Origin of the sequence: Neotamlana sedimentorum (genome assembly GCF_000943565.1) — a bacterium.
GTDB lineage: Bacteria > Bacteroidota > Bacteroidia > Flavobacteriales > Flavobacteriaceae > Neotamlana > Neotamlana sedimentorum.
Genome location: NZ_JTDW01000008.1, coordinates 1 through 169808 on the forward strand (window position 1 = coordinate 1; position 169808 = coordinate 169808).

Genomic DNA, 169808 nt, shown 5'->3' on the forward strand with positions numbered 1-169808 from the left:
TGCTTGTTTTTTAACTCAGTTCTTTGTTGGCTTTTAGTGCTTATTATTCAACTTTTTTCAAATATCTATTCGGTAATATGTCATTTACCAATACATTATCTTTTAAAATAAATAGTTCCTCAATCATTTCAGTGTTTCCTTTGATTTTAATTGTGATGCTATTTTCAGTTGCATTCCAAGTTCCAATTTTTTCATCGTCTTTAATAGCTCCATTTTTTCCATTATTTTTTATCCACAACCATTTTGCACCACCGTTTTCGTTCAAAGCGTACATTTCGACAGATTCATTTGATGATTTTTTCCCTTTGATTTCAGTTGTATATGCTCCAGCAAATTTTTTCCTATGTTCTATTCCTTTATCAAGTTCAACTATTTTTGTTTCTTGATTTTTAGAATTATTAGTCGGCTTTAATTTTTTAATTATGATTGCAATTAGCATTAAAACAATAATTCCTCCTATAATTTTTATCGTAGTTTTATTCATTTTTTTGTCTTAGGATAATTCTGATTAGATGTAGTTAATAATTCAATTCCGTAAACTTGTTTCGCATTAAAGCCAACTCCCAGATAATAGGAACAGGAATCCTAAATATAAAAAAAATAACACAAAAAAGGCTAACCTTAATTGGTTAGCCTCTTTAACAGTTTAATATATTTATTTAGTTATTAAATTTTAAAAGTCATTACCGGTAAAACCGAGTGGTTTGCTATATCTTCCGAAATACTTCCTTCTAAAAAGTGCGCAATCCCTTTTCTACCATGGGTGGCAACGGCAATTAAATCGGCATTAATTTCGGCTGCCTGATTTAAAATACCAGCTTCAACCGAGTAATTCGACACAAAACTTGTATTAGCCATTCTATCTGTATTACCTTCGGCTTCCATTAAAAAGCCTGATACTTTTTCGCGCATTTCTTTTGAAGTAAGAAATCGACTAGGTGTATTTACATAAACCAAATTTACTTTTGAATTCATGGCTTTAAACTCTGATAACGCCCTTTTAAAGACCTCTATAGAATCATTAGAGAAATCGGTAGCAAAAAGTACATTTTTAAAGCCTACAGTTTTAATTTCATCTTTTAATACTAATACTGGTATTTTAGAATGACGTACCACTTTTTCGGTGTTACTGCCAACAAAAATTTCGGTAATGCCACTAGAACCATGTGAGCCCATTACAATTAAATCGGCACTATGATCTTCTGCTACATCGCTAATTTCACTAAACACCTTAAAATGTTTTACAATTGGAGTCACTCTTACTCCTTCTAAATAGTCTCTATTTAAAAAAGATTTAAATTTTTTCTCAGCTAATTTTAAGTAAAAAACGGCTTCTTCATTTTGTTGAAAACCACCTTTAGTTAAAACGGCCTCCGATAACTCTAACATGTGTAATGCTAAAACTTCTCCTTGATGCTGTTTTGCTAATATCGCTGCCGCTTCAAGTGCATATTCTGAATAAATTGAAAAATCTATGGGTACAATTATTTTTTTCATGACAAATAATTTAGATGGTTTAACTTCCTTTTTTTAATTACTTTAAGTTACAAAATTTAAGGCAAATTTTCAAGTATATTAACGTTTAAATTGTCATTGAAAACAATTGTTTTTGGGGCTGTTTTTGTTGTAATAACACATCGAAAGCCATACAAACATTACGCACAAAAGGCTTTCCTTGTTTTGTGATTTTGAGAGTATTATTTTCAATTATAACCAATCCGTCTTTTAACATTTCTGACAATTTATTTAAGATTTTATCTAGATTTTCAAACTTTAAATTACTAGCATTCCAAGAGGTTTTATAATGACACATTAAATTTAAAATATGTTGTCTAATTGCTAAATCTTCTTCATTTAAAATATGTCCTCGAAATACAGGAATTATTTGGTGATCTAATAAATGATAGTATTCCTCGATGCCTTTTACATTTTGAGAAAAACCATACCAACTATCACTTATCGAAGATACTCCTAAGCCAATCATCATTTTGGTTTTTGATGCCGTATACCCCATGAAGTTTCGGTGTAACTTTAGGTTTGCCATTGCATTGTACAACGCATCGCTTGGTAACGCAAAATGATCCATACCAATTTCTGTATAACCAGCATCAATTAACAATACTTTACCTATTTCATACTGTAAACGTTTTTCTTCTGCTTTTGGCAAATTATTTTCGTTAAAACCGCGTTGTCCATTACCTTTAATCCATGGTGTGTGGGCATAACTATAAAAAGCAATTCTATCTGGTTTTAACTGTCGTGTTTTGGCAATAGTTTCTCGAATATGGTCTACTGTTTGAAAAGGAAGTCCGAAAATAATATCGTGCCCAATACTGGTATATCCAATATTTCTAGCCATTTCGGTAACCCGCTGTACATTTTTAAATGGCTGAATTCTATGTATTGCTTTTTGCACAGCATGGTTATAGTCTTGAACGCCAAAACTAACACGCCTAAAACCTAAATTAAATAAAGTTAATAAATGGGCTTCTGTTGTATTATTAGGATGCCCTTCAAAGCTAAATTCATAATTATTGGCTAAAATAGCTTTACGAGTTATACCGTTTATTAATCGGTTTAAGTTTAATGGGGCAAAAAAGGTTGGCGTACCACCGCCTAGGTGTAATTCTTTTATAATAGGTTTCTCATCGAAAAGCTCACAATACAAATCCCATTCTTTTAAAACAGCGGTTATGTATGGCGACTCTACTTCGTGCCGTTTGGTTATGCGCTTATTACAACCGCAAAAAGTACATAAACTTTCGCAAAATGGTAAGTGGATATATAAACTTATACCTTCGGAAGTGTTACTCTCTTTAAACGATTGCTGTAACGATTGTTTCCACAGTTTTAAACTGAAGGAATTATTATCCCAAAAAGGCACCGTGGGATAACTGGTATATCTTGGTCCTGGTACATTATACTTTTTTATTAAATTTTGGCTCATACTAATTAATTTGAGTCAAAACTAATCTCATAAAAACTAAAAAACCATGACAAAAGTCATGGTTTTATGTTTAAACTAAAACAGTATTAAAAAAGATTAGACTCCATAGTACGTTGATTAATAGAATTATTAAATACTTCTATCATTCGCTTAGCGATACCAGTCCATCCAAAATTACGACGTGCAAAACGAGCGCCTTCAACCGAAAGTTCGTTTCTTAATTTAGGATATAATAGCGGCATAGCCATCATTGCACCAAACTCGGTTGGTCTATGCGGATCGGCAAATAAGGCTTGATTTCCAAAATCAATTAAATCGTACAAACCACCATGTACAGTGACCACACTTGGAGTACCACAAGCCATAGCCTCGATAGCTACCATACCAAAAGGTTCATAACGCGATGGCATTGCAAATATATTTGCTGCTCGGTAAACGTTGGCTAAATCTTCGTCTGCTACATAACTTTTCCACGTAATTTTATCTAAAACGCCTAATTCTCCTGCTATTTTTTTTAATCCTTCAACACCTTTATCATCTTGTTTAGAGCTATCGCCACCAATGGCTGCAACCAAGCGTGCTTCCGGACAAAGCTCGAAAACTGTTGGTAAAGATTTAATTAGTAAATCGTAACCTTTATTATGAGCCATTCTACCTAACGCTAAAATATCGGTAGGGTGTATATCGTATTTAGCTCTAATTTTATCGTTTTCTTTAGTTGGTACAGGAAAGAAACGATTTTCGTCTATTCCTGGAGGAATCATTCCGCAATTACGTGGTAAAACATCATATTGCTGTGTTAACAAATCTACCTGAGGTAATGTAGTTGCAATAACATAATTACACATTTGATACACAAAATACTCCTTACGAATACGTTCTTTAAAACGGTATTTTTCTTCCATTTCTTTTTCGTCCATATCGCTACCCATGGTATGCTGTTTCCACCAACCTAGAGAGTGCGGAGTATGCACGTGCGATATACCAAGTTCTTCTGCTATTTTTTGTCCTGCCCAACCAGCATCCCAGTAGTGCGAGTACACAACATCGTAACGTTTACGTTCTTTTTTTATAGCTGCAAGACAATTGGTTACAAACTTTTTTAGGTGGTCGTGCATATCTTCTTTGCGAATAAACTTTTTACCACCAAAAGGTATACGCCATACACTATAATTTTCGTCTACGTGATCGTATTCTGGTTGGTCTTCAAATTGACGCGTAACTAAATCTACTTTTTTGCCTAAACGGCTAAATCGTTCGGCGAGTTCTAAAACGTAAACTACTTGTCCTCCTGTATCTGGTTTTCCTAATTCGGCATTTGCTCCTACATATCCGTGCAAGGATATCATTAATATTGATTTCATAGTTTTAAATTTTAGTTAATCTATTTATAATTTTTAAGTCGTGACAAGCAGAAATATATTGTGCTGCCGACCATGCTTGATAGGCTTTACCCATAGCTTTTCCTGTGATACCATGCGCCCATTCTGTAAACTCCCATTCTTCGGTTAAACCTTCTTTATTTATTAAAGCTAGTTTATGAAGCTCGGAAATTGCCACATCTTTTAAACCTAATTTATTGATAAACTTCACCCAAAAACCACCTACAAATGGCCAAATACCGCCATTATGGTAATGGTTAGGTAAATTTAAAAGATTTACCGTGTAATAAGGTCTCCAGTCTGGATCACCTGGTGTTACTACGGGATACACATTTGATACTGGAAACGGATCGTTAACCCCTACGCCTAGCATAAACTTAAAGGTTTCGTGTGCTTTTTCAGAATCTATAGTTCCATGTAAAAAGGCTAATACGTTTCCAAAAACATCGCAACGCCAACTAAAATCGAAGGGGGTTGTTTGTGCTATTAAATATGAGGTATCTCCTAGTGTGAATTGACGTTCGGCAAAAGACACCGATTGAAATAATTTTTGTTGTGTTGATGGCCAAAAGTTTTGTAAAATTTCTTTTTTTATAACTTGAGACCAACGAATGTATTCTCCAGCTTCTTCATATTCGCCTAACATTTCTAGCATACGCCCAAAACATACATTTGCTCTGTACCATAAAATTTCGTCGTAAAGTATATTATAACTTCCACCAAATAAATCGGTCCAGTCACCAGCTTCAGGAATTTCTAATAGCGCATCGTTATTACTATCGTGAGCCCCCAACCAACGCATAGTTTCTTTTATATCTTTTATATATTTTCTTAAGAATTTAATGTCTTTTGTAACATTTACATACTCGTAAAAAGCTATAACTACCCAAATACCACTATCTATGGAACATATTCCTCCTACTCCAGAATAATCTGGAACATTATCTTTAATACGAACGTTGGAAGGAATTTGACCGTTTCTTGAAATGTGTTCGAATAAAGTTTCAAGCGTCTTTTTTTGACATGCATGAATTTCTTCATCGTGAATTAATGGCAAAGAGCCAATTACAGTTATGGCGCCATCACGTGCCCAAACGCTATAATAATTTTCGTCGGTACCTTTGGATACATTGTCTTTTATCGAACAAGCAGAAAAACCTAAAGGTGTGATGTTCTTTTTTAAAGCGATGACTGCTTTTTCGTATCCTTCGCGAATTAATGCTAATTTTTCGTCTTCATCTTCTTCGGCAATATTACTTAATTCTTGCTGAATGATATAATCTTCGGTATGATCGATACTTTCTGTTACCTTAGCCTCTTTTGGTAGAACATTGTAATAAATTAAACCTTCTATAATACCATCACCATGCATATTTTCAGCATGATAAATTTGTTTATGCTTGGTATATTTATAAAGTTCTTCGTGTGCATTCGCTACAACAATTCCTTTTACATCATCCAAATCGAACATTGCAGAATCGTTTCCGCTATCGCCTGCTACTAAAACATTTTCAGGATTAATATCTAATTTATTAAGCAACCATTGTAGGGCATTGCCTTTATTTGCCCATTTTGGAAGCACATCTAAAAACTGATTTCCGGAATACACAATATTCACAAACATATTAGCTTTTGCAAAGTCTTTTTCTATACTTTCAATAAGTTCTTCGGTAGCATCATGAAAAAAGTAGCTTCGTTTATAAGCATGCTGATATTTTGAAGGCTGCTCGCTTATTGGGTGGTTTATGTTTGTTACAATACTTTCAACGGCTTCCAAATCCCAACCTTCATCTAAAATATCATTAAATTCTTTTACAATACATTTATTATTATAATCGTATATAATAGTTCCTACTCCAGCAATTATGTAATCGGGTTCAGGTAAGGTACGTTTTTCAATTAAACCTAAAACATCGTCTACCAAACGCCCTGTGTTATAGGTTAAAATGACATCTTTGGGTTTGTGTTTTTTCCAAACTTTTCTAAAATTACTTTTGTGTGTATGAAAATCGATTAATGTATTATCAATATCGAATGAAAGTAGATTAATGACCGCTTGTGTGCCATCTTCAGTTTTGTTCATGTTTTTTTGCTTTTTTTACAAATTTTGGTAAGATTTTTCCATAATTTAAGCCAAAATGGAGTAAAAAACAAAAAAAAAACGAACTATTATTTCTGCAATTTTGATGTAATAAATTGAAAGCGATTAACTACGAAATTTAGAATTAAAATCTACTTTTATTAAATTTTCAATAATCAATAAAATTTATTTTTAAGCCTTACAAACCTTTTATAAAATTACCATAAGGATCTTTAAATTGAATGCCTTCTGTGAAGCGCTGTTTACTTAAAAGTTTAAATTCAACAAGCGCCCAAAGCACAAATTCTTTTACAAAAAAGCTATCTTCTTGAGAAATATTAGGTTGATATTGTGCTAGTAGGTCGTTTAACGGTGAAATATTACTTAATAAGCTTTTATATTCTTTATCGCGCAAATCGTCTAACAACTCAAAACCTTCCTTTAAATTAAAAAACCACGATACAATAGCATCGTATGGTGTTTCTTCGTTTGCCTTTTGAAGCTTTTCAATTTTAGGAAAATACTCAATAAACAAACTTTTTACAGCCTCGCCTATTAAATTGTAAGCAACAACAGCAGCGCCTTCTTGTTCGCCTTCGTAAACTAATTCTACTTTTCCGGTAATGGCGGGAATTATACCTACAAAATCAGACAATCGAAGCGTTGTGTTTTCTTCTCCATTTACTAAAGCTCTACGTTCTGCTGTGCTTAATAAATTCTCTAAAGCCGTAATACTTAAACGTGCACTTACACCACTTTTAGCATCGATATATTCGCTTTCGCGTGCCTCGAATACTATTTGTTCCAATAAATCTCGTGCTAAATCGGGAATTACCACGGTAGATTTTTGCGACTCGACCACCTTCGCTTCTTGCTCAGTAATTTTTCTTGCGGTTTCAATATCGATAGGGTAATGCGTTAAAATTTGCGAACCAATACGATCTTTTAACGGCGTTACAATACTACCTCTATTGGTATAATCTTCTGGGTTTGCTGTAAAAACAAATTGCATATCTAAAGGTAATCGTAATTTAAAACCTCGTATTTGTATATCGCCTTCTTGTAAAATATTAAATAAAGCCACTTGAATTCTGGCTTGCAAATCGGGCAACTCATTAATTACAAAAATACAACGGTTCGCTCGCGGAATCATTCCGTAATGAATAACTCTATCGTCGGCATAACTCAGTTTTAAATTTGCAGCTTTTATAGGGTCGACATCACCAATAATATCGGCAACAGTTACATCGGGAGTTGCCAATTTTTCGGCAAACCTTTCGCTTCTATGCAACCAAGTAATAGGTGTATTATCGCCCTTTTCTTTAATAAGTTCTGTTGCAAATCTAGATAACGGCTTTAAAGGATCGTCGTTAATTTCGGAACCAGCTACCACCGGAATATATTCATCTAACAAATTAAGCATTAAACGTGCAAGACGCGTTTTTGCTTGTCCGCGTAAACCCAGTAAATTTATATTATGACGCGATAAAATGGCACGTTCTAATTCTGGAATTACCGTGTTTTCGTAACCATGAACACCAGTAAAAGTGGTTTCTTTATTTTTTATTTTTTGAATTAAATTTTCGCGAAGTTCATCTTTTATTGATTTCGATTGATATCCTGAAGCTTTTAATTCGGCTAATGTTGTTATTTCGTTAACTTTCATTATACATTTTTAGTTTTAAGAAACATCTCGACTGCGCTCGATGTCACTATAAATTTTCTTTTTTCAATGTTTAGAGTGCTAATTAGCCTCTAATTCTTTTTTTTCTGTTTGTTTCATAGTCTTCAAAAATCATTTCACCTAAACCTTTTAGACCTGTGTAAAACGCTTTTCCTTGGTTGGCATAAGTAAATTCTCGAACAAATTGCATTAAGTAACTATCTTTTGCAATCATAAAGGTTGTAATGGGAATGTGTAATTTTCGGGCTTGTTGCGCCATCATATAACATTTATTAGTAATGTTTGGATTTAACCCCATACTATCTTTAAAATACTCACCGTTTTTCAATTTTAAACAACTTGGCTTCCCATCGGTTATCATAAAAATTTGTTTGTTTGTATTTCGTTTTCGACGTAACAAATCCATCGCCAATTCTAAACCTGCAACCGTATTTGTATGATATGGACCGACATTTAAATACGGTAAATCTTTAATTTCTATTTGCCAAGCATCATTACCAAATACTAAAATATCGAGTGTATCTTTTGGATAACGCGTGGTAATTAATTCAGCAAGAGCCATAGCAACTTTTTTGGCAGGTGTAATTCTATCTTCGCCATATAAAATCATGCTGTGGCTAATATCAATCATTAAAACAGTACTCATTTGCGATTTATGTCGGGTATCTTCAACCACTAAATCGTCTTCCGATAAGGTAAAGTCACCAATACCATGATTAATTTGCGCATTTTTTAAACTTTCGGTCATGGAAACACGATCTAAACCATCTCCAAATTGATAATCTCTAAAATCGCCAGTATGTTCGTCTCCAATACCCGGACTTTTACTTTTGTGATTGCCTTGTCCGCTTCGTTTTATTTTACCAAAAATTTGATCGAGCGCTTGCTGCCTAATCGCGCGTTCGGTTTTTGCTGTTATAGCTAACCCATTTTTGCCATCGGGTTTAATTTCTTCTCTTAAATAACCTTTCTGTTTAAGGTCTTCGATAAAATCATCAATCGTATATTCGGCAGTGGTAAGCTTGTATTCTCTATCGAGTTCGCGCAACCAATCTATAGCTTCATCAAAATCGCCAGAAGTATGCGTAATTAGCTCTTTAAAAATCTCGAAAAGTTTTTCAAAGGGCGATTGATTAGGAGCTTCATACTTTTTAAATACAAATCCTTTTCTTTTCATATTTCGTTTTTTCATAGCTGTCTAAAATTACGAATTTGCAGGATATAACGCTTGTTTTAAAATATTAAAATTTTGTTATAGCGTAGTTTAAATTTGTTATTACATCAATATTCATTTAAATTAAGTGGAACAACAAAACAACACTTTACTATGAAAAATTTAAATTTATTACTTATTGTAAGTACAATTGCAACATTTACAGCATGTAAAAATAATACGAAACAACAAGAAAAAAAGTTGCCTAACCATGAAGTTAGTAAAACCGTTGAAGAAAAAACCAACAATGCTAAATCTGTTACAATTGCTTTAAACGCGAAAAGTGAAAGCAATGTAGGTGGAAAAGTAGTTTTCACCGAAAATAATGATGTTGTTAACATGGTTGCCTCCATTAATGGTTTAGAGCCTGGAGTTCATGCCATACATATTCATGAAACGGCAGATTGCTCTTCAGCAGATGGAAAATCTGCAGGTGGTCATTGGAACCCTACCAGCCAACCTCATGGTGCTTGGGGTGCAGAAACTGGTTACCATAAAGGAGACATTGGTAACTTTACAGCAGACGAATCGGGCCATGCAGAAATTGAATTTTCTACTTCAGAATGGTGTCTTGACTGTAACGACAACACTAAAAATATTATAGGAAAAGGTTTAATAGTACATGCAGGAAAAGATGATTTAACATCTCAACCATCCGGTGATGCCGGAGCTAGAGTGAGTTGCGCTGGTATAATTCAATAAAATCTGTTTTAAGAATTAAATAACAACTATAACTTGGTATTCGTTTTTTTATCTCTTAACTTTCGGTTAAATAAAAAAGACATCAGTTAACATGAAAAAATTAAACATCCTTTTACTTTTTTTATCCTTAAGTATTATAGCTTGTAAAAACAACAAAAAAGAACCTACAACCATTGAAAATGAGACAACAACAGCCGAAGTTTTTGTTGTAAAACCAGAAGCCACATCGGTAAAATGGACCGCATATAAAACCACCGAAAAAGTGGGCGTTGGCGGTGAATTTACTACGGTTAACTTCGAAGAAAAATCTGGCGCAACACCAGAGGAAGCTTTAAATGGTTTATCATTCTCCATCCCTGTAAGTAGTTTATTTACAAACGATGCAACAAATACGCGTGATGCTAAAATTAAAACTTCCTTTTTTGGTTCGATGTTAGACGCCGAATTATTAACTGGAACTATTGCTTATACTAGCGGAAATTGCGTGGCTAATTTAACTATGAATGGTGTTACACACGAACTTCCTCTTGCTATTAACATTACCGATGAAAGACGTGTAACTTTAACTGGTGTTATGAATTTAGCCGACTGGAATGCCCTTGATGCTTTAGCCGCGTTAAACAAAGTGTGTTTCGATTTACATAAGGGCGCCGATGGTGTTAGCAAAACTTGGGAAGATGTTGCTATTCAAATAGAAACCTACCTAAGAAAAAGTTAGTAAAAACAGCATGACCACCCAACAAATACTTGAAAAATTAGTGTCGTTCCCCGTTTTAGGAGGCGATAGTAATTTGGAAATTATTAATTGGATTAAACAGTATACAGAAAGCTTTGGTATTAAAACGTTTTTGGTTTACAATAGCGATAATACCAAAGCTTCTTTGCATTGTAGAATTGGGCCAGCCATAAATGGCGGCACTATACTTTCTGGACATACCGATGTTGTTCCGGTTAAAAATCAACCTTGGTATACTAATCCGTTTAAATTAGTAGAAAAACCAGATGGCAACCTTTATGCTCGCGGTAGTTGCGACATGAAAGGCTTTTTAGCCTGTTGCCTTTCGGCATTACCCAAAATGGTAAAAGCCAACCTAAAAAAGCCCATTTATTTTGCTTTTTCTTACGATGAAGAAATTGGGTGTTTAGCCGCCGAAGCTTTAATAAATCATATAAAAGCAACCTACAGCGAAACGCCAAAATTTGCTATTATTGGTGAGGCCACCATGTTGCAACCCATAATTGGGCAAAAAAGTATCCATATTTTAGACATTACAGTTAACGGTTCCGAAGGACATAGCAGCCGCATAAAACAAGAAGTTAGCGCCATTCATGAAGCTGCAAAAATTGTTCTTTGGGCAGAAGAAAAAATGAACACTCTTGTAAAAACGAGTAACGATGCTCGTTTTAATCCGCCACACACTTCATTACATGTTGGCACTATAAACGGAGGCATTGCAGCGAACATAATCGCTAATAAAGTAACACTTTCGTTAGATATTAGATGTTTACCAAAAGACAACCCAAACATATTATACCAAGATTTAATACATTTTTGCAGAGAAAGAGAAAATACTCAGCGCGCAATTTTCTCTGATTTTAAAATTGACGTTGAAGAAAATCATCCTATTGTTCCTGCTTTTAGCACAAACGAAAACGCCGAAGCTGTTAATTTAATTGGCGAAATTACAGGAAATTATAATTGGAATACCGTATCGTACGCATCGGAAGCTGGCTACTTTGCTAATGCTGGTTTCGAGGCTATAATTTGCGGACCAGGATCGATAAAACAAGCGCATAGAGCTAACGAGTTTATATCGAAAGATCAACTACATAAAGGTGCACAAATGATTGAAACCTTAGTTAGCTATTTAGAAACCTCTGCATAATTGTTATTTATTTTTTTAATAAACAAAATTAAGCTTAGAGATATTTATAAAACTTATTGTATTAATAGCTAGCAAACAATTTGAGATACAGCATATATAATAATTAACTCTTTCCCCTCAATGCATTAATTAATTTGACCATTTCTGCGTTTACCGATTCTCGTTTTTTCTTATTTAGTAAAGAATAATAAAAAATAACTATAATTAAAAAAAAGAATGGAGATTTGACAAGCATAATTAACAAGTCAGAAAAGGATTCAATAACTGCGTAGGTAGGACTAATATCTTTCATACCAAAATCGTTTAACAAGAAAATGTATTTCTTGAATTTAACAAATAGCCAATAGGCTCTCTAAATTTCGATTAGATGGAAACGTTAACGAAGTCTTGGAAGAAGTCCTTTTCAGCCGTATTATGCCCCTTGTTCTTTGCAGTCCTTTGCAAAAATGAAATGTTAGTCCTTTTGTAGTCCTTTATTTGTATTAAAGTCCTCAATAAGTGCCTAACACTTATCCATCTAAATCAAAAGTAACAATTAAATTGATAACATCAAATAAAAATAAAAACGTTATTCAAAATCGTAAAAAAAAAGCTAGCTTTAGCTAACAAAGTTGCTTGCTTTTAATTTAACCATCGAAAAATAATCACATGCAAACACGCAACTTTCCTTACATATAAACACGCAACTTTCCTTACATATAAACTTTGTGTGTAATTTGAAATAAAAATGGAGAAAATAATTATGATAGCTACAATATTATCTTTTTTAGGTTGCAAGAAAGAAAAAACCAATTTTGGAAATTATGAAAAACCTGAAATCCTTGAAAAACTTGAAAGTTATGCAAAAAAGAAATTAGCAAATTGGGAAAATCTTGAATTTTGGGTTGATTATAATCATTATTACAGTATAACTCCAATTGATGTTATACCTTTTGCAGGTACTGGAAACAATGGAATACATTTTGGGTTTTTAACTGATTTTGGGTTTGTTAAAAATTTAGAAAAAGCACCTATTGTTTGTATTGCGCCATCTTATGACCCTCCAATAAATATTGTAGCAAAAGATTTAAGACAATTTTTATCTTTTGTAGCCTATTGTGAACAATCTAGCTTACTTGCTGATGTATATGAAAATGAGAAAGCGTTTGAGTTTAGAAAAAATCAATATTTAGAATGGCAAATGGAAGAAAAACATATCGTTAAAAGAAAAAAAACAATAGAATTATTAAACAAAGATTTTGGGATTGAAAAAGACAGTAAAATAATTTCAAAAATAATTAACCTAAAAAAAGAACGTGAAAAAATTTGTAGCACGGAAACATCTGATGGAATGGGTTTAATTCTAGAAAATGATGAAAAGGTATCAAATTTTGAATACAGTAAAGACCCACAGAAAGTTAAGGCGTTTTTAGATAAATCCAACTTGAATAGTCGATTGAAATTTTATAGAGAATCTACATTTCAATATATTTTAAGCGATGATTATGACAAAGAAATTAAAAAGTTAATTATTGAATATTTAGAAAAAGACGGATTTAAAAGAGAATCTGAAATTGTTAAAAATTTATAGAAAGACTATTTAAAACAGTGAAAAAATTAATCACCTAGTTCTAGCCTGCTTATAAAAATTCTAGCAGACTTTCTATTCCGTTTTTATTTGCTAAATTAGGTGTTCGAACAACATAACTAACAAGACACAAAACTGTTTACGGCAAGCTTGACTAACCAATAACCAATGATAAAATTCTTTAGAAAAATTAGACAAAAGACACTGACTGAAAATAAGTTCGGAAAATATTTAACCTACGCTATCGGAGAAATTATTCTTGTTGTCATTGGAATCTTGATTGCACTTTCAATAAATAATCACAATAACAATAAACAACAGCGAAAAATAGAACAGGCTTATTTATTGTCTCTTCAATCTGAATTTGAAACAAACTTAGAGAAAATAAACAATTCTCTCACCGAAAATTATAATCAAGTGAAAGCCGTTGAAAATATGCTTACTTTATTTGATGATAATGTTCGTGATACTATTGGTGAAAAAGAAATATCAGATATTATATTCTCAGTTTTTAAAGGAGTTGCGACTTATATCCCTTCAAAAGGAGTGCTAACTGATATTATTAGCTCTGGAAACCTCAATTTAATTCAAAATGAAAAACTAAGACAAAACATTGCATCTTTTGAGAGTACATTGGATTTTTTAAAAATCCAAGAAGTTTCAACTCATGAAATGATGAAAGAACTGCAAAAACAATTAAATGAAAATGGAAGTGTTAGAAAAGTATTGATAAATAGAGGCTTTAATTTTGAAAATCAATCGATATCCGATAGTGTAAGTAATAAAAACATTTTCAGTTTAGTTAAATTTGAAAACACGCTTCTTGATTTCTATTTAACAATTAATGCAACAAATGGGCAAAGGTTTTTTGGCGGAATAAAAGAACAAATAGAACAAATTTTAGCTGACCTTGATTCAGAAATATTAAAATAACGAAAGCACAATAGTGTGTATAACTAACTACTATTTACTAGCCTACTTACAATAATCCTCACAGGCTAGGTATGTTTTATTTGCTAATTTTAGCAACTAAACTAAGCAACGAGCCAAACTAAAACACGTAGTAAACAAGTAGAAAGCAACATCGAGATTAAATGAGTGAATTGTTTATAGAAGAAAAAACATATAAAAAAAAGGACTTTTCAAAAAATGGACTTGAAAAAGGTGAATATGAATTATGCACTTTTACTAATTGTAATTTTTCTAATTCCGATTTGTCGAAAATTAGATTTATCGACTGCGAATTTTACGACTGTAATTTAAGTTCAGCTCATATTTTACAAACAGGATTTCAAAATGTACGGTTTAAAGATTGTAAAATGTTAGGCTTACCATTCGATAAATGTAACGACTTTGGATTTTTAATAAAAGTTGACAAATGCCTATTAAATCATTCTTCATTTTTTAAACGAAACCTTTCAAAACTGTCTTTTAACAAATCCAAACTACAAGAAGTCGATTTTACAGCATGCGATTTGAGTGCATCCGTTTTTAACGAATGTGATTTACAAAATGCTATATTTAAAAACACAGACTTACAAAATGCCGATTTTAGAAGTTCTTATAACTTTACAATTGACCCCGAAAACAATAAAATTAAGGGCGCGAAATTTACATTAAGCACTGTAGTTGGACTTTTAACAAAATATAACATCAAAATAGATCCTAACATTTAAAGCAAAATCAAGAATAAGGCGTCTTTTAAAACATACAGAAAAAAGATAAAAAACAATCACAACAACTCTTAGCGCATTCAACGGGTTAACAAAAATCGCATAAAAACCACTAAGCACCTTTTAAAGTGTGCAATCACCTCAAATTAAACCACTTAAATAGCTCGGTTTATCGTAAATTCTCCTTAAATTACAACACTTACTTCAACAAAAACCTACAATTTATCCATAACTTTCAACATTTCAGAGGATAATAATTTAAATTTTTATAATTGAAATAGAAATTTGCACGTGTAATCGCTAACTCATATTAAGTAAAATGAATAAAAAGAAAACTATAATGCTTAGGATAATTTTATTTTTAGGAACCGTTACCTCATTATTTTTTGTGCCATGGTTATTGGTAAAAGCATGGATATTGCCACTTCCAGAAACAGTACAAAAACAATTAGACCAAGCTGTTGGCCACGGATTTGATGGTGTAATTGTTTACATTGACCAAGCTAATAAAGCACCGCAATATCTTGCATCTGGTTGGCACAATAAAGCCACTAAAACACCTGCTAAACCAAATGCTTTGTTTAAAATTGCTAGCATTAGTAAATTATATGATGCTGTAGCGGTTACTAAATTGGTAAGTCAAGGTAAACTTTCTTTAGATAAAACTTTAGCCGATTATTTACCCGAGGTTGTGGGACATATTGAATATGCCGAACAAATAACTTTGCGCTTAATGATACAGCACCGAAGCGGTATTCCAAATTTTACCGATGCCCCAAATTTTTGGGCAAACCCAACACAATCGTACGAAGAAAGTCTTACTTTAATTTTAGATAAACCAGCTAATTTTAAACCAGATACCGATTACGAGTATTGTAACACCAATTATCTTTTAATTAATAAAATAATGGATAATGCATTAGGTTACAATAACTTTAAATTTATTAAACAAGAAATTTTAAAACCCTTAAACCTTAAAAACACATTTAGCTCGTTAAGCGAAGTAAATATTAACGATGTTATGAGTGGTTATCACGTAGGGCATCCGTTTGATTTAAAAGCAGATGAACACGGCATGGTTGCCACAGCAGAAGACGTGGGTATTTTTATTAGAGCCTTAAATAACGGATCTATTTTTAAACCAGGTGAACAAGAAATTTATGCTTCTATTTATGAATTTGAACACGGTGGTTGGGTACCAGGTTACCAAAGTTTTGCCAATTATTATAAAGATTTAGATGCTGTTGTTATTCAGTTTTATAGCACAACCGACTCTAAACTATACAATTGGAACCTCTCTGAAATAATAAATAAAAGGATTAAAAAGATAATTAAACGTAAAACTAAATAATGCTTACTACTTTGTAACCTAACATTAATTATTACAGCTAAATTTTAGAATCTTTTAAACCCCAAGTGTCCAATGCTCTAAGTACAGTTTCTAAAGATTTACCTCTTTCAGTTAAGCCATACTCTACTTTTGGTGGCACCACTGGATATACTTTACGATGTATAAGCCCATCCTTTTCTAATTCGCGAACGGTTTGTGTAAACATTTTATTTGAAATTCCAGGAATATGCTTTTGTAATACTCCAGAACGCAAATTATCATCTAGCAAATGAAACAAGATTAAAGGCTTCCATTTAGTCCCAATTAAATTCATTGTATAATTTAACGGACATTTAACTTCATTTTTCATAAAACTAACTTATTAATAAACAGTATTTTACTCGTTTAAGTAACTATATAACTTTTTAGTAAGTTATTGCCTAATAAGCAAATATAATCTAATTTCGCAGTCTAAAACAAAAATTATGACAACAAATAAAAATTATCCGAAGTCGTTTTCACACATCGGAATTACAGTTCCCGATATTAAAGCAGCTACAAAATTTTACACAGAAGTTATGGGTTGGTATGTTATTATGGAGCCTTCAACAGTAAAAAAAGAAACCAAAACAGCCATTGGAAAAATGTGTATTGATGTTTTTGGAAACGATTGGGAAACGTTTGAAATTGCACATTTAGCAACCTCGGATGGTATTGGGGTTGAGTTATTCTCCTTTCCTCATGGTGTTAAAGATGCTCCTGAATTTAATCCGTTTAATACCGGGTTATTTCATTTTTGTGTACAAGATCCCGATATTGAAACGTTAATTGAAAAAATTAAAGCCTACGGCGGAAAACAACGCATGCCCATTCGAGAATATTACCCAGAAGATAAACCGTTTAAAATGTGTTATGTAGAAGATCCTTTTGGAATTGTTTTCGAAATTTACACACATAGTTACGAGCTTACGTACTCTAGCGGTGCTTACGCTAAATAAATTTTATTTAAAAAAACTAAAAAAGGGCTGTTTAAATGTTAACCAGCCCTTCACCTAACAAAAACCTAAAAATTAACACATAAATTTAGGTTCCAAAAAATATTATAAGTTAGAATCTGTACGTTACCATTGCTTTAGCAAAAAAAGGTGTTCCAGGAGTAAAATGTATTTCTTCTACGGCTTGAGGTTCATTTTGTAAACGCGATTCTGTAGCAAATTGTGTTTCGCTCCATTCTACATCAAATATATTTTCTACGGCTATTCCAAAGGTTAAATTATTTATGGTGTAGCTAGCATTAAAATCGGCTACAAAATACCCATCAGCTATAATACTATTATCTTCATTTGCTGGCCTATCATCAATAAACCTATAACGTAATCCTCCTGAAAATCCTTTTAAGTTATTAACCGCTAAGCCTCCTGCCATTGTAAAACTTGGGGCTAAAGGAATATAATTTTCACCGTCAGGATCTTCTGTACTTCTTGCGTGAGTTAACGTAGCATCTGTATCTAGAAACAACCAATTGGTTAATTGATAACGCATACCTAAATCTAAACCGTATCGTTCTGTTTTACCACTTGGCTCAACAATTCCAGCATCGCCTACATAAACAAACTCTTGTTCTAAAAATAAATACCAAAGCGCACTGTTTACAACGAGATTAGAAAAAGGTTTCCAAACAGCTCCTAAATCTGTACCATAAGCTCTTGGTAAAATATCTTCACCTGAATTACTTACCACCACCCTAGCATCGTTAGAGTGAAAGCCTAATCCTGTTTTTAAATACAACTGCAAATTATTGTTTGCATTATAAAAGAAATTAAGTTTTGGACTAACAATAGCTTTGGTTTCGGCTTCGGCAGAATAGGTTTCCGATAACTTATCGGTGTATAAAAACTTAAAATAATCTAAACGTAAAGCTGGAGCAATTGTAAATTTGCCCATTTCAAAATCGGCATTAACATAAGCCGCTGCATTAGTTTGATTAATATCGCCTAACTGAATATTTTCTAAGGTTGTAACTCGATTTAAAGTATGCGACAATTCTGTATCTGTAGTAGCATCGTGCCTTAATGAAACTCCTGAAGTTAATTTTAATTCTGTACTACCTAAAAAGGTATTATAAATAAGTTCAGAATTTAACCCAAAAACATCGCGATCTTCCTTTTGTTTTATTTGATCGCCGTTATCTGGATCTTCTAAAAAAAATGTAAAATTTGAATATAGCTCGAATGCATAGTGCGAATAAAAGGCATTAGTTTTTATTGTTGTATTGTTTGATACTTGTTTGTTGTATTCTACATTTAAATTGGTGCGTTCTGTTGTACCTCCTTCGGTATCATCTATAGCTCCAAAACGAGATATATTACCATTATCTACTTCACGCTGTGGTATTTGCCCAGAAGCATCCCATCGGCTTGTAAAGTGTGAAGCTGTTAGCGTAAGCTTATCATTATCTGGCGTAAAAATTACATATTTACCAAATAAATTTACTCTATTAAAATTTTGTGGTGAATCGAAAGGGCCATCGCTTTCTAAATATTCAACTGCAACAAAAGCATTCTTATTTTTTCGTTTCCTAATAAATCTATCATACCTAAAGTTCTGAAGGTATTAAATTGCCCGACACCAAATGTTACCTCACTATTTTTTAAATAATCTTTGGTAGAAAAATCAACATAACCAGCGGTAGTAAAATCGCCTTCTTTTGCATAGTATGGCCCTTTACCAAAATCTATTTTATTAACTGTTTCTGGTATTAAAAAATGTAAATCTGCATAACCTTGCCCGTGGGCATGAGATACCATATTTACGGGCATTCCATCAACTGAAATTGAAATATCTGTACCATGATCTATATCAAATCCTCTTAAAAAAATTTGTTCGGCTTTTCCGCCTCCTGCATGTTGACCTATAAATAAACCGGGGACTTTACGTAACACATCTTGCGACGAGTTTACAGGGTTTGTACTTAAATCTAACCTAGAAATTGTGCTTAAGGCATTAACCTGCTCTTCTACAATCATTTCATCTAACTTAAATATTTTTTCTTGTAATATTATTTCTACATTATCAAGATTATAGTCTGGTGTTAATTTTATTATTTTGGTTTGGTAGCCTAACAAACCTATTTTTAAAGAATCGCCAGTTTTTGTTTTTTCTAGAATAAAAACGCCACTTTCTGAGGTATGGGCATGTGCTTTACTACTTAAATTGTAAACATAAACAGATTCTAGTGGTTGGTTTATATCGTTTTTAACAATACCTTTTATTTGCTGCGAAAAAGCTTCACTAGATATTAATAAAAACACATAACAAATTAGTTGTACTACTCGGTTTAATAATTTCATTAAATATTGATTGATTAATATTGGTTTTGGTCAAAAGTACTTTCTAGTAATTTTTATTTCAAACATTTAGTTTTTTTTAACTTACTTTTAGCTTTATAAACTTTTGATGCTTTTTTAAAATAAAAATTGCGGAAGCTATAATTCAAAATATTACATTTATACTTTCATAACATTTCAACATAATTACATGAACCCATCGGCTTCTGGTTGGATAAAAAAACTGCTCAAAATTTGTGGTAACACTAGTTCCCTTTTTAAGCTAAGCGATGACGTGCTATATAAAAACCTTAGATCCTCTGGATTTATTTATGGCAGTAATTTATATGTTATTGAGCATATTATAGAGAAAGGCGATTTAACCGAAGAAGAAATTTGTAAAATAAATTTATGTTTAGCCTTACTTTATACTCATAAAAAAGCCAATATTGAAAATGATTTTGTAGAAAGTGTTATAGATTTTTATAACAGTATAAACGAAACTAAAACCTCTTTTTTTAGAATATTATTAAGTGAAAAAAAAACTACGGAACAACTTGAAAAAATATTTCATAAGCGCATTCAAATAGATACAAATATTTTAACCAAAAACTTTAAATATTTTATTGTTAATGCCTTACTTTTTATTGATGTTTTGGCCTATAAACACTATTTAGAAAACAAAATAATTTCAACAGATTACCTAACTAAAATCGAAGCTTCAATAGCTTCTATTTCATTAAATGTTTTAAACTCTAAAGCAGAAAAAAATCAATACGATGAGAGTTTAATTCGCCTTTTCGAATCATCTTTACGCTATTTTAACGAAGAAACCAACGATTATAAACACGCTATATCTCACATAAATACCTCTTTAGAAAAGCAATATATGATTGACCTCGCTTGTATGGCAACCTGGACCGATAAAGTTATTGATATACAAGAACAAAAGTTTTTAATTTCACTTAGAAAAGATTTAAATCTTGAAAAAGATATTTTAAAAGAATCTATTATAACCATAAACTCCTTTTACACGCAAAACAAAAACAACATTGCCTTATTAAGCTCGAAAAATTTGGTTAAAAGTTTTTACGATAATTCTAGCAAAATGGTAACTAAACTTATTTCTAGAAACAGAAAACGCTTATACCAAGAATTATTAGACAGTAAAGAACTTATGGTTTTACTAAGCCAGTCTACGGTGCGAGAATTAACGAAAGAGGAACAAAAAAAGGTACAAGATCAATTGCTTGATATTTTTAAAAGCATTCCAAGTTTAGCTATTTTTATGCTTCCTGGTGGAGCTATTTTATTACCACTGGTTATTAAGTTTATTCCTAAACTTTTACCATCGGCTTTTGACGAAAACCGTATTGAAGACGATTAATTTTTCAACTTAACCGCGCCAAATAATCATAATGTTCGCCTTCGTAAACTAGTTCACATTTCAAGCCAACCGTTTCGCAAGCTAACTTTAAGGTGTCAAAATCAAGATACAACCATTTCATTGGAGTTTCTTTTTCTCCTTTATAACTTAAATAATAATCGAGTTCGCCGTAGTAGCTCGCATTCATATCTTGCCAATAGCCACCGTCGTCGTCTAAATACATGTATTTAATATCAGACGAATCAATTAAAATTTGCCCGTTAGGGTTTAGCAAACTTTTTAAATGCGTTAAGTATTTCGAAACTTGAGTAAGTTCTTGAAAAATTCCGGTACCATTCATTAATAATAAAACGGTATCAAAAGTTTCCGATTCGTTTAAAATATTTAAAACTTCGGCATTTTTTACACCGCGCATTTTTGAAACTTCAATAGCTCCTTCCGATACATCGATAGCTTTCACAGCTATACCCTTTTGCTGCAAATACAAACTATGGTTTCCGGCACCACAACCAGCATCTAACACCTTGCCTTTACTTAATTTTAAAGCGTGCTGTTCGAGTTTAGGCATTTCAGAATAATTTCTAAATAAATACGGTAAAGGCAATTCATCTTCATCAGAAATACTTGTAGACGTTATAATGTCTTCTGTATAATTTCCGTTTTGGTAATCTAGTAAAGCTTTTCCGAAAAGGTCTTTCAAATTCAAAATTCAAGTATTAAAATACAAAGTTAGTTTGCTTTTAGTAGTTTTGCTAAAATTTTAAATTTTGAGTATCCAACCTAAAATAGAAGATCTTCCAAAGCTCGCCAAAGATAAGCATAACGAAACCAAAAAATTCTTTACAAAGCTTAAAAAAAAGCCACCAAAGAATTTAGATTATGTGATGCAAGAGTTACACGAAGAAGCGTTTGAACGCACCGACTGCCTACAATGCGCAAATTGCTGTAAAACAACAGGTCCGTTATTTACACCTAAAGATATTGAACGTATTGCGAAACATTTTAAAATGAAACAGCAACAGTTTATAGATCAATATTTAAGAGTTGACGAAGAAAATGACTATGTACTGCAAAGCGTGCCATGTACGTTTTTAGATGCCGATAATTACTGTCTTATATACGATGTGCGCCCAAAAGCATGCCGAGAGTTTCCACATACCGACCGGAAAAAATTTCAGCAAATAACCAACTTAACTTTAAAAAATGTGGCTATTTGTCCGGCAGCTTTTAACATAGTTGAAGCCATGAAACAAAGGATAAAATAGTTATATTTAAAAACTAAACTAAATTACTTTGGAAGCTTTATTAAACTATTTCGAGACCATACCATCTCATCACCGAGCCATAATTTTAATTGGAGGCCTCACTTTTTTCTGGGTTTTAGAAGGCATAATGCCGTTATTTGGTAAACCTTACAAAAAATGGAAACACGCTGTACCCAATATATTTTTCACGCTAACAACCGTAATTGTTAATTTACCATTGGCATTTTTACTTTTAAAATCGGCCGATTGGGTTACTCAAAACAACTTCGGAATTCTTAATTGGTTACCAGAAATGCCTTTATGGCTATACGCACTTTTAGGTATATTTTTAATAGATTTTATTGGTGCTTATTTACCACATTTAATCGAGCATAAAACCAAATTGCTTTGGAAAGTGCATTTAGTACACCATACCGACCATAATGTAGATGCAACAACCGCAAATAGGCATCACCCTTTAGAAAGTTTAATACGTTATTTATTTACGTTGGCAGGCATTTTTATTATTGGAACTCCAATTGCTATTGTATTTTTATACCAATCGCTATCTGTTGTGGCAACCCAATTTAATCATGCAAACATAAAATTACAAAGAAAAATAGATGATTGGCTAAGCTACGTTATTGTTTCGCCCGATATGCACAAAGTACATCACCATTACAGATTACCCTTTACAGATTCTAACTACGGAAATATTTTTTCGGTTTGGGACCGACTTTTTGGAACTTTTATGAAATTAGACAGAGATGCTATTGTTTATGGCGTTGATGTATTTCCAGATGAAGCTGCCAATAGCAACATAAAAACCTTATTAGCACAGCCTTTTAAAAAGTACGAGCAGCAAACCATAAAGCCAGACGAGTTTTGAAAAATTTATCGGTTTTAATTTTAGCAATAGTTGTAGTGAGTTGTAATTCTAAAAATATCGACATTCAAGGGCATCGCGGTTGCCGCGGATTAATGCCAGAAAACACCTTACCGGCATTTAAAAAGGCTATAGAACTTGGTGTACAAACCTTAGAACTCGATGTGGCCGTAAGTAGCGATAACGTAGTTATTGTATCGCACGAACCGTTTTTAAGCCGTACCATTTGTTTAGATATTGAAGGCAACCCAATTCCAAAGGAAGATGATATGAAATACAATTTATATCAAATGACTTTTGATAGTATTAAACAATACGATTGCGGATTAAAAAAGCACCCCAGATTTCCAGAGCAACAAAAAATTAAAACCTATAAACCAGCTCTCGACGAAGTTTTTAAACTCGCAAAACAACTAAACCCAAACATAAAATTTAATATCGAAATTAAAGCAAAACCCAAATACGATGGCATTTATACGCCAACCCCAAAAGCCTTTGTTGCCTTAGTTTTAAAAGTGATTGAAGCTAATAACGCTTTCGCGGAAACCAACTTGCAAAGTTTCGATTTACGAATACTAGAAGAAATTAAAATACAAGCTCCAAAAATGAAAGTTGCTATTTTAGTTGATGAAGATGAAAACATCACTAAAAAACTTAACAATTAAGTTACAAACCTCAAATTGTAAGTCCGTATTTTAAATTACTAAATAAAACTACTGTTGAAGATTTACAGGCTCAAAACTATCAAGTTATTCCATGGACGGTTAACAAAACCTCAAATCTTGAAAAAATGATAGCTTTAAATGTAGATGGTATAATTACAGATTACCCCGATAGATTAGTGGCGCTATTAAATAATTAATTTAGAAAAAGAGCTTCTAATTGATTTCCTAAATCGTAAACAGGAACGTTAGACAAATTAGTAACAATAGAAATAACAACCTCTTCTTCAGGATAAATTAAAAGTAAGGTTGATGCGCCTACACCACCACCAGAATGTCCAAATCTGGGTGTTTTGTTTTTAGATAAACCTACCGAAAAGCCTACGCCGTAATGTGTGTTTTTACCAGAATCTAAAATTTGAGGCGTTAACAATTCACTTAAAACAGTTTCAGAAATTAATGTTGGATGTATTATTTCGTTTCCAAATTTAATTAAATCTTCAGATGTTGAAATAAAACCACCTCCAGCAGCTTTAAATTCATTGCAAACAGGACTGCCCAATTCAATTTTACCATTTTCATTTTTTCTGTAAAATAGCGTTCTATTAGGTATATCAGTATTACAATAGTCTAAGCAGGTGTTTAGCATTTTTAGCGGACTAAAAATGACGTTTTTCGTATAAGTATCAAAAGGTGTTTTTGCAACCGTTTGCGTAACTTCGCTAAGTAAGTTCCAGCCATAAGTACTGTATTTGTAGTTGCTTTGTGGCTTAAAAAGTAAGGTGTCGTTTTTAAAAATATCTATACCTTGAGTAATAGTTAACGGTTCGTTTAACAAAAACTCACTATTTTTATAATGCCTAATTCCTGCCGTATGCCCACCAACTTGCCTTATAGTAAAATCGTATTTCTTTTTTGGGTAAGTAGGTAAATAGGCGTACACGCTAGAATCTAAATCTATAAGTTTAGCATCAATTAAAGTGGCCATACAAACAGCCGAAATAGGTTTTGAAATACTAGCAATTCTAAATTGAGTTTCGTCTGGCCTTACCTTAATTTTTTTAGCAATATTCGCATAACCAAAACCTTCCGACCAAACCAAATCGCCATGTTTTAACACAGAAACAGACATACCAGGAATTTGTTCTTTTATTAAGAAATTTGTAGCAAAGTCCTTTGGTGTTTTAGGGTTAGCCGTAACCGTAGGTAAAGCACTTTTACAAGCGGTAAGACCAAAAAAAACTGCAATAATAAAAACTGAGATTTTAAGCTTCATTTAAAAATATTTAAACCCTTAGTCGTACAAAAGGTAATTTGCTCTCGTAACATTAAAACTTTTCAACCCTTTTTGCCAAGTGGCTTTAATTTCGCCTTCGGTTAAACCAGCTTCAATTTGTTTTTGTAAATCTTTTGTTCCTGCAAGTTTCACAAAAAAGTTATTAAAAAATTTACTTTTATCTGAGGTGTTTTTGTAAGCTTCAATTAACCAAGTAAGCTTTAATTCATTCAATTTTTCGTATTGTGTTAAATCTACTCCGTAACATAATTCGTTTTTGTGTTTTGGATATTTAGCACCTTCGTTAGGTTGTGGTGTAAAGGTGAACGAAAACACTCCAGAATTTAAAAACGGACTCCCAAAAACCTGAAATTGCGTAGCCGTACCACGACCTGCACTAACATTCGTACCTTCAAAAAAGCATAAACTTGCATATAAATTTATAGCTTGAGCATTGGGCAAATTTGGGCTAGGTTTAATCGGCAAACTATAGGTTTTATTGTGCTTGTAATGCTTCATTGGAATTACAGTTAAATCACATTCAACACCATTTTTTAGCCATTTTTCACCATTAATCATTTTTGCATATTCGCCAATAGTCATACCATGAACCACAGGAATAGGATGCATACCAACAAAACTCTGGTTTTCAATTTCCAAAATCGGACCATCAATAATATGTCCATTCGGGTTTGGTCTATCAAAAATGATAACAGGTATATTCGCTTCGGCGCAAGCTTCCATAACATAATGCAACGAAGAAATATAAGTGTAAAATCGTGCGCCAACATCTTGAATATCGAAAATAACCGCATCCAATGCTTGCAACTGCTCTGGTTTAGGCTTTTTATTATTGCCGTAAAGCGACACAATAGGCAACCCTGTTTTGGTATCAATGCCATCTTTAACAATTTCTCCAGCATCAGCTTTTCCTCGAAAGCCATGTTCGGGTGCAAAAACTTGTTTTACATCAATTTGCAACGCAAGTAAGGAATCTACCAAATGCGTATATCCCCTATCTTTAAAATTTTCCGACTTAAAAACAACACTCGTTTGGTTGGCTACTACGCCAACGCGTTTTCCTTTTAATAAAGTCAAATAGCTATCAGTTCTATTAGCTCCAACAACTATGCTGGTATCAATCTTTATTTCTAGCTGTTTCTCTATACTTTCAATATTTTCTTTCTTAGCTTTATGCGCACAAGAAATAAATAAAACAAACCCAATTACTATCGGGAATAAAACTGTATTTTTGATAACTTTAAACGGCATCATATATTTTGAATTACGAGTATTTTATAGCAAAACGCTTAATTGGTAGTAAAGCGTATAAAAGTAGTATTTCGGCGCCAATAATAAAAATTGGCATTGCAGCAATTGCAATTGGAATTGTAGTCATGATGATTGCCATTGCAACAGGTATTGGCTTGCAACAAAAAATTCGCGACAAGGTTGTGGCTTTCAACGGTCATGCAACTATAACTAATTACGACAGCAACAATTCGCAAGAAAGTGTTTTTCCTATTTCTATAAATCAAGAGTTTTATCCCGAGTTTAACGATGTAGAAGGTGTAACTCACATTCAAGGTGTTGCCACAAAATTTGGAGTAATTCGTACCGAAACCGATTTTGAAGGCGTCGTTTACAAAGGCGTTGGCAACGATTATAACTGGCAATATTTTCAAGAATTTTTAATTGAAGGTAAACTGCCTAACCTAGAAAAAAAATGGAGCGAAGACGTTTTAATTTCGCAATATTTAGCCAACAGATTAAACTTTAAGGTAGGCGACCAATTTCAAATGGTGTTTGCTAAAAACGACCCCGAAAAGCTACCTAATTATGTAAAATGTAATATTGTTGGCATTTACAATTCAGGCTTTCAAGACCTCGACAAACAATTTTTAATTGGTAATTTACGGCATATTCAACGACTCAACCAATGGGAAAGCGACCAAATAGGAAACTTCGAAGTTTTTATAAACGATTTTTCTAAAATTGAAGAAAAAGGAGTCGAAATTTTCCAAAACACCCCGTCAACATTAAACACAACAACAGTTACCACAAAATTTGCTTCAATTTTCGAGTGGATAAACATTTTCGATAAAAATATTTACGGCATTATTGGCATCATGATACTGGTGGCAGGCATTAACATGATTACAGCATTATTGGTTTTAATATTAGAGCGTACCCAAATGATTGGTATTTTAAAAGCCTTAGGCAGCAACAATTGGAGCATTCGAAAATTATTTCTATACAACGCCTCGTACCTAATTTTGTTAGGTTTATTTTGGGGCAACCTCATAGGTTTAGGCCTACTTTTTGCCCAAAAATATTTAAAATTATTTCCACTCGATCCCAGTGTTTATTACGTTACCGAAGCGCCTGTTTATATAAGTTTTGGTTACATTTTAGCACTAAATTTGGGCACACTCGTATTGTGTATGGCAATGCTTTTGGTGCCGTCTTACCTCATCACTAAAATAGCTCCAGTAAAAGCCATTAGGTTTACTTAATTTTTTGGGCGCTACCCCAAAGTTTTGGGGTCGGGCTTTCACTACTCGCTTCACGCTAAGGCGCGAGAGCTCAAACACACCGTTCAATCCCTAGCGCACTAGCTAACTTCAATACAAGTTTATACTTTCAAATTAATATTTCAATAATCAAAAATTATAATTACACGATTTAATTATAAGTTTTTCTTATCTAGATATTAAAAATTCATTTAAGTCATCCGTGTAAAATTTCAATACTAATTGTAAATTTGATTTATAAAAAAACAACAACATGAAACTCGTATTATCACCCGCCAAGTCGTTAGATTTTGAAAGTGAATTACCTATAAACACTCACACCGAAGCTCAATTTTTAAAGCAAGCAGAACGCTTAAATAAGCTTTTAAAAAAGAAATCGGCAAAAAGTTTATCGAAACTCATGAGCATTTCCGAGGCGTTAGGACAATTAAACTACGAGCGCAATCAATCTTGGGAATTACCATTTAACCCAAACAATGCACGACCTGCGGCTTACGCCTTTAATGGCGATGTGTACCGCGGCTTAAACGCTTATACCATTCCTTCAGATAAAATAGAAACTTTTAAAAATACCGTTCGTATTCTTTCTGGTTTATACGGCATTTTAAAACCAACCGATTTAATACAACCGTATCGCCTTGAAATGGGAACAAAAATGCCTGTTGGAGTTAAAAAAAACCTATATGAATTCTGGAAAAAAGATATTACCACGGCACTAAATAACGAACTTGAAGACGACGAGTTATTTTTAAATTTAGCCAGCAACGAGTACTTTAAAGCCATCGATACAAAAGCATTAAAAGTACCCGTGGTTACAGCCAATTTTAAAGATTTTAAAAATGGCGAATACAAAATTATTTCATTTTTTGCTAAAGAAGCTCGCGGACTTATGGCACGATACATTATTGATACAAACGCCAAAACTATCGACGATTTAAAAGGGTTTAATTACGAAGGTTATGGGTTTAGCGAAAGTATGTCTAAACCAAACAGTTTAGTTTTTATTAGATAATATATTTTCGTAATATTACGAAAAACACAGCATGTATTACCTAATTTTAGCGCTTCAAGGCTATTGCATATACCATATGGTAAAAAACAGAACTCCTTATTATTGGGTGTTTCTAATTTTATTTTTACCTGTAATTGGCTGTATTATTTATTTAGTTACGCAAGTTTATAACAAACGAGATGCCGAAAAAATAACTTCGGACATCACCAACATTATAAACCCAACCAAAAAAATTAAAGATTTAGAAAACAAGCTAGCCTTTTCTGAAACCTACCAAAACAGAATTGATCTTGCCGATGCTTTTTTAGAAATAAAAGATTACAACAACGCTATTTCGCATTATAAAGAAGCTTTAAAAGATACATCGCAAAATAATTTTTATGCAACCACACAATTAATAAACGCATACTTTAGAATCGACGATTTTGAAAACATTATAGCTTACGCCGAAACCATAAAACACCAAAGTGAATTTAAAAAATCGAAATCGCAGTTTTATTACGGTATGGCGCTTAAACATTTAAATAAAATTGAAGAAGCCGAAATTAATTTAAAAGCCATCGATATTAGGTATTCCTTTTATGAAGAACGCTTAGCTTTAGCCAAATTTTTATTTGATATAAAAAAGGAAACCGAAGCTAAAGAAATATTAAACGAAATTTATAATGAATCGCGACATATGACAAAAACGAACAAGCGTTTATATAAATCGACGATTATAGATGTTGAAAAATTAATAAAAGAATTAAATTAATTATTTAGGCGTTGCCTTATTACCAATACTTATTTTTTTCTCAACCGATGGTTTCTTTTTAATACGAGGACGTCTGCTACCAAAAGTACCGCGGTGTATTTTACCTCGTTTTGTTTTTTTATCTCCTTTTCCCATAATAATTTGTTTATTTTGTTAGCAATAAACTACAAAAAATAACAACGCAAGTCAAATTTAAACGTGTTTAAACACAAGCATCCATACCAGCCATTTATTCAAGCAGATACCGAAAAACTTATCGTGGGCACCTTGCCGCCTCCTCGGTTTTCAATAGGCGAACTTTTAGAAAAAGATGTCGATTTTTGCTACGGAAGTTATTACAATTCCCTTTGGTTATTTATCGATAAAATTCATAATCTAAATTTGAGATATGATAATTCTGAAGAAGCCGTACAACAGCGTAAAAACTTTTTAATACAACATAAAATAGGTGTTTGCGATATCGTTGCTAGTTGTGAACGCGAAAAAATTGATGCTTCAGATTTAGGAATGACAAACATTAAACTGCGCGATGTTATTGGCTATTTACATCAATTTCCAAATGTAAACACACTGCTATTTACCGGCGGAAACAGCAAAAATGGTCCGGAATATTTCTTCAGAAAACATTTAAAAACCTATGGCTTAAAATTGAATTTAGTAACTAATGAAGTACCACGAATACACGAATTTACACTTTGCCATCCTGAACTTGATTCAGAAGCTCAACAAAAACAACGTAAAATAAAAACTGTTTCGTTAACCTCAAGCTCTGGAGCGGCTAATATTTCAATTAGCAGAATTCCACTGTATCGTCAATTAAAAGCCAAAAACCCCGATTTTAATACCTTCGATTTTCGAGTGCTTCAGTATCGTGAGTTTTTATAAATTAAAATAATAATACCTTATTTAGGTTCTCGTAAAATCTTTTCCATTTTTCGGCCACGTGCTAATTCATCAATTAATTTATCTAAATAGCGGGCTTGTTTGGTTAAAACAGTTTCAATGTCCTCTATTCTATAACCACAAATAACACCTGTTATTAAATGTGCGTTTGGGTTAATTTTAGCCCTTTCAAAAAAGGTTTTAAAAGTTACTTTTTCGGCAATGAGTTCCTGTAGCTTCGTTTCGTTAAAACCAGTAAGCCATTCAATAACTTGGTGCAATTCTTCAATTGTTCTGCCCTTTTTTTCAACTTTTGTTACATAATGTGGGTAAACCGAAGCAAAAGTCATGTTCGCAATACGTGCATCGTGTTCTGGTGTTGTTGCCATAATTTAATTATTTAGTTGTGTTTTCTATATCACTAATATGGTGTTCTAGGGCTTTTACAGATATTTGAATTTCAAAAACCAATAAAGCCAATGAAATTATTAACAACAATAAAGCCATACCAAATACCCAAACTGCGACATTTTGTTGCTCTATATAAATTAAAAACATAGTTAATACACAAAACAATAAACTGCTAATACCAAAAATTTGCATATATCGTGTTAAATACAATCGGGTTTTAATGTTTTTAATTTGAGCCATCAATACCGAGTCTTTTTCTTTTTTATACTTATCGTGCAAACTCCTAATTACCGATGCGTATGCCAAAAACCTATTGGTATAAGCCAGCATAATTAACGAAATTGCCGAAAACAATAAGGCCGGCGTAGTAAGTGTTAATTGTTCCATAATTATTTTTTTCGCTGTTTATAGCTATCGTGTAATCCCATGCCGTTTAAAATTAATGCTGTACATTTTTCTATTCTAGATAGTCGTGTTTTTACTTGTTTGGGTTGCGAAAAATACAAAATATAACCACGTTGTCTCCCTGGAGTTAAATTATTAAAAGCCAATTTAAAAACCGGATCATCTTCAAATTTCGTCTCTAACTCTTCTGGTATTGGTTCTGTATTTTTCTTAAATTCTATTTTTAAACCAGCCTTTTCAACCTCAATAGCTTCAAATATATAGGTTTTAATATCCGTTTCAATTGCTTTTATATCTTCTAAATTAGTAAACTTAAATAAACGTACGGCTCGTGAGTTTTCTCCTGGTTTCACTAAATGTTTTTTTACATCGGCTAATAAAACGCCTTTAAAAAACCCAATGGAACAGAAATTTTTAAAAGCACTAATATTTAAAACATTCTTGTTCTTGTATGTATAACAAGGCACACCCCATTTACAGGTTTCGGTTAAACCGCATTGTAAAACTATATTTTGCAATAGTTGGAGCTCTTGTTTCCAAGTATGCACTTTACAATCGGGCGTTGCAGCAAGAGTACATCTACCGCAACCTTCAATAAAATAATTTTCAACCAATGTATTCATTTAACTAAACTTATAATTAGGATCAATATAACTTTATTAAAAACAAAATCAAATATGAACTTAAATTACAATTAAAAAAAGACCTCTAAAAAACTGATAAATTGACAGTTATACAAACATATCATAAGAAATATTGACACAAAAACGTTAATAAAAATTTAAAATTAATGACAAGACAAAAGGATAAATTAACTGGTATTTTTTTTGTTACGCCATAAATGTAAAATTGAAAAAATAAATGTTTAACTTAAAATTTTTAACAATGAGTAATTTAGTGACATTACCAAAAAATGGAAGTTTAACAAAAAAAGATAATATGTCTAACTTCCCATCTTTATCAAGTTGGTTTAATGATTTTGGGTTTAACGAATTTCCTTCGTTATTCTCTACTAACTTTAACACCGGAATTACCTTACCTAAGGTAAATATAAAAGATGAAGCAGATGCCTTTATTGTAGAAATGGCTGTTCCTGGTTTAAAAAAACAAGACTTTAATATTAACCTTGATAACAATACTTTAGCTATTTCTACTGAATTGAAAGATGAAAATGAAACCGAAAAAGACAACTACACTCGTAGAGAATTTGGTTACTCTTCTTTTAAGCGTTCTTTTGTATTACCAGACTCTGTTGATAACGATAATATAAAAGCCAACTACAACGACGGTATTTTAACTGTAACCCTTCCTAAACGTGAAGAAGCAAAGCAAAAACCCGCAAGAAATATCAAGATTTCTTAATATTTAATCTAAAAAACAAGAAAAGCCGTCTTAAAAGACGGCTTTTTTTTTAATAACATAAAAATTACTCATATTCGAATTTCTAAACATGACCAAAATCATAGTTCGCGGCGATCCTATATTATACTTTTGAAGTATTAAATTTTATACGTCATGAAAGCTAAAAAAAACCCAGAATTAGAAGTTGGAAGAAACAGTAGTTTGTATTTCGCAATAGGTTTAAATTTAATGTTACTATTGTCTTGGAGTGCACTTGAGTATAGAACGTATGAAAAGGATGACTATGTGATGGAAGTTCTAGATGTTGAATATAAAATTGAAGATGATATCCCAATTGTAAAAATGAAAAATCCAACTCCTCCGCCGCCACCTCCTGCTTCTGCTCCAGAAGTCATTGAAATTATTGAAGATGCACAAGACATTGAGGAAACTGTTATTGAAAGTACAGAAGTTGGACAAAATGATGCCATTGAAGCATTTGAAGTAGTTGATGTTGATGCGGTTGAAGTGGTAGAGGTTGAAGAAGAAGTAGAAGTTGCTTTTGCGTTAATTGAAGATGTTCCTGTTTTCCCAGGTTGTGAAGGTTTGAATAGAGCCAAAGCTGTAAAATGTTTTCAAGAAAAAATGCAAGATCATGTTTTGAAAAATTTTCAATATCCTGAAGCTGCTATGCAATTAGGTATTCAAGGTCGTGTCTCTGTAGTGTTTGTTATAGACCCTAACGGTTATACAACAAACATTCGATCAAGAGGTCCAGATAAAATTTTAGAAAAAGAAGCCGAACGTATTGTAAGCTTACTTCCAAAAATGATTCCTGGAAAACAAAGAGGAAAACCTGTTAAAGTAACTTATGGTGTACCTATTTATTTTAAATATCAAGCTAATTAATTTACAATCTAAACATTAAAACCATAAAAACTAAGGCCTTTAAAGCCTTAGTTTTTTTTTTGTATAGCCTCAAATTTAATCCTTATATACAATTCAGTATAAAAAAATCACAATTCGGTTATGGTAATTTTAAAAATCAATCCTTCCTAAGGATATTTGTAATATAATTAAAAGTTACTTTTAGTATTTTAAAACACAAAACTTAAAAACACCATGACAAAATCTGTAAAAAACATATTAATAACTTTTATAATAGGGTGTATTGTTTTTGTAATTGGCACTGTACTATCGGGTGGATTTAAGTTTGATAACACCGCCGAAAACATAACAAATTTCGCTTTTTACCAATTGTATGCTTTTGTTTTAGGTTATTCTAACATGATGTTTTTCGGTTTTTTAAATCGCAGAAACTGGAAAAAAACCGATACTATTAAACGCATTATTATAGGTGTTACAGGCGCTACTATTTTAACCTTAATTGGGTTATTTATTTTAAGAGCTTTAACCGCGTTAATTATGTACCACCAAACTTTTAATGAGTTTATTACACACGAGAAATTTGCCTATTATAAGTTTGGCTTATGGATTACATTAACGATTATTGCAGTTTTTCATGTCATTTACTTTTACAACAAATACCAGCAAAACCGTATAAAAGAACAAAAAGTAATTGCAGGTACTGCCAGTGCCAAGTTTGATGCTTTAAAAAACCAATTAGACCCACATTTTTTGTTTAATAGTTTAAATGTACTTACCAGCTTAATTGAAGAAAACCCCGAAAGTGCTCAAAAATTCACAACGTCTTTATCTAAAGTATACCGTTATGTTTTAGAGCAAAAAAACAAAGAATTAGTAACGGTTGACGAAGAACTTAAATTTGCCAAAACCTACATGTCCCTTTTAAAAATGCGCTTTGAAGACAGCATTATATTTAACATGCCAGAACAAGCTAGCAACCCAGAAAGCAAAGTGGTACCGTTATCGTTGCAATTATTATTAGAAAATGCCGTAAAACACAACATGGTAACAAGCAGCAAACCACTACATATAAATATTTACGAACAACAAGACAGCTTAATAGTAGAAAACAACTTGCAGCCTAAACAAATAGTTAAAAAAAGTAGCGGTGTTGGTTTAAGTAACATAAAAGAACGCTACCAATTATTAACGCATAAAAAAGTATTCATTAATCAAGAAGCAAACAGTTTTGCAGTAGCAATACCTATGCTAACCAAACAATTATCAGTTATGAAAACAATTAACACAAAATCAAATTTTGGCGATAGTTACGTGCGAGCACGCGACTACGTAAACGAACTAAAAGGCTTTTATTACAGCTTAATATGCTATTTGGTAATTATTCCTTTTTTAATTTACATTAATTATAACACGTATTGGGGCGTAAAATGGTTCTGGTTCCCCATGTTAGGCTGGGGAGTTGGTTTAGTTTTACAAGCATTTAAAGTTTTTGTAAATAATGGCGCTTTTGGTCGAGACTGGGAAAAGCGAAAAATTGAACAATTTATTCGTGAAGAAGAAGATAATAAACGTTGGAACTAAAAAGTAAAAATCATGGAAAATAAAGATATGCAACCTTATAACAGCGCGTTTAAAAACAATGAATTCATAAAAGAAGAAGCCTACCTTCGCGCTAAAGAAAAAGTAAAAAAAATAGTAGGTTTTTATTGGCATTTGGCCGTTTTTATAGTAGTAAATGCTTTTATAATAATTACAATTGTAGTTAATGGTGGTGGCTTATGGAGCTTTGGCACTTGGGCAACACCACTATTTTGGGGTATTGGTTTACTCTTCCATTTTTTAGGCGTTTTTGGTGTTACTTTCCTTTTTGGAAAAGATTGGGAAGAACGTAAAATTCGTGAGTTTATGGAAAAAGACAAAACCAATTGGGAATAATAAATTATTACAATAACTAAGCAACCAAAATTATGAATGTAATTATTATTGAAGATGAAAAACCTTCGGCACGTCGTTTACAACGTATGCTCGAAAAACTAAATATTAAAACTCAAACACTTTTACACTCTGTTGAAGAATCTTTAGAATGGTTTAGCAACAATGCGCATCCAGATTTAATTTTTCTAGATATACAATTAAGCGATGGCTTATCGTTCGAAATTTTTGAAGCAATTGATATTAAATCGCCAGTTATTTTTACAACAGCATACGATGAATATGCATTGCAAGCTTTCAAACTTAACAGTATCGATTATTTACTTAAACCTATTGATGAAGATGATTTGGCTACGGCTGTAAAAAAATATCAAGAACGCCAACCACAAAAACAAGCGGTTACTTTAGATTTTAACGACATTAAGAAACTATTAGTTAACCCAATAGATCGCGAGTATAAAAAGCGCTTTTCGGTAAAAGTAGGACAGCATTTAAAACTTATTTCAATTGATGATATTGAGTGTTTTTTTAGTGAAAACAAAGGCACTTATTTACACACCATAGAAGGCAGAAACTATTTACTTGACACCACATTAGAGCTTTTAGAAAACGAGTTAGAACCACAAACTTTTTTTAGAATTAACCGCAAGTTTTACGTAAACATTAACGCCATAAAAGATATGGTAAGCTATACCAACTCCCGTTTGCAAATAAAACTTAAAACATACAACGAACAAGAGGTTATTGTGGCTCGCGAACGTGTAAAAGATTTTAAAGCTTGGTTGGAGTAGTTATTTAAGAACTAATTTAAATTGTAAATATGGTTTTAAATTGCTCGCAAACAATAATCATATTTTGTGACGGTTTTTCGCCTTTAACGGCCATTTCTCTGGTGTAAAATGCCCAATGCACATCTTGCCAATATTTTAGCGATTTATCGCCTTCGCCCTCAATTTTAGCATAGTTTGCAGTTATTTTATTAAATGGAATTTGCTCTACTTTTAGGGTTTTAATTATAGCCTTGGCCTCACCACTCCAACTGGTTATTATGTTTAAATCGCCAACTTTTGGCAATGCATAATTATAAGTTTTAAACCACCAAAGCGATGTTGATGTGGCTTGTTTTACACCTTTTACAACGAGGTTAGTACAATCGTTAGCATCGGTTTGGTTATCGCAGAAATACCAAGCTTCGGGGCGATTATAATTTTTATATTCTGGATTTGCTTTTATAAAGTTATTCCATAATGTTTGTACCGATGTGTTATTAAAGGTTTTCATGTGTACAAAATACTATAATTTATACAAAGCTTGCGTTAAGGATTGCAGAGGAAAGCCCACAGGGAGGCACGACCGAGGACTTGCAACGGAAAGCCTGACCCCGACACTTCGGGGTAACGCCCAAATAATTAAACTCTAATTTTATAAGATGATAAGCTATAAATGAAACCCTGAAATAAATTCAGGGTGACAATAGATGTTTTAAAAATTAAGGTTTGCGCTTTCGCAGAAGTAAAAAAACAATAATCTATTTAAAAATCGAACTTATAGGTTGCTCCTGCTAAAAGTTGAATGCCCTGAACTGGGAAATTCTGCCATTTTTGGTAGCTATTATTTGCTAAATTATTTCCTTTGGCGTACACAGAAAATTTATCGTTTATGTGATATCCAACATGTGCATTCGCATCAAAAAAGCTATCTAAAGTTACGGTTTGTATAGTTGGTGTACTTTCCATAGCTATTAAATCTTTACGCTCGCCTACATAAAATAAATTGGCTCCAGCAAACCAATTTTGGTCTATTTGGTAATCGAAAAACAACGATCCTTTTATGTCTGGTAAGTTCCAGACTTCGGTCTGTGTTTTGGCATCGTAGCCAAAATATTCGGCTTTTAAACCTAATTTAAAGTTACGACTAACATCGACATTGATTTCGCCAGATACGCCAAAAGTATCTACGTTATCGTAAATAACGGCGAAGGAATTTCCGTATTCGTAAGCTTCGGTAGCCGATAAATCTTTTATGGCATTTGTAATAAACAAGGCTTTGTTTTTATTGGCCTTGTAATGTCCACTTATGCTGTAACTCATATTGCTAGATAATTTACCTTTTAAACCTATAAACGCATTATACAAATTATCGGTTGGCGCAATATTTAAAGTTGGTGATACAAATGGGTTTTCGCTAGCAAAACCGTAATACGAATTTTGGTTTAAATCGCCTTGAACACCACCGTAAACAATTAAAACATCGTTTACTAAGCGATACGTAGCCGTTACATTTGGATACAAATAGAATTTATTATCGCCTGTTTCGGTATCGTTTAAATAATAGGTAGACACTCCTAAGTTTAAGGTTAAATCGTCGCGTTTAAGCTGATATGTTGGCGAAAGCCCAACGAAGAAATTACCATAATTTAACTCGTCTGTTGTAAAATAATTTCTATCGAAAGTTCCTCCTAAATAATCGAAGGTTAAACCTGTTGAAATTTCGATATCGTTTATTGGAATATCGACCTTGGTATTTACAACAAACCTATTTTCGCCCGAGCCTTGATTATCGCCAAAACGACGAAATTTAAAATCGGCCGATTTAATATAAGTATCTTCAAAAGTAATATCGCCACCAAAATGAGCATTATAAAACATATGGTCGACCGCAGGATTATTGGTTTGTACGATTAAAACTTGTGATTCTGGCACACCATACCAATTGTAAACTTGGTGCTGAAAACCTCCTTCTACATTCCACGCGTAATCGCGCATACGACTGCTGTAGTTTACATTAATTTTTGAGTTTGAAAAATGATCGTCGAACTCGACACCTTCAATGCCGCCTTGCGATGAATGATGACTTACATAACCGCCAATACTTTCGTTACGATTTAGCGCATGATTTAAATACACCTCGCCTAAAAGCGTGGTATATGTTCCTACTCCTAAAGTCGCATAATTATCAAAAATTTTAGCCGGTTCGCGCTTTTCTACAACCGCTGCTTTACCTTTTGCAGGTGTAAATGTTGAAGCTACAGGAAAGGAGAAAATATTATATTTTACATCCTTTTTAGTTTCGGTGGTTTCGTCGTCGAGTTTTGGAGTTTCACGAACCTTAAACGCATCGGAAATAGTTGGTGAATATGGTTTAACAACATCTATTACTCCTGTATTTATAGTATCGTTTTCTCTACTTTGAGCAAACGATAGCGTTGTAATTAAAACGACAAATACTGCTGAAATATGTTTTATTTGCTTTCGCATGAATTCTATTTTTTATTTTTTAATTCCGCAAAAGCGGACATTTTTTTGATTTATTTTGACTGATGTTTTTTACACTAGTTACCAAACTTCGTGTAACATTAACTAAACTAATCTTCGGTTTCGATTGATGAGTTTGTTTTAGCTTCTTCGGTTTTTATTTTCTTTAATTCTGCTTTCGCTTCGGTTACTACGTCGTCGAAATCTGGAAAATTTTGAATCACACTTTCTAAAATATAAGTGGCTTGAAAAGCATCTTTTAAAGCGTAAAAGTTTTTGGCCATAAGCACCAATCCTTTTGCACTGTAATATTTATAGCCCGAAAAATCTTTGGCTAATTTTTGTACGGCCGTGTTCGATGCTTCGTATTTTGCTTCTTTATTTTTAAAATAGGCATTGTAATATAAGGCTTCGGCTGCGGTTTCGCCAGTAGCTACTTTTTCAACTTCGGCAAAGGCTGTTTTGGCTTTAGCTTCATTGTTTGTTTTTATAGCCGAACGTGCAATTATTACGTGCGCATCACTTTTTATTTTGTTATCAATTTTAGAGCTAACGAGCACTTTTTCCGCGTAAGCGACAGCCTCGTTATAATTTTCTAATTGATAATTAGCTTTCATTAAATTAGACTGTGCAAACACTACGTTTTGCGGGAAATTTGCTTCGGCTTCCAATCGTTTTAACACTGGAATAGCATTTTTCCAGCTTTTCTTTTCTAAATGAAACTGCGATAACCGCGTTAATGCTTCTTCGGTATATTCGTTTTGCGTTGCCTCAACTATGTATTGGTAATGCGGTGCTGCATTTTCTAACAAATCTTTTTTGTAGTACAACTGCGCAATGTAAAAATGCGCTTGTAATGCATGCAATCCGTTAGGAAACTGACTTAAATAGCCGTTAAATTGTTTAATGGCTCTGTCGGTATTGCCATCTACATATTGTTTTTCGGCTGCCTCGTAGGTTGTATTATCTAAATCGGAATCGGTAATTTCAACATAATCTAAAGTTTTTACCCAAGCCGCATATTCATCTACTTGACCCAAATCGATATAAATTAAACGTGCTGTAGAAACCGCTTGAACCGCTTCTGGTGAACCTGCATAATTACTGGCCACATTTTTAAATTTAACCAACGCATCTTGGTTTTGACTCGCATTGTAATAAATTAATCCTTGGCGTAACAAGGCTTTTGGTACAAACGAACTGTTTTTATAAGCTACACTTAATTTATTGTAGGTTGCGTGTGCTTTTTGAGTTTGACCATCTTTTACATAAGAATTACCGAGTTCGTACATAGCGTCGTCTCTCAATTTTGAATTTGGATAATTTTTAATAAAAGCTTCTAACTCACTTATTTTTTTTGAAGATTGCCCCGCATAACCAACACTTAAGGCTTTTTGAAAAAATGCATAATCGGATTCTATTTCGTTTAGCTTAATTGCATTTTGATAAGCATCGATGGCATTGTTATATTCACTAGACACGAAATAACCATCGCCTAATCGTAAATACGCATCGTTAAGTCTTACCTTATCTTCTTTATGATTGCTAATAAATTGGTTGAAATAGGTTGTAGCTTGGGTATAACTTTTTAGTTTAAAATAGGTATATGCCAAATTATAATCTAAATTTTCGAACTCTGGGGTTTCTGAAGCTTCAGTACTTTGTCCAAATTGTTTGAAACCAATTAAAGCATCATCGAAATTAGATAAGTTATAATCGGCTTCGGCTTTCCAAAATGTGGCACGCGCTGTGTAAATTGGTTCGAGAGATTCTTTTAACGAGGCATCGAATAAATTCTCGGCTTCTAAATAATCATTGTCATTATACAACTCTAAACCACGATAAAACGCCACTTTTTGGTATGCGACTTTATTATCGTAACTGTTTTTTCCTTTTAACAGTTTTAAAGCTTCGGCATAATTTTTTGAAGTAATGTAAGAATCAATTAAAAGCGTTTCGATTTCTTCACGATAACTTGTTTCTGGATATTTTTCTAAATAACCGGCCAAAACTTGAGGTGCCGATTGGTATGGATTACCTATTTCGTAACTAATTTTCGCATAATTTAACCATGCATCTTCTTGAATTTTTAAATCGAAATCCATTTCTGAAGCATTTTTAAATGCATTTAAAGCTTCTTGTTTTTTATCGAGGTGCACGTAACTTTCACCTAAATGATAATACGCGTTTTGAGCTATGCTGTTTGTACCTCCTACTATTTTATTAAACTCGTTAATGGCATTTTCGTATTCTTTTTGCTTGTAATACGTGTAACCCAACTGGTAATAATCTGTATTATTCCATTTTGCTGTTTTTTCGCGTCTTCCTTTACGACCTTTATAAGCTTTTAAATACGGCAAGGCTTCGGCATAATTTTCAAGATTAAAATAGCTTTCACCAATAATTTTTGAAAGTTCGGATACTTCGTTTTCGTCGCTAGAATCCAATCGGTCTTTTGCCAACTCTATGGCTTTTTTGAAATTACCAAGTTTAAAATTTAAATCGGCTTGATAATACGATAGCTTTTCTTTGTAACGTTCTTGGTCGCTAACTTGATCGAAATATTCGTTGGCCTCATCGTAATCGTCACCTTCGTAAGCCATAAAACCAATATAATATTTAGCTTGCGAGCCATATTCTTTAGAGCTTTCAACACGGTTTAAATATTTTTTAGCGTCCTTATATTGTTTTACTGAAAACGCCGAATAACCGTTATTGAAGTAAAATTTTTCTTTTTCGCTTCGCCCTAAAGCATTTTCGTTTACTTTGCTGTACCATTTTCTAGCATAGGCGTATTTAGAATTCTCGAAATAATAATCGGCTACATCAACATAAGCCGTGTTTTTTTTGGTACTTGTTGGATATTCTGCAACGAAATTTTCGACTAATTGGTCGGCATTCTGCTGATTTAATCGCACCGCACAATTAGCTATGTAATACGCACAGTCTGATTGTAAAATGTCCTCTTCTGCCGTTCTTTTAACACTGCTAAACAACGATTGGGCAGCTAAATATTGTTGATTATTATATAAGGACAAAGCTTTCTGGTAATCTACTAAATTACTGGTGTAGGTTGCCGATTGTTGCGCCCAAGTGGCTAATGAAAAACCAACCGCTACAACTAGGAAAAGTATGTTTTTGTAAATCATTTACAAGTCGTTTTTTAATTTGAGTATTCAAAGATAATTGAATCTAAAATGTATAACGCAACAATCGCGCTAGAATTATAAACCGAGTTATTAAATATTTAAAATAGTAAATTCTAATACATGCAACACTAAAAAGTAACACCCTAAACAATAAAATTTTAGGAATTAGGTTTGTTAGGTTAAACTATAAACTTTAAACTTGTACTTTTAAACCAATATTTCATGCCTACCCCTATTTTACAATTAAAAGACGCATCGATTTTTCAAGGTGGAAGTCTCGTTCTTTCTAACATAAACCTAGAAATGAATCAAGGCGATTTTGTATATCTAATAGGTAAAACAGGCTCTGGAAAAAGTAGCTTTATGAAAACGCTTTACGGCGATTTACCATTAACTCAAGGAGAAGGGAATATTGTAGATTTCAATTTAAAAACCTTAAAAGAAAAAGAAATTCCGTTTTTAAGACGAAAATTGGGCGTTGTTTTTCAAGATTTTAAATTACTTCCAGACCGAAATATAAACGAAAATTTACTTTTTGTTCTTAAAGCGACTGGTTGGAAAGATAAAACTAAAATGACCGCACGTGTTGATGACGTTTTAACAAAAGTCGACATGAAAACCAAGGGGTTTAAATTTCCTCATGAAATTTCTGGAGGCGAGCAACAACGTGTTGCCATTGCTCGCGCTTTATTAAACCATCCAGAACTTATTTTGGCCGACGAGCCAACCGGAAACCTCGATCCTCAAACCAGTATTGAGGTTATGGAAGTATTACAAGAGCTTAGTAAAAATGGCAATACTATTTTAATGGCCACTCACGACTACGCTCTACTACTTAAATATCCAAGAAAAACTTTAAAATGCGACGAAAACCAGGTTTTTGAAGTGGTACAGCGAAAAAGCTAGCTATGTATAATTTTATAAAACAAAAAGCCAAAACCTTAATTCCGAAATCATTTTTATTTAATAACGAATTATTTCTCCGCTCGTTTTACGGCTATTTTTATAAAGGTAAAAAACACCAGTGTAACATTTGCCAGCACAAACTAAACCGTTTTGTACCTTTAAACGAAAATGATTTACTTTGCCCATTTTGCGGAAGTATATCTAGAAAACGCCGATTATTGGATATTTTAATCAAAGAAAACGCTATTAAAGGTTCAATTTTACATTTTTCGCCATCAAGAAGTATCTACAGGTTATTAAAAAAAGATCCATCTATTAATTATTTCAGCTCAGACTTTGAGGATGAATTTTTAGCTGATTACCAATTTGATATTACTAAAATAGATAAGCCTAATGCTTATTTTAACACTATAATTTGCTATCATATTTTAGAGCATATTATTGATGACAACAAAGCTATGAGCGAACTATATAGAGTTTTAAAACCTAATGGAAAAGCATTTATACAAACACCTTTTAGGTCTGGAGAAATATATGAAGACTCCTCAATAATTTCGCCTGAAGAATGCTTAAAACATTTTGGGCAAGAAGATCATGTAAGAATATACTCGGTTAATGGATTAAAATCGAGATTAGAAAACGTAGGTTTTATAGTAAACACGCTTGAGTTTAAAACCACCAACAGTAACGAAAAATATCATGGTTTTACCACTCCAGAAATCATATTAAAACTTACAAAATAATGCTATCGGTATTAATACCAACATACAATTGTAATATAACATCGCTTGTAAACAAAATACATAAACAAGTAAGTGAATTAAATGTTGTATTCGAGATAATTTGTATCGATGATTGCTCAACAAACAAAAGCATAAGTAAAGCAAACCAAAACATAAACAATCTTAAGAATACCAATTATACTATTCTAGATAAAAATGTTGGCAGAAGCGCCATTAGAAACATTTTAGCAAAAACAGCCGCATACAGCTTACTGCTTTTTATAGATGCTGGAACTATGCCAAAAAATGCCGATTTTATTAAAAACTACCTCAAATTAAAAAACCACGACGTAGCTTCTGGGGGCATGACTTGTTTGGCGACACCACCCAACAAACCATATAAACTAAGGTGGTTGTACACAAAAAAAAGAGAATATAAAACACTGTGTTCATCGAACTTCATGATTAAAAAAGATGTGATTTTAAGGCATCCATTTGATGAAACTATAACAAGTTATGGTTATGAAGATGTCCTGTTTTTTAACAACTTAGAGGAACATCATTTTAAAACTCATTTTTTTAACAATCCTGTTGTACATCATGCCGACGATGATGCCTCAATTTTTATAAATAAAACTGACAAAGCATTAAATAATTTAATAATACTTTATAATGAAAAAAAGATTTTTCCGCATCAAGTTAAACTCTTAAAACTGTATTTAAGTTTAAAAACATTAAAATTGAACGGTTTAATTTATTTAATCTTTAAAATTGTTAAGCCAATTGTGCTAATCAACTTAAATTCAAACAATCCCTCAATTTTATTGTTCGATTTTTATAGAATAAGTTACCTTTGCCGCCATTAATAATTAACGAATGTCATTTTTTTCCGTAATTATTCCTTTATATAATAAGGAAAAATATATTGAATCCACTTTAAAAAGTGTTTTAAACCAAGATTTTAAAGACTTTGAAATAATTGTTTTTGATGATGGTAGCACGGACGAAAGTTTAAACAAAGTTAAGACATTTAACGATAGACGTATTATTATTCATAAGCAAAAAAACGAAGGGGTTTCATCTACCAGAAATAACGCCATTAAAGTTGCAAAAGGCAAATATATGGCACTTTTAGATGCTGATGATTACTGGACTCCAAACCATTTAACCGAACTAAAAAACTTAATTCACACCTTTCCTGAAGCCGGTTTATTCTGCAGTAACTACCAAGTTATTTACAACAACAAGGTTTCTTTGCCTGCTAAATTCAACTTTAATTATGGTAACAATTATGTAATTGTAGAAGACTTTTTTAAAGCCAGCATAATTAACTGTGTGGCATGGACTTCATCGGTGTGTTTTTCAAAGGAAACTTTTCTTGATATTGGCGGTTTTCAACCTCATTTAAAAACGGCTCAAGACCTCGATTTATGGATTAGAATCGCTTTAAAACATCAAGTGGCTTTTAATCCTAAAATCACTATGCACTATAAGCTTTATGTGAAAAACAGCTTATCGAAAAGCGAAGATAATTTTAATGGTATTAGGTACGATTTTATTTCTAGTTTCTCTAAAATTGAAGCAACAAACCCTTCTTTAAAATTATATTTAGATATTAACCGCTATTCTGTAGCACTGCGTTCCCTAGTAAATAATAACAACGCACTTTACAAAAAGTTAAAAAGCGAAATAGACCAAAATAACTTAAATTTTAAGCAAAAATTACTTTTAAACTCACCTAAATCTGTATTAATTAGATTTAGAAGATTTCAAAAGTTTTTATTAAACAATAATATTTATTTAACTGCCTACAAATAGTTTAAACGCTTCAAAATCTCGAATATAATCGGCTTCTTCGAACACATCAGATGCTAAAACCAAGCACACCGCACCCGATGAGAAGTTTTCAATTTCACGCCACACTCCTGTAGGAATTAAAAGCCCCTTATTAGGCTTATTAAGCATTATGGTTAGTCGCTCCTTTCCGTCGTTTAAAACCACATCAAAACTACCACTTAGAGCTATTAGAAAAGCTTGCTGCTCTTTATGAGCATGCCCGCCACGATAGGCGTCGCTTGGCACATCGTACAAATAATATACGCGCTTTATTTTAAATGGTATACAATCTTTCTCTATCACAGATAAATTTCCTCTTGGGTCGGAAATTTTAGGGATATCAATAAGCCTAACCTTCTTATTCATTTAGTAAAATTTTTCGCCAATGTAATGCAATTTTATTAGCAGACAAATGTTTCACGCTCTGTTTTGCGTTTTTCTTACAGTAAAAATACAATTCATTATTATCAACGAATGTATTCATTGCTGTAGCCAAAGTTTCGCTACAGTTGTTCTTAATTAAAAGCCCATTATATTTATCTTTTATAATTTCCTTGGGTCCAGATTTACAGTTAACAGAAATAACGGGTGTTCCCATTGATAATGACTCGACAACAGATCGGGGAAACCCTTCGTAACGACTAGTTAACACTGTAAACTCAGCTAACTCCACATAATTATACGGATCAGCTTGAAACGGAATAAACGTTATAAAATCAACTAAACCACAAGCTTTCACCTTGGCTTTTACAGCATTTAAATCTGGTCCTGAACCTAAAATCACCAATTTTATTTGTTTTCGAGGTAATTGAGACCGTTTGTAACCATCAATTAAAAGTGATAAATTTTTCGATGCTTCCTGCACTCTTCCAAAGAACAAAATATACTTAAAATCTAAAGGTTTAAATTGTTTTATTTCTTTTTCACTTTTTTCAATATTAATAGGATTGTAAATTACAGTCGCATTTTTAAACCCATACTTTAACTCAATCTCTGATTTAATTTCTTTACTTACCGCTACAAATTTATTAACTCCACCAAAAACTAAACGCGCTAAAAATTTATTTCTAGGAAAATAGGTAACTAAGTTAAAACTGCGGATAACTTTTATAATTTTGGCTCTACCAAAAACAACTCGGTACAATAAAAATTCCTTAAAAAAATTCCCATAAGGCCTATTATCTATAACATAATTAAAATTATTTTCTTTAAAATAAGCTTTTAAAACTTTTGTTTTCAACCAATTACTTGTTGAACCATGAATTGCTTTTTCTAAATTAAATAGCGTTCCAGAATATGCGTATTCTATATTATTTTTTGTTGAAACCACATGCACATTATACCCCAAACTGCATAACATTTGCGACAATAAAGCCGTAGAACGCTCTGCTCCTCCAGAAGCTAATGATGTTGTAACAATACACACTTTTTGCATTTAGGTAAAAAACAGTTTTAATTAAATATATTTACACCAAAGATTGACAAAGGTAATAAATGAATATTTTATTAATAGGCGAATTTAGTAGGCTACATAACTCTTTAAAAGAAGGTTTAGTATGCCATGGCCACGAGGTTACCATTATTGGTACTGGTGATGGCTTTAAAAAGTATCCTATTGATATTTGTATAAAGAATCGCTTTTTAGAAAACAAAAAACTTCACTTTTTAGCCAAAGCAATACACCGTATTACTAACATAAGTTTGGTTAAAGTTGAATATGCTTATAGATATTTTAAGCAACTACATAAGTTAAAACACTACGATGTTGTTCAACTTATTAATGAAAATAGTTTTAAAGCAAACCCTAAAGTTGAAATTTGGTTGCTAAAAAAAATTATAAAGCATAATAAAAAGGTTTTCTTATTATCCTGTGGGGCAGATTACAGCAGTATAAAATATGCCTTCGATAAAAAATTAAAATACTCTATTCTCACGCCTTTTAACAAGGATGAAAGCTTGCAAAAAAAATCGAAACACATGCTACGGTTTTTAAAACCTAAGTATAAAAAACTTCACGATTTTTTATTCGAAAATGTTAATGGTGTTATTGCTTCAGATTTAGATTATCATTTACCATTAATAAATCACCCAAAATATTTAGGACTTATTCCTAACCCAATTAATACCGACAAAATCAACTTTATTGAGAATAAAGTTTCTAACAAAGTCAATATCTTTCATGGTATTAGTATTGCTAATTATGCAAAAAAAGGCAACATCTATTTTGAAGAAGCACTTGCTACTTTAAAAGACAAATATCCAGATAAAGTTCACATTGAAACCACAAAAAATGTTCCCTATAAAACATATATAACTTTATATAATAATTGCAATATTTTATTAGATCAAACATATTCTTACGACCAAGGTTTTAACGCGCTTGAAGCCATGGCAAAAGGCAAAGTTGTTTTTACAGGTGCCGAACAGGAGTGGTTAGACTATTATAATTTAAAAGAAGACACCATTGTTATTAACGCCATACCAAACACACAAAAATTAATTGAGAAATTAGAATGGTTAATTTTGAATCCGGACAAAATAAATGAAATTTCTAAAAACGCAAGAGCTTTTGTAGAATCGCATCACAACTATAAAAAAATAGCACAATTATACTTAGATACCTGGCAAAAAAATTAAATTTCCCCGCCATGTGGCTTTTTTCTAAAGTAGAACCCAACTAATACTACCACCAAACTTAAATAAATAATATATCGAATAAAATGCGCCATAACTACCCCTTCTACACCATATTTAATAACTAGGAATTTTGATAAAAAATAAAAGCTTCCTAACGAGACAAGCTCTGAAAACACAAAACTTTTCACCATTCGTTTTGCCAAAAATTGATGAGCGATTACTAAACTAGCCAACCTAATAAAATCTCCAAATAATTGCCATTTAAACAAAGGCGCCATACCAGTAAAATTGGGGTAAATTATATCAATCACCAAGTACCTAAAAACATAAACAAGCAGCATGCCTAAACCAAAAACAGGTAATAATGTTTTGTATATAGTTAGGACTTCATTTTTAAAACCAGTTTTAGAATAAATTGTTGCAAATTTGGGAATAACATATAGCGAAAATATACCAGAAGAAAATGCCATATAATTTTTCGAAATAAAATTAACAGCAGTCCAATATCCAGCTTCTTCAATGTTAATTTTATTAGTAATTACGGTTCTAATATCAATTTCAATATAATTGAGTAAAACAGATGATACTAGAGACATCACCATAAAACCCATAAACGGATTTAAATATGGCACTTTTAAACTGAGAGACTTAAATGTGATATACTTTTTTAAAATACTCCCAAAAACGACAAAAACAATAAGTAACTGAATAATTGGTGTGATTACAATAGCAATCAACACGCCTTTTAAATTGAAATAATATAAACCCCCAATTAAAACAACTACAGATAATAAGTAGCCATAAAAATCAATTTTAGCGTATTTTTTGTATTCCGACAATCCGTTTACTACACCATGAAAAATACGATTGGCTCCTATTACAAACGGAATTACACCAAGAATGTAAATGACAGATATAAAATCGTGGTTTCCAAATAACTTAATCGCGATCCAACCTGCATTTAAAACTATAACAATGCTCGAAATAGTGGTTCCAACAATCCAAAAAACAAAAACAGTATTAAAAACATCTTTAAGTGTTTTAACGTCGTTTTTAAATTCTGCCACATACTTTACCACACCATTAAACGTTCCTAAGGAGGTTAAACCAGTAAGTATTTGTGTTAGGTTACGTAACTGCCCTATTTTCGAAATACCCGCTTCGCCAACATTTATAGCTAATACCCGTTGAACAAACAACGAAATAATTAAACGCATAACTATTACCAAAGCATTTAATGAGGTGATTTTTAAAAGTAAATTTTCACCTAAAAGCGCTCTAATTTTTTTCACGGTTGTTGTCGTACTTTTGGGTTAACAATTAAAATTTATTAATTAAATCGACTATTGTTGTAGCTTCGGTTTTGGTTAACGACGTATTTAGAGGTAAACTTAAAATCTGGTTATGCAACGAATCTAATTCATTAAAAGCTAAACCGTTTAATTCTTTGTAGGCTTTTTGACGATGAATTGGTAACGGATAATGTATCATGGTTTGCACATTATTTTCTAAAAGATACGATTTAAGCGCATCTCTAAATTCGCTTTTTATTACAAACAAATGAAACACATGGGCATTATCGCTGGTTACTTTTGGCAGTTGTACTTTATTAGTATTAATTCCGTTTAAATATATTTTTGCAATAGCCTTTCGCTTTTCGTTTTCGTCATCTAGTTGTTTTAATTTCACTCTTAAAATGGCCGCTTGTATTTCGTCCATCCTATTATTATAACCTTTAAAGTCATTAACATAAGATTCCGAACGCCCATAATTTCTTAATTTAAGCAAAACATTAGCCAAATGGTCGTTATTAGTAGTAATACCACCGGCATCGCCTAAAGCACCTAAATTTTTGGTAGGATAAAAGCTAAAAGCTGCCGCATCCGATAAATTTCCAGCTTTTTTTCCATTGCTGTAAACGGCACCATGCGCTTGAGCAGCATCTTCAATTAGTAACAAATCATGAGCGTCGCAGACACGATGTATTTCATTAAAATCGTATAAATTCCCGTATAAATGAACTCCTAAAACAGCTTTAGTTTTTGGCGTTATTTTTTGTTCAATAGCTTTTGCTTCTATGTTAAAAGTTGAAGGATTTGGCATAACCAAAACGGGTTTTAAACCAGCATGACTAATAGCTAAAACAGAAGCAATATAGGTATTTGCAGGCACTAAAACTTCGTCACCATCGTTCAATTTTCCTAGTACTTTAAAACCTTCAAAAATCAACTTTATGGCGTCGAGCCCGGTGCTTGTTGCAATAGCTTGTTTAGTTCCGCAAAACTTAGCAAATTCTAACTCGAAACGAGATACTTGGTCGCCCAAAATATATTGTCCAGAATTTAAAAATGCCTTAAAGACGTTGTTAAACTCGGCTTCATAGGCTATATTTATTTTTTTTAAGTCTAAAAACTCGATCATTTCATAACAGAGTTTAACAATTTGTAATTGTCCGTTTTAACAGAAAAAAATTCTTGTACCACAGTACGCGCTCCAAAACCTTCTTTCCAAAATTGAAGCCCTCTATTTATGGTTCTACCGTGGTTTTCGTTCGACGATCCAAAATCGAAAAATAATTTATCGGCAAAAAACTCATTAATCAATTTTTCAAACAAAAAATCTAAACTTCCCAACTGGTTTTTATCTTGATTTCCTGAAATATATTGACAATGCGCCACATTTTTAGTAATGAACATGGTTGTTCCAGCAACTATGGCACCTTCGTGATAAACGTTGTATTGTTTTATATTATCTGGAAAATTTTCGTGCAATTGTTTAATTTCAGATAAACTATGCACTGGCTTTACGCCATGTTTTTTATTTAAATTAGGTATTAAAATGGTGTTCCAAAATTCATCAAAACTCTTAGACTCTTCAACCTTTAAATTGTGTTTAACACCACGTTTTACACCTTCTAATCTGTTATTTGAAATCGCTAATTTATAACGCTGATTAACTACCGATAAATTGTCCTTTTTAATTAATTCTGCTTGAAGTAAAAATAGTAAATAGCTCAATTCGTCATTGGGTAAATTACAGTACATTGCTGGCATTAATTTAATTTCTAAATGGCTAATATTTTCACTATTTAAAAACGACAACAGACTAGAAAACATCTCTAAAACTTCATTAAATTTCACATCGTTTTTTAAAATAAGACCGCCATATGTTAAACCTTGATGCGAATAAACCGTTTTTGAGTTTCGATTTGCCGGAAGCAACGCCACTAGCTTATTTTTTTTGAAAACCATTAATGAAAAATCAGAAAACCTATCAGCATGATATTCCATGAAATTTCTATAAAATAGAAAGGTAGCGTTTTTACTGTTTTGAATAAAGTTATTCCATACATCAAAATAATTTGGGTTATACTTTATTACAGTAAAATTATTCATAAAAATAGTAGGTTAATCGTTTTTAAAACCTTTAAAATTCTACAATATCATCTTTATCTGCCCCAAAAAAAGAGCTACTAAAAATAAGCAAAATAATCCCGTAGTACATAATATAACTAACAAAATGAGCTACTACGGCACCCTTAACTCCTCCAAATAAGTTTATAAAATACACACTGGTAATGTAAAGAATAATAATTAAAAAGGCCTCGGTTAAAACGTAATGCCAGAACATTTTTTTCGCCAAAAATTGATACGCAATTATTATGGAAAGCACTTTTACAAAATCGCCCAAAAGCTGCCAAAAGAAAAGGTCTTCAACAGGTTCAAACTCTTCCGTAAAAATGGCTAAAATTATATACTTTTTAAGCACAAAAATAAGCACTAGTCCAATGATAAGAAAGGGCACGATAGTTTTATAAAATTGCCAAACCTCTTTTTTAAACGCTTTTATCGTCTTAATTTCAGAAAAACGGGGCAACAAATAAAGAGAAATTAAGGAACTCACAAACATCAAGTAATATTTAGAAAGACGCGTCATTGCCTCCCAAAAACCTGCTTCTTTATAACCTATATTGTCGATAATATACGAGCGAATAGCAATAGTAACTAAAGGTAAAAGTAGCACAGGAAATAAAGCCATAACAGAATATGAACTAAGCTTTTTTAACATTTGAAAGCTCACTGCACTAACTTGTACTTTGGGTAACATACTTTGCCTGTTAAAAATACCTACAAGTGTAATTAAAAATATAATGGACTCAGCTATCGCAACCGAGATTAAAGCACCTTTTAATTTTTCCTGATAAATTAAAATTAGCGCTATAGATACACTAAGAATTTGCCCAATAATATTAATAATGATTAGAATCTTATACTTTGAAAACCCATTCATTATAGAAAAAGTGAACATATTTAAAGCATAAAAAGGTAAGGCTATAGCAAATATTTTAATAACATAACCATAATCGTTATAACTTGGAAAAATAATGGTATTTATCCATTCTGAAGCAAAATAACAGAAAAAAGAAACCAATAATGTAGAAATAAACCCGAAATAATAGGTTGTTGATAACGTTCTTGTTAAAGCGTTACTATTATCTTTAAACTCCGATATATATTTAACAATGCCTTTGTACAAACCAAGGGTTGCTAATGTTTGAAACGCCGCTACAAAATTTCTTAAATTCCCAATTAGCGCTAAACCAAAAGGACCAACAATTAAAGCAATCGCTTTGGAGGTTAGCAAGCCTGCTATTATTCTGGTTATAATAGCAATCATTTGTAGTGAAGCTATTTTTACTAAAACTTTTTCGTTTATATACTCTATTAATTTTCTCAATTAATAACTTTTGGATTGGCTAGTTTAATTTTATAACGTTAAAATTAACTCAATATTCTAAATGCACACATTACTGGGCGTCTAAATATACAAATCATTTGGGTTTATCATAATGTAAAACCTATGAGATATTAATGTTTCCGATAAAAAGCAATTAATCTTACTTTTTTAATATGTAGTATAAGTTAATAAAAAAAATAGCCAAATTGGTTATAATTATTGGCTTTGAAAGCGGAGTAAGTAAAAAACCATAACATACAAATAGTAAACATCCTATACAGTTTACTATTCGCAAACGGGTAACTGCTTTCATTAAAAACGAAGTTAAAACAGTAGCAGTGGCTAGATAACCTAGCCACTCTACCCAATGTATTCCAAAAAAGTCCATAAATTATTAAATAGACTTATTACGTTTTCTATCTACTTCTTTTAAGTATATTTTACGTAAACGTAAGTGGTTTGGTGTTACCTCAACGTATTCGTCTTTTTGTATGTATTCTAAAGCTTCTTCTAACGAGAATTTAATTGCAGGAACAATTTTAGCTTTATCATCGGCACCTGCACTACGCACGTTACTTAACTTTTTAGTTTTAGTTACGTTAACCGTCATATCGTCTTGACGCGAATTTTCACCAATTACTTGTCCTTCATAAATATCTTCACCCGGATCTATAAAAAACTTACCTCTATCTTGTAATTTATCAATAGAATAAGGAATTGCTGTACCATTTTCCATAGATACTAACGAACCATTTTGACGCTCAGGAATACCACCTTTTAATGGTTGATACTCTTTAAAACGGTGTGCCATAATAGCCTCACCAGCGGTTGCTGTTAGTAATTGGTTACGTAAACCAATAATACCACGCGATGGTACAATAAATTCGCAAACCATACGCTCACCTTTAGCTTCCATACTGGTCATTTCACCTTTACGCATAGTTACTAACTCTACCGCTTTACCCGAAACGTTTTCTGGTAAATCAATAGTCATTTCTTCAACAGGCTCACATTTTACACCATCAATTTCTTTTATAATTACTTGCGGTTGCCCAATTTGTAATTCGTAACCTTCACGACGCATGGTTTCAATTAAAACCGATAAGTGTAATACACCACGACCAAAAACCATAAATTTATCGGCACTATCCGTTTCTTCAACACGTAAAGCTAAGTTTTTCTCAAGTTCTTTGGTTAAACGCTCTTTAATATGTCTAGACGTTACAAACTTTCCGTCTTTACCAAAGAAAGGCGAATCGTTAATTGTAAAAAGCATACTCATTGTAGGCTCATCAATCGCAATGGTTTTTAATCCTTCAGGATTTTCAAAATCGGCAACAGTATCACCAATTTCAAAACCATCTAAACCAACAATAGCACAAATATCACCTGTTTGTACTTCATCAACTTTAATTCTTCCTAAACCTTCAAAAACGTGTAATTCTTTAATTCTATTTTTTACAATAGAACCATCACGCTTAACTAAACTAATTTGTTGGTTTACTTTAAGCTGCCCTCTAGTTAAACGGCCAATAGCAATACGTCCTGTAAAGCTAGAGAAGTCTAACGAAGTAATAAGCATTTGTGTTGTTCCTTCTTCAATTTTAGGTTCTGGAATATGCTCAATTACCATATCAAGCAATGGCTCAATATTTTCAGTTGGCTTTTGCCAATCTTCGCTCATCCAGTTATTTTTAGCACTACCATAAACTGTTGGAAAATCTAACTGCCACTCTTCTGCACCAAGCTCGAACATTAAATCGAATACTTTTTCATGAACCTCATCTGGCGTACAGTTTTCTTTATCAACTTTATTTACCACTACGCAAGGTTTTAAACCTAAATCAATTGCTTTTTGTAAAACAAAACGCGTTTGTGGCATTGGGCCTTCAAAAGCATCAACTAACAATAGCACACCATCGGCCATATTTAAAACACGTTCAACTTCTCCACCAAAATCGGCGTGACCAGGCGTATCAATAATATTAATTTTAGTGTCTTTATAAATAACCGATACGTTTTTAGACGTAATAGTTATTCCTCTTTCACGCTCTAAATCGTTATTATCTAAAATTAAATCGCCAGTATTTTCATTTTCTCTAAATAACTGACAGTGATACATAATTTTATCAACCAAAGTTGTTTTACCGTGGTCAACGTGCGCAATAATTGCAATGTTTTTTATAGTAGCCATAATAGTGCTTATTTTAAGGGCGCAAAGGTAGTTATAAATTATCGATATTCAACACATTTTTTTTATTTGGGCATTACCCTTTGCAACCCACAAACAGTTTAACCTAACACAATGTTTATTAATAGGTTGCAAAGGGTCGCGCTTTCACTACTCGCGCTCTGCGAGGCGCTCAAACATTTAGCCTGCGTTAGGCGCAGTCTAACCGTTCAATCGCTAATGCGCATATTTGCCAAGGTAAATTTCTTAAATCGTAAAATCGAACTTATTAAATTCGGGCATTAATAGTATCTTTGTTCTATTAAATTTTAAATTGCACATGAAGCTTCAAGACATCCCCAAAATAAAACATACAAGTAATACTAATTTCTTTTTACTATGTGGTCCTTGTGCCATAGAAGGCGAAGACATGGCTATGCGTATTGCCGAAAAAGTAGTAAACATAACCAACAAATTAGAAATTCCGTATGTATTTAAAGGAAGCTTTAAAAAAGCCAACCGTAGCCGAATAGATAGTTTTACAGGCATTGGCGACGAAAAAGCACTTGAGATTTTGGCTAAAGTTTCAGAAACATTTGATGTACCAACCGTTACCGATATTCACGAAGTTAGCGATGCTGCAAAAGCCGCTCAATATGTCGATGTTTTACAAATACCAGCATTTTTAGTGCGCCAAACCGATTTGGTTGTTGCTGCTGCACAAACAGGTAAAGTGGTTAACTTAAAAAAAGGCCAGTTTATGAGTCCCGAGGCCATGAAACACGCGGTACAAAAAGTTAAAGATGTTGGTAGCGATAAAGCTTGGATAACCGATCGGGGTACGATGTTTGGCTACCAAGACATGATTGTAGATTTTCGAGGCATTCCAACCATGAAACAATACGCACCTGTGGTTTTAGATGTTACACATTCTTTACAACAACCTAATCAAACTGCTGGTGTTACAGGTGGTCGCCCAGACATGATTGAAACTATTGCCCGCGCCGGTGTAGTAAATAATATTGATGGTTTGTTTATCGAAACGCATTTCGACCCTGCGAACGCAAAAAGCGACGGTGCCAATATGTTGCATTTAGATAATCTGGAAGGTTTACTAACCCGATTGGTAGAAATTAAAAAACTAGTAAGCAGTTTTTAAATAAACCATGCTTTTTTACTCGCTTTAAGTTTTGTTGCAGCTACAATCAATAAAGTTTCGAATTGCTGTTGATTAAAATCTTCAAGACTATAAACTTGTAACGAACGTACTTGTTTGCGCTTATTGTCGTTTTTTAATTCTGGAAACTCGGGCTCAAATAAAATGCCTTGTATAAAAGCCACATCAACATAAGTTTTTCCTTTTAAAATATTTAGGTAAAGTAGCGGCTTTTTATCAATACGATAAAACGGAATTTTGTAGCTGTAGTACTCTTCTGCTTCTGGTAACGTTTTTAAAATAACACTTCGCAAGTAAAGCATTATAGACTGGTATGGCTCTTTTTGATTTATAAAGTAAGCATCAACCGGTTTCATCTAATTTAAAAGTTTTATTTAAAGCTATGAAATTTGAATATAATGGCTCGTGAGTTTCCTTTGAAATTTTAAAACAATTTTCATCTACAAAAAAATCAAAAACAACACAGCTATAATCTTCACAACACTCAGGAATATTATTTTCAATAATAAATTTCATGACTCTCTTTCTAAACTCATACTCCATTTTAAGTTTTGTGCTCAATACCTCATCGCTAAACGAGCTAGTAGAGTTCCAATTAATTTTCATTGTTTACCAAGTTTTTACAGAAAACAAACATATTAATTTCACATTCAATTAACAATTATTTAACACTAACAAACATCTAACATATTTTACAAATCATTTACTTTGTATTTCAAAGTACTCTAAAAAATGGAATCAAAAGATTATTTAAAAGACATATCAGAAATTAAAAACCTAATGAATAAATCTTCTCGATTTATTTCATTAAGTGGATTATCTGGTATACTTGCAGGCATATATGCAATAATTGGCGCTACAACGGCATACTTTTTAGTTAAAAACTCTAATCGGGGTTATTTAATTTTAGACGGTTATATTTTTAAACTGTGCATGTTAATTTTGGCATTAGTTGCTATTTTAAGTATTGTAACGGGTATTATATTAACCACTAAAAAAGCAAAAAAGCAAGGAGCAAAAATTTGGGATACCAGCTCCAAGCGACTTGTTTCCAATTTTTTAATCCCACTCATTACGGGTGGTACTTACATTTTAATATTGCTTTATCAAGGTAAATATGGCCAAACAGCAGCCTTAATGTTAATTTTTTATGGCTTAGCCTTAGTAAATGCTTCAAAATATAGTTTTGGTGATATTAAATACCTTGGAATTATAGATATAATTTTAGGTTTGGTTGCTGCCACCTTTCCTGGTTACGGATTTTGGCTTTGGGTTATTGGCTTTGGTATTATGCATATTATTTATGGTGCTTTAATGCATTTTAAATACGACAGAGTATGAGTAAGAACTTTTCTGTAATATCAATTGGTATATTAATCGGTATTATATCCGTAATTATATTTAGAAACCCAGATTATTTATTTGTTGGTCTAATATATAGTGCATTAATATTAATTTCTGGAATTTATTATCATACTAATAAGGTGTTTTATTGGCTTTCCTTTATTTGTATAATACCCTTGGCTTTACTATTTTATTTTCAATTGGTTAACCGTTTGCTTTTTTTATTAAAATACGTTCTTAACATTAAAAACGCTCCGGCATCTCCTTTGGCTTTCCCTTATGGAATATTTTTAGAATTACCTTTTTTAACTTTAATTTCGTTTTATTTATATAATTTTTATTCACAATTTAGAAATAAGAAAGCTAGACTACAAACAGAAATATGAGCATTATAAATAACATAAATAAAGCATTCGACCACAGGATTAGATTAGGCATAATGTCTATTTTAATGGTTAACGAATACGCCGATTTTAAAATGCTTAAAGAACTTCTTGAAGTTACCGATGGTAATTTAGCTAGCCATACAAAGGCCTTAGAAAAGGTTGAATACATCAAAGTTGAAAAACAGTTTATAGGCAGAAAACCAAACACACGCTACTCTGCCACCAAACTTGGTAAACTTGAATTTAAAAAACATATTAATGCCCTTGAAAAATTAATAAACAAACAATAATCATATTTTTTTATTCAATTACTTTGAATTCCAAAGTACTTTAAATACCTATTTATGGAAACAACTCAAAAATCACAACCAACTAACCGATTTACAAATTGGTTAAAAACCTCTATTACTTCGCGTTTGGTAATGATTGGTTTTTTAACCTTAGTATTATTAGTACCGTTAACCTTTATTCAAAATTTAATTTCGGAACGTTCTTACAGGCAAGATGAAGTCGTAAACGAAATAAACCAACAATGGGGCAACGAAGTATTTATTTACGGTCCCATTTTAAAAGTGCCATATAAAACCTATTCGGAAAAAATAGTAACCGACAAAAAAACGAAACAGGTTTTTACAGAAACTAACGTGGTTATTAATTATGCTTATTTTTTTCCTGAAAGCCTCAATATTACATCCAATATTAACCCAGAAACAAAGCAACGTGGTATTTATAAAACTGCCGTTTATAACAGCGAAATAAAACTAAACGGTAAGTTTACAAAACCAGATTTTAGTGATATTGAAGTTGCCGAAAGCGATATTATTTGGGAAAAATCTAAAATAATTATTCAAACTTCAAACGTAAAAGGTGTTAACAAATCTAATTTAACCCTTAATAATAACACCTACGAATTATCGTCAAAATACCTTAACCAAACCAATTTAGCTTATAACCAAGTAGCTATGCATACGCTAGAAACTAAGTCATTAACTAAACACCCAATTAATTTTAACGCCCCAACATCCTACGCTATAAACTTCAATATAAAAGGCAGTAAACAAATTCGTTTTATTCCAACTGGTAGACAAACGGAAGCTAGAATAACATCAAACTGGAAAACAGCAAATTTTATAGGTGAATTTTTGCCTTATAATGGAGACAAAACCAGTGACTCTGGCTTTGATGCAAAATGGAAAATTCTCGATCTTAATCGTCCGTTTTCCCAACAACATTTTAACAGCTTGCCAAATTTAACAGCCTTTGCTTTTGGCGTTAATTTTATGATTCCGGTAGATGAGTACCAAAAGAGTGAACGATCGGCTAAATACGGCTTTTTAGTTATTGGTTTAACCTTTTTGTTTTTTTTCCTTATTCAAACACTTAGTAAAATAAACATACACCCTTTTCAATATTTAATGATAGGATTGGCTTTAACCATGTTTTACACATTACTAATATCTATTTCAGAGCATAGCTCCTTTTTAAAGGCCTACCTTATAGCAGGCACTTCGGTTATAACGTTAATAACACTTTACTCTAAAACTATATTAAAAACACTTAAGTTTCCGCTATTTATAGGAATTTCATTAACCACACTTTACGCCTTTATTTTTGTAATTATTCAATTAGAAAACTATGCACTTTTAGTTGGTAGTATTGGCTTATTCTTAATACTAACAACAGTTATGTTTATATCTAGAAAAATAGACTGGAACAACGGTTAATATCATTAGTTAATTAATAAACCTTGTTTAAAAACATATTAAAATTAGGCAAGATTTATCTTAAAATTTCAAGTATTATGGAAAACATAAAAGAATTATCATTTAACAAATACACAGCATTAAGCACGCTATCTATAACATTATGTTCTAGCTTTTTTTTACTTCTTGTAAGAATGAAACTAGCTCACTCTTTTCATTACTCATTTTTAATGTGGAATTTATTTTTAGCAGTCATACCTTATGCCATAACCACTTATTTAAAACGCATCCCCAAGCGAGAAACCTTAAGTTTGATGTTATGGCTTTGTGGCTGGCTGCTTTTTTTACCTAATGCGCCATATATTGTAACAGATTTTGTGCATTTAAAATACAACCATAGTAATTACTTTTGGTTAGATGCTTTAGTAATTTCTGCCTTTGCTTTAAGTGGTTTATTATTGTTTTACTTTTCGTTATTAGATTTTAATAAAATAATAGCAAAAAAACTTAACACAGAAAAAGCAAACTATCTATCTATTTTAGTATTATTCGCATCTGCATTCGGTGTGTATTTAGGTCGATTTTTCAGGTATAATTCTTGGGACATTGTTAGCAATCCTGCGAATTTATTTATTGATATTGCTAACTTATTAGTTAACCCAGAATACATGAAAGAATCATGGATTTTCACAATAACCTTTGGGGTATTTTTATGCGGTGGCTTTTGGGTGTTTAAAACACTAGAACAACAAAAACGACCACATTAGTGTTGGTCGTTTCTGTTTTTTTCTTGAAGTTTTCTAACTATGGTTGCTGCCATGTTACGCGGTATAAGCCTTGGTAGTGTTGCTAAAAATTTATTAAAAGCACCAGGTATTGCATAAGGTTTGCCTTTTTGCATAGCTTTATAACCATATTCTGCTACCGATGTGGCGCAACCCATATTAAATTTAATTTTGTTTTCGCTTGTATTTGCAGATACTGTTTCTTGAAATGCTGTTTTGGTTGGCCCTGGACATAATGCGGTAACGGTAACACCTGTGCCTTTTAACTCGTTAGCAATAGCTTCTGTAAATGATAACATATACCCTTTTGAGGCGTAATAAATAGACATTAATGGCCCTGGTTGAAAAGCTGCTAAAGATGACATATTTAATATTTTACCAGAACCGCGTTTTACCATGCCTTGCAAAGCCAATTTTGTTAAATGTGTTGCCGATAACACATGTACGTTTAGCATTTGTAACTCACGTTCCCAATTGGTTTCTACAAACGAACCAAATAAACCAAAACCAGCATTGTTTATTAAAACATCTAGGGGTTGGTTTACGGTTTCCATTATTTCTATGGCTACGTTAGGTTTGCTTAAATCTTTTGCTATGGTTATTACCTCAACACCATGACTTTGCTCTAACTCACTTTTAACATCTTTAAGCTTATCCTCATCAATATCCACTAAAAATAATGTGTACTTATCTTTTGCTAATAAAATGGCTAATTCGTAACCTAAACCTGAGGCTGCACCTGTTACTAAAGCGTATTGTTTCATACCTCAAATAAAGTAATTATTCTGGAAAATCACTCTTTTTCGTTTACAAAATCTTGCAAATAATTAAATTTTGAAGTTAGTTTACCATTTTCGGTAATTTTGGCACGTTGTAAAATACCATCTTTATCTCCGTTGAAAAAAGCCGGAATTACATGTTTTAAAAACATGTCTCCAAAGCCTTCGCTGGCATCTTGTGGTAATTCACAAGGTAAATTATCGACCGCCATAACCACAATGGCATTTTTGTTTTTATAATCGACTTCTGTTTCGGTTTGTGGGTCGTAACCATAAATGGGGTCTGCAATGGTTGAAGCGCGAAGTGTTGTAGCTACTGGCCCGTCGACATCGCAACTAATATCGGCTACAACTTTAATATTAAAATCGGGCGATTTTACATCTTGTCGGGTATACAAATATGGTGCGCCATCGCCGTAAAAGTGTCCTGCGATATAATAATCGGTTACTTTGGCGAATCGCATGAAATTGGATTGGTAATCCTTCGGATTATTAAAAAAGTCTGTATTATTTAAAACCTGTCCGTCTGTACGCTTGTTATAATCGAGCACATCAATTTTACAATACACAGGTTCGTTGAATGTTTCGTTTAAATATTCTTGAACCGAAACCGATTGTATTTGCATAGCATCTAACATTTCTTGAGCCCCGTTGGCCACTTTACCGCTTCCGGTTAATAATATTTTTAGGTTTGGAAGCTCTAATTGGTTTAATTCTGAAATTAAGGCTGCCTGGTTGGGCAAAGGTCCTGCTTTTGGCAATTGCCAAGTATTGTATTTTAAACCCCAAGCTCGAAACCCGTTGTAAGCCCCAACTATACCTGCAAATCGGCCAAAGCCTATAAGCCGGTTTCCTTTGGCATCGACAATGGTTTCGTGGTCGTAAAGCTCTATATTTTTTTCTAAAATGGCTTTTAGTAATTTACGATTGTACGGTTGCTTTTTTATGGTGTGCGAAAAGAAGAAATATTTTTTATTAGGAATTAATGCCGAAATTGGCACTTCTTTTACACCAATTAAAACATCGGCATTTGAGACATCGTTTGTTACTTCAATCCCTTCGTTTTTATAGGCTTCGTCTGAAAACACCCGAATAGTTGAAGCTTCGGCCACAAAATCGGCTTCTGGAAATTGTTTTTTAGCTTCGGCTAATTTTTTGGGTGAAAATACCACGCGACGATCGGGTGGTGTTTTTCGTTCTGTGATTATTGCAAATTTCATAAGTTTTATGCGCCTAAAAGTGGCAAGTGTTTTATTTTATGATAGGTTAATGCGAGGGTTATACAATGCTGTAGTTCGGTTTTAGGAATGGTGCCGTTTATATTAAAAATAATGGCTCTGTTACCTTCGAATTTAAAAACCGTTTTATAAATTATTTTAAAGGTTGACACCAACTGCGAGCTGCATTGAAAATACATGGCGTATTGGTTGGGTGTTTTGGGTTTCCAATCGATTCGCAAGGTACTGCCGTGTTTTGTTAGGTAACTTGGCTCGTTCCATTTTAAGGTTTCTTCTAGTTTTTCTAATCCTGTTATGCTTTCTGCTGTTTTTAAAACTAAAGCGCGTAGCGCATCCATTTTTGGTTTTACCTGCGGTGGATAGTTATTAAATATTTGTTTTACTTTTGGATGACTGACAATTTGCATAACATGAAACTATGGAATACTTTTTGTTGTAATTTAAGTGTATTAAAACAGATTTACAAACTTTTTAATATCTTTGCCGACCGCGTTAAGGATTGAGGTATTGTTGGAGCTCCTCGCAGAGAGCGACTACCGAAAGCCTGACGCACTTTTGCCATTAAAAGCAAAAGTGGGTAACGCCCACTGTTTAAAAATACGCTTCGACTGCGCTCTGCGTGACAATTGAAGTGACATAATAAGATTCCCGCCTGCGCGGGAAAATGGGGTCGACTGGTTTTGACAGCGAGATTAATTGAACGGTAAGCACGTGGTGTAATGGTTTTGAAACACCTAAAAGGCTAGACCAAATTTTAAACGGCGAGAATAACTACGCTTTAGCTGCATAATCTGAATTATAGTAAGATTGGCCTAGGTACACAAGGTGTACAAGCTTTATGTCTCCGGAAAGCCTTGATTGACGGCGTTCCATTTTGAGGCATCGTAAATGTCAATATAGTTTAAGTGCTGCTTCGATGCTTAAGCGAAACTAAAGAAGCTAAGTTGTAAGTAGGTTGTCTTTAACCAGCTTGCAATCGAAAACCTAAGAAAAGAATAAACGTGTAGAAAGCCCTTTGGTTACTTGTTTGGACGAGAGTTCGATTCTCTCCGACTCCACTTTTAAAAACCTCAACTAGTTAATTTTTAATTAGTTGAGGTTTTTTCTAGTCAACATATAGTCAACAAATCAAAAAAGAGTACTTTATATACTGTTTTTACAAATAATAAGCACCCGACTATTAACTTGTATATTTTACAACTAAACACTTGCACCTTTTTTATGTACAAAAAACAATACCTATAACTTGTATTGCATAAAGTAACTCGCAAAAATACTATTAACTTGAAATAATATTGAATAATCAAACAAAGCCAATATTTTTATAAACTTTTAAAAGCTTATTTTTTAGATAAAATTTTCGCTAATTAAATTCACTAAAGTTATCATACTAAATCAATATATATTTATATTTTTAAGTTCTAAATAATCAACAACTTATTAATGTCATTATATCAATCTTCGGTACTTAAACACTATTTAAAATTACAAGATAGTGAAGCCATAAATAAAGCATATAAAAAATATACCAAGTACTTTTTAAACCCAACTATTCAAGATAACATACGTAGCTCTAAAGAAGAAGAATACCAAGGCATTTTCCTTACAGAATTGTTTGTAAATATATTAGACTATACCCTTAAACCCAAAGCTAACTTTAATTTAGTAGCAGAATATAAAAACCAAAATAACGCACGTAAAGCCGATGGCGCCATATTAGATAATGATATAGCTATTGGTGTTATAGAATTAAAAGGTACAAATACCAAAGATTTAGAAAGCATACGTAAACAAGCGTTCGATTATAAAGCAAACCAGAAAGGATGCGTTTATGTAATAACATCAAATTTTGAAAAATTACGTTTTTATATTAACGATGCCACCGAGTTTGAAGAATTTAATTTATTCGAGCTTACACCAGAACGATTTGAGCTGTTATACATCTGTTTGCAAAAAGACAATGTATTAAATAACACAGCTTTAAAAATAAAAGAGCAGTCGGTTGTTGAAGAAGAACAAATAACCAAACAATTTTATAAAGACTATTCGGTATTTAAACGTGAACTGTTTAGAGACCTGGTTAAACGCAATGCTAGTAAATTAAAAAACTTACGTCATTCTCAATTGGTTTCAGAATCAAACCAAACAGACGAAGAAAAAACAGAATTAGTAAAACTAGAAAAAAACGTTAAACTAACCCTCTTTAAAAAATCACAAAAATTAATAGACCGTTACCTATTTATTTTCTTTGCCGAAGATAGAGGCTTACTACCACCAAATAGCACTCAACAAATATTAGATAAGTGGAAAGCCGATGTAGATTTTGGAGACGACCGCCCACTTTATACGCTATTTAAACAATATTTTAAATTTTTAGACCAAGGTAGAGCAGGAACAACAAACCGAGCAGAAATATACGCTTATAACGGTGGTTTATTTAAAGAAGATAAAACCCTAGATAGTTTAGATATAGATAGTGAGTTGTTGTACAAACACACCTGTAAATTGGCAGCTTACGATTTTGAAAGTCAAGTAGATGTAAATATACTTGGGCATATTTTTGAAAACTCACTAAACGAGATAGAAAGCGTTAATGCCGAAATTGAAGGAGGCGATTTTGATAAACAAAAATCTAAACGTAAAAAAGATGGCGTTTTTTACACGCCTAAATACATTACCAAATACATTGTTGAAAATACCATTGGTAAACTGTGCGACGAAAAGAAAACCGAACTAGGCTTTAAAGAAGAAGAATATTTTAAAGGCAGAAAAAACAGAAATAAAACAACCATAACCAAATTAGTAAATATTTTAGATACCTATCGCGATTGGTTACTACAACTCACCATTTGCGACCCTGCCTGTGGTTCTGGTGCATTTTTAAACCAAGCTTTAAACTTTTTAATAGCAGAACACCAATATATAGACGAACTTAAAACAAAAGTATTAGGTGGTGGCTTACAATTTCCAGATATTGAAAACACCATACTAGAAAACAATATTTACGGTGTAGATTTAAACGAAGAATCTGTAGAAATAGCAAAACTATCGCTGTGGTTACGTACCGCACAACCTCGCCGTAAATTAAACGATTTAAGTAGCAATATAAAATGTGGAAACTCTTTAATAGATAGCAAAGCCGTTGCAGGCGATAAAGCTTTTAATTGGCAAGAACAATTTCCTAAAGTATTTGAAAATGGTGGTTTTGATGTGATTATTGGGAATCCGCCTTATGTTAGACAGGAATTGTTTAAAGAGATCAAGCCTTATTTAAAAGAAAATTATAAATGTTACAACAGTATAGCTGATTTGTATACATATTTTATAGAAAAAGGAATTAATTTGATGAATGAATATGGTCTGTTTTCTTTTATTCTTCCTAATAAATTCTTGAAAGCTACTTATGGTAAAAACATAAGAAAGGTGATGAAAGAAGATGCTAATTTGGAGTTGTTGTTCGATTTTGATGACTATCCTGTTTTTGCTGACGCTACAACCTATCCTATTATTTATGTTTTAAATAAAAAGCCTAATTATAAAACTAAAACATTTTTATATTCTGAAATTAACAAAAGAGATAATACGTTAGACCCAATAAACACTTTAGAGTTAAAGAAATACCAGGTTTTTCTAGATTCTCTAAAAGATGAAATGTGGAATTTTATTGATTTAAAAAAATCTAGATTATTAGATAAAATTATAACTAATTCAACTTATTTAAAAGATTTAGTTGATAATAAGATATTTGCAGGTATAGCTTCTGGTAAAAATGATGTATTTATTGTAAATGACTTGAATAAATTTAAATATGATATAAATGCTTCAGATAAATTAAAATTAATTTTAGGAGGTAGTGAAATATCTCGTTATAAAATTAATCCAATTGGTAATTATATCTTGTTTATGCCATGGGATTATGATTTAAATTCCTCTGAGTCAATAAAAAAATATCTTATTAACAATAAAACAGAGCTTGAAAAACGACCAGAAGTTAAGTCAGGTAGATTTAACTGGTGGTGCTTAAGTAGATATGGTAGTAATAATTCACACCTTCTAAATAAACCTAAAATAATCGCACCTTTTATAAATAATAAGTGCAACTTCTATTTAGATGAATCAGGAGAAATTTATTTACAAAAGAATAGTATGTTTATCTCTTCAGGTTCTAAATCATTATTAGCCTATTTGAATTCTAAAGTTTCATTTTTCTATCTTTCAAATGTTTGTACGACTCTTCAAGGTGGATATTATGATTTTAGAAGAGATAAAATACAACTATTACCAATTCCAAATAATTTAAATGAAAAGGAAACTTTTTTTGTTCAAAAGGTAAATGCAAATCTAAACTACAATAAAGATTTTAATTTAATTATAAAGAAATTTGAAGCCTATCTTAAACAACATTATAATTTAGAAAAACTGTCCAAAAAACTACAAAACTGGCACGAGTTAGAATTTGGCGAGTTTATAAAAGAGCTAAACAAAGCCATAAAAGCCAACAACAAACTACGTGTTAAAGATGGTTTAGAAGAAATACCAACCCTAACCAAAAAAGACGAGTTTGAGTGGTTAGACCTCTTTGAAGACAACAAACAAAAAGCACAAACCTTACAAACCCAAATTAACCAAACCGATAAAGAAATAGACCAAATGGTTTATGAGTTATACAATCTTACCGATGAAGAAATAGCAATTGTTGAGCAAAGTTAATTTACTAACCATTAAGGCGTTTACTTCTTTTTTTTAATGAGGTTCCCAAGTCATAAGGTTTTATTTATGCTATCGCCTAACACTATGTGTAAGTTTCCGCCATCGATAATGTCTTGATGGGTTATGGTTAGCGCGTTGTAAGGCTCACCATTTAACAACATAGATTGAATATATTTATTTTCGGGAGATTGATTTTCGGTAGTGATTTTAAATGCCTTACCGTTTTCTAAATTAATAGTCGCCGAGGTTACCGTTGGCGAGGTAAGGCTATAAACCGCCTCGGCCGGATTTATTGGATATAATCCCATTGATGAAAACACTAACCACGCGCTCATTTGTCCGCAATCTTCATTTCCACAATAGCCATCGGGCTTCGTGCTGTATTGGGTTTTTATAATTTTACGTACCATCTCTTGGGTTTTCCATGGCTGCCCAATTTCGTTATACAAATAAGCTACATGATGACTTGGCTCGTTACCGTGCGCATATTGCCCAATCATACCGGTGCTAAAAATAGGTAGCTTATCCTCTTTTTCTGGATAATAAGTAAACATGGAATCTAATTTTACGGCAAATTGTTCTTTTCCTACGGCTTGCTCTAATCCATCGATATTATGCGGAACAAACCAAAAATATTGCCATGCATTACTTTCGCAAAATTCTTTGGTATATGCTTTTGCTGAAAATTCACTAATAAAATGACCTTGATCGTCTTTTGGACGGAAGAAGGTCGATTCTGTATCGTACAAATTACGCCAGTTATCAGCACGTTTTGTAAACACCTTATTAGCCTCTACATGTCCTAAGGCTTTTGCTAATTTGGCTATGCACCAATCGTTATAAGCATACTCCAAAGTTTTTGAAACCGACCAATTTTCGTGATGTTCGCCAGTGGGAACATAGCCTAACTTTTTGTATAAATCTATTTGTCTGCCATCTTCGTTTGCTGAAGCTATACAAGCCTCTAAAGCTTTTTCGGCATCCATTGGAATGCCTTTAAAATAGGCGTCAACAATTACAGGAACAGCGTGGTAACCAATCATCATATTGGTTTCGTTTCCTGCTAAAGACCATACTGGAAGTAAACCCGTTTCGTCGTAATGCGATAAAAACGATTTCACCATATCTTCGGTTTCTTTTTGAGAAATGATGGTGTATAATGGATGCGTTGCTCTAAAGGTGTCCCACAATGAAAACGTATCGTACTTATTGTAACCGTTGGCTACATGATTTTTGCCATCGGCACCTTTGTATGCACCATCCACATCGCTGTGTAACGATGGCGTTAAAAACACATGGTACATGTTGGTATAAAACAATTCTTTTTGAGCTTTTGTGCCTTCAATAGTAATTTTTGAGAGTTGTTTTTCCCAAATGGCATCGGCTTCTGCTACGGTTTTTTCGAAATCCCAATGCGGTAATTCGGCTTCGAGGTTTTTTCTAGCACCAGCTATACTTGCCGAAGATAACGCCACTTTTACTTTTATTTTTTCGTTATCTGATGTTTTATAATGAGCCACTATTTTGGTAAACTGTCCGGCTACGCTATCGGCATTAATTTCTTCGGATTTATTGAATAACTGTGCTTTATCGAAAGGTTTAGAAAACTGCATTACAAAATACACACGTTGGTCTGCTGCCCAACCTTTCGATTTTCGGTAACCCACAATGGTTTGGTTGTCTTCTATCGTTATTTTAGTTTCCATAGGCTTATCCCAATTTAAGCTATATCCTAAATCGAGAATAATTTGACTGTTATCGTCCTTCGGAAATGTGTATTGGTGAAACCCTACACGTGCAGTTGTGGTTAATTCGGCCTTAATTCCAGAGCTTAACAAATCTACGGTATAATAACCTGGGCTTGCCTCTTCTTTATCATGAGAAAATTTAGAATATGGTCTGTAAGCAGCTTCGGGTGTTAAACTTTTAGTGAATTTACTGTTTAAAGGCATTACCAATAAATCGTACATATCGCCAGCACCAGTACCCGATAAATGCGTATGGCTAAACCCTGCTATAGTTGAATCTGGGTAAAAATAACCTGCAATTCTGTCCCAACCAGGTAAACCGTTATCTGGACTTAATTGCACCATGCCAAATGGAACCACTGCTCCTGGATAGGTATTTCCTGGTCCGTCGGTTCCTGTAAATGTATTAACGTATTGTGTTAGCTTTTCTGTTGTTTGCTGTGGTGTTTCCTTTGTAATTTGAGCACATGAAACTACGGCTAAACTTAGCATTAACAATAAACTGTTATAAAACTTCATTTCCTAATATTCTTTAAAGCACATTTACTGTGTGCTATGACAAATTTACGCTTAAAACATATGGTGGTTACTTATATTCTGCTTTAAGCTTATTAATTATTTTGTTGGCGTTATTGGCAATATGTCGACTATAATCTTGAGTATATAAAGTTGCAATAGTGCTATACTTTTTTGCTAAATTGTTATAATCTTCCCAAGCTTTATCGTAAACTTTAAGCCATTTTTTTACGTTTTTAGCATCGCCATTATCATCTGCATATTTTATATTAACCAAGCTTCGGTAAATTTCGTATAGCTTTAAACCATATTCTGATGAACCAATAGCATGATTTTTGGTTTCGTTATTTCCCCAATCAATGCTTTTAGCTAAACTAACTATCGTTTTCCATTTTGCAACGGCTTCATCTTTTTGTGCTAAGTTTCGTAGCTGTTCTGTTTCACCTTTAACCACCATTGGCCACGCAATACCTTGATCTCTTGTCCACCACGGATTCATATCGCGATATGTACTATTTCTACCACGAACAACCGCTTCGGCCGAGAGTAAACACATGCGTCGAAATTTTTCTAAATCATTTCCTTTTAAACCTAAACGCTCTGTAGCATATCGATTAAAAATAAAGGCTTCTGTTTTATCGGTGTTTTGCCCCCATTGTGCCATTACCCACGCATTTAAATCGCACCATAACTCATCTTTTATGTATGGACCATCCCAACCGCCACCGCGAGACCAAGTCCAGATACCTGCGTATAATTCGGGTTTGGTTTCAACAAATTCCTTGATACTATGAATACGCTCTTTAGGCATACGGCTATGCTCTTCGAAACCCTCAATAACACCATTAGCAATATAATTTGGGTAAGCGCCTTTACCTTCGTATTCGCGAGCCGATTGCACTTCAATAATTTGACGATGACGCCCTTGGCCAATCACTTTACTAAAGCTATTTGCTCTATGAAAATCGCCTTCGCAATGTTTAATACTTATAATTAAATTGTTATGCGGCGTTACGGCATCACTCACTTTTAAATAGTTTTCTAAATTAACATCGAAAGCGCCCCAAGTTCTAAAAATTAATTGTTTATCGCGTTTCTCACATATTTCTTCTTTTAAAATATTGATTAACGGAATAATAGTTTTTTCAGGACTCTTTTTATCTTTTATAGACCCTAAATGATAAGGCGCATCGTGTAAATAGGTTTCGCCAATACGCACAACCAAACCATCTAGATCTGGAAACTGATCGAACATTTCATTAATTTGAACTCTAATTAATTGCTCGGTTAATTCGTTATTAGGATCGCCAAAAGTGTCTTCAATATTATATTTTTCTATTAATCTTTTAGGAAACAATACTAAATCTGACATGGCATAAATGGCCATATTTTCGGCCTTACATGCCGCATGCATTTGTTTAATTTGTGCCGCTTTTTCATCAACCCATTTTCTATCTTGAGAGCCTTTAGGTAGCACATCTTTGTCGAAAGATTCCCAGTTTATAGCCAAGGCAGGAGATTCGAATAAAAAGTACACTTTGCCGTTGTACCCCATTTCCTTAATTACTGCCGGATTGTTGTATTTAGAATCGTATGGTGTTTCACCAGGATTATGATGAACCATATCTAAAATTAAAGGTTCTGTATTCTTATTTTGTGCATACCCTAGGTTATGTCCTATAAAAAACACAACAAGTATTAGGTTTATAATTTTTTCTAATTTTAAATGATTCATTTTCTTTTTTACTAACATTATTAATTTTTTAAAAACCGGTAAAATCTGAGTTGATTAATTGTAATTTTTCACCCTGTAACCCATACCAAGCACTAATGGCTCTAGGTTTATCGCTTGGTCTGTATTTAATGGTAATAGGATGCCATCCTGCTTTTAATGCTACATTACCGTAACGTTTTCTTGGTCCGTGCCAACCGCTATTATCTACAACTAAAGTGTCTCCAATGTATAAATAATCGCCACCATCCGATCGGGTTTCAAATTGATAAATACCATCTTTTTCGGCTTTTATATAACCAGAAAACACCATATTAACCGGTTTTTTTCCTTTAAAATCGGCGATATCAACGCTATCTACAACTTCCCAGTTTGCGGTATTTTTAAGTTTAACATCTGCTACTTTTTTAAGTTTACCTGAAATTAAAAAACGTTTAAGCCCTTTGGTTTTAGGTTCGATAGCTTGAGAAAGTATATAGGCTTTCTGCTCAACTTTTGTCTTTTTTATATCATTGAATATTTCTCCTTTATAAGCTCTCGCCTTAATTTCTACGGTATCACTCACCGTAAAAGGTGCAGTATATTTTGTGGTTTCTTTTGTTGGTATAGAGCCATCTGTGGTGTAAAAAATCTCAACACCATCTAAAGGATAAGCTAATTCCAACTTAATTTGTGTGCTATCAACCATAGCTATGGTTTTATCTAAGCCTTTTACAATTGGAATGTAATAATATACGCCTAACTCATCTAACCTTGGGTATTGTTTTTCAACGCGCGAATTAAAAGCTTCAAAATCTTTATTTTCTTTTGATGCCCATGCATTTTCTGCCACCGCTAACATACGTGGAAAAGCTTGGTATTGTAAACGTTTAAAACTTGGAATCCACTCAGACCATAAATTGGCTTGAATACCTAAAACGTTAGCTTCTTCTTCGGCAGTAAAGTTTTCTGGAACAGGCTCGTAATTATAAATTTTTTCTAACGTGTTTCCTTCATTTAAATAATCGAAATAATAGGCATCGGTTGGTGTAATTACCAATTCGTTACCGTTTTCGGCTGCTTTTTTAGGCGCTTCTGGTCTCCAACCTCTCCACCACATAACGGCTGCATCTTTGGTTAAACCACCTTCAACAATTTCGTCCCATCCCATAAGTTTTTTTCCTTTTGAATGTAAAAACTGCTCGATATCACGATTAAAAAACGACTGCAATTCGTGTTCATCTTTTAGGTTATTATCTTTTATTGCTTTTTGGCAATGCGGACACACTTTCCATGATGCTATATTAACCTCATCGCCGCCAATATGAATGTATTCGTAAGGAAATAAATCGACAACTTCGCTTAACACATTTTTCATAAACTCGTAAGTCGTGTCTTTTCCTAAACATGACGGATGCGTAAAAACAGTATCCCAACCCGACTTTCCAGTACATGATAAAAACGGATAGTTATCTATAGCTGCTTTAAAATGCCCTGGCATATCAATTTCTGGAACCACGGTAATACATCTATCATCGGCGTAAGCCACGATTTCTTTTATTTGTTCTTGGGTAAAGAAACCACCGTATTTACGCTCACCATCAATAGTTTTAAACTTAGCTTCATCAATGGTATAAAGTTTATTTTCTTCAGCGCGTTCCATACAAATCGTGTCTTGATTGTTTGGTGTTCTCCACGCTCCTTTTTCGGTTAATAAAGGATATTGTTTAATCTCAATTCTCCAACCTTGATCGTCGGTTAAATGCATGTGATAAATGTTCATTTTATAAAGCGCTAGGTAATCTAAAAAAGATTTAACCTCATCTATATCAATAAAATGACGACTAAAATCATTATGCATACCTCGCCATTTAAAACGCGGTTCATCTTCAATACTTAAACATGGTACATACCAATTTGCTGAAACCTCGCTCGTACTTTCTATTTCTGCAGGCAATAATTGACGAATGGTTTGAACACCATTAAAAAACCCGCTTTCTTCTGAAGCCGAAATAATAATTTGCGACGGATTTACCACTAATTTATACGCACCTTCTTTTAAACCTTCTACCGTTTCAAAAATTACTGCTGCTGCAGTTTTTGATGTTGATTCGCTAAACTCGAACCCTGCGGAAGTACTAAATAATCCTTTTAAATAGTTAGCTGCTTTTTTATGCGCATCTTCGGTAACTACTAATTTGGTTTTCGACTCGAACTCGAAAGCATTTTCATGAAGTTGTATGCTTGAAGGCTTTGGTATTATTGAAATATCTTCTTTGGTAAAAGATGGTTTTTGATGGGAGCAGCTTGCAAAAAGAACTGCTAAAAGTAAGAGCGTTAGGTAGTTTTTCATGGTTATCGTTTTATTTTCATTTTCATGTTGGTTTCAACCGCTTTATCAAAAGCTTCGGTTATTTCGGTTTTTAGTTTAGATTTTTCAATCCAAGCAGCATCGCCATAAATTCCAGCTTCCGAATAATTAAAAGGTTTAAAACCAATCTTTTTGTAATTATTTTTTCTTTTAAAGTTAAAATTAAAAGCTTCTGCATCTTTAAAATAGGGCTTAGTAATTAGGCTATGTTTATCGAATCCTAAAGCTTTCCATTCATTAAAATTATGTTCATTAAAATTGTAATCGGTACTGCTGGTGTTCCAATATATATTCTTATCAATCTCTGCAACTACAGTATCCCAAGCGCCTTTGGCCACCATACCTTCGTTAAAAATTACAATATTATTTGTGAAGGTAAACGACTTATGCTTTTCTGGAATAGTACATTGCAATTGATATTTTTTTGCAAAGGCCAAAATGTTATTTTTTACAACATTATGTTTTCCATAGTTTTGCTGAAATCCGCCAGTTTTTGTGCTATAAACTAGGTTGTTTTTAAACACAATTCCTGTAGAACCTTCGTCGGCATACATGCCCCAGCCACCGTAAGAATACGAATGTATATGATGAATCAAATTTTTTTCGACCACCGTACCTTCTGAAGCTCCCAAAGTATAAATTCCGGCCATATCGCTTAATAAAGCCCAACCAATATGATGTATATGATTATAAGAAATCGTATTACGTTTTGCTAAACTTGGTTTATAACCCCAAACCCAACCAACAGAAATTCCGGTATAAAAAAAGTTACCAATATCGTTATGAGTTATTATGTTGTTTGAACTATGTCCAACCCAAACACCAACGGCTGCCGGAAATTCTTGCCCACCAGATTTTATAATATTATTTTCTACTGAAATGTGATGTGTATGAAGCTCGTTTTGCAACGGTTTAAAATCGCCTAAATAAACACCACCGCCACCAATATTATGAATGTATGTTTTATTGATTGATGAATAACTACAGCCTCTACCAAACCAAACCGCATGTTGACCAATATTTGATACTTCGCAATTGCTTATGTTTATATGCTTCGCATTTTCAACCAGAATGGCTGCATTTAAAATAGCTGCTGCCTGATTAGGCTCTGAACCCGTTGGAGGTATTTTATAATGACAATGTTTAAAGCTTAAGCCTTCAAAATTAACATACTGTACATACTTATTTTCAATAGCGTTACCTTCAATTGTTATTAAATTACCCAATACTGGAGCAATAAACTCGGTATTATTAATGGTTTCACCATCCTTGGGTTTGTAAAGTAAAATGCCGTTATCTTTTAAAAACCATTCACCCGGAGCATCAAGTGCGGCTTCGTAGTTTTCAAGAATTATGCGTCTGTCCTTTTTTAACGGATTCCAAGGTTTCATACCTTTTCCTGATGTTACTATTTTGCTGCTGTCGGCAATAAAATCATCAATATGTCTTAACGTATAATCCCATTTATGGTAGGCTTTAAACCGTACATTTTTAAGTTCGTTTGGCTTTATATTTTGCAAAGCTTTTGCGCCGTTACTATCTAAATATATAATTTGTTCGGCACGTTCTGCAACTTTAGATTTACCTTGTTTCCATATGTTTTGAAAAACTGTATCTATTTTTATAAAACCTTGGTTTGGTGTTTTAGCTAAAGTCGCTCGGTTATTATTAACGTATAGCTGATGGAATTTCCAGTTGTAATACACCGATTCTGGAATTTTAGTTTGCCACAATCCGTTTTCTGTTTCAGTAAAATTTGAAATTGTTTTGCCACCACTAAAAATAGGATGTGCGCCTTCTTCGGCTTTATAAATTATTGGATGTTTTTGCGTTCCGCTATCCTTTGGTAAAAGCTCCAAAGGTTCTTTCATAACATACAATCCATCTTCAATAATTACTGTGAAAGCTAGTGTTTTAAAAGATTGATTTTCCTTTAATAATCTAATGGCATTTCTAGCTCCAATTAAAGTAGCTAAAGGCTCTGTTTTAGTGCCCGAATTAGCATCGTTACCAGTTGGAGAGATGTAAATTTTGTGTTGTGCATTTAAGTTGAAACTTAAAAACACGATAGCGAAAACTAAGTGTTTAATATTATTCAAAATTGAGAGATTTATTTTTTATGTTCGACTGGCGTGGTACTCAACTTTAAAAATTGTTCTTCGGTAGCTAAGCCCATCATATTATTTTTTCTGTGCTTAATACGCTCTGCAGCTTTGTCTAAAAATTTTAAATCTACATCTGTTCGTAAACCTTTTGTTTTGGTATACTTCGGGTTATTATCTAAACTTGGCAAAGCATCAACTTTCGTTTGAAATTCGCTTACTACAGATTGTAAATTAGCGTCATCAATTAAATTTGATGTTTCATAAGGATCTTCTTTTAAATTGTAAATTCTGTGTACTTTTTGAAGCGTATCAACATATACTTTATACTCCTCGTTTCGCAATACACGATCTCTAAATTGCAAAGCATTCACAAGCCAACCGTCTTTGTTAAAATGCGCAGGTAAACCGCCCATTGATAAAATATAGTCTCTGTTAGTACTTGATGCTTTTTCAGTTAAAACTTTAGCAAACGAATGGCCGTCAAGATTTAAATCTTCGTTGTTTGTGGCACCTGCTAATTCTAAGAACGTTGGAAAAATATCCGTAAAATCAACCAAAGCATCGGTTTCAAAATGTTTATTATCTGGTGTTTTTACAATGAAGGGTGCATTAATCCCGTTTTCGGTTAAATAAGCTTTTCCGCCTCTAATATACTTTCCGTTTCTTTTACCAATAATTGATGGCGATGTACCATTGTCTGTCGTTAAAACTACATAAGTGTTTTTTGATAAGCCTGAAGTTTCAAGGTTATCTAGAATGTTTCCGATGATAAAATCGGTATAACGCACCATCGCTCTATGTTTTTCGTATTTAGTTTTTACGTTAGGTTCTAAAGGTGTATGCACAAAAGGGGAATGCGTTAAAACCATGGGATAATAAATACAAAACGGATGGTTTTTATTGGTATTCATAAAATCGATTACAAAATCTGAAAACAGATCTGGCCCAAATTTACCTTCATAGGTTTTACTACCTTCTTTTGTAAAAATATAAGGATTCCAATAGCGTTTATCGCTTGGTTTATTACCCGATTCGTAACCTGTCCACATGCAAAATTCATCGAAACCTGCTTTTTGCATCGCATTTGGCTCAATTCTAAAATCGTTTATTTGCCATTTACCAGCAATACAAGTTTTGTAACCCGATTCTTGTAAAGCTTTAGCAAAACTTGGGTTTTTATCGGCATCAAAATTAGCACCATGTCCCCAACGAGGCACATCGTAATGGTTTACCCAACCATTTTCGTAAGGATATTGACCAGTAATTAAAGCCACACGACTTGGTGTACATTGTGGCATAGAATACACGTTGTTAAATTTTATACTCGTATTAACTAAGGCATCAATATTCGGGGTGTTAATTTCTGAAGCGCCATAGCTTGTAAACCATTCTTTACCTAAATCATCTACTAAAATAAATATGAAATTTGGTTTATCATTGGTTTCAGAACTCCCCTTTTTTTCAACGTTTTGCTTACAAGACCATGCAAAGCTAATGGTAATAATTAGCAGTAAACTAAGTTTAAAATTATCAGATATTTTAACGCACATACACCTTAGTTTTTCCATTCTATTTCACCGTTTTCTAAACTCCAATCGTTACCGTAATACCCAATGGCTTCCACAGCATTAACACCATCATTATAAATGGTATTATTAAAAATAAAAACATCGGGAGTATCTGTTCCGGAACCAAAGTATTTGTTTTGGTTGGCCGATTTAAATCCGTTAATTCCCGTACCTGTAATTACAGCAATTGAAGCCGTTTTACTATCCGTTCTTGGGTAAGTTAAATAAGCGCTATAATTATCCCCTTTTAGTATTTTGTTTCCTACTTTAATTTCGTTGCGTTTTACTTGCACCGGACTATCTTTCAATAATACTTTCCATGCACTGTTTGTTGAAGCATTTCCGTAAAGGATAACCGAACGATCTTTATATTTTTGAAGTGAAAATTCTTTATCTGATATGATATCAATAGAGCCATTACCTCGATAATAAAAAGTTTCAGCATCAAAACGGGCTTTATTAAACGCCCAATTGTTTTCGGCTGTAGTTCCTTTTGTACCATAAACAAACAGCATATTGTTTTTGAAAGCTTCTTTAAAATTACCGTAGCGTGTTGGGTTTTTCTCGAAAGTATTGCTAGGAGCTTCTGCTATTTTCCAAGAATCATTTAATTTTTCAAACCAAATATCATTCTTGCTTTTAGCATCAATATTATTAAACTTAACACCATCAATTGTAATATTTACAGTGTCTGAAGCTTTGGTATGTTCTAGATTAACTTTAAACTTTTTTAAGTTTTCGGTTTCAAAAGAAATGTGTCTCGTTTTTAAAACTTCATTCTTTTTTATTTGTTTTTCGGTTCTTACGTTTTGATTTCCTTTTATACTTGTAAACTCAAACAATTTTTCTTGTTGATATAAGCTCACATATCTACTTTCTGATGACACACCTGGATTTACCGTTTTAAACTCAAAAGTTTTTACCACATCGTTATCCGGAATGGTATGCCATTTAAAATAATCGAAAATGGTGTGGAAATCGATACCGAACCAATGCTTTTTGTCTTCGTATTCTAAGTAGGCAAAATCTGGGTGAAATTCTGCTAAATGCTTTTTCATAAAACGTGCTTGATCTACCGAAACTACCTCATCGGCATCTCCATGTTGAATATAAACGCCGTGATGTAAATAGTTTCTAGATAATTCTAAAGTATGACTCGCATAATTAGAACGCGTAAACATATGCTCAATAGCCGATTCGTTTTCCGCTTTCTCTTTTCCAGCATACGAAAACAAGGAATACCAACCCGAAATTGGTGCAATAGCCGCCCATTTATTAGGAAAGGTAGCGCCTAAATGCCAAGTACCATGACCGCCCATAGAATGTCCTGTTAAATAGGTTCGTTTTGGGTCTGTGCCATACATGTTTTCAGCTATTTTTTGAACTTCCATAGCATCCCAACGGCCCCAATCTTCCCAATTGAAACCAAAAGGTCTACGGTTTGTTGGAGCAAAAACATGTCCCCAATCTTTTGCTTTGTACGATGCTGCTTGGTTTCTAGCTTCAACACTTGCCCCGTGAACCGATAAAAACATCGCTGGTTGTTCGTCTGTTTTTAAATCGCCTTCTTTAACTGAAAAATATTGCACACTGCCGTCGATGTTTGAAACAAATGTTCTAGAATATCGATCTTGCGGTGTACGCACGTGATATAAAACCGAGGTTTCATCAACTAACTTATTGTTGTTATATAATTTTAAGTGGACTCTTACCGTATCTTTTTCAGTATAATTATCTTTAACCTTATAGGCTACTTTGCGCATGGCCATTGGAATAATAGACGCAGCTTTAGTTTCTATAACGTCACCATTACTTTCTGCAACTATTTTTAAGTTTTTTAGGTTATTTTCTGATGCATTTAAAATTCTAACCGAACCTATTTTGGTATCGTTTTCTGTGGTTAAAAAATCTGGAATTGTCATATCGCGTTTTAAAAACGAAATAGGTTTAACCACCGGTAATAATTGTAAATTTACTTGTCCGCGACCACCTTTTACTAAAAAGGTATTCTCGCCTTTTTTTATTTGAATTGGATGAAAAGTTAAGTGCTTATTATACACATCGCCACCACGAGGTACACCATTAACAAAAACCTCGTTATGCCCAGATATTTCTAAAACACGAAGCTCTTCTATTGGGGAATTATAGGTTATAAACAAATAACCACCGCGTAGTTTTCTGCTTTTAAAAACACCTTTTTCATCGGCAGTAACACGTTCCCATCGCTCAACCTCATCTCTTCTATTTAAACCAATGCTGTCGTTTTCTTTAGGTTTATAATGTTCTTGAGTAATAAAACTATGAAAAACAGGATCTTTATAAATCATGCTTCTTCTAGCTTGACTTGTACTACCAACCATTAAACCTTTGGTTAATGGAATGGTGTCTTGAGCTATTAAAACGACTGTTGAAAATAATGCTATTAATAAGGTTGAGAGACTTTTGATTTTCATTATTGTATTTAGTTAATTAATTCTTTTTCGTTTTTTAAAAGTTTTTTAACTCCTTCCGGATCTGGAGTTCTGTTTGATGTTGTTGCCGCATTTCCATACCAATACACGCCTACGCCATATTCCATATCGCATTTAGTCCAACTCCAAATTTCCATATCTAATTGTAAAGAAGAACCAAAAGGCATACCATCTAAAGCACGAGTACGTGTTTCTGTACTATATTTTTGGGTATTTCGTGTGCCAAATTCGGCTTCAGGTTTTCTATTTATTTTATTGTAAACATTGCTAGCTGTTTGCGCATGGAATGGATGCTCATAAAAATCGTTACTCATACCGCCCCAAGAATAACCGTAGTAATCTTCGGTTCCGGTACCAAAAATGGATGGAAAATCTTCTCCATCTACCCAAATTTTTTCATCGCCTTCGCCCCACCATCTTTTTACAGGATTCCAAATGGTTAAAGCATCCCCAACATACACACCTTTACCTTTTATTGTAACATAATTCCAATCGGAAAATGGTCTGGTTGAAACTGGGTATTCGCCTCTCCAAGCAGCATTAAAATACATACTGTTTTCATCCCAAGTATAATCTCCAACGTTGGCTTCTAATTCGAAATCTACAGGTTCTTTACCAAGATTAACTACAGATATTTTTCCTGAATTTTGATAAGGCATTACCCATCTGCTCGCCATGGTTCCATCATTATCTACGGTTCTATACCAACCTTGAAACGGATTTAAGCCAATACCGCAACCAAAAAAATCACCTATAGGACACCACACTGTTTCTTGCCCATCAAACTCCATTTTTAAAACTACCGAACGTGTAACTGTAGAGTCTTTGTAACTGTCTAATTTTAACGACAAATCTTTTATGGCTTTTGTGCCTTCGGGGAGGTTTAATACTTTTTCTTCGCCTTGTTTTAAAGTTTCATGTAATTGCAATGTTTCGCCTTGTTCTGTTACTTTAGGAGCTAACAAAGCTTCACCTACTGTTTTTATTAATTCCGTTTCTTTCTTAAAATCTTCAACCGTAAATGTTTTTATTTGGGTTTCTTCTGTATATTCTCTGTAAGTGAATTGATAGAAAAAAGGTTTTTCAGTCACCGTAATTTTACAGCTTTTAGCATACGGAATTGGAAAAAAGGACACTGCAGAACGTATAGATTTATGTGCAAAAGGAAACGGGAATAACCCTGTTCCGTTTAAAAGCCCTAGCATATTTCCTTCTAGAGTTGGTTCTTCTGCTCCATCTAAATATATTTTAATAATGCTAGTTGTTGTTGGTTTTTTGGCGTTTAAAAATGGCATCCAAGTACGTACAATTGCTCCTGCGCCTTGGTGATCCATTAAAACCCATTCTTTTTCTCCATTATTTTCTTCTACACGAATAAAATTTTTGTCACTTTCTTTAGAATTGAAATCGTGGTTAATAAACCAACCAATAGTATCGTTTGGTGTTTTTGATGCCCTGTTGTAACTACTTTCTTGTTTTAAACGAAACTCATTTTTTGGAAATTTAGATATGGCTTCTCGGTCTATCATTTCATTTAATAATGATTCTATTGACACCGTTTCGTCTTCTTTTAATTGTGAGCAAGTCATTAAAACGATACACATTAATAAAACTATCGTTTTAATAATATTTCTAAATCCGGTACTTTTTTTGCTTTGTAAATTCATGTGGTATATATAGTTTGTTGGTTATTTATTTTGGTAATTTACATCGTCACCTTGTTGTTTCATCCAATCTTGAATGGCCTTTTTTAATACAGTTATTCTTGAACCGTATTCTGGTTGATTGGAAAGATTATTAAGCTCATAAAGATCTTCATTTAAATTATACAATTCGAACTCTGGTCGTTTTTTATAACGCTGCACCAAGTTACTCGCAGTTTCATTATAACCTGCTTTTTCAAACCAAGACAGATAAATTTGTCTAACATCTCTATCGGGCATTTTCTTATCGACATAACCATAATCAAAGCCATTAATTACACGTACTGCATAAAGATTATCTGGTGTTAAATTCCAAATGAGTTTAAATTTTCCATCGGTTACTGCTCTAGATGCATATTCGGGGCCTTCACTACCGCTATTGTACAAGAAAAAAGCATATTCTCGATGTGTATCGGCCTGTTTGTTAATAATTGGCATTAAGCTTTTACCATCAAGATTTGTAGGTACATTTCCTCCTGCTGCATCTATTAGCGTTGGAAGAATATCGCAGTATTGCGCAATAGCATTAGTTTCTAATTTCTGATTAAATGATTTTGGCCATTTCATTACACAAGCAGACCGCACGCCCCAATCGTAGGTAGTCCATTTTCCACCAGGCATTCCCGTACCGTTTTCATCTAAAACAATCATTGCCGTGTTTTTTTCTAGACTATTATCTTTTATAAGGTTTCTCGCTTTACCAACTTGCTCATCAAACGCTCTAACTTCTGCTAAATATTCACGAAAGAATTTTCGCGTAACATCGGTATCTACAAGATTATCTGGTAGAATCAACTCATCAGTATTCCATAAACTGCTATCTCCGGCATCCCAAGGAGCGTGCGCATTAACAGAGCAAATAAGTAAACAAAAAGGTTGATTAGGATTGCGCGTAACAAACTCCTTTACGCCGCTCCAATCCTCCGGTGCTGGCCCTCTAAAACCAACACTTTGTATAAAACCATCAATAAACTCATACGGATAAACCGATTTTGGTTTAAAATGTCTTTTCCCTGTTAATCCTACCCGATAGCCTAACTTTTCTAGATGTTGCACAATACTTAGCGTGCCTTTTTTTGTCGCAGCATGATTAATAGAACAACCATTTTTTACAGGCATTAAACCTGTCATTAATTCTGCTCGTGCTGGTGCACAAATAGCCTGAGAAACAAACATGTTGGTAAACTTTATACCTTCGCTTGCCAGTTGGTCGATATTAGGAGATGTATTGGGGTTTGGAGAACCGTAGCAACCTAATGTATTGGCGCTAATATCGTCTGCTAATACAATAACAAAATTCGGTTTTTGCTGTTTCTGTGCGTTAAGCACTGAGCAAAAGCTTAGGAATACAAATAAAAAAAATGTTATTCTATTAATTTTCATCTGGTCGTATTCCTTTTTTAGTTTACTCTCTATTTACTCTAAATTGAATTAACTTTTCATTTTTGGCGTTGCCCCCATTTCAAACTCTAAAACACCACCGTTTACAATTTCATCGTGTGTAATGTAATACCTGTTTAAAGTTTTACCGTTCAATTTGATAGATTGGATATAAATATTTTCTTCTGAATTATTATGAGCTATAATTTTGAAGGTTTTTCCTGAATAATACTTCTTATCCAATTTTATTTCAACTTCTGAAAATACCGGACTTGTAATTTGATATTTATTATCTCCAGGATTTATAGGGTGAATTCCTATTGAAGCTAAAACATACCATGCCGACATTTGCCCAACATCTTCATTACCGCATAACCCAAAAGCATCTGTTCCATAAGCTTGCTCACAAATTTTGCGTGTATATTTTTGCGTTAAATGTGGCGCATCGGCTTCGTTTAACATAAATGGCACATGATGTACTGGCTCGTTTGGGTGATTGTAATAGTTATTCCAAAGAAAATCTTCTGGTGTATTTTCAAAGAAAGAAATTAACTCGTTTTTAAACTCCGCTTCGCCTCCCATAAGTTCTTTTAAACCAGCTATATCATGTGGTACAAACCAACCTTGTTGATACGGATTACTTTCTATACAACCTTGACCGTGTTTTGTTTTTCCCTCCCATGGCAACCAAGTTCCGGTACTATCTTTAGCTCTAAACCAATTTACCTCATCGTTCCAAATATTCTTATAATTTTTACTGCGCTTAAAATATTCTTTAGCAACATCTGCTTTTCCTAAAGATTCTGCCATAGTTGCCAAAGCCCAATCGGAATAGGCATATTCTAAGGTTTTAGAAATGTGTTTATGGGAATAACCAAGTGTTCCATTACCCGTATTATTTACCGTGTTTAAGGAATAGGTAAACGCTTTTTCAACATCGTAATTTCTGATGCCTTTTTGGTACGCATCGTTAATAACTGAAACTGCAGGATTACCCAACATCACTCCGGAATAGGAATTAAGCATTTCCCAACGTGGTAAATATTCGCGACCGCTTAATTCTGCCATTTGAATTAGCGAATTAATCTCATCATTAACCAAACTTGGGTTAATTATGGTTTGAAGTGGAAATTGTGAACGAAAAACATCCCAACCACTAAAAATGGTGCGGTATGTAAAATCATTAGTTTGATGTATTTTTTTATCTGCTCCAACATAATTTCCGTTGACATCTGAAAAAGCACGAGGATCGATTAACGTATGATACAACGACGTATAAAAAATAGTTTTTTCTGCATCTGTGCCGCCTTCAACCGAAATATTAGAAATAGCATCACTCCACAAATCCTTAGCTTCTTGTCTAGTTTTATTAAAATCCCAGTGATTAATGTCGTGCTCTAAATTTTCTTTAGCGCCTGCGATACTTACAAATGAAATTCCACTTTTTACTAAAACTTCTTCGCCGGCTTTGGTATTAAAATTGGTATAAAAACCTAAATGTTCGCCTTGTAATTCCGTTTTATCGGTATAAATTTTAGCATTCTTAATGGCGTCTTGGTAATTGTCTTTACGTATCCAACGCATTTTACGTTTTACATCTGGTAAATCGGCACTCCAAATGCCGTAATCTTTTAAAGGCTTGCTAAACTGACAATAGAAATACACCACATAATCGGCGTTTCCGGCTCCAGCTCCCCAACCACCACCTTCTGGCGGACATTTCATCCAACCTTGAATGGTATTTTCATTTACTATTTTTATGTATTGTTCAGTTGATGATCCGCCTACTCTACGCGCTAAATCTATTTGCACACGAGAACTATCGCTCTCTGGATAGGTAAAACGAATAATTCCTGCTCTTGGCGATGACGTTAGTTCTGTACGCACCTTGTAATCGTCCATAGTTACTGCATAATATCCGGCTTCTGTAACTTCGGTATCGTGCGAATATCGCGAACGGTAACCACTTTCTGGGTCTTTTTCAACGCCTCTATTCGTTTGTAATTTACCCACGGTTGGCGTTACTAAAAAGTTACCTAAATCGCCAAACCAACCAATACCACTCATGTGTGTAAAACTAAACCCTTCTATAGTAGAATGCTCGTACGAATATCCCGGGCCGTTATCGCCATCGGAAACCGTATCTGGACTTAATTGTACTAAACCAAAAGGTGTTGCCGAACCTGGAAATGTTTTACCAAAACCGTGAGCATCTTTAGATTTTTTACCGTAGGTAACTGCGCCAATTATTGGGTCGATATAATCTACCGGCTCTTTTGTATTTTTATCAGCTTCAACCGTTTTGACAGTTTTTGTTGTAGAACATGCAATAGCCAATAACACACTTAAAACTAAAGTGAAATAGACCGATATTTTTAACCTTTTAATTTTCATGTAACGTATTCTGTTTTGTTAGTGTGCCGATGCTTTTTTTGTAATACCTGGTTTAAAAATGTCTACTTCCACATCGTTTTCTAATGTTTTTCCTGAAGTTGTTCTTCCGTTTTCTACAATTTCAACGAGCTGTGACGTTAGTTTTTTAACCACTTTTGGATATTTATTGTAAACATTTGTAGTTTCTTCAACATCCTTCTTCATATTATATAATTGAATATCTGGATAGTTTTCTTTAATAGCTTTATTATCGGTAGGTGCAGACCAACCGCCAGAACCTGGAGTTAATTCTAATTTCCATTTTTTATTACGGATAGAAAATTTTCCGTGTATAGAATGATGCACCACTAAATTATAATCAGTTTTCGCTTTTTTGTTTTTAAGCATAGGAAGAATGCTGTATGAATCTACTCCGGTAGTTTCATTTAAATCTGCACCAACAATTTCGGCACAAGTAGCCATTAAACTGGTTTGGCAAATTAATTTATCGTTCTCTGAACCCGCTTCAATAACACCAGGCCATTTTACAATAAACGGAATGCGGTGACCGCCTTCCCAAATATCAGACTTATACCCTCTAAAATTAGCACTTGGGTAATGCCCAAATTCTTTTTCTAATTTCCCTGCTTTTGAAACAGGAGCAGAACACCCATTATCGCTGGTAAAAAATACAATGGTATTATCTTCTATGCCATTTTCTTTTAAAGCATCTAAAACACGGCCAACCACAAAATCGGTTTCCATAACAAAATCTGCATACGCACCCATACCGCTTTTACCTTGCCAATCTTCAGACGGAACAACCGGACTGTGCGGAGAGTTTAAAGCCAAATACATAAAAAACGGCTCGCTAGCATCGGCTTCTTTTGCAATATATTCTGTAGCATGATCGCCTAAAAATTGAAGCATTTTAATAGGCTCCATTTTATCGATTACTTTATCATCTTTAATTACGGTTTTCATAACTCTAGAGTGGTGAAACCCAATATAAGAATCAAATCCGCGTGACAATGGCCCGTTAGGAACGGTAGAACCAATTGCAGGACCAATTACTTTTTTACCATCGTAAACTTCGGCAGGATTGCCTTCATCATCAACAAACTTAAATCCTAAATGCCATTTACCAATAGCCGCTGTTTTATAACCCGCCCCTTTTAACAATTGTGGAACCGTTGTTAAATCTTCTGCAATTAATGGTTCTAGTTCATCACCAGTTCCTAAAACGCCTTGTTGTAATCTAGAACGCCAAGAATAACGACCTGTAAGCACTGCATATCTAGATGGTGTACAAACAGCCGATGCCGAATGCGCGTCGGTAAACGTCATGCCTTCTTTTGATAAAGCATCAACTTCTGGTGTTAGTATTTTTCCTTTTTCTGGGTTTAAAGCTTGTATATCGCCATAGCCTAAATCATCACAAATAATGTAAACAATATTAGGTTTTTGTTGTGCCGATACTAAACTTGAAATGAATAGTGCTACAAAAAGTATTTTATTTAGTTTCATATTATTTTAATCTTATTTCTGTTATTTCTCCCAAGAGTTCGCCTTTTTTATTGAATAATCCTGCTTTTAATAAGGATTTAGGTACTGCTTTAAAATTTTCGGTATACTTAGTAGCTTCAATTGTTGGGTCGCTACCATCTAGTGTATAATATATATCGTAACCAACTGCTTCGGTTTCTAAATACACAATAGCTTTATTATGCAATTGATCTATACCGAAAGCCGGATACACTGTAAACAAACTTTTTGCAACGTTTACACCTTCTTTTTTTAATCTATTAAAGTGTTTAAACTCCAATGCATTTTGAAAACGCTCCCAACTTTTCACTTCTGGGTTACTCCAAGATACTTCTGCGCTTGCTAAAGTTCTTGGGTACAACATATACTCAAAATGTTCTCCTGTTGGTGTAAATTCCCCCCATAAACTGGCTTGGTTTCCTAAAACTCTAGCCGCTTCTTCTTTGGTTAATTCTGCTGGAACAGGTTCGTGATTGTAAACTACAGATAATGGCAATACCGAATTAGGACCTTCTGGCTCCATAAAAGTTGGACCTTGAACTCGGCTTATGTAGGAATGTAAATAAGAGGTCATAATAGTTGGATAACCTTCTCTTGGCGCTTGTACTTCTGGGTTATATTTACCTCTACGCCATGCCATAATGGTTGCTCCAGGAACACCATTACCACTTAAAACCTCATCCCAACCAATCATGATTTTGTTTTGTTTTTCTACAATTTTATGAATACGTTGAATAAAATAACTCTGTAATTCTTCGTAATCTTTTAAACCGTTTTCTTCCATAAGAGTAGCACACATGGCACTTTTTTTCCAATCTTTTTTGCTACACTCATCGCCACCAATATGTAGATATTTTGACGGAAATAAATCGGCTATTTCTTCAATAACACCTTCTAAAAATTCATAGGTAAATTCACTTGCTGGACAAACCGTATTGTTAGGCGCTTTACCACCAGTAGCAACTTCAAAATTCACACCAGTAGTATCAATATCCGAACAAAATAATTCTGGGTATGAAGCTACCAAAGCTTTACTATGACCAGGAACATCTATTTCTGGAATAATTTCTACATTTCTGGTTTTAGCAAATGCAATAATTTCTTTTAAATCGTCTTGAGTGTAAAATCCACCAACCGTTTTAGGTTCGCTGGCGGTTGCCGGTTTTCTGCTCCACCAATGTTCGTCTCTTTCGGCTCTCCAAGCACCTTTTTCTGTTAGCTTAGGATATTTTTTAATTTCTACTCTCCAACCTTGATCGTCGGTTAAATGCAAATGAAACACATTTATTTTGTAAGACGATAATAAATCAATCTGCTTCATTACAAATTCTTTAGAATGAAAATGACGCGACACATCCATTAAAACACCACGCCAACCAAATCTTGGATTATCTGTAATTGTTACATTTGGAAGCTTAATTTTGGATGTTTTTTCTATAGGAACTATTTGTCGTAAAGTTTGAAATCCATTAAAAAAACCAGCAAAACCTTTTGCTTTCACTATGATTTTTGAATCGGAAACTTCTAAAATATAACCTTCTTCTTTTACCGATTTATCTTTCGTTTTTTGAAATTCAATGTAATTCGATTTCGCTTTAACTTTTCCTGTTTCAACAACAAAATTTAAACCTGTTTCAAACTTTAATTTTTCTAAAACGTAAGGTTTAAAGCTTAATGCCACTTGCTTTGGCATGTAAATTTTAGTGGTATTCGATAAATTAAACACCCCATTTTTAAACACCACAGATTCTGGCTGCGGAATAAATGTATTTTCTTGTGCTTTTCCTGTTACAGAAAGCAATATAATGGTTATAAAAATTACTATTCTATTCATAAACTATAAGTTTTGGGCTATTATTTTAGCCACTTCTTTACCTTGAGCCGTTTTACCAAGCTCATTATAATGTACATTATGAGGTTTTATATACCACTCTTTCTCGTTTGGTTTTGTAAAGGCATACAAATCGTTAATTTGTATTTCAGGATAATTGGTTAAAACCTCTAATGCCGCTGTATTGTATTTTACACTATCACCAGCTACTCTACCATCGGCACCTTCTTCTGGCACTGCGGTTGTAGTTGCAAAAATTAATTTTGCTTTAGGGTATTCCTTCATTAAATACTTACAGATTTCATGCAAGTTTTCTTTGTACTTTTCAATGCTATTTACTTGCTTGCCGTTTTCTAAATCAAGCTTACCGTTTTTAACATATTTTAAATCGTGTAAGCCTACATTAAAATGAATAACGTCCCAAGTAAAATCCCAACCACCTTTTAAATACGGCTGAAACATAGTCGTTTTCATTTTTTCTGTAAACGGAATAAACTTATTACTTGACTGTCCGTTTTTATGAAACCTGAACACATTGGCTTTGCCTTCTAACTCTTTTCTAACTGTAGTTGTATAGCCAATAGAAATAGAATCGCCATAAATAAATACGTTTGGTAATTTTTTATTAGGGCTTACATAAGCAAAAGCAGCTTCTTTGTTTGCTAAGTTTTTCCAAGCTTCGCGTGCTACTTCTTCATCATATGTATCTCCAAATAAATTTAAAGAGGCACACGATGAAGCACTAATACAAATTCCTGTAGCTCCTAAATATTTTACAAAACTTCTTCTATCCATGTTTTATAAGTTTACAGTTAAGGTGTTAAACGACTTGGCATCTAAACTTGCTTTAACTTCTTTATCGTTTATATTAAACTGAACGGTTTTATTTTCGCTAGCGTCGTTATACGCTAAAATCACCACATTATTTTCTGCTTCGTTATAAAAAACTACGGCGTTTTCATCGTCTCCAGCAGTATCAATTTTTACTGAACCTGGCATAACAAAAGCACTTAAATGCTTCATTAAATAAAACTCTGGGTTGTAGGTAATGGCTTTTGTTTTACTATCAATAGAAATCATAGAATTTTGTTTCCAACCCCATTGGCTTTTTCCTGTTTCATCTAAAACCATGTTCCAATACATATATGAATTTGCACCATTTTCAAAATAATGTTTCATTAAATTAAATGTGTATTCGGCAGCCTTCCAATCGTTAGAACCATCACCACATTCGGTTTCAGTTTGCATTAAACGCATGTCTGGGTATGTAGCATGAACCGCTTCAATGGCACCTTTACCAGCCCATTGAAAACCAATACCATCAACATATTTTTTGGCATCACCATACTCAACAACATCTGTTACACGCTCTAATTGCGGACGCTCTACAGTTCCTAACCAAATTTCGGCATCTATATTTTCAGCTTCAAATTTTGGTCCTAAATAATCTGAAATAAGAATTCCTAAATCTTCTGGTTTCCAAACACAAGATGGAAAGTTTTGTGCTGAATTATATTCGTTTTGTACGTGAACAGCGCTAATATCTATACCTGCTTCTTTGTAAGCTTGAACAAACTTTGCAAAGTATAAGGCGTAAGCCTCAAAATACTCTGGTTCTGTAATAAAACGTGAAACTAATTCTTCTGTATTACTCCACTCTTCTGGTAAATCGTTAAATTCCGGATTAGCTTTACAAGCGTAATGTTTGCTGTGTTTCATCCATGACGGCGGACACCAAGGCGATGCCCAAACAGCTACATCTGGATTAATTTTTTGTGCTTCTTTTATGTAAGGAATTAATCGTTTTTTATCGCGATCTATAGAAAAGTTTTCCATTGCAAAATCGCCTTCGGTTTCGTTATGGCTATACCAATCTACCGCATAATCGTTAGCACCAATTGGCATTCTACACAATGTAAATTTACAGCCTGTTTCTTGGCTAAATAAATCGTTTAAAATTTGTTGCTTTTCTTCAGGTGTAACCATGGCTAAAGCGTCCCAACCTAACTCGTTAAAACAGCCACCAAAACCATCAATTGTTTGTTGTTGGTTTGTTGTATTTACAACTATGGTTGCCTCTGGAGTTATTTCTGATGCCTGTGGTTGATAGGTTTTATCAGTCCAAACACTGTTTTCTGTACTACTTTTCCAAGATACATCAAGTCCTTTTTCTTCTTGTTTACACGATGAAAAAGCCACTAATGCAACTAAAATTAATCCTTGTATATGTTTCATTTTGATGTTGGTTATTTTACGGTTAAAATTTTTCTTAAACGGATATCTTTTGATGATGCACCAATCATAATTCTAAAATCTCCAGGTTCAACAACACGCTTTAAATTAATATCTAACATAGATAAAGCTTCACTATCTAAAGTAAAAGTAACGGTTTTAGATTCCCCTGCTTTTAAGGCAATACGTTGAAATCCTTTAAGTGATTTAATAGGTTGTGCTACTGATGATAACTCATCACGAATGTAAAGTTGTACCACTTCTTCTCCATCTAATTTACCTGAATTGGTGATGGTACAAGTTACTTCTATCGCTTCGTTTGGTGCAATATTATTTTTACTGAATTCAATATTTGAATACTCAAACGAAGTGTAACTTAAACCGTAACCAAATGGAAATAAAGGTTGCCCTGTTAAATTATGGTAGTTATCACCACGACCTGTTGGTTTGTTATTGTAGTATAATGGGCATTGTGCTTCATCTACCGGAAATGTAATTGGTAAACGTCCCGCAGGATTTTCATCACCAAATAAAATATCGGCAAAACCATTACCTCCGTTTTCACCAGCATACCAAGCCATGATAATACCGTCTACATCGTTTTTCCAATTCGCCATAGTAATCGCGCTACCACCAACTAACACAACAACGGTTGGTTTACCTGTTGCAGCAACGGCTTTTATTAATGCTTCTTGATGTCCTGGTAAAGCCAATAAAGCACGGTCTCTAAATTCACCTTCGTGAATACCAGCGAATACAACCGCAATATCACTTTTTTCTGCAGCTGATACAGCATCTTTAATTTGCTGTTCCCATTCTTGGGTTACATCGGCATCCCAAATAAATTTGAATTTAGCATTTCCTGCAGATTCGTAAAATTCAATTTTTACATCGTATTCTTTACCTTCAACAAAATAAAATTCTTTTAAAATGGTATTATATGATTGTTTTTGCCAATTATCAATTAACAATTTACCATCTAAATACAAACGGTAACCATCATTACCTTCAATACCAATTTTTGAAATTCCTGTTTTAGGTGCTTTAACTTTTCCTGTCCAACGCACAGAATACCAATCGTAAGGTAAATCTTTATGAGGTGAAAATAAAGTCCAACCAAAACCAATTTTCTTATCTACACGCTCCACTTTTGGCGAACCGCTTAATGTAATATTATCAAAATAATCGCCTTTTAAACCTTCAACTTTTTTACCATCTTTAGTTGACGATAAATATTTTGGAGCAATAACGGTGTAATTTTCTTCTTTAAGTGAAACGCCTTCGGCATAACTAATATTAGCTTCTCCAATTTTAGCAGCTACGCCGTTGTAAAACGAAACTTTATCGTTACCAGGACCGCTATAACCACCTAAACGCACTGTTTTAGCATCGTGACCAATTAAGGCTACTTTTTTATTTGATTTGCTTACAGGTAAAACCGAATTATTATTTTGAAGCAACACCATAGATTTTGAAGCTGCTTTTCTTGCTAACTCGCGGTGAGTTTTGTGTCCGTTCCATTTGTCGGCTTCTTTAGCATCAACGTAAGGATCTTCAAATAAACCTAATTCAAATTTTATTTTTAAAATACGACTAACCGCTTCATCAATAGCTTTAATATCAACCATTCCTTTTTCGTAAGCTTCCCAGAATAATGGAAAGTGGTTATAGTTGGTTTGAAACATCACATCTAAACCGCCTTCAACTGCATCTTCTGTAGCTTCAGCATAATTTGCAGCTGTAAAATGCAATACATTGGCGCCACCAGTTGCACCAGCATCTGAAATTACAAAACCATCGAATCCCCATTCGCCTTTTAATTTATCTCTTAACAACCAAGCGTTTGATGTACAAGGTGTTCCATCTAAAGAATTATAAGCCGTCATTACCGAACGTGCGCCTGCTTTTTGAAAAACAGCTTTAAAAGCTGGAAAATAAATTTCTTCTAATAAGCGTTCGTTAAAACTAATTGGGTAACTATCGCGACCACCAGCACCTACATTTGCAACAAAGTGTTTTGGCGTAGTTATAACGCCTTCGTTTTCAAACTCACTAATAAAAGATAAACCCATTTGTGTTGTTAAATATGGATCTTCTCCGTAAGTTTCCTCTACACGTCCCCAACGCACATCGCGTGCAATATTTAAAACTGGCGATAAAATTTGACGAATACCACGTGTTTTAGTTTCTTTAGTTATTGCCTTTGCAACATCGCCAACTAAATTGGTATCCCAAGTAGCTGCTAAACCAATTGCTTGTGGGTACACCGTAGCACCATCGCGCGCTAAACCATGTAAAGCTTCGTTAAACGGAATGATAGGAATACCTAAACGTGTTTCTTCTAAAAAGTACTTTTGCAGCTTGTTAATTTCGTTTGCCATATCTTGAGCACTTCCGGTAGAACCGTAATCCATAATTTGCTCTGCGGCATTATCATTTTTTCCTTTTGATGAAATTTGAAAACCAAAAATACCGTGTTTCAATTTATCTTTACCAATGCTTAAATCGCCAGGAATCATAAACATTTGCCAGAACTTTTCTTCTAAAGTCATTCGGCTTAACAAATCTTGCACACGCTCTTCAACAGGAAGTTTAGGGTTTTTATAAGGCGGATCTTTTTTATCTGTAAACGATAAAGAAATTGTAATAATTCCTCCTAAAAGCAAACACGTAAATACCTGTTTTATGTTTAATTTATATTTCATCTTTTTGTTAACTATAATTTTGTATTCTTTAGTTTTTCTAATTGTGGCCAATCGCTTGAACCATCGTTTTCTTGTTTTGCACCAACAGTACTTCTGCCATCATTTATAATTTTTAATAAATCGGCTTTAAATTCCTTTACAATTTCAGGATGTTCTGCTTGTAAATTTTTGGTTTCGGCAGCATCGGTTTTAACATTATACAATTGAACCATTGGAAGTGTATCGTAAATTGCTTTTTTAGTGTTGATATTTGGATAACTCCATCCGCCAGAACCTTTACAGAAATTAACTTTGTAATCGCCTTTACGATAGGCAAACTCACCTCGAACAGAATGATGAATGATGCTTTCGCGTTTTGGAGCTTCAGAATTTGTTAAATGGCTGAAGCTGTCTTCTGCTACATTATCTTCTAAATCAATATTTAAAACATCGGCAACGGTTGCAAAAAAGTCAGTAGTACAAACCAATTGTTCTGTTTTTGTTGGCTGAATGTTATTTTTCCATGTCATGATGTATGGTACACGGTGTCCGCCTTCAAAAATATCAGATTTTGTACCTCTATAAACGTAACTTGGATTGTGATCTTTAGATTTTAATTGTTTGAAATTTGCTGTTGGTGAACAGCCATTATCACTAGTAAAAACAATTAATGTATTTTCTGAAATGCCGTTAGCTTCTAAAGCTTTTGTAACTTCTCCAACAACCCAATCGACCATAATAACAAAATCGGCATACGGATTTTCTAAACCACTTTTACCTTTAAAAGCATCGGTTGGTAAAATTGGCGTGTGCGGTGCAGGCAACGGCATATATACAAAAAACGGATCGTCTTTTTTTGCATTATCGTTAATATAACTTACGGTACGTTTTGTGATTTCTGGTAATGCTTGTTCGTGCTCAAAATTATCGGCAGTTAAGCCATAACGCCAAGTACCTTGTTTGGTTTTACCTTTGGTATATTTTGTTGGTACGCTGGTTGGCATATCGTTTTCTACCCAAACGTATGGTGGCATGTCTAAAGAACCACAAAATCCGTAGCTATAATCAAAACCATGTGTATTTGGGCCATTTTTAATAGGTGTTGTAAAATCTACCTCAGGTATTGCTTTTAAGTTATCAATATCCAGACCTAATGAATCCGGTTTTGTAATATCCCAGTCCCAGCCCATGTGCCATTTACCTATAAAAGCGGTGTTGTAACCGTTGTCTTTTAAAACATCGGCAATAGTAGTTCGGTTTGGCTTTATTAATGATTTTGAATAACCACTTACCACACCTTGTTTAAGCGATGTTCTCCAATTATAACGACCAGTTAAAATACTGTATCGTGTTGGCGTACATACGGCAGAGCTTGTGTGGGCATCTGTGTACATTACGCCGTTAGTTGCCAATGCATCGATATTTGGTGTTTCAATTTTAGAGTTCTCGTTGTAAATAGATACATCGCCAATACCTAAATCATCAGCAAGAATGTATATGATGTTTGGTTTTGTTGCATTTGTAGTGCTCTTTTTCTCTTCTTTTTTATTACAAGAAAAGAAAACGATACTCATTAAAGTAATTTGTAAGATGTTTTTAATTGACATTATTTGCTGCGTAAATGTTGTTGGTTTCTTTTGTTTTGTTGTAATTCTTCATCAAAATCTAGCATCAATTTTTTAAGTTTTTTAACCTTTTTAGGATATGTTGACGCTAAATTATGTTGTTCTGATATATCGTCTTTTAAATTATAAAGCGCTACATCATCTTCTATTATTCTTAATTTCCAATCGCCTTGTCTTACTGCTTCAAGGTTAAAATCTTTGTAATAAAAGAAGCCTTCTTTTTTATGAGGTGATTTTTTATTTTGTTTACCTGAAAGTATAGGCCAAATGTTTTTTCCGTCTATTTTTTTCTCTGGTAAATCTGCTCCTGTTAAATAGGCTACAGTTGGTAAAACATCGATAGTAGAAATAACTTTATCGCTTACTGAAGCTGGTTTAATTTTTCCATTCCATTGCGCTATCATTGGTACGCGAAAACCACCTTCAAAAGTTTCATTTTTATGCCCTCTTAACGGTAAAGCACTTCCTCCGTGTTCTCCTCTTGAAGTCCACGGTCCGTTATCTGATGTAAAAATAACTAAGGTATTTTCATCAAGCCCTTGTTCCTTTAATGTTTTTAAAATTTCTCCAACACTCCAATCTATTTCTTCTACAGCATCGCCATAGAGCCCTCTTTTACTTTTACCTTTAAAATTAGCCGATGCATAAAGCGGTACGTGCGGCATTGAATGTGCCAAGTATAAAAAGAAATGTTCGTTTTTATTGTCTTTAATAAACTGTATTGCTTGTTCGGTATAGCGTTGAGTAATGGTAGATTGATCTACGGGATATTCAATAACTTCATCTTTTTTAAGCAAAGGCACTCTACTACCACGCCATTTTGTTTCACGCAAACTATCTAGAGTCATGCCTTCTCTAAACACAATATTTTTAGAGATTTTAGATTTTGGATTAACCGACATATCGTTACTAAACGGAATGCCATAATACATATCGAAACCTTGTGATGTTGGTAAGTATTCTTGCTTATCTCCCAAATGCCATTTACCAATACAAGCTGTGGCATAATTTTGGGATTTTAACATGTTTGCAATAGTGGTTTCTGCATTGCTTAAACCTCCAGGAAGGTTTGGCCATAATACCTGAGGCACTCCAACACGATTTGGATAAGAACCCGTTAATAAAGCAGCTCTTGATGGCGAACATACCGATGATGCAGAATAAAAATCGGTGAATTTTATACCGTTTTTAGCCATGTTATCTAAATTTGGTGTGCTAATTAATGGCGAGCCAAATACACCTACATCTTGATAACCTTGATCGTCGGTAAAAACAATAATAATATTGGGTTTAGAATTTTTAGCCTGAGCGAATACTGCTTTAGGGCTAAAAAAAGCCGTTATAAAAAGTAATATGAACGTTAATTTCTGCATTACGATTTTTTGTTTAATAAACCATCAAAATTATAGGTTTTACCTGCTTCGGTTTCAAACTCAATAGATTTGTCTCCATATTTTAATACACAAGGCATGCCACTTTTTGATAAAACTGACACGTTTTTAAGTGTACCTGCTTCCCATGAAAATGCTAACTCAAATCCGCCACGTGCTAAAATTCCAGAAACATGTCCTTCTGGCAACGTGCTTGGTAATGCTGGTAATAATTCGATGTAGTTTAACTGACTTTGTAAAAGCATTTCTAAAATACCTGAAGCACCTCCAAAATTACCATCTATTTGAAATGGTGGATGCGCATCAAATAAATTAGGATAAGAACCACCGCCAACTTTTCCATTTGGTCTTTCGGCAGGACTTAATAATTTATGTAATAATTTATATGCGTGATCGCCATCTTTAAAACGCGACCAAAAATTAATTTTCCATGCTAAACTCCAACCTGTACCATTGTCTCCTCTATATTCTAAAGATTGTTTTGCAGCTTGCATTAAATCTGGAGTCTCATCAAAATTAATTTCGTTTCCTGGGTGAACTGCCCAAAGATGCGATACATGCCTGTGATGATTTTCAGGATTGTCTTTATCTTCCATCCATTCTTGTAATTGCCCATGTTTACCTATTTGGTTTGGCGCAATTTTATTAATCATGGGTTTAAGGGTTGATGTAAACTCTGCATCTTGATCTAGAATTTTTGAAGCTTCAATAGTGGTTTTAAATAAAGCTCGAATTAATTGATGATCCATAGTTGGGCCAGCAACTAAACCTCCTATTTCTGGTGAATTTGAAGGCGAACTAATCAAATATCCTGTATTTGGATCTTCATACAAAAACTGACTATAAAATAAAGCCGCATTACGAAGTAACGGATAACGTTTTTTTAAGAATTCTTTGTCTTGTGTAAATAAGTAATGCTCCCAAATATGCGATGATAACCAAGCGGCACCTCCTAACCAAATACCGTGATGCGATGCATTTACTGGAGCAGCACCTCGCCAAATATCAACATTATGATGTACAATCCAACCATCGGCGTTATAATGTGTTTTTGCAACTTTGGCTCCTGTTATAGATAAATCTTCAATTAAATCGAAAAGTGGCTCGTGGCATTCACTTAAATTATACATTTCTACAGGCCAATAATTCATTTCTAAATTAATATTGGTGGTATAACTACTAAACCAAGGCGGCGTTAATTTATCGTTCCAAATGCCTTGCAATGTTGCAGGTTTAGTTCCTGGTCTGCTACTTGCTATGGTTAAATAGCGTGCATATTCCACGTAAAGTGCTACCAATTGCGGATCGTTAGGTGTTTCGCTAAAATCGGCAATACGTTTATCGGTTGCGTTTTTAGATTTTCCGTTATCGCCAAAACTAATTTGAAAACGATTGTAAAGCGATTGATAATCGGAGATATGTCTTTCTTTTACAAACTCAAAACTTTGATCTTGCACATTCACTAAAGTTTCTGGAACTATTTTTTCTGGTGTTCCGGTTACATCGTTAAAATCGACATAATTTGTGGCTGCAGATAAGTATACCGTAGCGTTTGAAGCATCGGTAATTTGTAATTTACCATCGGTAGTAGTTACCGTTCCATCGGTTTTAATTTTCAAGGTTGAAACTCCCCACAATACACCGTCTTTTACTTTAACTACAAGGGTTTGTGTATTATTTGAAGTAACAACCGATTTATCTTCATGTATAGCATCTAACCATAAATCGAAATTTAAAACTTTCTCTTTACTTGCCGATACATTAATTGCTATTATTTGGTCTGGAAAACTAGATAGTACTTCGCGTTTATATTCTACATCCTCTACTGCATAAGAAACCGAACTTACGGCATTATTTAAATTAAGCTCGCGTTTATAGTTTTTATAGTCTTCGTGATTTTTAAAGTCGAAATAAATATCTCCAAAAGGCTGATAGTGGATTTGTTTTATAGGATCGCTCATAAAATGCTCTTGAGCTAATTTTTGAGCCTCTAACTGCTTTCCTGTAGCCAACAAGGTTCTTATTTCGTCTAAATATTCACCAGCGCCTTCGTGCGAATAATCGTGAGGTTTCCCGCGCCAAAGCGTTTCCTCATTAAACTGAATGTGTTCTTGTGAAACACCACCATAAATCATGGCGCCTAAACTACCATTACCAACAGGTAAAGCTTCTGTCCATTTTTCGGCAGGCTTGTCATACTGTAATTTAAACGTTTCTTTTTGTTGATCGCTTTTAGCGCTATTACAACTTGAAATTGTAATTGCTAAAGCAACAATACTTAACTTTTTTATGGTATGTATTATATGTTTCTTCATTTAATTCCTCCTGATTATCCTTTTATTTCAATGTAAAACGGATAGGCATATTTTAACTCGCCTTTTCTTTTTAAATAGGTTTTAGGCATTATGGTAACTTTGCCTTTTGGTAATTCTATATTATTAAAACTGAAACTTGTTTGTCCGTTAGCTTCAATTTTTACTGTTTTTGTTTGCGAACCTAAATCTAGTTCTAACTCGCCGGTTGTAGCTATTGGCGCATCAAAATGAACTATAAAATCGAACGTTTTTGCTTCATCTACAATAACATCCCAATAAATAAATTCTTTTTTAAAACCTTCTTTCTTTAAGAAAAGAGCATCATTCTGATTTAGCATTACTGGATTTTCGTGAACCGTTCCAATTATTGGCATTGGTGAGTTTACAATATGTTCTGAAGTTTCCATGGTATTTAACCAAGTATCCATTTCGGCTTTTAATTCTTCAACTAAAGCAGGATGTTCTGCTGAAATATCGTTTTGTTCGTAAGGATCTTCATTTAAATTAAATAATTCAAACTTATCGTTACCATCTTCATCTTTACCAACACCAACTAATTTCATTTCCCCTTTTCTTGTAGATACATTTCTGTAATGCACTGGTGCTGTTCTTGCCCAATAACGGTTAATGATGCGTTCTGGTAAGCTATCTTCTTTTTTGGTTAATAATGGTAATAAACTTTCACCTTCAATTTTTAAACCTTCTGGTAATGAAGCTCCTGTAAGTTCGGCTAATGTTGGTAAAATATCGTAATGAGCGGCTGGCGTTTTTATATCTCTGGCTTCTTTAAACGCTTTTGGATAATACCAGAAACTTGGTACGCGTACGCCGCCTTGAAAAACAGAACCTTTTTTACCGCGCATTCCTGCAATGTATCTAGGATGTTGCGGACCATTATCTGTCATGAAAATAACTAGTGTATTTTCATCTATACCTAAATCTTCTAACTTTTTAAATAATAATCTTAAGTTATCATCAATATTAGTTACCATTCCGTAGACTTTTCTAGAGTTTTCTCTACTATGGTCGGTAACATTTGGATATGGTTTTCCTTGGTTAATTAAACCCGCATCGATATCTACATCTTTGTACATATCGTAATATTTTTGCGGTAATTGCAATGGCCCGTGAGGCGCATTATAAGATAAATATAGGAAGAATGGATTGTCTTTGTTGTCTTCAACATAATCCATTGCAGCTTCGGTTAAAACATCGGTACAATATCCTTGAGTTTGCACTTGTTTACCGTTTTTCCATAAAATAGGATTGAAGTAACTACTATCTCTTTTTAAAGTATTTGGCCAATCGCCGTATTGCCCAATTCCGCCAGATAAATGATTTAGTGTATACTCGAAACCTTGGTCTTGTGGACGCATTGGGTAATTATCGCCTAAATGCCATTTACCAATCATTCCGGTTTTATAACCTGCTTCTTTTAAAATTTCGGCAATGGTAACTTCACTTGGCGCCATCATTGCACCACCTCTGTAGGTATCGTGCACTCCTGTTGTCATGGAGTACTTTCCTGTCATGATCGCCGAACGTGTTGGCGCGCACACTGGGTTTACTGAAAAATCGTCGAAACGTACACTTTTACTTGCTAAACTATCTAAAATCGGTGTTTTAATATGCGGATTTCCATAATATCCAATATCGCCAAAACCTTGATCGTCTGTTACAATTAATACAACATTTGGTTTTACTACTTTATCTACAGTTTTTGTTTCGGTACAACTATTAAAACATAAAATAGCTATACTTAAAGCGATATAAATTGAATATTTCATTAATGGTTATTATTTAGTTGTTGCATAAACATCGTCGCCCCAAGCTTCTAGTTTTTTAGTTAAACTTTTAACTAGTTCTGGATGTTGTTGAGCGAGGTTATTATTTTCTCCTATATCTTCTTTTAAATTATATAATAAAGGTTCTGCGGTTTTGTTTCGAATAATAAGTTTCCAATCGCCTTGACGAATGGCTTTTCTTCCGGCATAGCCCCAAAACAAATCTCTTTCAGCTAAAGGCTCGCCTTTAATTAAATTATTTTTTAAACTTACACCATCTAGATTTTCTGGTTGTTCCGCACCTACTAAATCCATGATCGTAGGAAATAAATCCATGGTTAAAACCGTTTCGTTATTTACTTGGTTTGGCTGAATTGTTCCCGGATACCAAGCCATTGCAGATACACGATGACCACCTTCCCATAAGGTAGACTTATAGCCTCTTAAACCACCATTGCTACCTACTTTTTTTGATGCACCGTTATCTGAACAAAAGAATATAATCGTGTTTTTATCAATATTCAGTTCTTTTAAGGTTTTCATTACTTCACCAACACCTTCATCCATAACTTCAACCATTTCTTTATAAATGTTGTTGAGTTCTTCATCAGACATTTTATCTTTTTGCTTTGCGCCATTTTTCCAACCTACGTAACGTTCTGCAGCAGATTTACGCCCTTGAAATGGCCCGTGAGGCGCTTCGTGCGGAATATAAAGTAAAAAAGGTTCGTCTTTATGTCGCTTAATAAAATCTACAGAATGTTCGGTAATTAAATCTGTAGAATAACCTTTTTCATTTTTAATAGTATCGCCAACCCACCAATCTTCGTAGCCTTCTTGATCGATGTGTGAGTGATAATCAACATTACCAGAAACATAACCAATATACTCATCGAACCCTTGGTTAATCGGGTTAAATTCCTTTTTGTAACCTACGTGCCACTTACCAAACATTCCGGTTACATAACCTGCTTTTTGAATAGCATCTGCAAACGTTTTTTCGCTAACAGCTAAACCTTTATCACGATGATGTTTGGCTGTAACCACACCATCAATACCAACGCGTTGTTGATATTTACCTGTTAAAATAGCAGCTCTGGTAGGACTACAAACGGGACCGTTGGCATGAAAATCTGTAAACTTAATACCTTCTGAAGCCATTTTATCGAGATTAGGCGTATTTATTAATGTACTACCGTAACACGATAAATCGCCGTAACCCATATCGTCTGCCATAATGATGATAATGTTAGGCTTAGTTTCTTTTTGTGCTTTACAACTTAGTGTTATTATACTTAAAAAGATTAGGCTAAAAAGTGTATTAAGTTTACTATGCATTTTGTTACTTACTTTTGTTGAATATTAATTCCAGTGTTTTTCAATAATCTCAAGAATTTCTGGATTATCTGCATCTGTATCACCAATAGCCTCGCGTTGTTTTAAAATTTCAGCTTTCATATCGGCAATAATATCTTTGTATTTTGGGTCGTTGTATGCGTTGTGTAATTCGTGCGGGTCTTCTTGTAAATCGTAAAAATCCCAGAATTGATTTTGAGCAGCTCCTTTGAATCCGTTGCCGTAAAAGAACGCTAATTTGTAACGTTGCCCACGAATACCGAAATGTCCAGGACGATCTTTGGAATGATCCCAATAACGATAGTAGCCGTAATCTCTCCAATCGTTAGGTGTGTTTCCTTTTAAGTTTTCACGGAAACTGCGCCCTTGCATATCGTTTGGATAATCGATTCCTGCATAATCTGCGAATAATGCTGAAAAATCTACATTTTCGATTAAATCTTTATTTCTTGCACCTGCTCTTACTTCTTTTGGATATCGGATAACGAACGGCATGTGAATAGATTCTTCGAAAATTAAACGCTTATCGAACCAACCGTGTTCACCCAAGAAATAACCTTGATCTGCTGTGTAAATTACTACGGTATTTTCTGCAAGTCCATTGGCTTCTAAATAATCTAAAAGTTTACCAATATTATCATCTACCGCGGCACCAGAACGCATAAAATCTTTCACCATTTTTTGGTAGGTTTTGTAACGTGCTTCTTCGTTGGTTAATCCATCAACCGAAAATGGTAACCCCGGATAATTCATAAAGTCTTTACGCAATTCTGGATTTGCTGTAGCATCTAAATAACGTTGCTTTAAATTATCCATAGATTGTCCTAAAAACGAACGTCCTGTTACAGATGCACTACTATCGTAAAATGATTCTGGAACTGGAATTTCTTCATCTTTATAAAGGTCCGCAAAACGCTCTGGGTAATCGTAAGGCTCGTGTGTAGCTTTAAAATGACACATAGCCATAAATGGTTTATCATTATCTCGGTTTTCAATCCAATCGATAGTCATATCAGCAATAACATCTGTACTATAACCTTTATATTGTTTACCACCTTCGTAATAATCTTTCCAATTATCGGCAGTTTTAATTACTGGATCGTGATATTCTCCTTGACCAGGAAGCACTGCATAATGATCGAAACCTGCTGGCTCTTGTTTTAAATGCCATTTACCAATAATTGATGTTTGGTACCCCCCTTTTTGCATTTCTTTAGCAATGTTATTGTATTGTGGCGATAAACCAGCATCTAAAATTTTAACACCGTTAACATGACTGTATTGTCCTGTTAAAATTGTAGCTCTACTTGGTGTACAAATAGAGTTTGACACCAAACAATTTTCTAAAACAGTTCCTTCTTTAGCTAAACGTTTAATGTTTGGTGTGTGTACCAAATCTTTTAAAATGCTTTCGTAAATACCCCAAGCTTGACCCGTATGGTCGTCTGCCATTATAAACAAAATGTTAGGGCGTTCTGGAGTAGCTTCAGTTTTAGCTGTTTCTTCTTTTTTTTGATCTTTACAACTTGTAAAAGAAGCAAAAACTAATAAACATATTGCACCTATTTTAAGTACATTTTTCATTTTATATATTGTTTAATTGGTAACGTTAAGTGTTACCGTTTCAAAATTATTTGATGCTGGACCAATACCTATTTCAAATTCGCCTGGTTCAACTATGTATTTATGTAGTTCGGTATCAAAGAATTGTAAATCTTCTGGTGTAATATTAAAAGTTACTGTTGCAGATTTCCCTGGTTTTAAAGTAATACGCTTTATACCTCGTAAACTTTTTAATGGTCGTTTAACCGAACTCTTTAAATCTTTAATATACAATTGTACAACTTCTTCCCCTTGCAAATCTCCTACATTTTTCACCTTAATAGATACTTTTGTTGCCTCTGTAGTTTTAATTTGATTTTTATCTAATTTCAACTTTTCGTAATCGAATTTTGTATAACTTAAACCGAAACCAAAAGGATATAAAGCTTCGCCTTCGTAATACCTATAAGTTCTGCCTTTCATACTGTAATTTACAAATGGTGAAAGTTCTTTATGCGATGTATAAAAGGTTACAGGTAATCTTCCTGAAGGGTTATAATCTCCAAATAGCACGTCGGCAATAGCAGTTCCACCAAGTTCACCAGGATACCAAGCTTCTACAATAGCTGGTAAATTATCGTTTTCCCAGTTTATGGCTAGTGCACTACCGTTTAATAATACTAATACAACAGGCGTTCCTGTTTCATGAAGCGCTTTTAATAATTTAGTTTGAACTGCAGGTAAATCAATATTAACTTTATCTCCACCATCAAAACCTTTAGAATTTACAGGCATATGTTCTCCTTCTACACTTGCAGAAATACCGCCGACAAAAACCACTACTTCAGATTTTTTAGCTATTTCGATAGCTTTATCAAATGAAGTCTTGTCTTTCGAAGCCCACATAAATTTCAACTTAGCAGGATAACCGTGATGTATGTATTGAATTTTAACATCGTATGATTTTCCTTTTTCTAAATACATCGATCCTTTGATAACTTTACGCTTTGGGCGATTAGAATTATCTGCTATTACTTTTCCATCGATAGCTAAAGTGAAGACTCTATGATGACTCTGTAACCCTAAATCATATTCTCCTGACACATCTACTTTTATTGTCCCAGTGTATTCTACACCAAAATTTGCTTCATTTAAACCTTCAACAGGATTTAAATTCCAATTAGAATTTACAACATCTTCTATTCTAGTTGCTACAGGTGTTCCTGTAAACTCATGATTATTGTAATATTTAGCTTGCAGACCTTTTTGGTTATTAAAACTTAAAAATTCAGTAGGAATTAAAGACATTTTTGAATCTTCGGTAATCATTTCTGTACCTGCTTCAAAATATATTTTTGTGTCTTTAGAGACTTTAGATTTAATTCCATCTAAAGGTGTAAAATATCTTGATGGAAATCCATTATAATTTCCTAATAATACTTCTAGCTCGTTTGCATTAGGACCTACAATGGCTATAGATTTTACATCTTTTTTAATTGGTAAAGTTTTGTTTTCATTCTTTAATAAAACAATAGATTTTTGAGCGGTTTCTAAAGCTAAAGCTCTGTGCTTATCTGAACTCACAACATCCATAGGAATGCTTGCATAAGGCACCATTTCTGTAGGATCGAACATTCCTAATTTAAAACGTGCTTTAAAAATTCGTTTTAATGATACATCTACATCGGCTTCTGTAATTAATCCTGCTTTTACAGCGCTTACTAAATATTCATAACGCGAACCACAATTTAAATCTGTTCCTGCAAGAAGAGATACTGCAGCAGCTTCTTCTTTAGAATCTACGTAATTATGGTAATCGTGAATATCTCTAATGGCATTACAATCTGAAACAACGAAACCTTTAAAACCCCAATCTTGACGTAAAATTTCATCTAATAATTGGTGACTTGCACAACATGGTTTACCCATATATCTATTATAAGCACCCATAATAGAATATGCCTGCCCTTCCTTAACCGTTGCCTCGAAGGCCGGTAAATAGGTGTCGTATAAATCACGTTCGGTAGTTATGGCATCAAAGAAATGACGTTCTGGTTCTGGACCACTATGTACTGCAAAATGCTTTGGAGTTGCTACTAACTTTAAGTATTTCTCATCGTCGCCTTGTAAACCTTTTACAAAACTAATTCCCATACGAGATGTTAAATAAGGATCCTCGCCATAAGTTTCTTGACCACGCCCCCAACGCGGATCACGGAATATATTTACGTTTGGCGTCCAATAGGTTAAACCTTCGTAACGTTTGTATGATTTATTACGTTGGGCTTCATGGTGTTTAGCTCTTGCTTCATCTGAAATTACTGTAGCAGATTCTAAAATTAAAGCTTCATCAAAAGTAGCTCCTAAACCAATGGCCTGAGGAAAAACCGTTGCTTTACCTGCTCGAGCAACTCCATGTAAAGCTTCATTCCAATATTCGTGTGCAAGAATGTTTAATCTTGGAATTGCAGGCGCATCATTCATCATTTGCCCTACTTTTTCTTCAAGAGTCATTCTTGATACTAAATCGTCTACACGTTCATCAAAAGATAAAGATGTATTTAAATATGGTAGTATTTCTTGAGCCTTAGAAGAACTAACTACAACTAAAGTTAGTACTATTAAAGTATTAGATCGTAAAATTTTCATTTTTTATATTCTTCTTCTCTATTTCTTAAATTTCGCTTTTAATACTACTGGGTAACTATCTCCATTTACAGCTGGCATCGTTATAGTTAAACCAACGTTTGATTGTTTAAATACTACTTTTCTACCATCGTATAATTGTGTTAATCCTTTAAGAGTTCCTGGACTAACTTCGCTTGATTTTCCAAAAGAAGGAATTACAAATTCACCGCCTTTAGGATTCATTACTATAATGTAAAAATCGTCTCCTTTTGTTGTAAATCTCACTTCATCGTTAGCAAAAGCAGGCGTTGCAGTAGTACGTTGATTAAAATGCTCTCCATGCTTTTGGTTAGCGGTAGCATTTCTTAATTCTCCTTCAACAGTTTTAACCTCTTCCCCTCTTACACTTTTACCGTCTCCAAAAACTTTCCAAGGACGTGTGCCGTAAATAGCTTCACCATTAATTTTTAACCAATCGCCAACAATAACGACACTCTTTTTAATTTCGTGCGGAATTGTTCCATCAGGATTTAATTCCATGCTTAATAGTAAGTTTCCGTTTTTACTAACTGCTTCAATTAGCATTTCAAGAATGGTGCGCGCATTATGTGTTAAATGACGATCTTTTTTGTAGAACCAATCTGTAAATGTAATTTCGGACTGCCAAGGGTATTCTCTTAAAGTATTACTACCACCAGATTCTACTTCATTTACAGTACCTTTTGCTTTACGCTTTAAAAGCATTACAGCATCAATTTTACCATTTTTGCTTAAACTATTGTTGTAAAGTTTACGTGTTACTTCTTTACCATATTCACCGTAAGTAAAGTTAAATCCGTCGTTGTATAATAAATCTGGTTTGTATTTATCAACTAATTCTATATGACGTTTTAGCCAGTTTTTTTTGATGTCTTCAATAATTTCAGGTGTACGATCTTCTGGAGCTGGACCGTATAAATCTTTTGGGTCTAAACCTTCCCACCATTTTCCTTTTCCATCTGCTTTAGTTAAACGTGCATCGTAAGGTACACCAGCGTACTTTCCTTCTTTATCTGAACCAAAAGCGGGTTTCCACCAATTTAAAAAACGATCGTCGTGACTGGTAACCCCAAATTTTAATCCAGCTTTACGTGTAGCTGTTTCAAACTCACCAATAATATCTTTTTTAGGACCAACATTTACAGAGTTCCATGGATGGTAAGACGAATCAAACAAATCGAAATGATCGTGATGGTTTGCTAATGCCACAATATATTTTGCGCCATTTTCTTTTGAAAAATTGATTAAGGCTTCGGCATCAAAATTTTCTGCCTTCCAACTATTTATAACGTCTTTAAAGCCAAATTCTGAAGGGTGTCCGTAAGTCATTAAATGATACGGATACGCCATTTTACCAAATTTTTGGCGACCTACATCTTGCATGTACATATGTCGTGCATACCAACCACCACCTTGCTCTGGTGCTGCTTGAGGTCCCCAATGAAACCAAATGCCAAACTTAGCGTCTCTAAACCATTCTGGGCATGCGTACTGTTCGGCTAATTCATCCCAGGTTAATGTTTTTTCTTGTGCAGTTAGTGGAATAGCTGTTAATAAAACAAGAAGATTACAAAGGATTAAATTGCTAAGTTTTGACATTAATTTCATCTCGTTCAAAGGAATATATTATTGTTTTTTTGTTTTAAAATTATATGCTTCAGGGTTATCGAAAAGACCAAATTCACGTTTTGTTAAATCTGCAGGGTCACCTACTTCTTTTATTAACTTTTCAAGCTCTTGTTGTAAATCTTCTTTTACATCTTTATAGTTTTCATCATCAATAAGATTTACTAACTCCCAAGGATCATTTTTAAGGTTGAATAATTGATAAGTGTAAACTTCTTTTTTAGCACTAACAATTAATTTAAAATCACCTTTTCGAACTGCTCTGTGCCCGCCGCCATTATTAATATTTGGGCGTGTTTTTTCACCTGGCCAAGAGTTATAGGCGTAAAACATACTTTCTCTAACGGATTCTTTTTCACCTGTAATTACTGGGGTTAAATCTTCAGTTTGAATAGATTCTGGAATATCTAAGCCTGTTAAACCACAAAGCGTTGGGAATATATCGTGTAAATAAGCTAAAGCATTATTTTTTTGATTTTTTGGAATGTTTGGTCCACAAAACACCATTGGTACACTTACACTATGCTCGTAAACGTTTTGTTTACCTAAAAGCCCGTGTTGACCAAGCGCTAAACCATTATCTCCAGCCAAAACAATAATTGTATTTTCTGCTTTTCCTGAAGTTTCAAGCGCTTTTAAAATTCTACCTATTTGAGTATCAGTAGCTGTAATCATAGCATAATAATCTGAAATTTCTTTTTGAATTGCTTCTGGCGTTCTTGGAAAAGGAGCTAATACCTCGTCTCGAATTTTTTCGTCTGCTAATTCAAAAGGATGCTTAGGCATAAAGTTTTCTGGTAGCGCAATATCTGCTGCAGGGTACATGTCGTGATATTCTTGTGGTGCTGTTCTTGGATCGTGTGGAGCCGTAAACGCTACATACATTAAAAATGGTTTATCTTGTTTGTATGCATCAATAAAACCGACGGCTGCATCAGCAAATACTTCACTACTAAATTTTTCATCATTTTTATAAGGCTCAGACCAACCTGTTTCCGGAGAATAATCTTTTACTTTGGTACCAAAATGTCTTGTCATTCCTCCTAAGAATGCCGATTTTACATTTGTAAATCCGCGTTCTACCCACTGCTCACCATTATGTTGTTTCCCTGTTGCAAAAGTGGTGTAGCCATTGGCTTTAAAGTATTCCGGAAATGTTAATTTATTACTTATACCTTTATCTTCTTTATCAAAAGCAAACTGCGCATACACATTGGGTTCAATATTAAAATAGTGACGCCCTGTCATTAACATCGCTCTACTTGGCGAACAAACAGCGGCAGTAGTTGCACCTAAAATATAAGAATTAGTGAACGCCGTACCATTTTTAACGAGCTTATCCATATTTGGCGTTTGCACATTGTATTTATGCAATTCGTTGATGGTTCCGTTACGTTGATCATCAGTAAAAAGAAATAAAATATTTGGCATTTCTTTTTCTTCAGAAACTGCTTTTTCTTCTGCTTTTTCCTTACATGAATTAACACTTACAAAAAGTATTAAAACAAAAATTCTGATTAGGTTTTTAGTGTTGCTCATTTTATTGTGAACCTTATTTTAAAATTAATTCTTTCTTAATCTTCCCAAATTTCTGGCTTTGGAGCCTGCAGTTTTTGGCCTATAACTACATTTTCTTTTCGCGTTGACGGCGTCACTTTTAAACGTTTAATTTCTCCGTTAACTATTTCACCTTCAACTATAGTATTTTGTTTTGCATATAACTTAAACTCAGCACTCCAATTTGAAGGAAATGCTGGTAAGAGTATAATTTTATCGTTTACATTTTGTAAAATCATGCGTTGTAAAGCTGTAGCCGCTACGGATGAGTGTTGTACATCTGGAGTGCCATCGTGTGTAGACATAAAAAATCCTGGGTAACGTTGTTCTGGAACCGGACGGTGTAAGGCCCAAACCACTTCTTTCTGTACAGAATCGGTTAAACCAACCATGGCTGCCATAATGGCTTCTGGATGCCAACCACCACGAAGATATCCTGGTGCCCATTTTGGGTTTTTACCGCCAACATCATCAACTAAAGTTGTACGGTTTTTGTAAGTATCTTGTGCCATTTTTAAATCAGGCAAACCAACACCGTACAAATGGTATGGGAATACTGAATATAATTCGGCAACTTCTACATTGGCTTTATTAGATTTTATAACTTCGGCATTCGCTAAAATTTTTATACCATTTCTGTCTCTAGTAGGAATTTCTGGCACTCTAGCTAATAGTGCTTTCCAATAGGTTCTATCTGCTTCTGTTGTTAAGTGAGAAGGCAATTTTAATAACCTACCTAAAACCGAACGTAATCCTGCTATAAAAGGCATTGGGTTATCTGCTTTTCTAAACGATTCTAAAACATGAACATCTGGGAAATATAATTTGCCATCTTTATGTGGCCAGTGCTTATCGAAAAACGTTACAATTTCTGATGCAAACGGAATAAATTTTTCTTTAGCAAAAGTTTCATCTAAAGTATAATCATAACGTTCTGATAAATACCAAGCTACTTCTAATCCTGCATTCCAATGGGTTCTGTGCCATTTAGATTGTTGCTGTCCTGGTTCTAAACCTTCACGATTTACACCGTAAACACCTGGAGCAACAACACCCCAAAGTGTAGTAGACTCGCGAATTACAGTACCTTCGTGACCAAAAACCGTATTGCTATGTTCTTTCATGGCATTAAAACCACGCATGTATAAATCGATAAATGTGTTGGCGTATTTAAACTGTCCAGCAGCATTCATGGAATAAAACGGTAAGCGCACATTTTGATGCAACATTAAATTACCCCAAGAACGATGGTCTTTATCTTTAAAGTGCTTTATACCGGTATGATTGCGTTGTAAAACTTCGTTTAAATCTGGGGCAAACATAGAGCCATTCCAGATTATTGGAAACTCGCCTTCGCCTGCCATAGCATTTAAATACATGGTATACGCATACCCTGCACTAGTTTGTTTGGCTTCTTTAAAACCAGTTAAATGAATATAACTACTCGCCCAAAAGTTTTGCCACCAAGTAACATGATTTTTCCAATTGGATTTAGTGTTTATTTTTTCTGAAGCTTCAGCATTCAAATTTGACAACCATTTTTCGGCCGATGCTGTACGCTCGTTAAGTGTATAAATTTTTAAATGATTGCACTTTCGTGATTTTGATACCAATGTAGTATCTGAAGTATTAATCATTTTATCGCCCACAATTTTAGCTCCAAAAGTTCTATTTTCTAAAACGTTATCTAAATTTTTAGGTTTTGGAATTTCAAGTGCTTTAATAGTCCAATCGAAGACTTTTGTTGTGCTATTTCTATGATACCATGAAATGGCATTTTTATTACCGCTTACAATAACATCTGGAGATTCGGTAACACCTTCCGGAATACCTTTTAAATTGGTTTCGTTTATAACCTTTGCTTCTTTTCGCCAGTTGTGCAGTGTTACATTGAGTTTAAATTTTGATTGTGAATTATTCTCTACATGAATAATATTGTTATGCTTATCGATCCAGATTTTGGATTTAAACCCGTTATCTCCTTCTAAATAAATAGCACTTTCACTTAAAACAAGCTCTTGTTTAAATGTATTTTCAAACGGATTTGGAGAAACCTCTACTTCAACATCTCCTAATTTTAAAAGTCTGTGCGCTTCAGACCAAGCATCAATATGTCTTACAGAAATCCAAAGGTGTCCGTTTTCTAAAACAGATACTAAAGCTCCTGTTGTGCCATTACCAAGTGGCATAGCATCAGAAGCTATTTTACTTTTTTCTGTCCATGAAACATTATACGCATCAACGGCTATATTTTGGCTGTAAAGCTTAACACTAATTAAACAAAAGCAAATGTATATGATTGATAATTTAAGTTTCATTGGTAAATTTTTATTCTTTTTTTAGTGCTTCTTTTTAATGTTTTTCTTGTTTAAATATCTATTTAAATTTTCTTCATTTAAAGCATCACTGTCGCCGTATTTTTGTCTCATTCGCTCCAATTGTTCGTGCATATCTTTTTGTACCGATGCATATTCTGGATTATCGTAAAGGTTATGCATTTCCTGTGGGTCTTTTTCTAAATCGTATAATTCCCATATATTAACATCGTAGTAGAAATGAATTAATTTATAGCGATCGGTTCTTACTCCATAATGGCGTTTTACTTTATGCTCGGCAGGAAATTCGTAGAATGTGTAATATAAAGCGTCGCGTAACTCGGTAACTTCCCCGTTAACTAAACCTCTTAACGATTCACCTTGAATAGATTCATCAATAGCAATACCAGCATAATCTAAAAATGTAGGTGCAAAATCAATGTTTTGAACTAATTCATCAATTACAGTTCCTGGTTTAATTTCTTTTGGATATTTCATTAAAATAGGTGTTCTAAACGACTCTTCGTACATAAAGCGCTTATCGAACCAACCGTGTTCTCCTAAGTAAAATCCTTGATCTGAAGTATAAACTACAATGGTATTTTCTTCTAATCCGTTTTCTTTTAAATAATCTAAAACCTGACCTACACCATCGTCTACAGATTGAATAACTCTTAAATAATCGTGCATGTATCGATTAAATTTCCAAACGGCAAGCTCTTTTCCTTCTAAGTTTTGAGATTTAAAATCTGCTATAATTGGGTCGTAATAGGCATCCCACGCCGCTTTTTGTTCATCGGTCATTCTATCGTACTTCTTTTGGAACATGCCACGGTATTTCGTTTTAATATCTCCGTTTTTATCTAACATTTTTAAATCGTAAACCAAATCCATGTCTTTAAAAATGCTCATTTCTTGTGAAGCTGCTGCAGGTCTATCTTCGTAATCATCAAAGAAATTAGCAGGCGGCACGAAGTTTACAGAATCTAAAAGTGTAAAATATTTTTCCTCTGGCATCCACGTTCTGTGTGGTGCCTTTTGGTGGTACATTAAAAGAAAAGGTTTATCTTTTTCGCGTTTATTTTGTAACCAATCTAAAGCAATATCGGTTGTAACATGAGTAATGTAACCTGGATATGTTTTTTTAACACCATTCTCGATAAAATCTGGAGAATAATACTGTCCTTGCCCCGGAAGTACATTTGAGTAATCGAACCCTTGAGGCAAACCATCTAAATGGATTTTACCAACTAAAGCTGTTTGGTAGCCATTTTTTTGTAACGATTTTGCAAAGTTATCTTGATCCCAGTTAAACGGTTGTAAATTATCAACTTTACCATTTTTAAAACTATGTTTACCTGTAAGAATGGCTGCTCTACTTGGCGCACATATAGAATTATTTACAAAACCTTTATTAAAAATAGCACCTTCGTTTGCAATTCTGTCAATATTAGGTGTGTTGTTTAAACCATGACCATAAGCACTAATAGCTTGATACGCATGGTCGTCGCTCATTATAAAAACAATGTTTGGTTGTTTTGCGACTTCTGTTTCAACTGTTTTACTGGCTTTGTCGTTTTTACAGCCAACAAAAGCAAGTAGACAAAAACCGAGTAAATATGCTGGTATATTATGTTTTAAAGTAAATTTTGACATATCAAATTTTATAAAATAGTTGTTCTTATTTTTTTCCAAACATTTTTAAGCAAAAATGCTGCAATTATAGCCACAATGGTTAACACAATTGCATAGCTGTAATCGCCATAAATCCAATAGCCTGTTGCGAACATACACGAGTAAATAAGCACACAACCTATTAACATTGCCGAAATTCCAGAAGGCACGCTCCAAGTTTCGTTCGTGTCCACAATTTCTACGCCATCTTTATTGGCTTCTTCAATAACTTTTGTCCATCCTGGTCCGCCAGGTTGTATTTTTTTGTAAAAACCTTGTAAAACAGCTTTACTTTCTGGTTGCGTTAAGTAAGTCGCAGCTAACCAAATAGCAGTTGTAACAATAACTACAAATGGGTATTCTAGATAACTTTCAAACACACTATCTTCTGCTTTAAATAAAATATCGCCAACAGGTGTTAATTTTAAAAGAATAGAAATAATACCAGATGCAAACATGGCCGTAATTTCGCTCCACGCATTTATTCGCCACCAGAACCAACGTAGAATAAAAATTAATCCGGTACCTGCACCAAACACTAATAACAATTCGAATAATTGCAGCGCATTTTGTAGTAATAATGCCAGTAAAGCACTAACAACCATTAACACTACTGTTGATAAACGCCCCACTGCAACTAATTTTTTTTCTGAAGCATTAGGATTAATTTGTTGTTTATAAAAATCGTAAACCACATATGATGATCCCCAATTTAATTGTGTAGAAATGGTACTCATATAAGCCGCAATTAATGAAGCTAAAACCAAACCTAATAAACCACTAGGTAATTTAGTTAACATGGCAGAATATGCTAAATCGTGACCTAACTTGTCGTCTGCAATATTTGGGAACGCCGCTTGAATGCTCTCTAAATCTGGAAATACAACCAAAGACGCCAAGGCTACTAAAATCCATGGCCAAGGACGTAAGGCATAATGCATGATATTAAAAAAGAAGGTTGCACCAATGGCATGGTTTTCGTCTTTTGCAGCTAACATACGTTGCGCAATGTAACCACCACCACCTGGTTCGGCTCCAGGATACCAAGAACTCCACCATTGTACAGCTAACGGAATTATAAAAAGTGTAATTAAAGCATCTTTATTTGTAAAATCTGGAAGAATAGACAACTTATCAACCACATTTTCGTTCGTCATAACAGCTTCTATACCTCCAACTTCTGGTAAATTAACCAAATAATAAGCAGCTCCAATAGCGCCACCCATAGCAACGAAGAACAAAATAAAATCGGTGTAAACCACACCTTTAAAACCACCTAAGGCACTAAAAGCAACTGTAATTAAACCTGCGCTTACAACAGTTTGCCAAGGTTCTAACCCCAACATAATACCTCCAATTTTAATTGCAGCAAGCGTAACCGCAGACATGGTAATTACATTGAATATTACACCTAAGTAAATGGCTCTAAACTTTCTTAAAAAAGTAGCAGGCTTCCCGCCGTATCGAAATTCATAAAATTCAATATCTGTATTCACATTCGATTTTCGCCATAATTTAGCATAAACAAAAACCGTTAATAATCCTGTAATTAAAAAGGCCCACCAAACCCAGTTTCCAGAAACGCCATTGGTTCTAACAATATCGGTTACTAAATTAGGTGTATCGGTTGAAAATGTTGTAGCAACCATGGAAACTCCAAGTAACCACCAAGGCATTGTTTTACCCGACAAGAAAAATTCCGAAGAACTTTTACCAGATTTTTTTGAAAGATAAACACCTATAGATAAGGTGATTGTAAAAAATAAAATAATGAGCGTGTAATCTAATGCGCTTAAAGAAACCATATAAAAACAGATTGAAATTAGTAATATTTAAGATACTAATTAGTAGTTAAATAAAAGAGAGAAATTTTATATTCTCTCTTTTTTAAACTAAAATAAAAACTATATAAATTAAACTAAAAATTAATTTTCAAACGAAATATAAAGAACTATAACATTTCACTTAGCATTTGTTCGACCAACAACAATTCTGAAAAGGTGTTGGATAAAAAATGTTAATATTTGTAAAAAACAGAGTTAATTTTAAGCTTATAACTATATATATTTTATCAATTAAATTAATATCCTCTATAAAATTAACACATCTATTGGTAATACGAACATTATCTCGAACTATCGATTAAATATTTCATAAATCGCACAATAATAGCGGAAGCTAATCAACTGTAAAACAGCAAAAACAAGATGAATATTTTGTTATTACAGCTGTACAGAACTACCAAAAGGGCTTTTGCTGCAAGAAAAGTTTAAAAAAGAAAAGTTTTATTTCAGGTTAATTGTTAGATGTCCGCCTTCAACCAAATTGGAGTGATTTACAAAGTATCCTGAATGAGACTTTCCATTTAACTGAATAGTATTGATTTTACCACTAGAATCTCCAGTTTTTTCTATTACAAGTTGTTTTCCTTTGTAGTAAGCATCATCTAATTCAATGGTAATTTTATCGAACATTGGTGCTGTAATCGTATAAAATGGTTCGCCAGGTGAAATTGGATAAATTCCCATCATGCTATAAATTACCCAAGCAGACATGGTTCCGGTATCATCATTCCCAGGTAAACCATCCGGAGTATTCTTAAAATATTGATTTACCAATTGCTTAACTAATTTTTGACTACGCCATTCTTCATCTTTAACATAATTAAATAAAAACGGGTAACCTATATCTGGCTCGTTAGCCATATCGAATTGATTAGAATCGAATACTTTTTCTAATTGATTTACAAATTGCTTTTTACCACCCATAAGCTTTATCAACCCTTTGGTATCGTGAGAAACCATAAATGAGTATTGCCACGAATTCCCCTCGATAAAACCAATATTTTCGGCAAAATTTGCACCTGCCAACGGATCGAAAGGCTCGTACCAAGAACCATCTGGGTTTTTAGGGTGTAATAATTTTAAATTTTTATCATATAAATTTCTATATGAAAAAGCTTGCTTATAAAAGCGTTTGTAATCGTCTTTTTTCCCTAATGCTTTTGCTAAAAGCGAAATGGAATAATCTGTAATATTGTACTCTTGTGTTGTAGATACCGAACCTCGATTTTGTGTTGTTAAAAATCCGTTAGACCAATATTCTTTTACTCCTGGACGTAATGGATTATCTTCTAACTGTGTCGCACTTTTGCGCATGGCTTCATAGGCCTTTTCAACACCGAAATCTGTAATTCCTTTTAAATACGTATCGGTTAAAATAATTCCCGCAGGATCACCAACCATAGTTGTGGTTTCGGTAGCATTTAATTCCCACTTTGGCAACCAGCCGCTTTCATCGTAAATATTAAGCATGCTTTTTACCATGTTAGATTGCTGCTTCGGGTACACTAAAGACATCAACTGATGTAAATTTCTGTAGGTATCCCAAAACGAAAACACAGTAAATCGAGTTCCTTCGGTTTTTAAAGTTTCCCGTGTGGCCATACTTGGATATTCCCCATTATAATCGTTTAAAGTATTTGGGTGAATAAGTGTATGATAGAGCGCCGTGTAAAACACCGTTTTATCATCTTCGCTACCACCTTCAACTTTAATTTTCGATAATAAGTTATTCCATTGTGAAGACGTATTTTTATAAACCGTTTCGAAGGTTTGGTTTTCGGTTTCCTTTTCAAGGTTTTCCCTTGCATTTTCAATACTCACATATGAAACGCCTACTTTAACCTCAACCTGAGTAGGTTCAGAAAAATTATATTTAAAATAACTACCAATGCTATCGCCAACAACCTCTTTTTTGTAGCCCTTCATTATTCTGGTTTTACCATTGTAGGTCATCCATTCAGCTTCAACACCTTTATAGATTCTTGGTTTTCGCCAAACACCAAACTCATCGGCAGGCTTACTAAATTTCGCCACGAAATAAACTGGGTAATTTTCTTCGGGTTTGTAATAGCAAAACGAACCTACCGTTCGCATACCTTCAATTTCTGTTGGTGATACAACTTTTATTGAAGCACCTTGCTCGTTAGTTAAACCTAAACCCAAATTAAGTAAAATATTAGCTTCGCCTTTTGGGAAACTATATCTTGAAATACCAACTCTTGTAGATGCTGTGGTTTCAACCTTAATATTGTACTTATTTAAAACCGTACTATAATAACCCGCTTTTGCAACTTCATTTTTATAAATACTTCCATATTTTAAATGATTTGTTTCAAGCGCTCCAGTTGTTGGCATGAGTAGAATAACGCCTAAATCTGGACAACCAACTCCACTTAAATTTACATGCGAAAACCCTGTTAAAAAGGTGTTTTCGTGTACATAAGGATTAGACAACCAACGGCTGTCTTTTTCTAATTTATTTTGTTTTCCAGAAACATTAAAAGGAGATACACTGGCCATACCACGAGGCGCAATGGCTCCCGGATTTGTAGCTCCAAAATTTGATGTTCCAATAAATGGGTTCACATACGTAGTGCACTCTTGTGACACTACGCGCGAACCACAAAACATAAAATAAACTAAAAATAAAACTGTTAAAAACTTAAATCTCATTAAAAACTAATAATTAATCTATTAAAATTTCATCCATAAATATCCAAGCTTCTTTAACTTCTATATCGCTTTTATCGATTTTAGCCTCAACCTTTATATATCTGGCTTTTTGTGCTTTAAAATCAATACTAAAATCTTTTAATTCAGGTTCATCATCTACCTTAAACGGTTTTTTAATTTTACCAACTTCTGTGAAGTTTTCGTTATCATGAGATAGTAAAACCTTTATTTCTGTTGGGTAATAAACACTATTTTTTTGGTTTACCATGCTCCCAATAATCACTTTGCTTATATTTTTTTCTTCACCTAAATCTACAACAACTTTAGCGTCTTTATTTAACCAAGCTTGCCATCTGCCATCGCGAAAATCTTTACTACCACGTAACGTATTTACTAAATTAAAGGCATGAGAACCTTGATACCTTTCATGATAATTAGTCAAATAATCTACCTTACTCGCAACACCTTCATGAAACGTAATTGTTTCTTTAAACACATGATTTATTGGTTTATCTGCTTCAAATAAACTCGCTTTAATTGCTGTTGTTCTATTTACAACAATAGGTTTTGTAAACGGAATGGCTTCAGAATTTAAATCCGCATCGTTTAAAACATATCTTATATCTGAGTCTGGGAATTCATTCTGTAATGTTATTGCTACCGATTTACTCTGAATATCTGTTTTTACTTTAGAATTAATAATATAGGCGCTTTTTGCATAATTTACATCTAAATATTCAAATCTGTTCATGATGCTTTTTAAACGTACTGAAAAATCATTCCAATTTCTTGATTCTTTTGGACTCCAAAGCGTTTCAGATAAAGCTGTTAATCTTGGAAAAATCATGTATTGCGAATGTTCTTCGGTAGGAATATGTTCTGCCCAAACGTTGGCTTGTCCGCCTAAAATATGTTTTTCTTCTTCTTGAAAAAGTTCTCCAACAATAGGCTCGAATTGATATACTTTGCTAACTGTAGTAACTGGTCCTGCCGCTTTTGGCTCTAAATCTGGTGTACCTTGATAATAATCGAAATAGCAATAACCAACCGGAGACATAATAGCATCATTACCATGTTTTGCTGCTTCAATACCGCCTTTTACACCACGCCAACTCATTACTGTAGCTTCTGGTGCTAAACCACCTTCTAGAATTTCATCCCAACCAATTAGTTTTTTTCCTTTAGAATTGATGAATTTTTCAATTCGTTTTATAAAGTAGCTCTGTAATTCTTCAACATTTTCAAGCTTTTCTGCTTTAATTCTTTTTTTACAATGTGGGCAAACTTCCCAATTGGTTTTAGTCGCTTCATCTCCACCAATATGAATGTATTTAGAAGGGAATATATCCATTACTTCCAACAGTACATTTTCTAAAAACTCAAAAGTAGATTCTTTTCCCGCACAGTAAATATCTGTAATTGGCCATAAGGCTCCAGAAGGCACTGCAATTTGTTCACCATGACAAGATAACTCTGGATACGCGGCAATAGCGCTCGACACATGCGCAGGCATTTCTATTTCTGGAACAACCTCAACACCTTTTGTAGCGGCATAGGCTACAATTTCTTTTAAGTCTTCTTGAGTTAAAAAACCGCCGTAAGTTCCTTTGTCATCAGGATTATTATCTTCTCTAGCATTCCATAGTAAATGTTCTTGATCTACTCTCCACGCACCAATTTCGGTTAATTTTGGATATTTTTTAATCTCTATACGCCAGCCCTGGTCATCAACTAAATGCAAATGCAAAATATTCATTTTGTGCAATGCCAGCATATCAATAGTTTCTTTAATATAATCTTTACCAAAGAAATGACGCGATACGTCTAGCATTAATCCGCGCCACTTAAATCGCGGACTGTCCGTTATTTGAACATTTGGAATTTCCCAATCGATGTTTTTAATAAGCGTATCACTTTCTATTTCAACAGGTAGCAACTGCCTTAAACTTTGAATAGCGTATAAAAACCCTGAAGCACTTGATGCTTTTAAAACAACATGGCTTGTACTAGCATTAATTGTATATGCTTCTTGTTCTAAACTGTTATCTAATGCTAATGAAATGTAATTTGAAGTAGGCGTTTTTGCTGTAATTTTTAAATTCCAATTGGCAGCATTATTAAATTTATCGATGAGTAGTTTAACAGCCTGTTTTTGCTCTTCATTCGACACAACAAACACCGTGTTTTCATTAAACTGAAATACACCTTCTGTAATATTTAAATGTGCAACTTTGGGAATAATATTTACATCGGCTTCCGTATAAACCTTAGCTGATTTTTCTTGGCATGAGTTTAAAAGGATACCTACAGTAAACAGAACAAAAAAAGATATGTGTGATGCTTTTTTCACTAAAATAAATTTATTTTTTCTTTATTTTAAATCCTGCATCTTCCATACGATTACCGTTTTCTTTATCGTAAACGGCATAATTAAAACCAGGTCTTATACTATAACCGGCATGTTCGCCTTTTTTATTAACCGCAATAAAACCAACTTGTAAATAGGCCATATCTTTATGGTTTTTATGCTTATTGTAAATGCGTTCTACAATTTCTTTACAAGCTTCGTAAGGCGATTTTCCTTGGCGCATTAACTCTACAACCATGGCACTTCCGGCGGTTCGTATTACAGCTTCACCTAAACCGGTTGCTGCAGCTGCACCAACTTCATTATCTAAAAATAAGCCGGCTCCAATAATTGGCGAATCGCCTACTCTACCATGTAATTTCCAAGCCGCTCCACTGGTAGTACAACCACCAGAAAGATTGCCTTCTTCATCTAAAACCAACATACTTATTGTATCGTGATTTTCAATATTTATTACCGGTTGATATTTCGATTTTTCTAACCATTTTTCCCAAGATTCTTTAGATTTATCGGTTAGTAAATTTTCTTCTTTAAACCCTTTTTCTAAAGCAAATTGTAGGGCACCTTTACCGGTAAGCATAACGTGTGGCGTTTCGTCTAAAACTTTTTTTGCCACTGCTATTGGGTGTTTTATGCCTTGTAAAAAAGACACCGAACCGCAATCGCTATTCTTATCCATAATACAAGCATCAAGCGTTACTTTACCTTCACGATCTGGTAATCCACCGTAGCCCACACTACGTACATCTGGATCGGCTTCTGGAACACCTACACCGGCAACAATAGCATCTAAAGGTGCCGCACCGTTGTTTAACTGTTTCCAGGCTTCTTCGTTTGCAGCTAAACCATGTCTCCATGTAGAAATTACCAAAGGTTTTTTTACTGGTTTTGCTTTTGAAGTGTTTTTATTCGCTTCCGCGGAAGCTGAAAAACTACTTAACAAAGCACTTAAACCAACAGTTCCTAAGGCCGTATTTTTAATAAATTTTCTTCTACTAGACATGATAAATAGACTTTATTCTTTTGAAGCTTTTATAATTTCGAATTGCTCATCAGTCATATGATAATCATCAAAAAATGCAACACCACTTGCGCCATTATCTTTAGCGTATTGAATGGCATCTTTTAAATCTTCATTACTTAATTTTGGTGTATATAAACCTGTGTGTAATTCGGTTGATTTTCCTTGTAAATCTTCTACACCTTGTTTTGTAGCATAACCAATCCAATCTAATTCTTCGTTGTAGAAGTTGTAATAAATCATTGGTAAAACCATATCTATATTCCATTTATCCCAACGCTGACGCACCATATGATCTGCCATTTCTGGATAAGGAAATACTGCGGCACTTAATTTCTTATCGTGTTTATGCACAATGTCATAAGCTTCATTTACTAACGAACGAATTTCGTTTAAACGGAAGTTTTTCCACTCGATATCGATAGCTGGGTTTTCCATTTTACGAGGGTCTTTATGATGTAAAGCCATAAACTTATTTACACTAGCATCAGAATAATCGAAATCGTAATCAGGTAATTCTTCTTCTTGTTTTAAATCGTATTTTGGTAATAAACCAATTGGTAAATATACATCTGGATAACGTATATAATCTAAATGTACACTAGCAACACCTTCTACTTTTGCTAAACCTTCAACAAGACTTAAAATGTGCTTTCTGGCTTCTGGGTGACTTGGTGATAACCATTGGTAATACCCAACGTATGGTCGTTCTTCCTTTTTAAAACAAGATTTACCACTGCGGCTTACCATGTACCAATCTGGATGTTGTTGCGCTATAGAATCGCCAGGTCTGTTTGTTGTAAACATCCACGCATGTACTTCTAATCCTGCTGCTGTTGCTAAAGGCGTTAAACGTTTTAATAAACCTGGATCTGCTCCTGTGTTTAATAAAACAGCATCAATACCTTTACTTTTTAATTTATTGAAGTGTGCCGTGTAGGCTGAATCTGATTTTTTATGACCAACCGACATCCAGTTCCAATACTTAAAAGTTTTAGTAGTTTCTTCTGTAGTTGTTGTAGCAACAGGTTCTTCTGAAGCGGTTTCTTTAGTAGCTTGATTGCATGATACTATTGAAAGTACCAATCCAAAAAGTGCTATTTTAAGTTTCATAAGGTTAATTTTATTATTTGGTTATAAATTTTCCGTTTTGATTTACTATTAAAGTTTTTCCTGAAAAAGGGCTAACAATTGAAAGGTTAAAACCTGTACTATGATTCTCTAATTTTGGAACCACCGCCTTATCATCAATTTTTATGCCTTTTTGAGTTAAACTATCAATAGATTTAAAATATTCGTTGTTTTTTTTAAAATGTGCGATTTGCTTTCTGTACATGCTATATAATTCCCACTTAATTTTTTCATCTGAAGTTATATTGAAAGCATCTTTTGCTCCCGCTTCTTTTGATGAAAAATATACATAACCCCATTTTTCTGGTTCGTGCATGTTAACTACACCCATTGGCGACCAAACCCAATTGTACTCGTGTAACAACTTCCCTTTGTCATCACGTTTTCTTTCGTACTTACCATCTTTAATTTGGTAATCCCAATTAACTCTTGAGAAGTTAACTCGCCAAAATGAATCTGTTGGAACGTTTTTATGGAAATAGCCTTTTTTATAAGCCTTCCAAGGAATAGCAAGTTCTAATACCCAACCTTCATCGGTATCTTTAGGATTGTTTAGTGTTCCGTTAACTTTAACAGCCGATTTTAAACCAGTGATATTCCAATCGTTTAAAACCACATTATTTTTTCTGTAAGGTTGACTAACAAATAAATCCCAGGCTGTGTTTAATGCGTTAATCTCTAATTCGTAATAATTATGAGTATCGCCATCTGGATCTATAAACACCTCAAAATCATTATTATGAAAAATTATAGTATCTCTTTTGGTTAACGTTGCCCATACATGAGGTTCTTCGAGCTGTGCTAAAATATAATAGTACTTATCGTCCCACAACATTTTAACTTTTGTTTTATATTTTGGCTGTTTAACACCTTCAATATCTATAAAAGTATCGCTCCAGTCTACCTTACTCCAAGCAGCATCATTAGCTTCACCATCAATTTGTATTGGTGCGCTCGTTTTATAAGCAATATAACTTTTTGGTGCCTTGTTTTCTTTACTTTGCGAACAACCTAAAGCAGACACTACACCAAGAATTAAAACGAATATGTGCTTTTTTAACTTCATTTAATATTGTTTTTTTGAGATACTGAAACAAATTCAGCACCTAAAGGCTATTGTTTTTTGTAAAGGCAACCACCTCGCTTAGTTTACCGAATGCCATGGCTACCACAGTATCTGCAGCTCCGTAATAAACCGCTAACTTATCTTCTTTTTCATCATGCAATGCTGCACAAGGAAAAACAACATTAGGTACATCGCCATTTTGCTCGTAATTTACTGCCGGACCTAATAAATAAGGTTGCGTTCTGTATTTTACTTTATCGGGTTCATTTTCATCTAAAAGTGCTGCTCCCATGGCGTATCTAAATCCGTTGCAGGTATTTATTACTCCATGATATAACATTAACCAACCTTCATTTGTTAAAATAGGAATAGGTCCTGCCCCTATTTTTGTGCATTGCCAAGCACTATCTTCAAAATTAGCCGCTTTCATTACACAACGGTGTTCTCCCCAATATTTCATATCTGGGCTGTAGCTAATGTAAATATCGCCAAAAGGTGTATGTCCGTTATCACTTGGTCGACTTAACATAGCGTATTTTCCATTTATTTTTTTTGGAAACAACACACCATTTCTGTTAAATGGTAAAAATGCATTTTCGCATTGGAAAAACTTTTTAAAATCGAAAGTATAACCAATACCAATCGTTGGTCCATGATAACCGTTACACCAAGTTATCCAATATCTATCTTCGATAAACACAACACGTGGGTCGTATTTATAGGCAGACTCAATCATTTCTGTATTTCCTTCTTGAAATACGATAGGTTCGTGCTCTATATCCCAATTGATACCATCTTTACTAAAGCCTGCAAAAATATTCATTTGCACCGCTTTATTATCACATCTAAAAACACCTGCAAAACCATCTTCAAAAGGCACTACGGCACTATTAAAAACACTGTTTGATGTTGGTATAGCATACCTATCTATTATAGGGTTTTCGCTATAACGCCACATAACATCGTTACAATTTTCTGGCTTATCCTGCCAAGGCATTTTACTCATAATCTGTATATTATTAATCTTTATATTGTTTTACTTTATCTAACCAAGTGAATTTTAAAATAACTGTTGTTATTATAAATACTATAAAGGCCATCCACATTTTTGGATAATCTCTTATCATGAAATAAATGGGTAACAAAATCATACTCGATTGCCACACGATTCCTACTACACAATTTAACATATCGCTTAAAAAACTTGTGTTTTTCTCGAATGTTTCGTCTTCACTTTTTAATGCTTTAAAAACAGGCCCCCAGAAACCCCAAGGTTTTACGTTTTTGTAAAACGATTTTAAGGTTTGCATATTTGTTGCCGGTGTTAATAAGGTTCCTAAAAACGAACCTAACAAAGACACTACAAAAATAATAGGAAACATGTAAATTGCAGGTATTTGTGCTAATTCAAACAACCATGTTCCTTCTGTGAAATTAGCTTTATTTTGGTCTAACAAAAACTGCAAAGTTGCAATAAATAAGCCTGAGGTCATTCCCCAAAAATATCCCCAACCATTAAAACGCCACCAAATCCACTTTAAAAAGTTTGCGGCTACATAACCTCCATATAAGGCACTTGTAATCCATAGCGTAATAGAGTTAATAGAATCTGCAAAAAAGCCCATTATAACACCCAAGGTTACTACTGCAAAAGATGCTATGTGACTTGCTTTTATATAATGTTTACTAGATGCGGTTGCATTGTAGTATTTTTTGTAAATATCATTTACAATATATGCCGGACTTGAATTAACAAAAGCTGAAAATGTAGACATAAAGGCCGCTAATAAGCCTGCTAAAAGTAGTCCTTTAATACCTACAGGAATATGATTATTGATAACTTTAGGCAAAATAACTTCAAGCTCGCTTAAGTTTGCACCGCCATTTGCTATCATATCTGGAGCACAATAAACTAGAGCCAAAACTACTACGCCACCAATTAATAAATAACGTGGAATAAATAGAATAATATTAGTAAAACCACTCATGTAAGCCGCTTCTTTTACCGTTCTTGTAGATAAAATACGCTGCATGTCGTATCCTGGTGTTGGTCCTGCAATACTAGCAAAAAAACCTTTAAATAAAGACATCCCTATAAAAGCACCGAACATTTTATAGCCTTGTGTATCTATTAAACTATTAAAAGCTTCATATTTACCAGACCAAGAACCTTCGAGCTCTGAGCCAAACATTATATTACTCCACTCGGGTGAAATAACATTATATATTTGAACATCGGTTACCGTAACAAAAGCATAAATAGCTATTAAAATACCGGCTAACACCATGATTCCGTACTGTAACACTTCGGTAGCTACAACAGAAAACATACCACCTTTAATGGTATAAATTGTTGTTAATAAAATAATTATTAAGGCATAAGATTGATCGGAAGTTAGTAATACACTTTCATTTAAAACTAAGCTTACATCCCAAGGTAAAATAACGGTCATGAATTTACCAACGCCTTCAAAGAAATATGCTATAAAACCAATAGAAGCAACAACTGCAAATACAGCAACAATTAAATGTGAAGCTCTCCCTGCTTTATCGTCTCCAAAACGTGTTAAAATCCATTCGGAACCTGTCATTATATTCGATCGACGAATCCATGCCGCGAGGAAAATCATCACAAAAATTTGATTCCAAATAGGCCACATCCACATAAACATGAAACTTTTGGCTCCATATAAAAACAGAATACCAACCATCCAAGCTGTTCCAGATACATCGAACATACCAGAACCATTACTTAAACCTAAGTAATACCATTTTATACTTTTACCACCGAGAAAATAATGATCTAACCCTTGAGACGCTTTTTTAGACACCCAAATACCAACTCCTAGAGTAAGCAGAATGTATAACGCAATAATAATAACATCAACTATATCCATTATTCTTGAGTGTTTTTAGTTAAACCCCAAGATTTATTAGGTTGATTTCCCATAACGAATTTTAACTCGCCACCATTTAAAATGGTTTCATGAGAAACAGATGTTGTATTGAAATCTTTACCGTTTAAAGTTGCTGATTGTATGTAGATATTATCGGCAGAAACATTTTCTGCTACAATAGTAAACACTTTTCCATTTGGAAGCTGCATGGTTGTTTTATCGAAAATTGGGCTACCAATTTCGTAAACCGTTGAAGCTGGATTTAAAGGATATAATCCTATAGAACTCATTACAAACCAAGCGCTCATTTGCCCGCAATCTTCATTTCCACTTAATCCGTTTGGTGTTGTGTTGTATTGTGTATCTAAAATTTCACGAACCCAATATTGTGTGCGCCAAGGTTTCTCGGCATGATTAAACATGTATGCAATATGATGACTAGGTTCGTTACCGTGTGCATATTGCCCGATTAAACCAGAAATATCTGCAGACACATTACTACCCGTTATTTCTGAGCTTTCTGTAAATAACTGTTCTAATTTAGCGGTGAACTTTTCATTACCGCCGTGCATTTCTGCTAAATCTTCAACAGCATGTGGCACAAACCAACTGTGCTGCCATGCGTTACCTTCGGTATAATCTGTATGTTCTCTGTGGTTAGAATATTTAGGGTCGAATGGTTCATTCCAAGATTTACCATCTTCAAATTTACCGCGCATAAACCCTGTTTTTGTATCAAATAAATACTTATAAGCTTCAGATCGTTTTAAAAACAACTCATAATCTTCAGTTTTACCTAAAGCTTTTGCCATTTGCGCTACACACCAATCGTTATAAGCATACTCTAAAGTAATGGTTACAGATTCATCTAATAAATTATAAGGAATGTAGCCGTAATTTTTATAAAACTCCAATCCGCGCTCGTCTTGCATCATGGTAGTTTTCATTGCATTGTAAGCTTCTTCAGCACTAAAACCTTTAATTCCTTTTAAATAAGCTTCAACTATTACAGGTATTGAGTGATAGCCAGTCATAGTATTTGTTTCGTTTCCGTAAAGGGTCCAAACTGGCAAAATATTTTTATCCTTGTAATACTCCAACATGGTATTAACCATATCTGACACCTTATTTGGCGCCAAGAATGTAAGCAAGGGATGCTCTGCCCTAAACGTATCCCACAGTGAGAGTGTGGAATACGCTGTGTAGTTAGAGGCAGATACCAAGCTATCTGTTTGTTTTCTAAACTGTCCGTTTTTATCACTAAATGTAACTGGCGCTAATTGCGCATGATACATAGCGGTATAAAACATTGTTTTTAACGAGTCGATTTTTGTTTCAACTTTTATTTTTCCTAAGACGCTGTTCCATGTTTTATTGGCTTCAGTTTTAACTGAATCAAAATCGAAGTTAACTTCTCCTAAATTTTCTATAGCATTAGCCACACTAACCGAAGACAACGCAACCTTGATATATAATTTATTACCTGTGGTTTCATCAAAAAACAACTGAGCTACGCTTTTTTTAGCGTTCGAAATACTATCTACTTTTATCTTATCGGCGGTTAGATCATATTTCATAATTGGCTTAGAAAACTTTGCCACAAAAAACACTTTTTGATTTTTTGCCCAACCTGTACTATATCTATATCCGCTAACTGTAAAATCATCTTCAACTTGTATTCCACTTGACGTGGCTTTATCCCAGTTTATAGCAAAACCTAAGTCTAGCACCACAGATTGAATGTCGTTTGGTTTATAAGTATATTTATGGGTAGCCGAACGCAAACCTGCGGTTAATTCTACATTTACATTATGATCTTTTAAAAACAATTGATAATATCCAGGTTCTGAAGTCTCATTATCATGACTATAAGTAGATTTATAAGTTATAGAGTCGCGACCTTTTGGCATTACAGTTAAATCGACCGCTTTGTTTACCGGAATTATTAATACATCGGCTAAATCGCCAATACCAGTCCCACTTAAGGCTAAATGACTAAAACCAACAACTAAAGAATCTGAATAATGATACCCTGAACACCAATCCCAACTACTTACTCCATTTACAGGAGTAACCTGCAACATTCCAAAAGGCACTGTAGCACCAGGGTAAGTATGCCCGTGTCCTCCAGTCCCTATAAATGCGTTAACATGTTTTGTTAAAAAAATTGAGTTATTGTTAGTTTTACTTATATTTTTGTCGCAACTAACAAACAATAACAATATAAATAGGTGTAAAAAGTGTTTCATTTAGCCGTTTTATTTGAGATTTTATAAATTTTAATAATTTTAACGTTTATTAAAAGTTATTTAGACGGATAACACTTCAACTTAGTTAAACACCAAAAAAAAAACATTACTAATAATTCTAAAAAAATAAAATTATAAAAAGTGATATAGCTTAAATGTACTATTTAAATAGCATTAAAATCTATTTGTTTTGAAGTGCATATTAATAAAAATACGCCCCCGATATACTATTGGACAAGCCCCTAATAGAATTTAAGATAAAAGAATAAAATTATACATGTTAAAATAGACATTAATCTAACTTTAAAAAGTATTATATTTTTCATCATATGCAATGTTTTTACCCAAACCTATAACAAAAAAATTAATTCTATTTTTTTATGCTATCCTCTAAGAATTTACAATTCTCTCTCATCTTTTGTAAAATATCTATATAATTGGCATTATCTTTAAAATTTTTTAATTGATTCTCATCTTGTTGTAAATCATGTAAATATTCATAGGATGGGTTTTGTTCATAATAATTTACATACACATACCTTTGTCCGTGAATCCCAACATATTTTGGTAGTTTATCATACTCCATTCTATGTTCTATAAGAAAACTATGTCGCCAAGCTTCAACTTCTTCATTATTTAAAATTGGCATTAAGCTTTTTCCCTGATGATGTTTAGGTTTTGCAACTCCTGCTATATCAAGAATAGTTGCCGAAATATCAAGATTAAGAGCTAATTTATCAGATTTTTTCCCAGAATTCTTAGTTGGCTTTCTGGGGTCATAAATTATTAAAGGAACCCTTAACGATTCCTCATAATGTGTCCACTTACCTGCAAAACCTCTATTTCCCATATAATAACCATTATCAGCAGAATAAATAATTATGGTATTTTTATCTAAGCCTTTTTCCTTTAATACTTTGAGCACTCTATTCATTACATTATCGTACCCACTAATCATACGGAAATAAGCTCTCATATTGATTTGGTACTTTTCTTCTGTGTCCCATCTCCAGAAATAACGTTCTCTATTTAATGAGTTTTTTAGAAAATCAGGATGATTCTCATATATCTCAGAACTAGATAATGCTGGTTTTGGCATTTCTATATTTTCATACATATTAGCAACTGCTTTGGGGTAAGGGTAATGCCCGTCATTTCCTGGAGTTAAATTAGCATCTACAGCATGTACAGCATTAAAACTTATAGAAAGACAAAATGGATTTTTAGAAGTTTGATTTTTAATAAATTCTACAGCTTGATCTCCTCGAATTTCGGCAGAATGCCTCATGCTACCATCAGCTTGCTTTTCAAAATAGGGAGCATTTTTACGAGAAGGCTTAAAATAATCAAACATTTGTTTAACCATGCTATCTCGTGCTTCAATATTCACTCCAAACTTCCCAGTAAAACCAGTAATATATCCGGATTTTTTTAGTAGATAAGGATATGAATTACTGATAAACTCTTTTTTAAGAGGTTTTTTTCCAAAAGTATAATTGTGTTTAGACTCATATAACCCCGTAAGTATAGAAGCTCTACTAGCCGCACAAATTGGTGTTGTTACAAATGCATTTGTAAATACTGTTCCGTTTTTAGCAAGCTTATCAACTGTTGGTGTTTTCACAATGGGATGCCCCTCAAATGAAAAAACATCGTTTCGCTGATCATCAACTAGGATAAATAAGATATTTGGCCTTTCTTCTTTATATATGATATCATTATTTTTACAACGACTGAATAATATAACAATTAATAAAGAAATAAATAGCTTTAATATGTTTTTCATGTTATTTTTTACGACTTTATAAAATTTATTTTGATTACTTTTTAATTTTGATTTTTAAGAATATTCCTAGTCTATGACTATCTTAAATCCACACACTCTTTCCCTAAATTCACCATTTAAAAGGCACAGTTCCTGTTGAATCAACTGTATGCCCCCACTTCTCTATATACGCTTTACCTGGTAAAAATTCATCGTCTAAACGATTGAGTTCTTCTTCAAGCAATATTTCTAATTCTTTAGAAACCACTTTATAATCTGGATTTTCTATAAGATTATTTAACTGATAGGGATCTTTAACATTATCAAAAAGTAACCATTCACCATCTAAATCTCTAGCATACGTGTGTGTTTTTGTTATAATACCTCTAAATTCTTTTCCACCTATTTTTCTTTTCCATTGGCCAAATGGCTGAATACATGCTACAAGAGAAGCTTTTCTATCATCCTGTTTTTTTCCAAGAATGATATCTGTAATATTCTCACCATCTAAATTTTTGGGAATCTTAATACCCGACATTCCCAACATAGTAGGTAATATATCTAACGTGTTTAATAAGAAATCACTTTTCTTTCCTTCTTTTCCAAGTAATGCTGGATATTTTACAATAAAAGGCACTTTAGCCGATTCTTCATATATTTTTTGTTTTTTCATTTCACCATGACTGTTAATCATATCTCCGTGATCTGAAGTAAAAACAAAAATGGTATTGTCTTCAATATTATTTCGTTTTACAGCATCTTGTAATTCTTTTATGTAACTATCTAAAGCAGAACAATGAGCATAATACCCTTTTAATATTTTTTTTGTTCTTTCAACTAATTTTTCTGGAACATTTGGTCTTAATTGTATATCCACATTTTTGTATAAATCTTGAAATTCTTTAGGAGCAGTTTGATAGGGAGCATGAGGTGGTCCCCAAGATAATACTAAAGAAAACGGCTTTTCACTTTTTGCTTGTTCCTCTATATAGGCAACAGCATCTTTGGTTTGAGCTTTGGCATCATAACCTTTCCATTGTTTTAATTTGTCATCATTTCCCCAATAATTTGAATTGTTATAACTATGAGAGCAATTTAGTGTTTTCCAATAATCAAATCCTTGTCGTCTTTCCTTAGGTATGTATGCAGAACGCTCATTACCATCAAGATGCCATTTACCAATATAAGCAGTGTTGTATCCTTCTTCTTTTAAAATTTTTCCGAAACTATTGTTATCTGGACCTAGCCTAACATCGTTAAGAAACACTCCAGTTTTCAACACATATTGCCCTGTTAACATCATAGCTCTATAGGGTGTACATACGGGACTAGTTGAAACGGCATTAGTAAAATATACACCTTCCGAAGCAAGTTTATCTAAATTCGGAGTTTTAACATCTAAATTACCAGCATACCCCAGTGATTGGGCTCGCCATTGGTCTGCAAACACATATATAATATTAGGCTTCTTTATTTCGTTCTGGTTAACTTTTTCTATTTTCTTATTGCAAGAAATAATAAATAAGCACAAGAATAGTAAATAAGTAATATTTTTCATTTATTTATAATTATGAAAGTATTTTAATAAATATGAATTTTTAAGCACTACTAAACCCATAAAAAGAGTTATCATTAGTTTACTTATATTTTTGCCAAAAGCAACAAATAATAAGAGCACTATAACAACTCGTAAATTTTTATAAATTTAGTTATTAATAAAAGTAATTTAGACGGATAACACTTCAACTTAGTTAAACACCAAAAAAATTGCAGACAAACTTTCTTTACAATGAAATTTAATACTAAGCACTTTTATCGCGTATCATTAAAACATCATGTTCTTTTTTGGTTGATTTATTTTACTCTAAACACTCTAAGATGGGGCAGCTATTTTAGTGACATTAAGGAATTTCCTTATTTATATTCCTTAACAACCAACTTAATAGGATTTCCTATTCACATGATTTTATGCTATTTAAACATTTATGTTTTAATGCCAAAGTTTGCCTTTAAGAAGAAATACACTCGCTATATTTTTTTAATTCTTTCTACCATTTTTACAATGGTATTTATTAAATTTAATTTAACCTATTACCTAGTTAGCACAAATGTTTGGCCAGAAGGACCAGAACCCATAAGCTTAATGACCATTGACTATACAATTGATATGATGTTTGGTGAATTATACGTAATTACATTTGTAACCGCTATTAAAATAACTTTAGATTTTTTAGAAGAGCACAAAAGAGTAGCTGATTTAGAGAAGGCTCAATTAGAAACAGAATTACTTTTCTTAAAAACTCAAATATCACCACATTTCTTTTTTAACACACTTAACAATATCTACTCTTTGGCAGTTGAAAACTCAAAAAAAACTCCAAAAATCATTTTAAAATTATCTGAACTTATGCGCTACCTTTTATATGACACGGGAAGCAAAAGACAATCTTTAGAAAATGAAATACTTTGCATTCAAAACTATATTGATTTAGAACGGATAAGACATAATGATGAGCTAGAAGTAAACATGTCAATTTCAGGTGATATACAAGACAAAAAAATTGCCCCCATATTATTACTAACTTTTATAGAAAATGCTTTTAAACATGGTGCTAAAAAAAATATTGGAAACGTTAAAATTAATATTGACTTAACAATTAAAAAAGATTTTCTTTACTTTACAATCTCAAACCCAATACCATTAAAAACCGTTCACGAAGAACGATTTAATCGCTCCAGCGGAATTGGTCTTGAAAATGTAAAAAAAAGGCTTGCTTTGGGCTATAATAAAAGTGATTATAAGTTAGTAATTAAAAACGAAAACGACCAGTTTGTCGTTAACCTTAAAATTAAAGTATCGTAACACTTTAAAATAATATCCCTAAACTAAAATAAATTTGTTCCTAAGAAATGAAAACTAAATGCTTGATAATTGATGATGAACCATTAGCGATAAACGTAATTAAAAACTATCTAGACCAAATTGAGAATTTCGAGGTAACTAAAACTTTTACAAATGCCATTAATTGTTTAAACTTTTTAAAAGACGAAACGGTCGATGTTATTTTTGTGGATATTAATATGCCTGTGCTCGATGGCCTTAACTTAATTAAAAGCTTAGAAAACCCACCGTTAATTATTGTGACAACTGCATACGAAGAATTCGCCTTAGAAACCTACGAACTCGATGTGCTAGACTATTTGGTTAAGCCAATAGAATTCCCAAGGTTTATGAAATCGCTTAATAAAGTAAATCGCAGACTAGAAAACAATACCCCAGTAAGTGATACTCAAAATAACAGGCCTTCTTACCTTTTTGTTAAAATAGACAAAAAGAAAATGAAAAAAATATATCTAGATGAAATTTTAACTATTGAATCTTTAAAGGACTACTTAAAAATAAACACAACCACAGGTAAATACATTATTCACAGCACACTATCTGACTTCACTGATTTATTACCCTCTAGAGATTTTATTAGAATACACCGCAGTTACACCATTGCTATAAACAAAATAGATGCCGTAGAAGGCAACAGTGTAGAAATAGAAGGACTTCGCTATACCATTGGCAGATCTTACCTTGAAGAGGTAAAGCAAAAAATATTAAACTCATCTCTGTAGTTCTTTAATTATCCCACATTTAATAAAAGCTTAACAAAACACTTGTAATAATAAGCTTTACTCTAATATAAGCGTAAATTTATTAAGGTTTATTTAACATTAATACAATTATTTGTCGAAGCCCAATAGTTGTTGGTCGAATTTTTTAAATACAGCCGTTAATAAATATTTAAGTTTAAACGATTGTTTTAATTTCTATTACTGTTAATTTTAACAAAAAAAATTAAAACTTATCAACTAAACTTTAGGCTATCTATAAACCTTTTTAATTAAACAAGAAAACCCTAACAATAATTAATTTATGCTTTATGACTCTAAAACTACTCTCAAAACCCTTAAAAACATTTTCAATTTAAATTTCTAAAAAACTAATTAACTAATTGTCTAACAATAATCAAAACAAGCTTATGAAAGTCAAATTAACCACTAGTTCTTCCTCACAAAGGAAAAAACTATTAATTACTATTTTTAATTCATTTGTTATCTTTTGTTTTTTAGGCGCGCATGCAACATATGCAAGAAGCGTTAACAAAACTGTTATAATTACACAACAAACTCAAATAAGTGGTGTAATTTATGATAACAATGAAATGCCATTAGCCGGAGCTACAGTTTTAGAAAAAGGAACCTCAAATGGTGTTCAAACCGATTTTGACGGTAAGTTTTCTTTAAACTTAAGTAGTTCTAATGCTACTCTTGTTATTTCTTATATTGGTTTTGTAACCAAAGAAATAGCTGTAAATAACCAATCAACTATGTCGATAACTTTAGATGAGGACATTTCTCAACTGGATGAAGTTGTGGTTGTTGGTTACGGTACTCAAAAGAAAGTTAACTTAACAGCATCGGTTTCTCAAATAGGAGAAGAAATATTTGAAAACAGACCTGTTGCTAATACAGCAAGATCACTACAAGGTGCGGTATCCAATTTACAAATAACCACCAATACTGATGGTGGTAGACCTGGATCATCACCTAGTATTAACATTCGTGGTTTTATAACAAGTGTAGGATCTGGTGATGGATCTATTCAAAACGCTGGTCCGTTAGTGTTAGTTGATGGTATAGAAATGGGCTTAGATCAAATTAATCCTGATGATATAGAAAGTGTATCTGTCCTTAAAGATGCAGCAGCTGCTTCTATTTATGGATCTCGTGCCGCTGCTGGTGCCATCATTGTTATTACTAAAAGTGGTAAAAGTTCCAATGGTAAAATGAAGGTTAATTATTCAAACAATTTTTCATTTTCTAGTCCTACCATTTGGCCTGAATCTGTTGATGCTTTAACATTTGCTTACGTTATGAACGAAGCAAGAGCTAATATTAATGCTAGTCCTTATTGGGATGAAGATGCCCTTGAACGCATTAGGCAAAACATGGCAAATCCAGGAAGTGCTCCAACCATGTTCGATGCCAATAACGATGGTAGATATGAAGTATCATCGCTTGGTCTTGGAACAACAGGGTCTACAGATTGGAAAGACTTTCTCTTTAAAGATTTTGCAGAGAGTCAAAGACATAATTTAAGTTTTACTGGAGGAGATAAAAAACTGAATTATTATATCTCTACAGGTTTATATAACGAATCTGGTTTATTGGCTGTTGGAGACGAATCCTTCAAAAGGCTAACTGTTGATGCTAAAATTGGTGGAAAAGCTAATGATTGGTTAAGTTTTGAACTTTTGACAAAATTTCTAAAAAGTGAAGATGACTTCCCATGGGACGCAAGAAGTTCAGGTAGTTCAGGTACTTCTCGTGTATTCGACTTATTATCGAAGTTAAAACCTACATTACCTACAGTAGATCCCAATGGAAATCCTCTAATACAGGCACAATACCCATATTGGGCTAATGAGCGAGAAGAGAACGAAAACAATCAAATTGCATTTCTCCCAAGAGTTATAATTGAACCTGCAAAAGACTGGATCATTAATCTACAGTATAACTACAGAAGGAATAACAATAAGCAAGTATATAGAGCTGCTACTACAACATATTTAGATGCATTTGAAGAAACAGTTTTTTACAAATCACAAGAACAAACATCGTATGCGCCTCAATTGATTACCAATGAATATTTTTCTCCTAATTTATTCACAACCTATACCAAATCAATAGGTGGCCATAATTTTAAGGCACTTGTTGGCTATCAAAATGAATTGTATGAATATTATGCTCTAAATGGGGGTGTTAGTTATTTAATTACCGATAATGTTACCTCTATAAATACTTCTCTAGATGACACCCCATCTGTTGGGGAAAATATTTTTCATTGGAGTACAGAAAGTGTCTTTAGTAGATTTAATTATAACTATAAAGAAAAATATTTATTTGAATTTAGTTACCGTAGAGATGGATCTTCAAGGTTTAAACCAGGTGATCAATGGGCAGGATTTCCATCTTATTCTGTTGGTTATAATGTGGCAAAAGAAAACTTTTGGCCAATTAAAGATATTAGCACCTTTAAACCTCGTGGATCTTATGGTACTTTAGGAAACCAAAATGTTCCTAATTACAACTATATTTCAGCTATAAGTATTAATTCTCCTGGCACCCAGTACCTATTCGATGGCAATAGAGCACTTTTTTCTTCTACACCTGGTTTATCAAGTGAAAATCTAACTTGGGAAACAGTTCAAACTACAGATATTGGTATAGACATTAATGCTTTTAATAATAAATTAATCATCGCTTTTGATTGGTATAGAACCGACATAGAAGGTATGGCTGGCCCAGGACAAGATTTGCCTACCGTACTCGGTACAACTTCACCACTTACAAATATTGGCACATCTCGAGTTCAAGGTTGGGAATTTGAAGGAACATGGAGACAGAATATAGGTGATGATTTTAGCTATAACATTAGAGCGGTGCTGTCAGACTATAAAAGATCTATTGTTAGCTATCCTAACGAAGCTAATTTATTATCCGATTATTATGCAGGACAGGATTTAGGAGAAATATGGGGTTTACAATGGGACGGATGGTTTCAAACACAAGAAGAAGTGGATAACCGTATTGACCAATCGTTTGTAGCTGGAAATTTCACTATTGGTGATACTAAATATAAAGATATAAATGGTGATGATGTCATTGATAGGGGGACAAATACTTTAGGGGATTCTGGTGATTTTACAGTTATCGGAAATACCACACCTAGATATCAATACTCTGCAACCATTGGTTTTAACTATAAAAATCTAGATTTTAATATGTTTATACAAGGAGTTGGAAAACGTGATATTTTGGTATCAAACCACCAACGATTTAGAGGACCTGCACAAGGACCACTACATGCCATGGTTTTTGAAGAGCATTTAGATTATTATAGGCCAGAAGACACAACTAATCCGCTAGGTCCTAATACCGATGCTTATTTTCCTAAACCATATGCAGCGAACCCTGGCAACAATAACAGAAATTACCGCTACAATGTAGATCGTTATATACAAAATGGTGCTTATACTAGGATAAAAAACATTCAAGTTGGTTATACCATTCCTAAAAAAATAACAGACAAATACAGTATTGATAAAATAAGATTGTTCGTTACAGGTGAAAATCTTTTTACCTCAAGCAACAACATGTTTTACGATCCTGAAACAGTACCTTCTGGTTTTGGAAGCGCACAGTCCTATCCTTTATCTAAAGTATTTTCTACTGGAGTAAATGTCTCATTCTAAAAAAAAAAACAGAATTATGAAAAATATAATTAAAATAATAATCCTTGGCATTGCAATTTCGCTGTCATCTTGTGAAGACGATTTTTTAGTCAGAACACCTTTAGATGATATAACAACAGAAAATTTCTACAAAACAGCACAGGATTTAGAAACAGCGGTAAACGCTTTTTATCAAGATTTACCTGGCTGGGCAGGTGTAGGTAATGGTTATTCACAAATGCCTGATAGTAATACCGACATGATAACTGGAGAAACTCCAAGTTCTGGATTTCTTGGCAACTATTCCATTCCAACATCTAGCTCAGGTGCAAACTGGGGCTGGTGGGACGAAGTTAGAGAAGTTAATTTTTATTTAGACCGTGTTGATCAAGCTGAAGGTAATGAAACCGACATAAACCATTTTATTGGGGAGGGTTATTTCTTCCGAGCATACCACTATTTTAACTTTTTATCTAAATATGGAGCTGTACCTATTATTGATAAATATATAACAGATAAAGATACTGAGTATCTTTTTAAAGGAAGAGACCCAAGAAACGAAGTAGCCAATTTCATAATTTCAGACTTAGATACTGCCATTAGTTTACTAAAGTCATTTCCAGATATTTCATCAACACCTCGTATAAGTAAAGAAGCCGCTCAATTATTTAAAGCAAGAGTTGCACTTTATGAAGGTACTTGGGAAAAGTATCACAATGGTACTGATTTCGGTGTTGCAGGTTCAGATGGCACAGAATTTTTAGAAATAGCAGCAGATGCAGCTGAAGATGTTATTGATAGCGAAGTGTTTTCTTTACATGACGATTATGGCTCTCTATTTAACCAAATCGGCTTAAAAGGAAACAGCGAAATGATACTTTGGAGGGATTACGATTATGTTACTTTAGAAATCGGTAATGATCTTCAAGTATCTTGGCCTAACAGAAGTTCATATACACGTTTTGCTATCCGTAGTTATTTATGCACTGATGGAAAACCTATTTCAGTAAGCTCAGACTATGTAGGTGATCAAGACTTATCGACAATAGAAACGAATAGAGACCCAAGATTAGCCGCTACATTAATGGTACCTGGTGACTTGGTAAGAAAAGATACTGATGGTACCGAAACCTACTTTACAGCTCCAGTAATAACAGGTAATAATGCTGCTAATGGGGGTTATGAATCACAAAAGTATAGAGATCCCAACATCGAGGCAACAACAGGTCAAGTCACTAGAAGTACATCAAAAATACTAATGAGATATGCTGAGGTTCTATTAATATATGCTGAAGCTAAAGCAGAATTAGGAACTATTACTCAAACCGATTTAGATAAGTCTATAAATAAATTAAGGCTAAGACCTAGTGTTAATATGCCTATTATTACACTAGGAAATATAACAGCAGACCCTGACTGGCCAAACTACGGTTATTCTCTTACAGATATTTTATATGAAATACGAAGAGAACGATCAGTTGAGTTAATGGCTGAAGGTTTTAGGTTAGATGACTTGTACCGTTGGAGAGCTCATTCGTTATTTGATGGAGACACGCCAAGGGGTGCTTATTTCGATGATGGAATTGTTAATTCTAACACGAATGCATCAGAGGTATTACTAGACAGTGAAGGTTACCTGACACCTTTTGCTGGTGATGGAAATTATAATTTTGATGAAAGTAAGGCTTATTTAAGCCCAATACCTGCTGACGAACTAATTCTTAACCCTAATTTATTACCACAAAATCCAGGTTGGTAATCAACTTTAATTCTTAAATTTAAAAATCTCGTTATATTTCGATAACGAGATTTTTTTTGCTCAATAATTAAAATTTAATAGTGTTACTCTAAATATTAAATCAACCCATAGTATGGTTTTTAATAATACCATCTTACAAAAGCTTCCATAGCAGCATATCGCGATAATCCTAACTCATCGTATAATTCGGCTGTTTCTCTATTACGGTCTTCTGCTCGTTGCCAAAACTCGCGGCTATCGGTACCTTGAAAAACAACACCATCCTTTTGCGATTGATGTTTAAAAATACCCTTTCTTTTTTCTATGACTTGGTCTGGTCCCATAGGTATAGCCATTTCAATTTCGTCTACACCCCACTCTTGCCATGCACCACGGTAAAGCCATACCCAACAATCTTTCATAAATTGTTTTGGTTTTAATTGCTTTACTGCTGCAAATATGGCATCTAAACATACTTTATGTGTACCATGAGGATCTCTTAAATCGCCCGCTGCATAAATTTGATGCGGCTTTATTTTTTCAATTAATTCGGCGGTGATATGAATATCTATATCTGACAACGGCTTTTTCTTCACAGTTCCGGTTTCATAAAAAGGCAATTCCATATAATGAATTTGCTCGTCTGGAATACCCACATAATAACAGGTGGCATACGCTTCCCCTTTTCTAATAAGTCCTTTTATGTACCTTACTTCCGGAATATCTATTTCGCTAGCCTTTTTGTTTTTTAAAAATGTTGAAGCTTTTTGAAATATAGCTTCGGCCGCTTTATTTTCTATTCCAAACTTTTTATTGTAATCGCACACAAACCCAGCAAATCTCAACGCTTCGTCATCGGCCACAGCTATGTTTCCAGAAGTTTGATAACCTACATGTACTTCATGACCTTGTTCTACCAAACGCTTAAAGGTTCCACCCATACTAATAATATCATCATCTGGATGCGGACTAAAAATTAGCACGCGCTTTTTGGCAGGTTCTGCACGTTCTGGACGCTTACTGTCATCGGCATTCGGTTTTCCTCCAGGCCATCCGGTAATGGTGTTTTGTAGTTGATTAAATATTTTTATGTTAATATCGTATGCTGGCCCAGAATCGGTGAGTAAATCACTCATACCGTTTTCTATATAGTCGGCATCGGTTAGCATTAAAATAGGTTTCTTTAGGTTTAAGGCTAATCCTAAAACAGCCTTTCTAATGAGTTTATCTGTCCAAGTTACTTTTTCTACAAGCCATGGAGTGTTAATTCTTGTAAGCTTTGAGGCAGCGGCTTGGTCTAACACAAAGGTGGCGTTATTATGTTCTTGCAAATAAGATGCAGGGACCTGGTTGGTTACCGTGCCTTCTACGGCTTCTTTAATGATATTAGACTTTCCTTCGCCCCAAGCCATAAGTATCACTCGTTTGGCTTCCATAATCTTTTTTACGCCTAGTGTAATGGCTGTTCTTGGCGTTTTTACTAAACCTCCAAAATCGCCACTCGCAGCTACTCTCGTTATATGATCTAAAGCAACCAATCTGGTTTTTGAGTTTTTTAAGGAACCCGATTCGTTAAAACCAATATGCCCATTACCGCCTATTCCTAATATTTGTATATCGATACCGCCTAAACTTTCTATTTTAGCTTCATACTCTCGACAATATTTTGAAATAGCTTCTTTAGATAATGTGCCATCTGGAATATGACAATTTTCTGGCAATATATCTACATGATTAAACAGTAGCTCTTTCATGAAGAAGACATAACTATTAATAGAATCTGGCTCCATAGGATAGTATTCATCTAAATTAAATGACACTACATTTTTAAAGCTTAAACCTTCTTCTTTGTGCAGTCTTACTAATTCGGCATAAAGTCCTTTAGGCGTCGAACCCGTTGCTAATCCTAAAATACAGAATTCGTTTTTGGCTTGCTTCGCCTTAATTAAATCGGCTATTTCCTTTGCTACTGCTTTTGATGCTTCGGTTGAGTTTTCGAAAACAATAGTCCCTATGTTTTCAAATCTTTTTTCAAAACCGGTGGCTTTGTCTATATTACTTTTTAACATGGTGCTTTTAATTTCTATTTTTTGGTTTATTGTTATTTTTTTAATAGCAGAGCTTCTCTTAAAACACTAACTGGGTGCTTTGCGTGTTTGTATGTTCCATCTTTTATTTGATGTCTGCAACTCGTTCCTGAAGCAACAATTACTACCTCATCCTTTGCATTTCGTATTTTAGGAAAGAGAGTGTCTTCGCCTACTTTCATACTAAGTTTATAATGTTCTTTTTCGTAACCAAAAGATCCTGCCATACCACAACATCCTGAGTTTATAATAGTTGCTTTATAATTTTTTGGAATGGTTAACATTTTAAACGACGATTCCATATTGCTTATAGATTTTTGCTGACAATGCCCATGAATTTTTAAAGTTTTGGCTTCTGCTGTAAAACTTTTGGGATTAATATTATTCCTTTCAAATTCTTGCTTTATAAACTCTTCAATAGTCCATGTGTTTTTTGCTATGGCATTTGCGGCTTCTTTGTTGTCTGCCAATCTTGGATATTCATCTCTAAATGTTAAAATAGCCGAAGGCTCTAAACCCACCAACGGTGTTTCTTTTGAAATTTTATCTTTAAAAAAATGAATATTAAAATTTGCTATTTTTTTGGCTTTATCTAAAATGCCTTTCGATATAAAACCTCGACCGCTTTCTTGATGTTTCGTAATATTAACTTTATATCCTAACTCGGTTAAAAGTTCTATACAGTCTATCCCTATATGTACATCGTAATAATTAATAAATTCGTCTACAAACAAATAAATTTCTCTTTGTGATTTAGGCTTAGCAATAAGTCGATCTTTGTTTTTTGCATACCATTTAAGAAAGGTTTTATCTACCAATTCTGGAATATTTCTTTCTGAAGCAACGCCTAGTATTTTTTTAGACATTTTAGTATTTATAATCCAATTAGAAACAGAAGGCATTAGGCTTCCTAGTTTGTTTAACTTTACGTTATTGGCAAACACTCTTGTTCTAAACGGAACGGCATTCGCTTTGTAATATTGATATAAAAATTCTGCTTTTAAAGTAGCTACATCCACATTACTTGGACACTCACTAGCACATGCTTTGCAACTTAAACACAAATCGAAAACATCATACAATTCTTTGTGATTAAATTTATTGTCTTTTTCAGAATGCGTTAAAAACTCACGTAAAGCATTAGCCCGCGCTCTGGTGGTATCCTTTTCGTTACGAGTAGCTCTAAAACTTGGACACATAGTTCCTCCCGCACTAGGCAACTTTCGGCAATCGCCAGAACCGTTACATTTTTCGGTTGCTCGAAGAATTCCTAAACTATCTGAAAAATCTTGAATGGTATTAACATTGGGCTCTTTTCTATCAACTTCATATCTCAAACTTTTATCCATAGGAAAGGCATCAACTATTTTTCCTTGGTTAAAAATATTTTTAGGATCGAATGTATTTTTAATTCGTTTTATTAGTGCGTAATTTTTTTCACCAATCATTAAAGGAATAAACTCTGCTCGTACAATGCCATCGCCGTGTTCTCCACTAAAAGAACCACCGTATTTTTTAACTAATTGGGCCGTTTTAGTCGTTATTTCTCTAAACAACACAACATCCTGTTGCTTTTTTAAATTTAAAATGGGGCGTAAATGAAGTTCTCCTGCCCCAGCATGTGCATAATAAACCGCTTCTTGCCCAAAATCTTTCATCATTTTAGAAAATTCTGAAATGTAATTTGGTAAATCCTTTACATCGACTGCGGTATCCTCAATACAGGCAACCGCCTTGTTATCGCCTATTATATTTCCTAATAAACCTAAGCCAGCTTTTCTTAATTCTATGGCTTGATTTATTTGAGTTCCTACAAGTTTTGGGAAGGCATATCCCAATTTATTAGCTACTAAATCTTCAATTAAACGGTTTGCTAATACTTCTGAATTTTCTAAAGTATCTGTACAAATTTCGAGCATTAATATGGCCTTCGGGTCTCCTTCTACAAAAAACCTGTTTTTTAATTGCTCTCTGTTGTTTTTGGTGCAATCTAAAATGGTTTTATCCATTAATTCACACGTATATAAATCGTGTTGCATTGCCACAACTACGGCTTTCATACTTTCTTCTATACTATTAAAATGGGCAGCTACCAAAATGTTTTTTTGCGGTGGCAACTCATCTAATTGCAAGGTAATTTCTGTTGTAAAGGCTAATGTACCTTCGCTACCAGTTAATAGTTTAGCTAAATTTATTTTCTTGCCTAACCCTCCAAATTCTTTAAACTTTAATAATTCATCAATAGGATAACCATTATTTCGACGGTGTATATTTTTTTTAGGGAATCGCTTTTTTATTTCGGTTTGAGTTTCTTTATTAGAAAGCTCGTTAAAAATGGTATTGTAGATTTTATTTTCTAAAAAGTTCCCTTTTCTTTTTTTATGAAATTCGTTTATACTTATATCTTTAAAAACCACTTCTAAACCATCGCTTAAAATGGTTTTAAGTGTAATGACCTTATCTCGGGTAACTCCATATTTTATTGAAGTTGTACCCGATGAATTATTACCAACCATACCGCCAATGGTACATCTATTACTCGTAGAAGTATTTGGCGCAAAAAAAAGCCCATGAGGTTTTAAAAAGTTATTTAATTCGTCACGAATTACGCCTGGTTGAACTGTTACTGTTTTTAACTTTTCATCGAAATTTAAAATTGCATTAAAATGCTTTGAAACATCAACCACCAAGCCATCACCTACACATTGTCCTGCCAAAGAAGTTCCCGCTGCTCTTGGTATGAGTGTAATATTTTTTTGTGAAGCAAAACGAATTATTTTTTTTAAATCTTTACTATGTTTAGGATAAACAACGCCTAAAGGTATTTTTCTATAAACAGAAGCATCAGTTGCATAAATACTTTTATGTAAGTTATCTTGAAAGAGATCACCTTCTAAAACATTAGATAATTCGTTTAATGCTTGACTTAAAGTAGTATTCATTTATTTTAGACAGTTTTAAACAATCTTTTTAATTCGATTTTAAAATTTTAAACGATTCTTTTTGACCTAGTTCATTTTCAACCTTTAAAAAATAAATTCCATTTTCTAGGTCAACCAGATTAATGTTTTGGTTCCTTGGACTTATATCCTTTATTAATTGTCCTGTAATACCATACAACTCTATTTTACTTAGTTTAGAATTGTTTAAACTTGAAATAGTTGCTACATCTTTAACAGGGTTTGGATAGACTTCAATTAGGTTTTCTGCAACCTCGTTTAAACCTGCAGTTGTTCCAAATTTCGTATTTATAAGTTCCCATAGTTCCGGACGCCCACCATCATAATTTAATGCCCACATGCCAACGCCACCGAGGTTGTTTTCTATAGCCAAATCAAACTTTTTTGATATACCTAATTCATTATCTGCCCAAACTTGATTCCAGTTAGTGCCATTATTCCAAACATACCAAGAGGTTTGAAAATCTGAATTCCAATTAAAACCGCCATAAGAATCGGCTTCTGCTGCTGTATCTCTATATCGTGTTGAACCCACAGAAGAAATTGTTGTAGATTCTGCAAGGTTTGTTTCTGTTTTCCAATGCCTTCCGTAATAAGGCACTGCTAAAATTAACTTTTCTGGATTATTGGTGGTAGGCACCGCATAAGTACCAGTTTCAATGGTTCTGGTAACCGACCTTTTCCAAGATGTGTGATGCGTTAAAGGCGCAACAGCTCCGGTGTACCCATCGTTAGCACCAATATAATCGTACGCCATAACAATTAAATAATCCACACTGTTTACTAAATCATCTATTATCCAACCGCCCCAATTAACAGCAGGACCATCGAAAGACACTTCTTTACCAGGTAATTCGGTATGAATATAATTCGTTAAATTAGCCATAAAGGTATTTAATTCTGCGCCTCTGTGAGCGCTTGTCATACCTTCAAAATCTATATTAACACCATCTAAACTATAGGTTTCAATTAAATTTTTAACGTTCTCAAAAAATGTCGTTTGTTTAGATGAATTTGTAAATAATTCCCAGGCAACGGCATCTGCCCCGTCTAAACCACCAAAGTTTACCACCGTCATAATTACTTTTGTTCCTGCGCTATGAGCCGCATTTATTTCGCTAGTCCATGGCCAACCTGCTGGCGTTGTTATTGAAGCATCTAACTGAACCAAAAAATCGAAACAAGCCAAATGCGACAATAAGTTGTATTGTATATTACTGTGTGCATTACTACTTTGCTCCCAATATGGTAAAAAGCCAAATACTGTTTTATTTAATGTATTTGTTTGAGTGTTTTGTAATGAAATGATTTTATCATCATTCGTTTTTTTGTGTTCCGATAAGTTTATTTGTTTACCAAATATTTCCTTTTGTAATTGATGAGCTCCTTTGGTTACCACTTCTTGAGAAAACATGGTATTAACGAAAAGACCAGCTGTTACTAGTAATAATTTACATTTTAAGTGTTTTTTCATGACTGCTTAATTTTAATGATTATAGACCATAATTAAAATGATACTTATTATTTATTGAAGCAGGTAGTTGTCCTATGGCTTGTTTTTTACCTAAAACAATTTGGGCTGATATTTTTTGGGCTATTTCTGTATTTTCGAATGAAATTATAAGACCTTCAATATTTTTGAACGCTACATTATTTACAGCATACTGACTGGCAAATACATTTAAAATTACTTTTGATTTGTTGGCAATAGTTTCGATAAACGCTTTTTCTTGTGCTGAAATATTTTTAGTAGACCTACTATTTAATCTGTGATAACTAATAATTACTTTATCATACTTTTTTATTTGTTGTAACACTTTCTCCTTCGAAATTCCTGTTAGGTTTTTAACCTTAATTTCCGATTGCAATTCTGTTATAAAAGAGGTATCGGTGCCGTTACCCAATTTTAAATAAGCTATTTTTTCTTCATTTTGATTTGAAACAGGTAAAACAGCATCAGCGTTTTTTAACATTGTAATGGCTTTACTAAGAGCTTCTTCATTTAAAAGAAGGTTAGCATCACTGTTTAAGTCTGCTATTAATTCTTCTGAATTTATTGGTGTAAACTGATGTAAATTAGCTTCGTATTTAGCTTTAAGAATCTTTTTAACCGAATACGCTAGGCGTTCTTCAGATATTTCATTTTTATTATAAGCCTCTACTATTTTTAATATGGCCATTTGCGCATTTTCTGTAAACAATAAAACATCGTTACCTGCTTTAAAAGCTGCCAAATCTATATCTCCAGGTTCTTTATAATTCGCAGCGCCTTTCATATTTAAAGCATCTGTAAAAATTAACCCATTAAAATTGATTTGTTTTTTTAAAATATCGGTGACTATGGAATAAGATAATGAAGAAGGCAACTGATTAACAGGCTCTAAACTTGGCACATTTAAATGCGCTACCATAACTCCGGCAATGTCTTTTTTAAATAGTTTTTTAAAAGGATATAATTCTACCGAATCAATACGTTGCTTACTAAACGACACCGTTGGCAAGGTTTTATGAGAATCTTGACTCGTATCGCCATGTCCCGGAAAGTGTTTTGCACAAGCCATAACGCCCTCTCTTTGCATGCCTTGAGTAAAGGCAATTGCTTTGTTTGCTACGTTAAATTTATCTTCACCAAACGACCTTACACCTATTATTGGATTTTTAGGATTTGTATTTATATCTACAACTGGTGCAAAATTTACATGAATTCCTAAACGCTTACAATGTTTACCTATTTGGCTACCTATTTTATAAATTAAACTATCATTCTTTATGGCTCCAAGTGTCATGTTATAAGGAAATCTGGCAGTACTATCTAATCTCATATTCAAGCCCCATTCGCCATCGATACCAATTAACAAAGGCACTTTAGAAACCGATTGATATGTGTTAGTTAATTCTGCTTGACGCAAAGGACCTCCTTGAAAAAATATTAGGCCTCCAATCCCTTCATTTTTAATTAAACTTTGAATAGAATCGGTATGTTTTTTATCTCGATTTGAGTAAGCAGCTACCATAAATAGTTGCCCTACTTTTTCTTTTAGAGTCATACTGTTGTAAACACTATCTACCCAAACCATTTTACCATCATAAATGCTAGTACTTTCTGTTTGTTTTGGTTTTTTACAACTGACTACTATAAAAATTAAAGCGAGTACACCTACTGTTAAAATTTTATTCATTACTTAGTTAATTTAGTTTCATACTATTTGTATGCTTCAATAGCTTTTCTAACGTTTTTGTGTTGTTTTAATAAGCTATTTGCAGTGGCTTCATCGAGGTTTAATTCTGCCATAATCATTCTAATTCCACGACTTACAAGCTTTTTATTAGAGAGTTGCATATCTACCATTTTATTTCCTTTAACTCGTCCTAACTTTATCATAACGGTAGTAGAAATCATATTTAAAACTAGCTTTTGGGCTGTTCCAGCTTTCATTCTAGTACTACCTGTTACAAATTCTGGTCCTACGATTAATTCAATAGGAAAATCGACCTCAACGGATAAGGGTGTGTTTTCGTTACAAGTAATACATCCGGTAACAATATTATTATTTCTACATTCTTTAACGCCACCAATTACATAAGGCGTGGTTCCAGATGCAGCAATTCCTATTAAAACATCTTGTTCGTTTATATTATGCTTTTGCAAGTCTTTCCAAGCGAGTGTTTCATCATCTTCGGCATTTTCTACCGCTTTTCGAAGTGCCACATCGCCTCCTGCTATTAATCCAATTACTAAATTATCGTCTACGCCATAAGTTGGTGGGCATTCTGAAGCATCTAAAACGCCTAACCTGCCGCTAGTTCCAGCTCCTATATAAAACAATCGTCCGCCCTTACTCATTTTTTTATAAATAGCATCAATTAACTTTTCGATTGTTGGTATTGCCTTTTCAATGGCATTTGGCACTGTTTTATCCTCGGCATTGATATTAGAAAGCAGATCGAACGTGCTCATTTGCTCTAAATTGTTGTATACCGAAGGTTGCTCTGTTGTTAATTTATTTTTCATTTTAAAAGCCATATTTCATTACAATTACGCACACTCGATTAAGTTTAAGTGTGCCATTTAATCACTATTAACTTGGTATAATTAGTCCGATAGCCATGTTGTTTTCTAGAACTAAACTTTGGTTTAAACCCGCATTTTTACATCCTGTTAAACAACATAAAAACACATACAGACAAACTATAATTACCAGTATTAATTTTTTATTCATCTTCATTTTAATTTTTATTTACATTTCGTTTATGTTTGTTGCTTAACCTTATGTTTTTCTTTAAAAAACAAAAGGCAAACAACCGTTAGAAACCCATTAACAAATATGTTCATAAACCCAAAATCGAAATTCAACCACTCAATAAAATAATGGTTTAAGGCATAGGTAAATAGTGGCATAAGAATACAAATTACAGGCACAGCTTTATCTTTTACTTTTATTTTAGTAAAAATCCCAAACATGTAAAGCCCTAACAGAGGCCCATAAGTATAACCCGCCACTTTAAATATGGTAGAAATCACATCGCCTTTACTTTGCGAAAACACCATTATGATAGCAAAAACAACAACCGAAAAACCAAGCAAAACATGGTTTTTTAATCGGTTTTTTTCTTTTGAAGTTTTATGCTGTATATCTAAAAAATCATGAGTAAACGAAGTCGTTAAAGCCGTTAAAGCAGAATCGGCGCTAGAAAATGAAGCGGCCGTAATGCCTAAAATAAAACTTAGGCTAGCCAAAGTGCCAAAATGGTTTAAAGAAAGTATTGGAAACAACTGATCTGTATTTACAAATTTTCCGTTTTCAACTTCTAAAGATATGCCATGCTTATTAGCATAAACGTATAATAAAACACCCAATCCTAAAAACAAAAATTGAGTAATTGCTAGAATTAAACTGAAGGATAAAATATTACGTTGTGCTTCTTTTTTATTCTTACAGGTTAGTGTTTTTTGCATCATATTTTGGTCTAAACCAACCATGGCTATCGCAATTAAAACACCCGAAATAAATTGTTTAAAAAAGTTACTTCCAGATTTAACATTCCAATCAAAAACTTTAAAATACTCATGGTTAACTACAGTAGTTATTGTTTTTGAAAAACTTAATCCTAATGAATTTTTAATAACATAAATAGAAACTATCGCTGCAGATATCAAGAAAAACGTTTGAAGCATATCTGTCCATACAATAGTTTTAATACCAGATTTATTAGTATAAAACCAAATTAGAAGTAATATTAAAATAACTGTTACATAAAACGGAATATGAAACGCATCAAACACAGCATATTGCAATATTTTCGCAGCTAACAACAGTCGTAATGCCGCCCCAAAAGATTGGGATATTAAAAAAAATAGTGAACCCGTTTTATAAGTATTAATACCAAAACGTGTTTTTAAATATGTGTATATAGAAACTAATTTTAAATCGAAATAAATAGGAAGAAGTACATAGGTTATAATAACATACCCAACTACGTTACCTAAAACAAACTGCAAATAATAAAAATAATTATTACTAACCATTCCAGGTATTGACACAAAAGTAACTCCAGATAACACAGCTCCAATCATTCCAAAAGCAACAACCTGCCAAGGTGATTTTCGATCTCCTGTATAAAAAGAATCGTCACTTGTGTTTTTAGAAACTATGTATGATATTAACATTAATAGTCCAAAATATGATGCTATAATTACTAAAATAAGAGTAGCTCCCATGTACGAATTGAATTTATTTCAACTAGCAACCAAATAGTGTTACCAATTGTTTGTTTTTTGATTAAATTGTATTAATAAAGTTTTACTGTATTAAGTTGCTTTTTGTATTCTATTAAATTTTCAAACCCATTTAAAGCTTCAAAAGCACCTCTTGTTTCTACCCAATGCCTGAGTTTGTTAGTCCCGTTAATTATATCTATTGGCTGCTGACTGTAATTATATTCAAAAGGAGGTTTTCTCCATTCAAACTCATTTCCTAAATAATGATATAATTCTCGTAGCATAAATTGCCCTACACGCCAAGGTTTAAACGTTTTTCTATTAGTAATGTGTAATTGAATACCTCCACATGATGCATCTTTATACTTATCAAAAGTTGGCAAAAATGTTACTGGTCGAATAACAAACCCCGCTAAATTAGTTTGCTTTAAACTGTTTTTTAAAAAGCTTGATAAAGCAAATGGTTCTACTTTAGGATGCCCAACAATTTCAAGAGGTTGTGTTGTTCCTCGTCCTTCGCTTAACAATGTTCCTTCATATAAAACGATGGCTGGAAATGATAGCGCACTTGCTGCTCTAGAAAGATTTGGCGAAGGTAATAACCATGGTAAATTTGTATCTTTAAAATACATAAATCGCTCCCAATCTTTCATTTTAATTATTCTGAGTTTTGCTTTTTTTGTTGCCCAAAATTCCTGATGCATTTGTGCAACTTCTCCAATTGTCATTCCATGTCTTACTGGAATTGGATGTCTCCCTATAAACGATTCAAATTCTAACTCTAAAATATTCCCTTCAATATCAACGCCGTTAATAGGGTTGGGTCTATCTAGCACAATAATTTCAATGTCCTTTTCACTGCATTTTTCAAGTAAAAGTGTTAACGTATAAATGTATGTATACATTCGAGCACCAACATCTTGCAAGTCAACAAATAAATGATTTATCCCTTCTAACATCTCATCTGTAGGAACTCGCGTTTCTGAATAGAGCGAATAAACTGGAATTTTAAAATATGAATGTATATAATGATTTGTTTCAATCATATTATCTTGGGCATCGGTTGTAAATCCATGTTGAGGCCCAAATAACTTAACAAACCTATCTCCAAAAAGCGCCTTAAACCTAAACGCTGCATGAGTAAAGGTCGCATCTACCGATGCATTATGACTCAACAAAGCAACATTTCCTTTAAATACATTTTGAAGGTTTGTATCATTAATTAATACATCGAGTCCTGTTTTAACTTTTTTCAAAATAATAAACTTTGCAGACGATTAAGACTAGTTAATGAGAAAGAACCAAGGTGAGAAGTGCTCTCACCTCAATTACTATCTCTTGACTAAAAATAAAAAAAACGTTGTTTTATGATATTCACGGAATTTGAACCAAAAATGTTTTAATTTACATCCCACCACATTCTTGTTAATAAACTATCTCCTCCTTGTTGCTCTGTCGCCAAAGCTACATTTCCGGGGTTATTAAGTGCTTCGGAAGATGGATAAACAAATCGTCTAGGAATTTCTCCTCCCGTAAGTGTTTCGGCAACATCGGCTGCTACTAATTGCGGATATCCAGAGCGTTTCCAATTAGAGAAAGTTTCTAATCCATTTCCAAAAGTAGCTACCCAATATTGTTCATTTATCATTTTTAAAGCTTCTGCAGGAACAAACGGATTTGCGGTTAAATAATCGCTAATTTCCGATGCTGAAATACTAACACCATTTCCGTACATAGCTAAATATTCCATTGCTGCTGTTACACCTGCATTATAGTGCGCTTCAACATCGCCTCCTGCTAAGCCCCAACGCTCTGCAGCTTCGGCAATCATAAACTCAACTTCAGCATAAGTTTGAAAGAAAAACGGCGCATCGTAAATAACTTCGCCCGAACCTCCAAAAATATTAATGTTAGGTTTAGAATTAGCTTCACCTCTGGTTGGGTCGTTAATATCTTGACCAAATTGAAGATCGAAAGAAGTATCTCCATCGACAGTAGAGCAAAGTACAGAAACACGCGGATCGTTTCTATCTTTCATAAAATCCATAAATGTTTTTGATATTTTTACTTGAGTAGACGCTCTAGAGGTAAAACACTTGGTAAGCGGATTTACATTTGGACCACCATCGTTTGCATGATTTTCGTATTGAAGATATGCAATATCATCATTGCTTTCCATTACACCTCCAGCAATTGCTTTTGTTGCCCAAGCTTCTGCAGATGCATTATCTACATTCACCATTCGCATAGCCAAACGTAGCATTAAAGAATTACCAAATTTTATCCATTTAGATTTATCACCAGCGAAAAACAAATCAGCAGAACCATAAGAACTTTCGCCACTTCCACTTAAAGTGGCAACCGAGGCTTCTAAAGTAGCCAACATATCGGCATAAATATCACTTTGCATATCGTATTTAGGAAAGCGAATGCCTTCTAAAAAACCTTTACCAGCTTCACTGTAAGGAATATCTCCATAAGCATCGGTTAATCTACTAAAAATTAACACTTTTTGAATTCTAGTTATCGCTAAATCAATCACAGCCGTTGGTTCATTGCTGCTTTCTAATTGCGCTTCTAAATCTACTATGTTTTTAACTGTTGTATCGTATTGCTCTTCAAACAACCAATTTGTACTGCCTTCTTTGTATAAAAAAGACACGTACGACGTAAGATTTAAGTGTTGTACATTTTGCATTAAATGAATAACATTCCAAAATAAATTTGCCACATAACTACTACCACCTGTGTACAACTGCACATAAGTAAACTGTGTTGAAGGCGCTAGTGTTGTTGCCTTGGTTGGGTTTACGTTTATTTCTTCAAAACCATTATCACAAGCCCCAAAGAATATAATTACTGCCAATAATATTAATATTTTTTTCATTTTCATTTTTTTTAAAATTTAACATTTACAGAAAATCCTAAGCTTCTGGTTGACGGCACACCAAATCGTTCTATACCTTGGGAATTCAAGTTATTTAGTGATGCCTCTGGATCTACATTTTCGATATCTCTCGAAATAAAGAACAAATTCCTACCTATTAACGACAGCCTTACATCTCGAATAAATAGATTTTTAAGCACTGTTTTAGGAATATTATATGATAAACTTAATTCTCTAAATTTTATAAAATCGGTACTGTAAACAAACTCTTCAGAAATACCAGAATTTTGCTCACCAATTAAACCGTAATACGTTCTTAAATTTTCTGGTGCTACAACGGTTGTAAATGCTTCGCCTGTGCTGCTATCTATTCCAGAAACTTCAAGTCCAGTTTCGCGACCTTCTAATGTTTTTTCATGTAAACCTCTTAGCATTAATTCTCTATTTGTACCAGAATGTACACTACCTCCAAATTTTGCATCGATTAAAAAGCCTAACGAAACATCTTTATATCTAAAAGTGTTTGAAAAACCAAAAGTATAAGGTGCAACACCCTGGCCTAGTACTTTATATTCACCTTGAACTGGCGTTGGTATAGATCCGCTTAAATCATAAACAATATTGCCACTATCATCGCGCTCGTAAGACGAACCGTATATAACACCATAATGCTCTCCTACAATGTGTGAAATAATAGCAGTATAAGATCGTGTTTGGCTACCATCTACATTTATTGGAGTATCCTCGTCATCTGTATGTAAAATTTCACTGTTATTATAACCTACGTTAAATGATGTATACCATGAAAAATCGTCGGTTTTAATTGGCGAACCTCCTATTAACAATTCAATACCTTTATTTTGTAATTCGCCAATATTTAAAACTGCAGAGTTAAAACCAGACGACAAAGAAGCTGCTGCCTCAACAATATCGTTAGTTGTTTTATTAGAGTAGTAAGCTACATCAAGATTTAAACGGTTATTTAAAAATCGACCTTCAAAACCAAGCTCGTACTCTGTTTTTTGAAATGGTACTAAGTTTGGATTAGGAATATAACTTCCGTTTAATTCGCCATACGATTGTCCTTGGAAAGAACCTGTAATTGCATAATCTAAGTTTAAGGCATAAGCATCAGAAGCACCTCCCGCTACTTGCGCATAACTTGCTCTAAGTTTTGCATAATTAATTGCTTCTGGCAGTTCTAAAGCTTCAGAAAGCAATAAACTACCACTTAGCGACCAGTAAAAATCGTTGTTTGGAGTCGTTTTTCCTGGGAATGATAATGTTGAAAACCAATCATTTCGACCTGTAAATGTAAGGTAAGCAAACTCACCGTAATCTACCTCGAACGACCCGTATACCGAATTGGTTTTAGTTTTATAATAGCTATAATTTGGTTCTGGCAAGGTTGTATTATTTATATCTTCTAGCCCAACCACAATAAACTCTCTTCCTGTTGCACTAAGCGCATCGAAAGTTGATGTTCTGGTATTTGCTCCAATAATTGTATTTATGGCAAATTTATCTGTAAGTGCTTTTTCTACGCCAACCATAAAATCTGCATTAAACAAAGAATAGGTTGATTTAGACTCGGTCATTTCTCCTGTTGGCCTATAAGCTGTACCAAATGGAACCACTCTACTTCTTGACAATTCGTAGGTATCAATACCTGCACGTCCAGTAGCATACAACCAATCTGTAATATCATATCTTAAAACCGTAGAAGCTGTTAGTCTGTTTTTTTTGTCATCATTATTAAACCCATTTACCACCCAATACGGATTGGAAATAAATTGACTTGGTTGAAACAAAAGTTCTGTCCCTTCGCTATTCGAGCCTGGTTTTAAATCATTTATATCTAAACTGCTTGGTAACACATAGGCCACCGTATTTGCATTTCCGGGTGTATCGCCAAGATTTACACGGTTGTGAACCTTTTCTATAACATATTTAGCATTTATTGTTGATGTTAATTTGGGGTTTATATTTGCCGACCCATTAAACGAAAGCGATTTTCGGTTTAAAGTAGACCCTGGAAAAATATCTTTATTTTCTAAGTTTGAAAAAGAAAAACGATAATTATAATCTTCTGCTCCTTTAGTTAATGCCAGTGTATTAACTGCCGTAGTACCAGTTTGGTAGAATTTATCTAAATTATTTCCGGTATAAGAATAAGGTCTTTGAACGCCGTCCCAATTATAAACCATTGAGCCATCCATTTTAGCGCCCCAAGAATACAAGGTATTAGTAAATGCATCATCAATCGCTAAAGCAGTGTCTGTAATTTCTACAGGATTATCGTTTACATCATATTCATATCCTGGTTTTAAACCTTGACTTCCTTGACCATATGTAGTTTGCAAGCTTATAAGGTCGGTATTTATTCTTTCAAAAGTATAAGAAGAAGAATACTCAACTCCCAAACCTTGTTGCCCTTTACCCGATTTTGTAGTAATCATGATAACACCGTTAGATGCCAACGAACCATAAAGCGCTGCCGCAGAACTACCTTTTAACACAGAAACAGATTCGATATCATCTGGATTAATAGAGGAAATATCGTCACCACCATCGCCTGTTCCATCGTTAGTTGCTCCAACAACAGAACCATTTGTATTGTTAATTATAGGAATACCATCTACAACATACAGTGGCTGATTATTACCCGTAAGCGAACTAGCACCACGAATAATAACTCTACTCGAACCAGAGGCTCCAGTGCTACTGGTTGAAATGTTAACACCTGCAACTCTACCTTGTAAAGAATTAACAGCACTTGTTGTTTTTACCTGAGACAACTCGTCTCCTTTAACTTCTGTTAAGGCATACCCTAAGGCTTTAGCCTCTCTTTTAATCCCTAACGCCGTTACAACAACAGCATCAAGATTAGTAGCATCTTCTTCTAAAGCAATATTAACAATTTGATTTCCGCCTTTTAATACAACTGAAACGGTTTTAAAACCAATAAAGCTAAAAACAAGAGACTTACCTTCAACAGCATCTGATTGAATAGAATACTTTCCATCAAAATCTGTTACAGCTCCTTTTGAAGTGCTTTCAATAGCAACATTCACCCCTATTAATGGCATATTTGTTCCTTCCTCGGTTACAACACCAGATACCGTTGCTGTTTGTGCAAAAGCACTATGCGAAAAAAACAATAACACCAAAAGGGTTAATTGAAAATAGTAATTTTTCATATTAGTTAGAATTTAAGTTATTGTTAAAATTATGAAAAAAAAATTAAACACGCATTTTTTAGGCAAAAAAATGCGTGTTTAAATATTAAAACATGGAAAAATTAACAAATAACTTTTTAAAATTAGAAAAATTGCTAAATTTTTATAAAAACTCTGCCTTTAAAAAGCAAAAAGCAAATTCCCCAGAAAAAAACAATGTGACTTAAAGCAAACAGTAAAGAACCATTCATATGGCCCGTAATTGGAGCAAAAACATGCTCGAAAAGATATTTATAGCCCGATATTTTAGCTTCACCAGCAGCTTCGGTTGGTATTTTCACTAAATAACTTATGGTTTTTACATAAAGACCAGAAAAAACAAAAATAAATAACGGATTAGTCCCAAAATGGACAAAGGGTTTCGCCCATTTAGAATAACCTTTATAGTCTATTAAAAAGACCAACAACGCTAACAACAAAATTGCCCAACCAGCTGCATATAAAACATACGAGCTAGTCCATAAAGCTTTATTAATAGGAAAAACAATACTCCAAATACTTCCTAAAGCAACTAATAAAACACCATAACCTAGCAACACCTTAATTTTATCTATAACCGAAATTTTAGTACCAACTATTTGTCCTGTTAAAAACCCTATTATTAGTGTACCAATAGCTGGTATTGTTGATAGTACACCTTCTGGATCGAACGGAATACCGAAACCTTTGTAAACATGTTTTTCTCCTAATAAAAACAAATCAAAGGTTCTAACAACATTATTTTCTAAGATGTACAATTCTTGTCCAGATGTAAAATATAATAGCGCCCAATACCCAATTAATAAAACACCCAAAACATATAAAAGCTTAATTTTTTCTAAACTCAAACAAAGTATAGCGCCTATACCATAAGCTAATGCTATTCGTTGTAAAACCCCCATAATGCGCACATTACTAAAATCGAAGTGCGGAAAAAGATTAAGAAACAATCCTAAGAGAAATATAATTACCGTTCGTTTTAATATTTTTAAAAGACTGGTTTTATTCATATTGGTATGATATTTTTTAAAAGAAAAAAACACAGACACCCCTACAATAAATATGAAAAAAGGAAACACCAAATCTGTCGGCGTACAACCGTGCCACTTGGCATGCCTTAACGGCGGATAAACATAACTCCAACTACCTGGGGTATTTACCAATATCATAAACGAAATAGTCATCCCTCTTAAAACATCTAACGCAATTAATCTTTTAGAAATATTCATATTTAATTATTTATAGATATATTCAAATGTATAAAAAAAGAAATAAATGCATTTTTAATATCATAAAAACGCATAAAATTGCATTTTTTATTTAAAAAATTTGCACATTAAAACAATTAAATCTTATTTTTGATAAAAGCCAACCTTATGAAAAAAAAGGAAAGACAACAAAAAATAATAGACGAAGTAAGCATAAATAGAAAAGTTAGTTCTAGCTTTTTATCTGAACGATTGGACGTTTCTGAAGACACCATTAGAAGAGATATTAAGCAACTTCACGACAAAGGATTGATTACAAAAGTACACGGCGGTGCTATTTCTAATATTCAAAAATTGTATCACTATAACGAAGATGTTATTTACAACAGAGAAGGAAAAGTACGCATTGCTCAAAAAGCTATTTCACTAATAGAGGATGGCATGGTAATTATTATAAGCGGAGGAACAACAAACTTAATGTTCGCCAAATTACTGCCAAAAAAGTTAAAAGCCACCGTTTACACCTATAGCTTACCAATTGCTATGCAATTAACAGAGCACCCATTAATTGAAACCATTTTTATTGGTGGAAAAATTCATAGAAGCTCAATGGTTACAACGGGCATTGATGTTATACAACACCTGTCTGATATTAGAGCAGATATTTGTTTTATGGGAGTAAGCGCTCTAGATGTTGAACACGGCATTACAGACGAAGGTTACGAAGTGTCTTTAATTAAAAAAGCTATGATAAATGCCTCCAATCAAATTGTTTACCTGGCATCGATAAATAAATTAAACCTGATACACAACTATAATGTATGCGAATTAAAAGAAATTGACATGGTAGTAACAGATTTAGAAATTAATGACCCTAAACTAAAAAACTACATTTCTGCAGGCTTAAACCTTTTATAAACCACTAATTAATCATTAAATTTTAAATTATGCGACAAAAAAATTCAAAAATAATAGCGCCAATAATACTATTATTTATATGCTTCACGAATTGTAAACATAAGAACGAAAAGCCAGAAATAATCAACGAAGTACTAGAAACCACAACCGAAGCAATTGTTGTAGGCGCTAATCAAACTGAAAACTATTTACACTTATTAAAAGGCAAAAGAATTGCTTTAGCAGCCAATAATACATCGGTGATTTTTAAAAATAACGACCAAACAAGCCATACACACCTTGTCGATTCCTTAAAATCGTTAGATATAAATATTGTGAGAATATTTGCCCCAGAACACGGTTTAAGAGGTAAAATTGACGCTGGCGAAGTTATAAAGAGTGAAATTGATGAACAAACTGGCATTCCCGTGGTTTCTCTTTACGGAACCAATGACAACAGCAATTCGGAAGAGAAGTTTAAACCATCTAATGCACATTTAAGCGATTTAGATCTTGTTATTTTCGACATTCAAGATGTTGGCGCTCGTTTTTACACCTATCTCTCCACATTGCACTATGTTATGGAAGCCTGTGCTGAAAAAAACATTCCTGTAATTGTTTTAGACAGACCAAATCCAAACGGTCATTATGTTGACGGCCCCGTAGTTGAAGAAAAATTTAGAAGCTTTGTTGGACTTCATCCTGTTCCCATAGTTTACGGAATGACCATAGGTGAATATGCAAAAATGATAAACGGAGAAAAATGGCTAAAAAATGGTATTCAATGCGATCTTACTGTAGTTCCATTAAAAAATTACACGCATAATTCAAGTTACACCTTACCTTTAAGACCATCTCCAAACTTGCCTAACGATAAATCTATAAATTTATACCCAAGCTTATGTTTATTTGAAGGTACTAACGTTAACTGCGGACGAGGTACAGATATGCAATTTCAAACTTTTGGGTCTCCAGATTTACCAAAAGAGAAGTATAATTTCAGCTTCACTCCTAAACCAAATTTTGGAGCTAAACATCCAAAAAACATGGATAAGGAATGTTATGGATTAGACTTATCTGAAATGGAAAAATTAGATTCCTTAAATTTTAAATGGCTTATAGATGCTTATAATTCTACAGCAAATAAAACTAATTTTTTTAGAGAACGATCGATTAATCTTTTAGCTGGGACAGATAAGCTAAAAAATCAAATTGAAAAAGGCTTTAGTTTAAAAGAAATAAAAGCTACTTGGCAAGATGATTTATCTAACTTTAAAAATACGAGACAGAAATATTTAATTTATCCTTAAACCGCCTACAAAGCGGGTAATTAAAGAAGGCTAGAAACACCAAAATAGTATTAGCATACAACTTAGAGAGCTTACTTATTTTAATACATTTTGTCGGGATGACAGGATTCGAACCTGCGACCACACGGCCCCCAGCCGTGTACGCTAACCGGACTGCGCCACATCCCGTTTTAATTTTAAAAAGTTTTCAAAGAAAATACTTTTTTTAAAACTAGCAAAACAAAAAGAGGCTGTTTCAAATATTTAAAACAGCCTCAAATTTTATATGTAAATATGTAATTACCTAGTTGTAGGTAGACGTTGAAACTTCAAACGAAGCATCTTTAGCCGCTAAATAACGTTCGGCATCTAAGGCTGCCATACACCCCGTTCCAGCAGCTGTAATGGCTTGTCTGTAAACATGGTCGGCTGCATCACCAGATACGAAAACACCATCAATATTTGTTTTAGAAGTCCCAGGCTTGTTTATAATATATCCTGTTTCATCTAAATTTAAAAAACCTTTAAAAATATCGGTATTTGGTTTATGTCCTATTGCAACAAAAAATCCAGTAGCCGGTAATTCTTGTTTTACCTTGGTTTGGTTATTAAACACACGCACACCTGTAACTACTTGTCCATCGCCTAAAACCTCATCGGTTTCAGTGTTGAATAATATCTCAATGTTTTGAGTATTTTTAACTCTATCGGCCATTATTTTTGATGCTCTAAACTCATCTCTACGAACTAACATAGTTACTTTTTTACAAAGTTTAGATAAGTAATGTGCTTCTTCACAAGCCGAATCGCCAGCACCAACAATTACTACCTCTTGATTTCTATAAAAGAATCCGTCGCAAACAGCACATGCCGAAACACCCCCTCCCAATTTAAGGTATTTTTGTTCAGAATCTAATCCTAAATATTTAGCAGAAGCTCCGGTTGAAATAATTACCGTATCGCAATGAATTTCTTTAGTTTCGTTAACCCAAACTTTATGAATATCTCCAGAGAAATCAACTTTAGTAATCCATCCGTCACGTATATCGGCTTCAAACCTTTGCGCTTGTGCTTGCAACTGCATCATCATTTCTGGGCCGGTAACGCCTTCTGGATAACCAGGAAAATTTTCAACTTCGTTAGTTGTCGTTAATTGCCCTCCGGGTTGTGTACCTTGATATAAAACTGGATTCATATTAGCTCTGGCGGCATAAATTGCTGCTGTGTAACCAGCTGGTCCAGATCCTATAATTAAGCATTTTACGTGTTCTATTGTATCTGACATATTGAATTTCTTTTTTACTATTACAAAAGTAGGTTTTTTGTTAGAAACCTTACCACTAAGTTATAAACACTTCTTATAAATTAATAATAAAAAACTATAAAAAAAGCCCCGATAAACGAGGCTTCTATTTATTTTTTAATTCAAAAATTATTGAATTTGAATTTTTGCACGATTATCTTCAATCTCCGCAGATTCTTTCAAAGCATTATACAGTTTACTCGACACAACGCTAGTTTTTTGCTGTGCCACACGATTTGCTACAGCTTGGTAATTCTCTAATTCGGCTGCTGGGGTTACTTTGGTAACTTGAACCATATAAAGGCCATTTGCACCATCAATAAGTCCAGAGGTTTCACCTTCATTCAAACCAAAGGCAGTTCCTACAACTAATGGCTCTCTACCTGCTCCAGATATAGTAGGTGTTTTCATGCTTATACCTGTAGCTGTTCTAACACTTGTATTTTCAGCTTTAGCTAAATCATCAAGATTTGATGCAGAAACACGATCACGAATTAATTTTGCTTTCTTTTCCTTTCTTATTTTGGGAAGTACAGTTGCAGTAGCTTCTTCAACAGACATTAATCCTTTTGCATGTTTTGCAACCAATTGTGCAATAACATAACCTCCTGTAATGTTAAATCGTTTTATATCGCCAACTTCAGACTCTTCCTCGAACGCCCAACGTACAATAGGACGTTGGTTACCAATACCCGGAATAGCTTCATCTAATGCTTTCATTCCATTAACCGGTTTTACTGTATACTTATTCTCGATTGCTAAAGCTTCAAAATCACCTTTACCAGCGTTAATTTCGAAATTAGAAGCTTCTCTAAATATTTTATCTGCAGTTTCTTCAGAAGGCTCTATTTCTCTTGCAATAGTTGCCACTTGAATCGCCTTGCTTTTATTTTTCTGACCTTCAATTTCAATAATATGATAACCAAAAACAGTTTTTACAACACCTAAATCACCAACTTTACCTTCAAATTCAAACGCATTAAATTCAGGAACCATCGTGTTGTAAGGGTGCCAATCGTAACGCCCTTCTTTTGCTACACTTCCTTGATCTGAAGAAAACTCGGTTACAAACTCAGAGAATTTAGATTTATCGGTTTTTAAAATAGCTAATAAACTATCGGCTGTTACTTTTGCTTCGGCATCGGTTTGTGTCACCTCTGGCGACGTACTTTGCGCTCCAATAAATGGAATTAAAATATGACGTACTTTAGCCGAATCTGGAATTTGCTTTACAGCTACCACTTTCGATAATTTAAAGTATCCGTTATCTTTATAAGGTCCGTAAACTTCGCCTTCATTTAACTTATAAATACTATCGGCAACCGCAGTTGGCAAAGCATTTTTAAATACAAAACGCTCATCGAATTTAATATCTGAAGCCGCTGTATGATTTACATAATCAGCATTATTTTTTACTTTTGAAAAAGCAACAATAGTATCTTTTCTTCCCGTTTCATCAACTAATCTTCCATTTAAATAAGATGTTAACTCCTTTATAATGTTAGTTTCATCTTGTACAGAAGCCTCTTCTTTAAATTCAACAAAACGAATATCTCTTGAAGCTTCAACCTCAAATTGCTTTTTATGATCGTTAATATAACTTGAAATTTCAGATTTAGTTACGGTAACCGTGCTATCTGGAATTTTGCTGTAAGCAACTTGTACATATTTAATATCTACTTTATTTCCCTCTAACTTATGCTCTAATTCGCCTTCGTTTAACGTTCCTGTTAAACCGGCTTTCACTAAATTAAAATAATTTTGCTGCAGCGCGTTGTTAGCCACTTGCTTTTCGTAGTTTATCCAACTTTGGTAACCGGCTTCAGAGGTTTCTTTTAAGTTTGCGATATACTCGTTTAATTTATTTTCATCAAATAAACCAGCTTCATTTAAAAATTCTGGGCTCGACGCCAAAGCTGTCTTTAATAAATCACGCATTTGGTCTTTTTCAACAGTAATCCCTAAGGCATCGTATTGTGTTTCCATAATGGCTTGACGGACTTCCTGATTCCAAACCTGATTCATTACCTGAGAATTGGTAGCGTTTGGTCCCATTTGGCGTTGTAAGGTTTCTACCTTCTGAAGAAAATCTTCACGCGAAATATCTTTACCGTTAATTGTCGCAACAATATTTTGCGATTTCGAAGTTAATGCATCACTGTTTTTAAACAAATCTGCTAATACAAAAGAAAATAACGCTAATGCAATAATTAATATTAAAATTAGTGAGCGTTGTCTTATCTTATTTAAAACTGCCATTTGAAAATTTAATTTTTTAAAACCCTATATTACAAAGGATTACTAATTAGGTTGTTTGCCAAATATTAAATCTAGCAAAAATATCGTGCGCGAAAATACCATTTTCTATTCAATAATAAAAGTGTAAGTAGGTATTTTAATCGTCTTGTAAAACTTTAACTTCTACGAGGTCTATTTTAGTGTTAGATACCTCGAGAATAGTAAATTGAAACTGCTCTATTTTTACTATTTCGTTTTGTACCGGAATTTCTTCGGTGTGGTTTACTATTAGCCCACCAAGCGTTTCGTAGTTTTCATTTTCAGGTAAATTTAGCTTAAAAGTTTCATTAATATAATCAACTTCTAAACGAGCCGAAAATTTAAAGACTTTCTCGCTTAATACCTCCTCAATTAAATCGATAGAATCGTGTTCGTCTTCAATTTCACCAAATAATTCTTCAACAATATCCTCAACCGTCATAATGCCCGATGTCCCCCCATATTCATCTAAAATAACGGCTATACTTTTACGTTTTTTAGTAAGCACACTAAGCACATCTTTTATTAAAACGGTTTCTGGAACAAATTCAACAGGAAGCATCATGGCTTTAATACTTTTAGGTTTTTTAAAAAGTTCAAAAGAATGCACGTAACCTAAAATATCATCAATAGTATCCTTATAAACTAATATTTTAGTACAACCTGTTTCGGTAAAAAGAGCACTTAAATTTTTTATTGAATCGTTAATTTCAACCGCAATAATTTCGGTTCGCGGAACCATAACTTCTCGGGCTTTTACATCGGAAAACTCTAATGCATTTTGAAAAATTTGTATTTCGGAATCGACATCATCCGACTCTTCAACAGATTCTAATTGTTCACTTATATAATTACCCAACTCTACTTTAGTAAATGCCATTTGTATCTGGTCGCCTTCTGTTTTAAACAAGTATTTTAAAATGATGTCTGAAATCCAAATTACAAATTCTGAAATAAAGGTAAACAAAACATAAAATAAATATGCTGGAATTGCCAAGGCTTTTATTAAGGTATTGGCATAAATTTGAAAGAATACTTTTGGTAAAAATTCGGCCGTAATTAAAATTACTAAAGTTGAAATTATGGTTTGAGATAGTAAACTTAAATCATTAAGTAAGTAGTTTAAAAACTCGCTATTTGTTGGCAACATAGATTGAAACCAGTTGACCAAAAAATCGCCCATAAAAAACCCATAAATTACCAATGCAATATTGTTACCAATAAGCATAGTTGTAATAAATTTTGATGGTTTAGCCGTTATTTTACTTAAGGCTTTAGCCAGAATACCATCTTGCTTTTTTTCTATTTCGATGTGAATTTTATTCGAAGACACGTAGGCAATTTCCATGCCCGAAAAAAAGGCCGAAAAAATTAATGAAACAATTATAATAACAAGAAAAACACTCATTTACTTTGAGTTATTTCTATTATCGAATTTTTTACCGAATTTTCTACGGAAGAAAAACATAAAAACAGCCAATGCAGCTAATCCTAACGATATATAAGCACCGGTTGTATTTATCTCCCATTTTGTAAAGGCATCATACAAAAATAAAACTGCGAATACCAAATAGGCGTATTGAAAAATTTTATAAAATTTCATGAATTGAAACTATTAATTTATTTGCTGTAAAGATACTTAATTTTGAAGAATGCCAAGAGTATGATTGTTAATCTTCTTCTAGGGTAATAATACCGGTAACTTCTAATACTTCGGCGTTTGTGAATTTTGAATTAGAATCGAAACCATTACCATTTATTAAATCCTTCTCGGTTTTAAACGATACCGGTTTGTTGGTATATAACCAATCTTTACTTTGGTCGTAATATAACTGCTCGGTTTTTAAAACTTGATTATCGTGTGTGGTAATTACCACGTTGCTGCGCATGTCTATTAAATCGGTATCGGCATAAACATAAGCGTAATCGGCAACAATAGTGCTTTTTCGGCTTTGGTCGTCGTAAACATAAAGCGTAGCGCCGTCTTTAAATTCGTGAAACGGAAAATCACGATTGGAGTAATCGAAAAGTTTAGTGCTTACCAAATTAGCTTTTAACTTGCCCGAATCGGTATATTTTAGGTTGGAGTTATATTCAACACCAATAGGCTCGTTATCTGAAATACCTATTTTTTGCACATTCGACAAACTATTATTACAAGAAAAAAACATAGTCACAGCAAAAGCTATGACTATGTTTTTTTTAATATATGTTTGTGTTTTTAACATTAAATGCTTGGTACTTTTACCGAAGAACCAATCCAACATCCAATTTTAATAGTTTCTCCAGAACGTCCTGAACTAAAAATCTCAGATTTTGATGGTGCTTTCGCTTTGTAATTTGCTACAGATTGTGCTGCTCTAGATTTCATTGTAGGATCTACATTTGCAGCTCTTTGTGCTTCGTTTGCAGCTAACCAATAAACCGCTCTTTTATCGAATGCTGTTGTACCACAACTGTTTGCACTAGCCGCATACATCGCTGCGATAGATAAATACGGGCTTCCGTCTGATGGGTTTAATTTTAATGCTTGTCTAAAAAAGCTTCTTGCTTGTCCATAACGTCCTTTTCCTTTTAATTTTAAACCAATACGCTTGTTAAGTTTTGCTTTTTTAAAGTCGTCTGTCTCTAAATCGATAGCTTGCTTGTAAAATGCAATGGCTCCGTTAGAATCTCCGTCTTTATCTTTTAAGATACCTAAGTAGTATGCCGAATTAGCTGAAGGACTTAACTCGTGGTAAGCGTTTACTAACTTAAAGAATAATGGATCATCAGTACAATCTTTTTCACTCATTTTACCAGCAGCACGTTGTAACCAAACCGCATTATCTTTGTTAGCTTCAAAGTCCTTTTCGTAAAGTGGAATTAAGTTATCGCAATTTGCTCTATCTCCTAATTTACTATCAATACTTCCAGATACTTGATCGTAAGCTTTTAAATAACTTTCGTAATATCTTTTATAACTTTTTTCTTTGCTTGTATAAGTAGCTCCAGTGGAATCTTTAGCAATAAGTTTGTTTAATTGCGCAGAATAATTTCCTACTTCTTCTTCAACTTTTTCAACAACATCATCGTATTTGTTAAATAAATCGGCAGCTGTTTTCTTTTTAGCATCATATAAATCAACCATTAAAGAAAAGTAAGTATATAAACTTTTAGGGTTTCTAAACGTTTCCTTATCTTTTTGATAAGCAGCATCAAAAACAGCATAAAGCTCCTCTTTAGTTTTTCCTAAATCTTTACGATTATCGTACATTAATTGTGCCGCCTTTGCAGCATATTCGCCAGTTGCTGTTTTACTAGCAAAATGTTCAGCACGTTGTTCCCAAAGTTTTAATAAATCGTTTATAAAAGCTACTTTTTCAGCTCCTGTTGAATTATCTATTTTATGATCTAATATCTTCTCGCCATCTACATAAATAGCGTTATTAAACTTAGGACATGCATTTCTAACCGCCATCCAAGGCTCATAAGCAGCATCATAATTTTTAGCTTTTACATACTCATGAAATATAGAAAGCTTCGTCATGCATTCTTCATTTTGTTGGGCAAAACCAAAATTTAACCCAAAAAATAAAATAGTTAATAATAATGTAATTTGTTTCTTCATGATATTAATTAATAAATTTATACAATTAGTCGTATTTTCTCTTCTCAAACCATCGATCGTTCAAAGATAAGCTTAATTGGAAATTAACAAAATTCTCCTGTATTAAACTATTGTTTGTTGTTCCTCTTTTGCCAAACTCGGCACCTAAATTAGCATTCGATAATAGTCTAGAATCTCCTACAGGTATTCCTACTCCAAAAGATATGCCAAACTCTTTAATAGACTCGTTATTTATAACTACCCCTGTTTTTTCGAAACGCATACCAGCGCGATATACCACGCGTTTAAAAAAGTTATTAAAGGCATTGTATTTTGGTATATAAAAACCTCCAAACGAAATTGTTGAAGCATCTTCATGTATAGTTGGGTTACTACCGTTAGTTACCGAGCTTCTTATATTACTAGTGTTTCTAAACACATACTCGGTACCTACAAACCACTTTCTTGATTCCCCAATACCAATACCAGCAGAGAAACGCGATGGTAAAATTAAATCGGTTTCTTGCAAGCCTAAAGCATCTAAATCAACATTAATAGTATTATAAACAAATTCGGTACCATTTGTGTTTGTAGTAATAGTAGAAAATGTGCGCTTATTTTTAGATCCCAATAAACTTTCTGGTGCATAAGTTACACCTACCGATAATTCTAAATTATTTAAAATTGAACCTTTATAGGTGGCTCCAAAATTTAAATTTAACCCACTTAAATCCGATCGGTTATCTTCTCTAGATTGGTATTGAATAGGTGTGCCATCTTCATCATATAAATACTCAACAGTACCGTTAGTAATGCTACCAAAATTATATTGAAAATCGACCCCTAACGACAAGCCTTTAACAACCTGATAACCAACACCTACAAACACTTTATTTACACCGCCTTCACCAGTAAATTTATTTTGTAAATTGCCATCTGTATTAAGCGACTGTAAACGATACCCAACCGAAGAATGTGGTAATAAGCCAAAACCTATTCCAAACTTACCAAGCGGCACTGCAATAGCTAAATAATCGAATGTTGCAGACGATGTTTTATCGTTACCATCTTCACTCTTTAAATTAATGCTTGAATAATTACCACCAACTGCAAACTTTACAGGGCTTGTTTCTCCATTAAAAGGATAAATACCTACTCTATCACTTGCATAAGATGCCGGGTTTCGCAGGTTAACATGAATACTATCGGTATAAATACTTAATCCTCCCATGCTTCGGTTTTCTGCTGTACCTTTAAATTTAATATTTCCTATTCCGTAAAAAGAATATGGTGATGCAGAACCTTCTTGTCCGTAACTGTAAATTGAAACAACAGCTATAAAAACTAATACTAGCTTTTTAATCATTCGTTTATATTATATTGTAAAATATAGTTTAATCCCTCTAATAAAAAATCAGAAAGCGCAAATATGCTACTTTTTAATTGTTTTGACAAAAATTTAGCATCTCCTCCTGTTAAAATAACCGATAAATCAGGATAACGTAACTTATATTCATTAATTACACCATCCAATTCATTTAAAACGCCATAAACAACTCCAGAATGTATGGCTGCATTTGTTGAAGCGCCTATTAATTTAGCAGGCATTTCTCGTTCTAACAACGGCAATTTAGCCGTAAAATTATGTAAAGCTTGGTATCGCATTTGTAAACCAGGAGAAATAGCACCTCCTAAATACTGTTTTTGCTTGTTTATAAAATCGAAAGTTAAACAAGTACCCGCATCAATAATTAGCACATCTTGCTTCGGAAATTGCTTAACTGAAGCAGCCACCAAAGCTATACGATCTACACCTAAAGTATTTGGAGTTTCATACAAATTTGTAAACGGTAACATTACCTCTGCCGATAACACCTGTAAGCTAAACTGACTTTCCAGAAAAATAAGGGTTGATTGTTGAAGCTTGCCTACCGACGAAATTATAGCCGTAACCAAATTTGGATAGTCCATTTTAATTTCGGTAACGGTCTTTATAATAGTATGTTCGGCAACCGCTTTTTTTAAAACCAATGTATTATTGTTAAAAACGGCAAGTTTTATTAAAGTGTTTCCTACATCGATAACTAAATTCATATGTTGTAAATTGGTACTAAATTTATAAAACACAAAAGTAATACCTTTTGTTTTTAACATAAATTATTAAATTTCAAAACAATAGTATTTTTAAGAAAATTTATTTGAAATTTTTACGATTTTATTTTGGCAAATAACAAAATTGCATATATATTTGCATCCGCTTTGGCGAGGTACCTTAGCTCAGTTGGTAGAGCAAAGGACTGAAAATCCTTGTGTCCCTGGTTCGATTCCTGGAGGTACCACAAAAAGATCCCGAAACTTTGGTTTACGGGATTTTTTGTTTTTACTACTTTTTGTTAAAATTCTTAGATCGAAATTCGCTTAAACTTATAATTTTATTTAAACTATTGATTATAAAATCGTGACGAAAACAAAAGACTAAACCTTATTTTTATGCTATACTAAAAGTTTGTCATGCTAAATTAATTTTAAGCATCTTATTAAATAACAACATTTAAAATTATAATTCTAAATCTGTTTTATAAAATAATTGTTTAACGGTTCTCGATATCATGTTGACGTACGTCAAACATTACTCGGACTGATCAAAACTCATTAATATTTGGAACTTAAGCCCTTTTCGACTACGCTCCAGGTGACAAATTAAAATGAAAAAATTGTTCTCTTTAGTCAGGTTGAGCCCAGTCGAAACCTCATTAAATATTACGGATTTTCAACAATAGTAGTTTACTCAAATTGTTTCTATTATTTATTGTATACGTTAATCTAACTTTCATAATCCTATTTAAGAATTTCCAACAATAACAATTCCCTCCCTCTTCCGTAAAATTGTGCAGTTCGCAAACTATATGGGCCATTTCTTTATCCATTTGATAATTTAACTGTAAAAGACTTATTCTTATCTTTTGTTATCTTAAAAACGTTCTAACTACTTAAATTCATCTTTTTTTTTAGAGTTAGTCCCTATACTAGATGAAATTTATCGACTATGCTCGAAATGACACCTTCGTCGTGCTATTTTACACTCAGTTTGTTATGTGCCATTTTTATATTGTTAAGCTCTTTATAAAGCCTTAAAACTCCAAATCGCAGCAATATGTTGCCATTTTTTGGATTCTTTGTCCAATTAGCATGTTATTGAAGCTATTTAGGATATCTATTTAAACAACTTTTTACTTTAATCTGTTTATTGTAAACCTTCACCCTAGTTTAAGACAGTGTTATTTTTTAAAGGAGGAAAAAGTATTAAAA

Annotated in this window: 126 protein-coding genes, 2 tRNA genes and 1 other RNA gene; 41 read left to right on the forward strand and 88 right to left on the reverse strand. The window is 33.5% G+C overall.

Features of this window, described 5'->3' with window-relative positions; translation table 11 throughout:
- Positions 1-43: 43 nt before the first annotated feature.
- From PW52_RS11725 to PW52_RS11755, 7 genes are all read right to left on the reverse strand, one after another.
- On the reverse strand, positions 44-484 hold the full coding sequence (locus tag PW52_RS11725) for a hypothetical protein (protein WP_044633155.1): 441 nt from the start codon (positions 482-484) through the stop codon (positions 44-46).
- 182 nt (positions 485-666) lie between these two features.
- On the reverse strand, positions 667-1497 hold the full coding sequence (locus PW52_RS11730) for a universal stress protein (protein ID WP_044633156.1): 831 nt from the start codon (positions 1495-1497) through the stop codon (positions 667-669).
- Between the two features lie 85 nt (positions 1498-1582).
- Positions 1583-2947, reverse strand: coding sequence for an oxygen-independent coproporphyrinogen III oxidase (gene hemN, locus PW52_RS11735; RefSeq protein WP_044633157.1), 1365 nt, complete (start codon positions 2945-2947; stop codon positions 1583-1585).
- 86 nt (positions 2948-3033) lie between these two features.
- The gene (locus tag PW52_RS11740) at positions 3034-4311 is read right to left on the reverse strand and encodes a glycosyltransferase (RefSeq protein WP_044633158.1); all 1278 of its coding nucleotides are present in this window, start codon (positions 4309-4311) and stop codon (positions 3034-3036) included.
- Positions 4312-4315: 4 nt separating this feature from the next.
- The gene (locus tag PW52_RS11745) at positions 4316-6412 is read right to left on the reverse strand and encodes an HAD-IIB family hydrolase (protein ID WP_044633159.1); all 2097 of its coding nucleotides are present in this window, start codon (positions 6410-6412) and stop codon (positions 4316-4318) included.
- A 196-nt stretch (positions 6413-6608) separates the two neighbouring features.
- Positions 6609-8075, reverse strand: a complete 1467-nt coding sequence (locus PW52_RS11750) for a MoxR family ATPase (protein WP_044633160.1) — start codon at positions 8073-8075, stop codon at positions 6609-6611.
- A gap of 82 nt (positions 8076-8157) precedes the next feature.
- Entirely contained in the window at positions 8158-9270 is a 1113-nt protein-coding gene (locus PW52_RS11755) for a vWA domain-containing protein (RefSeq protein WP_394331358.1), read from the reverse strand.
- A 150-nt stretch (positions 9271-9420) separates the two neighbouring features.
- Between PW52_RS11755 and PW52_RS11760 the strand changes: the two genes are divergently transcribed.
- The 7 genes from PW52_RS11760 to PW52_RS11795 all read left to right on the forward strand — a co-directional run bounded on the left by PW52_RS11760 (position 9421) and on the right by PW52_RS11795 (position 16485).
- Positions 9421-10008 carry a superoxide dismutase family protein gene (locus tag PW52_RS11760; RefSeq protein WP_044633162.1) on the forward strand — a complete coding sequence of 196 codons (588 nt, stop codon included), beginning with the start codon at positions 9421-9423 and terminating at the stop codon, positions 10006-10008.
- A 91-nt stretch (positions 10009-10099) separates the two neighbouring features.
- Positions 10100-10726, forward strand: coding sequence for a YceI family protein (locus tag PW52_RS11765; protein ID WP_044633163.1), 627 nt, complete (start codon positions 10100-10102; stop codon positions 10724-10726).
- Between the two features lie 10 nt (positions 10727-10736).
- The gene (gene argE / locus PW52_RS11770) at positions 10737-11894 is read left to right on the forward strand and encodes an acetylornithine deacetylase (RefSeq protein ID WP_044633164.1); all 1158 of its coding nucleotides are present in this window, start codon (positions 10737-10739) and stop codon (positions 11892-11894) included.
- Positions 11895-12621: 727 nt separating this feature from the next.
- The gene (locus tag PW52_RS17190) at positions 12622-13464 is read left to right on the forward strand and encodes a hypothetical protein (RefSeq protein ID WP_131454000.1); all 843 of its coding nucleotides are present in this window, start codon (positions 12622-12624) and stop codon (positions 13462-13464) included.
- A 165-nt stretch (positions 13465-13629) separates the two neighbouring features.
- Positions 13630-14394 (forward strand): DUF6090 family protein, encoded by a 765-nt coding sequence (locus PW52_RS11785; protein ID WP_044633166.1) that lies wholly within the window; start codon positions 13630-13632, stop codon positions 14392-14394.
- A gap of 161 nt (positions 14395-14555) precedes the next feature.
- Positions 14556-15137: a pentapeptide repeat-containing protein gene (locus PW52_RS11790; RefSeq protein ID WP_044633167.1), complete on the forward strand. Its 582-nt coding sequence runs from the start codon at positions 14556-14558 to the stop codon at positions 15135-15137.
- Between the two features lie 337 nt (positions 15138-15474).
- A complete protein-coding gene (locus tag PW52_RS11795; protein WP_240475182.1) occupies positions 15475-16485 on the forward strand; it encodes a serine hydrolase domain-containing protein in 1011 nt (336 codons plus the stop codon).
- A gap of 37 nt (positions 16486-16522) precedes the next feature.
- On the opposite strand, the gene PW52_RS11800 is transcribed toward PW52_RS11795, so the two are convergent.
- On the reverse strand, positions 16523-16834 hold the full coding sequence (locus tag PW52_RS11800; protein WP_044633169.1) for a winged helix-turn-helix transcriptional regulator: 312 nt from the start codon (positions 16832-16834) through the stop codon (positions 16523-16525).
- A gap of 115 nt (positions 16835-16949) precedes the next feature.
- Between PW52_RS11800 and PW52_RS11805 the strand changes: the two genes are divergently transcribed.
- Complete coding sequence (locus PW52_RS11805) at positions 16950-17462, forward strand: VOC family protein (RefSeq protein ID WP_044633170.1); 513 nt, start codon at positions 16950-16952, stop codon at positions 17460-17462.
- A gap of 109 nt (positions 17463-17571) precedes the next feature.
- Here the strand turns inward: PW52_RS11805 and PW52_RS11810 are convergent, their stop codons facing one another.
- Positions 17572-19047, reverse strand: a complete 1476-nt coding sequence (locus tag PW52_RS11810) for a TonB-dependent receptor (RefSeq protein ID WP_316930146.1) — start codon at positions 19045-19047, stop codon at positions 17572-17574.
- Positions 18999-19814: a TonB-dependent receptor plug domain-containing protein gene (locus PW52_RS17800; RefSeq protein WP_316930143.1), complete on the reverse strand. Its 816-nt coding sequence runs from the start codon at positions 19812-19814 to the stop codon at positions 18999-19001. Before PW52_RS17800 ends, PW52_RS11810 begins: the two co-directional genes overlap by 49 nt.
- A 187-nt stretch (positions 19815-20001) precedes the next feature.
- On the opposite strand from PW52_RS17800, the gene PW52_RS11815 reads away from it, so the two are divergent.
- Positions 20002-21177 carry an LETM1-related biofilm-associated protein gene (locus PW52_RS11815; RefSeq protein WP_044633171.1) on the forward strand — a complete coding sequence of 392 codons (1176 nt, stop codon included), beginning with the start codon at positions 20002-20004 and terminating at the stop codon, positions 21175-21177.
- A 4-nt stretch (positions 21178-21181) separates the two neighbouring features.
- On the opposite strand, the gene PW52_RS11820 is transcribed toward PW52_RS11815, so the two are convergent.
- On the reverse strand, positions 21182-21877 hold the full coding sequence (locus tag PW52_RS11820; protein ID WP_044633172.1) for a class I SAM-dependent methyltransferase: 696 nt from the start codon (positions 21875-21877) through the stop codon (positions 21182-21184).
- Between the two features lie 73 nt (positions 21878-21950).
- Here PW52_RS11820 and PW52_RS11825 point away from each other — a divergent pair, with 73 nt between their 5' ends.
- The 4 genes from PW52_RS11825 to PW52_RS17850 are packed head-to-tail and all read left to right on the forward strand — an operon-like array spanning position 21951 to position 24169.
- Positions 21951-22442 carry a YkgJ family cysteine cluster protein gene (locus PW52_RS11825; protein ID WP_044633250.1) on the forward strand — a complete coding sequence of 164 codons (492 nt, stop codon included), beginning with the start codon at positions 21951-21953 and terminating at the stop codon, positions 22440-22442.
- 28 nt (positions 22443-22470) lie between these two features.
- Positions 22471-23310 (forward strand): sterol desaturase family protein, encoded by an 840-nt coding sequence (locus PW52_RS11830; RefSeq protein WP_044633173.1) that lies wholly within the window; start codon positions 22471-22473, stop codon positions 23308-23310.
- Entirely contained in the window at positions 23307-23972 is a 666-nt protein-coding gene (locus tag PW52_RS11835) for a glycerophosphodiester phosphodiesterase family protein (protein WP_052823473.1), read from the forward strand. Before PW52_RS11830 ends, PW52_RS11835 begins: the two co-directional genes overlap by 4 nt.
- A 14-nt stretch (positions 23973-23986) precedes the next feature.
- Positions 23987-24169 (forward strand): glycerophosphodiester phosphodiesterase, encoded by a 183-nt coding sequence (locus tag PW52_RS17850; protein WP_117584378.1) that lies wholly within the window; start codon positions 23987-23989, stop codon positions 24167-24169.
- On the opposite strand, the gene PW52_RS11840 is transcribed toward PW52_RS17850, so the two are convergent.
- Both PW52_RS11840 and PW52_RS11845 read right to left on the reverse strand, forming a co-directional pair.
- Positions 24166-25245, reverse strand: a complete 1080-nt coding sequence (locus tag PW52_RS11840) for a serine hydrolase domain-containing protein (protein ID WP_052823474.1) — start codon at positions 25243-25245, stop codon at positions 24166-24168. The two genes, PW52_RS17850 and PW52_RS11840, sit on opposite strands and share 4 nt — an antisense overlap.
- A gap of 18 nt (positions 25246-25263) precedes the next feature.
- Positions 25264-26520: an exo-beta-N-acetylmuramidase NamZ family protein gene (locus PW52_RS11845; RefSeq protein ID WP_044633174.1), complete on the reverse strand. Its 1257-nt coding sequence runs from the start codon at positions 26518-26520 to the stop codon at positions 25264-25266.
- 5 nt (positions 26521-26525) lie between these two features.
- On the opposite strand from PW52_RS11845, the gene PW52_RS11850 reads away from it, so the two are divergent.
- The 3 genes from PW52_RS11850 (at position 26526) to PW52_RS11860 (ending at position 29545) form a co-directional block, all read left to right on the forward strand.
- Positions 26526-27761, forward strand: coding sequence for an ABC transporter permease (locus PW52_RS11850; RefSeq protein ID WP_044633175.1), 1236 nt, complete (start codon positions 26526-26528; stop codon positions 27759-27761).
- Between the two features lie 271 nt (positions 27762-28032).
- Positions 28033-28791 (forward strand): peroxide stress protein YaaA, encoded by a 759-nt coding sequence (gene yaaA, locus PW52_RS11855; RefSeq protein WP_044633176.1) that lies wholly within the window; start codon positions 28033-28035, stop codon positions 28789-28791.
- A 31-nt stretch (positions 28792-28822) separates the two neighbouring features.
- A complete protein-coding gene (locus PW52_RS11860; RefSeq protein ID WP_044633177.1) occupies positions 28823-29545 on the forward strand; it encodes a hypothetical protein in 723 nt (240 codons plus the stop codon).
- Here the strand turns inward: PW52_RS11860 and PW52_RS17395 are convergent, their stop codons facing one another.
- Positions 29546-29680 (reverse strand): 30S ribosomal protein THX, encoded by a 135-nt coding sequence (locus PW52_RS17395; protein ID WP_082050905.1) that lies wholly within the window; start codon positions 29678-29680, stop codon positions 29546-29548.
- A gap of 63 nt (positions 29681-29743) precedes the next feature.
- Here PW52_RS17395 and PW52_RS11865 point away from each other — a divergent pair, with 63 nt between their 5' ends.
- Positions 29744-30430, forward strand: coding sequence for a uracil-DNA glycosylase family protein (locus PW52_RS11865; RefSeq protein ID WP_044633178.1), 687 nt, complete (start codon positions 29744-29746; stop codon positions 30428-30430).
- A 17-nt stretch (positions 30431-30447) separates the two neighbouring features.
- Here the strand turns inward: PW52_RS11865 and PW52_RS11870 are convergent, their stop codons facing one another.
- From PW52_RS11870 to PW52_RS11880, 3 genes are read right to left on the reverse strand one after another with little or no spacing between them, the layout of a single operon-like run.
- Complete coding sequence (locus PW52_RS11870; RefSeq protein WP_044633179.1) at positions 30448-30816, reverse strand: DUF2200 domain-containing protein; 369 nt, start codon at positions 30814-30816, stop codon at positions 30448-30450.
- 7 nt (positions 30817-30823) lie between these two features.
- Positions 30824-31225, reverse strand: a complete 402-nt coding sequence (locus tag PW52_RS11875) for a DUF2721 domain-containing protein (protein ID WP_044633180.1) — start codon at positions 31223-31225, stop codon at positions 30824-30826.
- 2 nt (positions 31226-31227) lie between these two features.
- The gene (locus tag PW52_RS11880) at positions 31228-31866 is read right to left on the reverse strand and encodes a YdeI/OmpD-associated family protein (RefSeq protein ID WP_044633181.1); all 639 of its coding nucleotides are present in this window, start codon (positions 31864-31866) and stop codon (positions 31228-31230) included.
- 262 nt (positions 31867-32128) lie between these two features.
- Between PW52_RS11880 and PW52_RS11885 the strand changes: the two genes are divergently transcribed.
- From PW52_RS11885 to PW52_RS11905, 5 genes are all read left to right on the forward strand, one after another.
- Positions 32129-32605 (forward strand): Hsp20/alpha crystallin family protein, encoded by a 477-nt coding sequence (locus tag PW52_RS11885; protein WP_044633252.1) that lies wholly within the window; start codon positions 32129-32131, stop codon positions 32603-32605.
- A gap of 153 nt (positions 32606-32758) precedes the next feature.
- A complete protein-coding gene (locus PW52_RS11890; RefSeq protein WP_044633182.1) occupies positions 32759-33493 on the forward strand; it encodes an energy transducer TonB in 735 nt (244 codons plus the stop codon).
- Between the two features lie 213 nt (positions 33494-33706).
- A complete protein-coding gene (locus PW52_RS11895) occupies positions 33707-35053 on the forward strand; it encodes a histidine kinase (protein ID WP_044633183.1) in 1347 nt (448 codons plus the stop codon).
- A 12-nt stretch (positions 35054-35065) separates the two neighbouring features.
- Positions 35066-35407 (forward strand): 2TM domain-containing protein, encoded by a 342-nt coding sequence (locus PW52_RS11900; RefSeq protein ID WP_044633184.1) that lies wholly within the window; start codon positions 35066-35068, stop codon positions 35405-35407.
- Positions 35408-35439: 32 nt separating this feature from the next.
- On the forward strand, positions 35440-36195 hold the full coding sequence (locus tag PW52_RS11905) for a LytR/AlgR family response regulator transcription factor (protein WP_044633185.1): 756 nt from the start codon (positions 35440-35442) through the stop codon (positions 36193-36195).
- 16 nt (positions 36196-36211) lie between these two features.
- On the opposite strand, the gene PW52_RS11910 is transcribed toward PW52_RS11905, so the two are convergent.
- The 3 genes from PW52_RS11910 to PW52_RS11920 form a co-directional block, all read right to left on the reverse strand.
- The gene (locus PW52_RS11910; RefSeq protein WP_044633186.1) at positions 36212-36685 is read right to left on the reverse strand and encodes an ASCH domain-containing protein; all 474 of its coding nucleotides are present in this window, start codon (positions 36683-36685) and stop codon (positions 36212-36214) included.
- A gap of 251 nt (positions 36686-36936) precedes the next feature.
- Positions 36937-38661: a porin family protein gene (locus PW52_RS11915; protein WP_044633187.1), complete on the reverse strand. Its 1725-nt coding sequence runs from the start codon at positions 38659-38661 to the stop codon at positions 36937-36939.
- A 107-nt stretch (positions 38662-38768) separates the two neighbouring features.
- A complete protein-coding gene (locus PW52_RS11920; RefSeq protein WP_044633188.1) occupies positions 38769-41807 on the reverse strand; it encodes a tetratricopeptide repeat protein in 3039 nt (1012 codons plus the stop codon).
- 222 nt (positions 41808-42029) lie between these two features.
- Here PW52_RS11920 and PW52_RS11925 point away from each other — a divergent pair, with 222 nt between their 5' ends.
- From PW52_RS11925 to PW52_RS11940, 4 genes are read left to right on the forward strand one after another with little or no spacing between them, the layout of a single operon-like run.
- Positions 42030-42713: a cell division ATP-binding protein FtsE gene (locus PW52_RS11925; protein WP_044633189.1), complete on the forward strand. Its 684-nt coding sequence runs from the start codon at positions 42030-42032 to the stop codon at positions 42711-42713.
- A gap of 2 nt (positions 42714-42715) precedes the next feature.
- Complete coding sequence (locus PW52_RS11930) at positions 42716-43456, forward strand: class I SAM-dependent methyltransferase (protein ID WP_044633190.1); 741 nt, start codon at positions 42716-42718, stop codon at positions 43454-43456.
- Entirely contained in the window at positions 43456-44301 is an 846-nt protein-coding gene (locus tag PW52_RS11935) for a glycosyltransferase family 2 protein (protein WP_044633191.1), read from the forward strand. The genes PW52_RS11930 and PW52_RS11935 overlap by 1 nt, the downstream gene beginning before the upstream one ends.
- A gap of 10 nt (positions 44302-44311) precedes the next feature.
- The gene (locus tag PW52_RS11940) at positions 44312-45253 is read left to right on the forward strand and encodes a glycosyltransferase family A protein (protein ID WP_044633192.1); all 942 of its coding nucleotides are present in this window, start codon (positions 44312-44314) and stop codon (positions 45251-45253) included.
- Here PW52_RS11940 and PW52_RS11945 read toward each other — a convergent pair.
- Positions 45236-45637 (reverse strand): sugar 3,4-ketoisomerase, encoded by a 402-nt coding sequence (locus PW52_RS11945; RefSeq protein WP_044633193.1) that lies wholly within the window; start codon positions 45635-45637, stop codon positions 45236-45238. The genes PW52_RS11940 and PW52_RS11945 overlap by 18 nt on opposite strands.
- Positions 45630-46706 (reverse strand): glycosyltransferase, encoded by a 1077-nt coding sequence (locus PW52_RS11950; RefSeq protein WP_044633194.1) that lies wholly within the window; start codon positions 46704-46706, stop codon positions 45630-45632. The genes PW52_RS11945 and PW52_RS11950 overlap by 8 nt, the downstream gene beginning before the upstream one ends.
- 59 nt (positions 46707-46765) lie before the next feature.
- Between PW52_RS11950 and PW52_RS11955 the strand changes: the two genes are divergently transcribed.
- The gene (locus tag PW52_RS11955) at positions 46766-47908 is read left to right on the forward strand and encodes a glycosyltransferase family protein (protein WP_044633195.1); all 1143 of its coding nucleotides are present in this window, start codon (positions 46766-46768) and stop codon (positions 47906-47908) included.
- Here the strand turns inward: PW52_RS11955 and PW52_RS11960 are convergent.
- The 5 genes from PW52_RS11960 to typA all read right to left on the reverse strand — a co-directional run bounded on the left by PW52_RS11960 (position 47905) and on the right by typA (position 54839).
- Positions 47905-49200, reverse strand: a complete 1296-nt coding sequence (locus tag PW52_RS11960) for an O-antigen translocase (protein ID WP_240475183.1) — start codon at positions 49198-49200, stop codon at positions 47905-47907. The two genes, PW52_RS11955 and PW52_RS11960, sit on opposite strands and share 4 nt — an antisense overlap.
- A gap of 28 nt (positions 49201-49228) precedes the next feature.
- Complete coding sequence (locus PW52_RS11965) at positions 49229-50329, reverse strand: DegT/DnrJ/EryC1/StrS family aminotransferase (RefSeq protein ID WP_044633196.1); 1101 nt, start codon at positions 50327-50329, stop codon at positions 49229-49231.
- The gene (locus PW52_RS11970; protein ID WP_044633197.1) at positions 50326-51303 is read right to left on the reverse strand and encodes a GNAT family N-acetyltransferase; all 978 of its coding nucleotides are present in this window, start codon (positions 51301-51303) and stop codon (positions 50326-50328) included. The genes PW52_RS11965 and PW52_RS11970 overlap by 4 nt, the downstream gene beginning before the upstream one ends.
- A 31-nt stretch (positions 51304-51334) precedes the next feature.
- Positions 51335-52645, reverse strand: coding sequence for an O-antigen translocase (locus PW52_RS11975; protein WP_044633198.1), 1311 nt, complete (start codon positions 52643-52645; stop codon positions 51335-51337).
- Between the two features lie 394 nt (positions 52646-53039).
- Positions 53040-54839, reverse strand: coding sequence for a translational GTPase TypA (typA, locus tag PW52_RS11985; protein ID WP_044633200.1), 1800 nt, complete (start codon positions 54837-54839; stop codon positions 53040-53042).
- A gap of 316 nt (positions 54840-55155) precedes the next feature.
- Here typA and kdsA point away from each other — a divergent pair, with 316 nt between their 5' ends.
- Positions 55156-55974: a 3-deoxy-8-phosphooctulonate synthase gene (kdsA, locus tag PW52_RS11990; protein WP_044633201.1), complete on the forward strand. Its 819-nt coding sequence runs from the start codon at positions 55156-55158 to the stop codon at positions 55972-55974.
- Here kdsA and PW52_RS11995 read toward each other — a convergent pair.
- Positions 55971-56348: a DUF1801 domain-containing protein gene (locus tag PW52_RS11995; protein ID WP_044633202.1), complete on the reverse strand. Its 378-nt coding sequence runs from the start codon at positions 56346-56348 to the stop codon at positions 55971-55973. The genes kdsA and PW52_RS11995 overlap by 4 nt on opposite strands.
- On the reverse strand, positions 56335-56598 hold the full coding sequence (locus tag PW52_RS12000; RefSeq protein WP_044633203.1) for a hypothetical protein: 264 nt from the start codon (positions 56596-56598) through the stop codon (positions 56335-56337). Before PW52_RS12000 ends, PW52_RS11995 begins: the two co-directional genes overlap by 14 nt.
- A 126-nt stretch (positions 56599-56724) precedes the next feature.
- Here PW52_RS12000 and PW52_RS12005 point away from each other — a divergent pair, with 126 nt between their 5' ends.
- The 4 genes from PW52_RS12005 (at position 56725) to PW52_RS12025 (ending at position 60192) form a co-directional block, all read left to right on the forward strand.
- The gene (locus PW52_RS12005; RefSeq protein WP_044633204.1) at positions 56725-57333 is read left to right on the forward strand and encodes a hypothetical protein; all 609 of its coding nucleotides are present in this window, start codon (positions 56725-56727) and stop codon (positions 57331-57333) included.
- Between the two features lie 385 nt (positions 57334-57718).
- Positions 57719-58012, forward strand: a complete 294-nt coding sequence (locus PW52_RS12015; RefSeq protein WP_044633206.1) for a winged helix-turn-helix domain-containing protein — start codon at positions 57719-57721, stop codon at positions 58010-58012.
- 54 nt (positions 58013-58066) lie between these two features.
- Positions 58067-59446: a cell envelope integrity protein CreD gene (gene creD / locus PW52_RS12020; RefSeq protein ID WP_044633207.1), complete on the forward strand. Its 1380-nt coding sequence runs from the start codon at positions 58067-58069 to the stop codon at positions 59444-59446.
- Positions 59447-59523: 77 nt separating this feature from the next.
- Positions 59524-60192: a DUF1361 domain-containing protein gene (locus PW52_RS12025; protein ID WP_052823475.1), complete on the forward strand. Its 669-nt coding sequence runs from the start codon at positions 59524-59526 to the stop codon at positions 60190-60192.
- On the opposite strand, the gene PW52_RS12030 is transcribed toward PW52_RS12025, so the two are convergent.
- From PW52_RS12030 to PW52_RS12040, 3 genes are read right to left on the reverse strand one after another with little or no spacing between them, the layout of a single operon-like run.
- Positions 60189-60974 carry an SDR family NAD(P)-dependent oxidoreductase gene (locus PW52_RS12030; protein ID WP_044633208.1) on the reverse strand — a complete coding sequence of 262 codons (786 nt, stop codon included), beginning with the start codon at positions 60972-60974 and terminating at the stop codon, positions 60189-60191. The two genes, PW52_RS12025 and PW52_RS12030, sit on opposite strands and share 4 nt — an antisense overlap.
- A gap of 29 nt (positions 60975-61003) precedes the next feature.
- Entirely contained in the window at positions 61004-62209 is a 1206-nt protein-coding gene (locus tag PW52_RS12035) for an NAD(P)-dependent oxidoreductase (RefSeq protein WP_044633209.1), read from the reverse strand.
- Between the two features lie 5 nt (positions 62210-62214).
- Positions 62215-62634 (reverse strand): DUF1801 domain-containing protein, encoded by a 420-nt coding sequence (locus PW52_RS12040; protein WP_044633210.1) that lies wholly within the window; start codon positions 62632-62634, stop codon positions 62215-62217.
- 259 nt (positions 62635-62893) lie between these two features.
- On the opposite strand from PW52_RS12040, the gene ssrA reads away from it, so the two are divergent.
- Together ssrA and PW52_RS12045 are read left to right on the forward strand one after the other, a co-directional pair.
- Positions 62894-63288, forward strand: a transfer-messenger RNA (tmRNA) gene (ssrA, locus tag PW52_RS17400).
- 382 nt (positions 63289-63670) lie between these two features.
- Positions 63671-66937 (forward strand): Eco57I restriction-modification methylase domain-containing protein, encoded by a 3267-nt coding sequence (locus PW52_RS12045; RefSeq protein WP_044633211.1) that lies wholly within the window; start codon positions 63671-63673, stop codon positions 66935-66937.
- A gap of 50 nt (positions 66938-66987) precedes the next feature.
- Here the strand turns inward: PW52_RS12045 and PW52_RS12050 are convergent, their stop codons facing one another.
- The 36 genes from PW52_RS12050 to PW52_RS12225 all read right to left on the reverse strand — a co-directional run bounded on the left by PW52_RS12050 (position 66988) and on the right by PW52_RS12225 (position 131599).
- On the reverse strand, positions 66988-69204 hold the full coding sequence (locus PW52_RS12050; RefSeq protein WP_044633212.1) for a GH92 family glycosyl hydrolase: 2217 nt from the start codon (positions 69202-69204) through the stop codon (positions 66988-66990).
- 67 nt (positions 69205-69271) lie between these two features.
- Entirely contained in the window at positions 69272-70936 is a 1665-nt protein-coding gene (locus PW52_RS12055; protein ID WP_205618135.1) for a hypothetical protein, read from the reverse strand.
- A 28-nt stretch (positions 70937-70964) separates the two neighbouring features.
- A complete protein-coding gene (locus PW52_RS12060; RefSeq protein ID WP_052823477.1) occupies positions 70965-73265 on the reverse strand; it encodes a family 20 glycosylhydrolase in 2301 nt (766 codons plus the stop codon).
- A gap of 2 nt (positions 73266-73267) precedes the next feature.
- Positions 73268-75382 (reverse strand): right-handed parallel beta-helix repeat-containing protein, encoded by a 2115-nt coding sequence (locus tag PW52_RS12065; protein WP_117584377.1) that lies wholly within the window; start codon positions 75380-75382, stop codon positions 73268-73270.
- A gap of 11 nt (positions 75383-75393) precedes the next feature.
- Complete coding sequence (locus PW52_RS12070) at positions 75394-76938, reverse strand: sulfatase-like hydrolase/transferase (protein WP_165586773.1); 1545 nt, start codon at positions 76936-76938, stop codon at positions 75394-75396.
- Positions 76939-76943: 5 nt separating this feature from the next.
- The gene (locus PW52_RS12075) at positions 76944-79409 is read right to left on the reverse strand and encodes a prolyl oligopeptidase family serine peptidase (protein ID WP_052823479.1); all 2466 of its coding nucleotides are present in this window, start codon (positions 79407-79409) and stop codon (positions 76944-76946) included.
- 8 nt (positions 79410-79417) lie between these two features.
- Positions 79418-81094: a glycoside hydrolase family 172 protein gene (locus PW52_RS12080; RefSeq protein ID WP_205618136.1), complete on the reverse strand. Its 1677-nt coding sequence runs from the start codon at positions 81092-81094 to the stop codon at positions 79418-79420.
- A 21-nt stretch (positions 81095-81115) separates the two neighbouring features.
- Positions 81116-82459 (reverse strand): sulfatase family protein, encoded by a 1344-nt coding sequence (locus PW52_RS12085; RefSeq protein WP_052823480.1) that lies wholly within the window; start codon positions 82457-82459, stop codon positions 81116-81118.
- 102 nt (positions 82460-82561) lie between these two features.
- Positions 82562-84904: a GH92 family glycosyl hydrolase gene (locus PW52_RS12090; protein ID WP_082050906.1), complete on the reverse strand. Its 2343-nt coding sequence runs from the start codon at positions 84902-84904 to the stop codon at positions 82562-82564.
- Between the two features lie 18 nt (positions 84905-84922).
- Positions 84923-86410: a sulfatase family protein gene (locus tag PW52_RS12095; protein ID WP_044633215.1), complete on the reverse strand. Its 1488-nt coding sequence runs from the start codon at positions 86408-86410 to the stop codon at positions 84923-84925.
- 1 nt (position 86411) lies between these two features.
- Positions 86412-88262, reverse strand: coding sequence for a beta-N-acetylhexosaminidase (locus tag PW52_RS12100; protein WP_052823482.1), 1851 nt, complete (start codon positions 88260-88262; stop codon positions 86412-86414).
- A 3-nt stretch (positions 88263-88265) separates the two neighbouring features.
- The gene (locus tag PW52_RS12105; protein WP_052823483.1) at positions 88266-89054 is read right to left on the reverse strand and encodes an SGNH/GDSL hydrolase family protein; all 789 of its coding nucleotides are present in this window, start codon (positions 89052-89054) and stop codon (positions 88266-88268) included.
- Positions 89055-89057: 3 nt separating this feature from the next.
- Entirely contained in the window at positions 89058-90494 is a 1437-nt protein-coding gene (locus tag PW52_RS12110; RefSeq protein WP_044633216.1) for a glycoside hydrolase family 30 protein, read from the reverse strand.
- Between the two features lie 11 nt (positions 90495-90505).
- Complete coding sequence (locus tag PW52_RS12115) at positions 90506-93196, reverse strand: glycoside hydrolase family 3 protein (RefSeq protein WP_052823491.1); 2691 nt, start codon at positions 93194-93196, stop codon at positions 90506-90508.
- Between the two features lie 11 nt (positions 93197-93207).
- Entirely contained in the window at positions 93208-94749 is a 1542-nt protein-coding gene (locus tag PW52_RS12120) for a sulfatase family protein (RefSeq protein WP_082050910.1), read from the reverse strand.
- Positions 94750-94781: 32 nt separating this feature from the next.
- On the reverse strand, positions 94782-96173 hold the full coding sequence (locus PW52_RS12125) for a sulfatase family protein (RefSeq protein WP_082050907.1): 1392 nt from the start codon (positions 96171-96173) through the stop codon (positions 94782-94784).
- Positions 96173-98506, reverse strand: a complete 2334-nt coding sequence (locus PW52_RS12130; RefSeq protein WP_044633218.1) for a glycoside hydrolase family 95 protein — start codon at positions 98504-98506, stop codon at positions 96173-96175. Before PW52_RS12130 ends, PW52_RS12125 begins: the two co-directional genes overlap by 1 nt.
- Positions 98507-98520: 14 nt before the next feature.
- Complete coding sequence (locus tag PW52_RS12135) at positions 98521-100293, reverse strand: arylsulfatase (protein WP_052823485.1); 1773 nt, start codon at positions 100291-100293, stop codon at positions 98521-98523.
- Between the two features lie 9 nt (positions 100294-100302).
- A complete protein-coding gene (locus PW52_RS12140; RefSeq protein WP_052823486.1) occupies positions 100303-101628 on the reverse strand; it encodes a sulfatase in 1326 nt (441 codons plus the stop codon).
- Positions 101629-101652: 24 nt separating this feature from the next.
- Positions 101653-103230: a sulfatase family protein gene (locus PW52_RS12145; RefSeq protein ID WP_044633219.1), complete on the reverse strand. Its 1578-nt coding sequence runs from the start codon at positions 103228-103230 to the stop codon at positions 101653-101655.
- Positions 103231-103242: 12 nt separating this feature from the next.
- The gene (locus tag PW52_RS12150; protein WP_044633220.1) at positions 103243-105837 is read right to left on the reverse strand and encodes a glycoside hydrolase family 3 C-terminal domain-containing protein; all 2595 of its coding nucleotides are present in this window, start codon (positions 105835-105837) and stop codon (positions 103243-103245) included.
- Positions 105838-105855: 18 nt separating this feature from the next.
- Positions 105856-107454 (reverse strand): alpha-L-fucosidase, encoded by a 1599-nt coding sequence (locus PW52_RS12155; protein ID WP_165586774.1) that lies wholly within the window; start codon positions 107452-107454, stop codon positions 105856-105858.
- A 27-nt stretch (positions 107455-107481) separates the two neighbouring features.
- Entirely contained in the window at positions 107482-109020 is a 1539-nt protein-coding gene (locus PW52_RS12160; RefSeq protein WP_052823487.1) for a sulfatase-like hydrolase/transferase, read from the reverse strand.
- A gap of 35 nt (positions 109021-109055) precedes the next feature.
- Complete coding sequence (locus PW52_RS12165) at positions 109056-111356, reverse strand: DUF5703 domain-containing protein (RefSeq protein ID WP_044633222.1); 2301 nt, start codon at positions 111354-111356, stop codon at positions 109056-109058.
- Between the two features lie 21 nt (positions 111357-111377).
- Positions 111378-113009, reverse strand: a complete 1632-nt coding sequence (locus PW52_RS12170) for a sulfatase family protein (protein WP_044633268.1) — start codon at positions 113007-113009, stop codon at positions 111378-111380.
- An 8-nt stretch (positions 113010-113017) separates the two neighbouring features.
- Positions 113018-114832: a sodium:solute symporter family protein gene (locus PW52_RS12175; RefSeq protein ID WP_044633223.1), complete on the reverse strand. Its 1815-nt coding sequence runs from the start codon at positions 114830-114832 to the stop codon at positions 113018-113020.
- Positions 114833-115312: 480 nt separating this feature from the next.
- Positions 115313-117544, reverse strand: a complete 2232-nt coding sequence (locus tag PW52_RS12180) for a GH92 family glycosyl hydrolase (RefSeq protein ID WP_052823488.1) — start codon at positions 117542-117544, stop codon at positions 115313-115315.
- 13 nt (positions 117545-117557) lie between these two features.
- A complete protein-coding gene (locus PW52_RS12185; RefSeq protein ID WP_082050908.1) occupies positions 117558-119894 on the reverse strand; it encodes a glycoside hydrolase family 20 protein in 2337 nt (778 codons plus the stop codon).
- 10 nt (positions 119895-119904) lie between these two features.
- Positions 119905-120915, reverse strand: a complete 1011-nt coding sequence (locus PW52_RS12190; RefSeq protein WP_044633224.1) for an isoaspartyl peptidase/L-asparaginase family protein — start codon at positions 120913-120915, stop codon at positions 119905-119907.
- A 12-nt stretch (positions 120916-120927) separates the two neighbouring features.
- Complete coding sequence (locus tag PW52_RS12195) at positions 120928-122046, reverse strand: family 10 glycosylhydrolase (protein WP_044633225.1); 1119 nt, start codon at positions 122044-122046, stop codon at positions 120928-120930.
- A 13-nt stretch (positions 122047-122059) separates the two neighbouring features.
- On the reverse strand, positions 122060-123130 hold the full coding sequence (locus PW52_RS12200; RefSeq protein WP_044633226.1) for a carbohydrate-binding family 9-like protein: 1071 nt from the start codon (positions 123128-123130) through the stop codon (positions 122060-122062).
- A 40-nt stretch (positions 123131-123170) separates the two neighbouring features.
- On the reverse strand, positions 123171-124136 hold the full coding sequence (locus PW52_RS12205) for a glycoside hydrolase family 130 protein (protein WP_044633227.1): 966 nt from the start codon (positions 124134-124136) through the stop codon (positions 123171-123173).
- Between the two features lie 13 nt (positions 124137-124149).
- Positions 124150-126027, reverse strand: coding sequence for a sodium:solute symporter family protein (locus PW52_RS12210; RefSeq protein WP_044633228.1), 1878 nt, complete (start codon positions 126025-126027; stop codon positions 124150-124152).
- A complete protein-coding gene (locus PW52_RS12215) occupies positions 126027-128276 on the reverse strand; it encodes a GH92 family glycosyl hydrolase (protein ID WP_044633229.1) in 2250 nt (749 codons plus the stop codon). Before PW52_RS12215 ends, PW52_RS12210 begins: the two co-directional genes overlap by 1 nt.
- 370 nt (positions 128277-128646) lie before the next feature.
- Positions 128647-130062, reverse strand: a complete 1416-nt coding sequence (locus PW52_RS12220; protein ID WP_044633230.1) for a sulfatase family protein — start codon at positions 130060-130062, stop codon at positions 128647-128649.
- A gap of 109 nt (positions 130063-130171) precedes the next feature.
- Entirely contained in the window at positions 130172-131599 is a 1428-nt protein-coding gene (locus tag PW52_RS12225) for a sulfatase family protein (protein WP_044633231.1), read from the reverse strand.
- A gap of 504 nt (positions 131600-132103) precedes the next feature.
- Between PW52_RS12225 and PW52_RS12230 the strand changes: the two genes are divergently transcribed.
- The 4 genes from PW52_RS12230 to PW52_RS12245 all read left to right on the forward strand — a co-directional run bounded on the left by PW52_RS12230 (position 132104) and on the right by PW52_RS12245 (position 139086).
- Positions 132104-132904: a sensor histidine kinase gene (locus PW52_RS12230; RefSeq protein WP_316930144.1), complete on the forward strand. Its 801-nt coding sequence runs from the start codon at positions 132104-132106 to the stop codon at positions 132902-132904.
- 47 nt (positions 132905-132951) lie between these two features.
- On the forward strand, positions 132952-133665 hold the full coding sequence (locus PW52_RS12235) for a LytR/AlgR family response regulator transcription factor (protein ID WP_044633233.1): 714 nt from the start codon (positions 132952-132954) through the stop codon (positions 133663-133665).
- A gap of 407 nt (positions 133666-134072) precedes the next feature.
- Positions 134073-137348, forward strand: coding sequence for a SusC/RagA family TonB-linked outer membrane protein (locus PW52_RS12240; RefSeq protein WP_131454001.1), 3276 nt, complete (start codon positions 134073-134075; stop codon positions 137346-137348).
- A 16-nt stretch (positions 137349-137364) separates the two neighbouring features.
- A complete protein-coding gene (locus PW52_RS12245; protein ID WP_165586775.1) occupies positions 137365-139086 on the forward strand; it encodes a RagB/SusD family nutrient uptake outer membrane protein in 1722 nt (573 codons plus the stop codon).
- Positions 139087-139205: 119 nt separating this feature from the next.
- On the opposite strand, the gene nagB is transcribed toward PW52_RS12245, so the two are convergent.
- From nagB to PW52_RS12295, 11 genes are all read right to left on the reverse strand, one after another.
- Positions 139206-141134 (reverse strand): glucosamine-6-phosphate deaminase, encoded by a 1929-nt coding sequence (nagB, locus tag PW52_RS12250; protein ID WP_044633235.1) that lies wholly within the window; start codon positions 141132-141134, stop codon positions 139206-139208.
- Positions 141135-141166: 32 nt separating this feature from the next.
- Positions 141167-144094, reverse strand: a complete 2928-nt coding sequence (locus PW52_RS12255; RefSeq protein WP_044633236.1) for an FAD-binding and (Fe-S)-binding domain-containing protein — start codon at positions 144092-144094, stop codon at positions 141167-141169.
- Positions 144095-144122: 28 nt separating this feature from the next.
- Positions 144123-145586: a glycosyl hydrolase family 18 protein gene (locus PW52_RS12260; protein ID WP_044633237.1), complete on the reverse strand. Its 1464-nt coding sequence runs from the start codon at positions 145584-145586 to the stop codon at positions 144123-144125.
- A 19-nt stretch (positions 145587-145605) separates the two neighbouring features.
- Positions 145606-147291, reverse strand: a complete 1686-nt coding sequence (locus PW52_RS12265) for a glycoside hydrolase family 3 protein (protein ID WP_044633272.1) — start codon at positions 147289-147291, stop codon at positions 145606-145608.
- Between the two features lie 23 nt (positions 147292-147314).
- Positions 147315-148124 (reverse strand): N-acetylmuramic acid 6-phosphate etherase, encoded by an 810-nt coding sequence (murQ, locus tag PW52_RS12270; protein WP_044633273.1) that lies wholly within the window; start codon positions 148122-148124, stop codon positions 147315-147317.
- 67 nt (positions 148125-148191) lie between these two features.
- Positions 148192-148332, reverse strand: a complete 141-nt coding sequence (locus PW52_RS17550) for a hypothetical protein (protein ID WP_165586776.1) — start codon at positions 148330-148332, stop codon at positions 148192-148194.
- Positions 148333-148361: 29 nt separating this feature from the next.
- The gene (locus PW52_RS12275) at positions 148362-149831 is read right to left on the reverse strand and encodes a sodium:solute symporter (RefSeq protein ID WP_044633238.1); all 1470 of its coding nucleotides are present in this window, start codon (positions 149829-149831) and stop codon (positions 148362-148364) included.
- 71 nt (positions 149832-149902) lie between these two features.
- Positions 149903-151087, reverse strand: a complete 1185-nt coding sequence (locus PW52_RS12280; RefSeq protein WP_044633239.1) for an exo-beta-N-acetylmuramidase NamZ family protein — start codon at positions 151085-151087, stop codon at positions 149903-149905.
- 143 nt (positions 151088-151230) lie between these two features.
- Positions 151231-152718: a SusD/RagB family nutrient-binding outer membrane lipoprotein gene (locus tag PW52_RS12285; protein ID WP_044633274.1), complete on the reverse strand. Its 1488-nt coding sequence runs from the start codon at positions 152716-152718 to the stop codon at positions 151231-151233.
- Positions 152719-152729: 11 nt separating this feature from the next.
- Positions 152730-155918 carry a SusC/RagA family TonB-linked outer membrane protein gene (locus tag PW52_RS12290; protein WP_044633240.1) on the reverse strand — a complete coding sequence of 1063 codons (3189 nt, stop codon included), beginning with the start codon at positions 155916-155918 and terminating at the stop codon, positions 152730-152732.
- 134 nt (positions 155919-156052) lie between these two features.
- Positions 156053-157165, reverse strand: a complete 1113-nt coding sequence (locus tag PW52_RS12295) for an acyltransferase family protein (protein WP_044633241.1) — start codon at positions 157163-157165, stop codon at positions 156053-156055.
- A 147-nt stretch (positions 157166-157312) separates the two neighbouring features.
- On the opposite strand from PW52_RS12295, the gene PW52_RS12300 reads away from it, so the two are divergent.
- Together PW52_RS12300 and PW52_RS12305 are read left to right on the forward strand one after the other, a co-directional pair.
- Entirely contained in the window at positions 157313-158062 is a 750-nt protein-coding gene (locus PW52_RS12300) for a DeoR/GlpR family DNA-binding transcription regulator (RefSeq protein ID WP_044633275.1), read from the forward strand.
- Positions 158063-158091: 29 nt separating this feature from the next.
- Positions 158092-159351 (forward strand): exo-beta-N-acetylmuramidase NamZ family protein, encoded by a 1260-nt coding sequence (locus PW52_RS12305; RefSeq protein WP_044633242.1) that lies wholly within the window; start codon positions 158092-158094, stop codon positions 159349-159351.
- Positions 159352-159444: 93 nt separating this feature from the next.
- On the opposite strand, the gene PW52_RS12310 is transcribed toward PW52_RS12305, so the two are convergent.
- From PW52_RS12310 to PW52_RS12350, 9 genes are all read right to left on the reverse strand, one after another.
- Positions 159445-159519: transfer RNA gene (locus tag PW52_RS12310), tRNA-Pro, on the reverse strand.
- Between the two features lie 115 nt (positions 159520-159634).
- Positions 159635-160615, reverse strand: coding sequence for a thioredoxin-disulfide reductase (trxB, locus tag PW52_RS12315; RefSeq protein WP_044633243.1), 981 nt, complete (start codon positions 160613-160615; stop codon positions 159635-159637).
- A 147-nt stretch (positions 160616-160762) separates the two neighbouring features.
- Positions 160763-162892, reverse strand: a complete 2130-nt coding sequence (locus tag PW52_RS12320; RefSeq protein ID WP_044633244.1) for a peptidylprolyl isomerase — start codon at positions 162890-162892, stop codon at positions 160763-160765.
- 136 nt (positions 162893-163028) lie between these two features.
- Positions 163029-164318 (reverse strand): hemolysin family protein, encoded by a 1290-nt coding sequence (locus tag PW52_RS12325; protein ID WP_044633245.1) that lies wholly within the window; start codon positions 164316-164318, stop codon positions 163029-163031.
- Entirely contained in the window at positions 164319-164513 is a 195-nt protein-coding gene (locus PW52_RS12330; protein ID WP_044633246.1) for a hypothetical protein, read from the reverse strand.
- A gap of 67 nt (positions 164514-164580) precedes the next feature.
- A complete protein-coding gene (lptC, locus tag PW52_RS12335; protein ID WP_044633276.1) occupies positions 164581-165138 on the reverse strand; it encodes an LPS export ABC transporter periplasmic protein LptC in 558 nt (185 codons plus the stop codon).
- On the reverse strand, positions 165138-166520 hold the full coding sequence (locus tag PW52_RS12340) for a tetratricopeptide repeat protein (RefSeq protein ID WP_044633247.1): 1383 nt from the start codon (positions 166518-166520) through the stop codon (positions 165138-165140). Before PW52_RS12340 ends, lptC begins: the two co-directional genes overlap by 1 nt.
- Positions 166521-166545: 25 nt before the next feature.
- A complete protein-coding gene (locus PW52_RS12345; protein ID WP_044633248.1) occupies positions 166546-167865 on the reverse strand; it encodes a membrane protein in 1320 nt (439 codons plus the stop codon).
- Positions 167862-168653 (reverse strand): type III pantothenate kinase, encoded by a 792-nt coding sequence (locus PW52_RS12350; RefSeq protein ID WP_316930145.1) that lies wholly within the window; start codon positions 168651-168653, stop codon positions 167862-167864. The genes PW52_RS12345 and PW52_RS12350 overlap by 4 nt, the downstream gene beginning before the upstream one ends.
- Before the next feature lie 112 nt (positions 168654-168765).
- Here PW52_RS12350 and PW52_RS12355 point away from each other — a divergent pair.
- Positions 168766-168838, forward strand: a tRNA-Phe gene (locus tag PW52_RS12355).
- Positions 168839-169808: the final 970 nt, after the last annotated feature.

What these genes read in the sequence shown, in the direction of transcription:
- PW52_RS11890 (WP_044633182.1), top strand. Translation starts at nt 32,759, where the DNA reads ATGAAAGCTAAAAAAAACCCAGAATTAGAAGTTGGAAGAAACAGTAGT.
- PW52_RS11765 (WP_044633163.1), top strand. Translation starts at nt 10,100, where the DNA reads ATGAAAAAATTAAACATCCTTTTACTTTTTTTATCCTTAAGTATTATA.
- PW52_RS12305 (WP_044633242.1), top strand. Translation starts at nt 158,092, where the DNA reads ATGCGACAAAAAAATTCAAAAATAATAGCGCCAATAATACTATTATTT.
- PW52_RS12225 (WP_044633231.1), bottom strand. Translation starts at nt 131,599, where the DNA reads ATGAAAAATATTACTTATTTACTATTCTTGTGCTTATTTATTATTTCT.
- PW52_RS12290 (WP_044633240.1), bottom strand. Translation starts at nt 155,918, where the DNA reads ATGAAAAATTACTATTTTCAATTAACCCTTTTGGTGTTATTGTTTTTT.
- PW52_RS11965 (WP_044633196.1), bottom strand. Translation starts at nt 50,329, where the DNA reads ATGATCGAGTTTTTAGACTTAAAAAAAATAAATATAGCCTATGAAGCC.
- PW52_RS11955 (WP_044633195.1), top strand. Translation starts at nt 46,766, where the DNA reads ATGAATATTTTATTAATAGGCGAATTTAGTAGGCTACATAACTCTTTA.
- nagB (WP_044633235.1), bottom strand. Translation starts at nt 141,134, where the DNA reads ATGTTAAAAAGTAATATAGACAAAGCCACCGGTTTTGAAAAAAGATTT.
- PW52_RS12015 (WP_044633206.1), top strand. Translation starts at nt 57,719, where the DNA reads ATGAGCATTATAAATAACATAAATAAAGCATTCGACCACAGGATTAGA.
- typA (WP_044633200.1), bottom strand. Translation starts at nt 54,839, where the DNA reads ATGGCTACTATAAAAAACATTGCAATTATTGCGCACGTTGACCACGGT.
- PW52_RS12210 (WP_044633228.1), bottom strand. Translation starts at nt 126,027, where the DNA reads ATGGATATAGTTGATGTTATTATTATTGCGTTATACATTCTGCTTACT.
- PW52_RS11945 (WP_044633193.1), bottom strand. Translation starts at nt 45,637, where the DNA reads ATGAATAAGAAGGTTAGGCTTATTGATATCCCTAAAATTTCCGACCCA.
- PW52_RS12230 (WP_316930144.1), top strand. Translation starts at nt 132,104, where the DNA reads ATGGTATTTATTAAATTTAATTTAACCTATTACCTAGTTAGCACAAAT.
- PW52_RS12340 (WP_044633247.1), bottom strand. Translation starts at nt 166,520, where the DNA reads ATGAAGAAACAAATTACATTATTATTAACTATTTTATTTTTTGGGTTA.
- PW52_RS12090 (WP_082050906.1), bottom strand. Translation starts at nt 84,904, where the DNA reads ATGAAAATTAAAAGGTTAAAAATATCGGTCTATTTCACTTTAGTTTTA.
- kdsA (WP_044633201.1), top strand. Translation starts at nt 55,156, where the DNA reads ATGAAGCTTCAAGACATCCCCAAAATAAAACATACAAGTAATACTAAT.
- PW52_RS11880 (WP_044633181.1), bottom strand. Translation starts at nt 31,866, where the DNA reads ATGAATACATTGGTTGAAAATTATTTTATTGAAGGTTGCGGTAGATGT.
- PW52_RS12200 (WP_044633226.1), bottom strand. Translation starts at nt 123,130, where the DNA reads ATGAAGTTAAAAAAGCACATATTCGTTTTAATTCTTGGTGTAGTGTCT.
- PW52_RS11885 (WP_044633252.1), top strand. Translation starts at nt 32,129, where the DNA reads ATGAGTAATTTAGTGACATTACCAAAAAATGGAAGTTTAACAAAAAAA.
- PW52_RS11875 (WP_044633180.1), bottom strand. Translation starts at nt 31,225, where the DNA reads ATGGAACAATTAACACTTACTACGCCGGCCTTATTGTTTTCGGCAATT.
- PW52_RS12140 (WP_052823486.1), bottom strand. Translation starts at nt 101,628, where the DNA reads ATGCATAGTAAACTTAATACACTTTTTAGCCTAATCTTTTTAAGTATA.
- murQ (WP_044633273.1), bottom strand. Translation starts at nt 148,124, where the DNA reads ATGAAAAATAAATTAACAACAGAGCAACCTTCGGTATACAACAATTTA.
- PW52_RS11750 (WP_044633160.1), bottom strand. Translation starts at nt 8,075, where the DNA reads ATGAAAGTTAACGAAATAACAACATTAGCCGAATTAAAAGCTTCAGGA.
- PW52_RS12205 (WP_044633227.1), bottom strand. Translation starts at nt 124,136, where the DNA reads ATGAGTAAAATGCCTTGGCAGGATAAGCCAGAAAATTGTAACGATGTT.
- PW52_RS12105 (WP_052823483.1), bottom strand. Translation starts at nt 89,054, where the DNA reads ATGGATAGAAGAAGTTTTGTAAAATATTTAGGAGCTACAGGAATTTGT.
- PW52_RS12050 (WP_044633212.1), bottom strand. Translation starts at nt 69,204, where the DNA reads ATGAAGTTTTATAACAGTTTATTGTTAATGCTAAGTTTAGCCGTAGTT.
- PW52_RS12215 (WP_044633229.1), bottom strand. Translation starts at nt 128,276, where the DNA reads ATGAAACACTTTTTACACCTATTTATATTGTTATTGTTTGTTAGTTGC.
- PW52_RS12095 (WP_044633215.1), bottom strand. Translation starts at nt 86,410, where the DNA reads ATGAAACTAAATAAAATACTTTTTGTAGCACTATTCATTTCAAGTTTA.
- PW52_RS11930 (WP_044633190.1), top strand. Translation starts at nt 42,716, where the DNA reads ATGTATAATTTTATAAAACAAAAAGCCAAAACCTTAATTCCGAAATCA.
- PW52_RS12115 (WP_052823491.1), bottom strand. Translation starts at nt 93,196, where the DNA reads ATGAAATATAAATTAAACATAAAACAGGTATTTACGTGTTTGCTTTTA.
- PW52_RS12320 (WP_044633244.1), bottom strand. Translation starts at nt 162,892, where the DNA reads ATGGCAGTTTTAAATAAGATAAGACAACGCTCACTAATTTTAATATTA.
- trxB (WP_044633243.1), bottom strand. Translation starts at nt 160,615, where the DNA reads ATGTCAGATACAATAGAACACGTAAAATGCTTAATTATAGGATCTGGA.
- PW52_RS11730 (WP_044633156.1), bottom strand. Translation starts at nt 1,497, where the DNA reads ATGAAAAAAATAATTGTACCCATAGATTTTTCAATTTATTCAGAATAT.
- argE (WP_044633164.1), top strand. Translation starts at nt 10,737, where the DNA reads ATGACCACCCAACAAATACTTGAAAAATTAGTGTCGTTCCCCGTTTTA.
- PW52_RS11950 (WP_044633194.1), bottom strand. Translation starts at nt 46,706, where the DNA reads ATGCAAAAAGTGTGTATTGTTACAACATCATTAGCTTCTGGAGGAGCA.
- PW52_RS17550 (WP_165586776.1), bottom strand. Translation starts at nt 148,332, where the DNA reads ATGAATAAAAAATTAATACTGGTAATTATAGTTTGTCTGTATGTGTTT.
- PW52_RS11800 (WP_044633169.1), bottom strand. Translation starts at nt 16,834, where the DNA reads ATGAAAAATGAAGTTAAATGTCCGTTAAATTATACAATGAATTTAATT.
- PW52_RS11925 (WP_044633189.1), top strand. Translation starts at nt 42,030, where the DNA reads ATGCCTACCCCTATTTTACAATTAAAAGACGCATCGATTTTTCAAGGT.
- PW52_RS12070 (WP_165586773.1), bottom strand. Translation starts at nt 76,938, where the DNA reads ATGTGCGTTAAAATATCTGATAATTTTAAACTTAGTTTACTGCTAATT.
- PW52_RS12045 (WP_044633211.1), top strand. Translation starts at nt 63,671, where the DNA reads ATGTCATTATATCAATCTTCGGTACTTAAACACTATTTAAAATTACAA.
- PW52_RS12195 (WP_044633225.1), bottom strand. Translation starts at nt 122,046, where the DNA reads ATGAAACTTAAAATAGCACTTTTTGGATTGGTACTTTCAATAGTATCA.
- PW52_RS12035 (WP_044633209.1), bottom strand. Translation starts at nt 62,209, where the DNA reads ATGAAATTTGCAATAATCACAGAACGAAAAACACCACCCGATCGTCGC.
- PW52_RS12255 (WP_044633236.1), bottom strand. Translation starts at nt 144,094, where the DNA reads ATGAATACTACTTTAAGTCAAGCATTAAACGAATTATCTAATGTTTTA.
- PW52_RS12265 (WP_044633272.1), bottom strand. Translation starts at nt 147,291, where the DNA reads ATGAATAAAATTTTAACAGTAGGTGTACTCGCTTTAATTTTTATAGTA.
- PW52_RS12345 (WP_044633248.1), bottom strand. Translation starts at nt 167,865, where the DNA reads ATGATTAAAAAGCTAGTATTAGTTTTTATAGCTGTTGTTTCAATTTAC.
- PW52_RS12145 (WP_044633219.1), bottom strand. Translation starts at nt 103,230, where the DNA reads ATGAAAAATGTACTTAAAATAGGTGCAATATGTTTATTAGTTTTTGCT.
- PW52_RS11795 (WP_240475182.1), top strand. Translation starts at nt 15,475, where the DNA reads ATGCTTAGGATAATTTTATTTTTAGGAACCGTTACCTCATTATTTTTT.
- PW52_RS11755 (WP_394331358.1), bottom strand. Translation starts at nt 9,270, where the DNA reads ATGAAAAGAAAAGGATTTGTATTTAAAAAGTATGAAGCTCCTAATCAA.
- lptC (WP_044633276.1), bottom strand. Translation starts at nt 165,138, where the DNA reads ATGTTAAAAACACAAACATATATTAAAAAAAACATAGTCATAGCTTTT.
- PW52_RS12165 (WP_044633222.1), bottom strand. Translation starts at nt 111,356, where the DNA reads ATGAAACTTAAATTATCAATCATATACATTTGCTTTTGTTTAATTAGT.
- PW52_RS17800 (WP_316930143.1), bottom strand. Translation starts at nt 19,814, where the DNA reads ATGAAATTATTAAACCGAGTAGTACAACTAATTTGTTATGTGTTTTTA.
- PW52_RS12175 (WP_044633223.1), bottom strand. Translation starts at nt 114,832, where the DNA reads ATGGTTTCTTTAAGCGCATTAGATTACACGCTCATTATTTTATTTTTT.
- PW52_RS12025 (WP_052823475.1), top strand. Translation starts at nt 59,524, where the DNA reads ATGGAAAACATAAAAGAATTATCATTTAACAAATACACAGCATTAAGC.
- PW52_RS12285 (WP_044633274.1), bottom strand. Translation starts at nt 152,718, where the DNA reads ATGAAAAAAATATTAATATTATTGGCAGTAATTATATTCTTTGGGGCT.
- PW52_RS12150 (WP_044633220.1), bottom strand. Translation starts at nt 105,837, where the DNA reads ATGAAAATTTTACGATCTAATACTTTAATAGTACTAACTTTAGTTGTA.
- PW52_RS11760 (WP_044633162.1), top strand. Translation starts at nt 9,421, where the DNA reads ATGAAAAATTTAAATTTATTACTTATTGTAAGTACAATTGCAACATTT.
- PW52_RS11790 (WP_044633167.1), top strand. Translation starts at nt 14,556, where the DNA reads ATGAGTGAATTGTTTATAGAAGAAAAAACATATAAAAAAAAGGACTTT.
- PW52_RS12110 (WP_044633216.1), bottom strand. Translation starts at nt 90,494, where the DNA reads ATGAAACATATACAAGGATTAATTTTAGTTGCATTAGTGGCTTTTTCA.
- PW52_RS12235 (WP_044633233.1), top strand. Translation starts at nt 132,952, where the DNA reads ATGAAAACTAAATGCTTGATAATTGATGATGAACCATTAGCGATAAAC.
- PW52_RS11970 (WP_044633197.1), bottom strand. Translation starts at nt 51,303, where the DNA reads ATGAATAATTTTACTGTAATAAAGTATAACCCAAATTATTTTGATGTA.
- PW52_RS12080 (WP_205618136.1), bottom strand. Translation starts at nt 81,094, where the DNA reads ATGAATTTACAAAGCAAAAAAAGTACCGGATTTAGAAATATTATTAAA.
- PW52_RS12055 (WP_205618135.1), bottom strand. Translation starts at nt 70,936, where the DNA reads ATGAATCATTTAAAATTAGAAAAAATTATAAACCTAATACTTGTTGTG.
- yaaA (WP_044633176.1), top strand. Translation starts at nt 28,033, where the DNA reads ATGAAACTCGTATTATCACCCGCCAAGTCGTTAGATTTTGAAAGTGAA.
- PW52_RS11895 (WP_044633183.1), top strand. Translation starts at nt 33,707, where the DNA reads ATGACAAAATCTGTAAAAAACATATTAATAACTTTTATAATAGGGTGT.
- PW52_RS11815 (WP_044633171.1), top strand. Translation starts at nt 20,002, where the DNA reads ATGAACCCATCGGCTTCTGGTTGGATAAAAAAACTGCTCAAAATTTGT.
- PW52_RS12260 (WP_044633237.1), bottom strand. Translation starts at nt 145,586, where the DNA reads ATGAAAAAACACTTAAAATGTAAATTATTACTAGTAACAGCTGGTCTT.
- PW52_RS11920 (WP_044633188.1), bottom strand. Translation starts at nt 41,807, where the DNA reads ATGATTTACAAAAACATACTTTTCCTAGTTGTAGCGGTTGGTTTTTCA.
- PW52_RS12100 (WP_052823482.1), bottom strand. Translation starts at nt 88,262, where the DNA reads ATGAATAGAATAGTAATTTTTATAACCATTATATTGCTTTCTGTAACA.
- PW52_RS12330 (WP_044633246.1), bottom strand. Translation starts at nt 164,513, where the DNA reads ATGAAATTTTATAAAATTTTTCAATACGCCTATTTGGTATTCGCAGTT.
- PW52_RS12040 (WP_044633210.1), bottom strand. Translation starts at nt 62,634, where the DNA reads ATGCAAATTGTCAGTCATCCAAAAGTAAAACAAATATTTAATAACTAT.
- PW52_RS12220 (WP_044633230.1), bottom strand. Translation starts at nt 130,062, where the DNA reads ATGAAAAACATATTAAAGCTATTTATTTCTTTATTAATTGTTATATTA.
- PW52_RS11900 (WP_044633184.1), top strand. Translation starts at nt 35,066, where the DNA reads ATGGAAAATAAAGATATGCAACCTTATAACAGCGCGTTTAAAAACAAT.
- PW52_RS12135 (WP_052823485.1), bottom strand. Translation starts at nt 100,293, where the DNA reads ATGAAATATTCAATTTATATCGCTTTAAGTATAGCTATTTTATGTTTT.
- PW52_RS11725 (WP_044633155.1), bottom strand. Translation starts at nt 484, where the DNA reads ATGAATAAAACTACGATAAAAATTATAGGAGGAATTATTGTTTTAATG.
- PW52_RS12245 (WP_165586775.1), top strand. Translation starts at nt 137,365, where the DNA reads ATGAAAAATATAATTAAAATAATAATCCTTGGCATTGCAATTTCGCTG.
- PW52_RS12190 (WP_044633224.1), bottom strand. Translation starts at nt 120,915, where the DNA reads ATGTCTAGTAGAAGAAAATTTATTAAAAATACGGCCTTAGGAACTGTT.
- PW52_RS11995 (WP_044633202.1), bottom strand. Translation starts at nt 56,348, where the DNA reads ATGAAACCGGTTGATGCTTACTTTATAAATCAAAAAGAGCCATACCAG.
- PW52_RS12060 (WP_052823477.1), bottom strand. Translation starts at nt 73,265, where the DNA reads ATGAAAAACTACCTAACGCTCTTACTTTTAGCAGTTCTTTTTGCAAGC.
- PW52_RS12240 (WP_131454001.1), top strand. Translation starts at nt 134,073, where the DNA reads ATGAAAGTCAAATTAACCACTAGTTCTTCCTCACAAAGGAAAAAACTA.
- PW52_RS12180 (WP_052823488.1), bottom strand. Translation starts at nt 117,544, where the DNA reads ATGAGATTTAAGTTTTTAACAGTTTTATTTTTAGTTTATTTTATGTTT.
- PW52_RS12170 (WP_044633268.1), bottom strand. Translation starts at nt 113,009, where the DNA reads ATGTCAAAATTTACTTTAAAACATAATATACCAGCATATTTACTCGGT.
- PW52_RS12120 (WP_082050910.1), bottom strand. Translation starts at nt 94,749, where the DNA reads ATGAGTATCGTTTTCTTTTCTTGTAATAAAAAAGAAGAGAAAAAGAGC.
- PW52_RS12325 (WP_044633245.1), bottom strand. Translation starts at nt 164,318, where the DNA reads ATGAGTGTTTTTCTTGTTATTATAATTGTTTCATTAATTTTTTCGGCC.
- PW52_RS12030 (WP_044633208.1), bottom strand. Translation starts at nt 60,974, where the DNA reads ATGAAACAATACGCTTTAGTAACAGGTGCAGCCTCAGGTTTAGGTTAC.
- creD (WP_044633207.1), top strand. Translation starts at nt 58,067, where the DNA reads ATGGAAACAACTCAAAAATCACAACCAACTAACCGATTTACAAATTGG.
- PW52_RS12350 (WP_316930145.1), bottom strand. Translation starts at nt 168,653, where the DNA reads ATGTTAAAAACAAAAGGTATTACTTTTGTGTTTTATAAATTTAGTACC.
- PW52_RS12125 (WP_082050907.1), bottom strand. Translation starts at nt 96,173, where the DNA reads ATGCAGAAATTAACGTTCATATTACTTTTTATAACGGCTTTTTTTAGC.
- PW52_RS11905 (WP_044633185.1), top strand. Translation starts at nt 35,440, where the DNA reads ATGAATGTAATTATTATTGAAGATGAAAAACCTTCGGCACGTCGTTTA.
- PW52_RS12295 (WP_044633241.1), bottom strand. Translation starts at nt 157,165, where the DNA reads ATGAATATTTCTAAAAGATTAATTGCGTTAGATGTTTTAAGAGGGATG.
- PW52_RS11845 (WP_044633174.1), bottom strand. Translation starts at nt 26,520, where the DNA reads ATGATGCCGTTTAAAGTTATCAAAAATACAGTTTTATTCCCGATAGTA.
- PW52_RS12075 (WP_052823479.1), bottom strand. Translation starts at nt 79,409, where the DNA reads ATGAAAATCAAAAGTCTCTCAACCTTATTAATAGCATTATTTTCAACA.
- PW52_RS11910 (WP_044633186.1), bottom strand. Translation starts at nt 36,685, where the DNA reads ATGAAAACCTTTAATAACACATCGGTACAAACATTATGGAATAACTTT.
- PW52_RS11915 (WP_044633187.1), bottom strand. Translation starts at nt 38,661, where the DNA reads ATGCGAAAGCAAATAAAACATATTTCAGCAGTATTTGTCGTTTTAATT.
- PW52_RS11805 (WP_044633170.1), top strand. Translation starts at nt 16,950, where the DNA reads ATGACAACAAATAAAAATTATCCGAAGTCGTTTTCACACATCGGAATT.
- PW52_RS11785 (WP_044633166.1), top strand. Translation starts at nt 13,630, where the DNA reads ATGATAAAATTCTTTAGAAAAATTAGACAAAAGACACTGACTGAAAAT.
- PW52_RS11935 (WP_044633191.1), top strand. Translation starts at nt 43,456, where the DNA reads ATGCTATCGGTATTAATACCAACATACAATTGTAATATAACATCGCTT.
- PW52_RS12160 (WP_052823487.1), bottom strand. Translation starts at nt 109,020, where the DNA reads ATGAGCAACACTAAAAACCTAATCAGAATTTTTGTTTTAATACTTTTT.
- PW52_RS11870 (WP_044633179.1), bottom strand. Translation starts at nt 30,816, where the DNA reads ATGGCAACAACACCAGAACACGATGCACGTATTGCGAACATGACTTTT.
- PW52_RS11840 (WP_052823474.1), bottom strand. Translation starts at nt 25,245, where the DNA reads ATGAAGCTTAAAATCTCAGTTTTTATTATTGCAGTTTTTTTTGGTCTT.
- PW52_RS12000 (WP_044633203.1), bottom strand. Translation starts at nt 56,598, where the DNA reads ATGAAAATTAATTGGAACTCTACTAGCTCGTTTAGCGATGAGGTATTG.
- PW52_RS11745 (WP_044633159.1), bottom strand. Translation starts at nt 6,412, where the DNA reads ATGAACAAAACTGAAGATGGCACACAAGCGGTCATTAATCTACTTTCA.
- PW52_RS12005 (WP_044633204.1), top strand. Translation starts at nt 56,725, where the DNA reads ATGGAATCAAAAGATTATTTAAAAGACATATCAGAAATTAAAAACCTA.
- PW52_RS11740 (WP_044633158.1), bottom strand. Translation starts at nt 4,311, where the DNA reads ATGAAATCAATATTAATGATATCCTTGCACGGATATGTAGGAGCAAAT.
- PW52_RS12155 (WP_165586774.1), bottom strand. Translation starts at nt 107,454, where the DNA reads ATGTCAAAACTTAGCAATTTAATCCTTTGTAATCTTCTTGTTTTATTA.
- PW52_RS11940 (WP_044633192.1), top strand. Translation starts at nt 44,312, where the DNA reads ATGTCATTTTTTTCCGTAATTATTCCTTTATATAATAAGGAAAAATAT.
- PW52_RS12275 (WP_044633238.1), bottom strand. Translation starts at nt 149,831, where the DNA reads ATGGGAGCTACTCTTATTTTAGTAATTATAGCATCATATTTTGGACTA.
- PW52_RS12300 (WP_044633275.1), top strand. Translation starts at nt 157,313, where the DNA reads ATGAAAAAAAAGGAAAGACAACAAAAAATAATAGACGAAGTAAGCATA.
- PW52_RS12130 (WP_044633218.1), bottom strand. Translation starts at nt 98,506, where the DNA reads ATGAAGAAACATATAATACATACCATAAAAAAGTTAAGTATTGTTGCT.
- hemN (WP_044633157.1), bottom strand. Translation starts at nt 2,947, where the DNA reads ATGAGCCAAAATTTAATAAAAAAGTATAATGTACCAGGACCAAGATAT.
- PW52_RS17395 (WP_082050905.1), bottom strand. Translation starts at nt 29,680, where the DNA reads ATGGGAAAAGGAGATAAAAAAACAAAACGAGGTAAAATACACCGCGGT.
- PW52_RS11860 (WP_044633177.1), top strand. Translation starts at nt 28,823, where the DNA reads ATGTATTACCTAATTTTAGCGCTTCAAGGCTATTGCATATACCATATG.
- PW52_RS17190 (WP_131454000.1), top strand. Translation starts at nt 12,622, where the DNA reads ATGGAGAAAATAATTATGATAGCTACAATATTATCTTTTTTAGGTTGC.